The sequence below is a fragment of the Staphylococcus equorum genome, from assembly GCF_029024965.1.
Taxonomy (GTDB): Bacteria; Bacillota; Bacilli; order Staphylococcales; family Staphylococcaceae; genus Staphylococcus; species Staphylococcus equorum.
Map to the genome: position 1 here is coordinate 2,076,172 of NZ_CP118982.1, position 230,686 is coordinate 2,306,857.

Here is a 230,686-nt window from a genome sequence, read left to right on the forward strand (position 1 = left end):
CAGCTGTCATTGCTAAAATATCTGCAATGTTTTTACCTTTATACGTGACTTCTAGCGTTTCTCTATTGTATCTAGAACCACCACAAATTTCACACGGTACATACACATCTGGTAAGAAATGCATTTCAATTTTTATAATACCGTCACCTCTACAAGCTTCACAACGACCGCCTTTCACATTAAAGCTAAAACGGCCTTTAGTATATCCTCTTACTTTAGATTCGTTTGTTTGCGCGAAGATATCCCTAATATTATCGAATACCCCTGTATAAGTTGCTGGATTTGATCTCGGTGTTCTTCCAATAGGTGATTGATCAATATCGATTATACGTTCAAGTTCTTCTATTCCTTGAATTTCGTCACAATCACCTGGTTTTACTTTTGATTTATTAATGTGTTTTGCTAATGATTTATACAGCACTTCATTAACTAACGTACTCTTACCTGAACCAGAAACACCTGTAACTACTGTCATTGTTGATAATGGAAAATCTACGTCGATATCTTTTAAGTTATTACTTCTTGCGCCTTTAACACTGACTTTACGATCAGTTATTTCACGGCGTTCCTCAGGTACTTCTATCAGCTTTTTCCCGCTTAAATATTGACCAGTGAGTGATTTTTTCTGATTCATTACTTGTTTAGGTGTACCACTCGCGACAATTTCGCCACCATGTTCACCTGCACCTGGGCCTACATCAACCAAATAATCAGCCGCACGCATTGTATCTTCATCGTGTTCTACAACGATCAAAGTATTACCTAAGTCACGCATTTCTTTTAATGTACTTATAAGTCGATCATTATCTCTTTGGTGAAGTCCGATAGAAGGCTCATCTAACACGTAAAGTACACCTGACAGTCTAGAACCAATTTGTGTAGCAAGGCGAATTCGCTGCGCTTCCCCACCTGATAATGATCCTGATGCACGATTGAGTGTTAAATATTCTAAACCAACGTTGTATAAAAATTCTAAACGTGAGTTAATTTCCTTTAATATTTGATCTGCAATTTTTCTATCTTGATCTGACAATTCAATATGTTCATACATATGCAAAGCATCTTTAATTGAATGTTCAACAACTTCACCAATATTCTGACCAGAAACATATACAGATAACGCTTCACGGCTTAAACGTTTACCATTACAAGTTTCACAAGGTAGCTCAGTCATATATTTACTCATCATCTCTCTAACAAGTTCAGATGGTGAGTCATGATAACGACGATTAATATTATTAATCACACCTTCAAATTCCATTGTTCGTTTACGTGTTTGACCATTGCGTTGTTTAAAAGTGAACTCAATTTCTTTACCTTTAGAACCGTTTAAAATGATATCTTGTTGTCTATCTGTTAATTTTTTAAATGGTTTATCCATATTAATTTTATATACTTCACAAACACGATTTAATAATGTTGGATAAAAATCAGAACTTGAAGATTCCCAAGCTATGATTGCACCTTCATTTAAAGTTTTGTTTGTATCAGGAACCACTAAATCTAAATCTACTTTCAATTTCAATCCTAAACCATCACATGTTGGACATGCACCAAAGGGGCTGTTAAAACTGAACATACGAGGTTCTAGTTCACCAATTGAAAAACCACATATCGGACAAGCATGGTTTTCCGAGAATTTTAATTCTTCTCCCCCAATTATATCAACGATTAATGTACCTTCAGCAAGTCTAATCGCAGTTTCTATAGAATCAGCAAGACGTCCTTCAATACCTGCTTTAACCACCAAGCGATCTATTACGACTTCGATAGTATGATTTTTATTTTTATCTAAATTTGGCACTTCGTTTACATCCATAATTTCACCATCAACACGTACACGTACATAGCCTTTTTTGCTAATGTCGTCTATGAGTTTTTCTTGTGCACCTTTTCTATGAGAAACCACAGGAGCCAATAGTTGGATTTTAGAACGCTCTTCAAGTTGCATCACTTGGTCTACCATTTGTTGTACAGTTTGCGATTCTATTTCAATACCATGATTGGGGCAAAATGGTTTGCCTATACGTGCGTAGAGCAACCGTATATAGTCATATATTTCAGTTACTGTCGCTACAGTTGATCTTGGATTTTTACTTGTAGTCTTTTGGTCAATTGATATCGCAGGTGATAAACCTTCAATCGTATCAACATCTGGTTTATCCATTTGACCTAAAAATTGTCTTGCATAAGCACTTAATGACTCTACATATCTACGCTGACCCTCAGCATATATTGTATCAAAGGCAAGTGAAGATTTTCCTGATCCAGACAGTCCCGTCATCACGATGAGTTTATCTTTCGGTATTTCAATATCTACACCTTTTAAATTATGGGCACGAGCCCCTTTTACTACAATGGATGGTTGTTTCATATTTGTCACCCTTCTGCTTTTAATTCAAACAACATATCTCTAAGCTCTGTTGCTTTTTCGAAATCTAAATCTTTAGCTGCTTGTTTCATTTCTTTTTCTATATTTGCGATTGTTTTTTCGCGTTCTTTTTTCGTCATTTTCTTAGGTACTTCAGTTTGTTGTTGTTCATTTGTTTCATCATTTTCGACAGTTGCACTAATAACATCATGAATTTTCTTATTAATCGTAGTAGGCGTAATATTATGTTTTTCGTTATATGCTTTTTGAATTGTACGACGTCGCTCTGTCTCATCAATGGCATAACGCATGGAATCTGTAATCTTGTCACCGTACATAATAACTTCACCGCGACTATTACGTGCTGCACGTCCACTTGTTTGAACAAGTGATCTATGTGAACGTAAGAAACCTTCTTTATCAGCATCAAGAATAACAACAAGAGATACTTCTGGTATATCGATACCCTCTCTTAATAAGTTAATTCCAACAATGACATCATAAGTTCCCATACGTAAATCACGAATAATTTCTATACGCTCCAATGTTTTAATTTCTGAATGTAGGTAATTGACCTTAACGCCAGCTTCTTTTAAATAAGTAGTTAAATCTTCACTCATTTTTTTAGTTAATGTTGTAACTAGCACACGTTCATTACGTTCAATGCGCTCATGGATTTCACTTATTAAATCGTCAATTTGATTTTCCGTTGGTCGCACTTCAATCTCAGGATCTAATAGACCTGTTGGACGAATAATTTGTTGTACCATTTCATCTGTATGTTCTAACTCAAATGGACCAGGTGTAGCAGATACATAAACGAGTTGATTGGTTTTTTCTTCGAATTCTTCAAATTTTAAAGGTCTATTATCCAAAGCGCTCGGCAAACGGAAACCATGATCTACAAGTACTTGTTTACGTGCACGGTCTCCATTATACATACCCCTAATTTGAGGTAATGTCACATGTGATTCATCAACCATTACAAGCCAATCATCGCCAAAATAATCTAATAACGTATATGGCGTTGAACCCATTGGTCTTAGTGTTAAATGCACAGAGTAGTTTTCAATACCAGAACAGAAGCCCATTTCTCGCATCATTTCTAAATCATAATTCGTACGTTGTTCTAGTCGTTGTGCCTCTAATAATTTATTTTCTGAGCGTAATTCTGTTAAGCGTTCTTCTAGTTCATTTTCAATTCTTTGTATTGCAGATTTCATTTTCTCTTCACGTGTTACGAAGTGGGATGCTGGAAAAATCACAAAGTGATCACGCTCTCTTAAAACTTCACCCGTTAAATAATTTACTTCACGGATACGATCAATTTCATCACCAAAAAATTCTACACGAATACACATTTCTTCTCTCGAAGCAGGGAAAATTTCAACTACATCTCCCCTTACACGAAATGTACCACGTCTAAAATCAATATCATTTCTCGAATATTGAACGTCTACTAATTTTTTTAAAAGTTCACTTCTGTCCATTTCCATACCAGCGCGAACACTGACTACTAAATCTCGATATTCTTCTGGATTACCTAAACCATATATACAACTGACACTCGCAATAATAATGACATCGTCTCTTTCAAAAAGTGAACTTGTCGCTGAATGTCGTAATTGGTCAATTTCATCATTTATTGAAGCATCTTTTTCAATAAATGTATCAGTTGATGGCACATATGCCTCTGGTTGATAGTAATCATAATAACTAACAAAGTATTCTACTCTATTTTCTGGAAAGAATTCTTTAAACTCACTATATAATTGACCTGCTAATGTCTTATTGTGGGCGATAATGAGTGTGGGTTTGCCTACTTGTTTAATAACATTACTCATCGTAAAGGTTTTACCTGTACCTGTCGCACCGAGTAAGGTTTGATGACGTTTGCCCTCATTAACGCCTTCAACTATTTTCTTTATCGCATCTGGTTGATCACCCTGAGGTGTAAAATCAGATTGTAATTTAAATTGATGATGTTCCATAGTGACACATGCCTCCTATATAATTTCTAACGATACGAACATACCTGATGTGTCTATGTTTAAAATGTATATACTACTGTTGCTGTGTGTCTGCATCAAGTTTGCAGATTCATATTCTCGTTACATATTTTAACAGATTTACAAACGAAAAAGCAAACATTTGTTCGCTTTTATCTTGCTATATATAAAGAAAAACAAACATAGTTCTGTCACCATGTTTGCCTAAGTTGTATTTGTTTATTCTAAAATAAACTATATTGTTGAAGTTATACAATTATAAAATGCATATTTAACTATAGCAATTAAGTTGCTTAACATTTATTACTCAGTCATCTTCTTTTTTATGAAATTCTAATTGATCGATAATAAGGTAACCAGCCAGCAACGAGGCAACATCTATAAAAATGATCCATTCATTATGAAAAAAACCTTTTTGAACGGATGCACCAATTATAATTAATGTTAAAATCGTTCCTACCCATTTACTTCGTGTTAGCACGCTGAAAAATACCACGAAAATACATGGAAAAAAGGATGCGAGCACATACCAAATCATTCACTTCACCCATTCCTATTATTTAAAATAGCCATTGTTGTTTCACGTAATTCTGATCTTGGGATGAATTTTTCCGTTAACATTTCTGGAATAATATTATCTATAAAATCTTGTACCGAACTTAGATGATCAAATTGCATAATCGTTTCTAAGGACATCTCATATATTTCAAAAAATAGTTGTTCGGGGTTACGCTTTTGTATTTCTCCAAATGTTTCATATAATAAATCTATTTTGTCAGCTACAGAAAGTATCTGACCTTCTAATGAGTCATCTTTACCTTCTTGAAGTCTTTCTCGATATATATCTTGATAGGCTTCTGGAATTTCTTCATTTATAAAATGATCTACCATTTCTTCCTCTACTTGTGAGAAGAGTTTTTTTAATTCGCCACTTGCGTATTTAACTGGTGTTTTAATATCACCCGTAAAAATTTCAGCAAAATCATGGTTTAACGCCTTTTCATATAAACTTTTCCAATCTACTTCATTACCATGGTATTCCTCTACTGTAGCCAAATATTGGGCAATTTTTGTCACCTTAAATGAATGCGCAGCGACATTATGCTCAAAGTATTTAAATTTTCCCGGTAATCTAATTAATTTTTCTAAATCAGACAAGCGTTTAAAATATTGATGTACTCCCATGACATCGCCTCCTAGTTTGTTTAATGAATGATTATACTTAATTTTATAATATCATTCAACAATCAAAATGTCTTATCAATGTAATTGAATTTAACTAATTCAATTTATGGGGTGTCTAGTACATAAACTTATATCTCAGCCTCCGTTGTTATTTTGACAGTAATTGGCTGGGCATATACTACGAAATATTATTAGAAAAATTATATTTCTCTCCCATTACCTTATTAATGATATTATTTAAATACATTGAGCTCTAAACATAGAACCACTCCAAAACATGCAGGAGTGGTTCTATGATGTACCATTTATTATACTCAGCAAAACTTACCTCTAATATAATCTCACTATTAAGCACCTTTTCTTTAGGTATTCAGATGATATTGTAGGTATATACCAATTTATGATTTGCTAATGAATATAATTATATTGACCAATGTTGTGAATCGTTCTATAAGATTTTTGTCCTACACCTTGCCAATTCATTTCTGATACTACAATTGAGCCATCTGGGTTTTTACGTTCTACAACACCTACATGGCCATAGTTACCGGCATTACTTTGGATAATCGCACCCACTTCAGGTGTATGGTTAACTTTGTAGCCACTATTACTAGCTGCTGAAGCCCAATTATTCGCATTACCCCAAAGGTTACCTACTGATTTTCCTAATTGTTGACGGCGATCAAATGCATAATATGTGCATTGTCCCCAACTATAATAATTACTACCATTTGAAGCGACTTGTGTTGGTTTATATTGACTAGAATACATTTGTTTACTTTCATTTTGATTATTTGCTGCTTCTTTTTCCACGTAATTCCAAGTATGTTGTGTCGTTGGTACAAGGTTATTTGATGTTACTGGAACATCATTACCTTCTCTTGTTTCATTCTGTACTTGTTGTTCGTTAAAAATACTATGAAGCTGGTTATTTAAATGTGCTGAACCCTTTTCAGATACTGCCACTAATTGGCCTGGGTAAATAACTTCACCTAGATTTGGGTTTAACTGATAAATTTGTTCTAAATTAAGTTGATATTTTTCAGCAATATTTAAAACTGTATCTCCTTGTTTTATTTCTACTATATCTTTGTCTGGAAGTACTAATTGTTCTCCTGCTTGTACAGTTACTCTTTCATTCAATTGATTTAATGACTGAATTTCATTTGTTGTTGTGGCAAATGCATGCGCTATATCAGATAATTTAGCATCTTCTTTTACTGTGTGAATTTGGTCTGCTGATGCAATACCATTAAAACCAAAAAACAATGCTGCCGATGTTACAGAAAATGTTAATCCTTTCTTCATTACATGTTCAACCCTTTACTGTCTTAAATTTTAATCAATCATAATATAGCATAAAACATTTCGTCTTTTGCGGTTGTTATTATACTGTAATGTAATAGACAATTGATACTTAATATGGGTCAATTCAATTAGCTTAAATAGCGCTTAAAACATTGATATTACAACCTTATAGAGGCTATATACATACATCATCCAAATCTAACGTGTAATATTTAAAATTGCATTTTACATGCTTTTATTCATTCTTAAAAAAACAAAAAATCTCGTCACTAGTTTAAATACTAACGACGAGATTTCTAATTTTCATTTGCTTAACTTTCTGAATGATCCATTTGACTACGTAAGTATGCTTCTATAAATGGACTTATATCTCCGTCCATAACTGCATCTACCTTACCTGATTCTTCATTTGTTCTATGATCTTTAACCATTGCATAAGGATGAAAAACATAAGATCTTATTTGACTTCCCCAGCCAATTTCTTTTTGCTCGCCACGAATTTCTGCCATTTCTTGCTCTTGTTCCTCAATTTTTAATTGATATAACTTAGCTTTCAATGTTTTCATTGCAGCTTCTCTGTTCTTAATTTGAGAGCGCTCATTTTGGTTGTTTACTACAATGCCTGTAGGTTGATGGGTAATTCTAATTGCTGATTCTGTTTTATTAATATGTTGACCACCTGCACCAGACGCTCTAAATGTATCAACATTAATATCATCTGGATTGATATCAATTTCAATTTCTGTATTATTGAATTGCGGTATAACATCACAAGAAGCGAATGACGTATGTCTACGTCCTGACGAATCAAACGGTGAAATGCGGACAAGTCGATGCACGCCTTTTTCAGCTTTCAAATAACCGTAGGCATTATGACCTTTAACAATTAGTGTAACGCTTTTAACGCCCGCTTCATCACCAGGTAGGTAATCTGCAATCTCAACTTTAAACCCTTTTTGTTCACAATACCGTTGATACATTCTTAAAAGCATATTTGTCCAATCTTGCGATTCTGTACCGCCTGCGCCAGGATGTAGTTCCATAATGGCATCGTTCGCATCATATGGACCATCAAGTAATAATTGTAGTTCAAACTTATCTAAATTTGCTTTAAAATCTATTACGTTCTGTTCCAAATCTGACTTCATATCATCATCGTCATCGTCTAATAATAGTTCTCTTGTTGTTTCCATGTCTTCTATTTCAGATTCTAATCCTCGATATGCATTTACAATCGTTTTTAAAGCATTATTCTTATCAATAATTTCCTGTGCTTTATCTTGATCATCCCAAAAAGTAGGATCAGCCATCATTTCTTCGTATTCTTGAATATTTGTCTCTTTTTCTTCTAAGTCAAAGAGACCCCCTAAGTTGCTCTAATTTTTCATTATAATAATCTATATTACGTTTAATTTCTGATAGTTCCATCACTGCATCTCTCCTGTTATCGTACGATTGAAATACTACTATTAAATTATGTCATTTTATTCAATATATCTATTCTACAAAAGTTTGCAGTTTAATTACAACTCTGCCGCTATTTTTATTTATCAAAACAAGTTAATTTTAATTTTGATAAATAAAAACCGGAAGTTGATATATGCTTTATCAAGGCTTCCGGTTTTATTTAAAATCATTTTCAAATTATGCACCATGGCAGTTTTTATATTTTTTTCCACTACCGCAAGGGCAAGGATCGTTTCTACCGATATGTTCATCTTTAACATAAGGCGATGCTTTAGCCTTTTCTTTACCATCTTCTGCAGATACGTGTTCAGCTTTACCGAAATCTGTTGCTTTATCACGTTCTAAGTCATCTTCAACGGTAACTACTGATTTCAAGATATATTTGCTGACATCTTCTTCGATGTTTTGCATCATTGTATCGAAAAGTTGGTGTCCTTCGTTTTGATAATCACGTAATGGATTTTGTTGACCATAAGAACGCAAGTGGATACCTTGACGTAATTGATCCATTGTATCTATATGGTCTGTCCAATGTAAATCGATTGAACGAAGTAAAATCATACGCTCGAATTCATCAAATTGCGTACCAATTTTCTCTTTTTGATCTTTTAAAGCGACTTCAACTTTCGACCAAACAATATCAATGATATCCTCTTGATCCTTACCTTTGATATCTTCTAGTTTTAAGTCACCTTCATTTAAGAATACATCATCAATATAGTTGATAAATGGCTCATAATCTAAATCTTCTTCATCTTCATTTATATAATAGTGAACGCTTCTATCTAATGTAGAATGGAGCATTTCATTTACTAAATCTCCGCTTTCATCATTATCAATAATACGGTTACGTTCACCATAGATAATATCACGTTGTTTACGTAATACATCGTCATATTCAAGTACACGTTTACGCGCATCAAAGTTATTACCTTCTACACGTTTTTGAGCAGATTCAACAGCACGTGACACCATTTTAGATTCTATCGGTGTAGAATCATCCATACCTAAACGATTCATCATACTTTGTAAACGTTCCGAACCAAAACGTACCATTAAATCATCCTGTAGTGATAAGTAAAAGCGACTGTCCCCTTTATCACCTTGTCGTCCAGCACGACCACGTAATTGGTCATCAATACGACGAGATTCATGTCGCTCTGTACCGATTACTGCAAGGCCGCCAATTTCTTCAACACCTGCGCCCAGTTTAATATCTGTACCTCTACCTGCCATGTTCGTAGCGATAGTAACCGCTCCACGTTGACCTGCATTAGCAACTATATCTGCTTCACGTTCATGATTTTTAGCGTTTAAAATGTCATGACGTACGCCATGTTTTTTCAATAAATTAGAAATATATTCACTGGTTTCAACTGCAACTGTACCCAATAGTACAGGTTGACCTAGTTTATGTTTTTCAATAACATCATCAACAACTGCATCAAATTTACCTTTTTGACTAATGTATATTAAGTCTGGTTTGTCCACACGTTGTATCGGTTTGTTAGTAGGAATTTGAGTTACAGTCATATTATAAATGTTTCTGAACTCTTCTTCTTCAGTTTTAGCTGTTCCTGTCATACCAGAAAGTTTGTTGTACATTCTGAAATAGTTTTGGAATGTAATAGAGGCCATTGTTTTAGATTCGTTTTGAATCTTCACGCCTTCTTTCGCTTCTATGGCTTGGTGTAAGCCTTCTGAAAAGCGACGTCCTGGCATTGTACGACCAGTAAATTGGTCAACAATTAAGACTTCACCATTATTCACCATGTAATCCACATCTCTTTGCAATGTTACATGTGCACGTAACGCAGTATTAATATGGCTAATAATATCCACATTATTCACATCATATAGATTATCAATCTTAAACATGCGTTCTGCTTTATCAATACCTTGCTCTGTTAATTGAACAGCTTTTGTTTTCTCATCGTAATTATAGTCGTCTTCATTTTTAAGCATTTTAGCAAAGACATTTGCTTGTGTATAAAGCGAAGTCGATTTCTCAGCTTCACCTGAAATGATCAGTGGCGTACGTGCTTCATCAATTAAAATTGAGTCAACTTCATCAATGATAGCAAAGTTTAAAGGTCTCATAACACGTTCTTCTGCATAGTTCACCATATTATCACGTAAATAATCGAATCCTAACTCATTATTCGTACTATACGTAATATCACTTGCGTATGCTTCTCGCTTCTCAGTTGTTGTCATACTATTGATGTTTAATCCTACAGATAACCCAAGAAATTCATATAGTTCTGCCATTTCTTCGCTTTGCGTACTAGATAAATATTCGTTTACTGTAATAACATGCACACCACGACCTAACAATGCGTTTAAATAAACTGGCATTGTAGCAGTTAACGTTTTACCTTCACCTGTTCTCATCTCAGAAATGTCGCCACCATGAATTGCAATACCACCCATAACCTGAACTTTATATGGAATCATATTGAACACACGTTTTGAACCTTCTCTTACGAGCGCAAAGGCTTCCGGTAAAATATCATCGAGCATTTTAAATTGTTTTTTTATATCTTCTTCTGCTTGTAATTGTTTTTGAAATGCTTTTGTTTTCTCCCTAATTTCTTCATCAGTTAATATCGACGTATCCTCTTCTAACGCAAGGACTTTGTCGGCTAATTTACCAAGGCGTTTTATTTCTTTTTTATTGCCATCTGCAATCTTTGATAAAAAACCCATTTTGTTCGCTCCTTTAGCTTTTTAACTCTTTGCTTACAACAATTTATGATATCATTTATAAGCTTAAATTTACACTTATTAACTTTCCATTTAAACAGTTTTCTCGCTTGTTAATGCTATTTTTTATTTATTAATAGTTTTCGTTTTTTATTTTATCTCTTATCCAATAAAAATATACACAAGATCTTACCTAACTTTCAAATTATTTCATAGTAACACAACAAAAAATGAGCGTCCATGATTTAACTCAATCATGAACGCTACGGTTAGTTTAATATTGGACTTAATTAAAACAAATTATTCAGTTGTTTCAATCAAACCATATTTTCCATCTCTTCTTTTATAAACAATACTCGTACCATCAGTTTCACGATCTGTGAAAATAAAGAAATCATGTCCTAATAAATCCATTTGTAATACTGCTTCTTCTGAATCCATAGGTTTCAAACTGAAATTTTTTGAACGAATAATTTCGATATCACTTTCATTGTCATCATTTTGAATTTCTTCTGCTTCACTTTCTTGTGGTAATGATGCAAATGCTTCTTGTTCTCCACGATTTCGATTTTTACGATTTACACGCGTTTTGTATTTTCTAACTTGTCTTTCAAGTTTACCGTTAATTAAATCAATACCAGCGTATAAATCATCGTGGCGTTCTTCAGCTCTTAAAGTAACGTTTTTCAATGGAATAGTTACTTCGATTTTTGCTGCCGAATTTTGATACGTTTTTACTTTAACGTGTGCGATTGCATTTGGCACATCGTTAAAATATCTTTCTAATTTACCAATTTTCTCCTCAATATAGTTGCGAATCGCATCAGTAATAGTGAGGTTCTCCCCGTGAATTTCAAATCTGATCATAATAATCGACTCCTTTAAAACCTCTATATTGGTAATATTGCTTACTCTTATAATACCACGTTTCTCCTACCGTGCAAACGTAAACACATCGAATTTTCTGATTTTTCTAACAAACAGCAACTCTGCGGCATTATGAACTGTTAATCCTGTAGTGTAAATGTCATCTACAAGTAAAATATTTTTATTTTCTAAATCTATATTTTTTACGATTTCAAATGGATTTTTTGATTGCGCGCGTAATTGTTTTCCTAAAAGTGATTGCTTTGGACGGACCCGTGTATATAGTAAAGGTTCATAATTCACACCCATTTCATCTAACACGGCCAGCACGGGATTAAACGTTCGCTCCTTATCTCTAACTAACGGTGACGGTATAGGTACAATGTAATCATATGATATTTTAGGGAACTGAAGCTGTGTTGCTAATATTTCACAAATTGCGACATCTTTCTTGAATTTATATTGATGAATAAGCGTCTTTAACATACCTTTATATTGGTATTGGCAATATAACTGATTCATTAAGTTATATTTTGTTGCTAAAAATAAACAGTCTAAGCAATTCTTCTCATTTTCGTCTAATTTCTTTAAACATCTGACACAGCGATTGAGGTGTTTAATATTGATATCATCCCATTGTTCTATGCATGATTCACATAATTTAGATGCTTTTTTATAAAATGTAAAAGCATTAAACGCTTCAGAAAAAGTATGATGACATTGAATACATCTAGCCATCTAACCATCCCCTGTTATGCGCTAATGCGTTCATTTTCTTAATGTCTTTTCGTGCTTTAAGCATGTCCATCGTAATTCCCTCATGTAAATATAATACTAATCCTGATGGTGCCTCTAATTTACGACCCACTCTTCCAGCAATTTGAACAAGTGCACTGCTTTCAAACATATGACTATTGAGCACAATAACGTCTAAGTTTGCCATAGTAAATCCTCTTTCTAAAATTGTAGTGGTAAACATAACTTTATATTCACCTTTTCTTAAAGCGCTCACTTTTTCAAAACGAAGTACATCCTCACTATGCACATAGGTCAATGAAGTTATTTCTGTTTTATAACAATGATACATTTGTTTCATATGCTGTATGTCATTAAAAAACACGAGCGTATATCTATCTGCTTCAATTTGTTGTTTCAATAGTTTCATTAGAAAGCGTTGTATTTTGTGAAATTTTATTTTGTGATATTTAAACTGAGGGACTGGCAAAGGTTGCCTATGAAAACGGGCGGGTAGCGTTATTATAGACCCTTCTTTCATTTTTCTAAGTAATTTAGTTGGCGGTGTTGCAGTCATATAAATGTGGCCATGATGTTCTTTTGAAGCATGTGTTATGACATCAAAGAGTATTGGATCCATTGATAATGGAAATGCATCAACTTCATCTACAATAATCAAGTCAAAGTGATGTTTAAATCGATATAATTGATGCACCGTAGCAATCACAAAGTGTCCATTATGACATTGTCTCTGACCTTGATAGAGTACATCTATTGCTTCATCTCTAAAAGCTGCTTTAATACGCAAACTCACTTCTATAACAACATCAACTCTGGGCGATACAACCGCAACATTATAGCCTTTTCTTCTCGCAAAGCTAATACCTTCAAAAATCATTTCTGTCTTACCTGCGCCTGTCACAGCATATAATAAAATAGACGTTAAATTTTTAACCGCTTCTAAAATTTTAATTGAAGCAAAACGTTGTTGTTCTGACAATTTAAATGGTAAATGATATATCCCTTGGGACATATTTACATTTGTTTCAGTAATATATACTTCATTAATATTATCCATTCTGCCCAAATTGATACAATTTCTACAATACACAACTTCTTTATCTAATAATGTTGAAAAGTATTTGTAAAAATGACGTTTCTCTTGTGTATGACACTGTATACAATACCAACACCCTTTTTTGTTTATCACACCAAGAGAAATATGTCTGATTTTCTCATTTGATAACATATTTTTTTCGATGATTAATTTTCCATAATGTTTTATTTCAAATAACCTCCAATAAAAAAAGACATGCATACCATTCTTGGCACAACATGTCTTTAAACGAGTTAATATTTATGATAAACGTATGTTTCTCCCTGTAAATCCTAGTCCCATACCACCAGAACCTAAGTGCGCTGCAATAACAGGTCCTAACTTAGATCGGTGAAGATTATATTGTGGATATTTTTCGTGTAATTCCTTTTCCATCCAATCTGCATCTTCTGGTTTATCTCCCTCAATAATATATAATGTTACTCCATCATAATCTTTCACTTGAGCGGTAACTTTATTAATTATTTCATTGAGTGCACGTTTTTTAGTACGGACTTTTGCTTCTGGTACAATTTTGCCGTCATCAAATGTTAAAACAGGTTTCATTTTCAACATTGTACCTACCCATGCTTGCGCTCCGGTGATACGACCACTTTTCTGTAGATTTTTCAAATCATCTACCATTAAGATTGCACCAGTCACTTCACGCATAGCTTCAAGCTCTTTAATAATATCTTGGGGCTCATATCCTTGTTCTATCATTTCAACTGCAAGTAGTACATAACCACCTTCTACCATCGCGGCTAATTTTGAATCAAATGTATGCACATTGATTCCTTCCACCATTTTTCCTGCTTGCGTAGCTGTTTGATAACTGCCACTAATTCCAGATGATATAAAAACAGATATGACATCTGTATAACCTTCCTCTCGGAGTTCTTTAAAATGTTTTATAAACTCTCCAATGGCAGGTTGACTTGTCGTAGGAATTGTATTTGAAGTTTCCATTCTTTTATAAAATGCTTCCGTTGATATTGTTGCATTTTCCACAAAGTTTTCACCGTTATCGAAAGTTACGCTTAGCGGCGCAATTCTTATATTATATTTTTCTATTAGTGTTTGAGATAGATAGCTCGTTGAATCTGTCAAGACAGCAATCTTCATCTTAATCCTCCTCAATTATACTCACAACTATGATACCCTATTTTAAGTAAAAAGAAAATTTATTTTTGTATTTAATCTATAATACAATACAGTGTATAATATGTGTAATTAATGAATTTTTAAAACATACATAAATGATTGTCTGACTATACAAAGATGAGGTGACGATAAATGGATGATGCAATAATCACAGTTAAACAAGAACATACAATTGAAAATATAATCAGTAAATCACGTTTTATAGCGCACATTAAACCTGTTGAATCTGAAGATGCAGCTAAAGCTTTTATCGACGCAGTGAAATCTGAACACCGAGAAGCAACTCATAATTGTTCAGCATATACGATTGGAGACCAAATGAATATCCAAAAAGCATACGACGATGGCGAACCAAGTGGCACAGCGGGAGTTCCTATGCTCGATATTTTAAAGAAATTAGAGATACATAATGCTGCCGTGGTTGTTACACGCTACTTTGGTGGTATTAAATTAGGCGGTGGCGGATTAATACGTGCGTATAGTGGTGCAGTACGAGATGTAATTTATGATATTGGTAGAGTAGCTATGCGTCCTGCTATACCTACAACGGTTACCATTACTTATGATTTAACGGGTAAGTTTGAATATGAACTCGCGAGCACACCTTACTTATTACGTGAAACAAATTACACCGATAAAGTAAGTTATCACATTGATGTTGTTAAAACAGACTACGATCAATTTATAGATTTTTTAAATCGTAACACTTCAGGGAATAACGATTTAATAGAAAATGAAGTGGTACGCTTACCTTTCGATATTCCTACTTCCTAATCTTAAAATCCAAATTATACGTATGTGAGTATAAAATAAAGAGGCCTCCGTCTTGGAAGCCTCTTTATTAATGATGTTCATCGTCTTTGTTCTGTTGTTTGTTTTCAATTAATTTCATTAAGGGTCTGTAATCATCATCAATGAGACCAGTAAATTCTACAATAAGCTCAATTGTAACTAAAATAAGGATGAGCATCATGAGTACACCCCATGGTTGAGACAAATATAATATAATACTAGCAAGACTAAATAGTAATGCTATAGAATATATAAGTACTACGGTCTGGCGATGTGAATAACCTAATTCTAATAATTTATGATGTAAATGCGATTTATCTGCCTGCATAATATGCTGACCTTTCTTCACTCGACGTATCATCGCAAACAACGTATCAATAAACGGCACTGCTAAGATAACAATCGGGAAGAATAGTGAAATGAAAGTTATATTCTTAAATCCGAGTAATGATAGGAATCCTACAATAAATCCTACAAGTAATGCACCACTATCACCTAAAAATATTTTAGCTGGATGGAAATTGAAGAATAAGAATCCTAAAAGCGCACCTATTAAGACACTACAAATCATCATAATAAAAATATTTGCTTGTAATATTGCTATAAAGCCAATTGTCATTAAGGCAATCATCGATACACCAGACGCTAATCCATCTAATCCGTCGATCAAGTTAATTGCATTAGTGATGGCTACAATCCAAACCACTGTGATAGGGATCCCAAATACGCCAAAATGTATCGTAGGCCCAATTGGTAAGGAGATAAAATCAATCGTCACTCCATAATAGACAACGACGAGTGCTGCAATTACTTGGCCAATTAATTTTATAACTGGTTTCAAATCATAGATATCATCTATAAGTCCCACCAAATAGATTAATACTGATCCAATAACAAGCGGTTTAACTTCGGTTTCTATCGGATGTCCTAGCCATATCCCTAATAGAAACGCAAAAAGTATTACAGTTCCGCCTAATACAGAAACGGGTTTTGTATGTACTTTTCTAAAATTCGGCTTATCTACAATGCCTAGTTTATGAGAAACCTTTATAATTATTGGTGTTAGTATTAAACTGACAATCATTGAAAAAATGATTAATAATAATGTATACATCAGTTCACCTTCATTAATATAATTCTTGATTATTTTGAATTTCAAAGTCGTTACATTGAAAAAAATTTTAACTTTAAACTGCAAATTTATATTATCTATAAAATGGTCTGTGATGTTGATGCAACTCTAATAAATTGCACACCTACCATATTTAAATATTTATGCACTTAATACCATAATACCTCATACGCTTTTACTTATACAAATAGTAATGAGATAATTAATAATCTATAAACGAATTCGTTTTGATTTTTAATTATAAACTAAGTGATTTTTATATAATCACTCAGACAAATATTTTAACATGAATATTAAGTGAATGTTATAAATTTCTATTTCTATAGTGATGACAAAATGTAAGTTTTCACTTACAATAACTAAGTGTTTATTCAAAGGAGTGTAACGTTAAATGTTTGAAGCTATTATCTACAATATCTCTGTTATTGTGGCAGGAATTTACTTATTCCATCGCTTACAGTATTCAGAAAATAAAAACATGGTGTTTTCAAAAGAATACGTCACTATTTTAATGACGATAGTAGCACTTTTACTATCCGCCTATCCAGTGCCACTATTCAATGAATACGCACTCTATTTATCATTTGTGCCTATTTTATTCTTAGGTAGATACACAAATATGGTATACACCGTTCTAGCCGCAGTCATTGTCTCTGTAGTCAATGTGCTAATTGGTGATTTCACTATTATTATTGCTACGATTCTCATTGTTATAGCCATCGTAGTTGGTGCAGTTGGACCATTTTTAAAACAAAGCGATATTGTTTCATTACAAATCCTTAATGCAATTACATTAGTTATTTTGGTTATTTTATCACTTATTAGCCCTTATTATGAATTAACAGAAGTGTTGTTCTTAATACCCTTATCCTTTATTTTAACGATTACTTCTTCTATCACATTTGTTGATATTTGGCATTTTTTCTCATTAGTTAATCGTTATGAAAATGAAGATAAACTGGACTATTTAACTGGCTTGGGAAATGTTAAAGAATTTGACAGACATCTAAATGAAACGACGCGTATCGCTGAAGAAAACAATGAGAGCTTAGGATTATTGCTCATTGATATAGATGGTTTCAAAGATGTAAATGATAAATTTTCACATAAATCTGGCGATGCCGTGCTTAGACAAGTAGCTCAACTATTAAAAAATTATGTACCTCAACAATTTAGTATTTATCGTAATGGCGGCGAAGAATTTTCAATTGTTTTATACGATTATACTTTAGATCAATGTGTAAAACTTAGTGAAAATATTCGTACAGGGGTTGAACAATCTACTTTCCATATGCCAAATAAAGAAGTCATCAAATTATCTGTATCCATTGGTGTAGGTTACTTAACTCAAGAAGATTACAAATCTCAACGTAAAGTATTCAAAATTGCGGATGACATGCTGCATATGGCAAAAAATGAAGGCCGTAATCAAGTTATGTTTAATCCAATTGTTAAATTATAAAAATATTACCAAATTTAACACTGTTCAAACTGGGAGTGGATGTATGAAATCAAGGTTCAATCTTTGATTTCATACACCCACTCTTTTTTTGTGCTCGCTTTTTGTAGAGACGTTTCAAATCATTTAATTTATCTCCAATTTCAAAAAAAATAAATACGTCTAAAACAGACACAGTCAACACTCAAAGAATCTATATGTTAAAATTAAAATCTAGATTCAAGCGCATATTTCAATTGTTATTTTTTTAACTTAAAAACAACAATTGCAAAATTATGTTTGTTACAATATATAATGAAAGTTCAAAAATTAATAACATAGTATGAATCATTATTGAAAGTTACTGTTGTACGCTGTAAACTTTCAATTGTTATAAAATCATTTCAGGAGGTGACCAACTATGTCAGATACAATCACTATCATCGATGAAAACAAAGTGATTGACGTCGTACTTATTGCGGGAAGAATTTTGCTAGAAAGTGGCGCTGAAACCTATCGTGTCGAGGATACGATGACACGAATTGCTGCCAATTATGGTTTAGATGATACATATAGCTTTGTAACTTCTACAGCAATTATTTTTTCCCTTAATGATCGTACGAACACACGACTCGTACGTATTCGTGAAAGAACGACTGATTTAGAAAAGATCGCCTTAACCAATAGTTTATCGCGTAAAATTTCAAATAATCAATTAGATATAGACGAGGCAAAATCAGAGCTCATACATTTGCATCACGCATCTTTACAATTTTCATCTATTACAAAATTCTTCGCAGCAGCAGTCGCATGTGGATTCTTCTTAATCATGTTTGGCGGCGGAATTAACGACTTCTTTTTCGCAATTATTGCCGGAGCTGGTGCGTTTTTAACTTTTGATTTTGTACAACGCTATATTCAAATTAAATTCTTTTCAGAATTCCTTAGTGCAGTAGTTGTTATAACGGTCGCCGCCACATTCACTAAATTAGGTCTGGCAGAAAACCAAGACTTTATAACCATAGCTGGCGTCATGCCTCTTGTACCAGGAATATTAATCACCAATGCTATTCGTGATTTAATGGCTGGAGAATTGATTGCTGGTATGTCTCGTGGCGTTGAAGCAGCTCTCACAGCATTTGCAATTGGTGCCGGCGTTGCCATTGTTTTATTAATATTTTAAAAAGGAGTGCTTATATGCTCATCGGCTATTATGTTTTACAATTTATTGTCAGCTTTTTAGCAACAATGCTTTTTTCGATTATCTTTAACGCACCACGTCGACTCCTTTTAGCTTGCGGTTTCGTTGGCGCAATGGGCTGGATTATCTTCAAACTTACTGTGGACTTGGATTTCGGTAAAGTAATGGCTTCATTTTTAGGAAGCTTTATTTTAGCAATTATGAGTCACGTAATGAGTAGACGTTACAAACGACCTGTTATTATCTTTATTGTTCCAGGAATTATCCCATTAGTACCAGGTGGTTTAGCATATGAAGCGACGCGTTATTTAGTTAGTAATCAATATACACTCGCTACAAATACATTTCTTGAAGTCACGTTGATTTCAGGCGCGATTGCTTTTGGTATTCTATGTGCAGAAATCATCTATCATCTCAATACACGGATTAAACAACATTATGGTAGAATGAATGGTAAAACATATAAAAAATCTTACAATATGAACAATAGAGCTTAAGGGGTGTTTTTTTGAAAACTGATATAATTGATAGATTAACAAGATATGTAACAATAGATACACAATCTGATCCAGAGTCTAATACTACGCCTTCTACTGAGAAGCAATGGGATTTACTAAATTTGTTAAATGACGAGTTAACGGATTTAGGTTTAGAAACTGACATTGATGAACAAGGTTATTTATTCGCAACATTAGAAAGTAATGTTGACGAAGTTTTACCTACTGTTGGCTTTTTGGCACATGTTGATACTTCGCCTGATTTCAATGCATCAAAAGTAAATCCACAAATTATAGAAAATTATGATGGCCAACCTATCAAATTAGGTGAAACGAGTCGTATATTGAGCCAAGATGTATTTCCTGCTATGAAACACGTAGAAGGTCATACGTTAATGGTCACAGATGGCACATCACTATTAGGTGCTGATGACAAAGCTGGTGTCGTTGAAATCATGGAAGCAATGAAGTATTTAACAGAACATCCAGAAGTCAAACATGGACCTATTCGTATTGCTTTTACGCCAGATGAAGAAATTGGCAGAGGTCCTCATGCCTTTGATGTTGAGCGCTTTAATGCGGATTTCGCCTACACTATGGATGGTAGTGAATTGGGCGAATTACAATATGAAAGTTTCAACGCAGCAGAAGCAATCGTTACGTGTCACGGTGTCAATGTACATCCTGGTTCTGCTAAAAATGCTATGATTAACGCTATTCTCTTGGGTCAACAATTCAATTCATTATTACCACAAAATGAAGTACCCGAAAGAACAGAAGATTACGAAGGTTTCTATCATTTAATGAAAATGAACGGTGATGTTGAAAAAACGACATTACACTATATTATTCGTGATCATGATAGAAATCATTTTGAATTACGTAAGAAGCGTCTTGTTGAGATTAAAAATGATATTAATACGCATTATACTGATGCACCAATAGAAATCGAAATCAATGATCAATACTATAATATGGGTGAAAAAATCGAACCAAACCCACATGTAATTGATATACCTAAACGTGTCTTTGAAAAGTTAGAAATCCCTGCTAATACAGCACCTATTCGTGGTGGAACAGACGGGTCTCAACTTTCATATATGGGACTACCAACCCCTAATATCTTTACAGGTTGCGCTAACTTCCACGGCCCTTTTGAATATGCTTCCATTGATGTTATGGAAAAAGCTGTAGATGTCATTATTGGCATTGCGCAAGAAGTCGTAAACACTTATAAAAAGTAAAATAAATTTGTTATATAGATCCATGCTCAATAAAAAAGCGTAGATTCCTCACTTTGAGAAATCTACGCTTTTTCTATTACTCATATATACTTATATTCGTTCCTGTCTACTTACAGTCGTTTATCTAGCATGTGTTTGAAATGTTTAACATCTACCTGTTTACACTTCAAATTGTGTTTTCAATAATTTAATTGCTTGTACTGTATAGTGTCTGATTTGAATACCCATCTTGAAGTCTGTAAAGCTTTCAGGCATTTCTATAAACGTATTAAATGTAGCAGTAACACCCATTGATTCAAACAAATCAAATTTGTCATCTGTTGCACATATGGCAATAGATGGTTTATTATGTTTGGTTGCTAACTCTGCAAGACGCACTGTTGTTGTTTCTAAGATTTGGTCTGCTTCATTTACACCTTCACCGAATATAATTAAATCCGCTTGTTGTATCAAATTATCTAAATGAGTAATTTGATCGACCAGTTCGTGGCTTGTCATAATTTCGGCATCATAAAGTACATTTAAGGCTGCAGCAATACCACCGCCTGCGCCACCTCTTTGAACAGGACCCATTGTCAGTTTTAGCTCACTTTTGAAAATTTCACTTAAATACCACAGTAAATTGTCTATTTCAGCAGCATCTTGACGTGTCATTCCGTAAAGTTCATATGTTTGCATAATTTCACTATTTTTACCATATAGTTTACTGTCAAAATCAGACATTAACTGAAAACGTACATTTTTCAATTGTGGATGAATGCCAGAAATATCTATTTTACGTATATATTTCAACATCTTACTACCTTGACGTAAATCCACTTCTTGAGCCTCATCATCATAGAATTTAGCTCCAAGTGCTTGTAGCATACCTGCACCACCGTCAAAGCTGCCTATGCCACCTAAAGACATAATAATATGTTCGGCATCATTATCTAATGCATCTAACACAATTTCGCCTAAACCATAACTTGTACGCTCAATGATTGGCTTGTCCCCTTTTAAAAACAAGTTACCTTCAATAATGGTCATATGGTTATCAGTAATGCCATAAACCGCTTCTACCTCATTCATATCTGCATCATGTGCTGGCACTTTATATTTCGTACCTGACTGCCATAAAAAGACAGAATCCATAAGTTCATGACGACCATTAAATAATGGCACTTGAACAATATCTGCTTTTTCTATTTGGCTAGCTACCGCTTCTTCCACATAACGATTGGCTTGATAGCTAGATATAATACCATTAAATTCATCCATCGCTACTAAAACTTTCATATTTGTCACCTCAAATTATTTTGTTAATAACTGTTATTTTATGATGATTATACATAACTCTAAGAAAATCATCTTCCCTCTGTAGACTTATTTATTATAATAGTACATATGTTGGTTTATATCCCTATGCGAGCATTTAAAACACACTTGCTTTGCAATTAAGCGTTCTAACTCATAACCAACGCTATAAATTATAAAGTTTAGCTCTATAAATTCGTTCACTACCAAATAGCAGTCTATATTTCTCATTCACTTATTTATTATACATGCCATTAGGAAATTTTTCACATTAAAAGAAACGCTTGCTAATCTCTTAGTGTTGATAAAAGATTAACAAGCGTTTCTAAATGTACTTAAATTTGTTTTTACTCTTCAGCGTTTGCCAAAGAAGCAACATTAATTTTATCATGACTTGCATTCCAAATTGCTTGTCCCTCAACAAAATAAAATGCTTGTGGCGATTCGTGTTTCACATCTGTTTGTTCTTCTATATAATTAGATAAATCTCTCTCTTGTTGTACGATTAAGTAGTAACCATCCATATCTCTTTCATATAAAAATTTGTTGAATTGGTCCATTGCATTTGCTGAAATCGGACATGTTTCACTATGCTTCAATACAAATGCATATTTGTTTTCTTTAATAATTTGCTTAAACTGGTCAATCGAACTCAGCTTTATAGCCATTCTATTCACCTCTAAAAATATTTAACACACCCTAAGTCTCACCAAGTGTGAAAGTTCCACGATATTCTCATATCATTGTTTCCAATTATACACAATTCTCTTTTTATTGTTAACAGTTTATTCAAATTCTTATAACTTAACTTATACATCTATTAATTGTAGTTATCATTAGCTTGCTGATATTTCTTATTAAAAGTAGTTTCATACTGTTCTAGTTCTTCACCTTTTTGGGGTAACTTATTGTAATCTATTTTCGCTAATTGCTCACTAATTTCAATAGTTTCTTCTCTTGTTTCATAATAATTTTGCAAGCTATAATACATCTCAATAGCATTTTTTCGAGCGTCATTGACATAGGCATCTGTTATTTCAGCTTTATTCAAGTCTCTAATTTGCTTAGTAATTAATGGCATAATTTGCTCTTTAATAGATTTTTTTATTTCATTTGAATCTGTAGAATCAGCCTCTTCTTCTGCAGTGTTTTTTAAGTCTTTATTGTTTTGTTCTAATTTATTTTTGAAATTAGTAACATCTGTACTATTACCAACTGTACTAGCTTTTTGTATATTGTCCTCTACTTGTGATCTGTTTTTCTCAAATAGTTTTGTGTATTCTAAGATATCTTCATTTGCTTTAATCGATTGATTACATAAATCAATAAACGTTTTCAATTCATTGATTGCTGATTTTTTCTTTTTTACTGAATCTAAATAAGTAGATTTAAGCTCTTTTGTTTCATTTGAACCCGTTGGTAAATTTTTTGCTGCTGTTTCGTATTCTTCTAGTTTAGGAATCAATTTGCTATTTAATTCATTTTGCAAATCATTAAATGCTTTCTTGTTTTTATCTGTCATATCTGTCTTACTCAAATTATCTAAACGTTTTAATTGTATGTCATCCATAGCATTTCTTAGTTCTTTTTCTTTATTTTTCACGTCATTTAACGAACTATCAAAATCTTTGAATTCGTTTTCTCCTTCGTTGTTACAAGCAGCTAGTGAAATAGAAAAACAAACTAATAAAACAATGTACAGTATTTTTTTCATTTCTGAACTCCTTATCATTCCATATTATACAGAAACTTATTTAACTTGAAAATGATATATGATATATTGTTTCAGAATTTACAGTTTAACAGTTATATAATAACATTTAAAGAAGTGGTCAACCTATATGTATTCACGCAGACTATTATTTATAACTGAAGATAATAACAATCATTTCACCTAGCGATATAATTATCTCAAAAATGTTTTATTCATTTTATTAGATAAACCTGTCAAATCAACACATCACATCGGAGGCACAAGACACTTCATGTATCCTACTGAACCTATATTAGATATTTTAGTTGGGGTAAATAATTTACATGACGTGACTTCTTTAGACGAAAAGCGTTTGAATTATGAAGGCTTATATCGATTACACCATCCATATAAGAAAAAATAGTCATGGCTCAATTTAACAATCTTATAGAGTTAAAACAAATCACACGACTACATATTATTCAAAAAGACACGCCACTCTACACTGATTATTTAGAGATGGATAATTTACTACCTTCAAACAGTATGATTGCTATGCATTTTAATAATAAAAAAACAGCGTTTAGCAAGTCATAACGTAACCATTCGTGATTATGAAAAACACAAACTAATGTTATTTCAACAATTCATTGAACAAACAGACCACAAGTCATTATTAAAATGATTTATGGTGACTTATTAATTTAATCAACAGCATAAAATTTGAATAAAACTATAAAACCTTTAATAAATTGCTTTACTATTTAGCAAAGACGGGTAATCATTGGTATAATAAACAAAATGAATTCAACAGGAAAGGATGTTCTAGACTTGCATAAAGATGACATCTTAAAAGAATTAGAAGCAATTGTTCCAAAAGAAATTATTAAAATAGACGAACCATTAAAACGTTATACATATACTGAAACTGGTGGTCAAGCAGACTATTATTTATCACCTACCCAAAATGAACATGTCCAATCTATCGTTCACTATGCATATACAAATGATATCCCGGTCACTTATTTAGGCAATGGCTCAAACATTATTATTCGTGAGGGCGGTATTAGAGGCATTGTAATTAGCTTACTCTCACTAGATTATATAGACGTTTCAGATGATGCTATTATTTCAGGCAGTGGTGCAGCGATTATCGATGTATCTCGTACTGCTAGAGACCATGCGCTAACTGGCTTAGAGTTTGCTTGTGGTATCCCAGGATCAATTGGTGGCGCTGTTTTTATGAATGCTGGTGCATATGGCGGCGAAGTCAAAGATTGCATTGACTATGCGCTGTGTGTAAATGATAAAGGTGAACTCATTACATTAACTAATAAAGATTTAGAGTTAGATTACCGTAATAGTATTGTTCAAAAAGAACATTTAGTCGTTCTCGAAGCAGCATTCACTTTAATGCCTGGTGACAAACAAGCTATCCAAGAAAAAATGGATGATTTAACGGAAAGAAGAGAATCTAAGCAACCTTTAGAATATCCATCATGTGGTAGTGTGTTTCAACGTCCTCCTGGCCACTTTGCCGGTAAATTGATTCAAGATGCTGAACTACAAGGTCATCGTATTGGTGGCGTCGAAGTGTCTAAGAAACATGCTGGCTTTATGGTGAACGTAGACAATGGAAGCGCAACAGACTATGAAGATCTAATCCACCACGTTCAAAAAGTAGTAAAAGAGAAATTTGATGTTGAACTACATCGAGAAGTTAGAATTATTGGCGAACACCCAAACGATAATTAGGAGAATTGATTATGGTTAATATATATGGTTCTACTGTAGACAATGAAGCACGTTGCACGCATTATCCAACACCATTAGACATCATCGCAATTAAATTTAAGTGTTGCGGTAAATACTATCCATGCTATAAATGTCATAACGAACATGAATCACATGCTATAAAAAGATGGGATTCTAGTGAATTTAATGAAAAAGCAATTTTATGTGGTGTATGTAGACATGAAATGACAATCAATGAATATATGATGATTGAAGCCTGTCCTAAGTGTGATGGCCACTTTAATAATCGTTGTAAATATCATTACCATCTTTATTTTTCTATATAAACTTCATGCGTTATGCTTAATAATGAATTGAAAAAGGTACTAATCCGTTAATTAATGGATTAGTACCTTTTTATATATTTAAAATAGACTTATACCGATTTTCAAGTACATGCTTAACTAAGCAAACAAATATAAAATAACTTTAAGGCTTGGCACTATGTACTTTATTTTAAAATTCTCATACTATTTTATTTGTTCTTTTACAAATTGTACAAAGGCTTCTGCATCACCTTTTTGTATTTGCTTCATTGGCATTGGTCCAATATTAAAAGTAAAATCAATTTTTTCACCATCGTAACTAATTTGTTCTACTTCTTTATAAGCAATACTTCTGTAATAAAATTCCCCATTCATATCAACATTTAAAATAATACGTTCATTTGTTGCAATAAAAGCACCTTCAAATTCTGAAGAACCTTGAACTGAATATTCTATTGTTCCTAATACACTTGGCCCCTTTTTCTCAGTTGGAAATAAATCACTTGGATTTACATTATCTAAAATCATGTACTTCACTCACCCTTTTCTTTAGTTTATTATACAAGTTTTAAAAATGAATTTTCACGTACTTAACCAATTCATTTTTAGCATAACAAAGAAAATGTTTAATCTAAAGTTCCAAGCCACCCCAAACTATCTTCATGAAACATAAAAAGTCGACAAAGCCATATGGCTTTGTCGACTTTCTGAAAGGAATTGTATCCCCCACGATTATCCTTTTTAAATATTATTTTTCAATTGCTTTTTCTACTTCTTCAATTTGTTTAATTGATGTAGTTGTAGAACCACTTGCGAAGTACCAAAGTTTTGGATCTAATTCATAAACTTTGTCTTCTTTTATAGCATTTACATTTTTGATAACGTCGTTACCTAAAGCTTGTTCAGCTGTTGACTTACCAGCAATTGCTTGTCCACGGTCCATAGCAAAGATGATATTAGGATTTTTTTCTGCTATATACTCATTCGTTACGTTTTGACCGTGTTTACTACTCTTAATATTTTCATCTGCAGCTGTGAAGCCCATTGTATCAAAAATCATTGCACCGAATCGTTCTCCAGCACCGTATGTTGATAATTCACCTTCGTTAACTAATAAGAATAATGCTTTTTCATCTTTTAAGTCTTTTGTTTTTTCTTTGATGCCAGCAATTTTATCATCTAATTTTTTAGTAAGTGATTTTGCTTCGTCTTCTTTTTGGTAAATTTTACCTAATGTTTCAGTGTTTTTCTTCATTGAATTCACTTGGTCTTTGTCGTCAGCGCCAACATATACAACTTTTGCATCTGGTGCTGCTTTTTTGAATTCATCTAGATTTTTTTGATTTGCTGTACGCCCAGAAATATAAATTACATCTGGTTTAGCTTCTGCAACTTTATCGAAATTAACTTCTTTTAGGCTTCCTGTGTTTAAGTATTTTTCATCTTTAAAATCGCTTAAGAAATCAGGTAGTGACTTAGCACCTTCACCTTTAGGAAGTGCTTTAACTTTATCTTCAAGTCCTAATTCTTTCAATGTATCTAATGTACCATAATCAAAAACAACTGCTTTTTCAGGGTTTGTAGGCACTTCTACTGTTTCTTTAACCGTTTTAGCATCACTGCCATCACGTTTTTCCCCACTAGCCTTATAATTATTTTCAACTTTTACAGTTTTATTTGAACCTTCACTTTCTGATTTTGTATCAGATGATTTTTTATCCTCTGATCCACCATTACTACATGCTACTAATAAAAACATTAAACCTACAACTAATAATAAAGATAATTTTTTCATGTTTCTTACGCCTCCTGATTTTCCTAATGATGTATTCCTTTTATGCCCTTAAAAAGTATAACCACGTTACAGTTGCATCACTCCCTTCAAATGTTACGAATGGAATTACATTGAGTATGCGAGCTCTAAATCTTGAGTTGCTGTGAGCTCATCGAAATACACACAAATGCGTTGACCGCGGATTTCTTCAATTCTTACATCCATGTCATATAAAGCTTTTAATGTATCTGTTTGAATAACCTCATCTTTTGTACTTGCTTTGACAACTTCACCGTCTTTTAACGCGATAATATCGTCTGAATAACATGAAGCGAAGTTAATATCGTGAATAACAACGATTACAGTTTTATTTAAATCTTTTGCGAGTTGTCGTAATGTTTGCATAATTTGAACTGAATGTTTCATATCAAGATTATTCAATGGTTCATCTAACAAGATATAATCTGTATTTTGCGCAATTGTCATGGCTACATATGCACGTTGACGTTGCCCACCAGATAGTGTTTTTATATAGCGATTTCTAATCTCTTTAAGATGTAGCAATTCCAACGCATATTCAACTTGTTCTTTATCTTCTTGTTTGAGATGACCTTTAGAGTATGGAAATCGTCCAAAATTGACTAATTGCTCTACCGTAATATTGAGCTCGGTATGATTAGATTGTTTAAGTATTGATAATCTTTTAGCTAATTCATTACTTTTATAATCACTAATTGATTTACCTTCGATTTCTATAGAGCCATCTTCAAAATCCATTAGGCGTGTAATTGCGGCTAACAATGTACTTTTTCCAGCTCCATTTGGTCCAATCATAGAAGTGAGTCGTCCTTTATTTATATCAACATTAATATCTTTTAAAATTTCTTTATCTTGAATATTTTTATTAAGCCCTTGTACTCGTATCAATTCGCATGTCTCCTTTTTATTAATAAGTAAATGAAGTAACTTCCACCTACTAAATCAATAATTATACTTACTTGCGTCGTTGCTTGGAATAAATTCTCTACTACACCTTGTGCTATGAATAGACTTAGCCAACTCATTAAAATAGTTGCTGGTAATATGTATTTATGTTCATATGTCTTCATCAATTCATGTGCTAAGTTAACAGTTAATAATCCTAAAAATGTAATCGGACCAACGAGTGCTGTTGAAACAGATACAAGCACTGAAACGAGTATTAGCAATAATCTCGTTAACGTTTTATATGAAATACCTAAATTGATTGCTTGATCTTTTCCTAATAAAAGCACATCTAAATATGGTATAACCCGCATCGTAATCAAAATGAGAATAACTAATATAACACCACAGAGCGTTACTAATTTAGTATTAGATGCGTCAAAGTTTGCAAACATGGAGCTTTGTACAGCCAAGAAATCTTCTGGGTTTATTATTAATTCTAAAAATCCAGTAATACTTCTGAAAAAGGTCCCGAGTATAACCCCTACGAGTAGGATGAAATAAACAGAAACATCACCAATTCTGAAGATACCTTGAAATAAAAGTAATGAAAAAACAATCATTACTAATAATGAAATAGCAAAACTGAGATACAAGTTAGTAACAAATACAGACTGTACGCCAAATGCAAACACGATTAGAACCTTCACAAACATGTATACAGAATCAAGTCCCATAATTGAAGGTGTTAGTAACCGGTTACTTGTAATCGCTTGGAATATCACTACTGAAGCTGCGATTGCGGCTCCGACTAATATCATCAGTATTAGTTTTCTTAATCGGCTAGAAAATTGATACTGGAAAATATCAAAATCAATACCTATCACAAGGTAAAGACCTGCAGCTACCACTGTTACTGCAAATAAAATAGATAGTTTTGTTTTAGGGCTAGTTTGCATAGTTATGTCGTCCTTTCATCAGCAAGATTATAAAAATAACAGTGCCAAAAACACCAATTGTTAATCCAATATTGATTTCGTAAGGATACACAACAATTCTGCCGATTATATCTGAAAACATTACAAAAATAGCACCTAACATTGCTGTATGTGGCAATGCGTTTTTTAAATGATCTCCTCTGAATATAGAAACGATATTGGGAACAATCAAACCTAAAAATGGAAGTGTTCCAACTGTCACAACTACTAATGCAGTAATTGTTGCAGTAATAAATAAACCGACGTTAATTATTCTTTCATAATTAACACCTAGATTATTACTAAAATCTTTCCCCATCCCAGCAATCGTAAATTGATTCGCAAATATATATGTAAGTATTAATAAAGGAATGCTTAAGTATAATATTTCATATCTCCCGCTTGTAATAATGGCAAAATTCCCATTCATCCAGTTTCCGATACTTTGTACCGCATTCGTTCTTAAGGCAATAAATGTAGCGAAACTAGAAACGATACCACCGAGCATAATCCCTAAGAGTGGAATAAAAATGACATCAGTAAATCGAATAAATTGAACTAATTTCACAAACAGGAAGGTGCCACCAATGCTTAGCGTGACCGCAAATACTAATTTAATAATAATATTTGCTTCTGGAAATAGTATCAGCGATAATAAAATACCTAACTTAGCCCACTCCATCGTTCCTGCAGTTGTTGGACTAACAAATTTATTTTGCATCATTTGTTGCATAATCAATCCCGCAAGTGCCAACGTGCTTCCAGAAATTAATATACTTACCGTTCTCGGAATCCTACTAGATACAATTATGTTTATTTGCTCTTTAGATAAGTGGAATATGTCTGTAATTGAAACATTACTGACACCAATAAATAGAGAAAGGATAGTTAATAATAATAAAATGATAAATAGGACAATACCATTAAGTAAGAATTTCATAATGAGGTAACCTAATCCTTTCGATGTACAATGAATTCATAAACACTATTGGTTTTGATAATCATTATCAATAGTTATATTAAAATTTTAACATTTTTGGCGGTAAATTCAATAGCAATAGGCCATTTTAGTAAAAGTATTCGTAAATTATGTAAAAAATGACCTTTCAAATTATTTTTACCAAATAAAAAGCCACCAAATTCTCCCTTCGGAAAATCTAGCAGCTCTTAAAATAGGAAGCATTGTTCCTAGTATTTTCTTGTAGCGTCATGTTATCGGGGCAGTCTTAAACAGACTTAATCAAATTACATAACTGCAACAATTTTATTTTAATCTTCAAATACAAAGTCTTCATCTTTTAATGCTTCAACATTCAACGCTAACGTATAACCGTCACCTTTAACTGAGAAAAAGTCATGGTTTTTCGTTGAAGTATCTAACGCATTTTCAATAATTGGGTTAAATTCTTTTTCTTCAAAGTATGAATCAAAGCCTAAGTTAGCTAATGCTTTATTACCATTATATCTAACATAATTTAGTACATCTTCTGCTATCCCTACTTCATCGTATAGTGAATGTGTGTACGCTACTTCGTTTTTATACAAGTCATCTAACAACTTATACATGTCTTGATCTGCTTGTTGTTTTTCACTTTCTGACAGTTCATTACGCATACTTTGTGCATCCATACCTGTAAATACACCGTGGATAGATTCATCTAATAAGATTTTACGTATAATCTCACCCGATGTTGTCATTCTTCCTTGTCCTGCAAGGTAAAGTGGATAATAGAAACCAGAATAGAATAAGAATGTTTCTAAAAATACACTTGATACACGTGCCATATATTGATCATATACAGATGCATCTTTACCCCAAAGTTTGTGATAGTTATTTACAATTTTATCTGATTTGTATTTTAAATGTGGTTCTTCTAAAACCCATTTATCTAATAAATAGTTCGTTTCACTGGAAGGTAGTAACGTTGTAAAGATATGTGAATAACTTTTAGCATGGACTTGTTCCATCATACCCATAAATGAATAGACCGCTTTTTTACGTAAATCCGTTGTGTGTAACATGATAAGTGGCATACCGTCATCTGCTTGATGTGTATCCAATCCTGTTAAACCTGCTAAAGCTTTTTTGAAGGCGTTCTTTTCTGCGTCAGATAAAGTCTTCCAACTTGCAATATCTTTTGATACTTTAAACTCTGTTTCTACCCACATTTGTGAAATATTTTGTCGCCAAAACATATTTGTCATGTCTTCTTGCGTATTCCAATTGACTGCTTTCATTTAGATAAATTCCCCTATCCAGTAAAAATTTAATTAAGCAGTGATTTACAGCCTAATCTATATAAAAGACTAGGCTGCTTGTAAAAAACCACATTGCTTATCTGTTACTTAAAATTCTATATCGAACAACTTGTACATTCTTCAACGCTTAACAGTTTATTTCTAGTATAATATAACGATTTTAATCCTTTGTGATGTGCATAAACATATAGTCGAGACAGTTCACGCGTAGATATTTCTGAATTAACATAAAGAATGGTAGAAATACCTTGGTCCACATGTGTTTGAATCGTTGAGATTAAATCGATTAATTTCATTTGATCTGTATTAAATGCTGATTTATAGTACCACATTGTTTCTGGTGATAAGAAAGGCATAGGATAAAATGTTTCAGCATTACCATAAGTACGACGTTCAATTTGATCGACGATTGGCATAACAGAGCTTGTCGCATTTTGTACATAAGAAATACTTTGTGTTGGCGCAATTGCTAAACGATATGCATGGAATAAACCATTTGCTTCAACTTCTTTTTGCAATGCTTTCCAATCTTCTGGAGATGGTATCTCTAAACCATCAAATAATTTGCGTACTTTTTCAAATTTCGCTTCGAATGTTTGTGAAGTATAGAATTCAAAATATTTACCATTGGCATAATCTGATTTATCAAAGTCTTTATAAGTTTCTTGTCTTTCTTTAGCAATTTCCATTGAGCGTTCAATGGAATAATAGTTCATCATCATAAAGAAAATATTAGCAAAGTCTTTTGCTTCTTCAGACTCATAGCCAATTTTATTTTTCGCTAAATAACCATGTAAGTTCATTACACCTAAACCAACTGAATGTAACTCACTATTTGCTTTTCTTACACCTGGTGCATTTTGAATGTCTGCTTCATCACTTACTACAGTCAATGCATCCATACCCGTGTGTACTGAATCCTTGAATTTACCTGATTCCATCACGTTAACGATATTTAACGAACCTAAGTTACAAGAGATGTCACGGTTAATTTCATCTTCTGTGCCATAATCGTTAATAATTGAAGTTTCTTGTAATTGGAAAATTTCAGTACATAAGTTACTCATTTTAATTTGGCCAATGTTTGAGTTTGCATGAACTTTATTAGCATTATCTTTAAACATTAAATAAGGATAACCAGATTGTAATTGTGTCTGAGCAATTGTGTTTAACATGTCACGTGCATCTTTTGTCTTTTTATCAATATTTGGATTTGCGACAAGTTCATCATAATATGCATCAAGATCAATATCATCTAAAGTCACACCATACTCTTTATAAATAGTATGTGGTGCAAACATATGGAAATCTTTACCTTCTTTTGCTAAATCAAAGAATTTAGACGGCACGATTAAACCTGTTGATATTGTAGATAAACGTAAATCTTCATCAGCGTTTACTTTTTTCGTATCTAAAAACTCTTCAACATCATAGTGGAAGATATTTAAATATACTGCGCCAGCACCTGGGCGTTGTCCTAGTTGATCTGCGTAACTAAAGCCACCTTCAAGTGATTTTGCAACAGGTAGTACACCTTTTGCTACACCTTTAATACCTTTGATTGCTTCACCACGCGCACGTAATTTAGACAAGTTAATCGCAACACCGCCACCAATTTTACTTAATTGTTTCGCTGTGGAATCAATGAAGTTGATAGAATTTAAACTGTCATCTGCCTCAAGTAAGAAACAAGATACAAGTTCTCCGCGGCGTGCGCGTCCAGCGTTTAAGAATGTTGGTGTTGCAGGTTGATAACGTTGTTCAACCATTGCAGAAATAAACTGTTTAGCTGTAGCTTTATGTCCATTTGCTAAATATAATGCAACAATTGCAACGTGTTGCTTGTAGTCTTCTAAATATTGACTTTTATCATTCGTTTTCAATGCATAATCTTTATAAAACTTACTTGCAGACATGTAGCTCGCAAAATTGAATGGAATGCTTTTAGCATAATCAGTGATTTCTTCTAATTCTGCCACTGAATATTTAGCAAATACATCAAAATAGAAATCATTATCAACGAGATAGTGAAGACGTTCAAGTTCAGTATCAAAATAAATTGTCTTATCCTGTATCTCTTCTAGATAGACTGCTAATGCCTCTTGATCTTTTTCTAAATCAAAAAAACCATTTTCTTTGCGCTTGGTAACTTCGTTATTTAATTCAATATGATTGTATTTCTTCTCGTCCATAATCTTCATTGAAATGCCCCACCTTATCTTTAAATTCGCTTATATCGTTCGTTGTGCCATGTAATTCAAACTTCATTAATAATGGAACTTGATACCGTTCCGAAATAGATCGTCCAGCTTTTGCAAAATTTTGTCCCCAGTTTCGGTTTCCGCTAGCTGCAACAGCTTGTAATAAGTCGTGATTAATATCTAAAAATGACTGAACAGGTGGCGGTACTTCGCCAAACCCTATTGTTCCAGTGACCAATATGAAAGGCTCATCCATTCTTTCAGAACAATTATTTTGTGTGATTTCCATTACGTTGGTAAGTTCAGTTCGCTTTATGAATCTACGCACATTGCCAGAAAATGAAAAATATACAACCTTCATCGGATCACCTACTTTCTAAAATATATTTATCTTATTATGATAAAATCATGTATTATATTTAAATGCTTAAAGACACTTTGAAAAATCAAAATAACTTAGTTTCTCGAACTAACCACAATATATAGTAATTTCTATATCTATATGTAGTTATGTAAAAACTCAATAATTAAGTATTAATGCTTGATTTGTCATGTTTAAGAGCCTAAAACAGTGTGATTTTACATAAATTTTGATTTATTATAAATAAATTGACCACGTAATAAAACACTATATATTGTGTTTCGTCCTGGTCATCAATACTATATTATGTGTTTCATTATACATAACTCAGAAGATTATTAAAAGGCTTTTATTTACGACAAAATGTTGAATAATCAATAGAAATGGCACCAATTCAACCTTAAAGTGATATTCATGAATCAAAAAATATTTTTTTGTGATTTTAAGGTTTTATTATTTGCTTTTCATAAAAATCTTGCAATGCTTGATGTGTCGTCTTTTACACAAAATCATTTTATACATTGTGTGAAACACAATGTGTCACTATCATATATTCTATTCTTATAAGTAAAAGATTCACTCTAAATAATAGAACGTTTGTTCGTATTTATATCTTAATATATTTCTCTTCGATTTTCAACCATATATACATCTTCAGAGCATATATGCTAATATGAATACGTTAAAAATTAAAAATTGAGGCGATACATGTGAATCCTAAAGTTAAAGGTATCATTGCTATCTTAGTTTCAGCAGTTGGCTTTAGTTTTATGACTGTCTTCTTCCGATTAGCCGGTGACTTGCCTGTATTTCAAAAGTCTCTCGCTCGAAATTTAGTAGCAATGTTTATACCATTATATTTTATTTTAAAGTATAAACAGCCCTTATTTGGCAAATTAAGTAGTCAACCTTTATTGATTTCTCGTTCAACGTTGGGATTGATTGGTGTGTTACTTAATATCTACGCTATCGATCACATGCTTTTAAGTGATGCAGATACATTAATGAAGCTCAATCCATTTTGGACGATACTACTAAGTATTATCTTCTTAAATGAGAAAGTACGTAATTATCAATTTGTAGCTATGATTGTAGCTATTTTTGGTATGTTGTTTGTTGTTAAACCAGAATTCTCCTCCACTATGATTCCTGCATTGGGCGGGTTATTCTCTGGTATTTTTGCAGCAAGTGCTTATACGTGTGTCAGAGCATTGAGTACACGTGAAGCACCTTATACTATTGTATTTTATTTTTCATTCTTTTCCATTATAGTATTGATACCTTTTACTGTGTTTACATTTGAACCCATGTCTACGATGCAAGTTGTTTATTTAATCGGTGCGGGATTAGCAGCTGCTGCAGGACAAATTGGTATAACACTGGCTTATAGTTACGCACCAGCTAAAGATATTTCAATATTCACGTATGCATCTATTATATTTACCGCAGTATTTGGTTTTATATTATTCGGCGAAACACCAGATTCATTCGCTATCTTAGGCTATATTATTATTATAGGTGCCAGTTACTATATGTTTGAAAAAGCACGTCGACAACCACTTACAATTCAAAAGGAAGAACAAAAACCTAAACGCTAAAGGAGCGATATGCAATGACTGAAGGACGCAATAAAGAAGAATTAGAAGATATTACATTATTAGGTAATCAAAACAATAAATATGATTTTGATTATAGACCTGATGTTTTAGAATCATTTGATAACAAACACCCTGGACGCGATTATTTTGTGAAATTCAATTGTCCAGAATTCACATCATTATGCCCTATTACAGGCCAACCTGATTTCGCAACGATTTATGTTTCTTATATTCCTAATATTAAAATGGTAGAATCTAAATCGTTAAAGCTTTATTTATTTAGTTTTAGAAACCATGGTGACTTCCACGAAGACTGTATGAACATTATAATGAATGATCTAATTGATTTAATGGATCCACATTATATTGAAGTTTGGGGCAAATTCACGCCGCGTGGTGGTATTTCAATAGATCCATATACAAACTATGGCCGTCCTGATTCTAAGTATGAAAAAATGGCAGAACATCGTTTAATGAATCATGACCTTTATCCAGAAAAAATAGATAATAGATAATAAATTACTATTTTTTATCTACGCCTCACCTACAATGATTGAAATTTTGGGATATTAATATATGTCTACCATCATTAAACCATCGACTAAGTCACATGATTTAGCCGATGGTTTTTTGTATGCTTTCACGGGGATAAATTACTAAACTTTAATATGATATTCTCACCCTATTTTCATAATTTTTAAATGTATAGTGTAAAATTTACTTACATTTGAATAATTCAGGGACACACTTGTTTTTTTTATGAAAACAGTATAGAATAAATCCAACCATTTAAGGGGAGGGAAATTATGAAAAAAGTTAATCATAGTCACGAAGAAATCATGAAAAGCATTCCAAACAAAGGTTTCTTCGGACATCCAAAAGGACTAAGCACACTATTCTTGACTGAGTTTTGGGAGAGATTCAGTTACTATGGTATGAAAGCCATATTAATTTTCTATCTATATTATAGTGTTGCTGACGGTGGCTTCGGGCTTAGCCAAGCAGTCGCTATGCAAATTGTTGCTATTTACGGAACTTTAATTTATATGTCTGGTCTTATCGGAGGGTGGATTGCAGATCGGATTACTGGAACGCAAGATGCCGTCTTCTATGGTGGGTTCCTCATCATGTTTGGACATATCCTATTATCCATTCCGGGTAATTTAACAGCAGCAATGATAGCTTTACTACTAATTATCGCAGGTACAGGGTTATTAAAACCAAATATCTCTACTACCGTTGGTGAATTATACGAACGCAATGATCCAAGACGTGATGCAGCATTTACGTTATTTTACATGGGGATTAATTTAGGGGCTTTGCTTTCACCTTTAATTACTGGGCAATTGCAAACTAGAATTGGTTTCCACGCTGGTTTTTTAGCAGCAGCAATTGGAATGTTTTTTGGTCTAATCGTTTTTGCACTCAAACGTAAAAAGAATTTAGGGTTAGCTGGTCGCAATGTGCCAATACCGTTAACAAGACCAGAAATCAAAAAATTCGTACTTATTACTGTTGGCGTTATCGTTTTATTCTTAATATATTTATGGATTCTACATTTAAATAATGCCTTAACATTAGGTAACTTTAGTTTCTTAATTACACTGTTAGGTATTGTATTACCGGTATACATATTCCTTAATATGATATTAAGTAAGAATATAACAAAAGATGAACGTTCACGTGTTTATAGTTATGTACCTTTATATATCACTTCCGTGGCTTTCTGGATGATTCAAGAACAAGGTTCAACGATACTTGCAACATTTGCAGATAAAAAAACACAATTAGAAATGTCAGAATTAACAAATGGTTTAATTGATTTTTCAATACCTGCAGCATGGGCGCAGTCATTAAATCCAATTTTTATTGTGCTCTTGGCGCCAATTTTCGCAACACTTTGGATGAAATTAGGAAAGTACAACCCGCCTACCGTACATAAATTTGCTATCGGCACGATTATCGCGGGCTTCTCCTATTTAATTATGATTATTCCATTAGCTACAGGCAACGCGTTAATCAATCCATTATGGCTTGTACTAAGTTTCTTATTGATTACGATTGGTGAACTTTGTATCTCACCAGTAGGTTTATCTACAACTACTAAATTAGCACCACTAACGTTCACTGCACGTATGATGAGCCTATGGATGCTAAGTAATGCAACTGCACAAGGGCTTAACGCTCAACTTGTTGTTGTCTATACAAAGATGAATCAAAGTGACTACTTTATGTACTCAGGTCTTATCGCTGTAATCATTGGTATTCTATTACTTATGATTTCACCAAAAGTAAGACGTGCTATGAAAGGCGTTTACTAAACAATCAAAACTAAATACGATTTAAAAAAGTAGTGTCACTTCATTGTGCCACTACTTTTTTGTGTACATTATCAACAAAGACTAATTTTACTAAATGTTAATGCTTTAAAATTAAAATCAAATAAAATAACTTTAAAATATTAACAGAATTTTCCGAATATTGTTATTGTGAGAATATTATTGAAATTTAGTTTTATTAGGAGTAAAATCAATTTTATACATTTTTTTATTGGGAGCAAGAAAGGACGGGAATTTTTATGCAAAATCAGGACAAAACCCAAGACCAAGCCATCCAATCCATTCCACAAAAAGGATTCTTTGGTCACCCTAAAGGTCTAGGGGTTTTATTTTTCGTTGAATTTTGGGAGAGATTTAGTTATTACGGGATGCGCGCGTTACTTATCTTTTATATGTATTTCGCGATCAAAGATGGTGGCCTCGGTATGGACAAGGGTACTGCACAATCAGTCATGGCTGTTTATGGTGCTCTAATCTATATGACTTCAGTACTTGGTGGTTGGATATCTGATAGAATCACTGGTACGCGTTCAGCCACATTTTACGGTGGCGTATTGATCATCATTGGACATATATTTTTAAGTTTACCGCTAGATATCGTCGGTTTATTCATCTCCATGTTCTTTATTATCGTGGGTTCAGGATTAATGAAACCAAGTATTTCTAATATTGTAGGTAGACTATATCCTGAGAACGATACACGTATGGATGCTGGATTTGTTATTTTCTATATGTCTGTAAATTTAGGTGGGCTACTTTCACCATTAATATTAGATCAATTCGTTAAATCAGGCGATTTCCATGCTGGCTTTTTAATTGCAGCAGTGGGTATGGCACTAGGTTTAGTTTGGTATATGATCTTCAATAAGAAAAACATTGGCGATGTAGGAACGAAACCTACGAATCCTTTAAATCAAAGTGAGAAAAAGAAATACGGTTTAATATTCGCAGCTTCAGCTATAGTTATTGCAGCGGTATTAATCATCACTGGATTAACTGGAACACTTTCATTTAACATTGTAAGTACCACTGTATTGATACTTGGGGTCGCGTTACCTATCATTTACTTTACTATTATGATTCGCAGTAAAGAAGTTACATCTGATGAACGTTCACGTGTCATTTCCTTCATTCCCCTATTTATTTTAGGTGTGGTTTTCTGGTCAATTCAAGAACAAGGTGCAAATGTGCTTAACATTTTCGCGCTTGAAAGTAGTGATATGTCCTTAAATATATTTGGATGGACAACAGATTTTGGACCAACCTGGTTCCAATCTATTAATCCTCTATTCATCGTATTACTTGCGCCAGTACTTTCAATTATATGGGCTAAAATGGCAAGACGTCAGCCAAGTTTAGCTACGAAATTTGTCTTAGGTGCATTTTTAGCTGGGGCTTCTTACATAATGATTGGCTTAATTGGCATTTCATCCGGTGGTGCAATGATAAGTGTAAACTGGATTATCTTGTCATATGTTATTTGCGTTATTGGTGAATTATGTTTATCACCTACTGGTAATAGTGCAGCAGTAAAACTTGCACCTAAAGCCTTTAACACACAAATGATGAGCTTATGGTTACTAACAAACGCCTGTGCTCAAGCCATTAACGGTACTTTAGTAAAACTTATCGAACCACTTGGCTATAAAAATTATTTCCTATTCCTAGGAGTAATTGCGATTGTAGTCAGCCTAATCATCCTTGCCTTTGTACCAAAAATCGTCAAAGGTATGCGCGGGGTTAAATAATAATTTGATGATTTAAGTTTGCACAGTAGCTGCCTGATATTTAGTCAGCCCTATGAGAGCGGGAATACGAAATCAAATTTCAAGTTTTGATTTCGTATTCTCCGCTCTTTTTTATTTATTTTTATTGAAAATCGGGTAAACTTAATAGGTAAATCAAAATTCTAAGAAATATGGTGAATAAATTGACACAATCAAAATTTAAACACGGCGTATTATTTTACCATGAACACTCAGGTATAAAAGATATATATAACGGGCTCGGAGATGTAGCATCATCACTGACAACATTTTGTAAACATCTCTCTATCCAATTAAGTGAAAATGAAGGAGACATAATTAGTTATTGTAAAAAAATAAAAGAACAAAGTTATAGTGATGATGTAGATATTATCTTTATTTTAGGTGGAGACGGCACGGTAAATGAACTCGTTAATGGCATGATGCAAAGTCAGCTTGATATCCCAATCGGTATTATACCTGGCGGGACATTTAATGATTTTGTAAAAACATTAAATTTACACCCACGTCATAAAGTAGCAAGTGAACAACTTAAAGAAGCAGAACTAAGATCTTATGATGTTATGAAAGTAAATGATGAATATGCTTTAAACTTTGTAGGCATGGGGCTGATTGTACAAAACGCAGAGAATGTACAAAACGGTAACAAAGATGTCTTTGGTAAACTAAGTTACGTTGGTTCTACAGTGAAAACATTACTTAATCCAGAACACTTTGACTATAAAATAACTGTCGATGAAAATGAAATTGAAGGTAATACCACAATGCTTGTAGTAGCGAATGGCCCGTTCATAGGTGGCAGTCGTATACCTTTAACCGATTTATCTCCCAATGATGGTTATTTAAATACATTTATCTTCACAGAAGAAAGAACCAGTGTCTTAAACGATATATTTAAGCAACGTGACAGTATGAATTGGAATAATATGACGGATGGTATTAAACATGTATTAGCGAAGAAAATCACCATCGCTACTGACCCACAGATGAAAGTTGACATTGATGGTGAAGTTGACTTAAAAACACCGCTTCAAATCGAAGTTGTGCCTGATGCTATTCAAATACTAACACTTCCAGAACATAAACAAGTGACCGATACTGAATCAGAATAATTAAGCTTTAACACGATGTTTTAAATTACAAACAACCACTTAGTTTCAAAAGTCGTTATATTTTAACTAGCAAAGAGGCTGAGATATAGGCTTCTCAATTAACTAAAAAATGGTGTTTTCTACGTGAAATAAATTAGAAAACACCATTTTTATGTTGTTATATATTTGTATCTAAAACGCATATCTCAAACACTTAAATGGTTAAATGTTGTACTCACTATCTCCTAGGAAATAATTCTCAACATCTTTCCAATTATTCACACGATCAAATCTGTCATCATTGATATTGTGCGTTGCAGTATACATAATCGGTGTACCAGTAAAGATGCTCAACTGTCTAGGATTATCGTCGATTAAATAATCCGCTTTAACAATATCTTTTCGACCACAAAATACAAAATGCTGAGGGTCTAAAAATGGGAAAAAGTGTCTTAACCAATCATACTTATCATGGAATGAAGTCGGTACATCCATTGCTGCAGTTGCGATATATACATCATAATGCTCAGTTAGTTTTTTAACGACATCTTGTGCATCATCCATAACTTGTAATCTTCTGAAAAAGCCAGGTTCCCTTAAAATTTCTGTTAGTAAGCCATCATGCTCAGGCATTGCATGTCTCAATTTTATCCCGTCTAACATCTCATATGTAATCCCTAAATCCGTGCGTTTATTCACGTCATCAAGTAATGCACCTACTGTATCAGCAAGTACCTCATCCATATCAATAGCAATCGATTTTCTCGTCATTTACTACTCTACTCCCTTTTCAATAGCTTCAATCTTTATTATATATAGCCTAAACACTATGTAAAAAGTGACTACATATAACTCCTTTTTTCACTTCTAAGTATAGCAAATAACGTTCAACTAAACCAAAATTGTACTTATAAATATAATTTAAACCATGTTAAATGCTATTCACATAACACTTCTCATCATCTTAAATGAATTGGTTTATTATATTTATCTTTACATACACATTTTAGTCTCGTTGAACGTCATCATCATTGATTATAATTAAAATTCAAAGCTTTTAAGTACTTCGATCATTTTATCATTTTGTTCTGGAAAACCGATTGTCACTCGAACCCCTTTAGGAAATTCTCTTGTAATGCAACCAACATTTAAAAATGCTTCATATAAATCATGCGGTTTGTCTGTATTGATATAGACAAAGTTTGTTTGGCTTGGATAAAATCTATCACTTACAGCTAATTCAAAGAATTTTGCTCTCTCTTGTGCGTTATGTTCGCGAATAGATGCTAAGTATTTTTGATCTTCTAATGCTGCCAACGCTGCATACTCAGATAAGCGTCCTACATTAAATGGTGGACGTATAATATTCCATTTTTCGATTGCTTCTTTAGCTGCAACGACATAACCAATACGCATGCCTGCTAAGCCATATGCTTTAGAGAATGTGCGTAATAAAAATGCATTTGTAAATTGCTCTTGTAAGGCTAATGTATCAGGGAAATCCTCCGCAGTTACAAATTCTACATAGGCTTCATCTATAATTACTGGAACATGACTTGGTACACGTGTTAAGAAATGTTGTAACTCTTCATGCGTAAAATAAGTGCCTGTTGGATTATTTGGATTACATAACCATACGAGTTTCGTATCATCGTCAATCTCTGCTAATATACCTTCTAAATCAAAACATCCATTTTGCATAGGCACTTGTGCTACATTTGCAGCTTCTACGGTTGCATTATGATAATACTGTCCAAACGTCATTTCACTTGTTACTATTTTATCTCCAGGAGTGAGTACCGCACGTGAAATCATTAAAATGACTTCGTCTAGGCCTGCCCCAAATAATATGCGTGATGCATCAACATTTAAGTGCTTACTGATTGCTTCTTTGATTAATGGAGAACCGGTCTCAGGATAAAATTGCAATTCATCTAAATGTGCTTGAATCGCCTCGTTAACTTTTGGTGACGGACCATATAAATTTTCATTTGAAGCTAATTTATATAATTCACCTTCAATCCCGTAACTTTCTTTCAATGCTCTAGGCGATAAACCTGGTTCATATGCTGATAATTGTTCAATTTGCTTTTTCATTGTTGCTTCGGGCCTCCTTAAATTTACAGAAATTTCAAAACTTAATAACTATTATAAACCCAATAATAGTTTAAAATCAATGTGTCCTCCTCAAACAGTTTGATTTGTAATCAGTAAAAAAACGAGTTCAGATAAATTAAGCGTGTTATTCCTATCGCTCATCATCCGAACCCGTAATAAAAGAGTTAATGTTTAATCTATTAAATTATGCTTTTCTAGATATGCTTTTGCAACTTCATATGGGTCTTCTTTTTTCACAGTCACATCGTAGTTCATTTGTTGCATTTCTTCATCTGAAATTTTACCTGCTAATTTATTTAGCGGTGCTTTAATTTCAGGATGTTCTTCTAAATAAGATTCTTTAAACATAGGCGCACCTTGATATGGTGGAAAGACATCTTTATCATCCTCTAGAACGACCATATCATATTGTTTTAATTCAGCATCTGTTGAATATGCATCTATTAAATTGATATCGCCACTTTCAATTGCTTGATAACGTAATTTTGGTTCCATCGTTTTGACGTCTCCTAAATCAAGGTCATATGCTTTTTTCACAGCTGGATAGCCATCTTCACGATCATTAAATTCTAATGTAAAGCCAGGCTTGATTTTACTACTGACTTTATTTAAATCACCAATTGTTTTAATATCATGCTCTTCTGCAAAGTCTTTTTTCACTGCTAAGGCATACGTATTATTGTATTCCATTGGTTTTAACATCGTCATATCATATTTACTTTCTAAACTCGATTTAGCTTGTTCGTATACTTCGTCTTCTTTCTTAGACTGTAGATCTTCTTTCGTTAATTCACCGAGCACTGTCCCTGTAAACTCAAGATAACCATCTATATCATCTGATTTTAAGGCGTTAAATAAGAAAGCTGTTTTACCCAATCCGTCTTCAACTTCAACAGTATGATCTGTTTCTTCTTCAATTAAAATTTTATACATATTGGTAATCACTGAAGGCTCTGAACCAAGCTTACCTGCTAAAGTCACTTTATCTCCTTTTTGCGCTAACAACGGACCAACTATAAACAATAATAAGATTAATACGATAGCACCTAATGCAATCAGTAATTTTTTGTATGACATTTTTTGCATAAAGCGTAAGGCTAAATCAAATAAGATTGCGAGCAAGGCCGCTGGAATGGCACCGATAAGTATTAATGACGTATCATTTCTATCGATACCTAATAATATAAGGTCACCTAAACCACCTGCACCAATTAAAGCTGCTAATGTTGCCGTACCAATGATTAATACCATAGCTGTGCGAATACCCGCCATAATTACCGGCATCGCAATTGGCAATTCTACTTTACTCAAACGGCGTCCTGGTTTCATACCTATACCTTTTGCTGCTTCTATTAACGAAGTATCAACTTCGTTAATACCCGTGTATGTATTTCTCAAAATAGGTAGTAGAGCATAAACGACTAAAGCAATCACGGCTGGCACTTTACCTATACCAAATAGCGGTATCATCAAACCGAGTAAAGCAAGTGATGGTATCGTTTGTAGTATAGCTGCAATATTCATCACGACTTCAGAAAGTTTACGCGTTTTTGTAAGCAGAATGCCTAAGGGAACACCAATCAGAGTCGCTATTAATAAAGCAATAAATGATATTTGCATATGTTCAAAAATAGTTGTTAATAATTGACCTTTGCGCTCTACAAGAGTGTTAATGAATTCATTCATCCATTATGACCTCCTTTGCCTTCTGACAAAACTTTAAATATATCTTCTCGTTTTAGCACATGTTGTGTAGAAGCTGCTTCGTCATCGACAATAATTGCTTCATGGTCAATTAAATGCTCATAAATATCGCGTACAAAATAATCACTTTGTACAACAGGATAACTTTCATGAGTCATTTCTGATTTATTGTTTGGTAAATTGCTAACCAGTTCAGATAATTTCATATCATTAACCGTACGTTTTACTTTATCTCCCATAAACTGCTTCACAAAGTCATTTTTAGGATTTTTAATAAACCCTTCTGGTGTATCAATTTGTTCAACTCGACCCTCATTTAATAAACATATACGGTCGCCCAGTTTCATTGCTTCTTGAATATCATGTGTTACGAAAATAATCGTTTTTTTAATTTTTTGTTGTAATTCAATTAAATCATCTTGTAACTTTTCACGGCTAATCGGGTCTAGCGCACTGTATGGCTCATCCATTAATATCACTGGCGGATCGGCGGCCAATGCACGAACCACGCCTACACGTTGCTGCTGACCTCCTGACAACTCATCTGGTTTACGATTTTTATATAATTCAGGTTCTAAACCCACCATATTCAATAATTCATCCACGCGTTGATTAATATCTTTTTCTTTCCACTTTTTCATTTGTGGCACTTGAGCGATATTCTCTTTGATTGTCATGTGAGGGAAAAGTGCGATTTGTTGCAGTACATAGCCAATATCCCAACGCATTTCATAAATAGAATAATCACTAATTGGTTTATCATTAAAATAAATATATCCTTCAGATAACGAAATTAAGCGATTGACCATTTTTAAGGTCGTTGTTTTTCCACAACCTGAAGGACCAATTAACACAAAAAATTCGCCTTTTTTTATATTAAAACTGATGTCATCGACTGCAGTTTTATCTCCATATTTTTTCACTACATTTTTAAATTCTATCACTTTGTCACCTTCACTTTACTGTCCTCTATTTTAAAAAATTAGATTAAATTCACATTTACTACAACTATTCCCTATTTTCATATAATTCATGTATTTATCAAGCAATTATCAAAGTTTTTGTTTTACTTCATTAATAACTTGTTTTTACAAAAAAGCGAAGTTAACTCAAATCAAAAATATACCTATGATTTTTTGTTACATAGTATATTAAAATTTGAAATTTAACTTCGCGGTTATGGTTATATTTATTAAAAACAGAAAGCTATGTGGCACTACAACAACTAACTTGATTATATTTTTGCTTTATAAGATTGAATGGTTTCTAAGAACATTGGACAGTAATGTTTTAATTTGTAACTACCTACGCCATCAATTAAAATCATATCTTGTTTTGATTCTGGCTTTCTTTTAGCAAATTCTTCTAGTGTAAAATCAGAGAAGATACTTACTGGCGGAATACTCAAGTCCTCACTTAGCTGCTTACGTACAGCTATAAGTTCATCAAATAGTGCACGATCCACACCTTCAACGGTATTGATATTAACTTTTTCTGTAGTTTTACGTTTAAATGGCGTCGTAAATATAGTGACTTGATCACTCAATAAACTTTTCACAGAGTTATCACAAGTTAATATTTCATCATACTCATTTAAAAAGCCTTTAAATCTCAATTCATCAATAAGATGACTTAAATCTGATGTAGTGTAGTTTTTCATAATACCATGTGTCGACAATTCATTATAATCACAGTAGCGAATATAATCAGATTCTTCGCCTCTTAATACTTGTATAATGACGCTATAGCTTTCTTTCTGTTTCATACGTGCAATACAACTCACAATCATTTTTGCTTCATTTGTCATATCGTACGTTTTATTTTCTCTTACGCAATTACTACACTGTTCACATTCTTCAAGCTTTTCATTCGGCTCAAAATAATGTACAAGTGTTGCTTCTAAACACTTTTTAGTTTTTGTATAAAGTATCATTTTATTTAATTTTTCGCCCATCTTATCTTTATAATCATCATCTGCTTTCGATGAAGATATAAAATACTGATGTAAGCCGATGTCACGTTCACTAAATAATAAAATACAATCACTATTTAAGCCATCACGACCTGCACGACCTGCTTCTTGATAGTATGATTCTAAATCGCCAGGCATATTATAATGAATAACAAATCTTACATTGGATTTGTCGATACCCATACCAAAAGCATTCGTAGCTACAACTACGCGTACACGATCATAAACAAAATCATTTTGGGCAGCTTCACGCTCTTTGTTCGATAGTCCACCATGATAGGTTGTACTCTTAATATCATTAATCGCTAACGCTTCTTGTAATTCTTCAACTTGTTTTCGTGTTGAACAATAAATAATGCCGGATTCTTTTTGATATTTTTTAACATATTCCAACACAAATTTTTGTCGTTGATATGTAGGATTGACTTGAAAGACTAGATTTCGACGTTTTGTACTTGTTTTAATCTCGTCATTTTTATTAATATTCAAGCGATCCATAATGTCTTTTTGAACTTCAATTGTCGCAGTTGCAGTAAGTGCTACAATTGTAAAATCTTGTGGTAATGCAAATACCTTATGAATCACATCTCGATAACTCGGTCTAAAATCGTGACCCCATTTAGAAATACAGTGTGCTTCATCAAAAGCAACTAACGGTATATTTAATTGTTGCACCATTTGAACAAAATAAGCATTATCGAAACGTTCAGGCGCCACATATAGAAATTGGATTTCACCTTTTCTAAGTTGTGCCTCTATTTCTTTTTGTTGTTTCTGAGTTAAACTACTGTTTAAGTACGCCGCGCGTATACCCATGGCCTTTAATTGATCAACTTGATCTTTCATTAGCGAAATTAATGGACTGATAACGATTGTCGTACCGCCCAACATTAATCCCGGAACTTGATAACAAATTGATTTTCCCCCGCCAGTAGGTAATACACCTAGCGCATTTTGATGATTCATTACTTTTGTTATAATTTCTTTTTGACCCGGACGAAATGTATCGTAGCCAAAATAATGCGATAATGTTGATTCCATGTTAACAATCCCTCATTGTTCTTTTAGTTCTTCTAGTTCACTCCATCTTGCCATATCATCTTCGTACGTCTGGTTAAGACGACGTTGTTCTTCAGTTAATTCTTTGATTTTAGCATAATCTGAACTTGCTGCAATCATTTCTTCATCGATGCTTTCTAATCTTTGCTCAGTAGTTTCAATACGTTCAATAATTGTTTCATATTCTTGCTTTTCTTTAAAAGATAGCCCTTTTTTCTTATTCGTATTTTGTTTTACATGTGTTTGTTGTTTCTGTTGCTTTTGCTGTGCTTGGGCTTTATCTTGTTCTTTTTTATATGCTTCATAATCTTCAAATGTCCCTATAATACGTTCCATTGTACCATCGTGAATATACCAATATTCTTGGGCTACTTTATTCAAGAAATATCTATCATGACTTACTGTGATTACAGCGCCGCCAAATGTTTCAATATAATCTTCTAATATTGTGAGCGTTTCAGTATCTAAGTCGTTTGTTGGCTCATCTAATAGCAAGACATTCGGCTGATGGACTAATAATCTCAACAGATATAGTCTTTTTTGTTCGCCACCTGATAATTTATATATTTTTTTACCATGTGTGGAACTTGGGAATAAGAAGCGTTCGAGTAGTTGTGTAATTGAAACTGAAGTACCATCTTTTTCTTTAGCTACTTCACTTTCTTCTCTTAAATAATCAATCATTCTTACATCACGATCTAATCGCTCTTCACTTTGTTTAAAGTAAGCAACTTTTACGGTCTGCCCAATTTTCAGATTACCTTCGAAGGCTTGATCTTCGCCACTCAATATATTTAACAATGTTGTTTTACCAGCACCATTAGGCCCAACAATACCAATTTGCTGACCACTTTGAATTATTTGAGTGATGTCTTCGAACAATGTCTTATCATTTATGCGCTTAGTCAGAGCATCGAATTCAAAGACTTGTTTCCCCAATCTTGAATAAGCAAGATTTAAAGATGCTTTATCTTGTTGATGCTGATTTTTGACGTCTTGTTCTAAATCGTTAAATCTATTTTTACGTGCTTGTTGTTTTGTAGTTCGTGCTTTTACACCCGCACGCATCCAAGCAAGTTCTTTTTTATATAAAGATTGTTGTTTCGATTGTTGTTTTTGTTCGATAATTTCATTTTCTGCACGTTGTGCTATATAAGCTTCATAATTACCAGCATAAGTGCGTAATTTCCCACGGTCTAATTCGATGATTCGTGAGGATACTTCGTTTAAGAAATAACGATCATGTGTGACAAATAACACCGTGTGTGGATATTGTTTCACATAATTGATTAACCAATTGATAGATTCAAAATCTAAGTGGTTAGTAGGCTCATCTAGAAGTAATAAATCAGGTTGTTCAATAAGTGTCTTCGCAAGACCCACTCTTTTTTGTTGACCACCTGAAAGTTCACTTACTTCTTTTGTCGTATCATGAATACCTAATTTAGAAAGTATCGTCTTGATTTCTGCACTGTAATCCCATGCTTGATTCGCATCCATTGCATCTTGTGCTTGCATCATTTTTTGTAAATCTGACTCACTCTGGGTCGTACTATATTGATTCAGTGCAGACTCATATGCACGTATAACTTGAAGTGTTTTAGTTTCTGAGGTTAGTACTGCTTCAAAAACAGACATATTTCGATCAAAATCTTGTTTTTGAGAAGAATAACGGACGCGATACGAATTGGGATGTGATATTTCCGCATCGTAATCTTCGTCTAGTCCTGCTATTACTTTTAACAAAGTACTCTTGCCAGTCCCATTTATACCAACGAGTCCTATTTTTTCTCCTTCAGAAATAGAGAGATGTAAATCATCGAAAATAGTCTTATCGGCATATGACTTATTTAAATGTTCAATTTTGTATGCTTCCATCATTCTACATCCTTTTTAATATCGAAATTTTTAAATATCGAAAATAGTAATTATATCTGTTAAACTTAATTTCAGTTCTATATATTATACACCTTTTTGAACTCAAATGATACAAAGGAGAGAAGCTTATGTCGGAATTTTTCCAAAACTTACCTCCTTACATCCAAGCATTAATAGCTGGTCTTATCACATGGCTACTTACTGCATTAGGAGCAGCATCGGTATTTATTTTCAAAAGAGTTAACGATAAGTTATTGAACTCAATGCAAGGTTTTGCTGCAGGCATTATGATTGCTGCAAGCTTTTGGTCATTATTACAGCCAGCCATTGCTTATGGTGAAGGCACAGCTTTCCCATGGTTACCTGCTGCTATTGGTTTTTTATTGGGTGGATTATTTATTCGTGGATTAGATTTAGTTATTCCTCATATACATCCAAATACCAAAGACACTAATCAATTTCATGAAGGTGTAGGTACTAAAAAACTCAACAAAAACACATTACTTGTATTGGCAATTACGTTACACAATATTCCAGAAGGTCTTTCTATAGGTGTAGCCTTTGGTGGTATTGTTTCTGGTAATGGCCAAGCAACATTTTTAGGCGCTGTTGGATTAGCCATCGGTATCGGGATACAGAATATTCCAGAAGGTGCAGCATTGTCAATGCCAATACGCGCTGCAGGTGCATCAAGATGGAAAGCTTTTAATTATGGACAAGCATCAGCCATCGTCGAGCCTATATTTGCTGTAGTCGGTGCTGCTGCGGTGATAATGATCACCCCTATGTTGCCATATGCTTTAGCATTTGCTGCAGGTGCAATGATATTCGTTGTGGTTGAAGAACTTATACCAGATTCTCAAGCAAGTAATAATACAGACCTTGCAACGTTAAGTCTAATGTTAGGATTCACAATCATGATGATACTTGATGTCGCACTTGGATAAGGACGTAAATTTTGTATTAAAAATGGTTTAGACATAAACCTAATTAGAAAAATAGCTATGGGCACTTGAAAAAGTACCATAGCTATTTTTGTGTCATTTTTTAAATATGTAGTCGAATGAATCTAAAGTAAAATTTAAAAAGAGCCAATACACCTAAATTAGGTATATTAGCTCTATAAATTAACTATTATTTTTTCTCTTTTCCTTTTGGACCTGGCTTATATTCGTACTCAGAAGGTTTCACTTTTTCGAAATCTGGATTGTCATAGAATCTCAATAAGTCACCATTAATCAAATCGTCACTCATTTGTAGATCTTTTTCAGCCTGTTGTTTACGTTTTTCAAAATCTTTAGGTTTTTCTGTTACTGGTTCATTCGTCTTATTATCATAAATTCTACCATTAACATATTTATAATCTTTCGTTATAAAGTCACCATTTCTGAATGGCACTGTGTTGTTATGTTCTTTCGATAACATGTCTGTACCCATCATTAGGTAATTCTTAGTATCAATACCCATTAAATGAAGCAGTGTTGGCATAACGTCTGCTTGACCAGCATACGTTTCATCTACTGCACCTTCCTTACCTGGTATTTTCAGCCAGAAGCCTGTACGGTTTAAGTCAGTAAATTTAGCAGGTGTAATTTCTTCACCTAATAATTTCTCCATAGCTTTATTATGGTTTTCAGAAATACCATAGTGGTCACCGTAAATCATTATAACGGAATCTTCATAAAGACCTTTTTCTTTCAATTCATTAACAAATTCTTCTAACGATTCATCTAGATATCTAGCTGTTTGAACATAGCCATCTACCGTTGAATCTCCAGTATTTGGTGATTCTATTGTTGCATCCTCTGGTGATACAGTAAATGGATAATGGTTTGTTAATGTAATTAAATGACTGTAGAATGGTTCTTTTTCTTTAGCTAAGTAATCTGCTGACTTATCAAAGAACTCTTTATCTTTAAGACCTAGGTTTTCAAGATTTTCTTCAGACATATCATAATAGGTCGCATCATAGAATTTATCTATACCAAAGTGTCTATACACTTGATCACGGTTCCAGAACGTTTTGTAATCACCATGCATTACACTAGATGTATAACCTTGTTTTTGATCAAGAATTGCTGGTAATGCTTGGTAAGTGTTATCACCTTTCAATGAAAAGGCTGAACCTTGAGGTAAACCATACAAACTATTATCCATTGTAAACTCTGAGTCTGATGTTTTACCTTGACCCGTTTGATGGAAGAAGTTTGGATAATATCTATAACCTGCATTCCCTGATGATAATTTGTTTAAGAATGGTGTTACTTCTTCTCCGTTGACTTTTTTATCAATTAAGAAAGTTTGGAAACTTTCTAAGTGTATTTTTATAACATTTTTCTTTTTACCTGCACCAAAATACTCTTGGTTCGGTTCAACTCGTTTTTGTTTCGAATAATTTAATACTTTAGTTAAGTCATCTTCATTAGCTAAAGCTTTTTGTTGGTTATTTTGAATTGTTTTCACACCATCATAAACAGTGAAATTATACGGTCCTAAATATTTCACTAAATATTTGTGATCGAATGTACGTGTTAATAATTCAGGACGATCTGATTCAGCAAAAGCTAAATTCAGGAAGAATAAGGCAATTGCAGCTGCCATAACTACTGGCACAAACTTTTTACTGAATACACGTTTATCTAACCATTTTTGTTTAAATATCAAGATAAAAAGGTAAATGATTGTATCAATAAAGTATACAAAGTCATACCATTTAAATGAAGCTGTCACTGCGCCGCCCATTGAATCAACATTTCCAACTTGGTTCAATGTACTAAACGTTATAAAATCAGAGAAGAATCTGAAGTAAACAACGTTCGCGTATAGTAGGAAAGTTAAAACAAAGCCACCAATAAAGATGAACCAGAATGCTTTCTTCCCTTTAAAGAATAAGAAAATACTTAATACTAAAGCGATTAAACTGTATGGATTCATTAATAGGATTAGGTTTTGTACTAACCCTTTAACACCTAAAGAAAAATCAACATAATATGAAAAATACGTTTTAAATGCGACAGTAAGCACGGTCAGAATAAAAAACGCAAAAAGAGTTAATTTCTTTTTGTGTAGACTCATGTTTGTTTCCCCCGATATAGATTAATATAGGTTGGAAAATAATCCATACCTAGTAAAAAATTGGCAAAGTTACTGTGTTCAATATGTTGTTAGCGATGTTAGTATCCCTAACTAAACAAAGGTCGTTATTGGCAAAAGTTATCTTCTTTAGGTTAAGTTTTTTAAAATCCTGATCAGCTGTGTATGTAATTTAAATTTCTATACACTAGAATTTTATTAGCTTGTTCAATTGTGAACTAAAGTTATAGTTTTTGAAATTTTAAGTTTTATATATTCTAATTTAGAAACTTTTCATTTGTCTATATAGTGTAAATTGTGTTAACGTTTTCGATTATTGCTTAACGTCATCTTCACAGTTTTTATCATTTTGTAATGTTTCCGTAACAAAACGCATATAGTTCAATGTATAAATATAAAGCAATTCCGGTCAAATTTCAAGTAAAAACACACTTTCAAACATAATTTAACGTTTTGCCACCGTTTTGTTAAAGGCTTGTTAATTGGCTGTGAATATATCATTAAGAAATAATATGCTTTTTAATTATACTCTGCTTGGTTTTTATATTAATCGGACTAGAGTCGTATATGAAATGAATTTTTATTTTAATATTTCACGAAATAATAATGCCCTTCTAGAAAGCTTTCTACAAAAACTCAAAAGTTATATATCTAAATATGCGCAATATAAAAGCTGTAACCCTCGAAAAATTAACTTGAGGCGTTACAGCTGATCAGCAAGTCTATATATTATCCTTTATTCAGTAATATATAGCCTTTCTATTTTTTATTTCAACATCTCTAACTGCATTCTATATTCAATACCATGAAACAATTGGTTTAACCAATTCGTATATTTAATTAAATTCTTTTCTGCAGTTTCAATATCTATAAATTGGAACTTTAATTTTGTACCTTGATGCTTTTGACCCAACTTAGTTAAATGATAACTCGCTATTGTCCCAATTTGTGGGTAACTGCCTATTGTATAATGGTCATTGAGTAAAATAATCGGTGTGCCATCTCTTTTAACTTGTATCGTGCCTATTTGAACAGACTGATGTGCCGGCATATCTTCATAAAAAGCCTTCACGGGCTGTCCTTCTACATACATCCCGACTCTATTTGCTTTACTCGTGACTTTATATTCTCCAAGCGTAAAGTGACTTAACGCTTCTTGTTCGAAGTCTTCTGTCCCTTTATTTTTAATGACATGAAAAACATCGGACATATAGTTAAAGGAAAGTGCATAACCATCAATACCCCAGTCTGTTTGATGTTTTTCTTCTAGATTTTCAAACAATTTAAGGTGACGTTCAGTATAGTCGCGTTTCATATTAATTTCGTCACCTTTTTGCAATTTACGTCCATGAAAACCGCCAATTTTGACTTTGAAGTCGGTGGAGGTTGAGCCTAACCATTCATCTAATTCGAAACCACCACCGATTGCTAAATATACTCTAGAAGTGCGATTTGTCTCTGTAAATACAAGTACGTCACCTTTTTCCATTAAGTATAATTTATTTGGTAATACTTTCATATGCTCTGTTTTAGCTTTAAAACTACCACCGCTTAACGCAATCAATGTCGATTCAGTAAAGCGAATGCTCGCCATTCTATTTGTCATCTCTAACGTAGCTTCACGCTTATCATTTGCAACGAGTCTGTTCGCTATTTCATGAGATAATGGATCTAGTGCGCCACCAGGAATAACACCGTTGTGCTCATAGCCTTTACGACCAAAATCTTGGAAACTTGAGAATAATCCTTCACCTTCTATTATGATTGACATGGTTCGAAGCCTCCTAGATCCAGCGTTTCTTCTGTTATTGCTTTAAATTTAACATTATCGCCTAATTTTAGCTTAGTAAAATCTGCTAGTTCTGGGTCAAACAAACGAATAGGTGTATAGCCAATGACTAACCAATCGCCATAAGTATCTATTGTAGTAATACCTGTCTTTTTCCCTTCTATTATGACAGAACCTGCTGGAATAAATGTTTTTTTGCCACCTGTGTGATTAACAAATAAACGCTTATCCATTCCGGTAAGATAAGGGAATCCAGGTGTAAAACCCATCATTGAGACAAAATACGTATGTTTCGTATGTAGCTTCACAAATTTATCAAAATCTAATTTGTAATGCGTTAATAAAGCCGCTAAATCAGGCCCAAATTCTCCACCATAAACAACTGGAATTTCCATCGGTTCAATCGTTTGCTCTTCGTGTTTAATCTCTAATTGTACGGTTTGCATTAATGCGTTCATATATAAAAATGGTGATTTAATATTGTAGTGTTTGATCATGTCTCGCGCATCATAACAAATCATCATATCTGATTCAGTAGGTACAATTTCGGTTATAAAAGGATAATCTTTTTCTAATAAATACGTTTTTAATGCTAATAAATCTTCTGTTAAATCCTTAGAGACTTCTTTTTCAATAGAAACTACAATTGCTTGGTCTCCCTGGCTATATATTTTCATAGGCTCACCTCTTATATTCTTACTAATGATAAAACACATTTAACCCTTGTACCAAATAACCCACAAGTGCTTTCACTAGAAAATAGACTACTACAAATTGAACCATGCAAGAGATGGTAATTACGAATCTTGCAATATAAATCTGTTGTTTCTTCAGCAAACGATTTACATACCATTTTGAAAGCAAGGTTATTAAAATCATTGTCAGTATCCAAACTAATATCATCGTTATGCCCCACTCGCTGTTTATAATTTATTACGTAATTATTTAAGTGCACCCTTGTATATAGTCTATTGGGAATGCTTGTGTATCACTAAATTTAATACTATGATACGCCTTATTTTACCTATGTAAATCAAAGGCTAATTTGCCACAACTCACATATTTTCACGTTGACGATTTTCTATAATGGGTCCCATCTCTGAATTCATAGTAAACCCAATGTTTATACTTTCTATATTCTATAGATAAATTTCAACCTCGGCAACCTCTCGCAAACTATTTATAAGAAAAACCTGTATCTGGTTTTTCAATATTTTATCTTTAAAATCATTTATATCATAATTTTTTTGCGATAATTTCCCATCATCTATAAGTGATTGTCTCATACAACCACGCAAGAAATCTTCATTATATAGAGGTGTATAATAGCATTCATCTTCTTTTATCATGATATTTCCAATATCAAATTCTAATATTTTTCCATTTGAATCATACAACAACACAAGGTCAGTCTGATGATTATGTGATAAATGTTTTCTAATAGTTGTCTTATTTATTAATTCGGGTTTATTTACATTATCTGGTAAAGGTACTAATTTTGCTGTAAATTTATTTTTATCAGATAAGGTTGCAACAACATAATCTAGTGATCCATCTTGGTCTAATAATATTTTTATGCGATACGCACCTGTTGGATAATCATTCATTAACATTTCGATTAACTGATTCCATTTCACTTCATCCAAGTTAAATTTAAGTTGCTCAGCAGACTGTTTTATTCTTTTTTTATGATAAGGCAGGCGCGGAAACTTTCCTTCTTCCAAACGCATCGTTTCAAATAACTGCATTATAACCTCTCCAATATCTTTGTTTTATCCTTAAATTCTTGCACTTCATCGTCAGGCTTAGAGTCTATAGTAATACCTGCACCCACGCCGTATATGGCTTGGTTATCCATGTATTGAATCGTTCGAATAGGCACGTTGAAAATGGACTTCCCTTCAGGCAACAACAAGGCAACTGTACCACAATAACCATTTCTCGGGGTTTGCTCTAACTTTTTAATATACTTCATAGTATTGATTTTTGGTGCTCCTGTAATAGAACCGCACGGAAATAATGCTTTTAAGATATGCATGAGTTTAGTCTCTTGATGTAACGTCCCTGTGACCATCGACGTCATTTGAAACACAGTGTTGTAGCGTTCTATATGAAATGGTTTATAGACTTTTACAGTTCCTGTCTCTGCAATACGGCTAATATCATTTCGTAACAAATCCACAATCATGACATTTTCCGCTTTATCTTTAACTGAATTCATTAACGTATGTAAATTTTGCTGATCTTGCGTTTCTGAATGTCCTCTAGCTATAGTACCTTTCATGGGCTTACTTAATAATACATCTTTGCGATTTTCAAACGGACCACGTTGGAAAAATAATTCTGGCGAAAGAGAAGCTAACTGTACTTCATCTGTATCGATTAAAGCAGAATAAAAACCATGATTTTGCTGCTGTAACACTTCATATAATGTAGCAATCGGATAATGAATGTCATCAGTCAAACGTGTCGTATAATTCACTTGATATGTATTACCTTCAATAATTGCGGATTGAACTGCTTTAATATGAGTAATTAATTGAGATTTATTTAATTGAAATTTAAAATCACATTTTGGTATGTATTGCTCTTTTTTGTCAGTTAATGTTATATCTTCCTTTTTGTCAAAAACATAAGCAGCTGCAAAAACATATTCACCCTGTATTTGTATTGTAGCCATCTGTTCATTAAAAAAAGGTGCCGCTTCATACGGTAAATACAAAGCTACATAGCTACCTTGGTGTTGATGCATTTCTGCAAATTGTATAACGCTGCCTACTTCGTCTAAATGATATGCGATTAATTTATCTTTACACTGCGTAAATTGGTATTGATGGGATTCATATTCTGATTCGTCTAATAAATAGCGATAATTAAATTGTATCTGCATGAGAACCCTCCACGATTTCTATAAATAATTTTATTTGTTCAATACCATATTCACTCAGGATAGATTCAGGATGATACTGTACACCAAAAACAGGTAACGTTTTGTGTGCACACGCCATAATGATACCTTCTTGATTTGTTGCTGTAACTTTTAATATTTTTGGAAATGTCTTAGTATCAGCAATTAAAGAATGATATCGCATAACATAAAATGTATCGGCTAAACCTTTAAAAATACCACTGTTATCATGTTGAATTTGAGTTGTGTGACCATGAATCGGTTTATCACCTTTTATAATATCTCCGCCAAAATAAGTCGTTATTTGTTGAAATCCTAGACATACACCTAGAATTGGAACTTGTTCTGAAAAAACTTTTATAACTTCATTTAATATAGGATAATCATCAGGTGATCCTGGTCCTGGAGAAATAACTATAGCATCTGGAGACATTTGCGTAATCTTCTCAGTAGTAACCTCTTCAACATCTACTACATTAACTGCCCCACTATAACTTTGATTAATATAGTCTACAATATTGTATGTAAATGAATCTTTATTATCAATGATTAGTATCATTTCTTCACCTCGTTATGTATCTTTCACTACCTATTATACTCATTATCCCAAATCTCAACTTGATTTTACAGTTTAAATGTATTATTCTTATCACCGTATAAATGAATATAAAGAGGTTCCTAGCTGACACCCTCTATAAAAAACTAGACACGTAAACAACGTCTATCTTTTTTATAAGGATAGGCGTTTTTTTATGGTGTCATAGCGAAAATGAGTCAAAGCTAGTATGACATTATTAAGGAGTGCAAGATATTATGACGCAACAATCTTTAAACAGTAATAAAGCCATCGTCGTTTTCAGTGGTGGACAAGATAGCACGACTTGCCTATTTTGGGCTAAACAACATTACGATGATGTAGAATTAGTGACATTTGAATATGGACAAAGGCACGATACAGAAATTAAAGTAGCAAAGCAAATTGCTGAAACACAAAATGTAAAACATCACATATTAGATATGTCCTTACTTTCTCAACTTACACCAAACGCATTAACGCAGCATGATATGGATATTGAAGTTGGCGAAGACGGCGTGCCAAATACATTTGTACCGGCCAGAAATCTTTTATTCTTATCATTTGCAGGTGCGCTTGCATATCAAACAAACGCGAAACATATTATTACTGGCGTTTGTGAAACTGATTTTTCTGGATACCCTGACTGTAGAGATAGTTTTATAAAATCAATGAATGTTACTTTATCTCTATCTATGGATAAAGATTTCGTTATACACACACCATTAATGTGGTTAGATAAAAAAGAAACTTGGGCACTAAGCGATGAACTTGGCGTACTAGACTATATTAGATACAATACGCTCACTTGCTACAATGGCGTTATCGGTGAAGGTTGTGGAGAATGCCCTGCTTGTGAATTAAGAGCACGAGGTTTAGACGCTTATCTAAAAGAAAAAGGAGCTGAATAACGTGTTCCAACAAAATTATCCTAACGTTCAACATCCTTATAGCTTTGAACTTAATAAAGACTTCAACTTTTCTGCAGCCCACTATATTCCTAGTGAAGATGCCGGAAAATGTATGCGTACACATGGTCATACCTACTTCGTAAATTTAACAATTGGTGGCGACACATTAGATCATAATGGTTTTTTAGTGAATTTTAGCGACTTAAAAAAATTAGTTCATGACCAATTCGACCACCATTTACTCAATGATTTACCTCAATTCAAAGGCAAGAGTCCATCAACAGAAATCGTTGCACAGACTATTTATGAAATGGTGCAAACTTCATTAAATGAACGAGACAACCAGCCTAAATGTCTACAAGTTTATGTTAGAGAAACGCCAACAAGTTATGTGGTCTATAGACCAAAGGAGTCCAAATATGAGTAAAATTCCTGTTTTAGAAATTTTCGGTCCAACAATTCAAGGTGAAGGCCGAGTGATTGGACGAAAAACGATGTTTGTTCGCACAGCTGGTTGCGATTATCGTTGTAGTTGGTGTGATTCAAGCTTCACTTGGGATGGTAGTGCTAAAGAAGATATACGCATGATGACCGCTGAGGAAATATACGACTCACTTTATGAAATTGCTGGTGACTCATTTAATCACGTAACAATTTCTGGAGGTAACCCTGCTCTTATAAAAGGCATTCAGGATTTAGTCGATCTTTTTGAAACTAAAAACATTTATAGCGCATTAGAAACTCAAGGGAGTAAATTCCAACCTTGGATGACACAAATTGATGACTTAACTATTAGTCCGAAACCCCCAAGTTCAAAAATGAAACCTAATCTACCAATATTAGATGAAGTTATTGAAAATTGTATACCTGCTTCTTTAAATTTAAAAGTAGTAATTTTTGATGACCAGGATTACGATTTTGCTAAAATGATACACCATAGATACCCTACGATTCCTTTTTATTTACAAGTAGGTAATCCTTATCTAGATGGCGATTACGTTGAATCACATACTGAAAAGTTATTATCATTATATGAAACACTCGTCGATCGTGTAATGGCAAGCAGTGATATGAATAATGTTTACGTCTTACCACAGTTACACACATTGTTATGGAGTAATAAAAAAGGTGTTTAAATTGAGTATTTCGTACGATACGTTGTATAATGCTTCTTATCCACATAACGGTGTCACTCATTTTAGTGACTTTAAATCGTTAGGATAACTATCACTGCTAATATATATAAGAAAAACATATTTATTTCTATTTGACCTAATATTTTATGTAAATTTAAATAATTAATTGTTATTAAATGATTAACGTAATATTAATTGGTATAATGTTGCAGTGAAGTATCTAGGTTAGGAGAGCAACATGCTAATAAATATAATTATAAATATAGCTGCGGTATTAATTATTCTTGGAATTGATTTATATCGTCAGAATTTCAAACAACTTAAGTTTAGCTCTATACTCATTGCTTTATCTGTAAATGGTCTCATCAATTTATTTCTCGTCGGTGAATATGACTACATCGCATTTTATACAAGTGCGCAACTCATCATTTGGACCATATTACAATTGTATATAAATAGAAAAGTAACTGTATACGTTATAACAGATCAAAAATTTATTGCGATTGTTCTTACTATTATAATGAGTACATCCTTAATACTTACTTATAGTACAAGTCATGATTCATTTTATATGTCTATTCCTTATTTAGCCCCAGCCATTTTTATCATAGGCGCTATCATGCTTTTTTATAGCACATTTCAACCAAAGGAAAAAGAACAACTTAAATTTATGAATCGTATTCGACGCCCTATTTTTGTGGGCCAAATATTAATTATTGCATCATCATCAGTAATGACACTATTAACACCTTATTGGTACGCTTTTTTAATTATTCATTTATTATTTATATCATTCTTATTATGGCAGAATATATTTTCTTCACATAAATGATTAACCTTTTATATTTCGTGGTATAGATTAGAAGTCGAACGAATAATAAAGGAGGCAAAACAATATGGGCTTTATACTTATGTTAATAGTCGGTGGTTTAATCGGTTGGATAGCTGGTGGCATCGTAGGTAAAGATATACCAGGTGGTATTTTAGGTAATATTATCGCTGGTATTGTAGGTTCCGCACTAGGCTCTTGGTTACTTGGTGATTGGGGTTGGCATTTAGGTGGCATCGCAATATTCCCAGCACTTATTGGGACAATTATTCTAGTAGCAATTGTTTCATTTATTTTCGGTAAATTACGTAAAAAATAAAATTACTAATCTAAAACATTAATAATTTAAATCAAGGCGATAAACCAAATGCTGCAAAGGCACTTGGTTTATTTTTTATAGCTATTAATTCTCTTGAGTCAATCTGTGTTTATTAATTCCATTATTTAATGCCAATTGAAAAGGCTATTGATGATGACTGACTCCTAACTACTAGTTAATAAAGCACTAGACGGATACTAAATGCTGATACTGCGCCTACAGAAAGTGTACAAAAAAAAGTGAAGTTGAGACATGTATTTTGTCTCAACCTCACTTTTTAATTTGGCAGTGGCTGACTGAATTGAAAATGCACTCATATCAATATTTTAAATAACCACACTACTTCATCTATAAAGTTAAGTTGTTATTATGCGCGCACTTCAGCTCTTGTATTCCATTTTCTAGTCATCTTTGCCGAGCTTGGCTCATACAACGAAATCTTATTTAAAAATAAATTTTTGTCCTACTCGCACTTTAAAACATCTAAGTTTTAATTATTATCTATTTTTAACAAGTTTTTTCTCTTCTTCACTTTCATTTATCTTACTTTCATAATTTTGATGATCTTGTTTAAAACGCTCATTCATAGTTTCTTCAAAGCTACGTTCCACTCGTTGACTTGAACAATTTAAGTTCGATGCTTGTACAATATATTTCGGTCGTTGTTTGACCTCATAATAAATGCGTCCAATATATTCACCAACGATTCCAATTGAAATCATTTGTATACCACCTAATAGTAATATTGCAGCAATAGTTGAGAAATAACCTGGTGTTTCAATACCATTAAACACAATTCCTGCAAAACTATAACCGATATACAATAGACTGATAAAGAACACAATAAAACCAAGATAAATCATTGCACGTAAGGGTTTATTATTAAAGGATATCAAGCCATCAATACCATAATTTAACAATTTACCAAATGACCATTTAGATTCTCCGTCTTCTCTTTCTACGTTTTCATAAGTAAACACTTTGGTGTTATACCCAATCCATTCATATAGCCCTTTTGAAAAACGGTTGTATTCATCTAAATCAGTCAATGAATGCACTGCACGTTGACTCAGCAATCTGAAATCGCCGACACCATCTTCCAATTTAATATCTTCTACAAAACGATTAATCATTTTGTAATACAATCTTGTCATGAATTTTCTAGTTGGTTTTTCATTCTTTCTGTCACGCTTCGCAACAACTTGATCATAACCGTCCATATAGCCAGCAATCATTTGGGGTATTAATTCAGGCGGGTGTTGCAGATCAGCATCTATCATAATTGCTGCGTCACAATCTTTACTATTTTGGAAACCTGCAATCATCGCAGACTCTTTTCCAAAATTGCGACTAAACGAAATAAATTTCACATGATTATCCTTAGTCGCTACATCTTGAATAAATTTTATTGTTTGATCTTTACTACCATCATCTACAAATAGTAAATCATAGTCATATTGATGATGTTGACTATCTTTTGATAATATCTCAGTCAAACGTTGATAAGTCTTTAATACTACTTCACCTTCATTATAACAGGGCACTATAACTCTTATTTGCATATTAAACACCTTCATTTCAATTACTTCAATTTCACTTTATCAATTTTTATCACTATAATGCTATACTAACCAATTAGATTTACACAATCTTTATATAGCCTTAATATTCATTGCCCAAACTTAACTTAAGCAACTTATTTTTTAAAAATATATAATCATTTAAATTAGATAGATCTTAAAAAACAGAGCAAAATGATTTAAGCGTTACAAAATAAGATAATACATTGAAATTTAAATATGGTTACTAATGTTGTTCAGTATTAAAATCATTAAAAGTTATAATTTGTAACTTTAGTCTATCAACTATTTGATGAATTTGGAAACAAAACCCTTTATTATCGCTACTAGAACTATTTCAATACTTATTATTATACATATATATAGCACATCGCTTTTTAAAAGTACTGGCGCATAAGCAATAGTATAAGTCAGAACTACTGGCTCAATCCATATTATAAAAATTAAAAGCACCAAGCCATTAGAAAAAACTAATAGATTGATGCTTTCTATTTGAGCTTGAAATATTTATGCTCTAGGTTCTTGTATCACTTCTTATTTCAAACTACCTATACGTACATTATCTGGATCATTTCCTTGACGGTCATCACAATTCAAACGATCTATCTCAGCAATATCTGTCAATTCTAAATTAAAGTCGAAAATATCGTAATTTTCTTTAATGCGTTCTGGTGTTTTTGATTTCGGAATAATTAAGCGATCATGTGACAAATGCCAACGCAATACAATTTGGGCTGGTGTTTTACCATAGCGGCTTGCCATATCTGTGATCAATTCGTGTTCTAATAAACCTCTATTTCTCATCAATGGCATCCATGCTGTCACAGCGATATCATGTTTATTACAAAAAGTTTGTAGTTCATGTTGATTAAAGTATGGATGCACCTCTATTTGATTCACAGCAGGTACGATATCAGTTTGCGACATTAATTTTTCTAAATGGTGCGCATTAAAGTTACAGACACCAATTGCTCGAACTTTGCCTTCTTCATATAATTTTTCCATTGCTTTATAAGTTTCAACAAATAAACCATCCGCTTCACATGGCCAATGTATTAAAAATAAATCTAAATAATCTGTCCCTAGGTTTTCTATCGATTTTGTGAAAAATTCGATTGTATTGTCATAACCTTGGTAATCATTCCAAATTTTTGATGTAAGAAATAAATCTTCGCGCGCTATTTCAGATTGTTTTAATGATTTGCCTAACGCTATTTCATTTTTATAAAAATAAGCAGTATCAAATGCACGGTAACCCGCTTCTAAAGCGGCTGTTACTGCAGGTGCCATTTCTTCATCTGCAATTTTATATACTCCAAGACCCACTCTCGGCATTGGATAGCCATTATTTAAATAATACACGTCTTCTAACATAATTAATCCCCCTTCAACTAAGTTGAAATTATTATAAAGATATATCGTTATACTCTAATCATTATAGCAATACTTAATACATGTATCACGCATAATTGTTTCAATATCAACGCCACCACTATTATGGTAGTAATCTAAGCCTTCTCATGTGAAACACATATACAAAAAAGCTATCGACAAAATCAGAGACTTTATCGATAGCTTTAAATATATAAGACAATGATTAATCGTTATCTTCATTGTCTTCATTATCTTCAGGTGTGGGACGTGTTGCATTGTATTCAACTTCTAATAAAACAGTAATAATTTGATGATTATCGACTTCTGATATAATCCAACGATCATATTCAGTATCGACATAATCATTTTGTTGTAAGTTTGTGTTATGTGCTTGCAACCAACCACCGATTGTATCAATGTCTTCAGAATCAGCAAATTCAATGCCGAGTTCATCATTTAAATCGTCTAATAATACACGACCACTAATTTGATATCTGCTGTCTGTTACTTTTACAACATCGTTTACTTCGTCGTCATCAAATTCATCACGAATTTCGCCAACGATTTCTTCTAAAATATCTTCCATCGTCAAGATACCTGCTGTACCACCATATTCATCAATAATCAAACTGATATGAACATGTTCACGTTGCATACGAACTAACGCATCGCTAATACGTGTTGTTTCAGAAATCATTGGTAAATCATGAATGTAATTACCTACTTTAATAGGTTTGCCTGAAGCATATTCTGTTAAAAACTCTTTTACATTAAGAAAACCTTTTACATGGTCTTTGTCCCCATCTTCTGTAATCGGGTAACGTGTAAATTGATGTTCTTTAATTGTGTCTAATAGCTCATTTACATTAAAGGGTTCGTTCAATGTAGTCATTTGTGTACGAGGCACCATGATATCTTTGGCTTGTCTCTCATCAAATGAGAAGATGTTTTGCATATAAGCCAATTCTGTTTGGTTTATTTCGCCACCGTTATAGCTATTGTTTATTATAATTTTTATTTCTTCTTCTGACATTGCATCGTTATTCGCATCAGGATCTACACCGAACATACGTATAATCATTCTTGAAGAACCATTCATTAGCCAGATCAACGGTTTCATAATGGCACCGAAGTAATACAATGGTCTAGCATATATCAATGCTACTTTCACAGTATGTTGAATGGCCAACGTTTTTGGTGCCAGTTCACCGAGTACTACGTGCAGGTAGGTCACAATGATAAATGCGACAATAAATGAAATTGTCGTTGTTAAGGCTTCAGGTAAATTAACTGCTTCAAATAATGGATGTAATAATTTACTAAAGGTCGGTTCACCTAACCAACCTAATCCTAAAGATGTCACTGTAATACCCAATTGACACGCTGATAAGTAGTAGTCCAAGTTTTTAATCATTTTTTTTACTATACGTGCATTACCATTGCCTTCTGCTACGAGTTGTTCAATTTTTGTCGCGCGGACTTTCACTAATGAAAATTCCGATCCTACGAATACCGTTGTTAATGCTATTAAAAAAACAAATAATGCTAAATTTATTATGGTCACAGTTTCCAATTAGTTCCCTATTTCTAGGGATTCACCTCCAAATATCGTGTCACAATAGGTGACCGTACATAAGATTTATTGCTATGTTGCATTTTCATATTATATACTAAATCCTTCCCATTTGTGACACCTCCCGAAAAATACGCATTTCTTCTATTTTATCACAATCTTAAGTCATCATGTAATTTGTACGTACGAAATTTTATTTCTCTAACTTAACATTTAAACGCAAATTTTAAGTCGCGTCAACTTTTTGATTCAATTTACACTTTACATAACACGTTTTAAAGTGAGTTAAATTTCAGATTGTTATTAAGAAAATTTGTGTATTTCGCCTGCTTTTATAGTAGTTTGGACTGTAATTTCATCATCTACTATAACGATGTCTGCGTCTTTTCCGACCTTCAAACTCCCTTTTTGCGATTCAATATTTAATGCGATTGCTTGATTTAAACTTGTTACTCGCCATAAATTATCTAGTGAATCACCCGTATATTGTATTAGATTTTTCAGTCCTTCATTCATTTTCAGTATGCTACCCGCCAGTGCACCAGATGCTAATCGAGCTTCAGAACCTTTTACTATAACGTTTTGTCCGCCTAAATCATATTCACCATCTGGCATACCTTTCGCTCTCATTGCATCAGTAATTAAGAAAAAGCGTGTATTCCCCTTTTGTTTATAAGCAATTTGAATCGCTGTAGGGTGTGAATGAATACCATCCACGATAAGTTCAGTACTTAAGCTATCATTGGTCCATGCCGCACCAAAAACACCTGGTTCTCTATGCTCGAATGGAGTTCCAGCATTATATAAATGCGTCACATGTTTAGCGCCACGTGCTACCGCTTCATTTGTTTCATCAAAAGTTGCAACCGTATGACCAATAGAAAAACGTATTTGATCATGTAACGCCTCTAATGTTTCGTGAGCACCTTCAACCTCAGGAGCAAATGTGATCACTTTAATTTGGTTGTTAGCTGTTTTTTGAAATTGTTGTACTTTTTCTATAGAGGGTCTTTGCACATAGGCTGGGTTTTGCGCTCCTACTTTATGTTCAGAAATAAATGGTCCTTCTAAATGTATGCCTACGATGTCGGCTGCTTTTAGAACGTTCTGTTGTTTCTGATATTCGATGATGTTTTCTAATGCTTTTGTAATATTCTCGTCAGATTGTGTCATTGTTGTGGCTAAGAAACTTGTTGTGCCTTCAGATAATAGTGATTCTGCTAAATGTTTCAATCCATCATATGATGCGTCCATCGCATCTTCTCCATAGCCACCGTGCATATGAATATCTATAAACCCTGGTAAAACATGCTGACCTTGAGCATCATAAGTTGTTAACGCACCTTCATAATCCCCTTTGCCTACATCAGTAATTTTATCGTTCTTAACAATAATATATCCGCGTTCTATTATTTCTTCTTCAGTATAAATTCTCCCATTTTCAATCACATATTCAGCCATTTTCTCTACCTTCTTTTCTTTGTTTTACGCAATGTGTCTATTTCAACACTTCGCTTTTTATTTTACCAAACTTAAGTCTTTTATTATATTCAAAAGTTTTTGAATTTCAGTATTACATATAAATAAAAACCAGCAGAAATACTCATTAACTTGTGAGCTTCTACTGGTTTTTCTAAGTTTATTCATTTTATAAAACTTTATACACTAGTTAGCTGTAACTTAAGAACTTTGTATTTCGTCTTCCGTCACTTTTGGTTTTAACAATCCATAAATGATTGCACCTACGATTGATCCTATAACAATTGCAATAAGTGATTGTATCACGTGACTGAAATCAGTACCTACTATCACAAAGATACCACCGTGTGGCGCTTGAATTGAAGAACCTAGTCCTAATGCGATTGCACCTGCAACCCCTGAACCCACCATCATTGATGGAATAACTCTTAGTGGATCAGCTGCTGCAAACGGAATTGCTCCTTCTGTAATGAAAGATAATCCCATTACATAGTTTGGTGCGATAGAACCTTTTTGCTCTTTAGTAAATTTCTTGCGGAAAATTAACATCGCTGTTGCAATTGCGATTGGTGGTACCATACCACCAATCATTGCAGCTGTAATTGGTGCAGCATTGCCTTCTGTTAACGCTGCAGTCGCAAATACGTATGCTGCTTTATTAAATGGTCCACCCATATCGATAGCCATCATTGCACCAATGACTAATCCTAAGAGCATAATATTCGTTCCTGATAAACCTTCTAAACCATTAAGTAGTAAATTATTCAACCACGACGCTGGAGGGTTTAATACATAAACCATTACTAAACCTGTGATTGTTACTGATAATACTGGGAAAATTAATGTAGGTTTCAAACCTTCTAATGATTGAGGTAACCCGCTGACAAGTTTCTTAATACCTTGTGTTAAATAACCTGCTAAGAAACCTGCAAGAATACCTCCGATAAAACCTGCATCACCTGAAATTGCTAACATACCACCAACTAAACCAGCTGCAAAACCTGGTTTATCTGCAATACTACGCGCAATATAACCAGCGAGAATTGGTATAATTAACGCAAAGGCACTCTGATTACCAATATTCCATAATTGTTCAGCAAATGCATTATACTCAGAACTATTTGGATCATACGAGTTTGGTCCAAATAAGAAAGCGATTGCCATTAAAATACCACCGGCAATAACAAGCGGTAACATATTGGAAACACCATTCATTAAGTGTTTATAAATTGTTTTACCAAAGCCTTGTTTTTCATTACTTCCAGACTGATTTGATGCTTTATGATTGCCTTTAGCTACAAATGGTTTACGAGAAGTATCTTGTGCTATATTGATCAGTTCTTCAGGGCGTTTAATACCATCTGCAACTGGTACTTCCACAACATTTTTACCATCAAAACGGTCTGTTTCCACATTTACATCTGCTGCAACAATGACGCCAGTTGCGCGACGAACATCTTCATCAGTAATGTGGTTTTTTATGCCCCCTGAACCATTCGTTTCAACTTTTATTTTTACGTTCATTTTTTCAGCTTGTTTTTTTAAAGCGTCACGAGCCATATAAGTATGTGCGATACCTGTTGGACATGCCGTAACAGCTAAGATATAGGGTTCATCCGAATCTGTTGCTGGTGTAGTCGCAGCTGCTTGTGTTTCTGCTTCTTCCTCTTCGGTCGCTTCATCATCTGCTTTATCTATAATTTGAAGCACTTCTTGTGGAGAATTTGCGTGAAGTAAATCTTCACGCACTTTTTCGTCCATTAAAATACCTGATAGCTTAGCTAATGCATCTAAATGAGTTTGTGCCCCACCTTCTGGCGCTGCAATCATAAAGAATAAATGTGCAGGTTGCATATCCAAACTTTGATAATCAACACCTGTTTTTGATTTGCCGAATGCAATCGCCGGTGTGTCTACTGCTGCTACTTTTGCATGGGGTATCGCGATACCTTCACCAATACCTGTAGTACTTTGTGATTCACGATTATGAATTGCTTCTTTAAACGTTGTTACATTATTGAGTTTGCCCGCTTTATCGAGTTGATTCACTAACTCATCAATAACACCATTTTTTTCTGTTGAAGAAAGGTCCATTGCAATTGTATCTTTTGTTAATAACTCGGTTATTCTCATCTTATTCACTCCCACCTAATGTTGTAATCATTACTTGTGATTTAATATTTTCAATAGACGTCCTCGTTGCCAAGTCATCGTTAAATGCTGTTGCCGTCCCAGCCGATACAGCCTGTTTAAATGCTTCTTTAATAGATAAACCAGAATTTAGCCCTGCAACCATCCCCGCTACAGTACTATCACCTGAGCCTACTGTATTTACTACTTGACCATTTGGTACAAGTGCTTTGTAACTATGTTGCTTGTCTACGTACACAGCTCCATCTCCACCGAGAGAAATAATGACTGAAGTCGCGCCCATTTTCAAAATTTCACGGCCGTAATTCATTACTTCTTTATCTGAATTGATAGTCGTATCGAACATCACTTCTAATTCATCTTTATTTGGCTTGATAAATAAAGGGTGATATTTCAAAACAGATTCAACGAGTTCTTTTTCAGCATCAACGACAAGTTTCGCGCCTGTATCTTGTGTGATTTCCGCAATTTGTTCGTATGCGTTAGCAGGTACACTTTTAGGAATGCTACCCGCAACAATAACTGTATCGTGTTCTGAAGTACTGCTGATTTGTGTTAATAAGGCTTCGAATTGTAATTGAGTTATATTAGGTCCTGGCGCGTTAATTTCTGTTTCATGACCTGTTTTCAATTTGACGTTAATACGCGTATCTTCATCAACATGCACAAAATCTGTATCAATTTCTGCTTGCTTTAATGTTTCTTCAATAAATCGACCTGGAAATCCCCCAGTAAAACCTAACGCTGTAGATTGAACACCTAATGTTTTTAAAACTCTTGAAACATTTATGCCCTTACCACCTGCAAATTTATTTGTTTCAGTTGCTCTGTTTAACCCATTAAGTTCAAATTCATTTGAAAACATAATGTAATCAATAGAAGGATTAAAGGTTACTGTATAAATCATAATGTTCCTCCAATAAAATTATATTTTTCAGCATAATATTGAAAAGTCACGCCTTGCATCGCTTTTGCAGAAGTGACTAACGCCACATTCTCTAGTAAAGGCACATGTGCGAAATATACTTTTTCATATTTAGCATGGTCTACTAATACATAAACTTGCGTTCCTAATTCCATAGCATGGTGCTTTATGATTGCTTCTTGTTCATCTGGTGTAGTCAGTCCATATTTCATGTCAATACCGTTCATACCGAGAAACACTTTATCAAAACGATATCGATTCAGCGTCTTCAGTGCACTCGCACCTACTGTCGCAAATGTTGTTGCTTTCACTTCTCCACCAAGAATGAGTGTTCTAATACCTCGTTTTAATAATTCTTCTACGTGCGTCAAACCATTTGTCACTACAATAATGTCATTTGCATTAATATATGGAATCATTTCTAAAGTTGTTGAACCCGCATCTAAAAACACACAATCGTCATCATCTATTTGGCTCGCTGCTAATCTCCCAATTTCTTGTTTTTCTCTTAGATTAGTACTTCTTTTATCAGCCAAATTAGGTTCTAACAAAGATGATTGATTTAGCTTTGCGCCACCATGTATTCTTTTTAACTTTCCCATTTGTTGCAATTTTGATAAATCGCGACGAACTGTTGAGGCACTACTACCTGTTCGATCAATCAATTCTTGTAGTGTTAAAAAGTCTTTTTGTGACAATTCAGCCAATATTAACTCGTGGCGTTTTTCCGTGATCATCGCTTCACCTCATCTCAACACCATTATAATGTTTCCGTTTTCATTTTTCAATCATTATTTACCAAAAACAATCAAAAACAATCAAAAATATGACACATTTTTTCAAAATCTCTTAATTTAGCTATCTGCTTTAAAAATCAAATCAGTTTTTTATTTCATAAAGCAAAAAACCATAAAGCAGGAAATAATCCGTTACTTTATGGTCATTAGCTTAATAATATTTAATTATGTTCATCATGTGTCACTTTTTAACTTTGGCTCGTGTTGTTCTAATTAAATGCGCTACATCTATTTTAATTTGTGTACCACGTGCTCCACCACTGACATAGATAGCATCTATTTCTTCAACTTGTCGATCAATAATTGTTGGGAATTGCCGTTTCATACCAATCGGAGAACAACCGCCACGGACGTAGCCAGTCACTTTTTTTAAATCATCAAGTGGCATTAACTGTAATTTCTTTTCATTAACTGCTTGCGCTGCTGACTTCATATCAAGAGAGGCATTTACAGGAATAATAAATACAAAGTGCGCATGTTTAGCATTTTCTAACACGAGTGTTTTATAAACTTGTGATACATCTACGCCGACTTTTTCAGCTACAGTCTTTCCATCCATATGACTTTCTGATACCTCGTAAGTATTGACGCAATACTCAATTTTCAAGCGATCGAGCATACGCATTGCATTTGTTTTAACTTCCTTCATTACAACACCTCGTATCATATGTTAGTAATAGTTCACTAAGTTATAACTGATATCATTCATACTTTTATTTAAAATCTAAGATTTATTTATCTAAGTCTAAGTTTTTTATAAAACGAGTTAATTCTTCATGCATAGATTCATCTTTTAAAGCAAATTCAATTGTAGTTTTCACAAAACCTAATTTTTCACCTACATCGAATCGATCACCTTCAAAGTCGTAAGCATAAACTTGATCGTGTTTATTTAATCTTTCAATTGCGTCCGTAAGTTGAATTTCTCCACCTGCACCTTTGCTTTGAGTTTTTAAATAATCAAAAATATCAGCTGTAAGAACATAGCGACCCATAATTGCTAAATTAGACGGCGCAGTGCCTTGTTTCGGTTTTTCAACGAATTCTTTCACTTCATATTTTCTACCTGATTTTTCTAATGGATCGATAATACCATAGCGATGTGTTTGGTCTTCTTCTACTTCTTGTACGCCGATCACAGACTTTCCAGTTTCTTCATAAGCTTCTATCAATTGCTTAATGGCTGGATTATCAGATTCAACAATATCATCACCTAAAAGCACCGCAAATGGCTCATCACCTATAAATTGGCGTGCAGAATAAATAGCATGACCTAAACCTTTTTGCTCTTTTTGTCTTACATAAAATATATTAGCAAGTTCTGTAGAATATTTTACTTTTTCTAGTAAGTCCGTTTTTCCTTTATCTTGTAAAATCATTTCTAATTCTTTTTGATTATCAAAATGGTCTTCAATTGCACGTTTATGTTTACCAGTAACTATAATGATATCTTCGATGCCTGCTCGTGCTGCTTCTTCTACTATGTATTGGATTGTAGGTTTATCTAATATAGGTAACATTTCTTTTGGCATAGCTTTCGTAGCTGGTAAAAATCTTGTTCCTAAGCCAGCTGCAGGTATGATTGCTTTTTTTATCTTTTTCAAAAATGCTCATCCTTTTCATTAAAATATTTTAATCTTGGTTTATATAGTTTGCACTCATTTCAATTGATAATATTATCATAACATTGATACTTACTGCTTTATACTAATTTCATAGCATAAAAAAAGCCGCGCAACTCCATTTTATCATCAGTTTACGCGACTTATATTTTACTTTTAATTTAACGATGGCTGACGAACTACGTCACCCACTTTGTTTACTACCACTTTATATTCTTTTTCTGTTTTAGACTCATAAAAAGTATAAAACATACCTTCTTTAGATGTTTTAACATTTTTGAGAACTGCATTCTCACCGAGTTCATCTTTAGCATACTTTTCAGCAATTACTTTTGATTCTTGAGGTGAAATACTAGGTGTATTAGAAGTTTGTTGCTCTTTCACGCGATATGACTTATCAAAAATGTGCGCTTTATTATTTTTATCTACCGTAACTCTATAAAAAGTGTTGGGCTGTTCTTTGTTTTCAAAAGTAAAAATATAATAATAGGCACCTTGGCATGTGCGATCAATACCATAATCATTATATGCATTAGCAGCATTATTATCTTTATTCACAAGTGTTTGTGCTTCTTTTTGTGCTTCGGAGAACTTGGGTAAATTAGAATTCCCGATTTCATTATTTTTTAAATTGTGTGTCGTTTTTTTAGCTATTGGTACATATGCTTCGGCATTATAAGGTTCTTCTTGTTCAACATCTTTCACTGCTGCACTAATAGTATTATCACTGTTGTGATTGTCGTCACCTTTAGTTTCAGTTCGTTTATCATTGTTTGAACAACTAGAAATTGTTTCATGAACTTTTGCTAGTGCTTGTTGATTTGTAGCTATAAATAAGAGAAAACATAAACAACAAGCAAGAAGGAATGCCATAATTGATAAAATTAAATTTTTCAAATTCATCCCCTTACTTACATTACTTTTTTAATATTTCCTACATATTAGCATATTTTATTAACTTAAAACTTATATAGACCACAATTTAAACCAATCGTAATCTCTGTAACATTAATATTACGCAATATGACTTTATTTAATCTTAATGTCATATTGCGAGTCATATAACGCTAAAATTATATAAATTAAAAAGAACGTACGTGAATGAGTCTACGTACGTTCTACTTTATTTATCTTTTTAAGTTATGATTTTCTAAGATTCGTTCTTATCATTTTTTCAACTAGTATAACAAACATACCAAGTATCATTACTGCAACTGCCATATATAAAGGATATTCAAAGTTAACGTCATATAACGTCCCAGCCACTAAAGGTCCTATAAAATTCCCCATACTCGTAAAAGTGGAATTTAAACCACCTGCAAAACCTTGACGATCTCCTGCAATATTAGAAAAATAATTCGTGATTGCAGGTCTAATCATATCAAAACCAATAAACACAATAAAGCTGATTACCATGATAGACCAATAACCATCCACAAATGTCAAAGCGAGTAATACAATTGCTGAATATATCAACGAATAATTGATAAATGTGAGTTCTTTAAAATGTTTCATAAATTTATCAAAGAAGAATACTTGGAATACAGCACCTAATATACCCCCACCTGTAATTGCAAATGAAATATCTAAAGGTGAATAATGTGCTTTATCTGCTGTATATAATGGGAATAATGTTTCAAATGCTGATAATCCAAAAGCGAGCACAAGTGTTAAGGTGATTGGTGTAAGGAAGACTTTCCAATCAATTTTTGTAAGTAATTCAGGTTGATACACTGTAAATCCATCTTGTGTTTCGTTTTTAGGATTTTTAATCAAGATAATAGAAAGCAGTAATGCTAAACAGCCACTAAATCCTGCTACGTAAAATGGTAGCCTATGAGAAAATTCTGCAAGAAAGCCACCTATACCTGGCCCTAAAATAAAGCCAGAGTTAATAATTGCTGACATATAGCCAAAATTCTTAGCTTTATCTTTACCTATTGAAATATCTGCAATCATTCCAGTAACACCAGGCATAACCATACCAGCACTGAACCCACCAAGAATTCTAGACACAATTAAGAGTGAGAAAGTATGACTAGCGGCAAACAAGAATTCTGATATTGCAAAAAGTCCTAACCCAATACAAATAATTAATTTCTTTCCTAATTTATCTGCTAACGTCCCACCAAATGGCGAAATAACCATTTGAGCTAATGCAAAGACGGCAACAAGAACCCCTAAATCGCTACCTTTTAATCCTAAATCTTTCAAATAAACAGGAAGAACTGGAACAACTAAACCAATACCTAAAAAGACTAGGAAAATATTAAAATATAAAATTACAAATTGCTTATTCACGTTTCTCACTCCATTCGTTTATACCATTCATATCATGATACGTTCTTTTAATATATATATATAATATTAGAGTATTTTATAACATTTATACATCAAAAGACAATAGAAAATTTTGTTCATCTAAACACTTTTATATAAACTATAAAAAAGAACTTGTATACTATAGTTGTAATCAATTTTAAGAATGGAGGTTTCACATGGTATATCAAGTTGACGGAAAGACAATTGTGCTTGTTTTAGAACGTGGCGAAGACATTGTAGAAGCAGTGACAGATATAGCTAAAGAACAAGGCGGTAAATTCGGTACAGTAAGTGGCATTGGTGCTTGTGATGATGTAGAACTTAATTTTTATAACATCGACACTAAAACTTATGAGAAAAAATCCTTTGAAGAACCATTAGAATTAATTAGTCTTTTAGGTAATATCTCTCACATCGATGACAAACCATTTGCGCATTTACATGCAACCTTTGGGACTAATACTTACGCAACACTTAGTGGTCATTTAACGAAAGCGGTCGTTTCAGCTACAGCCGAAATTGTAATCACTATGACCGACTTAGATATTAACCGTAAACATGATGAAGCAATTGGACTTAATTTATTAAATTTATAACTGCATCCTAACCAGTGGATCACACGTAGATTAATTGCACTATCGACTCATTAAAGACTGATGAAAGGTTCCGCATATATGGATTCATCAGTCTTTACTTCTTTTCTAGCTAAAACAATTAACCTTTCATTTAGTCGTTTTTTTAAAATGTATTTATAACTACAATCATTCTTTTTTTATTCAACCGTAAATCATTTAGTTAATAACAATTCATCATTATCATTGATATTTACATTCAAAAAATGTATTATATAATCTCATATTCAAAAATACGAGTTAATTTTCCCTTAGCTTTTTTAATATTGAGAGAGGGAATTTTTATTGGCATTTTTTCAATAAAATTGCTATTACTAGTAATTTCCACAATATATTTAAATGCTTTATTCAGAAAGAAAGTAGGTGTATTTATGAAGGCTCGTTATATCGCTAGAACGGTATTTCTAATATTAATCATTATTTCTATTTTCTTTAATGATTACTATCAATTTATGACTTTAAATTTATTTCTAGCATATGTGCCATTTGAACTATGCTTACTCTTAAATCTATTTAAACCTGTACATAAATATGAATGGCCACTATTTATTATTTTTGCTCTTATTTTCTTATTTATGGTGCCTAACACACTTTATATGGTTACAGATTTAATTCACTTAAATCAATTTACATTCAATTTCTATCAAGGTTTAATATTAGTAGAATGGGCATATTTCACTTTTCTAGTATCAGCAGTGTTACTTGCATTGTATTTATTAATTTTAATGTTTTTAGAAATGGAAAAATTCACGCCTTACCTCTGGTTAAATAGAACAATAATCATTGCAATGATGTTTTTAAACGGTTTAGGCATTTATATTGGACGTTTCTTACGTTTACATTCAGTCTACCTTATTAATGAACCGCTTCGCATTATCAATAAAGTATGGTCAAATTTAAATCTTGAAGCAATATGCTTTGTGCTGTTGCTTGTAGTATTACAAGGCATATTAATTTTATTTGCGAAAGGGGTACGAAGTGCAAGATGACATTTAACATTATAATTTTGCTTATTGTGCTTATCGTATTTCAATTAATTATTGGACATCTATTGCATGATATAGGATTTTCATATACTCGTAGTATCATACTCATGTGTCTCCCTTTAGGTATTGGATTATTTTATTTACAATTATTTTATTACGAACGCCGTTTCCCTAATTGGGACGTACCAAAAAATGTAAGAGTAAGACTAAAATATATGTATATATTAACATTTTTTGAATATGTTGCTTTATACATCTGTATTTTTAGATTGTAATTAATTCGAATTTGGATTATAAGTATAAGTAAGTAAATCTAGATCATAATTTTAAATTGAATAAAGGGCTATTAAGGTTCCATAACGGAACCTTAATAGCCCTTTTTTATATTGAAATAAAATCGGGTGGTAATACATAAATCAAAAGTTGTAATTTGACCTAATATGCCCGCCCCACAAGTCTGCCTAGCAAATGGCATACAAGAGCTTAAACTCTTGCATAAGAACTAAAGGGCATTTTCAATTCACTCAGCCACTGCTAATTTAATGATTGAGGCTGAGACATGTATTTTGTCTCAGCCTCATAGTTCTAATAATCTTTCTTAGTATATTTCACTATTGTTTATTGTTTGAGTGATTTTTTTACTTCTGTAACTGCGTTTGCAGAAACTTGTAATTGTGCCTGTTCGTCTTCAGATAATTGTAATTCTACGATACGCTCTATACCTTTAGATCCTAAAATTGTTGGTACGCCTAAACATATATCAGAGAAACTGTATTCTCCCTCTAATAATGCAATGCTTGGTAATAAACGCTTCTGATCTTTTAAAATTGCTTCAACCATACTGTAGACCGCTGATGCAGGTGCATAATACGCTGAACCACTTCCAAGTAATTCTACGATTTCTGCGCCTCCTTTTCGCGTACGCTCTACAATCTGTGTAATTTGCGTATTGTTCAGAAGTTTATTCAGAGGCACGGCGTTTACATTTGTTGATGTTATTAAAGGTAACATCGTATCGCCATGGCCGCCTAACACTAATCCTCTGATATCTTTAACCGATACATTAAGTGCTTCTGCAATAAATGTTTGGTATCTAGCTGTATCTAAGACACCCGATTGTCCGATTACACGTTCCTTTGGAAAACCAGAGGCTTGTAATACAGAATAAGTCATGGCATCTACAGGATTTGTAAGTACGATTATTTTGCAATTAGGTGAATATTTTACAATTTCTTTCGTTACATCGTGCATCACAGCTTCGTTGACTTGAACTAAATCGTCACGACTCATACCAGGTTTGCGTGCCACACCAGCAGTGATGACAACTACATCAGAGTTCGCTGAATCAGCATAATCAATAGTACCTGTTACATTAACATCGAAACCATATATCGGACTACTTTCTAATATATCTAGTGCTTTTCCTTTCACAAGGCCTTCACTCTCTGGACGGTCAATGAGTACGACATCTGCGAGTTCTTGTTGGGCCACAATAAAAGCTAATGTTGCGCCAGTATTTCCAGCACCTATTATCGAAACTTTTTGCTTTGTCATAATGCAATCCCCCTATATCGTCAATACATATTGTATGTTTATTATAACATTCAAAATATGTATCGCGCTATTTAAATCATAAGAATCTAAAATTTAATCTGGGGAGAATATCAATCTTATTTTTGCGTTCTTTGTCGTTTGAACCATTTCCAAATGACAAAAATAATTAAAATAGCTAAAATAATATAAATAATACGAGAATATATATCCATATAATAAACAATCGTGTGCCAATTACCACCTACGGCTTGGCCTAAATAAATTAACACTGCGTTCCAAATGATAGTACCTACTGTAGTAAATAGTATGAATAAGGGGATATTCATACGTGTTAAACCAGCTGGTATTGAAATTAAACTTCTCAATAAAGGAACAAAGCGACAGAAAAAGACTGTCCAATAACCATATTTTTCAAACCATTGAATTGTCTTATCTAAATCTTTCGTCTTCAAACGTAAAATCTTTCCATATTTATCTACAATACGGTAGAGATTACGTTCACCAATCCAAGCGCCTATACCATATAACACAATCGCTCCGACTACAGAACCAATTGTTGAGGTAACTAGAACACCAGTATAGCCTAATCCAGATTGGGTAGTCATAAAACCACCGAACGTTAAAATGATTTCAGATGGAATTGGTGGAAATATATTTTCTAAAAAGATAAGTAGGCCTATGCCCCAATATCCATATTGTTCCATAAATTGTGTAATCCACTGTTCCATTTACTTCCTCCTATTTTGTTCGATAATACATAACCTTTATTTCTCTGGACGTTCATAAATTAAAGTAAATTATTTGCCGCTGCATATAAATATAGTGATGCACCAAATAATGCCATAGATAAAATCGTTAATATTAACGCTAGTATTGCAGTACGTTTGTAATGTTTTATAAACGCTACAAATAAAATACCCGCGTTATAAAAGAAAAACAATCCAAATAGCGTCATCATTAAAGTTATATCAGGAAATGCTAAATTTAAAATTGCGATGACAAGTGCAAATCCTAAAAATGGGAAATTAATAAAATTACGTTGAAATTTAAGTTGGTTTCTTTGATGTTGTTCGTTCTGTGTATTCATTAGTTACGCTCCTTCAATATGTACTTTAAGGGATATCGTGGCCTAGGGACGCTGTATAAATATCAAACCATTCTTGATCTGTAATTGTAACTTCTAAACCTTTTATTGCTTCGTCAATACGTTCTATTTTATGAGTGCCTAATACAGGCATTATTGTTGCTGGATGTTTATTTAACCATGCCATTACAATGCCATTCACACTAGTATGATATTTTTGTGCTAGGGGGGAAATCACGGCCATAATTCGAACAGATTTTTCATCTTCTAAATCGAATAATTTACCGCCTGCCATAGGACTCCATGACATCATTTTAACATTATCTTTATACATATGATTCATTAGGCCATTTTCAAGTACATCTATAGTATATGGCGAAATTTCTAATTGGTTTAATGTAATATGCAACTTATCAGAAACAAGATGTTTGCTCAATAAATCATATTCTGATTTATTAAAATTAGAAACTCCAAATGATTTCACTTTCCCCTCGTTAACTAAAGCAGTGATTGCTTCAGTCACTTCTTGTGGATCCATCAAAGGTGATGGTCTATGAATAAGTAGTGAATCCAGATAATCTACTTGCAACTCTTGTAGAGAACGATCTACAGACTTTTGAATATGATGCTTACTATGATCATAACGGTGACCGTCTGCTTCATGTATACGTTCTGATGGCAGCACAATACCACATTTAGTAACAATCTCCATTTGTTCACGTAATTGAGGAGATAATTTCAATGCCTCTCCAAATATACCTTCACATGAGTACCCACCATATATATCAGCATGATCCATAGTAGTAATACCTCGTTCTACTAATTCATTAAGGTAACGATTTAATTGTTGTGGTGTCCACTGCCAATCTTTTGCTCTCCAGAATCCTTGTATTACTTTTGAAAATGAAACATGTTGATTAATCTTTACTTTATCCATATTACCAACACCCCTTTTAATATTTAAAAAATTAAGTGAATTGTAGCATGTCTAATTGATTGCGTATGCGATTAACATCTATTTGTTCACCTATAAGCACAATGGTTAAAGGCATGGATGCATCAATAACTTGATAGTCTGGCAAACCAAACGCATATTGAAATTCATATGTATCATTTGGCATATCACGAAACTTTACGTATCCCTTTAATCTTAAAACATTATCTGGCAAGCGTAAAATAAATTGATAGAATAGTTGCCTATCTATTGGTCCAGAAAACTGATATTGCATACTATTTATCCCATGATGATATGTATGTTGTTCTATATTTTGTCCTTTATTTTGCGTTACTGAAATTAATTGCTTCATATCTAAATTTGCATAACTCGTATAAAATGTCGGTGCATATGGATTAATTTCAAAAATTTCATTTATACGTTCTTTCTCTTTTTCATCAATTAAATCCATTTTATTGACTACAACTGTATGACTTGCATATAATTGTTCTTCCATCAATTGTGTTGTACTATGAGTATATTGGGCTCTGGTTAAAAATCTTGGAGCGTCGACTAAGCCAATAACCACTGGTGGATTAACGCTTGCGACGATTTCAGGATCTTGACATGCCGCAATTATTTCGATTGGGTGTGCTATACCTGTCGCTTCAATAATAATATGGTGCATTGCACTTTTGTTTAGAAAATGTTTTAATTGTTTTATTAAATCTTGTTGCAAGTCACAACATACGCAACCATTTAATATTGACGCAACCTCAATATCATCGCTGATTGCACGGCTATCTACATCTAAGTTACCGTATTCATTTACGATGATACTCGGGTTTTCATCATTACTTAGTAAATATTTTACATAATTACTGAGAAATGTAGTTTTTCCACTACCTAAAAAACCTGTTATGATTGTAATTGACGTTTTTGGATTTTTAATTTTTTTCATATAACCACTCATTTCTTGATACAAATGTCTGCATAAAAGTACAATTATTCGTATAATTAAACTTTTACTTGATAAAATTTTAAATTTCTTCTAAACTTTATACGTACACTACATTTTAGCATGGCACAGTGCAAAAGTGTTTGAGGAAGTGTCACACACACATCATAAGACGGATTCAGGTCCGATACAGAAGAAAACGGATAGAATGTCTGGAGGAGAACTTTATGTCTGAACCACTTAATTTAAAAGAACAACTTTGTTTCAGTTTGTATAATGCTCAAAGACAAGTAAATCGCTATTATTCAAATAATGTCTTTAAGAAATACAAATTGACTTATCCACAGTTTTTAGTTTTAACAATCTTATGGGCTGAGTCACCTGTCAATGTTAAGAAAGTCGTTACTGAATTGGCACTTGATACAGGTACTGTATCTCCATTACTTAAAAGAATGGAACAAGTTGACCTAATCAAACGCGAGCGTTCTGAAATCGATCAACGTGAAGTATTCATTCATTTAACTGATAAGAGCGAAGCAATTCGCCCTGAATTAGATACAGCTTGTCAAGACGTTGCAGTAGCATCTTCATTAAGCTCAGATGAATCTAAAGAACTAAATCGATTACTTTCAAAAGTAATCACTGCCTTCACAGAAGAAAAAGCAAAATAATTTTTCAATGGCAATGGTAAACATTAGATAGTTCTTCTATCTAAATTTATTCATTAAATATACTTGATTTATAATGAGAGCTCAAACACAAATGTGTTTGAGCTCCATTTTTTTAACTTATAAGAAAAATAATGTAACGTTTCGTTTAAGAAACATTCATTTCAACCATTTGATATAAATAGCCTCTTTCTGTAATTAGAGACTGATAACTTCCACTTTCTACGATTTCCCCTTCACTCATAACTACAATTTTATCAAAATACGGTAGCAACCTTAAATCATGTGTTGCAACAATTAAGGTTTGAGCTTTGGTATGAATGATGTCCATTACACTATCTGTATGATATATGTCGAGTGCTGTTGTAGGCTCATCCATGATCCAAATCGGTACGTCTCTTAATAATAATCTTGCAATACCAAGTCTCTGTATTTCACCGCCTGATAATGTATTACCAGATATGGTAATGTATCGATCTAAATCGATATGATCCAAACCTAAATTAGCTAGAACGTTGCGTAGTTCAACATCATCTTTGTCAGTAAACAAATTTTCTCTCACTGTACCGTCAAATAACTGTTGTGTTTGTAATAGGGCATTGATTTGACTATATTTTTCTTCATCTACAATATTTGTAATATCTTGATGATTTAATAGTATCTCACCTTTATCACTTTGATACAAACCTAACATGAGTTGCAATAACGAACTTTTACCAGATCCTGAAGGTCCAATAATAGCAACATGCTCGCCTTTATCAATTGATAATTGGATATCTTGTAATACATAACTTGATTGATTCCAATACTTGAAGTTGAGGTCTCGAACCTTATACAATGGCTCGGTAGGTAAGACTTCTAAATGCATTGCTTCCACGCCCTGCTTCATAGGATGAGCAATCACTTCATCAATATCATGGAAAGCTTCGTCAGTATCCGCTTTAAAGTAAGCTACATTACTCATAGGTATCGCTTGTTCGAAAAGCGTCAGCATCATTAATACGATACTTGTTAAATAAACAACGTCTAATTCTTGATTTTGTACTTGAACTACACCTAAATACAGTGTGAAAAATAGTGCAATCATCGAAACAATATTTAAGCTATATTCGTATAGTGATAAAAATCGTTGCTCTTTTGCTTGTGCTGCTTCATAGTCATCCAGTTGATGAAGCACTTGTTTTTTATAAAATTCTGTTCGACCAAAACGATCCAACTCTTCATAACCTTCTTTATAATCATAAAATTGGTTTAAAAAATCGCCTTGAACTTTGTTAACTTGCCTTTTCAGTATACGTGCACGCTTAGCACTTAACCACGGTATAACTACTAAGGTAGCAATCATACTAATACATATGATAATCGCATGTACATATGAGAAGTAAATCATTACGATTGTAGAAATGATTGCTGTAACACCTATTACTACAGGTGGATAATAAACACGCAAGTATATATTTTGCAGAGCTTCAACTCTGCCAATCATTCGTGCGATTAAATCACTAGAATTAAATTTTCGATATACGTCGGGAACGACCGGAATTAAATGTTTGAAAAATTGAACCCTAACGTTTCTAAGCATTGTAAAAGTCGCTCTATGTGATAACAACCTTTCAATATATCTGGCAATTGCTCTTATAAATCCAAATAATTTTACTGAAGCTATCAGAACCATCAATGCAAATAACGGGGCGCCAAGTGCACTTTGCGTTACCATATAACCACTTAAAAAGAACATGCTAAGTGCTACTAAACTTCCTATAACTCCCACAATAATCGAAAGTATCAAATCTCTATCTATTTTAAATTGAATATGTGGCTTCATGTTACGTCACCACCTTTATCATTGTTTCTTCTCTCTTGTGTATCTATCGATGTCAAATAGCCATTTTCAATATATATACGTCTATCAGCATTTTTAATAGTATTTTCTCTATGTGCAATCGTAATAACAGTTGTATCCACAAATTGTTGTGCAATTATATCTTGTATAATATTTTCTGTTTTCACATCTAAGCCAGTAGCAGGCTCATCAAAGATAAGTACGTCTGGTTGAATCATTAGTACTCGAGATAGTTCTACACGTCTCATTTGACCGCCTGAGAGCATCTCACCGCCCTCTCCAATCCATGTATCTAATCCATCCTTTAAAGATAGTACTTTTTCTTTTAAATCAACATCATCTAATACTTTTAATATTTTATTTTCATCCATCGATTGAAACATAGTAATATTATCGCGTATAGAGGCATTAAAGATATAAGGCATCTGACTTAAAAAACCTAATTTCAAATTAGCATTTTGATAAGTCACTTCACCTGACTGGGCATCGAAACGTTGTACAATAACCTGTGCAAGTGTTGATTTACCCGCACCACTTTTCCCGACGAGCGCAATTTGCTCTCCTCTAGAAATATTCAAATTAATATTATTTAAAGCATTTTGTTGTGCATCATCATATTTAAAGCTAACATTCTCCAATTTAATTAATGCAGATTGTTGTCCATTTGTACGAATCTCAGGTTTCAGCGTTTTTTCTTGTTTATCTAATAAATCGAACACAACATCGCTCGATCCTTCACTTTGCTTTCCTGTGTGAAACGATTGCCCTAAATCTTTAATAGAGTTATAAAATTCAGGCGCTAATATGATTGCAATCGCAGCTGTTTTAAAATCAATACTATTGAATAAAATCAATCCTAATCCAGCTTCTAAAGCTACAAGACCAATCCCTAGCATACTAATAAATTCAAGCATGAGTCCGGATAGAAAAGCACTTTTTAAAATACGCATAGTTAAATCTCTGAATGTCGTACTTTCTTCATATAATTCTTGTTCTGTCTGAGCTGTTTTATTAAAAAGTTTTAAAGTGATAAGTCCTTTAACTTTGTTTAAAAATTGCTGACTGAATTGGTTTAAATAGGTCATTTTATCTTTAGATTCATCACGTGTTTTTAATCCAAAAATAATATAAAAAAGAGGAATAAATGGTGCAGTGACTATCATAATTAAAGCCGTATTTAAATGAATAAAATACATAGCAACAATGATAAACAATGGAATCATCATTGATTTAAATACTTGTGGGAAATAACTATTAAAAAATGGAACAATACCATCAATACTTTCAGTCAAAGTATTCATTTGAACGCCAATTGGCTCTTTTGACTGTTTGAATATAAGTTGGCGTCGCAAATCATATTTCACTTTTGTAGACATGCGATTACCGATCATTTGATTTATTGTATTAAATGTTGCGCGTGCGATTAAAATAAATAATGTAAACAGTAATAGTATTAACAAATTTTGGTTCGTTTCCAATAACATTGCATTTAAAATTTCTGCAATAGCAATATTCTGAACGACTACGGTAATAGCTAATAATGTACTGATTACAAACATAAACATTGGGTATATTTTATATTTAAATGCTAAATTTGTTAATCTTTTCACAATTATCACCTGCCACATATTATAAACTGATTCATTGAAAATTAAATGAATTCGCTCATTATTATTAGTAATTTTTTATGCTAATTTCATATTTCAGACATAATTAGGATTTTCTCTTTTTCAATGCTTGAATTCCTTTTATTATATTAATCTCAGTCTTTAGTCTAAAATTACATTTAGATGTGGCGCATTACATTTTTATTGTGCTATCATTATAAAATGAAAATCTATGAAATTTAATTAGTAATATGAAAGTAGGTAAATTATGTTAATACTTGAATTGATTAAAGGACTTATTCTAGGTATTGTTGAAGGCTTAACAGAGTTTGCACCTGTTTCTTCAACAGGTCATATGATCCTTATCGATGACATGTGGTTAAAATCAAGTGAATTTTTAGGATCAGAATCAGCCTTCACCTTTAAAATTGTAATACAACTTGGTTCTGTTTTTGCGGGTGCATGGGTATTCCGTGAACGTTATTTCGAAATGCTTCATATTGGTAAGTACAAAGCATCTTCTATCGATGGCGTTGGTCAAAAACCGAATCGCTTAAACTTACTACATATTATTGTCGGTATGATTCCTGCAGGTATTCTTGGGTTATTATTTGATGACGTTATTCAAAAATACTTATTCAGTGTTCCAACTGTAATGATTGGATTATTTGTTGGTGCTATATATATGATCATAGCTGATATTTATAGTAAAAAAGTTGCAAATCCACAATCAGTTGACCAAATCAATTATATCCAAGCATTTGTAATTGGGCTATCACAAGCAGTTGCAATGTGGCCTGGTTTCAGTAGATCTGGATCTACAATATCTACGGGTGTATTAATGAAGATGGATCACAAATCAGCATCAGACTTCACTTTCATTATGGCTGTACCTGTTATGTTAGCAGCTAGTGGCTTGTCACTCGTTAAAAACTTTGAATATATTCATTTAGACCACTTTGGTTTTTATGCATTAGGCTTTATCGCAGCGTTCGTTGTCGGTTTAATTGCAATTAAGACATTCCTGTACTTAATTAGTAAAGTTAAATTAATTCCTTTTGCTATATATAGAATTGTTTTAGTTATTATTATCGCTATCCTTTATTTCGGTTTCGGTATTGGACAAGGTATTACAGGCGAATAATATTTCAATGGACTATATATGCTTATGCATCAATATAACTAAATGTTTTGAAACAGTGAGACTGAAATCTAATTTTTCTAATAAAGTTTCGTTGTATAAACTCAGATTAATAAAGTTGACTAGCAAAAGAATGCAAGTGTATTTTTAGTTCAGTCAGCTACTACCAAATTAATAATCGAGGCTAAGGCGTATATTTGTCTTAGCCTCTTCTTTTTATTATCGCTATGCTAAATGACGTTTAACTTTCTGTATAGACTGTATTTAGCGTTTATTTTCGTGTATTATAGGGTAATATGTAGATAGTATAAAATTAAATGGAGGCAACGAGTATGGACAAAAAGCAATTAATCAAAACAATCATCACAGTAGCACCTGTGTTTTTAGTACCGCTAATCGTTGAACGCAAACGTATTAAGGATCATCCTGATGTGAAAAAAGCAAGTGACGCAACAGTTAGTGCTTCTAAAGCAGTTGCAGATAAATCTGTGCGTGTTAAAGATAATGTTGTAGAAAAATCTTCTCACGCAAAAGACTACGTTGCAGATAAAAAACATGACATGGATCAAAAACGTGAACTTAAACGTATCGCAAAAGAACATGATCCAGCCTATATTGAGAAAAAAGGCGAAAAATTAGAAAAAGAAAATCGCAAAGAAGCAGATAAAATGAACAAACTTCTGCAAAAAAATATAGACAAACGTCATAAAGAAGAAGAAAAAGCACGTCAAGATAATAAGAAACAACGTATCAAAGACATGAAAAAATCAAATAAACACATGGAAAAAGTTGGTTTAACTCCAGGTAAACTTGATGATGAAACAGAGAAAAAAGGCGAAAAGCTAGAAAAAGAAAATCGCAAAGAAGTAAGCAAATTTGATAAATTACTGCAAAAGAATATAGACAAACGTCATAAAGAAGAAGAAAAAGTGCAAGAGAAAAACAAAAAAGCACGCTTATCTGAATTCAAAAAATATAAAGACTACGTGGCCAAAAGTGTTGTTAAACAAAACAAAGAAGAAAATGGTAAATAACCCTAATGACACAAGTCATTATTGATGGAGATGCTTGTCCTGTAACCAATTCAGTAATTGAATTGACTGAGGGGACAGGCATTTTTGTTACCGTTGTTCGCAGCTTCAGTCATTTTTCTACAGTAGTACAACCAGACCACGTGAATATTATCTATGTAGACGATGGACCAGACGCTGTTGATTTTAGAATTGTAAAACTGGTACGCCCTAGTGACATTGTGATCACACAAGACTATGGCTTAGCTAGCTTACTTTTAAACAAGACGAAAATAGTTATGCATCATAAAGGTTACATCTATACGCAACAAAACATTGATACATTATTAGAGCAACGTCATGCGAGTGCTCAATTTAGAAGAAGTGGCGGACGTACAAAAGGTCCCTCAGCTTTTACTGAGCAAGATGTAGCTGAATTTGAAGCTATCTTTTCGTCTATCATTGCAAATCAGATGTCGAGCAAGGAGGAATAAATATGAAAAGCATTGCAGTGTATTGTGGTGCCAGTAAAGGAAACGATGAAACCTATATTACTGAAGCTTATCAGTTGGGTAAGTATATGGCTGAACAAGGTTATGAATTAATATTTGGGGCTGGTTCTGTAGGTATCATGGGCGCTATTCAAGACGGCGTATTAGATCATGGCGGTCGTGCTGTAGGCATCATGCCAAATATGTTAAATGAAAAAGAAATTACAAGTGGAAAATTAAGCGAGTTGATATTAGTAGATTCTATGCATGAAAGAAAAAATAAAATGGCTGAATTAGCTGATGCTTTTGTAATGGCTCCAGGTGGCGCAGGTTCATTAGAAGAATTTTTTGAAATGTATAGTTGGTCCCAAATTGGTATTCACGAAAAACCTATTGCCGTGTTCAATATCAATGGGTTTTTCGAGCCCTTACAAGCACTTTTAGATCACATGATTCAAGAAGGTTTCATAGATTCTAAATACAAAAACCTCGCTCCTTTGTGCAATACGAAAGAATCACTATTCGAAGCGATAAACAATTATAAACCACTTGGTATTAGAACTTATGATTAAATATATCGTATTAAAAAACAAAACGTTGGGATATAAATCCTAAACTTCAATAGACGGGGAGTGGGACAGAAATCAAAATTTGATTTCCGCCCCACTCCCCGTCTTATGTTATTATGCACTTTCTAATTATAAAATTTGAACACTCATTACACTACAGTAAAAGCATTATTAATTGTTTTAGAATCATAACCGCAACAATTAAAATTATAATAGCAGATACTTTATTTAATATCATAATGTATTTTCCTGTTTTATCAATGTTGCCTATCATTTTTCCAGAAATTGCTAAAAAGAAAAACCAAACCCATGATATAACTACAGTTGAAATAGTAAACAAGACTTTATCCGTACCATCATATATCGCCCCACTCGTTCCAATGACACCAATTGTATCCATAATTGCATGTGGATTCAGTAGCGATACAGAAATCGCAAAACCAACTTGCTTCTTCGCTGTCATTGGTCGATAACGCTTCAATTTATCTGGCCTTGCTTTCCATAACGACCAAGCCATATATATTAAAAAAACTAAACCTATACAATAGATAGAAACTTGCAGCATGGGAAATGAGAGTAAAATAACCGACACGCCTAATACTGCTAACACAATAAGAAATGTATCACACAGACCTGCTGTAATAATGACGGGTAACGTTTTATATATACTCTTATGGTTGGCACCTTGATTAAATACAAATACATTTTGCGCACCCAATGGTAAGATTAATCCCAATGCGAGTAAGAACCCATGAGCTAATGGCTGTAACATGTCAATTCCTCATTCCTCAATTTAAAAAAACTAAGATCTCATCACTAGGTTCAATACTAATGATGAGATCTATTATTTTAAAGAAGATTATTTATACACTAAATCCATGTGTATTCACAAATTTTCGCATTTAACTACTAGATTTTAAGCTTTCATCATCTAACATAGCTAAATTTTTATAATATCTTACATGTCTATTAAGCGGATGATGTTTGCTTAATTCTGGATGTTCAAAATAATCATAAATTTCCATACCTAGTTTTTCCATGACTTTGAGTGAGGGCTCATTGCTTTCCGAAGTAAAAGCATATACCTCATTTAAACCTTGTTGTTTCGCATACTTCAGTACCGCTTCTGCACCTTCAGTAGCTAGGCCATTGCCCCAAACTTCCGGAATGAGTCGCCAACCAATTTCATAAAATGGTAACTCTTCAAATGGGAACTTGCTCTCTTCTGTCACATAATTCAGGCCTATAAAACCTAACCACCCATTAGTTTCTTTAAGTTCTACAGCAAACAAACCAATACCATCATCTAATATCATTTCATTCATTTTATTCATATCGTGTTCTGAACGTTGATAACTTAATAAGCTCGGAAAATATCTACGAACTTGTTGATTCGCATTCATTTGTTGGAATGATAATAAGTCTTCCTCTTGCCAGTCTCGTAACCTTAAACGTTCAGTTTCAATATAAACTGTCATATGTTACACCTCTATACTGGAAAAATAATTTTCTATACAAAAGTAACGCGTTATGAATCTTTTCATATCGCGCTACCATACTGTTTTTTATAATTTGTTTATGCTCTTGTAATATAGCTAATTAATTCAAGATTAACAGCTACTTCTTTTAAGCGATTACGTTCACTTTTCGGTGCAGTAAATGTTGCATCGATAAAATCATTTTTATGGTTTAATTTATAAGTAGCAACAAACGTATCTGTATCAGATTCAAAGTTAGGTAAATGCGCAATCACGCGTTTGATTTCACCTGTTGAATCTTTTATTTCTCTACCTGTAATATTTTCTAATTCTCTACCTAGTTCAGGTAAAGTAATTGAACGACCTTCTAATAAATTAAAATCTTGTTCATGCATAATGCTTACCTCTCTTTCTATATAGACGACTTATTAATCTACTTCATTCTTACAGTTGCCCTATGAAGTGAAAATCACTGAATAATAATCGACCTATATTCCAAAATTCATATTTTAAAAAATTATTTTGTATGTTTTATATTAATCTTTATTATGTTTAATGATACCCATTATACCAATTACTAAAACCATAATACAATGATTTCCTAGGAAATAAAGAAATATCATCTGAAATAGCATTAAATGTGATTTCTATATGTTATACAAATAATATTTCATTTTTCGAGAAATTTGTTCGTCAATTTTGAATCAAACACACTATTTATTACTATGGTAAATGCCTAGGTATAGTAACAACAAACACTATAACATCGTATGTTTTATGTTTCAGCGTTGATTTCTTTCTCTAAATCTTTCGACTGGTCTTGTAATTTATTTTGCTCTTTTTCCAATTTTTCTTTTTCTTTTTTCAAATCTTTATTCTTCTTCTCTAACTTATCTATATCTTTTTCTAAAGAAGCCTTTTCATCATCTTTACCACAAGCGGTTAATGCAATCGTCGATGCTAATATGAGTGCTAAACACTTTTTCATATATATACTCCTTTTTAATGCAATTATAATAAATTAATTTTATCATTTTTCTCTATTATCTTCATTATTTACCCTTAAATTTTTAGTCATTATGACTTTACTTATTTGATAGTCCATATTTCGATTTAATTGTTGCATCTGAACATTGTGACTGTCCACTGTGCTTTCAATTTTTAGAGCGCCTACTGCTCTTGCCCATGCTTCGACTTCATTTTTAAAACGCGTAGCAATCCCTTGCTTACGAAATGCTTCATTAACATATAGCATTTCTATTATCACTTTATTATAATCTTTCAAATAGCGTGCCCAAATAAAACCTATAAGTTCTTCCTTCTGTGTTTCGAGCCATACTAAATCTGTATTATATTTCAGCACATGATTTATCATTTCTTCACGTAATCCAACAGATAACCGGCTTTTACTATAATCTTCATTTTGTTTTGCAAGTTCACTTTCATGTATGTCTGCAATTTCAGTAATATATTGTTTTTGTTTAAGTGAAAGTTTTTCCATATTTTCTCCTTTAAAAAGTAAAGTTGATTTATAATGTTATATTCGTCATAATAAGCCTTATCATTACATTCTATAAAAAGGACTGCGAAATTCAAATGAAATCTACTGACAAATTAATGCGAGAAAATAATGTAAAAGCTTTGCGATTAAATAATACAGATAGAGATGCATTCGAAAATTACATGACATACGTCCGAGCAGATTTAAGTGTTAATCCTCACGATTCTGAAAAAATGTTGAATCGCATTTTAAATCAATTATTGGAAGCTGAAAAAGAAGGTATACTCGCCATGGATTTCTTTGAACATGATCCTAAGTCACATGCCAAAAAGGAACTTAAAAAATTACCAAATGAAACAATTTTAAATATATTTAAATACATAATTCAGCACATCTTTTTGTTATTTGGTATTTTTTGTTTCCTTAAAGGATTTATTGGCTTTTTCATTGGTGCGAAGCGATTATATTTATATTCATTTCCTCTTGTTGTATTAGTAGGAATTTTCATCATTTTTCTATTTATATGGATGATATTCCGAACTGTACAAATGCAGTGCTTTACAAAATCACATTGGACATGGATATTAACGTATGTCGTCATTTTATTACTATTATATGCAATATTTTATGTATTTTTCATTCCTCAATCATTTTTAGCATTTGGGCCTTATATATTAATAAGTAATTGGACCTTTATTATAATCTCATTTATCGTTATACCCATCGCTTTATTTATTGATCATCACTATACAAATAAAGATACAAATACATCTTTATAATCTTGTTGTTTAAATAATAGTGGCTATTTGGTACAGTCTCTAACCTATTAATAAAGTGCTATATCTTCAATCACTAATTTTGCGTACCAACTAGCACCCACTTTCAAAAGTGAATTATTTTAAAACAAAAAGATCTCATCACTAGTTTAAATACTAATGATGAGATCTTTTTTTGAGTCTGGATAAAATATATCTTAGACTCTTGTACGTATTGTCACGTCATATGCATTGTTATTATGGTGCCATGCCTTCTTTTCTTTCCACAGCGATACTAATAAACAAGAATATCAGACCGATTGCAGTTAGTATTGGCGCAATTAGACTTAATGATGCTATCGGTAAATTCGTCACGACAACGCCACCAATAAAGGCACCAAGCGCATTGCCTAAATTAAATGCAGATTGGTTTAATGTACTTGCAAGCGTAGGTGCATCTTTAGAAATAATCGTACTTTTAAATTGTAATGATGGACTCATACTAAAGCCGATTAAACCAAAGAAGAATATGCCTGCTACCATTAAGAAACCATTCATTTGTATAAAGTATAATAGTAAGAAGTAAACGATAAAGATTGAGAAAATAATTTGTAACGCTTTATTTAAATTCCAATCCGCAAGTTTACCACCAACGACGTTACCTAATGTAACACCTACCCCAAAAATAATTAACAGATATGAAATCAAGTTTTCTTGTACATTTGATACATCAGTCAATACTGTAGAAATATAAGTGAAGTATGCAAATACACTACTGAAACCAAATAATGTCACTGCTAAAGTTAACCACAAACGTTTTTCTTTTAAAATTTGTAGTTCTTTTTTCATTGATGATTTTACTGTATCACGTTGCATAGGCACAAAAATAATAATGCCTATAAGTGCTAGTGTTCCTATAATAGAAATAATAATAAACGTCATCGGCCAGCCAAAGTTTTGACCAATTAATGTCCCGAATGGTACACCTAAAATATTACTTAAACTTAATCCCATAAACATTAGTGCCATCGCACTTGCACGTTTCTCTGGCCGCACCATATTCGCAGCTAAAATAGAACCTATACCAAAGAATGAACCATGAGCCAACGATGTAATGATACGACTTGTCATCATAAATCCATAACTCGTACTAAATGAAGCAGCAAAATTCCCTAATATAAAAATAGCCATTAAAGCTAGTAGTAAATATTTTCTATTCCATTTAATCGTCAACATAACTATGATAGGCCCGCCGATTGCAACACCTAATGCATAACCAGTTATCAGTTGCCCTGCCTGACTTACAGTTACGTCAAAATCCCGTGCAATATTAGGTAATAATCCCATAATTACAAATTCTGTCATACCTATTGCAAACGCACCGATTGCAAGCATCCATATAGCAATTGGATATTTCATTTTTGACTCCCTTCCGAAATCATATTTTTTTCACATGTTTGTGATTATACTAAAATACAGTTGCCAAAAACAAGGGAGTTGCTTGATTTTCTCCTATTTTTAAAATTAATTCGCTTACATTTAATTTAGCTGTATTCATTTAATAAATTGCTTTACATCATAATACTACCAAGAAAATTAAAAAAGTTAGCAATCGTCAAAAAAGTTAACAGTGTTTAGAACACTCAATTACCCTTCTTATGACAATAGCTAACTCGCTAATTTTAATTAATTAGTAATGCATCGATAAAGAACCACACTACCATGATAAACATGATAATCCCTTGTGCAACAGCACTCGCTAAAAATGCTACGATAGACCCAAAACTTGCTTTTAAAGCCTTTGAAAAGTTGGGTTCTTGTATCATTTCAACAACTAATACCGCGATAAATGGAATAATAATAATTCCAAATGGTGGAAATACAAAGCAACCTACGATTACACCAATGAGCGCCGCATACTCGCTAAGTTTAGAACCACCAAATTTATTTACAAAATATTTATTCATGATAAAATCTGCTACTAAAATAAACACGGTGAATAAAATCATTGATATATAGAATATCCATGATAAATTGCCATTATGAAATGCGAATTGATAAATTAAAAACCCTACCCATAATACAAGCACTGATGGAATAATAGGTTTAATTAAACCTACAAATGCTAAGACAAATGATGCGATAATTAATATCCATAAAATTACTGTCATTTTTATCTACTCCATACTTTCTTCTGTGAATTTTTGATCTTTTGTAAAGTATATTAATATCATACCTAAAAATATAGCTGTCGCTGATACAAAGAATACATTTCCCAAACCTACCCAGTGACTCATAATTCCACCTAATAAGTTCCCACATAACTGACCTATCACCATCGCGTTAGCAAAAAGTGTAGATGCATATCCTGGAAAATCTGGTAAAATATCTTGGAAATAACTGATGCCTAAACCAAGTAATATCGCTAAGAAAATAGCTAAAAATACTTGGCCGACAAACATCATCACCAAATTTTCGAACACACCAATACTAAAGTAAAACAGGCCACCAAACAATCCACCTAACATCAGTAGCACACGTGTCGTGAGTTTCGCAGATAAAATACCTAACACGACCATAAATGGAACTTCTAAACCGGCACATAGACTGGCTAAACCACCTACATACCCTTCAGCTTCATTCAAATATTTAGTGACGAACAACGGCATATTCAATGTATACATCCATTGACCAATATGTAATAAAATAAAGGCTAAAAATGGAACGAATAAGGCCTTATCATGTAACATATTAGGTGCTTTCGCCTCAATGTGATTCACATCAGTTGTGGTTTGTTTTGTTTTGATATCTTTAAAAAAGAATACCTGTAACATCAGTGTAAATAAAATAATGGTAACAGTTCCAGTAAATAACCCTGCGTAACCATTAACACCTAATAATAAAGCGCCGATTAACGGACCAAATAAGAATCCAAATGAGAACATGGAACGCAATACGGCATTAGCAAACTTCGCTCTATCTCTTGAAGCCGAAACATTGATAGACTCTCTAGCTGAAGCATACATTTGAGGCATTGCGGGCGCGAAAAACCCTTGAAAAACGGCATACATAACAATAAATATCCATACTTCATGAATATAGAAGTAAATAGAAAAACTAACAGCACCCATTAACAATGCTGTAATGATTATGACTTTCCTATTTATATTGTGTGTATCAGAAAAGCGTGCAACAATTGTGTTCATTATAAATTGGCTGATTGCTGCTAATGCTAATAGCAGACCATATTGTGTAGAAGTCATACCCAAATCATTGGTCGCAAATAAAACAAGATAAGGTACAGTGATTGAAATTCCCATACCTAAAAGCATCATATTGACTACAAATAGTTTGTAATTCTTAATATGTAATAAAGCACTAAACATATAACAAACCTCTATTCTACTAAATTAGGTGTCAATTCTCGTATATCACTTAAATAGGCAATGTATAAATGATTATGTATTAGCTACTATTGATGTTATTCAACATATTCCATCATTAAATTGATAAATGATTCTACTTGAGGCAATTGTAACATGCTAGAATCGTAACTTAAAAATGTGGAACGAATCAATGGTTTTTCATCTATATTTACGCGTCTAAATTCAAACTGGTCACGGTCTAAATGCTTCATCATGATCTCAGGCAAAATTGTTACACCGACACCATTTAACAGCATCTCTTTACACGTGGCCACTTGATCAACAGTAATCATAGCATGATAATCCTGTCCTATTTGACTCCCATACCATTCTTTAATTTGATTAATATAAATTGGATCTGCTTGAAATTCAATAAATGGCATTTTATCAACATCATCGTAACGATTTTTAGGATTAATAAAATAATGATCGTCATTAAATAAATGTGTATTACTTAAGTTCATAATTTTATTACCACGTATAATCATCACATGGTAATCTCTATGGTTTGCTTTAATTTGTTCACTCGAACCTACTTGAACTTGAATCTCTACATTAGGAAATTGGCGTGTAAATAAGTTTAATACTTGCGGTAATAAAGTCTGTCCGATTAATGAAGAACAACCGATTGAAATCGTACCGTTGACTTCACCAATGTGCGCTTGCATTTTATCTAAAAATAAACGCTCTTTGTTCAGCATATCTCTAGCATGCTCTATAATCATCGAACCTTCTGTTGTAGTAATCAATTGTTTCTTAGTACGTATAAAAACATTTACACCAAAAGTATTTTCAATTGATTTTAAACGTTGTGTTACTGCAGGTTGTGATATATATAATATTTCTGCTGCTTTCCTTAGTGTTCTTGTTTCATCTAAAGTGGTTAACAAGCGATAATCGTCAATCTTCATATTATCCCCCTATATTTTAAAAGCACTTTTAATCATTTCATTGATTGGTTATTATTCATGTTCACTTAACATTTCATAATATAATTTCAAATTTCAAATTATACGTTTTTAACATTTATCATCTAGCAGTGTCACTATAACATGATTCACATGATGCTCATACACTGATTCACAATACATGTATCATTCAATTAAATTTGTACAAATAATCTTAAAGTTCTGGTTCTGAGTCGCGATGTGTTGAATGATTTTGGTTGTGATTGCTACTTTGTTGATTGTGGTTTTCACTTTTAATATGCTTATTTGGATGTTTATGATCGTGTTGTTTAGCTTTGTATGGTTTATGTTTATGCTTTTGCTCATTATATTTGGCTTTACCATGTAATGGGTGGTGTTGATTTTTTGATTTTTGTTTAATCTTGTAATAACAATACATGATTTTATCTTTCATCGTTGAAAAATCAGCCTCAATTTTTATCATTAATTGATGCGCAATAATATATGCTTCGTGAAACTGCTTTTTAGTAATTTGTCCTTGATCTAAAGCACGTTGTAAATCGTCTTCATCTACAAGTTCATATTCCCCATTTGGCAATACAAGTACATCTAAACATAAATCTATTGTACGTGCGTTTCCTTTTTGTGTAACATTCTTAATATTTATATCAAAGTAATATTCTAATGGGTTGCCCTTGTCATCTAGCATCACTGTAATACTATATCGTTTTTTTTCGGGCAAGATTTGTAGCCATTGATAGTTATCATCCGCAACAATAATATTTTGGCCCACCACTGTCACCTCTAATGGTTCACGTACTTTTTTCATCGTCACCAAACCAATAATACCCTTGAACTTGTTGTTGTTTACTTTGACTTCTGTATACTCTTTGTCAATGATACGACGCCAGTGACGCTTATCAATATATTTTACTTTCACTGTCACCAACTCCTTGTCATTATTATATAAAACTGTTTACTTTATGTCATCTTATGGATTATACTGAACGTCTTCCAATTTTGTATCACGAATTTAATTATTATTATTGTACTATATTTCATAGTGTAAAAGCGAAATTGACAATTATAATAAAGTTTGATAGATTTTATCTATATTTTTCTGAAAATTCTATAAATAAAGGAGATAGTAACATGGCAGTCATTCAAAGACCTTTTAGAGCGGATCATGTTGGTAGTTTATTAAGACCACAACGCCTAAAAGATGCACGTAAAGATTATCAAAATGAAGTCATCGATGCACAAGCATTACGAGATATCGAGGACGAAGAAATTGAGCACATCATAGAGAAACAACTAGAAGTAGGTTTACATAGCATCACTGATGGTGAATTCCGCAGAAGCTGGTGGCATTTCGATTTCTTGGAAAATTTAGACGGTGTCAATGGCTATACTTCTGAGCGTGGTTTAGCATTTGAAGGCGTTGAAACTAGAAATCATAATGTTAAAGTTGAGAGTAAAGTCGCTTTTAACCCAAATCATCCACATTTTGAACACTTCAAATTTTTATATGACAAGGTTAATGGACGTGCAACAGCAAAAGTATCTATCCCAAGTCCAAACCAACTGTTCCATCCAAATATCTTAAATGAAGACATCTATCCTGATATCGAGGATTATGCACATGATGTTGCTCAGGCATATCGTGAAAGTTTGCTCAAATTTTATGAATTAGGCGCACGTTACATTCAATTAGATGATGTTTATTGGGCTAACCTAACTTCTGGTTCTCAGAAAACACGTGGCCGTGACCGTACTGAAGCAGACAAAGAAGCAGCACGTCAGCTTGCATATCGTGTTGTAAATGAAGCAGTCCAAGATTTACCAGAAGATCTACTCATTACTACACATATTTGTCGTGGTAATTATCAATCAACTTGGGCAATTTCAGGTGGCTATGAGCCAGTCGCACCTTATTTATTCAAAGAAAATTTAGGTGGCTTTTTCCTAGAATATGACGATGATCGTTCAGGTGATTTTGAGCCATTACGCTTTTTCCCTAAAGAAAATTCAGCAGCTGTATTAGGTCTTTTCACTTCAAAAACAGGTGACTTAGAAGATAAATCTGCCATACTTGCACGTGTTAAAGAAGCACAACAATATGTTGATTTAGATCAAATTTGTTTAAGTCCACAATGTGGCTTTGCTTCAACAGAAGAAGGCAATAAACTGACTGAAGATGAGCAATGGAAAAAACTAGCTTACGTTGTAGAAATTGCAAACGAAGTCTTTGGAACAGCAAAATAAACATACTATACTAACTCGTAAGAAGTATTAATATTAAAATTGAGAGGCCTATCAGACTTAAAATCTGATAGGCCTTCATTAATATCTAAATTTTTAAATTAAAGAACAATTAATTTCCAGCTATATCACTTTCGGATAAAGCATAGCGTTCATGTATATCTTTTAAACTTGGAAATTGATTATTCAACCATTCTTTACTCAATAGTTCAAAATGTTCAAATTCAAATGCAGGTTGGCACATACAGCCTACAAGTGCATAACCATTTTCACCTTCAATTGAAGAAGCAAAAATCGTTTCTTTTGGAACTACATATTGTAAAACATCACCCGCTTCAAGGTCTTTGCCTATTGACACACTTTGATAACGTCCATCTGAATGAATCATATGCACTGTTAAAGAATCTCCAGCGTGGTAATACCATATTTCATCTGCATCGATACGATGAAAATGCGATATATTGTCATGTGTTAACAAGAAATAAATACTTGAATATACTGGTCTTTCATTTAGATTATTTGATTTAGCTTTGATAATCTCTTTATAATAGCCCCCTTCTGGATGGGGTTGTAAATCTAGTTGATTAAGCCAATACTGGATATTTTTACCCATATTACTTCAAGTCCACATTATGGAAAACGTTTTGAACGTCTTCTAAATCTTCTAAAGCATCAACTAGTGTTTCAAAAGCTTCTTGATCTTCTTCAGATAATTCTATATCTGATTGTGGCAACATCTCAAATTCAGCAACCTTAAATTCTTCGACACCTGTTTCACGTAGAGCATCTTGAACTTGAGCAAACTGATCTGGTTCAGCGTAAATAATAGTTAACCCATTTTCTTCAACGATATCTCTCACATCGATATCTTTTTCCATCAACGCTTCTAACGTATCGTCTGCTGATTTGCCTTCAATACCAAACACAGCCGTATGATCAAACATATACGCAACTGAGCCTGAAACTCCCATATTACCGCCATTTTTACCAAAAGCTGCACGTACATCAGAAGCAGTTCTATTCACATTTTCTGTTAATGCGTCTACGATAATCATTGAACCATTTGGTCCAAAACCTTCATATCTTAATTCATCGTAGTTTTCTTCACTTGCTCCTTTAGCTTTTTCTATCGCTCGATCAATAATATGATTCGGTACAGAATAAGTCTTAGCTCTTTCTAAAGTTAATCTTAGCGCTTGGTTTGATTCCGGATCTGGTTCACCTGATTTAGCCGCTACATAAATTTCTTTACCGAATTTAGCATAAATTCGACTTGTATTTTTGTCCTTTTGCGCTTTTTTCTCTTTAATATTATTCCACTTACGTCCCATACTTTCATCACACTTTCTCGAAAAATATTTTTATTAACATGATATATTATACAATAATTTCGCTCTATTACATAGAACTACGTATATAAATGACAAATAATCGCACCTTATATATTACATAATAAAAAGACTAGCCATACACAATTGAATTTCATGTGTACCACTAGTCTTTTAAATCATCTTAAAATATGAATCAACAAGGGACATTTCTTTACTTGAAACTATATATTTTATTCAGTATATGATTCAATTTCATCTAATAATGCTTCGTAATGTGCAGCGTTCTTTTCATTCATTAATAAATATACTTTACGTTCATCTTCTGTTGAACGTAGCTTACTCACTCTATCTTGATCAATCAAACGACGAATTGAAGCAAGCACTTTGGTTCTACTCAAATCCAATTCCGCAGTAGCTATTTTTAAAAATGGCTGCATCAACATATATTTTTCACTACAATTTTGTTGAACCAATTCTAAAACTGCTACATCATTTATTGTCAATTTATATTTTTGTTCTATGTAATGCGTTAAACTTTTATATTTTTTATAAACATTTAAAAATTGAGCCTTTTTCTCTTCATTCATTGCTATCACACCTCCACATGAAATTATGATGAATGTTTCTAACGCTTACAAAAATAACACTGTTTTATTTTTATATTTTTTTATTTGAATCAACATACTTTTATCTTTACGCAATTTTGAATAAAATATTTAAATTTGTCAACACTTTTTCATTAATTTAACTAAATTATAATTAAGAACTAATTAGATTGCTCTTTTTTAAATCGTGTCATCACTATATAATTGCTATATAAAAAAACACCCTTAAAGTTGATTACTAAAATCTACTTTAAGGGTGTTAACATGTTAAATAATTAACTATCAAAAACCAAGTACTTTAACTGTAATTACTTCATACTTTATCTTCTAAATTTATTCGCTAGTCTTAAAACGTATTTTATAATGTGTAATAAATTGATGAATAAATTAAAGCCCATTTCTCTTGGTGAGAATTGACCCCGTTTCATACGGTTAAAGTCGTATAAGGTGTAAAGCAGGAACAATAATAGACCTACCACAGTAATAATCGTGTGGAACAATGAATTTTGAATAAACATACCAATCAAGCTTGCAACAATTAGGGCTACTAATGTTACAAATAAGTATTTACCCATACTTGCGGCATTGCCAATTACAAAAAAGCCTATAATACCAAACACCATAAATCCTGCAATGGCAAGAGTCACATTTTTATAGAATACTTCAGGTCCTAAATTTTGCATATATGTCGTAAATGTTGCGAATGATAGCAATCCTACTACAATTGCATATATGTGAGAAATTACTAAACCATATTTACGCGCTCTGTTAAAAATAACGGTGATAAGAACTAAACCAAGTAACACGAAAGATAAAGGCCTTCTCCATTCCAACGGCAAGTATTGTCCGAAGTAACAACCAATGCCAAAAATAATCCAGTAATAGACAAAAAAGAGCCATACTTTTCCGTAAGCATGAGACTTAGACTTATCTTTAGACTGTTGTTTATGCTTATTTATATGTTGTGCAGTTTCAGCCAATTGATTCACTCCTTAACTATAAAAAAATATTTAAATACTTGAATATTATAATAACATTAATAACATACTATAATCTTTCAATAAGCGTAATACTTTAACTTTCACTATTTCAAACAATACCAAACATGAACCACATAATTTTCCAAATCTCTTTAGCTGAGTCTATTTATTTATAACTACAAGCAACTTAATTGTTACAAACACGAAAAAGTTCAATACAATTATCTCTTTATAATGTCTTATAAATCGCACAAGAAACGTCTTAAAGGCACTTCATCCTTTTTGTACTCAAATGTTAATAATATTACATCTTTATAACAACACCCACAAAACACCTGATTTTTGATAGTATGGAACGTGAATTGAGATTAAAGAAACTATCACATATATTTAATACATATCTGCTTTTGGGATATATAGGAATTGAAGGAGGAGTTCTTTTTGAAAAAGTTAGCATTTGCAGTAACAGCTGCTTCAGGCGCTGCAGCGGTTATTTCCAATCATGAAGCCGATGCATCAACACAACACACAGTAAAATCTGGTGAGTCACTTTGGACAATTTCACAACAATACGGTGTATCAGTAGATGAAATCAAACAAAGTAATGATATCAATAACAATATCGTATTTCCGGGACAAGTTATTGAAATTGGTGGAAGTGGTTCACAAGAGCAAGGCTCAAGTTCAAACTCTTCTTCACAATCATCTGGTGGTTCAACGCATACTGTAGAATCTGGTGAGTCACTAAACATCATTGCCAATAATTATGGTGTTTCAGTAGATGAACTTATATCAGCAAACAATTTGAGTGGATACATAATCTATCCTAATCAAACGTTAACAATTCCAGGTGCAACTGGTGGTTCTGGCGGTTCTGGTGGTACAACAACACCAAATCCAAATACAGGTAGTTCATCAGCAAGTGATGCTAATCTATACGATTGGGGTCAATGTACGTGGCACGTATTCAATCGTAGAGCTGAGACTGGCAAACCAATCAGCACATATTGGTGGAACGCTGATCATTGGGCAAACAATGCAGCAGCAGATGGTTATACTGTAAATAATACACCAAGCATTGGTTCAATTATGCAAAATTACGAAGGCCCTATTGGTCACGTGGCTTATGTAGAACAAGTTAATCCAGATGGTAGTATTTTAATTTCAGAAATGAATTATAATACAGCACCAGGGACAGTGGATTATCGTACAATCCCAGCTTCACAAGCTTCAAGCTATAATTATATTCATTAATCTATGAATATAATATTGAATAAAAAGCAGTTAGACTTCTCTTTAGAACTCTAACTGCTTTTTAATTTGAAAAATTTTAAAGAAAATTACATATAATATCATTCATAAGCTCACTCAGTCGTCTTATGAGCGTACAAATATCTTTACTACCTCTTGTTAATATAACTTATAAAATGCTCATAACAACGCCACTGATGTCAATAAATAAGGAACACCAAATTATAAAAAGTAATAATTTGGTGTTCCTATTTTTGAGAATAGACAATCACGTCCAAACTCTTTTATTATTTCAAACGCTAATCATGCTATACCATGCCTACTTACAGGAAGATATTCACAACGAAATATACAAGGGCAGCAACAATTGCAGAAATCGGCATTGTAATAACCCATGTAACAATCATACGTTGTGCAGTATTCCATTTCACACCTTTAATACGATTAGATGAACCTACACCTAGAATAGATGAAGAAACAACATGTGTCGTTGATAACGGAAAATGTAATGAAGATGCTACAAAGATTGTTAAAGCAGATGATAAATCTGCCGCAGCACCATTAGCCGGACGAATTTTCATTATATTGCCACCAACTGTTTTAATGATTTTCCAACCACCAACAGCTGTCCCTAACCCCATAGCAGTAGCACAGGCAATTTTAACCCACAATTGTGGTTCAACAGTACCACTTGGTTGTAAGTTAGCTACGATTAAAGCTAATGTAATAATACCCATTGATTTTTGAGCATCGTTGGTACCATGTGAAAATGATTGTAACGACGCTGTGAAAATTTGGAAGAATCTAAAGTTTCTATTTGTTTTTGTTAAGTTTGCATTTTTAAATACGACTTTAACAATTGAATACATAATGAAACCTACACAAAAAGCAATTACTGGTGATATAAGTAAAACAGCAATGATTTTTGTAAAACCTTCATAGTGTAATACGGCAAATGACCCCTGAGATGCGATAGCTGCACCTGCAATGGAACCAATTAACGCATGCGAAGATGAACTCGGTATACCATAAAACCAAGTAAGCAAGTTCCAAAAAATCGCTGCAATGATAGCCGACAGCACCACAACAAGCCCATTTTCTAATTTAAATGGGTCTACAATATCTTTAGTTATTGTACCTGCAACTCCAGTAAAAGCTAATGCACCAATAAAGTTCATAACTGATGCTAATATAATAGCAGTTCTAGGCGTTAATGCACGAGTTGAAACAGCAGTAGCGACAGCATTGGCTGTATCATGAAAACCATTGATAAAGTCAAAGATAAGTGAAAAAATAACAATAGCTACTGTGATGATTAAAATATATTCCATTAGTTAGGACTCCTTAGCTATTTTTCATAATTATAGTTTCAAAGTTATTCGCTACAGCTTGACATTTATCTGCAATTTCTTCCATGCTTTCATAAATTTCTTTTATTTTAATAAGCGTTATTGGATCTGTTTCACTGTTAAAAATGTGTTTGATTGATTGACGTAAAATGCCATCACAATTTGTTTCAAATTCTTTAATATTAATAGAATGAATACGCATATGAGATAATTTTTTATCAACGAGTAAACCAACAGCTAATTTCATTTCTGCAATAGCTTTTTGGATATTATCAACAAATTCAGCCATATATTCATCTGTATATTCAATTGAATACATTTCAAACATCGCTGACGTTTCTTCTATTGCATCTAAAACATCATCAATTGCATTACATAATGAAAGGATATCCTCACGTTCAATTGGTGTGATGAAGGTCTGGTTTAAATCGGAAATCACTTGATGCATTAATTCATCACCGTGTGATTCATATTTTTTAATATTGTCTGAATAAGCTTTCAGATCTAAGTGCGTATTAAAATCCATTTTCCCAAACTCAATTGCAGCTCGATCTAAGTTAAAGACCATTTCTTCAAGTTGCACCATGAACTTATCTTTTTTCTTGTTAAACATCCAAAAAATCCTCCATTTACAGCGACTGTTTCCAATCAGCTTCAATAAATTTAAAAAATCAAAACTCTTTTAAGACAAATTAAAATTGGCAAGATTTACAATTCACTCATCATTTCATTACTTAATGTGCCCTTACCTTCATGAAAATGAGTCTTTGCTTCTATACCGGTTAAAAAATCTCGCAAATGTTGATTTGTCCTTATATGAAAATAGCACAAAATTTACAATTCCACAATTAAATTTACAATCTCTTAACATTTAGAACTTGTAAGAATAAAATATTCTTTTAAAATATAATCTTGTAAAATATATTATAGTCCCCATTTCAAATTGGCGAATTCCATAATTAACGTTTTATATTCATAATAAAAAAGCATTGAAAGTTAAAAAACTTCAATGCTTCAGAACAAGGACAATTACGATTAATTGTATTCTTTTCTTTGAAAATGGAAGTGATTGGGCTCAAGTCCATCTTAGTTAATAAAGCACTAGTCAAAGACTCCCAGATGAGACTGTGCTGACGGAAAGTGTACACAAATTACTTCCAAAAGCCGTAAGACTTTATCAATGCTTTTCAGATAGTCTTGCAATAAGTTCATTTTGATTAGGAAACATAAATGTAGCCTTTGTTCCTATTTGTTCTTCGGAAGTGATATCTACTCGTATTCCTAATTTGTCTTTAACGTTACCTACTAAATATAAACCAATGCCCGATGAAGTAGTCTCATTACGGTAAGCAGTGGAAGTAAATCCTTTATCGTAAATTCTCGGCAAATCTTTCTTACTAATTCCTCTACCTTCATCTATAATTTCAAGTGTTATATGTTTATTAACTATATGGGCTTTAATGTGAATTGTACTATACTCACTATATTTGATGGCATTAGATAAAATTTGTCTTATCATCATCCGACACCATTTTGTATCTGTATAGACATCGTAGTCCGCTTCAAAATCAAGATCGTAATCAATGCCTTTAGATTGACTAATATACCTTGTGATTTGTATTTCTTCTATAATAAGACGTTTTAATGCTACATGTTCAAAGTATAAATCATTATTTTGAAACTCTAATCTCGTTAAAAATAATTGTCTGTCTAACATTCCATTAATTCTCGACCACTCATAAAGCAAGGCGTATTTTCTCTCTACATCTCGCTCTTTTTCAATAAGTAGCTTCATTGCTGTTACTGGTGTCTTAATGTCATGCACAAAATCAGTTAATGACGCTTCAGTTGTTTGAATTTGTTGTTTTTGAGTTGTAACTAACCTTTTCTGACTAGTAATTTGATTATATAAATAATTTACCATCTCTTGTTGAAAGGGAGTATCAGCAAGAGATTTATGTTTTAGTTCTTCAGGCTCGAGGTTATTGTACAAGTGTTTGAAAAATTTTACTTCCTTTATATATGTATATAACAAAAAAATCACTGAGATTCCTAAATTCAAAATAATAATATAAAAAATACTACTTACACTGATATCGTAATCTAAATATGCGATAAATAGAAAAATGAAATGTAATAATATGAGCCAAAGTATCCAATTTAATCGAGAACGAAGGAAAATTAATAACCATTTAATGTTAGCCATGCGCCATATACCCTTTGCCTATTTTAGTTTCAATCGCATCATTCATATCAATATCAGCTAATTTTTTTCTTAAACGATTCACGTTTACAGTTAACGTGTTATCACTTACAAATGCTTCATCATCCCACAATGCTGTAATCAAAGTATCTCTAGTAACGATTTGATTTTGCTTTTTCACTAGCATTTCTAAAATAACCATTTCAGTCTTAGATAAATAGATTTGAGCATCACCTTTACTAATGCTGTCTTTAGATAAATCTAAAGTCGTTTCTTGCCAAGACAATACACGCTTCTCCTCAATACTGAATTGATAAACACGTCTATATATAGCTTGTAGTTTGGCAATAAGTACACTCGTATTAAATGGTTTTTGGACATAGTCATCTGCGCCTAATTCCATACTCATAACTTGATCCATTGGATTGTCGCGTGAAGATAAGAAAAGAATAGGTGTATTGGAGACCTCTCTAATTTTTCGAGTCCAATAAAAACCATCATACTTAGGCAATTTAACATCCATAATTACAATTGCAGCATTCACTGCTTCAAACTTTGACATAACATCATTAAAATCACTGATGCCATGCACTTGAAAGTCCCATTGCTCTAATTCTTCGCTCAGTTCTTTAAATAATGTCATATCATCTTCTACTAATAAAATGTCCACATGATCACCTTTTCAATTATTTAGTATATTTTATTTCTTCTCCTGACTGTATACGACCATTGAAATGCTTAATACGACAATCTATTTCAAATCCTCTCATCATCAAATCTTGAAATGGCGATTGGAACAAGTAATACGCAGGCCAAATGAGTTTAGGAATATAATCATATAAATGAACAATTACAGTTTGTGTACCTTCCAGTTTTCGAAATTCTAACTTTCCTTGTTTCGTTAAATTCGGTTTCACTATCGATCCACCTACTAAATTCAATGTAATCATATCACTTTCTGTTATCGTTTTATGAAGTACAAGTATTGGATTGCGTTTATCTTTTATATAAACAACAAAATTATCGCCCTCATTATAAGTATGTAGCATCGTTCCTTTAGTTTTATTTAACCAATCAAAATAATACTCCACCATCTGATTTAAGGTCCAGTTCATTGGCAGTTGTACATTAAGTGCACTGCGTACATCATCATACTTTGAAACTTGTAACTCCACTGCAACATGAGGTCGAGAAACTTTTACTTCTGTTTTTTCGACTGGCGTTCCATACGCTGACAATCGCTCTATCGACTCATTATCAAAGCGACTACCACTAATATAAATGATTTTTTTAATTCCTTTTTTAGCCGTCGCACGCCCAAAATTATCAGCAGCAATTAAATTCATATCTCTAGCTGTTGCTTTTGTCAGCTTTGCTGAATGCTTGGTTGGATCTAAATAATAGATGGCCATATCCATACCTTCCATTGACTCAAGGACATCATTATAATTATAAATATCTTTTTTTAACCATGTTACTTCTTGAAACTCATCTTCTTTAGGATATTTCGACATCGTAAAAAGCGTTGCGTCATCTTTAATGGATTGTATTAAGTTTTTTCCTATATAGCCTGTTACACCTGCTAATAAAATATTAGGTTTCATAGTTATACTTCCTTTATATTAATTTGGCCCAATTCAAATATCTCCTAGTAAAATCATGCTAATGATGTTAAGTTATACTATAACTGAGTATCAGCAAAATAGAAATAAGGAGTGGACACTTATGGTTCATCAAATTCGTGAAATTGGTATCAATGATATAGATCCATTTGTAAAATTATTAACTACTATCTATGATGAATCTGAATATTTAATATATAATCCTGGTGAGTATGCTCCATCTAACAGTGATGCTGTTTCAAACTTGGAACATTATATAACATCACCGTCCAATGCAATATATGTTGCCGAAAATAATGGTGAACTTGTTGGGTTTTCAATCGTAACAACTGAAAAATTTGAACGTACACGTCATGAAGCCAATTTTTCCATGGGTGTTATTAGACACTATCGAGAAAAAGGACTTGGTCAATCACTTATTAATTCTATTGAAGCGTGGTGTTTAAACCATAACATTCGCCGAATCGAAGTTTCTGTAGTCCCTGAAAATGAAACAGCAGTAGCTTTATTTAAAGCTGCTGGATATCAGATTGACGGCGAACTTCGAGATAAACTTTATATCGATGGACGTTATTTCAATAAATATATAATGTCTAAGTTATTACTTTAGTCTACCTCAATGTTTATATATTAAACGTTTCACTATTATAGTTTAATTATAAATTAATAAATTGGAATAGAACAGAAATCTAATTTTTCTAATAACATTTCGTTATATGAATTAAGTCTGACAAAGAAGACTAGAACTAAAAACAGCTTATAGTATCCATTACAGGAGATCTATAAGCTGTTTTTTGAATTTATTTATATAACTTTATTACTTCGAGCTAACTTAACACATTAGTAAGGATTCAATTGAACCCCATCAGGATTTTTTGATTCAGGTTTTAATTCCCTCTCTACACCAGAAGCACTTGTGTTTCTACTTAAGAAACTCAACGTATCTTTCATATTTTGCTGTGACTCTGGTAATTGCATATGAAATTGGTATTGATGTCTTAAATTATGTGATCCATCATAAAACAGTTTATCCACTGGAACATCTTTTTCTTTTAGTTTTTTATAAAAATCAATATTTTGACTATAAAATGGATCTGCATCCCCTACTGATAAAAATGTTGGTGGATAATCTTTTGTCACTTGGTTTATCGTAGACATTTCACTGATATATTTAAATTGTTGTTCCCAATCTCTCTTACCAGTGTAACTCTCCATAAAGAGCTGTATTCTTGGAAATTCTGTTTCTTTCACGGTTTTCATATCATAAAAGCCACCAAAAAAGATTGCTGCTTTGATTTGATCTGGTTCAAATTGTTGATTAAACTCCATATCTTCTCGTAATGATTCATTTGTTTGGATAGCTGTAAATTGACTGGATAATTGGGCACCTGCTGAATCACCACCGAAAACAACTTGATCAAAATCTATAGGTAACTCATGTTTGTTCTGTTTGATAAACTGAACTGCGCGATCAATTTGTTTTAACTGTGTCGGGTATTTATAGTCAGGTGCAAGTGCATAATTAATATTCACTACAATATAACCCTGTTCAGCAAATTTTGATAATAACGGGTTTTTATATTGTTTATCTCCTGCAATAAATCCTCCACCATGTAACCAAAAAATGACAGGCAATTTATTATCTTGATCTAATTCAGTAGGTGTTAAAATATCTAAGCGGCTATTGGGTATCCCACTACTATAAGTTATATTAGTAAATGCATTTACATTTTCATTATTAATTTGTACTTTTTCTTTAAATTCTTGGGCATTTTGTCGGTCATATTGTTGCTTTAGTAATATTGCAATCACAATTGCAACGATAACAAAAACAACAATAGCGATAATTGTCCATTTATGTTTTTTCTTCATGCTCGACCTTCCCTTTCGCATGCATTGTATCATAATTAATTAGTACGTAGTAGTATTTATTTGAACGATTATATTAGACAAAACTGCTATTTTCTTTATTTTAAAACCAAATTAATAAACTACCATTAATAATTATAAAATTTTCTCTATATAAGTTAATATCATATTTTAAAACAAAAAATGGCTACTAGATATCCAATAGGATTCTAACAGCCATTTATTAAATCTAGGATTTATATCCTGATTTTATTTATATACTTTATTTCATCACAATTACGCTATGTGATCTTTATTTTGATTTTTTCTTGAATAGTATTTAATAAGTACTGCAATAACTACAACTAAGCCAATTACACCCATGATTGGATATAAGAAGTTAATTAAATCTGCGAAACCTACGAAACTTAATGCATAAGCTACGAGCACCATTGCAACTATAAACACATGATAATTTTTACTATATGGCTCTGTAAATCTTGCAGCAAACGAATACGTTAAACCAAGAATTGTATTGTACATAACTGCTAACATAATAATCGATAATACCAAACCAATCCATGGATTAATTTCATTTGCTAACGTTAGTGTTGGAATCGAAGCCTCTTTAATTGTTGGATACTCTGATTGTAATGCAAAGTTGATAAGCGCTAGTAATATTGTGTATACAACACCACCAAATAACGCACCTGCACCAGATATTTTTCGTTTAGAAGCATCGCCACCGATTGCAACAATTGTACTAAAACCAACCGCGAATGCTAATCCACCATAAATAATACCGTAAAGAATACCTTTCCAAATACTCGCCTCTGGAACTGTTTTGTTCACTTCTGCAAAGGAAATATTTCCATTAAATAAGTAAAATATTGCAATGATAACAACTAAAATAATTAAGAATGGCGTTACCATACCTAATGCACGTACAATTTTGTTAAAGTCCATTAATAATGTAATATAAATAGCAATCACCATAATTAATGCACCTAACCACGTTGGTATGCCAAAACTTTCTTCAAACGTTGATCCTGCACCTGCAATCATTGTGACTGAGATACCAAATAAGAAGAAGATAAGTAAATAATCAATAATCTTACTAAATACACCACCGAATAAATAATCTAAAGTGGATTCATGATTTTGTGCATCGAATGCAGTACCAATCTTAGCAACTTGTCGACCTGCAAACCCTAATATCAATCCTGATATAATAACTCCTAGATACGACCAAAGCCCATAAGGAGTAAAGAATTGCATTACTTCTTGTCCCGTTGAAAAGCCAGCACCTACTACGATACCAACATAAGCGAAACCAATTTTTATAGCTTCTTTATTCAAGCCCATGTGATTTATAACCTCCTCTTAAGTTAACACATTGAATTATTATAACGCACTGTCATTATTTTGCAACACGACAAATTTTAAATTAACACTATTAATTATTTTTTACACTAATCATCTAGTGAATTTACATACATTTAAAAATTCACTTTAATTTTTAAATATAAATTAAAACTCTGTATTAGCGGGTTTAAAACAGATTAAAGCTTTTGTTTTTGAATTTTTATACATTTACCATACACTTATTATCACCATTTTAAAATTCTAAATTTTTTTGATTTTTTATTGCTTTCAAGTTAACTACATGTCATAGCATTTAAATCGTCGCTGTATTTCTATAATCTCAGTGAAAATTTATTATGTATATTATAATTAATAAATTTTTATAGAAAAACAAAATTAAAAACCGAAAAACTCAATTAAAAACTGAGCTTTTCGGTTAAATATGTTTTATTGCTAAGCATGTTAATTAATGTGCATTTTTATAGCGATTTAATTCATTGAAGTCTACAACGACATTATCCATACGTTTAGCCGTTTCTTTAAGCACATTACGCGCAACACTATTAGACGGATCTAATTTAAGTATTTGTCGAGACACATCAAATGCTTTCTTATCAGAAATGACTGGTTCGGGAACTGCATGTAACAATAACATTTGTAATAAACTTTTCACTTCTTTACTGTCCGTAAGTTTTATGGATGATTCTGCATGATAATAAGCTGAATCCAATGCACCTTGTAATTCACTTAATGGATAAACTAATAATAGAAAAGCCAAATCATGCATTTCTGCAGTTTCTTCTACTTTCATCATATCTAAAATACATGTATAAAACATGACGCTTTCTACTTCATGTGCACTTGAAATGTAAGCCTCTTCAAATTCCATAAAATCTGTCTGGGACATTAAACGTTTTACTGACTCGAATTCGCCGTTTAAGACATGCTTTTGTATTAAATCTTTCATGGCAATGTCCTCCTAGGTATCCAGATTTCTATAACAGTTAGGTTCTATTCTACCACATACCATTTATATATTCATATAAAAATGAATCTTTTTGCCATATTAATTGAAGACCTTATAATATTATAATTACCTAACCTATATCAATAATCTATCGGTATGAACAAGTGAATTTTTATCCGAAATTGCGTTTCAATTCTTCGACAATTTCTTTGATAGAACCGCCTACTGATAATTTAACAGCAGCTGTAAAACTACCTTCAACAATTGGTGCATCGACTTTTACTACTTGATACTTACCTTCATACATTTCAATAGCTAAATCTAAGTTCATTTCTGCGGAGCCAATATCATAGAAACAAAGTGCATCATCGTCTAAATCATTAATCATTTCTTGAATATGATCGTAAGATGTTCCAATTTTACCTTCAACGCCACCTTGTATTAATATTGAAACATCTCCTGCCATTTGTTCCAATAATGCTTTTGTACCGTTTGCAATATCTTCGCTATGACTCACAATTACAATTTTCGTCATAATTATTCATCTCCAATCAATGCGTTTAATATATAAACACTACTCTGTGCACCTGGGTCAATGTGACCTTTCGATTCTTCTTTAAAATACGATGCTCTTCCTTTTGTAGCAACGATATCTTTTGTTTCGTCTGCGTATGTTTGTAGTACATCTGCATTTAAAGTTTCGCCTTGTTGTACCGCTTCATTTGCACGTTCTATAACGTCATACATCGTTTTTTCATTTAATTCAACTTTACCTCTTTGCTTAATCGCTTCAGAAAAAGAATTCAATACTTCTTTTAAGTTTGTGGCGTCTAACTCATCACCAACAACTTGAGACATTTTCACAAAACTAAAACCATACAATGGACCTGAAGCGCCACCAATATTAGACATCAAAGTCATACCTGTAGACTTCAATAAATTTTGCATGGAACTATCATCTATTTTCTCTGGTAATGCTTTAAATCCTCTAACCATGTTCACACCATGGTCGCCATCGCCTATTGCTCGATCTAATTCTGTTAATAATGTTTCTTTTTCTTCAAACACTTCTACTAAATTAATTAATCTTTCCTTTAATTCACTTACATTCATTTGCGTTCAACTCCTTATCGTATCTATGACTAATCAACTATTAATTAAAGTAAGGACTTGCTGTAGACTGAGTTAATGCTGTTAACACTTCTTCAGTATATGGGACTAATGTTAAGGATAAGCCCTGCATATCTAATGCAGTCATATAATCTCCCACAAACCAATGTACAACATCAATGTGCTTCTCTTGGAAATTTTCTGCTACATATTTTGCTGCTATATTAAGTTCCGATAATGGTGTAGCACCCATACCATTCACCATAACGATAAGTTTTTCTGAGCTTACTTCTTCCATTAAAGCTTTAATTAATCGTTCGACAATTTGATCTACAGTTTCTACTTTTTCTCTAGATAATCCTTTTTCTCCATGGATACCTACACCGATTTCCATTTCATCACTTTCAATATCAAATCCATATTGCCCAGTTGTCGGTACCATTGGCGCAGTTAAAGCCATTCCCAACGTCTTAACACTTGGTAAAAATTGGTCTACTTTTTCTTTAATGTTAGTTAATGACTCACCCTGGTCTGCTAAATAACCTGCATATTTATGTGCTAATACTGTACCAGCAACGCCTCTTCTTTTTTCATCATCGCTTACTGCAATATCGTCCTTAACAATGACTGTTGCCACTTGTATGTCTTCCATCTCTGCCATTTCTTGTGCCATTTCAAAATTCATAACATCACCAGCATAGTTCTTCACTATAAGTAAAACACCGTCTCCATTATCAACTGTTTTAATTGCACTTAGAATTTTATCAGGTGTAGGTGATGTGAATACTTCACCACAAACAGCGGCGTCGAGCATACCTTCTGCTACATAGCCAGCATGTGCAGGTTCGTGACCACTTCCACCACCAGAAACTAGAGCAACGCCTTGCTTTTTCTTATCTTTTCTTACAACAACAGTATCTGCAATGACTCCAATTTCATTATTCGTTAACGAAAGTCCGTCCAACATATCTGTTAAAAATTGTGTTTTATCTTTAATTAGTTTTTTCATAGAGATGACCTCCTAATTTGAATGTTCATTTATAGTATACCCTACACATGAATGCAAACGCTAACATATGAAAATTGATAATGATTTCTTTTGAAATTATTATCAAAAATATTTAAATAAAAAAGCTTGAGACATATAATTATGCCCAAGCTCCTTTTTCATTTAATTTATACTGATTTGGTTTTATACATTAAATATAAGAAATAAGGTGCACCAATGATTGCGACCACAATCCCAGCTGGGATACCTGAAGGTTGTAATATCACTTGTCCTAACGTATCTGCTAACACAAGTAAAAATGCACCTATTAATATTGAAATAGGTAGAAAGAGTTGGTGTCTTGGACCAACAATCGATTTAGCAATATGTGGTCCTAATAAGCCAATAAAGCCAATTGAACCAGCTACCGAAACAGCAGTAGAAGATAATATAACTGCAACAAGCAATAATACGATGCGTTCTCTGCCAATTTTTACACCTACACCTTGAGCTATATGTTGATGTGTATTTAATAAATTTAAAACATTAGACTTAAATAATAAAAATGGAATCAATATGAGAACCCATGGTATAAATGCAATGACAAATGCCCATTCATCTCCCCATATATTACCGGCAAGCCAAGATGCAATAAACTCTGACTGAGCTTCATCAAATGTGGACATTAAAGTCATTGAACCACCACTTAACGCAGTAGCCATACCTACCCCAACAAGTACCATACTTGCAGGTGTAATTCCTTCGCCTTTATTATAACTAAATGAGAAGATGATAAATGCTGTTAAGATGCCACCAATCATGCTTACGATTGGTAGTACGTAGACAAAATTTCCAGCATCTACATTTCCTATAACCATAAATAGCGCTATGGCGAAACCACTACCTGCATTAATTCCTAATATACCTGGCTCAGCTAATGGGTTCTTGGTAACACTTTGGATAATCGCACCACTCATAGCTAATGCTGCACCAGCTAAAATCGTAATAATCATCCGTGGCATTCTAAATTCCATTAATATCAATGTATCGGTATATGCGCCTTGACCAACTAAAGTCTTGAAAAATGTACCTATCGACATTTTATACTCACCTGAAGTCATACTCCACGCACAAGCTAGCAGTACAAGTATGATCAGAATCACCATTGTTAACCATTGTTTATGTCTCAGTTTTGGATCTATCATGAGAAGCGACCTCCTCTTTTAACTAAATACAAGAAGTAAGGTACACCTATAAAGGAAATAATAGCTCCAACTGGTGCTTCACCTAACATACGTGCAACCGTATCAGCCACAAGCATCAACAAGCCACCAACCAATGCTGTGAGTGGAATAACACGGGCGTAGTCTGTACCGACTATATATCTCACAATATGTGGCACCATCAAGCCAACAAATGCAATTTGGCCTACCATAGCAACAGCTACACCAGCCATCACCATAGATAAAATTAAAGTGATAGCACGTGTAAACGCCACATTCTGTCCCAAGCCTCTAGCCAATGTTTCACCTAAATTTAAAATCGTTAACTGTTTACTCATACTAACCATAATGATAAGCGCCACCAAAATAAAAGGTGCTGCCCACATCAACTGATTCCATGTTGTTCCAGATACGCCGCCAGCACTCCAAAACGTCAAACTTTGGTTCAATCTAAATAATAGCGCTACGCCTTGACTTAAGGCTGTTAGTAACGCACTAACTGCTGCTCCGGCTAATATAATTCTCATCGGGTTAAAGCCATCGCTTCTTGATCTTCCTATCATTAAAACGAAAAAGCCACCTATGAGTGCACCAATAAAGCCTGCTAACATCAATATGATGAATGGTGCAGATGGATAAAATGCGAAGGTAAGCGCCAACATAAATGAGGCACCAGCATTTAGACCAATTAAACTTGGATCTGCTAAACCATTTTTAGTAACACCCTGAATTACAGCGCCTGAAGTTGCTAAGGCAACCCCTACTAAGATTGCTCCGAGATCTCTTGGAATACGTATTTCACTTATAATATTATGCTGTTGGTTTTTAGGATTATAATTGAAGATTGCCTCGAATATAGTAGATATATGGATTTTTGCATCTCCATATAGAATCGACACAATTAAAGCAACTACTAGTAATATAAACACTATTATAAATGTAGTTGTAAAATTCAACTTACCCTTTTTCTTTGTGGTCATCATTAGCCTCTAAACTTCCGAATAACTTTTTCTACATAAATCGTACGTCACTAGCATAGGTTTCCCTGTTCTTGGGTCCGTGCTAATTTCAACATCTATATTGAATACTTTTTCTAAAATTTCTTTAGTTAATACGTCTTCAGTCTCACCATTAGCAATAATATCTCCATTTTTCATAGTGATTAAATGATCTGAAAATCTCACCGCTTGGTTAATATCATGTAACACCATAACAATAGTACAACCTTGTTCTTTATTTAATTGTGTAATTAACTCTAAAATTTCTAATTGATGTGAAATATCTAAAAACGTCGTGGGTTCGTCTAAAAAGATTATATCTGTACGTTGTGCCAATGCCATAGCTATCCATACTCTTTGACGCTGTCCTCCACTTAAATCATTAATAGGACGTAGTCTGAATTCATATGTGCCTGTAACTGATAACGCCCAATCGATTTCTTTTTTATCTTCTGCTGAAAGACGTCCAAATCCTTTTTGATGAGGGAAACGTCCATAGGATACTAACTCTCCCACTGTAAGACCATCCGCAACTTCAGGAGATTGTGGTAAAATCGCAATTTTTTTGGCAATATCTTTGGTTGCTTGTGCGTGTAAGTTCCCACCATCTAACTTAATTTCGCCACTTTTAATAGGTAATAATCTCGATAATGCTTTCAATAATGTCGATTTCCCACAACCATTCGGCCCTATAATTGATGTGATTTTACCGTCAGGTATATGGACATCTAAGTTTTCAACAATTACATTTTCCCCATAACCGATAGTAACTTGTTCTCCTTCTAAGCGACTCATAAATTCCCTTCTTCCTATATAAATAAGCATAATGTACTATATATGTTTTTACATTTAATTTGTCTCAATTCATCGTAAATATCATTAATTCAATTTAACAAATGATAATCATTATCACAGATGGTATTATATCATTTTTTATATATTATGACTATTAAATCTCATCCTTTTTAACGCTCTTTTTGATTAATTTAATATACATTAAAAAGAGACAATATCCCTTTTATAATCTTATATAATGTTAAATTACGGTAAAAATAACTAGTTGTTTCACCATTAGTATAATAACTTCAATATCCACCAGACAGCTATCTAGATAATCTAACAAAACCCATAAATCACAGGTTTAAGCTGTGACCGCAAAAGGCGTACTAAAAAAATTGCCATGAGGTCAGGAGACTTCATGGCAGTAAAAAAATCTTTATTTATATTTCAAGCACTTATATTTTAAAATAAGTTAATGTTCATCAATCAAGAAACCATTACCATAAACATCACGCACATCATGAATAACTAAAAAGGCTTCCTCATCTATATTTCTTATCAAACGCTTCGCCTTGGTAACTTGTGTTTTAGTAATTACAACATAAAGTATATCTTTATCTTGTTTAGTGAAATAACCTCTACCATTTAAAATAGTCAGTCCACGCCCAACTTGTTCATCAATGACTTTTGCTATTTCGTCAGGATTGCTTGAAATAATTGTCATTGCTTTCTTCGTATTTAGACCTTCTATTACATATTCCATTACTTTCGTACCAATATATAATGAAATAACTGTTACTAGCGCGCTAGAAATTGGAATTACTGTTAGTGAAATTGCTACTACAATTAAATCAAAGAATAGCAATGCATATGGTGTACTTATATCCAAATATTTATTAGCAATTCTTGCTAAAATCGTTGTTCCAGCTGTTGTACCACCAGCAAGTACAATAACACCGATACCCAAACCAACGCATAGACCACCAAATACCGCATTAACTAATATATTTCCAGTTTCAATTTGCCAACTTGCTGTTAATTCTAAAAATATCGATATTAATATTGTAGCCACAATCGTTAAATACATACTTCTTTTACTTAAAAATTTATAACCAATTGCAATAAGCACAGCATTAAATACAAAATTGGTAATACCAGGAGAAATATGAAAGGCATAGTATAGTACGATTGCTAAACCAGTCACTCCTCCTTCACCTAAATCAGCAGATATAATAAATGTATTTACCCCTGCCGAGAATGCAAATGATCCAAATAGGACTAATATTAAATCACGTACTGTTTTATTCACCTACACGACCCCCTTGTATTTGCTTCAATCAATTGAATGTTAGCAAAAAATGACCAATACCACAACATCCACCAGCATAAAAACACATGAAAATTATATTCAAAAAGCAATTATAAAGCGAATTATAAAATTAAGTTTTTTCAATTTTTAAAAATTCTGAATTTTCGGTTTACTTTAGCGCATTCCTTTGCTATAATAAAATCTATCTTCTTATTGATAGCCAATAAGAAGCCATCTCCTTTGTGTTGTTTATAGTAACAAACAAAACAATTTTTGCTCGAGTATATTAATGGTACCTAGTCCTTACTATTAGTATATAATTAATTCATTTCCCGTAAAAGCCAAGTAATGATGAATGTGTCTCCTCACTTCATTTACTTGGCTTTATTTTTATGTGAAATGTTAAACTATGAAGTATTTTCAAAAACGTAAATACTACCCACAAAGTTTTATTGACTATAATTTTAGAAAATTGATAAACCACTTGTTGTAAAAGCGTGCATAGAAAAATGCCAACAAAGTCTCCGACTTTGTTGGCATTCTGAAACTATATTTTATCTACAACTTCTTACCAAGCAAACAATCCTACAAACCCTGCAGTCATTAATGACACTAAAATACCTGCAAGTAATAACATTGGTACGTATTGAGATACGAAGTCTGATGTTTTTTTATCAACAATACCTTTTAAAGTACCTATGATCATACCGATTGTTGAGAAGTTCGCGAATGATATCAAGAATGTCGTAATAACAGCTCGTCTATGAGGAGAATAAGAATCTATTACATCTTTAATTTGCCCCATTACTACAAACTCATTCGTTACAATTTTCTTCGCCATTTGTTGTGCTACAATCCATGCTTCATCCCACGGTAAACCAAGCAGTAATGCGAATGGATACATGAATGCACCTAATATTTGATCTAAGCCAAAGCTTCCTTTAAGACCTGCCCAACCACCTATAATACCTGTTAGCAAGTTGATAAAGCGATCAATCAAATCAGAAAGTGCTACAAAACTGATAACGAATGCAACAATAATTAAAATTAATTTACCTGCATTTAAAACTGAATCTCCTAAGAATGAGAAGAATGGTTGACGCTCTATTTCATCATTGCGAATACTGTAAATAATATCTTCTTTTTCCTCTACAGATACAGGATTTAAAATCGAAGACACAATAATCGCATTAATGATATTTAATGGTATTGCCGTCAATACTAAATCTCCCGGCACCATAGACACATATGCACCTACTATAGCACCAGATACCGAACTCATCGACATCATTGCGACTGTTAGTACACGCGTTTCTTTCATTCGTTTCAATTGTTCATTTGATACTGCAAGTGCTTCAGTATTACCTAAAAACATCATTTCTATCCCAAAGAATGATTCGAATTTAGGTTGGCGCGTAATTTTAGCTAATACCCAGCCAATTGCACCAATTAATTTTGGTAATATATTGAAATACATCAAAATATCAAATAATGGAACAACTAATAATATAGGAAATAACGCACTTACTGCCATATCCATCGCGCCGGGTTCTACCCAACTCGCAAAAGCGAAGCCAGTCCCTGCATGGGCAGAATCAATTACCCAAGAAATTCCATTTGCTAAACCTTGTACAGCTGTTTTTCCCCAAGTAAAAGACATAAAGAACCAAGCTAAGAATAAATTTAAAACGACTAATATCCCAATCGATTTCCATTGGATATTTTTTTTGTTTCTAGAAAATAGTACAGCAAGCCCTAAGAAAACAAATAATCCAATTATGTTAATCACTAAAAACATAATACACCCACCATTCCTTTTTAAATCGATGATAACAATGAACTTCTAAAAGTAACTTGTTGCTATGTATCGGAATAACTAAAGCAAACACATTAAATGATTGTCAAAGCAGATAATGGCACATTTATAACAATCCTTAATGTGTTTACTTTTATATTACTTATCCCTGTTTAGTTAATTCAGTTATTTATATATTTAGTTATATACTTTTCAAGTCATCGTTTCTTAATAATGCACAATAATTATAGCATGTATGGACTTTATATAAAATAACAATTTTATAGTTCGATTATCACAGTGAGAAACATAATTTCAAACGGGAAATGTCCGCATTTTCTTATGAAAGCGAATACATCAATGTGGTTTTCAAACGTGTTTTTCGCTTTTTACTATTTTGATAAATTTTGCGTGCGTACAAATTGTTGATATTTTTCGTGATTTTCCATTAATTCTTGATGGCTTCCTTTACCTGTAACCTCTCCACCATCAATAAAGATAATTTGTTCTGCTTTTTTAATAGTAGAAAGTCTATGTGCAATAACAACTGTCGTACGATTTTCCATTAGTTCTTCTAATGCATCCTGAATTTTACGTTCACTTTCACTATCTAAATTGGCAGTAGCTTCATCTAGTAATAAAATATCTGGATTTTTAACAAAGCTTCGTGCAATATCTATACGTTGACGCTGTCCACCAGATAATTTCAAACCACGTTCGCCCACTATCGTATCGTAGCCATCATCAAATTGTTCGATAAACTCATGACAATTGGCTAACTGTGCATAATGGATTAGCTCATCCTCTGTCACTTCACGGTTGATACCGTACAAAATATTATCTTTAATCGTACCGTTCATTAATGCGTTAGATTGCATAACGTAACCAATTTTCTCACGCCAATCTCCTAGTGAGATATCGTAAATAGATTTACCACCATATGTAATGTGACCCTCTTCAATTTCATACATACGTTCTATAATATTAAAGATTGTACTTTTACCTGACCCCGATGGCCCAACGAATGCTGTTACTTTGCTTGGTGGTATATCAAAAGAGACATTTGAAAGTATCGGTTTAACGCCATATTTAAAATCAACATTTGCAAATGTTAGGCTACCATCAATGATTTCGCTTCCTTGATTTGACTCCAGTGGTTCGGTAGGTTCTTCCATAATTTCATAAATACGGCTACTAGCACCTACTGCTCTTTTATAATCCGTCACTAAAGTAGATAAATTAACGAGTGGCGCAGAAAGTTGAATAACATAGAAAATCATTGCAATTAATGTTCCAGCCGTAATCGCACCAGTAGAAATTCTAATCGCACCAAAACCTAAAATAATAGCTATCGTAAGTAACATGATCATTCCAGTTATAGGTTGTATGATAGCTGTAATTTTTGCTTGTTTTAAACCTAAAAAATAAATTTCTTTCAAATTTTTATGCGCATTATCCAATTCAAGCTTTTCAGTACTTGATATTTTAACTAAGCGCATTTCTGTTAATACGCGGCCAAGCAAACCACTAAAGTTAGCAATTTCTGATTGCGTTTTTTTAGATATATTTTGCATAATCTTACCTAAAGGTATCATGATAAGAATAAATAATGGGATTGTGATAAAAGTTAATAATGTCATTTTCCAATCCATTATAAAAAGCATAATTAACGAACCTATAATTGTTAATAATGAAGGTAATAAATTGGGCAATTTACGCGAGATAAATTCATTTATTACTTTTGTATCATCTGTTAAACGACTCATTAATTGACCGCTTTCGTTTTGATCAAAGAATGGCATTTTCAAATGAATAATATGTCGCCATAGGACTGAGCGAATGGCATAAATAATCTGTTCACCAATCTTACTTAATAAATATAAGCCTAAACCACTCAGTAACGCATTTATGATAAATATAGCTATAAATGCGGCAATGAACATCCAGTTAATATCTTCAAAAGAAAATTCATCAACAAGTTTACCAGTGAAAAAAGGTACGGCTAGTCCTGTGATACTACCTAATGAAGAAATTGTTACAGCAATCACAATCAGCCCCACTGGCCAAGATAATTTTTTAAATAAGTAGAACAATGGATTCTCTTGCTTCATGTTTATTACCTCTTCTAAAATTATTTTGAAATTCAGTTACTATTTAATGAAAATGAGCAGTTCACCATAATAGTAATACAGATGTTACGCATACAACTCCACACAACAAGGTTTCATACAATCATTTATCTATAGCACAACAAGGCTAAAAACCATTGTTATAACATTTTATTATTAACCTAAATGTGCTAAGATATTTCTATTGCACTAAAACTGAATATATTAAGAGGGAATGTAATTATGAGAAAGTTAATTCTGACAATCATAACTGTACTCTTCGTTGGTACAATTATAACACCTTTTGCCGATGCAGAAACAGTAACACCTACTCAAGCGGCAAACCAATATGGTCAAAGTGTTTCCGAAGACTACCAACCAGAAGGTGCAGTTAATGTTGCACAAACAGGTCAAATTCTTTATCAGTATCAGATGGATAAAGATTGGTACCCTGCTTCAATGACCAAGCTGATGACAATGCACCTCACACTTGATGCAGTCAATAAAGGAAAGTTATCTTTAGATGATACTGTAAAAATTACAGAAGATCATTATCGAATGTCCACTTTACCAAAAATTAGCAACACGAAACTATATCCAGGTGAGACATACACTATCAAAGAATTACTTCAAATAACAGTCTCAAACTCTAGTAATGCTGCTGCACTTATTTTAGCAAAAGAAGTTTCTGGTAATGTTTCAGATTTTACAGACGCAATGAATGAAAAAGCAAAATCTCTAGGCATGAAAAACACTCATTTCGTTAACCCAACAGGCGCAGAAAACACTCTGTTAAAGGATTTTACGCCAGAGAAATATAAAGATCAACAGAGTTCTACATCAACAGCGAAAGATTTTGCTATTTTATCACAACGTGCAGTTCAAGACACACCAAAAATCCTACACTTTACAAAACAACTTGCACCTACACAACACGGCGTTACTTATTACACCTTCAATCATTCACTTGAAGGTGCTGATATGAGTTTAGAAGGTACTGACGGTTTGAAAACTGGTTCAAGCGACATCGCAGATTACAACCACACCATTACAACCGAACGTGATGGTTTTAGAATTAATCAAGCTATCATGGGAGCCGGCGATTATAAGTCGCTCGGTGGAGAGAAAGAACGTAATAAGATTGGGAACGCCTTAATGAATATGTCTTTTGATCAATATAAACGTGAAAAGATATTATCTAAAGGTGAACAAGAAATTAATGGCGATACGTATTATGTAGAAAAAGACCTTTATGATGTGTTACCAAAAGAGTTTGATAAAAATGATTACAAACTCGTGGTGGAAGATGGCAAAATACATGTTGATTATGATCGAGAATTTATTTCTGATAAATATGGTCCACCAACAGTAAGTGTGAAAAAACCACTCGTTCATAAAACAACTACAGTTGTCCAATCATCATGGGATGACCATCCAATACTAACATTGCTGGGTACGGTCTTAATCATTACTGCACTTGCAATTATTGTTTATCTCATTTTAGATAAATTCAGAAAAAAATCAAAACGTAAATAATTAGTCTTGCTCGTTGAATAGCACTGCTCCTATTCAATACATTTAACTTAAAACCACTTTCATTAAATTCGATTTAAAATGAATTTATATGGAAGTGGTTTTTTTCAATATAAAAACCCAAGTCATCTCAATTTTGTGTAAACACAAAAACGAGATGACTTGGGTTAGTTAACTTTAATATTCAGTTTTAAAAAGTGATGCCTTCGACAAAAAATCTATATCAAACTCACTTTATTTTTCTGCGTCACCATAAAGCTCTTTTTTAATTTTAGTTGTTGAGATACCTTCTGTACGATTTAAGTAAATGACTTCACATTTCTCTTTCAAGAAATCAAATTCACCTTCCCAATCGTGGCCCATAACGAATGTATCTATTTCATAACGGTCAACATCGATTTCTTTTTGACCCCAACCGCCTTCAGGAATGACTAAATCAACGTAACGAATTGATTCTAACATCATTTTACGTTGTTCGTAATTGTAATATGATTTTTTATTTTTTACACGATTAAACTCATCCGTTGATAATGCTACAACTAAGTAATCGCCCATTTCTCTCGCTCTTCTCAATAATTCTATATGTCCGTAATGTAATAAATCATACGTACCATAAGTAATCACACGTTTCATAAGTATATCTCCCTTTACAGAATATTAATTTAAAATTTACATTTTTAAAAATTATAGCATATTGCTCAAAAGTTTACGAATTCTGTCATTTTTTAGCGTTTTAAATAATATTTTAATTTCATCTTTCCTCTTGATTTTGCACGCTTTGGCAGCACTTCTACTTTAAAACGATAATAATTAGGTCTACCGATTCCAACACTTAATAGTGTTTCTCTCCATTGTTGATAAAGTGCTTTATTCCATTTTTTACTCCCTTGCTCAACTACTTTAATTATTCTAAACATAGCCTTACCAGAGTAATCTGTTTTTTGCATTGCGTTGATATATGTTGTTACACTATCTAATAATTTTTTAGTAATCACATTATTCTTTTCGATATACGCTTGTAGTAAATAACTTACTATTAATTCATCCATTCGATAGCTATAATACGTTCTTTCATCTTTAGATGACAACAAGTCCATTACACGTGTTCTTACTTTTAAAGCATCTAACATGTAAGATTCAAACTGTTCTGCACGTTGATTTGTAACAGATCCTTCTATTTCATTGTATCCATATACAATATTAGGTAATAATTGAATTTTTTTCGCCTTTTTATATGCTGTTATAATAAAAAAATGTTCTTCACAAAAAACAACGTCTTCATCAAATCTTAAATCAGCAAACTGTGCACTAAACATTTTCCCACCTGGACCAATTGACTGCATGATATCAGGACATTGCGCTAACTCTACCTTCTCTAGCTTTTGAATTTCTTGATGCGTATATATTGGTTGCCACTCACCATGTTTACCTTTAGCTATTTGACCTAAAACGATATCCACATCTTCCGCTTTTTGATAAAAATCTGCCATAAAATCAATTCTACTCGTTAAAAATTCATCATCAGCATCTAAAAACATAAATACGTCACCAGTCATATGCGCAAGTCCTTTATTTCTACTTGCAGCTGCACCTTTGTTCTCCTGGTTAATTAGCGTAATATTTGGGTACTCTTTTTGTAATTGCTCTAGAACTGTTCTACTCTCATCGGTAGAGCCATCATTGATACAGATAATTTCATAATTTTGTTTCGTATCTACCGATGCAATCGCTCTACGAATTGTACTTGCTGCATTATATACAGGAATTATTATTGATATTTTCATAGTTTCACCATTTCCTCTATATAGCGAATGACTTGCGTTAAACTATCTTTAGCATTGTACTCATGCCAAGTTTCAAATAGTGGAGACCATACTATACTATTTTCTTGTAGTTTACGCACTAACTCATCTTCACTATAAGCTTTATATTGGGCGGGTATGTCATAATAAAATGAATTCAAACCGCGTTCCTTTTCATATTGCTTCTCATCGTATACATAAAATAATGTAGGTTTATCTAAAATACTTGCTTCAATTGCCAATGAACTATAATCACTTATAATCACATCTGCCATAATCATCAGAGATTGCAAGTTAATCGTTGTTTGATTATCGTTTGCTATAGAGGGATGTAATTTACTCAATAAAGTATAGTTCGGCAGTGCAGTTTCAAAATTCACTTTATCAATATTACGGTTAGATTGCTTATGTTCTCTATATGTCGGCACATATACTGCTACTTTTCCTTCTATACCATATTGTTTCTTAAGCTCTTGCTGTCTTTTTTCAACATTTAATAATGTATAAGGTACTAATCTTGGCAGGCCTGTTTTTAAAAACTGTTCGTCGGCGGCTTCAAATGCATCTTTAAAACAAGTGACCATAGGTTCTCCACCAACTAAATATTTATCTGTTGCTCGGTAAACCTTTTGATACTGATGGACCATTGGTTTATTCGATAAGTCCACTTGGTGATCTTGGAGCCCAAAGTTTTTAAGTGCACCAGCAGCGTGCCACGTTTGAATCACTGTCTGATTCGTCTTTTTCTTGAAACCACCAAACATTAAATAATACGTATCAATTATTATCACCTTGGCAGTGCTTAATGCTTTAATATGTTGAAATACTTTTTTATTACCTGCAGGTAGAAATGTCACATTTTCAAATTGTTGTATATATTTTCTATTTTCTTCGTTACCTATTACTGTAATTTTATATAATTTTCTATTTAACGCTTCTACAATGGGCAATACATCTTCTGCAAATGTCATCATGACCACGATATGATTATTCTTCAGCTTTTTTTTATTATAAATTAAATTTAATAAGCTAATGATAAACATATAAAGCTTTTTGATTATCTGTCTCACAAATTCCACCGCCAATTTAAATTTCGACTCTTATTGTTTACATTATATCTGTCTTGCACTAAAAATTATAGAAAAATCCTTTAACAACTATTTCAGTCATTAAAGGATTCATGTTAGCTCAAATAATATGAGTTAGTATTTTAAATTCAGATTTACATAAAGTCTGCAAATTGATCTCTGTAACGCATATGCATAATAGAACCTATTACGAATAAGAAGATAATAATAAACATATTGTAAAGCGTTAGTTCCCAATGCGTGATAAAGTACCATTCTTTATGTAGCACTGCAGAACGATATGCTTCTGCAAGATAATATATAGGATTTAATTTCATTACATCTTTCACAATACCTTCTGGTGGCACAATCAAAATAGAAGATGCAAAGAACACCATTCTCATTAATGCTTGAATCGCTTGTTGTGTATCTTTCACGAGTACACCAAGCGTTGAAGTAAATAATGCAATTGCTGTTGTAAGAATTAGTGCGAATGGCACATATAAAAACAGCTGCAACGTATAAATCGTAGGATAGTAACCTGCTAACATACAAAGTAAAATAACTACAACAAGTAACGCAAGATGTCCATAGAATCTACTCATTACAATATACGATGGGATAATCGATAGTGGGAAATTCATTTTTGCCACTTGATTATACTTAGTCGCTATTGATTTTGTACCTTCTAATATACCTTGGTTAACAAAGAACCACATGCTAATACCTACGAGCAACCAATAAATAAATGGTACACCATCTACTGGGCCGTTATCTCTAATTCCTAAACCAAACACGAACCAATAAACCATAATTTGCATTGCTGGATTAATCAATTCCCAGGCCGTGCCTAAATAGTTGTTTGTATTAGTGATTTTCATTTGGAACTGAGCCAATCTCTGAATAAGATAGAAATTTTTAAAATGCTCTCTAAAAACTACCCACACTGCATTCATTTTAATAAACCACACTTTCAATCGATTTACCTTATCACATTCCATTTGCGATGTTACACTTAAATTTAATATACGCTTTATTATCTATCTTAACAACTTTCATTTACTATCGTAAATCAGAATAGCTAAAAAGTGCTATAAATGATATATTTTTGTATACTAAGTGATGAAACAACGTTAATGAAAAATGAGATATAAGCTATCGTAACTTTATATTTTTCATTAATTTATCTTTATAGTTGATTTTATAACGTAAGTTCAGTAAAATTTAACAACTGTATAAAACTTCACTTCGTTAAATTGTACTCACTTACTTTACAATAGGTTTATAAATTTAACAACTAATATAATATATAATACAATAAGAGTAACTGTAAATAAGGAAGGTAAAATTATGAATGTATCGGTTGACATTAAAAATGTGACTAAAGAATATCGAATTTATCGTAATAACAAAGAACGCTTAAAGGATGTCCTTCTTCCTTTTCACGAGAATAAGACTTTTTATGCCCTAAATGACTTGTCCTTAAAAGCATACGAAGGTGATGTCATAGGTCTTGTTGGTATCAACGGTTCCGGAAAATCTACACTGAGTAATATGATTGGTGGATCATTGTCACCAACGAGTGGCGGTATCAACCGTGAAGGCGATGTAAGTGTAATCGCTATTAGTGCAGGATTAAATGGCCAACTTTCAGGTGTTGAAAACATCGAATTCAAAATGTTATGCATGGGCTTTACTAGGAAAGAAATCAAAGATTTAACCCCTGAAATCATTGAATTCAGTGAACTTGGAGAATTTATTTATCAACCCGTCAAAAAATATTCTAGCGGGATGCGTGCAAAATTAGGCTTTTCTATAAATATCACTACTAACCCAGATATTCTAGTCATCGATGAAGCTTTATCGGTTGGTGATCAAACGTTCGCCCAAAAATGTTTAGATAAAATATTTGAATATAAAAAACAAGGAAAAACTATCTTCTTCGTAAGCCATAATATGAAACAAGTCCGTGATTTTTGCACTAAGATTGCTTGGATTGAAGCAGGTAAACTTAAAAAGTTCGGTGAATTAGACGACGTATTACCTGAATATGAAAAATTCTTGAATGATTTTAAAAAACGTTCTAAAGCAGATCAAAAGAAATTTAGAAGTGATCTAGATAATTCTAGATTTGTAGTTAAATAACAGTAGGCTCACAACTAGTTTTATGAAAAATATAAAAGCGTAAATTGCAGAGAATTCAAACTGCAATTTACGCTTTTATTACTTTTTACGGGTTTCTTTAATTACTTTAAAAACAAATCGAGGTATTGATTTCATTCTTCCTAAGCGTTTCCAGTCTATAATCAGACGGTAAACCCACTCTAAATTCAAGCGTCTAAATAATGCGGGCGCTCTTTTCTTCGTGCCACTAAACACTTCTATTGAGCCACCTACGCCCATCAATACTGTTTGAGTAAATTTATTCATGTGTCGTTCAATCCAGTGTTCCTGTCTAGGATATCCCATCCCCACAAAAACATAATCAGGATTAAATGAGGTGATTTGTCTTAAGACCATTTCATCTGTTAAATCGAAAAAGCCATGATGAAAGTCAAAGTGAATGTTTGGATATTTTTGTGCTAAATTTTGTTGTGCTTTGATAACAACTTCATTATTAGAACCTAGTAAAAAGACTTTTTGATAATTCGCATTAGCGATTTTTAAACATTCTTCCATTAGTTCAATGCCAGGCACACGTTCTTTCAAGGGCGTTCTAAGTAACTTAGACGCTTTTACAACGCCTGTACCGTCTGGAATAACATAATTCGCGCTATTAATTAAATTACGATATTTAATATTATCCGTAGCGTAATCCACTATTTCTGGGTTTGCAGTAACAATAAATAAATTTTCTGGACTATTGGATAAGAAAAAATGTTTAACATTCTCTCGCATGTCCCTTAAAGTAACATTATCAAAATATACCGATAAGACATTTACTTTATTTAATTTGTTGCTCTCCGTCATTGTTGGTGATCTCCTAACTCAAAATACATCAAATGTAATTTAACATTTAGTTATTATTGCAATATTAACACATGACGCGTTTTACAGATATTTTAAAACTGTTCTTACTTTTATTCTTATAATATACATCAAAAGTCTAAATGCTTTCTTGTCTAAATTACTTTATACTATAGATTATGCTATGACAACCTTACTTTTTTTATGAATATGAGGTTGTTGAAATATTAAATCGAGGTAATCATATGACAAAAATACATGAATTTTTCAGTTCAGCTATTCAGCTCAATTTATATTGGGTTATGATTATAGCTCTACTTTATATAATCATTCATAATTATCGTAATAAACCGATAAATCGAATTTTGGATATTTATTTAAATTACATCCCTGTATTAACACATGAATTTGGACACATTTTATTCAATAAATTAAGTGGTGGGAAAGCCAAAGATTTAGTTATTGTTGCATCGCCTACTGAACGTATTGCTACGTCGCAACAAGGATTCGCTGTGACTCAATCAAAAAGTCGTTTCGGTCAATCTATCACTACATTTGGTGGTTATATCATGCCACCACTCATGTTATTTTTAGGTTTCTTAGCTATTGAATTTCAATACCCTAGTTTATTTATAAGTGCATACTTAGTTATATTTATTTATTTTTTAATACTAACCTCAAGAAAGATACTGCCAATCTTCATTGTTATTTTACTTATTGCACTACTCTATTTTTTATTCCAAAGTGATAATCAATTGATGATGTTTTACATTGTGAGCCTTACATCTCACTTTATATTGGGTGTCTTATTAGGCGAAGTCTTGCAATCTTCAGTCACTATTTTTAAACTGACATTTTCACAACAACCTGTATCTTGGGATGGTAGTACTTTAAAAGAGTTAACACATGTCCCTACCTTTATTTACAGCATGATATGGATAGCGATTAATATCTTCACAATTTATCAATTATTTCATGGGTACTTTTTTACTTAAATCACTGAGCTTGAGATGATGTTTCTAACATCTACCTCAAGCTTTTTTTATTTTTTTAAACAAAAAAGTGGATGCTAAAAGCTACCCACTCCATAAAAATCATTTATATTTCAGCGTAAATATGCGCTGCATTATCATAGCTTAAAATTGTCACATTTTCGTCTTTTTGAACAATAATCACTTTATTTGTATCGTCTTTATTAATGATTTTAATTTCTTCATCAATTAATATATCTTTGCTCGATAAATATATGAGTAATTCAGTACGATCACGAACACGTTTAATTGTCACCTTATCGTCAGCCTCAAATGAAAGTAAATTCGTAGTATAAAGTTCTTTGTATTTACTATCACGTGGTATCACGCCACCGTGTGGACAAGTAATTGGATAATCCAATAGTTTATCCAAACGTTCTACAAACAAATTAGATACTTTGTGCTCTAAAACTTCTGCTTCTTGATGTACTTCTTCCCAATTATATTTCAATATTTTTATTAAAAACAATTCAATTAAACGATGACGTTTAATGATATCCAACGTGTATGTTAAACCTTTATCTGAAAGCTGCACACCTTTATATGGTTTTGTTTCAACATACCCAGTTTTTTCTAAACGGTGAACCATTTCACTGACTGAAGGTGGTTTGATGTTTAAATATTGGGATAGTGTCTTATTTGAAACAAAAAAATGATCACCATTGTGCGTTAAAATCGCCTTTAAATAGTCTTCTTTTTCTTCAGTTAGCATTATCTCACCTCTCAACTCATTCACTTCATTGTATCACGAATCGACTTGACACGCTAAATCTTCATGGTATATTATAAGATAAATTAGGTTAGCCTAAAAATATTGTTAAGGAGGTCTAATATGTTAAGAGTTAAAAACCTAAATCTAACTTTAGGGAATAAACATGTCTTAGAAGACATTAATTTAAACATTCCTATAAAAGGCGAGATTATTGGCATAATGGGGCCAAATGGTGCTGGGAAATCATCTTTACTCAAATCTTTTATTGGGGAGTTTAAATCTACTGGGACCGCCCACTTAAACGATGATTACATACATAATTCATTAAAATCTATCACCTATATTCCACAAAAAGCGCATATTGACTTAGATTTTCCAATTGATGTCGAACATGTTGTTATATCAGGCGCATACAAAGATATCGGTTGGATTAAATGGGTAACGTCAGAAACTAAAAAAAGGTTAAATCAATTGATGAAAACCTTGGAATTAGAAAGTTTACGTCATCGTCAAATTTCACAATTAAGTGGTGGTCAATTACAGCGTGTACTTGTCGCACGTGCGCTAATGACGGAAAGTACACTTTATTTGTTAGATGAGCCCTTTGTCGGTATTGATTTCCATAGTGAACAAATCATTATGACACAACTACAAAAATTGAAAAGTGAAGGTAAATTACTTTTAATTGTCCATCACGATTTATCAAAAACTGAAGAGTATTTTGATCGTGTCATACTTTTAAACAAAACAATTCGTTATTTCGGTGACAGTAGTACTGCAATGCTACCAGAGAATTTAAATAGTACATTTTTAAATTCGAACTCAAAAATTGAAGCGACTTAAAACAACAGAAAGGAGATAAATTTATTATGGAATTCGTTCAACATTTACTCGATTATAAATTTTTAAGCAATGCCTTAATTATTTCAATCGTAGTTGGAATTGTATGTGGTACAGTTGGCTGTCTCATCGTCCTTAGAGGACTTTCGCTAATGGGTGACGCAATGAGTCATGCTGTGTTACCTGGTGTCGCCCTATCTTTCTTATTCAATATCCCTATGTTTATTGGGGCATTAATCACAGGTATGATTGCCAGCATCTTCATTGGCTTTATTACGAAAAATAGTAAAACCAAACCTGACGCTGCTATCGGTATCAGTTTTACAGCATTTTTAGCGATGGGTATTATTTTAATCAGTTTGATTAACAGTACCACTGACTTATACCATATATTATTTGGTAACTTACTCGCTGTAACTCAATCAACATTTTGGTCAACAATTGTTGTTGGTGTACTGGTTATGATATTAATCATACTATTCTACAGACCGTTAATGGTCTCAACATTTGATCCAGTATTTAGCCGAATGAGTGGTCTAAACACCACTATAACTCACTATTTTGTAATGTTATTACTATCACTTGTAATTGTAGCGAGTATTCAAACTGTCGGCATTATTTTAGTTGTCGCGTTATTAATTACGCCAGCCTCAGCAGCGTTTTTAATTGCAAAAAAATTACATACAATGATGATTATATCAAGTCTTTTTAGTACAATCAGCGCGATTGTTGGCCTCTATTTCAGCTATCTTTATAATTTGCCAAGTGGCGCAACAATTGTATTATGCGCATTCTTGATTTACATCGTTATTTTTATATTAAGTAAATTACAAATTTTTAATAAGAAGGGACAAACTATATGAAAAAAATAATAGCAATTGCACTCGTTTTCATCCTTTTTTTAAGTGCATGTAGCAATGGGAGCAATGAAAAAAGCGATACAGCTTCAAATGATAAATTAAAAATTGTTACGACAAATTCAATATTATACGATATGGTCAAAAATACTGCCGGTGATAATGTTGAAATACATAGTATTGTGCCAATTGGCCAAGACCCTCACGAATATGAAGTTAAGCCTAAAGACATCAAAGCACTAACTGATGCAGATGTTATTTTTTATAACGGTTTGAACTTAGAAACAGGAAATGGCTGGTTTGAAAAAGCATTAAGTCAAGCCAATAAGTCAACTAAAGATGATTCTGTAGTAAGACCTTCTGAAAATGTAAAACCACTGTATTTAGAAGGTGGCGAAGGTGACAAATCAAAACAAGACCCTCATGCTTGGTTAAGTTTAGACAATGGTATTAAATATGTTGAAACAATCAAAGATACAATATTAAAACACGATAAAAAACATAATGACGAAATCAAAGCTCAAAGCGAAAAGTATCTTGGAGAACTAGAACAACTTAATAAAGAAAGTCATGATAAATTCAATGATATTCCTAAAGAGCAACGCGCAATGATCACAAGTGAAGGTGCCTTCAAATATTTCTCTAAACAATATGACATCAAACCTGGTTATATTTGGGAAATTAATACTGAAAAGCAAGGTACACCTGAGCAAATGAAACAAGCAGTTCAATTTGTAAAAGATAATAATTTGAAGCATTTACTTGTTGAAACAAGCGTTGATAAGAAGAGTATGCAAAGTTTAAGCGAAGAAACGAAAAAAGACATCTTTGGCGAAGTATTTACTGATTCAATCGGTGAAAAAGGGTCTAAAGGTGATTCTTATTACAATATGATGAAAGAAAATATCGAAACAGTACATGGCAGCATGGAATAAGTCGATAGGCTATTTAACCTATTATAGGTGAATAGCCCCATGTCGTTCGTTACCCTCCTTATAACGTACGGCATGGGGCTATTCAAGCCTTAAATCATCTCCTTAGCTCCATCAATGGTAGATTCCTCCCCCATTGATGGAGCTTTTTTTTAGCGAAACTTCTTCCTAAAAGGAAGTTAGTTTCGCTTATGCATAAAGACTTACTTTCCAATTCATTGCGATTAGTAAGTCTTACACATATGCTTTAGCATATGTGATCCACTACAACAGCTCAGGCGTTCCTTAATCTCCTACAAGGAAATTAGTTTCGCTTATACATTCGCCTTTAAGAATGTATTACTCAATCGTTTAACTCATTGATGTTATTCTAAATAACTTTTGAATAAGTAATATCTACATTAGTATTACAGGGTCTATTGATGATCTTCCATTATTTAATTTAAATATATTATTACTGTTTAAAAATGTCAGTAATTTGAGCCGAAGAATACAGGCTGAGTGCTGTGCCCGTGGAAAGCGTAAAAAAAGTGCCAACAAAGTCGGAGACTTTGTCGACACTCTGAGAGGCTGAGACAAAATACATGTCTCAGTCTCAATTATTATATTAGCGGTGGCTGACTGAACTGAAAATGCGGTTATATTAAGCTCTTGTATTCCATTTTCTAGTTAGCTTTGCTGGGTTGGCTCATACGACGAAATCTTGTTAGAAAAATTAGATTTCTGTCCCACTCCCTCATGCTATTTAAGAATCATTCATTAATCCGTTAAACTATCTACAATAATCATTTCATCATAATTTATTGCTTCACGTATTTTTAAAGCAGTAACTTCGCTTACCTCTTCATCTTCAACCATTTGATTCAATACACGGCGTTGTTCTTTAAGCGCCGTTAATTTAATTTTTGTTATTGAATTCTCGCTTTTTGCATTAAAGAAATTAGACGGCGTTAAGTTATCTATACGTATAAGATAACTATCACAGATCATACCTACTTCTAATTTATTATCTTCAGTTGTTTCTTTAGCTAAACGACTTACGACGCGATAATGTACTGTACGCATAACATTAGAGATTTCTCGCAAGTTGTCAATGATGGATAATGAAGTAGCTGCATTGGTCTTAACTTTACGTTTAATTCTGCGTTTTAAAATCATTGCTCTAAGTTCAACTTTTATACGTTGAAGTAACGAAGCTTGCTTATAGACTTGCGTACGTTCAGAATAACGCATATAGTTTTCTAGAACATTAGTAGTAATATCACCATTCTCTACTAAACCGTTTAATGTATTATTTTCAACCGCAAATGCAATATTTTGTAGTCTTTGAAGTTCCTTCGTATTTTCATCTTCGTTTTCCACAGTTTTTAAAAATGCTAATTTCTCATGATAATCCTTGATTACATTACCATATTGAAAACTAGATTCCACAGATGACATTTGATTTAAATTATCAATGACTTTTTCTAATATTAAAACACGTGCCTGCTTGAAACTCATTCCTTTTTGTTTCGGTTTTTCAGCATTTGGTGTAACTAATGGTAAGACAAATTGCGCAACAATCAAACTAATAATCACCATTCCAGATGCTATAAAAAGTAAATCATCTCTAAAAACAAAAGAATGATGATCTGCTAACACATACGGTAGAGTTAAGGCAATTGCTAACGAAATTGTGCCATGAACGCCGCACACCGTCATGACAAACGCATACATGCCACGTTTTGGAGGTGCTTCTGTCGGTTTCTGATTATCTTCATTATAAGAAATCATTTTTTGGAATGGACTGACTGGTAAGTAAAAGTAAGGATATAATATGAATACCCATAAAAATCTAAATAAATATATCGCAAGTGCAATTAAACAAGTAACGACAATTAAGAAAATTAAATTATGAGGTTCATTTTCTATAATTCTTCCTACTACTTCAGGTATTAAGTATCCTAAAATAGAAAATACAAAACCATTTAATGCATAACCTAATATATTCCAGGTGTGGTTATAACTCATTTGCAATCTCGTACGTGCTTGAGCAATACGGTCACGCTCAAAACCATGTACTAAACCTGCCACTACAGCAGCAATGATACCTGATGCATGAAACATTTCTGCCACAATATATGTCACAAAAGGTGTAACAAGCTGTATAAAAGTGAACATATTAATATTTTCAATACCACGTCTAGATAACGTTACTCTAAATCTTACTAAAGCTACCCCAATAAGAAGCCCAACAATAAAACCGCCTATTGAAGAAACAAGAAATTGTTCAACAGCATGCGTCACTGAAAACGCACCTGTAACAAGTGCTGCTACAGCAATTTTAAAAGATATGATACCCGCAGCATCATTTAAAAGTGACTCACCCTCTAAAATTGTCATAGATCCTTTTGGTAACACTTTCCCATTTGTAATAGCTTGAACTGCAACAGCATCTGTAGGGCATAATATCGCAGCAAGCGCAAAAGCTGCAGCCATTGGTAATTCCGGCCAAATCCAATGAACAAAAAGCCCTACTACAATTACAGTAGTAATGACTAAACCTAATGCCATCATTAGTACCGGTTTAATATAACGCCTTAAGTGGACACGCGAAACCTTAACCCCTTCTACAAAAAGTAATGGTGCAATTAATGCAACCATAAACAGTTCTGAATCGAAATGAAGTTCAACAGGTACAGGAATCACATACACCAACATACCGAGTATAATTTGAATAAAAGCTAAAGGTACTTTCGGTATAAAAATGTGTACAAGTGAGCTAACGATTACTAGTGCTAAAAAAATGAGTATCGTCTCAAATATTTGCAAGGTTTCACCTCTTTTCAACTTAATTATTTTTTCATAATTGTTGAGGTTGAAACAATAAATAATATCGTTTTTTAAATGAACATACCGTGTCTCAAACTCTTACACTTAATAACAAATAGTATAACCCCTATCACCTATTTGATTAATATTTTTAAAATTAACACAATTACAAATATATATTATTTTATCATTTTTTTACCCTTTGCTTAAACGTATTACACTTGGGGAGTTGAATTTTCTTTTATAACTCTCATATACAGTCTAATGCACAATTAAATAGTATTGCCTAATTTAATATTAAAATCACAATAGAATGCATATACAAAATAGCCCTGATGCATACGCGTTCGAGACAACTAAAAAATGATGAGGCTGCGACATATACTTATGTCCCAACCTCATCATTTTTTAGAATTTATATATTAGTAATCGTGTTCTTTTTCATATGTTTTACGTCTTCGTTCTTCACGATCTTCTGCACGTTTTTTCAACATATCAAATGTATTATTTTCTTTAGAACTCAACAATATATTTGTTTGTCTTGGCGCGTCACTTTTACGATACATGTAAGCCCCTGTACGATAAGCGGCACGTGATATTAAGTGTCCTCCGACTGGCGACGTTAAATTAATAAACACCAATGCCAAAATAAGTCGCACGCTTAAATAACCTTGTGAAGAAATAAAATAGATAATAACGCCTACAAGTGTCAGTAATACTGAAAGTGTAGAACTTTTAGTCGATGCGTGACTTCGTAAAAATACATCTTGAAATTTTATTAAACCTATTGCACTTATTAATGCGATAATACTTCCTAAAAACATCATAAATGCTGCGATTAAATTAACGATTTCGCTTGTTATTTGCATTGAAGACGTGCCCCCCTTCTATAAATCTAGAAATGGAAACGGTGCTTACAAATGAAATAATAGCGATTAATAGAATTGAATCAAGGAACGAGAATGTACCAAAGACAATACTGAGCATACCTACCATAGACATAAGTATGGCACTTGCGGTATCAAAAGCAACTACCCTATCAGCAGTTGTTGGTCCTTTAATCAATCTAAATAAAGTTAATAATAATGCAATTCCAAACAAAATCAGAGCACTTGTAATGAAAAAATCAATAAGGGATTCTATCATTCTGCCACCTCCAATATGAGTCCTTCATATTGTCTAATACTTTTTAACAATTTTTGTTTTTCTTTGTCTGACACATCAATTGCGTGTATAAAGAACTTTTGTTTTTCTTTTGAGATTCTAATTACTGTTGAACCAGGCGTTATAATAATTAAAATTGTTAAAAAGCTAACTTCCCAATCACTACTTAACGTTGTTTCATAAGTTACCAAGCCCGGATTTAAATCTTTAGTTTTAAATAATATATAATTGATTGTTGTCATACTAGACGTGACTAGTTGATATAGATAAACAGCTAAAAATTTAATCGTTACCCAAACTTTTTTCAGATAAAATTGCTGTCCAAAAAAGCGGTGTAAAATATAGATAACTAATAAGCCAATAAGATAACCTGAGGAGAACGTTGATGCTTTAAAAGATTCTTCATCTTGAAAAAGCACCCATAAAAAAGCAATGACAATATTAAGCAAGACTTGTTGCATTATTTATCCTCCTTCACTAAATGAGGGTTAACCATTTTTTCATATAGTCCATCATCCATATTTAAATGTGTCGCATTATCTGTCACTTTGAAAATCAATGGCGCTGCAAGTCCCATAGCGAGTATCACTGCTGTCAATATCCCAATGAGACCTTTACGATACGTAGGTATCTTTTTAAATTCTGTTTCTTCAGCTTTCTTCTCATTACCTAGATACATCGTAAAGAAGATTCTGAACAAGCTAAACATTGCAATTAAACTTGTAATTATCATTAAAGCTAAGCCAATATAATTACCATTTTCTATAGCACCTTTAAAAATGAATACTTTACCAGGGAAACCACTAAATGGTGGTACGCCTCCGATAGCTAAGATCATAACTACAAAAGCCACACCAAAAAATGGTTCTTGTTTGGCTAGACCATTTAAATTTCTATATTGTCTGTATCCAGTAATATAGACTAAACTACCAATAATAAAGAATAGCAATGTCTTAACGACAATGTCATTGGCTAAATAGAAAATAGCGCCATTGACACCAGCGTAGGTATTTGATCCTAATCCTAATATGATAAATCCAATTGAAAGTATAACTTGATATGCTGCAATCTTTTTAATATCACGATAAGCAAGTACGCCAAATGCTCCAATCAGCATTGTAATACAAGCTAAAAATACCAGTAGTGGATGCGTAATGCCTTCATGACCATCAAAAATCAATGTAAAGAACCGGATTAATGCGTAAGCCCCTACTTTAGTCATTAATGCTGCAAACAGTGCTGCAAGTTCTGTATTTAAAACTGCATAGGCTTTAGGTAACCACATAAAGAGCACTAATGCTGCTTTAGCACCAAAGGCAATTAAAAAGACCATAGACACAATCGTTATAGCACTTTTGTCATTCATCTCATTCAATCGCTGTGCTACAAGAGCAAAGTTTAACGTACCTGTCATTTTATAAAGCAACCCAATACCTAGAAGTAACAACCATGATCCAAGTATATTAAGTACCACATAAATAATTGCAGCACGTAATTGCTCAATTGATTGTCCTAATGTGATAAGTACGAAGGATGCCAATAACATAACTTCAAACATGACATATATATTGAATAAGTCAGCTGTTAAAAATGAACCTATAACACCTACAGTTAAGAATAAGATGAAACTTGGTAGATAATAGCGTATTGCTCTTTTCTCTGTTCTACCAAAACCATAAGCCATAATTAACGTAACAACGAAACTGGATGTAGTAACCATCAATAAACTTAATGAATCACCAACAAATTGAATACCAAAAGGTGCTTCCCATCCTCCAAAATCTAAGGCAATAGGTTTGTTATACATTACGTGAATTAATAAGAACAATGAAATAACGGTTGTAACAGCCATCGTTCCAATTGAAAAAATTCGAGACAATCTGCTGTTAGTACGGATGAAGACAAGGGCTAATGCACAAACTGCTGGGAGAAGTAACGGTAGTATTAATAAATTACTCATTAGCATCGTCGTCATCACCTCTCAATACATCAATTTCATCTTCTTTTGTTACACGATACGTTCTATATACAAGTACTAATAGAAAAGCTGTCATTGCAAAGCCAATTACAATCGCCGTTAACACAATTGCCTGTAATAAAGGATCAACAAAGTTTTTACTGCCTTCTCCTATCAAAGGTTCAACCATATTCTTGCCATACTGACCCATACTCATAATAATTAAATTGCCTGCATGTGTGTAAATAGATATACCTATAACGATTCTTATTAAATTGACTGATAATATCATATACGTTCCGATAAATATTAAAAAGCCAATAACCATTAATAATATAAGATTCATGATCGACCACCACTTATAGATAACATAACCGTTACGACAACACCTACAACAGATAATACAATACCTGCTTCAAATAACGTTACGGTCGTTAAATGGACTTCACCTAACAAAGGTAATTGTACATATGCGTCAGTTTGGTAAAGGAACGGTTTACCAAAAAACATAGGTACAACTGCAGTAGCAAAAGAAACTAATGAACCTATGATCATTAATATTCTAAAATCTAAAGGCAAAGCAACTAACACTTGTTTAACATCGAAGGCCAAGAACATTAAAATAAATGCTGAGCTAAATACAAGACCACCAATAAAGCCGCCACCTGGATTATTATGACCTGCCAAAAACAGATAAAATCCAAAAGTTAACAATATAAAAACGACAATCTTGGTTACCGTTCGTAATACAACATCATTCTCTTTCATCTTGACCCCTCCGTTCTTTAAAGTTAAGTAATGTATAAATTCCTAAACCAGCAATGATGAGCACCATACCTTCAAATAAAGTATCTAGTGCACGGAAGTCACCAAGAATGGAATTTACAATGTTTTTGCCGCCTGACAACTCATATGCATCATGGTAAAATGTCGAAATTGTAGGCATCGAGTCACTTTGTTGTGCAATAAATACAAGCATGACTACAATCACTGCCATCAATAGCGATACAATAATTTTGACCGCTTCACGTTTTTTGTGAACTTTTGTACGCGGTACGTTGGGTAGTCTTGAGAAACTAACAATAAATAATATTGTTGTAATCGTTTCGACAACTAATTGTGTTAATGCTAAATCTGGTGCTTTCATTAAAATAAAGAATATCGTTACACAATAACCGATAATTCCATTTAAAATAACCATTGTTAAACGTTGACGTATAAATGTTAAAGCAATACCTAGTACAAATACAACAATTAATGTGATCACTTCTAACGGACCAAATTCACTCACATGAATTTGTTGCACTTTTGGAAATCCTGTTTGAATAACTCCATATACCACAACCATTATAAAAATAAGTAAAGTTAATGTGATGTAATGATTTAAACGGTTATTCATTAAGCTACGGATTCCATATCCTGAATAATGTTCAAATTGTTTATATGACCCTAAATATAGATCTGTAATTGATGTTACTTTAATCTTATTAGCATATTTTTTCCAATCGATTTTAAATGCTGCTGTGAAGCCAACAATCATTACAATCAAACTTAAAATCAACGGTAAATTAAATCCGTGCCACTGCGATACATGTGGCGCTATTTTATCTACATTTTCTCCAATTGTGATACTTCGTAACGCCGGTAAAATAATATAATGTCCAAATATATTTGGAACAAAGAATATAATCGGTAACAAAATCATCATAATTGCAGAAGGTAGTGTGAACATGAATGGTTCATGCGGATTTTTTATCGGTAAATCTGCTTTCTGATAGTCTCCCCAGAAAACTTCCTTAATCAAGTAAACTGCATAAATCAAAGTAAATATACTTGCTACAACGCCTATCACCGCAATAATTACCGTAAGGAATATATTGAATTGGGGTAATTGGTGTGCGCTCACAAGTCCGTCAAAGAACATTTCCTTACTCAAGAAGCCATTTAAAAATGGAATACCTGCCATCGATAAAGCAGAAAGTAACATTATTATATGTGTAATGGGAAACACTTTTCTTAAACCTGATAAGCGACGAATATCTCTTGTACCTGTCTCATGGTCAATAATACCTACACCCATAAACAGCGCACCTTTAAACAAAGCATGATTCATTAAATGGAATAAAGCTGCGAACAGTATTAAACCATAAATTTTAGAAAGTTCACCTGTTGGATGTTGAGCAAACCCTCCACCTAGTCCTACCATTGATACAATCATACCTAGTTGACTAATTGTAGAATAAGCTAATATTGCTTTCATATCGACTTGACGTATCGCATTGATTGCGCCAAAAATCATTGTGATTAAACCAACGAATGTCACACAATAAATATAGAAATCACTTAAACCTAATACAGGTGTAAATCTAAATAGCAAGAATATACCTGCTTTAACCATTGTTGCCGAATGTAGATACGCACTTACTGGTGTTGGAGCAGCCATCGCTTTCGGTAACCAAATGTGAAATGGAAATTGAGCTGACTTTGTAAATGCCCCTATTAAAATGAGAATAATAATAGGTATAAACAAGTCACTCTGGGCAATTTTATCACTCTGTTCAATAATTGAAGTTATTGAATTTGTTCCTGTTACAGTATAAATCATAATGAAACCTGCTAATAATGCCAAACCACCAAAGACTGTAATCATAAATGATTGTATGGCCCCAAATTGACTATCACCTTTATTGTACCAATAGGCAATAAGCAAGAACGAAGATACACTTGTTAACTCCCAAAACACATACATAAGAATCGTATTGTTAGCAGTAACGATACCTAACATACTGAGCATAAAAAGTAATAAATATACATAAAAACGTGGTAAATTGTCATGTTCTTTAGATAAATATTGAGTTGCGTAGTAAAATACGGCTAAACCAATGAGTGAAATTAATAAACTGAAGAATAAACTCAATCCATCTAATCTAAAATCAATATTGATATCTAAGAGTGTCAGCCACGGTATCTTAACCGTTACAAAATGTCCTGCCATCACTTGAGGTATTTGCCATAAAAAGTAAATCGAAGAAATAATCGGTGCAATTAAAGCAATTTGACCTGCAAATCGCTGGAATTTAGGATTTATTAGTGTGCACAATACCGCTACCATGATTATAATCAAGGCACCCAGTAAATATATTAAGCTCATCATATCCCTCCTTTAATTATATTTTATAAATTTAAAGCTATTGTTGTTTTAGTAGTCTTTGCAGAAATACCTATGAATTTCATCGTTTCAAAAGTTGTTTGATGACCTAAATATTTTTGAATAATAGAAATAGATATACCAGATTGATAAGCATGATAAGCAAATGTCTTTCTTAACGTCGTCAAACCAATATGTAACATGCCTAACTCTTCAGCTGCAACATGGATAATACGATATGCTTGTTGTCTTGATAGACCTTTTAAAGTTCTATTTGATCGAAACAATAGCTCATCATTTTTCAGATCTTCTTCTGTAATAAAGATCATTAATTCATTCCTCAACGTGTCGGGTAATCTAATATGAATATTGGGAGCATGGTCCTCTAGCCAATACTGCTTAATATCATCGTGTTCGTCTTTGACGTCTGACACACAAAGATTTAGTAGTTCGGAAAGTTTAACGCCAGTATGTATTGCAAACTTGAATAATAAATAATCTCGTTTCGACTTATTACTTAATACTTCATACATAGACTTTATCTCTTTTATATCCCTTATAGGGTCCACTTGATTCATATATTCACCTCTTAACAAATTGAATGTTTCTTATTTAATGATATATGATATTTATGTCACATGGAAGTATTTAAACCGAATTTCCCAAAAAAATTTTGACCATTTTAGGATGTTTATTCGATATATATAGTGAAAGGAGGTTAAGCAAATGAATCAAATCAAACAGCTTGGAGTCACATTAACTCGCGTTTTGTATGATCAAGATGGAAAAGCTTCAAAGTTCAAGCGTCATTTCGCAAATTTAAATACCGAAGCAACGCCAGAACAAATAAAAAGCTTCAAGTCTATTATTGAGCAAATTACTGGTAAGCACTTTGACACTATCGAAGTTATTAAAACTGAAACAATTAATTAAGGAGGAGAAAGAAATGATGTCCCAAACATTAGAACTTATTTTCAATGATGCTGTGAATAAAACAATCAAATTGCAAATACCTAAGATCGAACATTCGGTAAACGAAGGTACGGTTAAGGAAGGAATGAATAAATTAATCACGCTTGATATTTTGAGACCAAAAACAGGCATCCCTACAAAAGTTCATTCTGCGCATATTATAGATAAGACAACCAATGTTCTATTTGAAAATTAGTTAATTCTATTATAAATATATTTACTTAGGTGATTAACTAAAAAAGGCTTGAAACAATTGTTTCAGGCCTTCTTTTTACACAGAATAATTGACGTTTTAAACTGCCCACCAATTAATCTCACTATTATTGATTTATACCATTAATCTCTATAGGGTCTTAATCTAACCGTATCACCAAAAAATATCTTTTTCTTACCTAACTTCTTGCATATTGCATATTTATTATACACTTCAACAATTTGAGCTAAATTTTTATAAGATCTTCTTGGATTCAACACTTCTATAAATTGATTTTTCTTAATGCCATCATTACTTCCTGCCCCAACAAAAAAAGTTTCCTCATCTGTTAGTCGAATTATGGAAAGCTGTTTCAATATAATTAGTCACTCACTTCTTCAAAAGCTTTTATTATTATAAAGTTATTATTACTTCATAGTTGTTAATCTTATTTCCCAAAAACCATTAACATACGTATTCTATTATATTTTGTGTGTTGTGTACATCATAATAAACTAAAAAGCTATTTTCTTTTAAAGAATTTAAACATAGGAAAAGCATAACCTTTCCTATATAATGTAATTATCCTAATAGAAAGCGTGATTTAATGTTTCTTTTATATATTATTGGGATTATCGCAGGTATGGTTGTTCCGTTCCAAACTTCAATTAATTCTAGACTAAGCCTTTATACAAAGTCTTCATTCTATGCGTCAACAATCTCATTTGCAACAGGTACAATCTTTTTAATCATACTCAATCTTATAACTAATCCTCATGTTTTTACAGCACAATTTTACAGTAACCAATCTTTTAGTTACATATGGTTTGTCGGCGGTATGCTTGGCGTCATTTTCCTAACTGGGAACTTACTCCTTTTACCCCGTTTAGGTGCATCTCTTACTGTAGTGCTCACTGTAGCTGGTCAAATCATTATGGGTGTGACAATCGACACATTTGGCTGGTTTGGAGCTGATAAAGAAGCCTTCACAGCATTTAAAGTACTGGGTATTATATTTTTAATTTTCGGTATCATTCTGATGAATTATGTTCGCAGAAACCCTAAAGACAAAAATAAAAATAGTTCAATTTATATTTGGTTGTTTATTGGGTTTATATTTGGCTTCTGTCCACCTATTCAAACTGCTATTAATAGCGCATTGGGTCAACAAATAAATTCCTCAGTAATGGCTTCACTGATATCATTTACAGTAGGTACAATTGTATTATTTATTTTGACTTTAATTTTCAATAGAAGTCTTAAACTTGCTACTTTCACACCTAGAGAAGGTCGTCTTAAACCTATTTACTTTATCGGTGGTATCCTTGGTGTGATTTTTGTGACTACAAACATTATTTTAATGCCTCACTTGGGCGCTGCATTGACTACAATTATTGTTATGCTAGGTCAAATGTTAATGGGTGTTATTATAGATCATTTCGGCTTGCTGGGCACTTACAAAAATAAAATTACTAAGAGAAAAGTTTTTGGTATTATTGCTATAATGATTGGCATTATTTTATTGAGATTATTTTAAAAATTGTTCACTCGAGTCATTTACTTTTAACATTTAGTAAATGACTTCTTTTTTTATAACAAATTCTTTGTTTTTCGCTGTATAATCAAATCATCAATACATCAAGAGGTGACATCATTGAAGAAAATCATTATTTTATTTACTGTGTTGATAATACTTTGTAGTATCGGCGCCCTAAGTTTTTACTATTTCAAAATTAAAATAACCACGAGTAAACCAGAGCATCATATTGACACTTTGAAAATAACCTATAACAAACCCTATACCTTTATAGGAAGGCAAGAGCCTGCTCAACGATTTCCAGTTCATTATGAGCCCCATAAAGGCTATATTAACGATTGGTTCGTTAAGTCACATGACAAAATAGAAAAAAACCAGCCTCTGTTTGAATATTATAATCCACGTATTGAACATCAAATTAGTAGCAAGCAAAAATACCTTTCACAATTAAAGCAAAACAATAAATCCTCCACTACCCCGGTACATTCAGAAATATTACGTCTACAAAATCAAATCGCACAACTCCAAGAACAACTTCGTATCACAGTTTATGCTCCAGCGTCTGGCATCGTTCATATTAATCAATCATGGTCTAATCAAACTAAATCTCCTGTTATGCAAATCTATGATCCTACTACAGTAATCAAAGCTGAAGTTGATGAAGTGATAATTGATAAGCTTCATTTAAAAGACAAAGTTTCTATTAAAGACAATAATCAGCAAACATTTGACGGTGAAGTGAATTATATTTCTAATTTCCCAATAAATATAGACATATCAACTAAAAATTCCAAATATTTAGTTGAGCTAAATTCAAATTCTGCCGCTGTTTTTGGTAAACATTTCACAGTAGAAATACCTAACCACATTATTGAAGTTCCCAAAACAGCAATATATGATAAGCAATTTGTTTTCATACAAAGAAATAAAAAATTTATAAAACGAGTTATTAAAACACAAAATTCGGGTAATAACAAAGATGTACTAATTCTTGAAGGATTAAATCAAGGAGATGTCATAGCTAGAAATGCCGATACTGTGCTGTCTAAAAATTAGACGTACACGTTATAAAAAGTTATCATTTTAAAATATGATAAGATTATTTAGCCTTTTTATCATATTATGGTAAATTTAAAAACAGAAAAATAAATTTCGATTAGTGTATTGGTATTTAAAGAATTGAATTAATAATAGAAATCATTAACGTAACGCTTAAACATGTTTTTGTTTACTTTCTATTTTTATTTAGTTATAATAAACTAAATAATAGTGGTTTTAATATATTTCACTTAAATATAATCGAGCCACAAATTATGACAAACACTTTGTATTTAACTTTGAATTAAGACAAATAATCATACAAAAAAATTATTAATATGTATATTTGATTGGGCATTTAGAATAGGGAGGAATTAGGATGGCTATCACCAAAATCAATGATTGCTTTGAATTATTAGCTATGGTCACATATGCTGACAAACTAAAAGGTATTATCAAAAAAGAATTTTCAGTAAGTTTCGAGGAGTTCGCTGTATTAACATATATTAGCGAGCACGAAAGTGAAGAATATTATTTAAAAGATATCATTAATCACTTGAATTACAAACAACCACAAGTTGTTAAAGCTGTTAAAAACTTATCTCAAGAAGATTATTTTGATAAGAAACGTAATGAGCAAGATGAAAGAACTGTATTAATCTTAGTTAACACTAAGCAACGTAAAAAAATCAATGAATTATTAACTCGCGTTAATAGTCGAATTAAAGAAGCTAACGACGAAAAAGAAGTTTAAGCTAATTTAAATTTCTATAATATATTCAACTTATTTTTTAAAGGGGAGTGGACATGTATTTATGTCCACTCCCCTTTTTTATATGTACTTACCTCATGTTATCAACACCACTTCAAGATCTTCATTTCATACAAAAAGTAAAAAATACCGCTGATAAAGTCCTAAGACATTATATCAACAGTATTTCATAAAAAAATAAAAAAATTGCAGTATCTATGCTCTATAAAATAACAACGTGTATTTTATAACGACTTTGCAAAACCCCTTTATACTAAATCATTCTTTTGATATTTCAAAGCATCAATAAAATCTAAATATGCCTCCACAAAATGATCGGGCTCTTCAATATGTGGCGCATGACCTGATTGCTTAAATTCTAAAATAGTTAAAGTTTGAAACGCATGATTATATCTATCCGTTGATTCTCCCATATTTAAGGGGTCATATCTTCCATTAACTAGTAGTGTTGGAACATTAACATGTTCAATCTCAATGTCTTTATTAAAAACTGGAAATCCCATTATTGCTCTTGTCGCAACAGCACTATCTTCGGCTGATTGTCTACTATAAATGAGCTGATTTTGAAACCACTTTTTAGCTTTTCCTTGATTTTTATACATATACGGTAACAATAGAATAAGTGCTTCAGATTTATCAAAGCCTTCTATTTCATCTTGATGTTCTATCATTAATTTATTTAACCCGTGTACACTGTCTATAAGATTAGATGTAATTAAAGTTAATGATGTCACCATTGATTCATATTTGTTAGTAAAACTTTTAGCTATTAAGCCACCCATATCATGTCCAATTAAATGTGCTTCTTCAACTTCTAATTTTTTCATTAATATTTTTAAATCTTCAACATGATCTTCTAAATTAAAGGAGTTCGGCTTAGAAGATTTACCATGCCCTCTCACATCGTAAACAATAACATCAAATTTATTTTTCAATGCATCTTTCAAGTTATATAAAGAAGCCATATTGCTATCTAGTCCATGTATTAATATAACAGGAAAACCTTGACCCTCACGGATATATGCTATCTCGTTGTTACAACTTGTTTCGATTTTTATCATTATGGGCCACCTCCCTTTTCAGAAGTAATATACCCTTATTTCGTGTTTATTACGCTACTATTTTTGTTTTTGTCAGAATATATCGTTTATAAATTTATTATTTTTCTATTCCAGCTATTAAAAAAAGCGCTTCAAGATGTTAACGAATTATTTCAGTTAACATTTTGAAGCGCGTTCTAAAAATATATTTATATAAACTATTTTAACTTTAGTTCCTAGATGAAATACGTATTGTGTAATAAATAATAACAATTAATAGCAAGAACCAAATAACGATAGATCCAATTTGAGCAATTTCAGGACTGCTAATCATCGCGTCTATTGTTTTTTGACAAAGTAGTAAACCAATACCAGTAAATTCTAATCTTCTAAAATAAAGACCAGCAATACTAAATATAATACCTACAAAAAATACAGCTTGGTGTCCGTATACAGTTACTGCTACGATACCCAAATTCATATTAAATGCGTGTGCAATAATGAGTATAAAAGATACACCTGCAACTACCAAGCCTATTATTCTTTCGAATTTATTACTATAAAGATAGTTTTTCCAATCAATACGTAAATATATAAAAATCGAAATTGGTAAAATAATTAAACAATAAAAGATAGACAATCCTGTTGCTGCTTGGAACGGCACAAATTGTTTATCATATAAATACGATAGCAATATAAAATTCAGTATAAAAAACACAATAGGATTCAATTGCAATGTAAACAAATTACGTTGTATCGTCAAAATTACTTCAGCGGGTGATTTTTTTCTATATTCAATATAATCTTCATCTTTTTCTTCAGATTTCTGAAAATCTTTTTTCAATTTCACTTTAATATCATCTATTAAATTTGGTGAAAGACCTTTATGAGTGAAGTAATCATTAATGTTTTCCACTAGTACTTTGTCGTTAACTCTCATGACAAGCTCCTTTAATAATATTTGAACTATATCTACTATAATTTAATTTATAATCTCATACTTACACTTATTTTAACAATAAAATAACCGACAAGTATATAGCTTTACACTTGCCGGTCAAATTATTCTTTTTAAATGCTATAAGCAATATTTATTCACCAATATCTATACGATATAGTTTAATGTTTTTATCACTTGGAGATGATGAGCTGAATTGATATGAAACTTCATCATCTTGCACATAGCCAAAGTTACCAGTTACATTATTATAATGCTCACGTGCGACCGCATCTTTGCTTACTTCATTTTTAACTTCATCATAAGCTGGGCCATCAGTATCATTATAACTCATAGAAACACGAGTAATTTCGCCTTCATTTTTCTTACCATCAGTAGCTACAACAAGTACACCATTGTCTTTTTTAAATTCGTAATAATGTTCACTGTTATCAGGTCGATGAGAATAGACTGGCGTATCATTATTTTTCAATACACTTTGAATAGACTCGCCTAATGTTGCGCCTTCTAATGTTGTATCTCCTTCTTGTAATGCCTTAACATTTTGGATAGAGTTACCTGAAGCCGCATCCACACTACCTGCACCAATTCCAGAAAACGCTAATCCTGAAACTAAAACTGCCGCAAACATTTTTTTCATAAGCGCTCTCTCCTTCTATTTAAAAGTTATTTTGTGCTCATCAACAGTGTACTATAAATATTACGTAATTAACAGGGATGTTACAAAAAGATTACATATTCATATCTTTTGTAATATAAATGTGCGGCTATTCTATATTTTTGTTTTTTCATTTGCTTTAATAAACTCTCCCACAACGTCGAGGAACTTTTCTTGCTGTTCTATAAATGGATATAAACCTGATTTTTCGAACACTTCAAACGAAACATCCCCGATATAGTCACCCACTTCCTTAGCTTCTACAACGGTTGTTCTTTCACCGTGTTGCCCAGCGATAATTAAAGTTGGTAAATGGATTTCCCCTAAATAATGCATTATTTGATTATTATTAAATGATTCCTTTACTGCTGTTAATTCAGCTTTCGTAGCAATTGCATTGGTATCATCTACTTGTTTTAAAACCTTTTTAGCTGCGCGTTTTGAATAATATAAATGCTTATCAAAAAACTTTTGTTGCGCTTCTTGTTCCCAATTACGTACTTTATCTGAATATTTGCGATACAAACGTTCTTCAGGTGTTATTTCATTAAGTAGCGTTGGATTCACTAATGTCAGTGTCGTTGCCATCTCTGAATATTGAGCAACAAATGAGGCTGCAACTGATCCGCCTAATTCATGGCCAATTAATGAACATTCTGGAATATATAAATAATCTAATAGCGCTTTAATATCTTCTGCATATGTTTTAAATTCAATACCATTTGGTTTATCTGAGTAACCATGGCCTCTTAAATCAATAAGCACAACCTGATGTGTTTTATTAAAAGCATTTTCAAGTTCATTGTAAATAGATAAATTATCTAAGGCAGTGTGTATCATTACAATAGCATTGCCCTCACCACTTGTTCTGTAATTCAAAGCGACACCATCTTTTGTTGTAAATAAATTCATTGATTATCTTCCTTTCTTCGCTATAGATAATATTTTTAATAATTCTTCAGTACTTCTAATCGTAAAATCTATTTCTTCAGGTAATGGTTCTACTTCAACATCATCGTCTTCCTTGAACCAAACGCTAATCATTCCCATCGCTCTCGCAGGTGCAACATCATTTAACGGATCATCACCCACATACATCGTTTCTTCTGGTTTTGTCCCTAATTGGGATAACATATCTTCAAAAATCTTAGGATGTGGCTTACGATAACCTACTGTTTCAGATGTAGACAAATAGTTAATCGCATCTTCTACACCTAAAGTATGCATACGAAATTGTTTAATTTTCGACTTTCCATTTGCGATTACACCCGTGAGGTAGCCATTACTTGTTAACTTTTCAAGTGTATAAAGCGTGTCGTAATAAGGAAATACATAACGATAAAAATGCATTTCAAAATCATTAAATAAGTCTTTCCACGTTAAGCGATCAACATGAAAATCTTTAATAATTGCTTTGTACAACTCTGGTTTATCATGATCTTCATCGTCATCTAATTCTATAAATTTTTTCTTAAAATCTTCAAGTTGTATACGTACTAAATAATCATGAAACCTTTCATACTGTTCTTCTATAAATTTTTCGCGTGATTTTTTTCGATCTAAAAGTGTACCTTCTAAGTCAAAGACGACCGCTTTTACTTGTGTTAAGTCCATCATCATTACCTCTTTAATTCAAACTTTTACTTTAATTCATGCTTAACTGTATATATTCATCTATTTATACTTCGTTATTCATACATGCGTGGTTGTGTAATCAAGATATAGAATAATACTGGTATACCCAGTAAAGCGAGTATAATACTTGCAGGCACTTGGAATGGTTCTAAAACAACACTTCCTAACCAATCTGAAAGCACCATAATTGTACCACCAATAATCATATTAAGTATCATTTGTTGCCCTAAATCATAATGACCACTGTGTCGCCGCACAAGTTGTGGTATAACCATACCAATAAAGCCAATAATACCAACAAAAGCAACGATTACTGCAGTTAAAATTGATGCAATCAACAACACGCTATATGTCATGCTTTGAACATTTAAACCTAATGATTTGGCTCGTAAATCGCCAAGTTGTAATAATTTAATTTTAGAAATCATGCTTAATAAAATAATAACACCAATGAGTAGCACTGTGCCAATGTATACCACTTCGTTATATTCAGCTGAAGAGAATCCACCAAACATATAATTGACAATATTATTCATTTTATTTTGATTAAATATAATGAGTATATATAGAAAGGCGTTAAATAAAGCCCCTATCATGATACCCGATAATATCAATGTTCTAATCGGATACCCCCTCGACATCGCTATCGTTAGAGCAAGGACTAAAATCAATGTAATAATACTGAATGCAACTGAAAATATTGGCAACCAAATAAATGACATTCCTAGGACGACAGCCAAGCCTGATCCAAATGTTGCCCCGCTCGCTAACCCTAATGTAAAACTATCTGCTAATGGATTATTTAATAAGGTTTGAAACATATGGCCTGCAAGTGTTAAACCAATACCTGCAAGCAATGCTTGTAGTGTTCTTGGTATTCTAACTTGAAAGAGGATAGTTTGGGTCAGTGCGTTGCCGATATCCCCAATACTCCATAATAAACTTAGCAATATGCTAGCAATGAGTACTGTTAGCCATATTATGATTGATTTATAGTACTGCATTTTTTTGCCACGCTTTCAATGAAATCTTTCAATTATTACAATATCATCTGTTAATGCTTAACACTACACCTGCCTCTATAAATGCCAGGAATTTCATAAGCTCAAGATTGTACGGTAATATGGTTATAGCGATAAATATGCTACTCTTTGTATATGGCTTCTTTTAAAGCTTTTAGTCCATCATCAATACGTGGACCGGGACGCGAAATTTCATCGCCATCCACAGCTTCAACCTGATTTTGTTGCACTGCTTTTATGTCACTAAATCCACCACGATTATTTAATATTTTTTGATATTCGGCTTTAGAAATACCCATTGTCGAAATCATAATATCTGGATTCTTCTTAATAATTGCTTCTTTACTTACTTTTTGCCAACCTTCTAAATTCGAAAAACTATTCGTTGCGTTTAATTCGCTTAACATATCATCAAAAAAAGTGTTATTACCCGCTGTAAATATTTCTGGTTCAGAAGATACTTCCATAAACACTTTTTGCGGTTTAGCATCTTTTGGTACAGATGCTTTCACTTCTTTAATATTTTGTTTTGTCTCTTTAATGAGTGCATTTGCCTCATCCTCTTTACCAGTCACCTGCCCAATTTGTTTAAATGTGCTATACATTTCAGTAATTGACTGTGCATCTTTCACGTAGACTATTTTAACGCCACTATCTTTAAGCGTATTTAATATATCACTACTTGTCGCTTTCTGGGATTCATGCGCTAAAATTAAATCTGGTTTTGCTTTTAATAAGGATTCTTTATTTAATTTCATTGCATCAAACTGCTGCTTATCTTTAACTTCTTGCGGATAATCATCAACAGTGGAGACACCCACAATATTATTTCCTAATCCTAATTCATACAATATCTCCGTATTACTAGGCATCAACGATATTATCCTATCATAAGATTGTTTGTCCGAATTCTTTGCTTTCTCTTTCGTTTGGTCTTCGTTTGTTCCACAAGCTGCTAATAAAAATACTAAAACAATAAAAAGATAAAATATTTTATGAGGTCTTTTCACGTCGTAATCTCCTAGTTCATATTTTTCTTTATCATATCAAAATTCAGCCCAATTTTAATTAACAAACCTAAATTTTTTCTATAAATACACATTTAATGGTGAAATCACTAAAAAAACACCAAACGACTGCTATCAGTCATTTGATGCCTAATTAAGCGTTTATGTCATATTTTATAAACAACTTCAATGGAAGACAAATTTAACTTAAATTATCTTCTTTATTAACAAATATACGCATTGTTTGAATTAAATAATGATGGAAATCATCGTTTCGATTTTTGTTAATATTCTTTATAAATCGCTCATCTTGTTCATACGTATGTGCCATATATTCGATAAATTGATCATCACAATTAGGCACTTGAATCGATAAAATACATTTGAGTTCTTCAATATTGTCAACTGCTTGATTAGGTGTAACACCTTTATTTTGTAGTTGATTCATTTTATTAAAAAACGCTTCAAGTTGCTGTGCTATTTTATCATAATCAGACTGTTGTTGATTTTTAGTTTTTCGAGCGTTATTTTGTTCAAATGCTTGGTAGTAATTAGAATCTTTATATTTGCTGTATGCTTCACGCTCATATTGTCCGGTTAAATCAAATCCATTGAAATCTTTAATCTCCAACGCCTCATATTGATGGTTTTCAAAATGTTCTTCTAACTTTTCTAATATACGATTGAATTGATTACGTTTGTCTAAAACAATTTCATAACGAGTACTAAGAATTTCATTCTTTTCAGTTATAGTGCTTTCAAAATATTGTTTTATTTCTTCTAACGTTAATTCTAGCGCTCTTAAAAATAAAATATGTTGTAGTTTCGTTAAATTTTCCATGTTATATGATCTGTAACCTTGCTCATATACTTGATTTGGTATTAATAGACCTATCTCATGGTAGTAACGTAATGTACGTGTACTTATACCCGTGATATTTGCAATGTCTTTCGGACTAAATTGTTGTTTCATTTATCTCGCCTCCTATAACGCAGTATGTAGTATAACGTTACGTGAAGGTCAACCTCTTTTTTAATTTTCAAAATAAGCATCTAAAAATGTATATTTTGTATTTATTTTACCGTTAAAATAATTTTTACCAAAATTATCTAACAATGCGTGGAATTCGTTAGCATCTTGATTTGAAAAATCATTTGGTAGTTTAATGTGTCGTTTTAATTGTTCATAACTGTTTGTTTGCGTATATCCTAATTTTCGATATAGCCTCCTTGAATAACTGTCTGCAATAAACTCAACGCCTCCAAAGACATATACAATGAGTACATCAGCTGTCTCACTGCCAATGCCTTTAATTGCTATCAACGCTTTTCTCAAGTCTTGTTTATAATGATCATTAATCTCCTGGTAATCAAAATCATAGTGCTCCAACCAAGTTAATAAAGAGAGAATTGTTTGCGCCTTATTTTTATAAAATCCACTCGATTTAATTAATATTTGTAACTCTTCTATCTTTAAATTCAAGATGTGTTGTGGTTCTAAATGTGTTGCTTGCTTTAAAGATTCAATTGCATATGCTGCATTTCGCCAATTCGTATTCTGAACGAGAATCGCGCCCAACATAACTTCTATTTTTGATTCTGCCGGCCACCAACCCTGTGGACCCATGTGATCATATAGTAGTTGATATAACGTTTTTGTATCCAACATAGTATCCCCCATCCCTCTTCAACTTTAAGTTTTATAATTATTTGTAAGTTAATTTATTAAAAAAGAGCGAGCAACAATTTGTTATTGGATAAGTTGCTAAACTATCTAATCCATACAAATCTATTACTCACTCTCGTTAAGTGAATCTTATCATTTTAAACTTTTACTTACATAGATTCTGGTGCATTAACGCCGACTAAATCTAATGCATTATGCATTGTGATTTTGACTGCATTAATAAGCGCGATTAACGCTGTTGTCTTTTCAACATCATCTGTTAATACTTTTTCCGCATTATAGAATTTATGGAAGTGAGATGCTAACTCTTGAATATAATTTGTAATTCTATGAGGTGCTCTTTGAACTGCTGAACTTTCAATCATTGTTTCGAATTCAGCTATTTTTTTCAATAAATCAATTGCTTTTGCATTTGTGATATATGAAAAATCCGCTTCTTTTGAAGGTTTAATCCCTCTTTCTTCAGCTTGTTTCAAAATCGAACAAATACGTGCATGTGCATACTGTGCATAATACACTGGATTGTCTTGAGATTCTTGTTTCGCTAGTTCCATATCAAAGTCAAAATGTGTATCCGGACTACGCATTGTTAAGAAATAACGCGCAGCATCTACGCCAACTTCATCCATAATTTCACGTAACGTAATTGCATTACCTGTACGTTTACTCATTTTCACTTCTTGTCCATCTTGCATTAAGCGAACCATTTGCATAATTTGGATCTCAAGGCGATCTTTTTCTACACCGAATGTTTCTAACGAAGCTTTCAAACGATTGATATAACCGTGATGGTCTGCACCAAATAAGTTGATTAACACATCGTTGCCACGTTCTATTTTATCAAAATGATAAGCGATATCTGGCAAGAAGTACGTGTAGTTGCCGTCTTTCTTAATTAATACTCTATCTTTATCATCTTTGAAATCAGTCGTACGTAACCACGTTGCACCATCTTGTTCATACGTATAGCCAAGGTTTGTCATTTTATCTAAAACTTTTTTAATTTCGCCTTTTTCGTATAAAGATGTTTCACTAAACCAACTGTCAAAGTGTGTATTGAAATCAGACAAGTCTGTTCTTAATTTTTCCATCTCATAATCGACACCGAGTTGTCTAAACGTTTTTATACGTTCGTCCTCTGAAAGGTCTTTTAACTCAGGTTGTTTGTCAGCTAAATCTTTACCGATATTAATGATATCCTTACCGTGGTAACCGCCTTCTGGCATTTCAAAAGAATCATCACCAAGCGCTTCGAAATAACGTGCTTCAATTGAGCGCGCTAAATTCGTAATTTGATTACCAGCATCGTTGATATAGTATTCTCTAGTTACTTGATAGCCTGCTGCTTCTAAGATATTTGATAATGTATCTCCGACTGCTGCATTACGGGCATGTCCAATATGTAGGTCTCCTGTTGGGTTTGCAGAAACATACTCTACTAAGATACTTTTACCATTAGCTTCTTCAGTATGGCCAAATTTGTCGCCTTTATCCATTGCTTCAGAAATGATTGCAGTTAAATACGAATTGTCTAAATAAAAATTAATAAATCCAGGACCTGCGATAGCTACTTTTTCTACTTTAGCTTTTGTTGTATCTAAATTATCTACAATAGCTTGTGCGATTTCACGTGGATTGCGTTTTGCTATTTTTGTTAAGACCATTGCAATATTTGTTGAATAGTCACCATTACTTTTATCTTTAGGAATTTCTATTTTGATTTCTGGAATTTCACTCGTATCAGCAAGTTGTGCCTGTTGGATACTGTTATTAATTTCTTCAACCAATGTTTGTTTGACTTGATCAATTATGTTCATTATGGTGTCTCCTTATAAGTAATTTCATATTGATAAGATCCCATTTTCTCTTCATCTTGAATTAAATCATAATGTACTTTCAATTTGCCACCGTCAGGCGTAACAAAATGTAAAATGGAATGTGTACGTACCGTTAGTGGGATGCGTCCGCCACTAATTTCATATAAAGTAATCGTATCTTCACCTTCAACGAAATGAAGAATCATTTTAATTTCACCGTTGCGAATGATTTTGACACCTGCTTCTTCAATTTTCACTGTCACATTTACAATAACATCATTAATTTCTTCTTGATATCGGATAAATTCAGCATTGCGTTTTTGCCAAGATCCTTGTGTATTTTGCGAAAATTTCTCTTTATTATCAAATTGTTTAACAATTTGTTTCGTCTGGATATTAACATTGTTTTCCAATGTGCGTTTCACCCTAATCTTTAAAATAATACAAACAATTATAGCATACTTGAAATAAGCAATACAGTTGCGAAAACAATTTTCAAAGCGTTAATTTCACACTAACTGAAAATATAGAATTTCTTTTTATCTACCTAAGTCAGCAGCAATATAAGAATAACTGAATAGATTTTACATGCAACACTTACAATTAAGTTGAATTCACATAATAAAAACAGCCAGAATTCAAACAATTCGGCTGTCTACTTAATCTAATACCAACATGGCTTAGATGTTACTTACATTAAATTTACTGTGTGTTTAATGCGTCATGCAAAGCTTGTTCAGAATTATTCCACATCTCTATATCATGCGCTTTAAGAAAATCTTTTAAAACTTGTTTATTTTCTTCACCGATGTGTTCAATTTCTATTTGACGTTTCATAGATTTATCCATCATATTGACGTGTTCGGGCATACTTTTATATCCTCTACGAATACTTTTATTCACCATTAAATAACAGCCTGTAACACCTGCGTAGTATGGACCATTTTCGCCTCGTTCAGTCGTAACCCAGCATAGCCAATACTCTTTGGCATCTTCACCTTCAACGACTTCTTTTTCTTTAATCCATTTAACACCTTTTTCAACACTTGCGCGCGCATGCATACCACCAATATCAATAAAGGCTTCCTTATTTTGAACATCAATAAAGACAGGCGCTACGTTATCTAAACTGATTGAACCGATATTCGTACCTTTATGTCCATCTAGTGGGTCATTCTTAATGATGTTAAATTTAAAACCTTTGCTTTCAGCCACTAGCAAACACCTCCCATAAAATAAGTTTCATAATTAATTGTAATATCTACGTTCTATTTTAAAACCACAATACGTCTCATGTATACTTAAATGGTTTTTAAAAGTTGGATTCAAAACGACAATTTAATGGCGAACACTTTTCTACCATTGGTTAATCGCTAATTCAATTCATTTAAAATGCTGATAATCGCATTTCCTATATTTTCATCTTCAATTTCAGTAATAAACTCTTTAGGATAATATAGTTTATAATCCTCCCTGTTTATACCAGTAATACTATGAATGATCAATGACTGACTACTAATTTCACGTATTTTACCATTACGGCGCAATAAATGAATAGGTTGTCTATCTGACCCAGGCCTATCATAATCGTATGGTAAATCCGAGAACGATTCACTTACAAAATAATAATTTGGATCTATACCTGCTTGTATAAACAAATCGGTTAATTCTGTAATTGTAATAATAGAACCGTCAAACGGCATGTATTTAAATAAGTCACGATTAATAAAACGACGGGATAAATCACTTAAGATTGCATCATCTTCTTTCACCCATGCTTTTAAATAATACAGTACCACGGCTTCATCTAAATCCACGTATTGTTCAATTGTCATGGACTCTTCAAAGAACGGTATGAAATCTGTAGGATGCATTTTAAATGTATAGCCTTCCTCATATAACTGCTTCGCGCGTTTCAAACAATTATTTAATAATACTTCCCCACCTCGACTTACTGGGTGGAAGTAGATTTGCCAATACATTTGGTAACGACTCATAATAAAGTTTTCTACTGCGTGCATACCACTTTCTTTAATAAGCACTTCATCTTTAGATGGGCGCATTAATCTTAAGATACGTTCCATATCAAACTGGCCATAAGATACACCTGTGAAATATGCATCACGCTGTAAATAATCCATTCTATCTGCATCAATTTGTGATGAGATCATAGAAATCACTAATTTATTCTTATGCGTTTTATTAATTACATCTGCAACTTGTTGCGGAAAATCCTCTGAGACACGCTTTAATACTTCATTTACTTCAGTTGGTCCCGTAATAATCGCTTGTGTAAATGCTTCGTGATCCGTGTTAAAAATTTTTTCGAAACTATGTGAAAATGGTCCATGCCCTAAATCATGTAATAAAGCAGCACATAAAGCTAAAGGTCTGTCATCATTATCCCATGCTTCGCGACCATCAAATGAATCATCAATCAATCTACGTACAATTTCATATACACCGAGCGAATGCCCAAATCTACTATGTTCTGCCGTATGGAATGATAAATATAATGTGCCTAACTGCTTAATACGACGCAAGCGTTGAAATTCTTTCGTCTTAATTAAATCCCAAACCACTTGATCTCTGACATGAATGTACCTATGAATCGGGTCTTTAAAAACTTTTTCTTCAGGTAACTTTTGTGTAGCATAAGTTGTAAATGTCAATGTAGTCCTCCTGTTCATACCCTATACTTTGCAGATCATTTTAATGGCTTACGTAACAACGCTAAGTCCATTGCTTCACCGTACATTACATGTGTGTATGAGCGTACTTTTTCAAAACCTTTTTGTTGGTAGAACGTCATAGCTTCTTCATTTTTATTATCTACTTCTAAATAAACTTCATTATAGTCATCTTTAAAATAATGAATACCTTCGGACAATAGATTAGAACCATAACCATGGTGTTGCCATGATGGGCTCACATAATGTGCAGACAAGAATAATTCAGTACCATAAATAAATATAGCAAAGCCAATAATATTTTCGTCTTCTTCGACTACTAAAAACAATTGATCTTCTAAACGTTTTAGTAAATGTTGTTCATTATATGAAGCAGCCAATAATTCATTTACTGTCTTAGCTGCATAAATATTTAAATACGTATTATACCAAGCTTTTGTTGCTACATCTCTGATGCTGACAACATCTTCTGCAGTTGCTTTTCTTACTTTGTGCATGTTGCTCTCCCCCTATTTAGATAGGTAATAATAGCTACATTATAACATAATTTTAGTATTCAAAATACTTTATCTATCTAGAATAAAAATAGTTTGAACAACATAAATCATTTGCTCAAACTATCTTTAATATATTTACTTTTGGCCTAATGTTTGTTGCCATTCTTGTGCACGTTTTAATGCATAAACGTCCTTTTCAATATCGCCTGGCTTTTCAGCAGTACCAATAATATAACCTGATAACGTTGCGCCAATAAATTCCAAGCTATATTTCACTTGTGTGATACATGGCTTTCCTTTAACTTTCGGGAAATCTCCACCAACGATGATTAATCTAAAATCTTTTTTCGCCATTTCTTCTTTAAAATTTTTATAATTTGGGTCCATTAATGTTTCAGACCAATGATCGAAAAATGCTTTTACTGATGCCGATAAACTGTACCAATACACCGGCGAAGCAATAATAATCGTCTCACTCGCTAATACTTTATCAATAATCTCTTTATAATCATCATTATATGATTCTATTACCTTATTATCATGTCTTACATCTCTAACTGGATTTAATTGATATTGTGTTAAATCTATCCATTCGTAGTCGTATCCTGCTATGGCCGCTTTAGTTAAATGAGCAGTGTTTCCCTCTGGTCGACTGCCCCCGAATAAAACTGTGATCATAATAATCTCCTTCTACTACTAAATTAATAATATATCTGTTGAGCTTTATAATTATACATTTTGACTATTTAGGTAAACTTAATTAATAATCCTACACTAAATAATGGAATTATTAAACAGAAAAATGAAAATACATTAATAAATTAAATTGTTTGCTCAAAAATAGTACTTTTCCAACATACTATTTATCTATATTTTTAGGTTTAAAGTTTATAAATATAAAAAGTAGATAAACACTACATGGTTCATCTACTTTAATGTTATTATTCTATTGGAAATAACTGTTCTATTTTTTCGATTTCCTCATTTGTTAATTTAAAATCAAGGGTTATTAAATTATCCACGACTTGGTTTGGTCGTTTGGCTCCCGGAATAATAACATCTAATGATGGTTTAGTAAGATAATACGCTAATACAACATGTACTACATCTACTCTATGATTATCAGCAATCACTCTGAGTTGATCTACTTTTTCTAAATTTTCTTGATATCTTTCACCTTGAAACTCTGGATTTTCAGCACGAAGATCATCAAATTTCGTGTTCTCTGTATATTTACCAGCTAATAGACCTGATACTAATGGGAAATATGGAATAAATGTAATATTATTTTCTGAAGTATATTCTAAAATCGCCTCATTTTTACGATTCAATAAATTATATTCCATTTGAACGACATCTACGTATCCATCTTTATTCGCTTCTTTTAATTGTTCTAAGCTGAAATTCGAAACGCCAATTGCTTTTATTTTGCCTTCGTCTTTTAATTCTTTTAAAGCTGCTACGGCTTCATTTTTAGGTGTTGATTCATCTGGAAAATGAATATAATACAAATCAATATAATCTAATTGTAGACGTTTTAAACTTTGTGCCACCTGCTCTTTTAAGAATTGCGGATCATTCGAGACTTGTACATTTCCGTCTTCATCAAAATAATGTGCACCCTTCGTAGCTATCGCAAATTCTTCTCTCGTAAATTCTTTTACTGTCTCCCCGACAAGTTCTTCTGAACGTTCAGGTCCATAGATAAATGCCGTATCTAATAAATTAATATCATTTCTAATTGCTGTACGTACAGTTTCTTTCCCTTGTTCTTCATCTAAATTATTATAAAAGTTATGACCACCTACTGCGTTCGTTCCTAAAGCAATGGGTGATACTTTAACATCTGATTTACCTAATTGTACTTTTTCCGCCAAACTTCTTCAGCTCCTTATATTAAATATGAATCGCGTATTTTAAAATACGCTTTCTATATTTATGCTCGTTAGCCTCGCAATATTATTGAACAACCTTTTGCACGTCTTTATAAATCAATAGCTAAAAACCGGTGTGCAAAGAACCATTAAAATTTAATTGTTTCACTAACTTCATAATTTGTATTTACCCTTTTCAGTTCATTTTATATGTGTTTTCATAAATAAATTGTATTTTTAAACCATTTCATTACTTTTATCAACAAATGAACCAAATATAATACTGTCTTTATAGAATTTATCATGATAATTCTAATATATTAAATAAATTGCTTGGACCAGAACAACACTAATTGCTATAAAAAACACAAAAAACAGCAGTGCAACTTAAATTCATAAGTCTCACCACTGCTCATTCACTTTCAAATATTATCAATATAAACATTGCATCTATATGTTATTTCGCACTTTTTCGCTGTGCGAGTTTCTCTTTCAATTTTCTATCTTGTTCTTCTTTACGACGTTTACGCAACTCATTACGCTGTCTCAAGCGCTCTTCTTCTTCTGGATCTCTTGGTTTTTGTAACTGTTTCATTACTTTTTCCATGAGTTCTTCTTCTGTTAGTGCAGCCAGCGGACGGTTATTAACAAACGCAAATGTTTTTCGTCTGCCTGGCCCACAATAGGATTGACAGCCAATCTCTATTTCAGCTTCAGGGTCTAATTTCGTCAACTTTTTTTCTAATGATTTACAATCCACGCCCTGACAATCATCACAAATCAGAAACTTATTTTGCAACTACACCCTCACCTTTCTAGTAATATACAGAGTCAAAAATCCTATGCTAATTTAATATGTATAGGTGCACGCATTCACATTTTTTGTATTTACAACTCTAATTATTTTACTCTTTTTAGTAAAAATTTCAAGTTTTTAATTATATTGTTTGCCTATTATGACTTGATTCAAGTTGTCTTATAAATAAAAAAGTGAACTTAGTATATGCTTTTATATTCGCATACTAAGTTCACTTCATCGACTTTTAAGTCCACCATAAATCTGGTGCAGGATTTTCTATATTTACTGATTTCAAATTATTTACTGCTTTAGTAAAACCTTCTTCAATCGACATAATCGGATCTTCATGTTCGATACTTACGACATAATCATAGCCATTGATTCTCAATGCGCTAATGATTTCTCCCCATACTTGTGGGTTATGACCATAGCCTACAGTTCTAAATGTCCAAGCACGCGTTTGTACATTGCCATAAGGTTGCATATCCGTTAAACCATACATATTTACATTTTCTTGATCAATGTATGTATCTTTAGCGTGAAAATGGTGAATTGCATTTTCACGACCTAAAATTTTAATTGCAGCAACTGGATCGATACCTTGCCACCACAAATGACTAGGGTCTAAGTTAGCACCAATCGCATCATTTGTCGCTGCTCTTAATTTCAACAATGTATAAGGGGTATGTACTAAAAATCCCGCATGTAGTTCAATTGCGATTTTGACACCTTGTTCTTTTGCGTAATCTGCTGCTTTTTTCCAATATGGAATTAGTTTTTCTTCCCATTGCCATTCTAATATTTCAGAATAGGCTGTTGGCCATGGCGTTACTGGCCAATTAGGATATTTTGCTGTTTCATCCGAACCAGCCACACCTGAAAAAGTATTAACCACTGGCACATTTAATAAAGCCGCTAATTTTATTGTTTTAAACAAAGTATCATGCGCATCTTGTGCATGATCTTGATTTGGTGAAATTGGATTATTGTGACAGCTAAAAGCACTAATGCCTAAACCACGTTGTTGTATTTTTTCTAAATATTCAGCTCTTTTACTTTCATCTTCTAATAATTCATCTAAAGGACAAAATTGATTACCTGGATTACCTCCAGTACCTAATTCAACCATATCAACACCCGCATCAGCTACATAGTCCAACATTTCTTCAAAAGTCTTATCTTGAAATAATACTGAGAACACACCAATTTTCATAAATTAAACCCTCCTCAAAATTTTAAAACATTACAATCGAATACTATGTCCTTCTGTGCTGCTTTGATATATCGCATCTATTAATATATTAATTTTTTGCGCTTGTTCAGGTTGTACGACTAACGCTTCATGCCCTAGACAACTGTTCACAAAATTAAGTGCTTGTCTCTGGGCTGCAATTTCTTCATCATGTGCTGCATCGGCTTGTTCTGTAAAAAACGTGCCAAACCGTGGTTGGTATATTTCAAAGGGATATAAACTTATGCCACCGTCCACACCTGAAATACTTATATGTTTTGTATCTTCTTTAATATTTGCTGACCAGGAACATTCAAATTGCATCGTTGAATGATTTTCAAAAGTAATGAAGCTCGTGACATGATCATCTACATCAAACGTTTCATGATCAAATTCTCCCCAGTCATTGATTTGATTCGGCGTTTTGCTTAGTCTGTTATATGTTTTACCTAGGACTTCAATGGGTTCAACATCTTTTAATAACCATAATGACAAATCTAACAAGTGACATCCGTAATCGATCAGACTACCACCACCTTGCAATGTTTTATTCGTAAACACACCCCAACCTGGCACTTTTCTTCTACGTAAGGCTTGTACACGTGTGACAAGCGCATCACCAACCACGCCCTCATCCACAGCATTTTTTGCGGTAATCGCAGCATCCGTAAATCGATAATGATAGCCTATAGCCAATAATTTGTCAGCACGCATAGCAGCTTTAACCATCTGTTCGCATTCTAATTGATTCATCGCCATCGGTTTTTCACAAAACACATGGACACCCGCTTCTAAAGCCGCAATAGAAATTTCTGCATGGAATTTATTTGGTGTGCAAATAGCTACGGCATCAACCTTTTCAAACATAGCTTCATAACTTTCAAACACTGTACCAATTGCGAATCTATCCGCTACTGTTTTTGCCAGTGTTTGATTGACGTCTTGCACTGCCACAATTTCAGCAAGATGACTTAAATTTTGAAATGCAGGAATATGTCTGCCTTGCGCAATACCACCACAACCAATAATCCCGATTTTCAATTTTTCCACATTCTCCATAGTAATCAAACTCCCAACCCTATTTTTCTTTTATTTCTTCTAACGGTTGAGCATTGCCATATTGATGTTTCGGTGTATTGGAATTACATGCCCATTTCACACCATTTTTGATGACTTGTTGGATGTTGGCATTATAATATGTCGGATAACTTTCATGACCTGGTCTGAAATAGAATATTTTGCCATTACCCCTTTTAAAAGTTGCTCCGCTTCTAAAGACCTCTCCGCCTTCAAACCAGCTAATAAAGACTGTTTCATCAGGTGCTGGAATATCAAAATGCTCTCCGTACATTTCTTCTTTTTCTAATTCAAAATATGAATCTAAGCCTTCAGTAATCGGATGTGTCGGATCAACTACCCATAACCTCTCTTTTTCATCTGCTTCTCTCCACTTAAGGTCACAAGTGGTACCCATTAAGTTTTTGAATATTTTCGAGAAATGTCCAGAATGTAACACAACAAGCCCCATGCCATCCAATACACGTTGTTTCACTTTTTCGACAATGACATCTTCAACTTCATCATGAGCTTTATGCCCCCACCAAACTAATACATCTGTGTTTGCTAATACATCATCTGTCAGGCCATGTTCAGGTTCGTCTAGTGTCGCTGTCTTAACTTGGTGTTCAGCCTCTAGAAAAGAAGCTAATGCTTTATGAATGCCTTCTGGATAAACTTTTTTTACTTCAGCACTTTCTTGTTCATGACGAAATTCATTCCAAATTGTAATATTCAATAGTAAGCTCCCCTTTGATTAATGTTTATTTAAGTATACCGCTTTTCCTGTTTTTGCAGATTCATATATCGCTTCTAATATTTGAGTCACTACAAATGCTTCTTTCGGTTTTACGACTGGCTCAGTATCATGAATAATATTATTTATCCAAGCACGTGCTTCTTCTTCAGCTTCATCGATTTTTTCACTTTCATAAAAATCAACACCTGCATTATCTACTTCAATTTGAGATGTATATAAAGTGCCGAATGATTCACCATGGATGCGCAAACCATCTTTCATATCAGCGCCACCATGCGTACCTGACAATGCACATTTCGCTTCATCCACGTCTAATGAATTGAGTGCCCAACTAGATTCTAAGATAATCGTTGCGCCATTACGCATCTTAATAAAGCCAAACGCTGAGTCTTCAACAGTAAATTTATCTGGATCCCATGATCCCCAAGCATTTGCCGCATTGTCTTGTTTACCTAATTTATGAAAAGTAGATCCCATAACAGACTCTGGCTCGTAATTATCCATCATCCATAATGTTAAATCTAAGGCATGTGTACCAATATCAATTAATGGTCCGCCTCCTTGTTTCTCTTCATCTAGGAACACACCCCATGTAGGAACTGCACGACGTCGAATTGCTTGTGCTTTACTATAATAAATATCTCCTAAGTCTCCACGTTGCGTCACCTTCCGTAGATGTTGACTGTCTGCTCTAAATCTATTTTGATAACCAATTGTTAATTTTTTATTATTTTGCTCCGCTGCATCAATCATTTCGCGTGCTTCGTCTGAAGTTTTAGCCATTGGTTTCTCACACATTACATGTTTACCCGCATTTAATGCTGCGACTGTAATATCCTTATGTGTATTATTCGGCGTACACACATGTATGACTTCTATAGATTTATCTTCGAGTAACTGTTTGTAATCTTCATATATTGCAGCATTGTTTATACCATATGTTTCCGCTGCAGATTCAGCTTTCGCTATGTCTATATCGCAAAAAGCGACCATAGTTGCTTCTGAAATTTTTTCTAAACTTGGCAAATGCTTACCATTAGCTATGCCACCGCATCCAATTATTCCAATTTTCACATTCATAAGACTCATCCCTTTATATTAAATTTATCCAACCTTTAAAGTAACCGCTTACAAAATTTCGTATTACATTTAAGCTTTATTTCTTTTAAAAGCTTAATACATTAGTTTCATATTAAAATACAATATTAAAAATACCAATAAATTTGACGTATTTAGATTTTATATATTAACATTAGAATATATTTTCAAATTTCGGAAAATTTTCCAATGAATAGGTGGAATCTGCACATATGGTACTTGATCATCTTATAAATAAACACTTTGAAGAATTAACTGAAAATGATTTACATATCATCAATATCATACGTCAAAATATGGATGACATGTCAGCTATGAAAATTCATGATTTAAGTAAACTGACGCATACTTCCATCTCAACGATTCATAGACTCGTTAAAAAAATGGGGTTTGAAGGCTATAGCAACTTTAAGTTTTACTTAAAAATGGAAAACAACACGCAACCATCACATTTAGCAAACACTGACCCGATTGTCGAAGATGTGCAAAGAACCGTAGAACACCTTGAAATGTTCGACTATAAACTTTTAAACCGTTTATTAGAAGATGCACCTTTCGTCTATATATTCGGTACAGGCATGGCTCAGCAAAATGTGGCTCGGGAAGCCCAACGTCATATGCTTTCTATCTCTAAACGCTCTATTGTAGTTAATGATGAAAATGAATTGCGCTTAGCAATAGATCAAATGTCTCCAGAAGATTTACTTTTCATCATCTCTCTATCTGGTGAAACTAAAAATTTAAAAGAACCTATTCAACTCATTAAATCACGTGAATTGCATTACGTCTCTATCACAACACTACATGACAATTATATTGCCAAAAATGCAGCATTCAATATTTACGTCAACAGTGCGCCAATGCAATTTTTTAATAATACGGAATATTACAGTTTCACTCCATATTATGTGGTTTTTGATTTTATCGCTAGAACATATCACAACTACAAAATTTCCAAATAATGATACAAATTATATGATGTAAAGCAACGATAGTGTTGACTTTACATCATATTTAATTTTGTAGCCTTACGCATCGTGCTTAATAATTTGCTCTGCCGCTTCTCTCACTTGTGGAACCGAAAGCCCTACGATGACTTGCACGTTTTTACCACTTTTCACAAGACCATGCGCGCCACCTACTGTTTTAAAATAATCAGCTTCTTCTACTTTTTCAGGATCTTTAACAGTCACACGTAATCTCGTTGCACAATTTGTTATATCAGCAATATTTTCAGTGCCACCCAAGCCTTCTAAATAAATCGCAGCTTTTGTTTCATATTCGTTTTTATCACTATTTTTTTTATTTTTATTTTCCTTATAATCACGCTTCGTATAGAGCTTAGCATCTATATCATCATCCTTCTCTCTACCTGGCATAGGTATATCCATTTTTAGTATGATAAATCTGAATAAATAATAATAAATGAATATGAATATAATACCTATAATAAATTGAGCAACGTAAGTTCCCCAATGAGAACCAAATAGTGGAATCCAATTGGTTGCTGCAATTTCAATGAAGCCACCACCTAAATTACCTACGAGACCAAACCCATGCATAATTGTTACCATTGTTGCTCCAAGTATAGCGTGGATTAAAAATAGGAACGGTGCTATAAAGATAAACGTAAATTCTAAAGGCTCTGTAATACCTGCAAACACAGCTGTTAAAGTAGCCGCTAGTAATAATGCCCCAACTTCTTTCTTTTTATGTGCTTTTGCTGTTGAATATATCGCAAGTGCTATACCAATTGAACCGAACATTTTAATATTACCTTGTAATAAAAATCCACCACCGGGGAAAATTTCTTTTAGTGGTTTTGTTGTTTGCGAATACTCAGTTAAATGAGAAATCCAGTATGATTTTATACCACCATCGACCACTGCCGGTCCATATTCAAATGGTGTATATATGAAATGATGTAACCCTGTCGGAATTAAAATTCGTTCTAAAAAGTGGAAGAGCCATACGCCCACATAACTTGATGAAGCTAAAAATACTTGTAACGAAGCAATCCATCCTTGAACAATAGGCCATCCCCAACTTGTTAAAAAAGCTAAAGGTATCATAGCAAAAAATGCAATCATGACAACAAACGGCGAACCTTGGAATATTCCTAAAGACTCTGGCAATTTCTTATCATAATATCGATTATGTAACCAAATCGCGATGCCTGAGATGATGAGTGCACCGATAATATTTGTATCTAACGTTTTAATACCTGCAAGTTCCGTAATACCTGTGACTTCTCCAGCATCACCCTTAAAGTCCACGCCAAAAGCAGGTCCCCATGTCGTTAATATGCTATTTATAAAATAATTAAACATCATATAAGTTACTACCGAAGACATTACTGCATGACCAGCTGATTTTTTAGCTAGTGAAATAGGTAAGCCGATAACGAAAATAAGTTCTATATTTTCAAATACAGTCCATCCACCATTTTCAATTAATGACCATATTTGAAACCATAAACCATTAGGATCAGCTAGCTGACCCATAATCGCCTCGTTTTTAAACAGTGTAGCTATACCAATAATAATCCCGAAAAATGGAAATAGTAATACTGGAACAATCATTGCGCCACCAAATCTACGAATTGCATCTCCAAACTTACGTCCGAAATTCATAATAATCACCCTTCTATCACCGCACTATCGTAAGCGCTTTCTTAAGATGATCGTATGCTTTAATCTCAATGAGTTCAATAACATTTGTACATTTAGACAATTGATTTCTACAACTGAATTTATTTCCATTAAGAGGTAAATTTTCCATAGAGTGATATTAGATGTATTCTGACTAACGACTACGTATTATGAGTTGATTAGCAATGGTCGATGGGTTTGGTTTATGGGTCTGGTTGATTCGCAGTTTACTTTTATTCAATTTCAGCAAAAAAAAGACAGTAATGAGCAGGACATATATTTATGCCTCAGCTTCATACTGTTCATTTTCATTATTGACCGTGATATATATTAAACTCCAAAGGTTTTACTTCATTTTCTGACCATTCATCGTAAATGCGTTGTTTATTAATACCTTTATTGATTATCGTGATGCCACAATCTCCACCGCCTGCACCTGATGTTTTGGCAGCACCGCCATATTTTTCAGCTACAGAACACAACACTTTTAAATGCGCAGTTTCAATATCAACTGTCGCTTCTTTATCCATAGATTGAATAATTTCACGGTTGATGCGAATCATTTGTTGCACACCTTTAATATGATTCGTTTTAAAAGCATGTATCAACTTCTCAACACATAAATGAGAGCGTTCCAAGAATTTACCATAAAAGGTAGGGTCTGATTTCAAGCGTTTCACTTCACTCACTAAATGGTGTGATGAAGCTGGTGAGCCAGTCCAACCTATAAGCACTTCCATATTCTCTGGTGGCTGTAATGGTTCGATATGAAGTCCAGGCCAGTTTTTATTCAATACATCATTAACTGACGTATCTTCGATTTGCTGTGATACCCATTCATGATCAAACGTACTATAAGCTAACCAGCCAGTATAAACACTAACAGCAATATCACCACAAGAACTTAAACTCTGTAACTTCATATTTGCAATAACTGCAAGTTTGTAAATATATAAATTAGATAAATGCATACCATAAAATTCATTCAAAGCTTTAACCACTGATACCAAGACAGCTGCACTAGAACCTAAACCATATTTATGCCCATTTGTATCGTCTAAATTACTATCAATTGTTAAATTGAAATGTTTTAAAGGCATATTATTACTTCTTACAAATTGTTCAAAGATTTCAATTGCTGTGATGACATACTTCAATTGTTTAGCCGCATTTAAATCTGAAACTACAATTTTATCTTCACGTCTTTGAAATGTGACTGGTTCATGATGTAAAGTCTTAGAATGTATCGTGCCTTGAGTTGCATTTGAATCTTCAATAGAAGCAGTTACAAAGCGATCTACTGCGATTAATATTGATTTATATCCAGGTTCGACAACTGCGTATTCACCTGCAATGTATAGCTTCCCTGGTGCTTTAACTTGAATCATTTTATCTCTTCCTTACTCAATAATTTCTACGCCTGTACGTGTAATGTCGCTCGCAATGATTTGGTCTTCTTTAAACGATTTATGTAATGCATCAATAACCGCTTGTTTATTTTTCTTTTCTACTAAAATTTTAACATTAGGGCCTGCGTCCATCGTAAAGTAACAAGGATGACCCGCCTTACGACATTGGTCTACGATATCCATCACTAAGTAACTGTCATCGACCATATAAGTGAACGGCGGTTGAGCACCTAAGTTTGTTGCATGCATGCGTAAACCATTGGCTTCAATCACTTCACCTAATTGTTTAAAATCTTTTTGATTTATTGCATGTTTAACTGACGCTATGTCCTCATCCACATGGTCTAACCAATATTGATAAAAACGTGATGTATCACGTGTAAGTGACATACCGGCACGACTTGAAACTTTTTTCGATTTATTATTAATGACTACAAATATCATTGCTAAATCGTCTTCCCAATTATCTGCTTCAACAGGAACACTGTACGATGTCTCATCATCATACCCTTTTTCCCATTCTACAAAACCGCCATAGATACTTCTAGAAGCTGATCCTGACCCCCTACGTGCCAATCTAGATAACGCTTTGCCTGTTAACCCAAGATTCAAAGCTGCATCACAAGCTGCTGCTAATGCCGCATAAGCACTTGCTGAAGATGCTAATCCTGCTGCTGTAGGGACATAATTATCACTTTCAATATAGGCAAACATTGAGGTTTGACTTAAGTCGCGGAACACATCCATAAAACGGTGTATCTTAGCCGCTTCTGCGTCATTGACTGCTTGACCATTCAAAATAAGCGTATCTTTAGTATAGCTTTCATCAAATGTCACTTTAGTTTCAGTATAAAAGCGATCTAATGTAACCGACAAACTATTATTCATCGGAATAATATAAGTTTCATCAGCTTTACCCCAATATTTTATTAGCGCAATATTTGTATGTGCACGTGCTTTACCACTATTAACCAACGTCATTAACCTCCTAAATATTCAATCCATGTGTGATGTGCGCCTAAGTCTTGCGCACTTTCAACAATTCTCTCAGCCACTTCTAAGGTTGAAGCAAGTACAATCATACTACCACCGCGACCGCCGCCAGTTAATTTTCCAGCAATGGCGCCTTGTTGTTTACTTGCCTCAAGTAATGTTTCAATTTTATTATGGCTTACCGTTAATGTACGTAAGCTTTCTTGACACAAATTAAAGATAGAGGCTAATTTTTCGAAGTTATGATGCTCTATAGAGTCACTTGCTTCATATACAAGTTGACCAATATGTTTCACATGTTCTAAGTACGTACTATCTTCTTTACATAAATTATGTACATCTTCAACTGCTTGTTTCGTAGAGCCGAGTACGCCAGTATCAATAACAATCATGTAACCATTCAATTCTAATGGCTTTAATGTCGTTACTTTACCTTGCTTAAACCATACTGGCTTATTCGATACAATCGTTTGTGTATCAATGCCACTTGGTTTACCATGTGCAATACGTTCCGCCCAATTAGCTTCTTCTATCAACAACTCATCAGATAATGGTTTGTTGAGGTAATCGAAACTTGCACGCACAAAAGCAACCGCCATTGCAGCACTTGAGCCTAGTCCTCTAGATGGTGGTAAGTTTGTATCAATCGAAACTTTTATAGGTGTTTGGATTTCATATTTTTCTACAAAACGAGTTATTACTGCCTTTAAATGTTCAGGTGCATTAATTAACTCACCTTCATATACATCACTTTTAATACATGAAGAAAGAGGTTCTTCTATAGATTCTATTTTCGCTCTCACTTTCCCGGTCGTAAATGGAATCGCTATTGCTGGCTCGCCAAATGTAACAGCATGTTCACCAATTAATATTACTTTTCCATTGGCTTCCCCATATCCTTGTTGTGTCATATTCTCAATCACCTTTAGTATTTTCTTTAGTTTTATATTTTAAGTAAGCTACACATTACAGACAACACTGATTTTAATCATTTCAGAACACCACAATGCATTCTGCTTGAAATTTCCCAGGAAATTCCGTGTTTTAAAGTCTCGTTGTTAGCCAATCTAATATGTCTTTTATCATTATTAATTTGAAAAGACTGCTCGTATTCTATAGGAAAATACTCAACCTTAACTAATTTTACACACATTATTATACATTATCTCATAAATTTTATATTATGCCATACAACTCTAGTCATAGTTACTTGGTTTATTTTTAATTAAATAACAGAAAGTGCTTTTTCAAAAGTTAATACCTGCTACTAATTATAATCAATACTTTTCCATTATAAAACTCTATAGTCTTATATTCAAAAAGTTAACATGATTTTACGGAAATTTATTTAAATTAGTTAGTTTTAAACTACACTTTTCCTATATTACTTATTTAGTTTCTATAATTCAACAATTAGAAAGATTTATGTCAATATTTTTTATATTAACTCTAAAAAAGACCAGAGCCGTTACTTTAATAAAAAAGTACCGTTTCTGGTCTTAATAATGATTTAATCCATTGCTTGATTCATCTTAGCGTTACGTTCAATCATTTTTTCAAAATAACCTTCATAGCGTTGCCATTCATCATCTGTTATAGGTTCCATATTTAATCGTCCACCTAAATCTTTAAGCGCGTATAATAACTTAAACATTACGTCTTGAACAGTGATTGCTTTGCCTAATAATGACTCTAATGACGCCATGCATTGTGGATCTATATTTGGATAAGTAAATTTTGTTTCTTCATCCTTTAACGCGCGTTTATAAAAAGACTTCATCATATCGGCGCGTTCACTGCCATCACCTTCTACACAAAGATATACTTGTACAGCAATGCCGCCACGTACTCGCCTTTGTGAAATGCCTGCAAATTTTCGTCCATTAATACTTAAATCAAATTTCCCTGGACAATATGAACGTTCAATTTCGTGTGTTTCAATCTCTACGTCTTCATCTTCAAACATTTTTGAAACCAATAAATACATTACTGTAAAAGCTTCGTCTATTGTAATGTCATGTTTACCTTTAAATAGGAGAGAAATATTGAGTATACCTTGGTCTAAGACGACACCTAGGCCACCTGAATTTCTAACAATCGCATTATAGCCACGTTCTTCAGTAAGATAACGAATACCATCTTGTAAAAAAGGTAGGCGTGAATCATGGATACCTAAAATGACTGTATGTTGGTGTATCCAAGTACGTACAACATTACATGATAAATCTTTGCCAACACTTTCCGAAAATGTATCATCGAATGCAAATGATTGCATAGGCGCTAACCCAGAAGAATGGTCAATATAACGCCAATCTATATCATTAAAATATTTGCTTGCTAAATCCATTATTGTAATGTTTGCGCAGCAGTAATGATTGATAAGTTATACACGTCTTCTGTTGAACAACCACGCGATAAATCATTCACTGGAGAATTAAGTCCTTGTAGTACTGGACCTACTGCATCAAAACCGCCTAAACGTTGTGCAATTTTGTATCCAATATTACCCGCTTCTAAACTTGGGAAGATAAATACATTAGCATTACCTTGTATTTTTGCGTCTGGTGCTTTTTTCTTAGCAACTTCTGGTACGATTGCTGCGTCAAATTGGAATTCACCATCTACAACAACATCTTCAATATTGTCAGTTTCAATTTTCTCTTGCGCTAAGTTCACTGCATTTGCTACTTTTTCAACATCGTCTGATTTTGCAGAGCCTTTTGTTGAAAAACTTAACATTGCTACACGCGGTGTCATGTCAAAGCTTTTAGCAGTTTTTGCACTCTCTACTGCAATTTCAGCTAAGTCTTGTGCTTCAAGTGTTGGATTGATTGCGCAATCGCCGAAGATATATTGTTCTTCTCCTTTAATCATAAAGAAAACGCCAGATGTTTTTGAAACGCCAGGTTTTGTTTTAATAATTTGTAACGCTGGGCGAACTGTATCGCCTGTAGAATGTGCTGCACCGCTGACTAGTCCTTCAGCTTTACCAGTATAAACAAGCATTGTACCAAAGTAGTTTACATTTTTTAGCATTTCTTGTGCTTGTTCTTCAGTCGCTTTACCTTTACGGCGTTCAACGAAAGCAGTTACTAATTCTTGTTTCAATTCACTTGTTTCTGGATCGATAATCTCAATGTTAGTAATATCTAATCCTTTATCATTAGCTAAAGTCTTCACATTAGCTTCATTACCTAATACTACTGGTGTAACATATTCTGTATTTTGTAATTGTGTTGCTGCTGTTAATACGCGTTCATCTTCACCCTCAGGTAATACGATTCTCACATTTTTTCCTGAAAGTTTTTCTTGTAATACATCTAATAAAGACATAGGGGCCTCCTCGAAATTTAAATCTATTTATTTACACTATATAGTATACGTTATTTTTTTATAGAATTCCATGTCACCAATTTGTAATCATTTACTTATGTTTTAACAGTTTCTTTATGGTAGAATTTTATAGTGAAGACATAGAAATTTTCACAAAGGAGCGATTTACAATGCCACAAGTACCAGAAACGTTAGACGGTTGGTATAGTTTACATTTATTATATGCTATTGATTGGACTACTTTACGTTTAGTTCCAGAGGAAGAACGTCAATCTCTCGTGGAAGAATTACAATCGTTTTTAGATAAGCACGAAGAAGCACGCACAAATAATGCAGGAGATCATGCATTTTATAATATTAATGGTCAAAAAGCAGACCTTCTTTTATGGATATTACGTCCAGAAATGAAAGATTTAAATGCTTTTGAAAATGAATTTAATAAATTGAAAATTACAGATTTCTTAATTCCAACATATTCTTATGTTTCTATCATAGAATTAGGTAATTATCTTGCAGGAAAATCTGATGAAGATCCATATGAAAATCCTCATATTAAACCAAGATTATTCCCAGAATTACCTCGTACTGAATACATTTGTTTCTATCCAATGGATAAACGTCGTGGTGAAACATATAACTGGTATATGTTACCACTTGAAGATAGAAAGAAACTTATGCATGATCATGGCATGATTGGTCGCCAATATGCAGGTAAAATCAAACAATTCATCACTGGATCTGTTGGTTTTGACGATCATGAATGGGGCGTAACACTTTTTGCAGAAGACCCACTTCAATTCAAAAAAATTGTTTATGAAATGAGATTTGATGAAACAACTGCACGCTACGGCGACTTTGGTAGTTTCTTCGTAGGTAATATCATCACAAAAGATGTCTTACAAGATCTATTTTCATTATAAAATACAATAAACGTTTCCGTTCATATTAATGGAATTGTTTAAGACTGTCGGCAAAGTATCTAACTTTGTCGACATTTTTTATACATTTTCATAATTCGTTACTTGTTCTTACTCGCTCTTACTCGCTCTAGATTTCAACATGTTGTTACTTAAGGTTCGGAAGCTTACGCTTGCATAACTCGCTCTAGCATTCAACTAGTCGAATGCAGAGCGAGTAAAAAAAGGCACACTTGCTATTGAACAAGTGTGCCTGAGTCTGTGTAGTGTGTTTGGGAGAACTTTAATCACTACTTAATTTAATATTAACTGTTAAATATTGTCGCTACTCAATATTTGTCTGAAACAGCTAACTAATATTATTTTAGCCTATTTGCGAAATTTGAAACATATTTAAATTACTTAAATTGTATAAAATGTTATATTTTAAATTTTATAAAGTGTATAAGTTACTTTCTGATTCTTCTAACAATTTTTAAGAGTAAAGTGTTACAATAAAAATTATTAACTCAATAACTTATTCCTATGCTATGAATACAAAAACATAGCTTTAGTTAAATACTTCATTATTGGTGATTAAATGACAATATACAATCAAACAGTTGAAAGTTACGATGAAAGAATGGCGAAAGATGTTATTTTGCTCGCAGGACGTATCCTGTTGGAATCTGGTGCAGAAGGTTCCAGAGTTGAAGATACAATGACTCGAATTGCAACTACATTAGGCTATCCAGAAAGCAATAGTTTCGTAACAAATACAGTAATTAACTTCATGTTACATAACGAATCTTATCCTAGGATTTTCAGGATTAAAACACGAGATACAAATCTTCATCGCATATCAAGAACAAATGGCATATCTAGGCGTCTTGCTTTAGGTGACATTTCACTTGAAGATGCCTTTCAAGAACTGCAAAAAATATATCACGAACAAAGCATTAACCATGATCTAATTTTCAAATTTATAGCTGCCGCTATTATCGCAGCGAGTTTTTTATATCTTCAAGGTGGCATCTTAACAGATGTACTTACTGCTATTTTGGCTGGGTCCTTTGGCTTCATTGTTGTAGAAACGCTTCAAAGAAAACTACATGCTCAATTCATCCCAGAATTTATGGGCGCAATTGTCATCGGCCTCATAACCGTTTCAGGGCATCATTTAATACCCGGTGGTTCGATATCTACTATCATAATAGCTTCAGTAATGCCTATCGTGCCTGGTGTATTAATCACGAATGCCATTCAAGATTTATTCGCCGGTCATATGTTACTATTTACCACTAAATCACTAGAAGCCCTAGTGACTGCTTTTGGTATAGGCGCCGGTGTTGGTACTATACTCATTATTTTTTAGGAGCAATGTCTATGTTTTGGATTTTAAATTTAATATTTAGTTATACTGCTTCCCTTTTCTTTGGTGTGATATTTGATGTACCAAAACGCCTATACAACACAGTTGGTATTGTAGGTGCGTGTGGGTGGATGTTTTATATTTTATTTTATGAAGGTTTTCAATTCCATACTATATATTCTAGTTTCTTTGGAAGTATTGCGTTAGGTATGCTGAGTCACATCATGGCTCGTTATAAAAAGGAACCCGTAATTATATTTATGGTTCCAGGTATTATTCCACTCGTTCCTGGTGGCCTTGCATTCGATGCAACAAAAAACTTAATCTTATTAGAATTTAGTAAAGCCATTAATACAATGCTAGAAGTGACTTTAATTGCTGGTGCTATCGCTTTAGGATTACTTTTTGCTGATCAAATATCAAAGCTTATTGTATCTGGTACGAAAATACGTAAAAAAAGAATTTAAAATGCATGATACTAAATCAAAAACCTGAGAAAAATCATTTGTAATAATGATTTTTCTCAGGTTTTTTGTTACTCGCCATTTCTATAATCAAACCTCTAATAATAAAAGCCCTCCAATATAAACACTTTTAATGTGTCTGTATTGAAGGGCATATATGAAATTATATAATCCAAGTTTAAATGTTAGAATTACATAATTTTACATGCAAAAAACATGATTATTATTCACAAAAATAACTAGGTGTTCGCTTTATCTGATTTATTTTTATTAATTAAATCTACTATTTCATCTTCTGATTGATTTAAAATAAGTTTACTTAATCTGTCATTATCCATATTTTTCAGTTTTGGATAGCGTACAACAAAGAAAATCAAACCAATGATTAACCAACCGCCTAATGCGATATAAGATGGTGTTGAAAGTGCCGCTGGTGACCCAGGAACTAATAATAACAGTAAGAATACAAATGAAACGATTGAACCTAATATCGCAAATACTTTGTATACAGGTCCGTATGTGTTACTTGATTTATCAAAACTAAAGAGTCTTGCTGCTGATAAACATGTAATAAAATAAGCAATTGATACACCTGTTGAAGACATATCAACAATCCATGTTAATGCAGTACGACCTAGCCACGGTGCAATTAATGTAACAGACACTAAAAAGAAAATTGCAATATAAGGTGTCTTATATTTTTTATGCAATTTACTAAATACAGAAGGCATAATGCCTGAGCGTCCCATTGAGAATAATAAACGGCTTGAACTCATCAAGAATCCATTTAAACCAGTGAATATCCCCATCATAATTGCGATTGCTAGCACTGCTAAACCAATGTAACCAAATGCCTCTTGTGTCACAGCACCTGTTAACCATAAATTACCGTTTAAACTTGTAGATGAGCTACTTAACCAACTTGTGTATAAAATCATTAATACATAAGTAAATGCTGCGGCAAGTAAACTATAAACGATTAATTTAAATGTTTTATTCGGCGCAAAATCAAATTCTTCTGCTGTTTGTGGAATATTATCAAATCCAACATATGCCCATGGCGCTACTGCCACAATCATAATAATGGATGTAAACCAACCTTCTTTTTCATTCGTTAACGGTTGTAAATTTTCAAAAGAGAAGTTATTCCCGAAGAATGAACCGAAAAATAGTAATACGATTGTTATAACCATTGCTACACAGAAATAAAATTGTAGAGATCCTGATACACTTGCACCTTTAATTGCTATAAACATAAAGACAATTAATAATAACGATGCGATAAGAATCTCAGTTATATAAACATCCCATCCTGCAATAGTATATAACTTACCAGTTTCTAATATATCTGGTAGTAAGAACTTAATTAATAAACTAAATGCTGTTGCGTTTAAAGCTACAACACATATATATCCAAAAGTTAAAAACCAGGATGAGAAGAAACTAACGTACCTTCCAAATCCTAAAAAACTAAATGCAAATGCTCCACCTGAAACTGGAAAACGTTCAACTAAAGCACCATAACTTACTGCAATCAGTATCATTAATAATGCACCAATTACAATACCTATCGCTGCAGATATAGGGCCTGATTGACCAATCCAGTCACCAGGTAGGATAAATGCACCCCAACCTATACATGAACCATAGGCTATAGCCCATACAAATTTCTCAGATAAGTTTTGTTTTAAATCTCCTCTATCTATTTGCTTATCATTTTGACTCATAAATAAAATTCACCTCATGGACTGTATTATACCCACAAGATGAATTCTATAACAATTAAAAATTTATAATTTAAATGTTCCGATAATAAGCATTAACCAACCTACTATGAATAAAACCCCACCAATTGGAGTAATTGCGCCAAGGATACGAATTTGAGTTAATGCCAAAATGTATAATGAGCCACTGAAAAAGACGATACCGAAGAACATGAGCCAACCTGCCCAATTCACGTTAATTGAAGTTGTACCACTAATGATACCAAGCGCAAGTATGCCTAAACCATGATACATTTGGTAAGTCGTTGCTTTTTCCCATACTGATAAATATTTTGCTGATAGTTTATTTTCTAAGCCATGTGCACCAAATGCGCCAGTTCCTACTGCCATCATTGTGTTCAATGCACCTAATATAATAAATACTTTCATCATGCTATTTACTTCCCTTCTTAATTAAAAATCAAATATTGAATCTCCATTACCTATTTCATCATCTGTAACCAACTTGTTAGCTGTAAGTGATGTGTCAGAAACGCTATTTTGTGGCGCTGGTTGTGATGTTTTACCGCCCATCGCTCGAATCTCTTCTTCAGATACAGCTGGTTTTTTAGAAGTTGATTGGGGTTTTGAAGTACCATTACTTACTATAGTAGATGTTTGGAATGACGAAGAAACATCATACGTATTATCTTTATAACTTTTATGCTGACTTGTCGACTCTGTAACAAGTGAAGTCAACGTATGAATAGCATAAATATGCTTTTCAAATTCAGCATTATTATTTGCTTCGTCCGCTGCTACTAATTCTTGCTCAATTAACTGTATAACCTTATCTTTTTCCATGTTTATGCCTCACCTTCACACCAATTCACTGGTGCTTTACCATTTTCTTGTAAATACATATTTGTTTGAGAATATGGTTTTGAACCAAAGAAACCACGATAAGCAGATAAAGGACTTGGATGTGGAGACTTAATAATATGATGTTTTGATGTATCTATCAATTTAACTTTTTGTTGTGCGGGTCTTCCCCATAAAATAAACACAACATTTTCTAATTGTTCAGATACTGTTTTAATCACTTCATCTGTGAAAAGTTCCCAGCCAATTTCTTTATGTGAATGTGCTTCACCTTGGCGGACAGTCAGAACTGTATTCAATAACAAAACACCTTCGCGCGCCCAATCTTGTAAATGTGGCGTTGTTCTTTCACAACCTATGTCCTCTTTAAGTTCTTTATACATATTACGCAACGAAGGTGGAAACTTAGCATCTGGTTGTACTGAGAAAGCTAAGCCATGTGCTTGATTCGGTCCGTGATATGGATCTTGACCTAATATGACAACTTTCACTTGTTCAAATGGTGTTAAATCAAATGCTTGATAAACATTCTCTCTATCTGGGTATACAATTTCTGTTGTATATTCTTTTTCTAAAAATTCGTGCATCGCACTAAAGTCATGTCGTGTAGTAATTTCATGAAAAACATCTGACCATTCCATATTCCCTCTCACCTCAGTTTGTATTTTAACATATTAGAACTACTTTCACGTGCAAGAAATTATGCGCGTGAAGAAGTAGTTCTTATGTATGAGCATCAGCGCAGGCGAACCATTATTTCTACTTTGTATTCACAAGAATAGAACCACTTATGCATGAGCTTCAGCTCAGGTAATCCTTTTAAAATCCACGTGCAAGAAATTATGCACGTGAATAAGTAGATCTTATGCATGTAAAGTAGTACTTCTTGCGTTAGCAAGTTTAGCGCTACTTATGCAAGTGCATCAGCACTTGTATACCTTTAAACCAGCTCAGGTAACCCTATAAGAAATTTTAAAAATCTTATAATTAACTCTATTTCTCTTCATCAAAAATAAAATTAATCTACCTTATACAAAGTAGTTAAATATTGCTCGCTATTTAAAAGGTCATTATTTAGAATACTCGACAAACGTGGTATGATATGTACAAAAGAAATTTAGGAGTGAAGATTCATGGCATTGAAAAAAACATTAACGATTGCAGGTTCAGACACAAGTGCAGGGGCAGGTATGCAAGCAGATTTAAAAACATTTCAAGAGTTAGAGACATACGGCATTGTTGCTCTGACATCAATCGTTACAATGGATAAAGCGACATGGTCTCATGACGTAACACCAATTCCATTTGATGTATTTGAGAAACAATTAGAGACAGCAATCTCAATCCACCCAGATGCTGTGAAAACAGGTATGCTCGGTACACAAGAAATAATCAAACGTGCTGGTGAAGCATATGTAGAATCTGGCGCCGACTACTTTGTCGTTGATCCAGTAATGGTCTGTAAAGGCGAAAACGAAGTATTAAATCCTGGCAACACTGACGCAATGATTGAACATTTATTACCTAAAGCAACTGTCGTAACACCAAATTTATTTGAAGCAGGACAACTTGCAAATCTAGGTACTTTAAAATCAATAGATGATATGAAAAAAGCTGCTGAAATCATTCATAAACAAGGCGCACAGCATGTCATTATTAAAGGTGGTAAAGCTTTAGATCAAGATAAATCTTATGACCTTTACTATGATGGTGAACACTTCTACCAATTAACTACTGATATGTTCCAACAAAGCTATAATCATGGTGCAGGCTGTACTTTTGCTGCAGCAACTACTGCGTATTTAGCCAACGGCAAAACACCAAGAGAAGCAGTTATTGCTGCCAAAGCTTTTGTTGCTTCTGCAATTAAAAATGGTTGGAAGATGAATGACTTTGTAGGTCCGGTTGACCACGGTGCATATAACCGTGTTGAACATATTGATGTTGACGTTACAGAAGTTTAAAAACAACGCTATCAATAAAATAAACCAAGTAGAAATTAAATATATTTCTACTTGGTTTTTGTATATTAAATATGCTTTATGATACTGTCACACTCGTTACATAACCATCACTCATATGAAATACGATATAACCTTCGCCTACTTTATACCCATACAAACCATCGGAGCTATTTACTTTGTCCCCATGAAGCGGTGGTTGATATTCAAAGTTTTGTCCAAATTGCACTCTCATATCTTGTAAACTTACTGCATCTTCCGCTATCTCAAATTCTACTGAATTAGCTTTATTACCATTTACTTTTTCAAATTTTTGATCATAAATTACTTTGCTCTCAGAACCTGAATCATATTTACTATTCACTTTAATATCCTTAAAAGTAACATTACCTGCTTTCAATCCATTATAAAATGCTTAATCTAATACAAAATCTCCACCTTGAGCTGTGTAGCCTTGATACTCATAATAAGGTTGCGTCGTTTCTGCTTGTGCTTCACTTTGTGATATGTCTTCGTTAGCAATGCTTAGGCCTACTGTAGTTCCAAACACAATACTACATGCTACAAAAGTCTTTGTAATTTTTTTCATACATTATCACTCCAAGCTTGAATTTTAAAACACGATACATCTAAGTTACAATTTAGACCATGATTCAACAAAGTTCAATTCTAACCCTTTTGCTTCACTCACCATTTTCACATACTTTTTACTTTTTAAATCATATACGACATAAGACCGATACGAAGTTGATACTGAAGACTCATGTATTTTCCAAGTAAATCTATTAGTATATTAAGTGTAGAGAGAAAAAGGAGGGAATCACAGCATGATTATCTACAAACAGGCTTTTGAAAATGGTAACCCAATATATGAAATTATCACTAAAACTTTCAAAACAATTTCTGTTAAATTTGATGAAAATTTCAGCATGAATGAATTATATAAGTTACTCTCTCTACTTGAAAGTGATGTTGATAATATGAAACTAACCTATTAATAACATTTACTTTACACCTAAGACTTTTCAAAATTTAGCTTTAAACAGATTACAGAAGAACATATATGCAATAAACTCCCCTTTAGAAATTAGAAGTTTAAAAAGAATAAAGGCAACATAAGTTGTCCCCTTATGTTGCCTTGACTAACACAACCCTATAAACACTCACCCTATGAGCGGTACACAGTTAGACAAAGATTGTCCCCTTTGTTGTGCTTGGAGAGAATACTCGAAGCAGTTCTAACTTATGTACCGCTCGTTTTTTATACATACAATAACTTAAATTCTTCACACACCATGATTTCTGATTCATCAAAAGGAATACCTAATTCAGCATAATATGATTCGAAAAATTCGATATGTGCTTGGCGCCAATATGCCAATGACTTATCTCCTTCACCTTCAAGATATGCATGATGTTCAGTAACATCATTAAATGGCGTTTGATAAACACGTGTAGTTTCAATGATACATTGCGGGTTTCCTTTTTCATTTAATACAACACTGATATCACCGACTTGTGGTAACGCTTCTTCCTCTACTTTATAAGACGATAATCCACTTGTCGTCGCAGTTTTCATGCCCTTTTTCACTAAATCAGCTAATTCATCTTCGTCAACACCAAAAGACCAAGCATCAAATTGCACACCTTTATATTCAGGAAATGCTTCGATAAAAGATCTCCAATATGTTTCTACTGTCATAGTTATCCTCCTAGTATACTTGTTACTTCACTTATTATTGTATCGTACTCTTTTAAATTAACACAAAAAAGTACTCGCCAATGCATTATAACCTCATCATTTGTATACACCTTGAACACCATAATCAATTCAACATTTAGATTTTCACAATGAAAATTTTTACGTCACCGCTTTGATTAGAAATAACCATTTTTTCGTTTGTTACAAGTTCAAAATTTAAAGATTCATTTATTTCAACCGTTGCCATGTATTTCACTTTGTATGCTACCCATGCTAATTTTTTATTTGTGAATGCTAGCTGCACAATCAATTGACCAGGCACTATATGTTGATGCACTGGGTTTTGATCATTAATTAAGGCTAAATATTCATTCACTTGTTCTGTTGTTATTTGTATCATGCTATAGCTGCTCCAAAAATATTTGTTTAATAGTGATATAGTTTTCGCTATTTTTATGTACATCTAATTTAAAAGTATATTTCATAAATGATTTTATTTTCTTCTTCTCTATCATACACATATGCGCTAGATATGTTTCATTCGTTTCAAGCGATTTTGTATGGTCTATTTCTGTTTCTTTCAGCAAAATATTGCGATTAGCATATTGCTGAAACAACTGAAATTCTGGCCATAACTTAGCACAATATAGTGGCGGTACTTTATTTAATGGATATTGATTAAAATATTGATTATAAGCTATGACATCACCTTCATTAAATATGATTTCTCGCTCTTCATGTCCATCTTTCAAACAATAATGCATTGCCCATGCCACCTCCTATTCCCATTGTAGCAATTGTTCTTTGATATTCATCCATATAGAACAAGCGCGTCACTAAAGCTGCACCACTTGCACCATAGGGGTGCCCTGTAGCGATTGCGCCGCCATAAACATTTAATTTCGCATCAGTTAATCCCAACATTTCTTGACTTGCTAATACCTGTGATGCAAAGGCCTCATTCAATTCGACCGCATCAATTTCATCAATAGTATAGTGATTTTTTTCTAGTAGTCTTGTTACTGCTGGTGCAGGACCTATGCCTAAAACATTCGGGTCTACGCCTACAGTTAAACCATCAGTAAATGCTAACCCGCTATTAAAACCACATGCTTTGGCAGTTTCTTTTTCCATAATCATTAATAACACTGCACCATCATTTTTCATACAACAATTTCCAGCAGTAACTGTGCCTTCAGGTAAGAGTGGTTTCAAACGATTCAGCGTCCGTTCCGTTAACTTTGGTTTAATACTTTCATCTCGCTGAAATGTTTCACCCTTAACTTGAAATGGCATTATTTCTCGGGAAATGATTTGATGTTCATATGCAGCCATTGTTTTTTGATGGCTCATCCATGCATAATAATCTTGTGCCGTTCTTGAAATGTTGTAAGTTTGAGCTACATTTTCAGCCGCTTCAATCATTGAAGGGTCCTGTCTTTCTGGAGCAAATGATGCGCGTTCAAAAAACTCTGGTAATTGGGTATCATAAACAGATTGCGGTCGCTTTATTTTCCAAGGTGAACGGCTCGTACTTTCTACACCGCCTGCCATATAAATTGTACCTGCGCCTGCTTGTATCATACGGCAAGCTTGTAATATCGCTTCTAACCCTGAACCACACTGTCTATCGATAGTTACGCCCGGGATGTGGTGATCTAGTTCTGCTTCAAGTAAGGACTTTCTCGCCAAATTACCTCCATTACCTACGACATTACCCAGAATAACGTCATCAATATCTGACATCACATGGGAGAATGTTTCTTTGAAATGTGTAAATAATGGCTTTATGAGGTGTTCTGGCTCTATATGTTTAAGCTTTCCTCCATATTTGCCAAATGCTGTACGTTTTGCCGCAACAATCACTGCTTCTTTCATTATTTAAACTCTCCTCCTAAGTAACATTCCTTCATTTGTCTACGCGCTATTTTCCCACTTTGTGTATAGTACATTTCATCTATTTTAATCAATTTAGATGGTATTTGATATCTTGCCAAATATGATGACAAAAAACTTTTCAAAGATTGATAAGACACATATCGTGTACCTGTATAAAGTAGTACTGCAATCTCTCCGAACTTCGAATGTGGTTCACTCACTATGCACACTTCGTTAAAATATTCATATTCTTGGGCTACACGCTCAATTTCAGTTGGATAAACATTCCGACCACCAATAATCATGCGGTCACTCTGACGTCCGTGCAAATAGAGATATCCGTTATGATCAAGTGATGCAAAATCACCAATTTCCAGCCATTTACTTCGTGAAATATCTTGATTTGCATAACCACTAAACACCATATTACTTTGAATATGTAACACGCCTACACCCTGTTCATCCTGATGTGCCAAGTGTATTTTCACATTTGGAAAAGGTAAACCCACAGAATGATACGGTGCTTCATTATTGTAGTTATAACTTATAAAGCTTGCTTCAGATGTTCCGAAGAACTCTATTAATATAGTTTGCGGCATATATTGTTGAACTTTATTTCTTATTTCCAAAGGTAACTTATCACCTGTAGAAAAAATATAGCGCACTGACTCCATTTTAATATTTTCAGCCAAACACGATGTTAACATCGTCGGCACTAAAAACATGGCAACTGTTTCAGATACTTTTTCAATCGTTTGTAATAGCAATGTCGCATCAAATTGACGTTGTCCTATAAACGTTTTGCCACTATACAGCGCATAGATACAAGTATATAAAGACAATGAATGAGATAAAGGTCCAGGTGCAACGAGTATATTAATCGGCGTTCCTAAAAGCTTTTCGTTTTCTTTGTATGAATATAGCCATGATTTTTCATTGCGATAATAAGCTTTTGGTAAGCCTGTCGTTCCTGAAGTAAAACCAACATGTAATAAATCATCATGCCACTTCAATTGATTATTTTTAATATGCTTACTTATTATTTCTTGTTCCTCATTGATTACATAAGAAATCCCATAATGGTTTAGTAATGTGTCTATCTGCGCTTGTGACCATTGAAAATCTAGTATGCATGGAATACAATTTTTCTTTAACAATGCACAATAATAGATGATTGTTTCCATAGGGTCTTTCATTATGACTGCTACAAATTGATGACTAGGAATACGCGCTATATCTTCAAGCACTAATTCGATATTTATTTTTAATTGTTTATAATTGCACTTTAAATCATCAAATTGCAACGCAAGGCGTTGTGGCAGTTCTTGTGCGTGTTGATCAATCTTTTCTAATATTTCCACTTTCATGTCACCCTTTGAATTGTAAACTTTAATATAATATATATTAACATTAATTATAGTTGTTGACCTTTACACAATCACTGATAAATTTTAATCGTGGAGGCTTAGGTCATCTTCTTCCCAATTTCATTGAAAATTAAATGAAACTTTCAATCCAAATCCCATTAGCAGATTAAATTTTCCAGAAATGAAATATCCAAACCCAATTTTTGAAAAATCTGCGTACCAAAAATCCCTCACTGCATTTTGTAGTGAGGGATTTTATTTTTAATAGAACAACTTATTTATAGTTGTTAAAGAAATCTATAGTTAGTGATTTTACTTTTGGTGAAAGTATAAGGACAGCAATAACGTTAGGTATAAGCACAATTGCAAGTGCTAAATCTAACAAATTCCATAGTTGTGTTGCTGCACCCAAAGCACCTACGACTAATGATAATACGTAGACGACTTTCATAATCCAACCACCTGTTAATCCAAATAAGAATTCTGCCATTCTAGAGCCGTAAAAAATCACGACGATGACCGTTGAAAATACGAAAAATACCATCGAAATCGATACAATCATACTTCCAAATTGTCCAAAAGCATCTTCAAACGCTCTGGCTGTGAGCGCTGCAGATTGTGATTTTGCGTCTTCTGCTGTCCAGACACCAGAAACAAGTACAACGAAAGCAGTCGTACTACATACGACAAACGTATCGACTACAATTTCACTGACACTCCAAAAAGCCTGACGTACAGGATGATCCGTTTTAGCAGCTGCATGAGCAATAGGTGATGTACCAAGACCTGCCTCATTAGAATATATGCCTCGCGCGAATCCCCAACGGATGGTAGTTGCGAGCGCTGCACCGAATGTTCCGCCTAATGCTGCACTAGGATTAAACGCTTGTTCAACAACAAGTGCAATAATATTAGGCACTTGAGTGATATTCATTACGACAATAGCAAATCCTAACAAACAATATAAACCTACCATGATTGGCACAATCTTCTCAGTAAATGATGCGATACGTTGAATACCACCAAATACGACTAATGCTGCAAGAATAGCTAGAACGACACCAGTTACACCCATATGTATATTAAATGTATCATGAACAGTCCTTGCAGCCGAATGACCTTGTACCATAATACTTGGAATAAGCTCAAGCATCAGCGCAAAAGCAAAGACGATAGAAAAAATAGCGCCTAACTTTTTATTTTTAAAACCTTTCTTCATATAATATGTAGGTCCACCAACAAATTCGCCCTTTTTATTTTTTTCACGATAATGTACACCGAGTACGTTTTCACTGAATTTTAAAGCCATGCCTAGGAATGCAATTACTATCATCCAAAAGACTGCACCTGGTCCACCCATCATAATAGCCGTAGGTACACCAACAATATTCGCAGCGCCTATCGTAGATGATAACGCAGAGGTCAATGCTTGCCTCGGTGTGATTGTACCCTCACCCTTAGGCGTTTTATTGACACTTCCAAAGGTCTGTTTCATCATATAAAAGAAATGTCTAAACTGAATAAATTTCAAGTTTATTGTTAAATATAAACTTGCAACTAATAATAATGTAACTAAAGGAAATCCCCAAAGCCAATCTGAAAAAGCAACGATTTTTTCCATTATATCTCCCCTTTAATAATGTATTAAAATCAAATTGTCATAGATCTACGTGAAAATAGTCTAAAGGTAACTAAACTATTTTTTTATAGTATCCCCTATTTGTTTTATTATTAATCATTAGTTGCCATTTTAAAATTCGTTTTTAGATTCTAATTAACTTTCTTCTATAGTTTTTAAATTTATTATTTTTAATATTAAAATAAATTGTAGTATCAAAGTCTCAATACTCTATACTTTGTTATCAATCAACTGTTTAGCATAGCTATAACACTTACGCTTTAGCTGAGTTTGATTAACAAGTAAACATCAGGGAAAAGGTAACATACAATAAATTTTTATCACGTCTATTTATTGTGCCTTTTTCAAAATAATAACTAGTTTAAAACGACCTTAATGTATTGTAATTCATATAAAAACTTAAACAGTTAGGATGATTAAAATGAAGAAGATTTTAACTATTAACATCATCGTTTCACTTGCAATAATCGCTTTTATAACATGTAAACAATGTATAGATATGACACAAGAAAATAGTATGGAAGATCATAATAGAGTTCATTTAGATTAATTTTAATATATAGAAATAAAAAGAGAGAGGAAACTTAAATTTAGTTTCCTCTCTCTTTTTACTTTTATTAACACTTATATTTGGTTATTCCAAATTTGCGTGGTTTTGTTGCATTGCTTCTTCATCAACTTTTAACTCAGTCATTAAGTCTAAAACAATACTATCTAAAAACACTTGTGATGCTTGTTCAAATAGGCTACCTAGGGGTTGTGCTGAACCTTCAGCATCATATTTCGTCCCTGCCGGTAATTCAATAACTGCATTTGCAAGTTCACCTATCGCTGAAGCCGGGTTTGTCGATAATAATACAACTTCTGCACCAACAGCTTTAGCTTTATCTGCTAATAATCTTAAATGCTCTGTCGAACCTGACCCAGAGATAATAACAAACAAATCATTTTCAGTAATAGACGGCGTCGTAGACTCACCCACAACATGCGCGTATTTGCCTAATTGATTTAAACGCATTGCAAAACTATTTGCTACAAAGCCAGAGCGACCTTTTCCTGCAACAAATATTTGATTCGCTTCAACCACTTGTGTTAAAAACGTTTTTGCTTCACTATCTTTAACGTGTGATAGTGTATGGTCTAATTCATCTAATATTAAACGATAATTTGTAATTTCAGTCATATTATCTGCCTTCAATCGCATCTCTACATTGTTTAGCAGCTTCAACTGGATCGTCAGCGTTAGCAATACCGCCACCAACTACAACCAAATCTGGTTCTTCTGCTACAACTTCTTTAATTGTATCTGGTTTAATACCACCAATAACAGCTACTTTAGAATTAGAAATAACTGATTTAACTTTACGTAAACTTTCTAAAGGAGATTGACCTTCAGCTTGTAAGTCATAACCAGTATGCACAGCGATATAGTCTGCGCCTAAATCGTCTAATTCTTTAGCACGTTTTTCTAAATCTTGTACTGCAATCATATCTACTAACAATTCTTTACCACTTTTATGTGCTTCTTCAACTGCTGCTTTAATTGATGCATCTTCAGCAACACCTAAAATTGTTATTACGTCTGCACCAAATTTAACTGCTTGGCTTACTTCATAGTCTGCAGCATCCATAATTTTTAAGTCTGCAAGTACTTTTACGCCTTCTATATTATCATTTAAATGTTGAACCGCTGGTAAACCTTCATTAATAACGATTGGTGTACCAATTTCTACGATATCTACATAATCTTTAACTTTATTCGCAAGTTTTGCCGCTTCCTCTTTATTCAATAAATCAATTGCTAGTTGTAATTCCAAAATGATCATCCCTTCTTGAATTAAATTATAGAGCCATCGTTGTGACTTAACTTACTATATAATGTTGCACTTAAGCTATTTACCCTTAGTTTTATATATTAAACGAGTAAAATAACACGATAAACACTTGTATATCCTCTACCTAAAATGAATATACCCGTTAACACCTATGTTTTATTGTTAAAACTACAGTCATAATAAATTGATTGTTATGCAAATTATATATAAATCTTATTACACTTATGCATTATACTTCTTTTATATCTTTTTAACAGGAATTGGATTCCACCTCTATTTAACTATTAAATTGAGACTTTTTAATATAAATTGAGCAGAGTGATACATTTCTGCTGTGCTTTTTAGTAGAATGAAGAGATAATCAAAATATAAAATACAATTCTTAGATATAAAATACAATTCTTAGATATAAAATTCACTTTTCTGGTAGAAAATGTATACGAGTCGGTTTACACTAAAGTATAGACTTATATCATAGAAATCTATTGTGTTAAGTAAATATAAATAATTGAATTTTGTAATGTTGGGTTTGGAAGCAAGGAGGCAAAATTTTGGAACAAATAAACAATGAGGAAGTACAAGCATTACTTTCTTCATATGAGCATAAACCTGTATACTTACATGTTGAAACAACAAATGGTGCATATGCTGCTCACTTTGACCAACGTGTATTTAATGCGGGAACTTTTTTGAGAAATATTCAAGTGACTTACGAACACGCTCAACTTAAAGGTGGCAACAAAGATCCTTTCCGTGTCGGTCTTAAATTGAAAGATAGCGGTTGGGTCTATGTCCAAGGATTAACACATTATGAAGTGAATGAGAATGGTGAGTTTCTGCTAGCAGGGTTTAACTATGAAGGTCAATTAGCTGCTGCTTTAGAAATTAGTACTCAACCGTTCAAAGCATAAGGAGGGCGTATCATGGCAGAGGAAAGCCAAGTATTAGTAATTTTTCCACATCCAGATGATGAATCATTCTCATCTGCAGGCACATTAGCACGCTATATCGATAATGGAGTTCCAGTCACGTACGCATGTTTGACACTCGGACAAATGGGACGCAATTTAGGCAATCCACCTTTTGCTACACGTGAGACATTACCAGATATTCGTGAAAAAGAATTAGAAAAAGCAATGGAAGCAATAGGCATAACTGATTTACGTAAAATGGGTTTACGAGATAAAACTGTAGAGTTCGAACCACATGATGAAATGGATGCAATGGTTAAATCCCTCATTGATGAATTACAACCATCTGTCATCATTTCTTTCTATCCGCAGTTTGCTGTTCATCCTGACCATGAAGCTACTGCAGAAGCAGTCGTGAGAACGGTTGGTCGTATGCCAGCATCTGAAAGACCACGTTTACAGCTTGTAGCATTTAGTAATGACGCACATGAAAAATTAGGTGCACCAGACATTCTAAATGAGATCAGTGATTATAAAGAGGTTAAACTACGTACATTCGAAGCACATGCATCTCAAACAGGTCCATTCCTAGAGTCACTTGCAACACCTGACGTACCTGGAGAAGCACACAGTTTCTTAGAAGTAGAACCTTATTGGACTTATAACTTTGAATCTTAAGTGGAGGCAATAGCATGACAGAATTTGACTTATCTACTAGAGAAGGAAGATGGAAGCACTTTGGTTCTGTTGATCCTATCGAAGGTACGAAACCAACTGAAAAAGAAAATATGAAAGACTTACAAAGTACACATAAAGATTTCTTGTTTGAAATCGAAGAGGTAGGTATTAAAAACTTAGTTTACCCAGTACTTGTAGATCGTTTCCAAACTGCTGGAAACTTTAGTTTTTCAACCAGTTTAAATCAAGACGAAAAAGGCATTAATATGAGCCGTATATTAGAAAGTGTCGAAAAGCACTATAATAATGGCATTGAATTAAATTTTGACGCACTTTATCAATTATTACGTAGTTTACAAGTTAGCATGGAACAAAACGCTGCTGGTTTAGATGTCTCAGCTAAATGGTTCTTCGACCGTTATAGCCCAGTCACTCAAATCAAAGCTGTTGGTCATGCCGATGTAACTTATGGTTTAGCGATTGATAAAGATGATGTAACCCGTAAAGAGATTACAATCCAAGCTGCGGTGACTACACTTTGCCCTTGTTCAAAAGAAATTAGCGAGTACTCAGCACACAACCAACGTGGTATTATCACTGTAAAAGCTTTTCTAAATAAAGATGTTGATTTAATAGGTGATTATAAAGAAGTCATTTTAGATGCAATGGAAGCTAATGCAAGCTCTATTTTATATCCTATTCTAAAACGTCCTGATGAGAAAAGTGTTACAGAACACGCTTATGAAAATCCAAGATTTGTAGAAGACCTTATCCGTCTTATCGCTGCAGATTTGGTAGGTTTTGAGTGGCTTGATGGTTTTGAAATAGAATGTCGCAATGAAGAATCTATTCACCAACACGATGCTTTTGCTAAATTAAAATACCATAAATAGTTAAATACAATTTAACTCATACGCTTTATTTATTATAGGAGTACTAATATATATTTATTAGTACTCTTTTTTTGTTCAAAATTTGAATATCTCTAGTAAATGTAATTTCAATTTTTCTAGATTATCTATTTGACGTTATGTTTTTAATTATTAAAAAGTAAAATTTTAAGCGTTACTATTAAATTATTTACTCTAAAATCTAAACTCGCATATTAATTTTAAAATAATGTGTATCAAGAGTTAAATTTTGTTAATGTCCGATATACACTTTTCGTATTAAAATTATTATAGAAGAGATGCTTCTTAGTATATTGGTGTGGTGAAATAAATAATGGATTATGATTTAAAGATATATAATAATAAAACATCCAATTTTAAATGTTTACGTACTAACCATTTTTTAAATATCTATTTCATTTTTGATGGAGCAATTACAATACTAAAAAATAACGACTTTCAACATTATCGTACAGGAGATATATTTTATATTCATGACTATGAATGTATTAATGATATCAACTTTGAAGGCACGTTATTATGTCTATCTATAAATAATTACTATTATTATAAAATTTTGAATAAGTATGCTCAAAATGAACATAATATAATAGATGAAGATAGTCCCGATTTAAAAACACTTTATAACGACGTCATTTTATCAATGTTAAATCAATCAAACACTAAAGATATAGAACGAAAATTATTATATTTAATTAAAGCGACTTATCTTAATACCATAAATACAACTCCTCGCTCTAAATCTGAACAGAATTTTAAACATATATTGATTAGAGACGTTATTCAATATATTAATAACAACTGTGAAAGAAAATTAATTTGCCAAGATATTGCGCATCAATTTTTTGTGAATAATAGCTTTTTATCGCGTGAATTTTCAGCACTTATGTGTTGTACCTTATCAAACTACATTATTGCTTCAAAAATTCACTTTTCAGTATGTGTTTTATTAAATGGTGATAGTTTAGATTTTGTATGGAGACAGTATCACTTCCATTCACTTAAAGATTATATATATCATTTCCAAGCAATCAAAGGTGTAAGCCCTTATGGATTTAATAATAAACAACCTATTATAGAAGGTAGTAAAAAATTCAAAATAATACAACAAAGAACAAATAACTTAATGTGGTGATAACATGAATATAATAACTTACGAAGAAAAGAGAAAATTAATTAAAAAAGTAGTAAAACAAAATTTGAACCTTACATTTGCTGAAATAATTATATTGGATAAATTACTTTATATTAACAAAGAAAGTATTGAAGCGGTAGAACTCAAAAGGTTGTTGTATAGTCACAACACACCCATTTCAATACAAATCAACAATCTCATTGAGCTAGGGCTATTAAAAAAATCTAGAGATGCATATGATGAGCGTTGCATTCATTTACACAATATCGACCTACCTAAAATAAAGTCGATTTTAGATCAATATCATACAATCGTAACTTCTATTTTAAAGCCATCAAACTCAAAATAGCATACATAAAAATAACTGTTAGGCCCTATTTAGAAACCTAACAGTTATTTTAGTATAATTTAATCATTTAACTTATTTTAAATGTTCATAAGGACTATTTTTAACAAAAGAAATGATTTGATCTACAAATAATCTAGCACGTAATTGGAATTCTTCATTATCTAAATATAATGTACCATCGTCTAATTTTTTATAATCTGTATCATGCGTAGCAATTTGTGTTGGTACTGCAATACCTAATAATGTACGTACAATTAAACGTAAATGTGATAGCGGTTCTGAACTTACGATGCCTCCACTATTACCAATAAGGCCTACAGGTTTCATTTTGAAATCATCCATAGTTAAATGATCTAAAGCATTTTTTAAAATACCAGAGTATGAACCATGATAATTCGGAGATCCTAAGACGAAAAAGTCCGCTTCTCTTGCTTTAGCTTGTAATGTACTTAAATTATTTTTATATGTTTCACTTGGACTAGAAGCACCTGAAACATCAAGTTGGTGAATTGGATGTTCTGCAAGATCAAAAATTTCAACTTCAAAATCATGTTCTTCAAAATGCCCTTTTAAATATTGGGATAGCGCTGTTGTATGTGAACCTAATTTCGCACTCCCTACAATGATTAAACCTTTCATAATACACTTCTCCTCATACTAAATTTCATTATTTTCTTTGAGCAATTTCATAATCGCTTTTCCGACGCCACTTTGCTCATTTGTGTCTGTAGCATACTTAGACACTGCTTTTACTTCAGGCGTTGCGTTATCCATCGCTACAGAGTAACCAGCACGCTCTAGCATAGAAATATCATTCATATTATCACCTATTGCCATAACATTTTCCATATCTATATTAAGACGCTCTGCAATCGTTTCTAACGCGATGCCTTTTTGTGCATCTGAGTGTGTAATTTCAATATTGCCTCTTGAAGAAGAAGAAATTGCAAGACTTTCTGATTGTGCTAGTTTCTCACTTGCACGGTCAATTTTTTCTAAATCACTGTCAAAAGCAAGGATTTTCATAACGATTTCTCCAGGGGTATCTTCAATCTTGTCATAATTATCTACAACTTTTAAAGTACCATTATCAATTCGTTTTTGAATACCAGCTTTAATTTTTTCTACGTCTGCTTTTTGACCAGCTCGTTCTGCAATATCTATATATATTTCTAAATCACGTTGAGGGTTTTCAGTGTAGATACCTAAGTTTGTATAAACTTGATAATAAATATCTTCCTTATCCATCTCAGTTGTAATTCTATTAATTAACTCACGATTCAATTTAGATGTACTCATGATATTAAAAGATTCATCTCTCACTTCTGCACCATTTAAACAGATGTAAGGCACTTTCAAATCTGTTTGATTTACAGGTGAATTGGCTTCATAAAAAGCACGTCCCGTAGCAATAACTACTGTTATGCCTTGCGATTGTGCATATTGAATCGCCTTAATATTCTCTTCTGATATCTCATGTGCCGCATTTAATAATGTACCATCCATATCTGTTGCAATTAATTTTATCATTAATTTACCTCGTTTCCTTCTATGATCGATAACACAATCTTAATTACACACCATTCTCATTTGCCACAAATTTGTAACACACTCACATTCTACCAAATCTTTAGTGATTTGTATTATCGGCTGTTTGTATGATTTTTTTATTTTTTCTTAAATTTTTAAAAAATGTTTTTAATAATTGGCTACATGCTTCTTCTAATACACCTGTATGAACCGTTGACCGATGATTAAATCTTGGTTCTTGTAACAGGTCCATGAGACTACCTGCACAGCCACCTTTGGGATCTTTGGCTCCATAAATCACATACGGAATACGGCTCATTACAATCGTTCCAGCACACATCACGCATGGTTCTAGCGTGACATAAAGTCGGCAGTTTTCTAAGCGCCAACTACCGACGACAGCAGCAGCTTTCTGAATTGCAAGATGCTCAGCGTGTGCAGTTGGGTCTTGTGATGATTCTCGCAAATTGTGTGCTCTTGCAATCACTTCATTATCTCGAACAATGACAGCACCAATAGGCACTTCACCAATATCCCCTGCTTTTTTTGCTTCTTCAATCGCAATTTTCATAAAATCTTGGTCAGTTGTCATGTGTCTTACACCTCACATATGGTACAATATTTATTGTCTATTTTAACATTGGAGCGGTAAATATGAAAAAACAATTTATTGCTGTTGAAGGCCCGATTGGTGTCGGAAAGTCTTCTTTAGCGCACAAACTTAGTCAAACTTACAATTACTATGAAGAAAAAGAAATTGTAAATGAAAATCCTTTTTTATCAGATTTCTATGAAGATATTTCTAAATGGAGTTTCCAAACAGAAATGTTCTTTTTATGTAATCGTTACAAACAATTCCAAGATCTTGTTTCAAATGAAAGTGGTATCGTTAGTGATTATCACATTTATAAAAATAAAATTTTCGCACATAATACCTTAACGAGTGCCGAATACAGTAAATTCTCAAGAATTTATGATATTTTAACTGAAGATCTGGAAATGCCCAATATTATCATCTTTTTAGATGCAGAATTAGAAACTTTAAAGGACCGTATAGCACTACGTAACCGCAGTTTTGAACATCAAATTGAGGATGACTACCTACTTAATTTAAAGCGTGATTATAATGCCTATTATAATTCGTTAAAAGCTGACGGAGAACGCGTCATTCGCATCGACACGACACGCCTTGATTTTGTTAAACACAATGATGACTATAATTATATTTTAGAATTAGTGAAGCCACTGATTGGAGGACAAATGCATGAATAAATACGGTATCCCTCAAGATGCTGTGATTACTATCGCTGGTACTGTAGGCGTAGGAAAATCAACATTAACAAAAGCTTTAGCCGAACGCCTGAATTTTAGAACTTCATTTGAAAACGTGGACCATAACCCTTACCTCGATAAGTTTTACAACGACTTTGAGCGTTGGAGTTTCCACTTACAAATTTATTTCTTAGCTGAACGTTTTAAAGAACAAAAACGCATGTTTGAATATGGCGGTGGTTTCATCCAAGACCGTTCGATTTACGAAGATGTCGACATTTTCGCTAAAATGCATGAAGAACAAGGTACAATGAGCCCAGAAGACTTTGAAACATATTCAGAATTATTTAACGCCATGGTCATGACGCCTTATTTCCCTAAACCAGATGTATTGATTTATTTAGAATGTGATTACGATGAAGTCATTGATCGCATTAAACAGCGTGGTCGCCAGATGGAAATGGAAACTGACCCAGAATATTGGCAAAAACTATTCAAACGTTACGACGACTGGATAAGCGAATTTAACGCATGTCCTGTTGTACGTGTGAATATTAATGAATATGATTTACATGAAGATCCAGACTCATTAAACCCAGTCATTGATAAGATTCGTCATATTATTGAGACACATCGTAAAGTAGATCAACGCTAATACAAATAAAGTGTCAACAAAGCATCTGACTTTGTTGGCATTTTTTTGTGCATATTTTTCTTAAATTCCGTTCCGGCTTTTCTATTTATTTCATACTCACTTGCCTAGGACACGGTCTCAGTCTGTAGTCTTTTACTATCGTTTTATTAACTCACCAGGAGTTGGCCAAATCACTGCCATCATTTAAACAAAAATTATCAAGAAGAAAAAACAGCTATAAAAAACAATGGAGTGGGACAATTATTATGTCTCACTCCTTTTTCATTGCTATAACAATGTACTACTCAATATGTCGGCGGTAGATTATTTTTTCAATTTCGTCTTCTGTCACATACTTACTATAATAATGTTCATCTGTTTGATCTAATCCAAATGAACTCGCTTTGTCTTGATCTTCTGTCCCAATATAAAGTTGTTGTTCTGTATCTTGGTATAAATCAAAAACGGCACCTTCATATCTCGCTTCTTGAAATAACGCATAAAGCTCATCAACATCATCTCTCGGGATACGTTTGAAATATAATGTATGCGCTGATTGATTTGCTGTTTGTGCTTCAAAACCATGTTCCAATGCCTTTTCGTCTTCTGTTGCTAGCACCAATTCATTACCAACAATTTCAACTACTTTATAAGTTTCGCCTTTATAATCTGCGTATTTTCCATCAATCATACAATCACCTCTATGTTTATATTAAAGAAAAAAGTCATAATATACGATACGTATATTATGACACAATTTGTGAACTACGCATATTGATTTAATATTCCTAGAACGTCATTCGCGTTATCTACAATATGGTCAGCTTTATTAAGTTCTTGTTCTAATCCTACGCCCGTTAGTACAGCAATCTTAAGGCCTAACTTAGCATTTACACCTGTTTGTATATCATTGGCGGTATCACCCACGATGATTACATCTTGTGGTGATACGTCGTAGTTGTTAAACAAGGGATTAAGCACTTCTGGATTAGGCTTTTCAACTGCATTAGCCTCCGTAGATATGACTACATCAAAGAAATGATCAAATTGAGTTACTTCTAAAAATTGTTCTACGCCTTTTTTAGAATCACTTGTTACTATACCCATTTTATAACCTTGGTTTTGTAGCGTCTCCAACGTTTCATAAATACCTTCTACCAGAACATTTTCTGGCACTCTATTATCAACAAGTGTTTGGCTCCTTTTTTGTGCCCACTTCGAAACGTCCTGACCAGCAATATCACATAACGCTTTGACCATTTCTTCTAAAGCGCCTGAAGCCATTATTGTGCCAGGTTGAATTTCTCCATCTACGATACCTAAATGCTTATATGCTGCATCTATATCATGTATATCGTCCTTGTATGCTTCCATAAAATCGTCGACGAGTTGTAAGCCAATCTTCATCCAACTACCGTCAAAATATATTAACGTGCCATCTTTATCAAATAAAATCCATTTCATCGCTTGAACAGCTCCTATGTAATAACTTCATACTAAATTATATCGCACTTTATTTTAATATAAAGATATAGCGCTAAACAAATAATGAAACTGAGAGAATAATATTATTAAATTCAATGTTTTAGAGAACGTTGAAAAAACATCTCTTTATGTTAATATTATTTCAAAGTTAAGTTAATTTTTTCTTGATATTTAATTTTTATAAAAAGGAAGATGATATATGATATATCTATTCGTAATCATTGTAGTCGCAACGTTAATTGGCATGTTTTTTTTAAAGAGACAAAAGCCTACGTCTCCCAAAAGTTGGCTTAAGGGCATTGGATTAATTATTCTTTCTATCATCATTGTAAATGGCTTTTATCATATAGATGAAATTTTAAACGGTGCTAAGAAAGAGCAAGAAGATATTCAAAATAGACAAAACCCAAAATAAAAAGTATCACTGCAATAATTACAGTGATACCTAAGCTTTCTAAAAGCTCATATTTTTAAATAATTTTCATACATTGATTATAAGACAAGTTTATGGATTTAAATAATCAAGAAAACCTTCTTTGTCACTTTAAGAAGCTTTGTGTCAAAATCGAACGTTTTTAACTTTAAAGATTTTATCTATTTTTTATTCGTCTGTATAATAACAGATAAAATTATGGTTAAAATAAATATCAGTATAGTTGTAAAAATAATAATTTTATTATTAGGATTTTTATCTTCTTGCTCATCATATTCTTCTAATTCTTTAATTCTTTGCTCGTCTATTTCAACTTCTTCTCTTGAGCCTAGCTCATTATCTAAGATATAGGGTTGTTGGTCTTTTACTTTCATAAATTTTTTCTCCTTATTATTAGAATAGCAAAGACACCTAAATCTTTAGGTGTCTCAGTTTTTTAAATTTCATTTTTATTACATTCGGCTAAGCAGTTCTTTTTTTATAATAATCAAAGCATGGTTACCTTTTGAGTTGATGTTTTCCTGAGCATTTAGTATTAATAGATCAATTAAATCGTCGTTATCTTTTTGACTTATTTCGTCTTTGAATTGATCAATATTTTCTATTAAAATTTTTTGATTGGGTTGCTGCTTGTCTATAGTGTAATACTGGTCAGCGCCCAAACCACCCTCTTCAATCATTTTCGATATTTCATTAGATCGTGTTTCATTTGTTTTGCTTATTTCTATTTCTTTTTTATCAGAGTTAACCATTACTATCCCCCCTATATGCCCATCATACACAGTGTAATAATACATATTTAAAATAACAATAACTCTGCTCACTAACAATTTACTGAGGGTTTAATAAATGACATTCTTAGTATCGCTTACATAGATGGTTATTATTAGAATTCATATCAAAGAGGCACCATTGGTTGACCAAGGTGCCTCTTAATCGTTTCAAAAACAAATTTCATCTTAATAAGGATTGTTTATGAAAGTCTGACGAACATCAAATTTTTTAATTTTAATGAATTTTTATAAAAACTCATTAAATGTTTCTATAATTAGATATATATTCAATATACTTAATATGATTGTTAAAATCCAAGCAATAATATTAACCCATGTTTTATTTGTAAATTCTTTTCCCATTATTTTAGGGTTATTGGTTGCTAACGTTAAAGGAATAATACTAAAGGGTAATGCAATACTTAAAAACACTTGTGTGAAAATTAATAGATCCTCAATTTTAGAAGTACTTGAACCATATAACCATAAACAGATGAATACAGGAACCACAGCGATTAGTCTAGTGACTAATCTTCTTGCCCATTGAGGAATTCTTATATTTAAAAACCCTTCCATGACAATTTGTCCTGATAATGTGCCCGTAATGGTTGAATTTTGCCCTGAAGCTAGCAAAGCTATGGCAAATAATGTACTCATAACAGCACCACCTATAGCTCCTGCAAAATCCGATTCTCGTAAAGCATTATATAAATCATAAAATCGTCCTAAGTCTTCACCATTACCAAAGAATAGAGCGGCACCTAATATTAAAATCAAACAATTAATAATAAACGCAATTGAAAGTTGTATATGTGAATCAATAATAGCGTATTTAATAGCCTCTTTTTTCTTAGCTTTACTTTCACGTATGTAGTTACGTGATTGAACAATTGAAGAATGCAAATACAAATTATGAGGCATGATTGTCGCACCAATGATACCTAAAGCTATGTATAACACACCATTGTTAGTAGCTATTTCTGTACTTGGAATAAAGCCACCTAAAACAGCACTCCATTCTGGAGAAGCAAAGTAAACTTCAAATACAAAGATAAAAAGAACTGTAAAAATTAATACACCTACGATAGCTTCAATCTTTCTAAAGCCAAATTTAATAATTACTAGTAAAAGTAAAACATCTAATACAGTAATAGTTACTCCCACTACTAAAGGTATATCAAAAAGTAGATTTAATGCTATCGCACTACCAATGACCTCTGCAATATCTGTAGCCATAATTGCTAACTCTGTAACAATCCAAGCTGCTATCGACAACGGCTTATTACTTATGTGTTTAGTTACTTGAGCTAAGTCCATACCACTCGCAATACCTAAACGAGCGCACATACTTTGAAGTAACATGGCTGATAAGCTCGATAATAATATTATAAATAATAATGTATATCCAAATTGTGCTCCTCCTGCCATTGAAGTAATCCAATTACCTGGATCCATATAGCCTACGGCAACAAGAAGGCCAGGGCCTAGATACATTATTAGTTTCTTGATACCATTTGCTTCGCTATCAAAAGAAACTTTTCCATTTATTTCTTCTAAACTTTTCTTCACTTTAAAAATCTCCTCATTGAACATTAAATTTATCAATGAATATTATAGTATGAATTAGGTAAACCTAAAAATTATTTTTCTTATAATTAAACTTTTAGTTGTTTAATTTCTGATGATTTTAATTAATCTTTGCCTATTATTTTTAAACGACCTTTTATATTAGACTTCTTATTACCTTTCAGAAAATAAGTTGCTATTGAACCCGTTATCATTCCAACTAAACCAATACCAAAAAACATCAGATAAACACTTGTTTGATATCGCGGTCTAAGGTTTATGATTGAAATATATTCAAAGGAGGTTATATAATATGGGTAAATTTAATAGTTTAGAAGACAAAGTTGTAGTTATTGCTGGTGGTGCTAAGAACCTTGGTGGCTTATTAAGTACTACTTACGCTAAAGATGGGGCTAAATTAGTAATCCATTATCATGATGAAAAGTCTTTAGATGATGCTAAAGCTACACTTTCAAAAGTTGAAGAGTTAGGTGGAGAAGGTACATTATTTTCTGGTGATTTAACTAAGGTTAGTAATGTCCAAGCTTTATTTCAACATGCTGAAGAGACGTTTGGAAAAGTTGATATTGCAATAAATACAGTAGGAAAAGTACTTAAAAAACCTATTTCAGAAACGACTGAAGAAGAGTTCGATAGTATGGCAGATATCAATGCAAAGTCAGCTTATTTCTTTATTAAATATGCTGAAAAGTCTATGAATGATAATGGTAAGATTATCACTCTAGCCACTGCATTACTTGCTGCTTATACAGGATTTTATTCAACTTACGCTGGAGGAAAAGCGCCTGTCGAGCATTATACACGCGCAGCATCATCAGAGTTTATGGATAGAGGCATTTCTGTTAATGCGGTGGCACCTGGACCAATGGACACACCTTTCTTCTATCCTCAAGAAGGCGAAGATGCTGTGGCATTCCATAAATCCCAAGCACTTCATAATCAACTTACAAATATAGAAGACATCGCGCCAATTATTACTTTCTTAACTTTAGATGGTTGGTGGATAAATGGACAAACATTATTTGCAAATGGCGGTTATACGACACGCTAGTTAACTTTAAAGAATAAGGAGGTCATTTTGATATGTATTACTTTTTAGCAATATTTAAAGAAAATGAAACAGATATTAAGATTATTACGGAAGAAAAGGTCATAGATGATAAGAACGTATCTTTGCCAAGTAATAATTACGTTAAATCTTTAGCTGAAGAAATAATTGAGCTATCTCATCAAAATAATTTATTCCATAATGACATTAAACGAATTGGTTTAAAAATAGATGATCCTGAACTCATTGGTTATAACACTGTGGAGTCATTAAAGAGTGATATGGTATCAACATTTGGGTTTGAAGCTATTATCCATAATGACTATGAAGATTTACTAGTTCAACTTATTAAATAGACCAAAAAGGTGACTTTATAAAGTCACCTTTTTTAGGAGGTAAATTATGCAAGTAAAGCAAGTAGCCGATAATTTAGGCATCAGTGAACATACTATTCGATACTATGACAAAGCAGGGCTTTTTCCATTTGTTACCAGAAATAAGAATGGCTATAGAGATTTTTCAGTAGAAGACCTATATTGGATTGAATTTATAAAATGTATGCGTCAGACACATATGCCTGTATCAAAGTTAAAAGAAATTGCTGAATTGTATCATCAAGGAAGTTCTACTAAAATGAAACGTAAAGATATATTTTTAAAACACCAAAAAAATCTAATAGAACAAAAAAGACTTATAGATGAAGGTCTTCAAACGTTAGAAGAAAAATTTAAGTTGTTAGAAAGCGAATAAGTAAAAGTATAGTATCAGAGGTGAAAATGGAGAAAATATATTGTGAAAATTTAAAAACGACTGAGGCACTTATAAATATTTGTTAGTGTCTCAGTCATTTTAATACCAGAAACATACATATAATTTTTTATCTTTAATACACGGTTTACATGAAATACTTGTCCTATGATATAAATCTATCTGCTAAATTATTTAGATTTATAACTACTATTTGTTATTGTACCACCTGAAACAATAACATCTTTTTCATCATAAGCTTCTTCGTTAAAAAAGTTTGTTAAGAAGCCTTTCACGCCTTTTTCTATACGTTTTTGTGCTTCTAATGTCATCCCTGAATAATGAATTGTCATCGCATTACGTGGCATCGTTCTCCAAGGATGGTCTTGAGGCGCTGGTTGTGGATACCAAACGTCGCCCGCATAACCCTGTATGTGGTTATTATTTACTAACTCTATTAAATCGTCTTTATTTACAATCTTGCCACGTGCTGTATTGACTAAATAACTACCTTCTTTCATACGGCTTAATACATCGTAATTGAATAAATCATCTGTTTCTGAAGTTAATGGGGACAAAATTACAATAACGTCACTTGTGGAAACTAATTCATCAAAATCAACATATTTAGAATATGGTGTATTTTCTTGGCTTGAACGTCTATAATGCTGTACTTTAACATCAAACGGTTGTAATCTTTCAGCTACTAGCTCTCCAATTTGCCCGTATCCAAAAATACCAATTTTTTTATGTTGAAGATCATGCGCATGATTACCTACTTTAGATAAATTCCATTCCCCATTGTAAGATTGGCGGTGACCTTCCATAAAGTTACGTAATAATATTAAAACATCCATCACGGTATGTTCAGCAACACTAATTGTATTACAACCTGTAACTTCTAATACTGTTAGATCATTTTGACTCGCTGCGTTTAAATCTATATGGTCAGAACCAACGCCAGCTGTTATAGCTAATTTAAGTTGAGACGCTTTTCTAATTCTATTTTCGTCCATATAAGCTGGTAAAAATGGAGAGCTAATAATAACCTCCATGTCTTCTAAATGCTGATCTACCTCTTCGTCGCTATTTATGACTACAAATTCATGGTCTTTATCTTCTAAAAACGATTCAATTCCTAATGCATATCTATCATTTAACAGTTGATTTTCGCTTTTTCCACTAGGATCTGAAGGAAATAATCCAACGATTTTCATAATTATCAACCTCATTCTATAAGAGTTTATATATGTCTATTACCTTCTTCATTAATTTTAATCATATAAAAAAGATAATAGACATATTGAGACCCTATTATTCTTAGGTGTTATTTATGAGTAAGAAGTTGGATGGGGCGAAAATTTCCTCATAGTTTTAAAATATTCCCCATAATTTCAAAAAAACATATAATTTAATATATATATTTTTAATCAGATGAATATAAATTTTATTTTAAAAGTAAAAATAAAATTTTGATCTCTTTGATTCGTGCGCAATTAGATGTACAATAATACTATTAAGAAAAATTAATTTTACAGGAGGCATACATGTTTTTAGCTTGGAATGAAATCAAAAGAAATAAATTGAAATTCAGCTTAATTATTGGTGTATTGATTATGATTAGTTATTTACTTTTTTTACTTTCTGGTTTGGCAAATGGTCTTATAAATATGAATAAAGAAGGCATAGACAAATGGGAAGCAGATGCAATTATTCTCAACAAAGATGCAAACCAAACGGTTGAGCAATCTATCTTTGATAAAAATAAATTATCTGATAAATATGAAGAACAGACTACACTTAAACAAACAGGTGTGATTGCTTCTAATAGTAAGCAAGAAGAAAATGCCTTACTATTTGGTGTTACAGCTGATTCCTTTTTAGTACCTAATATTATTGAAGGAAGTAATGTTAAAAACAATAATGAAGTAGTGGCAGATGCTACATTGAAAGATAAAGGGTTTCATGTTGGTGATCAATTAACTTTATCCCAATCAGATGAAGAATTGAAAATAGTAGGTTTTAGTGAAAGTGCTAAATACAATGCCTCTCCTGTCTTATTTTCTAATAACAAGACAATAGAGAAAATCAATCCAAAACTTACAAATGATAAGACAAACGCCATAGTCGTAAAAGACGATAAATGGGCAGATAAAAATATAAATAATGACTTAGAAGCAATAAAAATTGATGATTTTGTAGAAAACTTACCAGGTTATCAAGCTCAAAATCTAACATTAAACTTTATGATTACATTCTTATTTGTCATATCTGCTACTGTAATTGGTATATTTTTATATGTAATAACACTTCAAAAAACAAATTTATTTGGAGTGCTTAAAGCACAAGGTTTCACTAATAGTTATTTAGCAAAAGTAGTATTAGCACAAACTTTTATCCTATCCCTTATTGGAACGTTAATTGGTTTAGGTCTAACACTAATAACAAGCATCTTTTTACCTAATGCTGTACCAGTAATGTTTGATTTATTTACCCTCATTGTATTTGGACTTGTACTTATTTTAATTTCACTAATAGGTAGTTTGTTTTCTGTATTAACAATTAGAAAAATTGATCCATTAAAAGCTATAGGATAGATTGGAGTGTAATAAATGCTAGAATTTAAAGATGTAACTAAATTTTTTCAAGACGGCGATCAAACTATTGAAGCTGTGAAATCAACAAACTTAAAATTTGGTAAAAATGAACTTATTGCTATAGTTGGACCTTCCGGGTCTGGTAAAAGTACTTTTCTAACTATAGCTGGGGCTTTACAAACACCTAGTTCCGGAGACGTTCTTATTAACAATAAGTCGGTGTCTAAAATGAATCAAAAACAATTAGCACGTACTCGAATGGAAGAAATCGGTTTTATTCTACAAGCAACAAACCTAGTCCCTTTTTTAAATATCGAACAACAGTTTAAACTTTTAAAGAAACAAAAAAAAGACATCTTATCTAATGAAAGTTATCAAAGTTTGATTGGACAATTAGGATTAAATGACTTAAAACGTAAATTGCCAAGCGAAATATCTGGTGGACAAAAACAAAGAGTTGCTATCGCAAAGGCTCTCTATACCAATCCTTCTATAATATTAGCAGATGAACCTACGGCTTCGCTCGATACTGATAATGCTATGGAAGTCATGAAAATATTACAAGAACAGACTAAAAATAGAAATAAAACTTGTATTATAGTAACTCATGACGAAAGACTAACTGCTTATTGTGATAAAATTTATCATATGAACGATGGAATACTCAATTTGAAATAACTGAATAGAATATTTTTCAACTGTAATGAATATATAATTTAACATAATTCATGGCTATTGTAAGTCATATTAAAAGAGACTCCTTTTTCAATAAGGAGTCTCTTTATCATTTCAAAAATATTTATGATATAGAAGTTAAAGATATTTATTATGTTACTAAAGCAATATTTTTTATTGTAAAATAAAGACTTAATACTGTCTGATTTTCCAGAAGTTTTAAGATATCTCAAATGATATAAATATTAATAATTTTAAAAAATGGTTATTATTCTAACGATTATAATTTTTTCTTTGAAAACCTATAATAATAGAAATAATAATTAATGATAAACTTGCTAAAATCAATGTAATATCTAAGCTTGAATAAACATTTTTATTTTCAATATATATTCCGAAGTAAGGCCATATAATAACAAGTGGATACAACCAGTCTTTAAAGAAAATAGAAATAAAAACACCTATTAATGTAGCAATAATTAATATTATTATTGTCCAAGTAAGTTCATTCAGTCCTAATATTGTCTCAATATTATTATTTAAAAATAAAGTGAAAATATTAACTATAGTAGCGACAGTGACCCAACCAAAATAAATTGAAAAAGGTAAGCGATTAAACCCTTTGTATTTACTTAATACAGTATAAATTTTTGCGATTGTATATAGCAGTGATATGATTACTAAAACTGAAGCAAATATCCATTTTTGTGTATAAACTACTACCCATAAACCATTCAATAGAAAGTTAATGATAGGTAAGTATTTTAATTCATTAACTATGATACTTTTATGGCTATTTGAAACAAATAGTTTAATAATCCATGCTAAAATAAGAACATAAATTAATCCCCAAATTGAAAACGCAAAACCTGCAGGTTGTATAACTGCCTGGTTATCCTCTGTTACGCTTCCTATATTTCCACCACTTAAATAATTTAATAAAATCATAATTAAAAAGGATATAAAATATAAAATAATCCATTTGTTTTGCTTAATCACTATTATTACCTCCGTGTCTAACTTATTTAATTATTACCGAAAACTTTTAAACTTATTCATAACGAATTCTCTACTTAATTTAAGATCTACTAGAGTTTCAGGGTAATCCTTTCCTATTTCAATATCATAATTTTCTTTCAGTTTATCTTTATTTTTTGAAGGATTATGAATATAGTTACTTGAAACATCTTTAAATAGTTCTAGTTGAGACTTAATAAAATAACCTTTGGCATCAAAACGTTCACTTTGGCGTATCGGATTAAACATTCTGAAATATGGTGCTGCATCTGTGCCTGTAGATGCAGACCATTGCCATCCATGCACATTGGACGCATTGTCATAATCGATAAGGTATTGTCTAAAGTATTCTTCTCCCCAAGTCCAATCAATAAATAAATTCTTTGTTAAAAATTGGGAAACAACCATTCTTAAACGGTTATGCATATACCCAGTATGGTTAAGCTTTTGCATTGCTGCATCTATAATTGGAAATCCTGTTTTTCCTGTTTTCCATGCTTCAAAATTCTGCTTGTTATATGACCATTGCATATTACGATATTTTTCAGTAAATGCCTTAGTTGCAGTTTCTGGATATTGTGTCATTAAAATATAATAAAATTCTCTAAACATCACTTCTCTAATATATGACTCATAGTTAGCTTCATCATTTTCATAATCCTCAAGCAAATCATTAATAATTTCATGAATATCAAGCAAACCATATGCCAAATATTTACCTAACCCACTGACATAATCTTGTGAAACATCATCTGTCATTTTTTTATAATTTGAAATATCTTCACTTAAAAAGGCTTCCCAAGCTTTACGTGCTTGTTGTTCTATATCCTCTGATGAATGTAGGGATATTCCGCTATGATTTGAACCTTTTTCAGCATATTGACTTAATTTTTTATATTGGTAATGCTTACTTGGAGTAAGTACTAAATTTCTTCTATTGGCTTTATAAAAACTTGTAAATACTTTATAAGGTTGTTGTTGCTTATTTACAGTCAGTGACGGTTGGAAATAATGGTTTACGCGTTGTCCAATAACTTCTATACTACGCTTTTGAAAAGCTAATTTGAGATGAGGATAATCATATTTTATATTATGATAGCTCATGATATCTTTACCAATCAAAACATGTGTTAACCCTAATTGATCAGCTAGTTTTCCTAAACTTTTGTAAGAGACTACATAAGGATAAATATTATGTTTATACAAAGTTTTAACGAAACCACTTACTACTTTATTATAATATTGTTGCTTTGACTCCCCTGCATCTGATAGATCTTCTAAAGGTAAAATGAGATATAATTTTTCAATTTCTTCTTGATTGTTTACTACATAATCAAATAACGGATTATCTTTGGTTCTAAACACCCGGTTAAGAATTACTCCTAAATGCATATTTTGTCCCCTAATCTTCTGGATTTAAAGTGATATTTTACTTTTTATTGGTTTGTTAGTTACTATGAAACTGTCTTGCTATTTTTTTATTAGCATTATAAATTTAATTATCTTACATGAAATATTTTCTTTGCATAATACTTCTATATTTATACCCTACTTTCCTTGTATGTAAATATAAAGGCTTTATAACATTATTCACTCAAATTCAGGGTATAATTCAAAAGAGGTGAATTTAATATGAATAAAGATAAAGTACTTTCTAAAATAGAAAATATATTGAATCAATCAAGAATTGGTGTCTTATCAACCGCACATAACAACGTTCCTAATAGTAGATATATGGTTTTTTATAATGATGATCTTACACTTTATACTAAAACTAGTATAGACTCTAACAAAGTTGCTGAATTCAAAGATAATCCCAAAGCACATATATTGCTGGGATATGATGATACAGAAAATCGTAGCTTTCTTGAAATTGAAGCAAATGTTGAAATCATTAAAGATAAAGAAACAATAGATTGGCTATGGGAAAAACAAGATAAAACTTTTTTTGATTCTAAAGAAGACCCTGATTTATGTATAATCAAAGTCACACCTAAATCTATTAAGATTATGAATGATGATAGTATAGATACGCCACAAACGATTACGATTGATTAATGTAACTAACAAACAAGCGTTTAATTTTCTTATCTAATGAAGGAAATTAAACGCTTGTTATGTTAAATACCATTTTTTATATCTGCTAATATTTCTTCAACTGTTATTTTAGCACTTGTTAATACGATGGGAACGCCTGCTCCTGGATGAACACTTGCTCCAGCAAAATATAAATTTTTATAATCTCTACTTACATTAGGTGGTCTATAGTAGTTACTTTGAGCTAATGTAGGCATTAATCCAAAGGCTGCTCCGAATTTTGCATTATAATCACCTTCAAAATCTTCAGGTGTATAAATGATTTCAGTGACAACCTGCTCTTTCAAATTTTTTAAAGCTTTAATTGTTGAAAGCTTTTTATAAATAATATTCTTCACATGTGTGATTGTTGTCTCATTGGACCAATCCACATCACCCGTTTTTAATTCTGACACAGGCATAAGTACATAAACACCTGTCTGACCTTCTGGCGCTAACGACTTATCTTCCACGCTTGGTGCATAGACATATATGGAAGGATCTTCAGATATTTCCCCAGTAAAGATTTCGTTAATGTTATTATCAAAATCCTTTGAAAATATAACATTATGTAATAAAATTTCTTCAGATAAATCTTTATCTACACCCAGATACATCAAAAAGGCAGAACAAGAATAGTCCATATTATCAACTTTTTGTTTTGTATATTTTTTAGGCTGTTGTTCATCTTTAATTAAAGATGAGGCTGCATATGGGAAGTCTGCAGTACATAATATTTTGTCATACTTCTCAATACGGCCATTTATTTTCAGACCTTCAGCACGCTTAAAACGTGTATCAATGATAATCTCTTCAACACTCGCATCTGTATAAATTTGAGTGCCTAGTTCCTCATTTAATGTTTGAAGCGCATTGACGAAGCTATACATACCACCTTTAATAAAATGTACGCCAAACATTAATTCAATCATTGGTATAATAGAATATAGTGAAGGACTTCGTTTGGGGTCAATGCCTATATACAATGTTTGGAACGCTAATATTTTTTGAATTTTCTCATTATCAACATATTTTTCAATTAAGTTATCTGCTTTATCAAATGTTTTTAATTTCATACCTTGATATAAAGTAAAAGGATTATAAAAATCAGTAGGTTTTCTAAACGTTCGCTCTAAAAAATGTTTGCGTGCAATTTCATATCTTTCGTATATATCAGTTAAAAATGACATAAAACCATGTGTGGAGTTAGGCTCAATAGCTTCAAGCATATCTCTTAATTGCGCAAGATCTGTAGGCACACGAATTTGGTCAGACTCACTAAAGTACACATCATATATGTGAGATAATTGTTTAATCTCCAAGTAATTATTCATATTCTTTTGTGCGTAATTAAAAACATCACGATAGACTTCAGGCATCATTACTATTGTTGGACCCATATCAAATGTAAACCCGTCTTGTTTAATTTGATTCATTCTACCACCTATCTGCTTATTCTTTTCATAAATATCTACTTGATGTCCATTTGCTGACAACCTTGAAGCTGCAGCTAAACCCGAAACACCACCACCAATGACTGCAATCTTCATAATGTTTCACTCCTATTATATTTCGTAATGATTTCGCGATAAATTTTCAGTTTTCTAAGTTTACTTACATATACTTTTTTATACAGTGTATAGCCCGACTTTCTCACTTCTTCAAGAATTTCAAGATAGGCATATGCCGCTAATTCAACAATATAACGCACTTCTTCATCAAAGTATTCAACTCCATTTAATGCTACATTGTATAGTTGAATTGCCTCATTAGCATAGTTTTCCCATAAGTCTATATAATTTTGGGTAACCCCATCATTATATACAGCTTGTAAGTCTATCTTATATTCAGCTAGCTTTTCTTGGCTGAGATAAACTCTACCATTTTGAAAATCTTCGCCCACATCTCTTAAAATATTAGTTATTTGTAGTGCTTTACCTAAAGCGATGCCAGTAACTTCAGCTTGGTCAGTATTGTCTTCGCTTTGGGATGCTAATATAGGTGTTAATAATTCACCAACAGTTCCTGCAACACCATAGCAATAATCATATAAAACAGCGTCTGTTTGTACCGTTTTTAAATTAAGATCTTCTTTTACATATTGAATCAACTTACGTAATGGTTTGTGCGGAATTGCGTATGTATTCAAAGTGTTATTAAATGCATTCATAATGGCTGCGTCACTTTGATAGTTTTGAGCATGATTACCATAAATAGCATCTAAATCACTGGCTATTTTTTCTAATTGTCCAAGATCATTATATTTATCTATACTATCATCGATAATTCGACAAACTGCGTAGATAGCCCATACTGCTTTTTTCTTTTTAAGCTCTAAAAAGTCAAAGACATATGAGAATGTTTTTGAATGGATCTTCATAATATTGTGGCAGTGTTTATAATCTTTCTCTAATTGATTCATTAATTGGCCTCCTCGAAAACACCCTGACATTGTCTTTATATTCATGTGAATCGTAATCTATAAATCTATATTTCGGCCTTTCCAATGCACGCGTTTAAACACATTGATATCTAACCACGATTTAAAAAATATCCCAATAAAGCAGATAAATAGCCATGGGTGGCAAATACTTGCAATGAAATTAAAATCGCCCGTTCTTCGAATAAATTTGTGGAATTGCAGCGCATAAATAAAATAAATAGTAACTGCTAAAATTAAATATAAGATACCTAGTTTGAGTGAAAATAGAATACTCAAGGTAGATATACTAGATCCTAATAACCATAAAACAATTAAACTAAGTGTGGCTCTTTTGGTCGCTTTAGAACCAAGTGCAAAGTGTTTACTCCAACCTTCTAGTAGCGCTCTAAAGCCCTGAGGATACATCCTAAAATTTACCACGCCTTGCCCTTCACATAAATCAACAGGTAAATCATGATTATGATATACATTGCTTAAGGCAAAACCTTCAATCACTTTATCTTTAGCATTTAAATGGCCATGTGTCAGTTCATAATCTCGCTTGTTCGTTAAAATTAATGGACCGAATGCACTTTGCCTCTCATTTAATGACCTATTTATTGAAAATTTGTTCATTCCTACAACCGTCATTAAATTAAATATAGCAGAACAATTTTCATATAAATGTTTTATCTTATGGAAAGGCTGTATAGAAAGTAAACCTTTATTTCCTTGTAAGCTATATTGATACAATATACGCCATATACTATCATCACTTGTAAATTGCACATCAGCGTCAATAAACATCAATAAATCGTTTGTTGCATACTGACTTCCTTCCCAGCATGCATGTGATTTCCCTTTCCATGTCATATCGTTATTAACAGTATGTACTTTTGCGTCGTAATGTTTTGCAATTGCCGGTGTGTTGTCTGTTGAATCATCATCCATGACTATTACTTCTATTTGTGAGTCTTTAGCAATACTGTTAAGTAATTTAGGTAAATTTTTCGCTTCATTTCTAGCAGGAATAATAATACTGACGTCTTTCTTATTTTCACTCCTTTTTCGACTAATCGTAGCTCGACGCATGTACATATACTTTCCACTTATCATGGAAAATAAAGTAAATGCTATAGCTATTATATATGGTATCATCTGATATCAACTACTTTCTTCTGCGATAATAGCTTCTGCTACTTGCATTCCACTTAAAGTGACCATTGGCATGCCAGCCCCAGGATTTACAGAGCCACCTACAAAATATAAATTTTTGTAATATTGACTTTTTTTAGGGAATTTAAATCCTTTATTCTTTTTTTTACTCGACACTACGCCATAAATAGCCCCTTTATTAGAATTATATGTGTTTTCTATGTCATGTGGTGTCCATACATCCTCATATACGATGTGCTGTCTCAAATCCTTTAATCCCATATTTTCTAATTTATCCAATATACATTCTCGGAATTGAAGGTACGCCTCTTCGCTAAATGGCTGTCCTTGAATATAAGGTATATGTGGCAGGATTTTTATATTTTCATGCCCCTCAGGCGCTTGTGAGTCATCTGTTTTATTTGTATTGACCACATAAATTGTAGGATCTTGAGGTAAGACATATTGATGAAAGACTTCTTTATAATTTTTTTTAGAATTATTAGAGAAGAAAAAATTATGATGACTAAGTTCTGGATAGATTTTATCAACACCTAGATGCATTACGTAACCTGAACTAGCTGGTTCAAACTTGCGCTCTAATTTATTTATTTTATTTTCATCAAAATTCAATAAATTTCTATAAACAGGAATTACTTCCATATTAGATATAATATAATCTGCATATATATCTTTATTATTTGCTAATGTTATCCCAATAACTTCATTTTCACTATTATAATTTATACGTTTCACACATGCGTCAAAATGGATATCTACGCCTAATTCTCTCGCTAATTTCTCCATAGCCTCAGCTAATTTATGAATCCCTCCATCTACATACCATAATCCTTCATCATGTTGCATTTGAGGCAGCAAACTCAATACAGCCGGTGCGTCATAAGAGGATGAACCTACATACTTGATAAAATATCCTAGCATTTTTCTTAAATATGGATTGTTTACTCTTTTATCAATTGCTTGTTGCATGGTATGGAAGTAATCATATTTTTTTAATGCTGAAAATGGCCCATGATAACGAATGATTTCAGACATTGTGTCTAAGCCTTTATCAAAATAACTACTTTCAGCAGCTTTATGTATCTGTTGCGCATATTTAAAGAATGTAGTGAGTTGCTTTATATCTTTATCTGTTACTACACTATTATTTATCAAAGTATCTTGCATAGACTCATATAAATCTACAATTTCACCATCAGGATAGACATTTCTTATCTGCAAATCTAATTTACGTATATGCACATAATCTTCTAGCCTTTTACCACATTTCTGGAATAATCTTTGAAATATTTTAGGCATAGTTAAGATAGAAGGGCCAAGATCAAAACCAAAATCTTCTACCTCTAATCTATTCACTTTTCCACCAATGTGATTGTTTTGTTCATACAAATTCACATTATAACCTGCTTGAGCCATGCGGATTGCACTGGCAATGCCGCCTAGCCCCCCTCCAATGACAACTACTTGCTTCTTTCTCATCTAATCACCTTTTCTTTTTAGCATTTTCGAATATATACGTACTAATTTAGGTCGATTATAGCGTTGCACAATTATACACGGTACATTAGCTATAATGACATAGATTAGATTAATAATTTTAATGCTTCTTGACGAATTTAAAAAAGCGATAACAGGCAATATTGAAAACAAATGGACAAGCTCCGCACGTCTCGTTTCTAATATAAACTGACTTACTTCATGCATATTACTTGATGTATCAAAAGCAGCTTTACTAATAATATTTGAATTAATACGTTGACCATCTGGTAATTGATTTTTCCAATATTGAACTTTAACCAATTTTTGCCATAATTGACCTTCTTTTTCAAAATTCCAACTTCTAAAGTATATATTATCTTTTTTTAAACATTTATGGCTAATCCGCGTACCAAGCTGTGCAATAATCATTTGAACTATAAACCAGTAAAGTCCATAATATATTATCTTTTTCATTGATTCATTTCCCGTTTTTTTCTGTATAGCTTGGATTCTCTTTATTCAATAACCAGTTCCCTACAGTTAAATACGTTGCGAACGCACTCCAAAGCATGTATGGCACCAATATTATTCCAGCAATTTTCTTCGTGTTGAAAAATTTTACTGTTGTAGTTATTACCGCCCCAAGTAACACAAAACTCTCTATCAAAGCACTAAATCTTAACTTGTATTTAAAATACAATATCGACCATAAATAGTTTAGACCTAATTGCGTATAATATATAACTTTTAAATTCTTGTTATTTGATTTATTAGTAACGATTGCATAAGCTACACCCATTGTTGTATAAAGTATTGGCCACACAATAGGAAATATATAGCCTGGCGGTGAAAAAGGTGGTTTTATATTCTTCTTATAGTCTTTGCGCGCGTTTTTAACTGCAAATTTTCCTATAAGTTTCCCACCTATAATCGGCATTTTAACTTTTATAATTGATTTTACTATATCATTAGCTTTCAATTGTTAACCCCTCTTTTATATATATGAATTTAATTACATCTATCTGCTATAATTCAGCATTCGACATATTATTATTTTTAGCTAGATATTTTTTTAATCCATATATTTTTAATACAATCACACCTACAATAACGACTGGTAAGATGAATTTTTTCATGTTAAACCCTCCCTTTTCAGTACTTTTTTTAGTTTTCAACTTCAATTTGAAAAGATTCATCACACTTTTATGAATTTTAGCTTGCGTATACTTGTAAAACCACCAAGGTAGCGTCGGTTCATATTCCTGTAATGCTATAATACATTCATCACTATAAGGTAACCTTCTAAACTCTAATCTCGCGTTACCACCATTTGAATCTAAAGCAAAATCTCCGCCGACAATACGATATAAAATACTCTCTTCATTAGATGCAACCCTGTCTTTTCTTAATAAAAGTAATTTCTTATTTAAAAATGGTACGGTTATTGTAAAATTCTCCTCATCGAAATTACTATTAATAACATTTAGTGTAATTTCATTTAAGAAACTAGCATATAATTCTACCAATTGACTCATGGTCATATCTATAGGCAAGGTTACTCTTGAAATTGCTCGAACATCTTTGATAGCACTCTTGCTTGTTTTTTTACTTTTCTTTTGTGTAACAGCTTCTTCCTCTAAAGCGTTACGTACACTTTCTTTATAATCAATTTTGCCAATAGAAATATCTTCCACAATATTTTTATTATCTCTAATCATATCATGTATTAAGCTGTCCATTAACGGATATACCATTTCTTTCGGCACACCAGAAATTAGTTTCACCCAATATTTACTTAACCAAATTGGAATAATCGGTAAATCCAGCGTAGGTAAGCTTTTGTCTAACACCTGTGCCGTTTGATTGAACAAGTCTTTATATGTCATATGACTTGGTCCGCCGATATCAATCGATTCATTCTCTTGTGGATCACGCTCTACAATTTTATACAAACCATTAATGACATCATCAATAGCGACTGGCAACGTCGTATTATATGCCCATTTAGGTAGAAGTAAACCAGGTAAACGTTCTACCAATTTTTTAAGTATTGGATAAGAACTTCCCTTAGCACCTATAATTAGTCCCGCTCTCAATGTAGTTACTGGCACACCATATGCTCCTAAAATACGTTCACACTCTAAACGGCTTCTTAAATGTGGAGATAATTCATTCGTATTAGGAATTAATCCACTCATAAATACGATATGTTTAACTTTATTAAAACTTGATGCTTTAGCAAAATTATCTGCTAATATTGCATCCATATCTTCAAAACTTGCTTGTGTTAACCTAGCCGAAGGCATCATCGAATGAACGAGATATATAGCAATATCTACATTTTTCATTACTTCTGTTATCTCATTTAAATCAAATAAATCTGCAGATTTCCACGTAACATTTTGTTCATTAGATTTATTTTCTATATTTCTAGAAACAGCAATAATTTCATAATTTTCTTTTAATTTATTCATTAAATGGCTACCTATATATCCTGAAGCACCCGTTAATAGAATTTTTTTCATAAATTTAGCCTCCAATTTTAAAAAGATGAGCAGGCACATGCTTACCTCAGCTCATCTTTTACATAATAAGCTAAATTGCTCATTACAATTAAATTAATTTAATATAAGTATGGCAAGAGCCCTATGTCTCTTAATAAAATTATACCCAATTTTATTGATAAATTAACTTAAATTTAAAATAAAACTGATTTTACTATTAATTTATTAACATAATCGATGATTATCAGAAGTACAAAATAGACTCCTTTATGCATAAGGAGTCTATTAATCGTTTCAAAATGAAATGTTGTTTTAATAAAGAACGATTTTTCTAACTAGAATTTTAATTATAGACATAAATTTACACTCTTTGTAATTCTAGGCTAGTTATTTTATGAATTAATCATGAAAATGTAGATTAGTATTTTTATAAAATAATTAACTCATAATCAATATTTAAAACAAGCTGAACTCTATTTTTTTTTGTTAGTGTTAACTGAACAAGCAAAGTATCAACTAATGAGATGATATAAAAAATACGATTATTATAAGAATCATTATCATATTTTATGATTAAAAAGCATTTTGTTAAAGAAAGACCTTACTATTAACTATCTTATTTTTCATTCATTTTATTACTTTAAATAAACTGTAATTCATAAATGTTCTTATCTTCGTAGTTATTGAATTCATCTATATGCCCTTTTAAAAATATTTCTTGTTTTTTTCTACTCACATTATGATAATAGGATAACTTAATATTCATATTGGATTCGTAACCGTTATTTTTTATAGTATCTTCTAATTCATCAAATACTGTCTTATTTATAGGTAACATATAACCTTCTTTACTAGGTAACATATTAACATACTTTTTTTGAATAACTTTATCTTCACCTAATAAAACTTCAATGGTGATTTTTTTTGCTGCACCGCCTCCTAAATTATATAATTTCAAATAATCTTCATTTTCTTCCACATTGGAAGTGGTGTTTTTTAAAATTAATTTTTGGTCTTTATCTCTAATTAATAAAATCTGATTAAATCCTAATGCAGGAATAAAACTTATTTTCATTTGGTAAAGTTGAACTGATACTGATACAAAATAAAATAACGCCATAATAAATGTTCCAAGCGATCCTATCGCTGATATAATATTAATCATATTTAGCTCCTTTTCTTTTTTAGGAAATAGTAGTAGGAAATTAAACATAGCATAAAACAATTTATATTCAACAATCTACGAATATAAATTTCATATTAACTATATAAAAACGAGCATTGGATACCAATTTTTTAGTATTGGATAAGAACTTCCCTTAGCACTTATAATTAGTCCAGCTCTCAACGTAGTTACTGGCACACCATATGCTCCTAAAATGTCTTTACACTCTAAGCGACTTCTTAAACATGGTGGTAATTCATTCGTATTTGGAATTAGGTCACTCATAAATATGATATGTTTAACTTTATTAAAACCTTGATGCTTTAGCAAAATTATCTGCTAATATTTCATCTATATCTTCAAAACTTGCTTGTGTTAACTTAGATGAAGGTATGATCGAATGAACAAGATATATAGCGATATCTACGTTTTTCATTACTTCTGTTATCTCATTTAAATCAAATAAATCTGAAGATTTCCATGTAACATTTTGTTCATTAGACTTATTTTCTATATATGCTGAAGCACCTGTTAATAGAATTTTTTCGTAAATTTAGCCTCCAATTTTAAAACGAGCAGGTACATGCTTGCCTCAGCTCATCTTTTTCATAATAAGCTAAATTGCTCATTACAATTAAATTAATTTGATATAAGTGTGGCAAGAGTTCCACGTCTCTTAATAAATAATACCCAATTTTATTGATAAATGAACTTAAATTTAAAATTAAATTGATGAGTATCAGAAGTACGATTCACATAAAAAGGTACGACAAGTTTATGAGCTTGTCGCACCTTTTTAATTACAATTAGTTACTAACAAACGACTCCAAAAGCCTTTTTCAGTTGTGTTTATTCACCCTTTTTTCTTCCTGATGTTGATTAATATTTACAGCGTCTGTAGTATATGATGCTTCTTACACATCCACTTTTTATCTATCATTAGTAGGTGTATCAAAGGAATAATTAAGCAGCCTCTCTTCCTCTAATTGATTTTTGAATCTTTTTTATTACTCTCTAACGCCAAAACTTGCTGATTCTTAAGCAATCTTTAATCTTTCCTGCAACTCTTTTCTATTCTGGATCATATATGCGTTTTAAGAAACAAATGTAATTGAATAGGTTAAAAATTATATATTTTTAAAGTTTCCTTTAAACCAACTGTTAAAATGTATAATAAGGATATTGGATTACCATATGTAAATTTGTTTTTAGCACGACGTTTTTTAGGTGTGTAAGTGTGCCTTTAGATATAAAAATAAAAGTCAACCTAGAAAAAGTAGATTGACTTTTTCTTTTGATGCAGTATCGTCAATGTAAATCTAAAAATTATGGCTATAAATCTACATCACTTTTCAAAAATGTAGTAGTGATATTCAATACTAATTAATTTTTATAACTACTAGGAAATATCTCAAGGCGTTTCTTTAAATTAAAAATACTCCACAAATAAATGTGGAGTATTAAAGTGAATTATCTTTTGTAGGTTTTATTCCAGATTAGCATGATTTTGCTGCATTGTTTCTTCATCAACGTTTATCTCAGTCATTAAATCTAAAACAATACTATCTAAAAACACTTGTGATGCTTGTTCAAATAAGCTACCTAGAGGTTGTGCTGAACCTTCAGCATCATATTTCGTTCCCGCCGGTAATTCAATCACTGCATTTGCAAGTTCACCAATCTTTGACGTTGGATTTGTTGACAATAATACAACTTCTGCACCTACAGCTTTAGCTTTATCTGCTAATAATCTTAAATGCTCTGTCGAACCTGAGCCAGAAAGGATAACAAACAAATCTTTTTCTGTAATGGAAGGTGTAGTGGACTCGCCAACTACATGTGCACCCTTCCCAAGCTGATTCAATCTCATCGCAAAACTATTTGCTACAAAACCCGAACGTCCTTTTCCAGATACAAAAACTTGCTCTGCTTTAATAATTTGCTTTAAAAACGTTTCGGCTTCACTGTCTTTCACATGTGATAATGTGTTGTCTATTTCATCTAGTATTAAACGATAATTTGTGATTTCTGTCATCATTATTTTCCTTCAATCGCAGCTCTACATTGTTTAGCAGCTTCTACAGGATCATCAGCATTTGCAATGCCGCCACCAACAATAATTAAATCAGGATTTTCTGCAACAATATCTTTAATTGTATCTGGTTTAATACCACCTGCAACTGCTACTTTAGAATTACTAATTACAGATTTAACTTTACGTAAACTTTCTAAAGGAGATTGACCTTCAGCTTGTAAGTCATAACCAGTATGAACAGCGATATAATCTGCGCCTAAATCATCTAAATCTTTCGCACGTTTTTCTAAATCTTGTACTGCAATCATATCTACTAATAATTGTTTGCCATGTTTATGTGCTTCATCAACTGCAGCTTTAATTGATGCATCTTCTGCAACGCCTAAAATTGTTACTACGTCTGCACCAAATTTAACTGCTTGGCTTACTTCGTAATCGGCAGCATCCATAATTTTTAAATCTGCTAATACTTTTACACCATCAATATTATCATTTAAATGTTGTACAGCTGGTAATCCTTCATTTATAACAATTGGTGTTCCAATTTCTACGATATCTACATAATCTTTAACTTTATTTGCTAATTCTGTAGCATCCTCTTTATTTAATAAATCAATCGCTAATTGTAATTCCATATGTTATTACCTCCTATATATTATATATTCATTATGCTATAATAACTTCGGAAATACAATACTGACAAATACGTCACTGAGGAGAAGAAATTGTTAATAGAATATAATAATAAATTATTTTACACTTCTAAAGATTTAGCTTTATCAGTAATTGGTGGTAGATGGAAAATCCCTATTATTTATCATTTATTACAATCAGAAGTACTTAGGTTGAGTGAATTAGAAAAAAAATTACCAGATATTAATCAAAGAATGTTAATTAGACAATTAAGGGAGCTTGAAAAGGATATGATAATAAAAAGAACTATATATCCAGTAGTCCCTCCAAAAGTTGAATATCGATTAACTAGTGTTGGTTTGTCTCTCGACAATGTGGTCTATGGTATTTGTGAATGGGGAGATGAATATTTGAAATTAATTAATAATGAAAATTAGTTAATTTTTTAAAGAAGAAAAATTGAACCGAACTTTATATAATCTCTTTCAGGAATATTGATATGTTTTTATATTGACTAGTAGATTGATATAAATAGAGAACGACTCAGAGACATATAAGTACACGCTAAATAGACGTTTAGAGTATATTTCAACTTAGAAAAAAGAGTGTATGGTTTAATTAAACTATACACTCTTTTTTATCTTATTCTTTCAATAATACTACTTAATTTTTTTAGACTTCTATCAATTTCATCTTCATTAATATAAGAGTATGAAAAACGGATATAACTTGTGGATTTACTATCATAAATTTCTCCTGGTTGAATAAGGATGTTTTCTTTGATTGCTTCATTAAATATAGTTTTAACATTGACTGAAATAGTTAGCTTAAACCAAATATAGAATGATCCATGGGGGTAGTTCCACTCCCCGTATTCGGATAAATGGTTCTTTAAAGATTTTAAAAATACATTCTTTTTCTTTTCTAACTTAATTTTTAGTTCTTTAATATGTTGTTCATGATAGGTACTTAACCATTCTTTAGCAATATGCTGAGATATAGAACTAGCTCCATAATCATTTTGCATTTTTAAATCAGATAAATGACGAATTACATTTTTATCTGCTACTATCCATCCTATGCGTAAACCTGGACTTACCGTTTTAGATAAACTACCGAGATACAAAACATTATTACTATTTTTTAAAGATTTCATCGGTGCATGCCTTTCCGAATCAAACCATAAATCTGCATATATATCATCTTCTACGATAGGTATACCATTGTTGTGACATTGATCTATAATTTTTTGTTTTTCATCTTTTGTATATGTATTTTGAGTAGGATTATGTAATGTTGGGATACAATAAAATATACTATTTTTGTAGTTACTGCTCGCTTTGAATATATTATTGATATTTTGTTTTATATAATTAATAGTTAAAGGAACAATTGGAGAACTAATATTATGCCATGTCCGTACTGAATTAATATAAGATGGTGTTTCAATAATGATTTTTGATTGTGGAATCAACAAACCATCGGCTATCAACTTTAACCCCTGTAGGGCTCCTGAGGTTATACATATGTTATTTAAGTCACAATTCACACCTCTTTTTTTCATATATTTAACAATTTCAACTCTAAGATCCACTTTACCTTTTGGTTCTTCATAATTTGTATATAGTGGTTTGTCTATATCATTAACTATAATCTCTTTAAATAAATCATTAGGAATAAGATCAGGTGCCAATTCCCCAGTACCTAAACGTACAATATTGGAATCAAATTCTAAGTCATTAATCCTTTGAATATAATACTGATTGTTTTTAGACACACTATTCCCTATATAGTCTTGCCATTGAATATTGCTTGTGATGTAGGCGTTCCACTTATATGGGGATACATACACTCCCTGTTTTTCTATAGAATCTAGTACTCCATGACTTTTTAAAATGTCTAAAGCTTGTACTACAGTTGACCTGTTTACATTATAATGTTTTGAAATTTCTCGTTGAGATGGCAATTTATCTCCTGGCTTTAATACTCCATTGTTTATCTTATTAATTAAATCATCAATTATATTTTTATAATGAAATTTACTCATAATTACTCCTATAAATCTGGTTGGGATTTTTTTAAAAATCTGGTAGGTTTTTAAATTTTCTAATTATTATAACATACAAGTTAAGGAGGGAGTAGTAATGGCAAAAAAATTAGAAAAAGCAGTTTTTCCTAAGAAAATAAAAAAAGAATTAAGACCATTGATGAAGAAAGATAATTATCATAATATTATTTATCTGATTTTAGATTGGTTGGTAATTTTAGGAAGTGTTTACTTAAGTATATATACAGGAAGTATTTTTATTTATATACTTAGTATAATTTTAATTGGTAGTCGTATGAGAGCTTTTGATAACCTAATGCATGAGGCATGCCATCAATCATTGTTTACTAATAAATTTTATAATAAATGGATTACATGTGTTTTTGTAGCTTTTCCAATATTCACAAGCTTCACTGCATATTGTAATTCGCATTTTCAGCATCATAGAAACTTATGGGACGAAGAAAATGACCCCGATACTAAAAGATATAGATTTGTTGGATTAGACAAGCCCCAAGAAAGTACAAATAAATTCATAAAAAATCATATTATAAAAGTGTTATTTTTATTCCATGTACCTAAATACATATTAGGTACTGTATCAGCTAACCTTTATAATAAAGATATACCAAAAGCAGAATTGTGGACTAGAAATATTTTATGGTTAACTGTAATCATTGTTTCTATAGTTTTTAATTTTTGGCTATATCTTATAATTTTCTGGTTTATACCACTTCTAACAACTTTTCAAATTATACGTTATTGGGCGGAAATGGCTGAGCATTCTGGTTTAAATAATGATTCTGAGTTAACAGCTAGTAGAAATACATTTGGCATGCCTTGGACGATTTATTTGTTTCATCCACATCATGATAATTATCATTTAGTTCATCATTTGTTCCCAGCTATTCCTCACTATAATTTGAAAAAAGCACATATTATTTTGATGAATGACAAAAAGTATAGAGAAGCACACCATTGTACGGGTTTTTTCAAAACTACACTACCAGGGTTTTATAGCGTAGTAAAAGATATTTGTACACCAAATCATAAAACGAAAGAGAGCTAATTATGTTACAACCTATAATTCATGGATTTTTATTAGCATTAGGACTTATTCTACCTTTAGGTGCACAAAATGTATTTGTATTTAATCAAGGAGCGAATCAAAAAAAAATCATAAGTGCTTTGCCTGTAATAATAACAGCAGGTCTTTGTGATACATTTTTAATAGTTCTTGCAATATTAGGGGTTTCATTAATACTGATGTCCCTACCTACTTTACAGTTAATAGTCTATATCATTGGCCTTATATTTCTACTATATATGGCTTGGTCACTGTGGAAGGAAAAGCCGAATAACTTAGAAAATTATGATTCTATGAGCGCAAAAAAGCAAATAGGTTTTGCTTTATCTGTCTCACTATTGAACCCACATGCTATTATGGATACGGTTGGTGTTATTGGAACAAGCGCTTCAGTTTATTCTGGAACAGATAAGTTATTGTTTAGTACTTCTACTATTGTAGTTTCTTGGCTATGGTTTATTTTATTAGCAATACTTGGGAAATTACTAGGATCTATAGATAAAACTGGAAAGTACATAATATTATTAAACAAATTTTCAAGTATTATTGTGATTATAGTTAGTTTAATCATTGTCAAAAACATTATAGACTTAATTTTGTAAATACAGTGTTATTAAAATCTATATGCCTACGAATTACTTAAGACTCTTAAAAAACTTTTAAGAGTCTTAAGTAATATATTTTTTACCAAGTTTAATTCTTAAGCACTCTATATACTGTAGAGCGACTAACACCTGTTTGTTTAGCAATCTCTTCGCCTGTAAGTTTTTGTTCATCGTATAGAAATTTAATTTCTCTTTTCTTATGGTCAGGCAATGAAGGTCTGCCGCCTTTTCGCCCTCTTGCTCGTGCTGCTTCTAATCCTTTTTTTGTTCGTTCACTTAATAAGTTAGCTTCAAGTTCAGCGAATGCACTCATCATGGTAAAGAACATCTTGCCCATCGCATCTTTAGTCGATACGTTCATATCTATAATATGTAAATCAATGCTATTATCATCCAACCATTGCGATAGCTCAATTAACTGTTTTGTTGTACGTCCAAGACGATCTAGTTTATAGATAACTAGGATATCTCCTTCGCGTAAATAATCTAAACACTTATCAAGTTCTGTTCTTTTCGTTTTGCGACCGCTCGCTTTCTCGCTAAAGATACGTTCACAACCATATTCCTCAAGTGTATCAATCTGTCCATCAAGACTTTGATCTTGTGTTGATACACGTGCATAACCAATTTTAGCCATTTCAATACCACCTCTTTTAATCGTTTTATGGGCACTTATTAACGAAATCTAATTCTCGATGCAAATAAACGCGTCTCTCATCGTCTAAAAACTCATGATTTTTGATATTTATGATACATTGATTATAACACAAGTTTATAGACTTAAATATCCAAGAAAAACCTCTTAATATTAAGTTAAGAGGTTTTGTGTCAAAAACGATTGGTTATAATCTATTGGTTTCTTCAATTATTTTTCTTAATTCTTCAATAGATTGCTTCGTTTTATATTCATCCATTGAAAGAGAAGACACAATATTATCGATTCGATTTTTATAATTTTTAGGTTTTATTGGGAATTCATTGATCATAGCTACAGATTTCTTTTCATTAATACAATAAATTTCATTTTTCGCAAAAATAACTTGATTTAAGCAAGAAATACATCGAAATAAATGCCCCATTATATACGAAATATCATTCTTATTAATGTTGTCTTCGATAAACATAAAGGAAAATGAAGCTTCAAAAGCAAAGAATTGAGTTATTGATTGTTTAACTTTAGGAGGGTACGGAAAAGTCTTATTTTTAAGCTCGCTTAATTTATTTTGTGGATCAGCTAAAATTTTACAAATATTTAACTCGCCCATATACATAACGTTCAAAAAACCATGAGGATGACCGGTTTGATAATGAATAGTTACTTTACCTGACAAACAATCTTTTATTACTTCATTCACTTTTTTAATATCACGGAAAATTAAGTCTACATGATAACCATTCACAAGCAGCCATCCACCGCCGTTGATCCATTCTCCCCAATCTCCTAAGGATGTAATTAAGTCATCTTTTTTCTCATCGTTAATTTTTAATGCTGCTTTTTCAATATTGTCTGTATTAAATCCTTGTGTTTCATCATAATAGATGCCTATATCTATATCAGAATCCGGTCTATGATTACCTTTTGCTCGAGAACCACCTAACACAACTCCTACAACTCCGGGCAATCCACTTATTTCTTCTACTATTTTTTGAATTGTATGATCTACAGCATTCATTTATCTCGCTCCTTTATTATTTCGAATTCTATACTCTACTATATTAATAAAATTTATAAAAAGGGACTTCTTTTTCAATAAGGGTTCTATTAAACACTCATTCTCATACGTCCTAATCGTACAAATAGAAACTGGATTTTACAAAGGATTTTTTATTGTTCGCTTAGGATAGGCTCTAATGACACAAAAAGATACCACTAAAAAAGTGATTAGAATTTTCCAACAAACACTTGCTTGATATCGCAGTCTAAGGTTTATGATTGAAATATATTCAAAGGAGGTTATATAATATGGGTAAATTTGATAGTTTACAAGACAAAGTTGTAGTTATTGCTGGTGGTGCTAAGAACCTTGGTGGCTTATTAAGTACTACTTACGCTAAAGATGGGGCTAAATTAGTAATCCATTATCATAATGAAAAGTCTTTAGATGATGCTAAAGCTACACTTTCAAAAGCTGAAGAACTAGGTGGACAAGGTACATTATTTTCTGGTGATTTAACTAAGGTTAGTAATGTCCAAGCTTTATTCCAACATGCTGAGGAGACGTTTGGAAAAGTTGATATCGCAATAAATACAGTAGGAAAAGTACTTAAAAAACCTATTTCAGAAACGACTGAAGAAGAGTTCGATAGTATGGCAGATATCAATGCAAAGTCAGCTTATTTCTTTATTAAATATGCTGAAAAGTCTATGAATGATAATGGTAAGATTATCACTCTAGCCACTGCATTACTTGCTGCTTATACAGGATTTTATTCAACTTACGCTGGAGGAAAAGCGCCTGTCGAGCATTATACACGCGCAGCATCATCAGAGTTTATGGATAGAGGCATTTCTGTTAATGCGGTGGCACCTGGACCAATGGACACACCTTTCTTCTATCCTCAAGAAGGCGAAGATGCTGTGGCATTCCATAAATCCCAAGCACTTCATAATCAACTTACAAATATAGAAGACATCGCGCCAATTATTACTTTCTTAACTTTAGATGGTTGGTGGATAAATGGACAAACATTATTTGCAAATGGCGGTTATACGACACGCTAGTTAACTTTAAAGAATAAGGAGGTCATTTTGATATGTATTACTTTTTAGCAATATTTAAAGAAAATGAAACAGATATTAAGATTATTACGGAAGAAAAGGTCATAGATGATAAGAACGTATCTTTGCCAAGTAATAATTACGTTAAATCTTTAGCTGAAGAAATAATTGAGCTATCTCATCAAAATAATTTATTCCATAATGACATTAAACGAATTGGTTTAAAAATAGATGATCCTGAACTCATTGGTTATAACACTGTGGAGTCATTAAAGAGTGATATGGTATCAACATTTGGGTTTGAAGCTATTATCCATAATGACTATGAAGATTTACTAGTTCAACTTATTAAATAGACCAAAAAGGTGACTTTATAAAGTCACCTTTTTTAGGAGGTAAATTATGCA

General features: G+C 32.6%; 232 protein-coding genes and 4 pseudogenes (2 of these 236 running past the window's edge). 69 read left to right on the forward strand and 167 right to left on the reverse strand.

Features of this window, described 5'->3' with window-relative positions; translation table 11 throughout:
• The 11 genes from uvrA to fakB1 form a co-directional block, all read right to left on the reverse strand.
• Positions 1-2,374, reverse strand: the 5' portion of a protein-coding gene (uvrA, locus tag PYW44_RS10095; protein WP_021339457.1) for an excinuclease ABC subunit UvrA. Its footprint begins 461 nt before the window's first position; 2,374 of the gene's 2,835 nt are visible here — the first part of the coding sequence; its start codon is at positions 2,372-2,374; its stop codon lies beyond the left edge, outside the window.
• A gap of 5 nt (positions 2,375-2,379) precedes the next feature.
• Positions 2,380-4,362, reverse strand: coding sequence for an excinuclease ABC subunit UvrB (uvrB, locus tag PYW44_RS10100; protein ID WP_002512104.1), 1,983 nt, complete (start codon positions 4,360-4,362; stop codon positions 2,380-2,382).
• Positions 4,363-4,687: 325 nt separating this feature from the next.
• A complete protein-coding gene (locus tag PYW44_RS10105; RefSeq protein WP_002508273.1) occupies positions 4,688-4,918 on the reverse strand; it encodes a CsbA family protein in 231 nt (76 codons plus the stop codon).
• Between the two features lie 5 nt (positions 4,919-4,923).
• A complete protein-coding gene (locus PYW44_RS10110) occupies positions 4,924-5,565 on the reverse strand; it encodes a YfbR-like 5'-deoxynucleotidase (RefSeq protein WP_002508274.1) in 642 nt (213 codons plus the stop codon).
• Between the two features lie 408 nt (positions 5,566-5,973).
• Entirely contained in the window at positions 5,974-6,873 is a 900-nt protein-coding gene (locus tag PYW44_RS10115) for a COG3942 and LysM peptidoglycan-binding domain-containing protein (RefSeq protein WP_065367354.1), read from the reverse strand.
• Between the two features lie 311 nt (positions 6,874-7,184).
• Positions 7,185-8,301, reverse strand: a protein-coding gene (prfB, locus tag PYW44_RS10120; protein WP_102134914.1) for a peptide chain release factor 2 whose coding sequence is annotated in 2 segments (ribosomal slippage) — positions 7,185-8,228 and positions 8,230-8,301 — 1,116 coding nt in all. Because the reading frame shifts where the segments join, the coding sequence is not laid out codon by codon here.
• Between the two features lie 216 nt (positions 8,302-8,517).
• Positions 8,518-11,049 carry a preprotein translocase subunit SecA gene (secA, locus tag PYW44_RS10125; protein WP_021339454.1) on the reverse strand — a complete coding sequence of 844 codons (2,532 nt, stop codon included), beginning with the start codon at positions 11,047-11,049 and terminating at the stop codon, positions 8,518-8,520.
• Positions 11,050-11,346: 297 nt separating this feature from the next.
• A complete protein-coding gene (hpf, locus tag PYW44_RS10130; RefSeq protein WP_002508278.1) occupies positions 11,347-11,913 on the reverse strand; it encodes a ribosome hibernation-promoting factor, HPF/YfiA family in 567 nt (188 codons plus the stop codon).
• Between the two features lie 66 nt (positions 11,914-11,979).
• Positions 11,980-12,651: a ComF family protein gene (locus PYW44_RS10135; RefSeq protein WP_021339453.1), complete on the reverse strand. Its 672-nt coding sequence runs from the start codon at positions 12,649-12,651 to the stop codon at positions 11,980-11,982.
• Positions 12,644-13,966, reverse strand: a complete 1,323-nt coding sequence (locus PYW44_RS10140) for a DEAD/DEAH box helicase family protein (protein ID WP_069828148.1) — start codon at positions 13,964-13,966, stop codon at positions 12,644-12,646. The genes PYW44_RS10135 and PYW44_RS10140 overlap by 8 nt, the downstream gene beginning before the upstream one ends.
• 39 nt (positions 13,967-14,005) lie before the next feature.
• Entirely contained in the window at positions 14,006-14,869 is an 864-nt protein-coding gene (fakB1, locus tag PYW44_RS10145) for a fatty acid kinase binding subunit FakB1 (protein ID WP_002508281.1), read from the reverse strand.
• A gap of 171 nt (positions 14,870-15,040) precedes the next feature.
• Between fakB1 and PYW44_RS10150 the strand changes: the two genes are divergently transcribed.
• Positions 15,041-15,682, forward strand: a complete 642-nt coding sequence (locus tag PYW44_RS10150; RefSeq protein WP_069828149.1) for a YigZ family protein — start codon at positions 15,041-15,043, stop codon at positions 15,680-15,682.
• Positions 15,683-15,749: 67 nt separating this feature from the next.
• Here the strand turns inward: PYW44_RS10150 and PYW44_RS10155 are convergent, their stop codons facing one another.
• Entirely contained in the window at positions 15,750-16,814 is a 1,065-nt protein-coding gene (locus PYW44_RS10155) for a glycosyltransferase family 4 protein (protein WP_069828150.1), read from the reverse strand.
• A 409-nt stretch (positions 16,815-17,223) separates the two neighbouring features.
• Between PYW44_RS10155 and gdpS the strand changes: the two genes are divergently transcribed.
• From gdpS to pepT, 4 genes are all read left to right on the forward strand, one after another.
• Positions 17,224-18,294 (forward strand): GGDEF domain-containing protein GdpS, encoded by a 1,071-nt coding sequence (gene gdpS, locus PYW44_RS10160; RefSeq protein WP_115076047.1) that lies wholly within the window; start codon positions 17,224-17,226, stop codon positions 18,292-18,294.
• A gap of 397 nt (positions 18,295-18,691) precedes the next feature.
• Positions 18,692-19,453, forward strand: coding sequence for a threonine/serine exporter family protein (locus PYW44_RS10165; RefSeq protein ID WP_002508285.1), 762 nt, complete (start codon positions 18,692-18,694; stop codon positions 19,451-19,453).
• A gap of 14 nt (positions 19,454-19,467) precedes the next feature.
• Entirely contained in the window at positions 19,468-19,968 is a 501-nt protein-coding gene (locus tag PYW44_RS10170) for a threonine/serine exporter family protein (RefSeq protein ID WP_002508286.1), read from the forward strand.
• Positions 19,969-19,979: 11 nt separating this feature from the next.
• Positions 19,980-21,212 carry a peptidase T gene (gene pepT, locus PYW44_RS10175; protein WP_069819113.1) on the forward strand — a complete coding sequence of 411 codons (1,233 nt, stop codon included), beginning with the start codon at positions 19,980-19,982 and terminating at the stop codon, positions 21,210-21,212.
• Between the two features lie 159 nt (positions 21,213-21,371).
• Here pepT and PYW44_RS10180 read toward each other — a convergent pair whose 3' ends face one another.
• From PYW44_RS10180 to PYW44_RS10190, 3 genes are all read right to left on the reverse strand, one after another.
• On the reverse strand, positions 21,372-22,490 hold the full coding sequence (locus PYW44_RS10180) for a glycerate kinase (RefSeq protein WP_064783076.1): 1,119 nt from the start codon (positions 22,488-22,490) through the stop codon (positions 21,372-21,374).
• A 365-nt stretch (positions 22,491-22,855) separates the two neighbouring features.
• Positions 22,856-23,176: a bacillithiol system redox-active protein YtxJ gene (gene ytxJ, locus PYW44_RS10185; RefSeq protein WP_002508289.1), complete on the reverse strand. Its 321-nt coding sequence runs from the start codon at positions 23,174-23,176 to the stop codon at positions 22,856-22,858.
• Between the two features lie 152 nt (positions 23,177-23,328).
• Positions 23,329-24,222 (reverse strand): EMYY motif lipoprotein, encoded by an 894-nt coding sequence (locus PYW44_RS10190; protein ID WP_064783077.1) that lies wholly within the window; start codon positions 24,220-24,222, stop codon positions 23,329-23,331.
• A gap of 127 nt (positions 24,223-24,349) precedes the next feature.
• Between PYW44_RS10190 and PYW44_RS10195 the strand changes: the two are divergent.
• The 3 genes and pseudogenes from PYW44_RS10195 to PYW44_RS10205 all read left to right on the forward strand — a co-directional run bounded on the left by PYW44_RS10195 (position 24,350) and on the right by PYW44_RS10205 (position 26,282).
• Positions 24,350-24,886 (forward strand): annotated as a pseudogene (locus tag PYW44_RS10195) (GrpB family protein).
• Between the two features lie 146 nt (positions 24,887-25,032).
• Positions 25,033-25,956, forward strand: a complete 924-nt coding sequence (gene murB / locus PYW44_RS10200) for a UDP-N-acetylmuramate dehydrogenase (RefSeq protein WP_065367348.1) — start codon at positions 25,033-25,035, stop codon at positions 25,954-25,956.
• Between the two features lie 11 nt (positions 25,957-25,967).
• Positions 25,968-26,282 (forward strand): CHY zinc finger protein, encoded by a 315-nt coding sequence (locus PYW44_RS10205; protein WP_002508293.1) that lies wholly within the window; start codon positions 25,968-25,970, stop codon positions 26,280-26,282.
• Positions 26,283-26,465: 183 nt separating this feature from the next.
• Here the strand turns inward: PYW44_RS10205 and PYW44_RS10210 are convergent, their stop codons facing one another.
• The 8 genes from PYW44_RS10210 to nrdI all read right to left on the reverse strand — a co-directional run bounded on the left by PYW44_RS10210 (position 26,466) and on the right by nrdI (position 34,757).
• Positions 26,466-26,789: a PH domain-containing protein gene (locus tag PYW44_RS10210; protein WP_002508294.1), complete on the reverse strand. Its 324-nt coding sequence runs from the start codon at positions 26,787-26,789 to the stop codon at positions 26,466-26,468.
• 220 nt (positions 26,790-27,009) lie between these two features.
• Complete coding sequence (locus PYW44_RS10215; RefSeq protein ID WP_065367347.1) at positions 27,010-28,056, reverse strand: ferrated catecholamine ABC transporter substrate-binding lipoprotein SstD; 1,047 nt, start codon at positions 28,054-28,056, stop codon at positions 27,010-27,012.
• Positions 28,057-28,161: 105 nt separating this feature from the next.
• On the reverse strand, positions 28,162-28,962 hold the full coding sequence (locus PYW44_RS10220) for an iron ABC transporter ATP-binding protein (protein ID WP_021339445.1): 801 nt from the start codon (positions 28,960-28,962) through the stop codon (positions 28,162-28,164).
• A complete protein-coding gene (locus PYW44_RS10225; protein WP_021339444.1) occupies positions 28,959-29,918 on the reverse strand; it encodes an iron chelate uptake ABC transporter family permease subunit in 960 nt (319 codons plus the stop codon). Before PYW44_RS10225 ends, PYW44_RS10220 begins: the two co-directional genes overlap by 4 nt.
• Positions 29,908-30,876: an ABC transporter permease gene (locus PYW44_RS10230; RefSeq protein ID WP_021339443.1), complete on the reverse strand. Its 969-nt coding sequence runs from the start codon at positions 30,874-30,876 to the stop codon at positions 29,908-29,910. Before PYW44_RS10230 ends, PYW44_RS10225 begins: the two co-directional genes overlap by 11 nt.
• 329 nt (positions 30,877-31,205) lie before the next feature.
• Entirely contained in the window at positions 31,206-32,174 is a 969-nt protein-coding gene (gene nrdF, locus PYW44_RS10235; protein ID WP_002508300.1) for a class 1b ribonucleoside-diphosphate reductase subunit beta, read from the reverse strand.
• Between the two features lie 116 nt (positions 32,175-32,290).
• On the reverse strand, positions 32,291-34,396 hold the full coding sequence (nrdE, locus tag PYW44_RS10240) for a class 1b ribonucleoside-diphosphate reductase subunit alpha (protein ID WP_065367346.1): 2,106 nt from the start codon (positions 34,394-34,396) through the stop codon (positions 32,291-32,293).
• Positions 34,359-34,757 (reverse strand): class Ib ribonucleoside-diphosphate reductase assembly flavoprotein NrdI, encoded by a 399-nt coding sequence (gene nrdI / locus PYW44_RS10245; protein ID WP_002512096.1) that lies wholly within the window; start codon positions 34,755-34,757, stop codon positions 34,359-34,361. Before nrdI ends, nrdE begins: the two co-directional genes overlap by 38 nt.
• Before the next feature lie 710 nt (positions 34,758-35,467).
• On the opposite strand from nrdI, the gene PYW44_RS10250 reads away from it, so the two are divergent.
• The 5 genes from PYW44_RS10250 to PYW44_RS10270 all read left to right on the forward strand — a co-directional run bounded on the left by PYW44_RS10250 (position 35,468) and on the right by PYW44_RS10270 (position 41,572).
• Positions 35,468-36,355, forward strand: coding sequence for a DMT family transporter (locus PYW44_RS10250; RefSeq protein ID WP_021339440.1), 888 nt, complete (start codon positions 35,468-35,470; stop codon positions 36,353-36,355).
• A 14-nt stretch (positions 36,356-36,369) separates the two neighbouring features.
• Positions 36,370-36,870 (forward strand): preQ(1) synthase, encoded by a 501-nt coding sequence (gene queF, locus PYW44_RS10255; protein ID WP_115076048.1) that lies wholly within the window; start codon positions 36,370-36,372, stop codon positions 36,868-36,870.
• 291 nt (positions 36,871-37,161) lie between these two features.
• On the forward strand, positions 37,162-38,676 hold the full coding sequence (locus tag PYW44_RS10260) for a peptide MFS transporter (RefSeq protein WP_021339439.1): 1,515 nt from the start codon (positions 37,162-37,164) through the stop codon (positions 38,674-38,676).
• Positions 38,677-38,933: 257 nt separating this feature from the next.
• Positions 38,934-40,442: a peptide MFS transporter gene (locus PYW44_RS10265; protein WP_064783082.1), complete on the forward strand. Its 1,509-nt coding sequence runs from the start codon at positions 38,934-38,936 to the stop codon at positions 40,440-40,442.
• A 170-nt stretch (positions 40,443-40,612) separates the two neighbouring features.
• Positions 40,613-41,572: a diacylglycerol/lipid kinase family protein gene (locus PYW44_RS10270; RefSeq protein WP_031266031.1), complete on the forward strand. Its 960-nt coding sequence runs from the start codon at positions 40,613-40,615 to the stop codon at positions 41,570-41,572.
• 201 nt (positions 41,573-41,773) lie between these two features.
• Here PYW44_RS10270 and PYW44_RS10275 read toward each other — a convergent pair whose 3' ends face one another.
• The 6 genes from PYW44_RS10275 to PYW44_RS10300 form a co-directional block, all read right to left on the reverse strand.
• Complete coding sequence (locus PYW44_RS10275) at positions 41,774-42,322, reverse strand: 5' nucleotidase, NT5C type (RefSeq protein WP_002508308.1); 549 nt, start codon at positions 42,320-42,322, stop codon at positions 41,774-41,776.
• A gap of 270 nt (positions 42,323-42,592) precedes the next feature.
• Positions 42,593-43,648, reverse strand: coding sequence for a histidinol-phosphate transaminase (gene hisC, locus PYW44_RS10280; RefSeq protein ID WP_002508309.1), 1,056 nt, complete (start codon positions 43,646-43,648; stop codon positions 42,593-42,595).
• A 192-nt stretch (positions 43,649-43,840) separates the two neighbouring features.
• Positions 43,841-45,355 carry an ABC transporter permease/substrate-binding protein gene (locus PYW44_RS10285; RefSeq protein ID WP_069828152.1) on the reverse strand — a complete coding sequence of 505 codons (1,515 nt, stop codon included), beginning with the start codon at positions 45,353-45,355 and terminating at the stop codon, positions 43,841-43,843.
• Complete coding sequence (locus tag PYW44_RS10290; RefSeq protein ID WP_069828153.1) at positions 45,352-46,317, reverse strand: ABC transporter ATP-binding protein; 966 nt, start codon at positions 46,315-46,317, stop codon at positions 45,352-45,354. Before PYW44_RS10290 ends, PYW44_RS10285 begins: the two co-directional genes overlap by 4 nt.
• A gap of 290 nt (positions 46,318-46,607) precedes the next feature.
• The gene (recQ, locus tag PYW44_RS10295; protein WP_002508312.1) at positions 46,608-48,386 is read right to left on the reverse strand and encodes a DNA helicase RecQ; all 1,779 of its coding nucleotides are present in this window, start codon (positions 48,384-48,386) and stop codon (positions 46,608-46,610) included.
• Between the two features lie 12 nt (positions 48,387-48,398).
• Complete coding sequence (locus tag PYW44_RS10300; protein WP_021339432.1) at positions 48,399-50,282, reverse strand: ABC-F family ATP-binding cassette domain-containing protein; 1,884 nt, start codon at positions 50,280-50,282, stop codon at positions 48,399-48,401.
• A gap of 128 nt (positions 50,283-50,410) precedes the next feature.
• Between PYW44_RS10300 and PYW44_RS10305 the strand changes: the two genes are divergently transcribed.
• The gene (locus tag PYW44_RS10305) at positions 50,411-51,229 is read left to right on the forward strand and encodes a ZIP family metal transporter (RefSeq protein WP_021339431.1); all 819 of its coding nucleotides are present in this window, start codon (positions 50,411-50,413) and stop codon (positions 51,227-51,229) included.
• A 187-nt stretch (positions 51,230-51,416) separates the two neighbouring features.
• Here the strand turns inward: PYW44_RS10305 and ltaS are convergent, their stop codons facing one another.
• The 7 genes from ltaS to PYW44_RS10340 form a co-directional block, all read right to left on the reverse strand.
• Complete coding sequence (gene ltaS / locus PYW44_RS10310) at positions 51,417-53,357, reverse strand: polyglycerol-phosphate lipoteichoic acid synthase LtaS (RefSeq protein WP_002512093.1); 1,941 nt, start codon at positions 53,355-53,357, stop codon at positions 51,417-51,419.
• Between the two features lie 784 nt (positions 53,358-54,141).
• Complete coding sequence (locus tag PYW44_RS10315; protein WP_056935362.1) at positions 54,142-55,146, reverse strand: 5-oxoprolinase subunit C family protein; 1,005 nt, start codon at positions 55,144-55,146, stop codon at positions 54,142-54,144.
• Positions 55,134-55,841, reverse strand: coding sequence for a 5-oxoprolinase subunit PxpB (gene pxpB, locus PYW44_RS10320; protein WP_002508317.1), 708 nt, complete (start codon positions 55,839-55,841; stop codon positions 55,134-55,136). Before pxpB ends, PYW44_RS10315 begins: the two co-directional genes overlap by 13 nt.
• Positions 55,842-55,863: 22 nt before the next feature.
• Positions 55,864-56,067 carry a hypothetical protein gene (locus PYW44_RS10325; protein WP_021339428.1) on the reverse strand — a complete coding sequence of 68 codons (204 nt, stop codon included), beginning with the start codon at positions 56,065-56,067 and terminating at the stop codon, positions 55,864-55,866.
• 236 nt (positions 56,068-56,303) lie between these two features.
• Positions 56,304-56,912: an aminotransferase class IV gene (locus tag PYW44_RS10330; protein ID WP_065367342.1), complete on the reverse strand. Its 609-nt coding sequence runs from the start codon at positions 56,910-56,912 to the stop codon at positions 56,304-56,306.
• On the reverse strand, positions 56,912-58,054 hold the full coding sequence (locus PYW44_RS10335) for a chorismate-binding protein (RefSeq protein WP_069828155.1): 1,143 nt from the start codon (positions 58,052-58,054) through the stop codon (positions 56,912-56,914). The genes PYW44_RS10330 and PYW44_RS10335 overlap by 1 nt, the downstream gene beginning before the upstream one ends.
• Positions 58,038-58,631 (reverse strand): anthranilate synthase component II, encoded by a 594-nt coding sequence (locus PYW44_RS10340; protein ID WP_065367340.1) that lies wholly within the window; start codon positions 58,629-58,631, stop codon positions 58,038-58,040. Before PYW44_RS10340 ends, PYW44_RS10335 begins: the two co-directional genes overlap by 17 nt.
• A gap of 254 nt (positions 58,632-58,885) precedes the next feature.
• Between PYW44_RS10340 and queC the strand changes: the two genes are divergently transcribed.
• The 5 genes from queC to PYW44_RS10365 all read left to right on the forward strand — a co-directional run bounded on the left by queC (position 58,886) and on the right by PYW44_RS10365 (position 61,841).
• A complete protein-coding gene (gene queC, locus PYW44_RS10345) occupies positions 58,886-59,557 on the forward strand; it encodes a 7-cyano-7-deazaguanine synthase QueC (protein WP_021339424.1) in 672 nt (223 codons plus the stop codon).
• A 1-nt stretch (position 59,558) separates the two neighbouring features.
• The gene (queD, locus tag PYW44_RS10350) at positions 59,559-59,984 is read left to right on the forward strand and encodes a 6-carboxytetrahydropterin synthase QueD (protein ID WP_021339423.1); all 426 of its coding nucleotides are present in this window, start codon (positions 59,559-59,561) and stop codon (positions 59,982-59,984) included.
• Complete coding sequence (gene queE / locus PYW44_RS10355) at positions 59,977-60,693, forward strand: 7-carboxy-7-deazaguanine synthase QueE (RefSeq protein WP_002508323.1); 717 nt, start codon at positions 59,977-59,979, stop codon at positions 60,691-60,693. The genes queD and queE overlap by 8 nt, the downstream gene beginning before the upstream one ends.
• A 238-nt stretch (positions 60,694-60,931) precedes the next feature.
• Positions 60,932-61,525, forward strand: a complete 594-nt coding sequence (locus PYW44_RS10360) for a hypothetical protein (RefSeq protein ID WP_002508324.1) — start codon at positions 60,932-60,934, stop codon at positions 61,523-61,525.
• A 64-nt stretch (positions 61,526-61,589) separates the two neighbouring features.
• Complete coding sequence (locus PYW44_RS10365) at positions 61,590-61,841, forward strand: GlsB/YeaQ/YmgE family stress response membrane protein (protein ID WP_021339421.1); 252 nt, start codon at positions 61,590-61,592, stop codon at positions 61,839-61,841.
• Between the two features lie 497 nt (positions 61,842-62,338).
• Here the strand turns inward: PYW44_RS10365 and PYW44_RS10370 are convergent, their stop codons facing one another.
• From PYW44_RS10370 to norA, 11 genes are all read right to left on the reverse strand, one after another.
• A complete protein-coding gene (locus tag PYW44_RS10370) occupies positions 62,339-63,403 on the reverse strand; it encodes a glycosyltransferase family 2 protein (RefSeq protein WP_021339420.1) in 1,065 nt (354 codons plus the stop codon).
• 552 nt (positions 63,404-63,955) lie between these two features.
• Positions 63,956-64,795: an aldo/keto reductase gene (locus PYW44_RS10375; RefSeq protein ID WP_069828156.1), complete on the reverse strand. Its 840-nt coding sequence runs from the start codon at positions 64,793-64,795 to the stop codon at positions 63,956-63,958.
• 223 nt (positions 64,796-65,018) lie between these two features.
• Positions 65,019-66,368 (reverse strand): hemolysin family protein, encoded by a 1,350-nt coding sequence (locus PYW44_RS10380; protein WP_002508328.1) that lies wholly within the window; start codon positions 66,366-66,368, stop codon positions 65,019-65,021.
• 303 nt (positions 66,369-66,671) lie between these two features.
• The gene (nagA, locus tag PYW44_RS10385) at positions 66,672-67,829 is read right to left on the reverse strand and encodes an N-acetylglucosamine-6-phosphate deacetylase (protein WP_046465069.1); all 1,158 of its coding nucleotides are present in this window, start codon (positions 67,827-67,829) and stop codon (positions 66,672-66,674) included.
• Positions 67,830-68,048: 219 nt separating this feature from the next.
• Positions 68,049-69,980 carry a PTS fructose transporter subunit IIABC gene (locus PYW44_RS10390; RefSeq protein ID WP_021339417.1) on the reverse strand — a complete coding sequence of 644 codons (1,932 nt, stop codon included), beginning with the start codon at positions 69,978-69,980 and terminating at the stop codon, positions 68,049-68,051.
• A 1-nt stretch (position 69,981) separates the two neighbouring features.
• On the reverse strand, positions 69,982-70,905 hold the full coding sequence (gene pfkB / locus PYW44_RS10395) for a 1-phosphofructokinase (RefSeq protein ID WP_046465068.1): 924 nt from the start codon (positions 70,903-70,905) through the stop codon (positions 69,982-69,984).
• On the reverse strand, positions 70,902-71,660 hold the full coding sequence (locus PYW44_RS10400) for a DeoR/GlpR family DNA-binding transcription regulator (protein ID WP_002508332.1): 759 nt from the start codon (positions 71,658-71,660) through the stop codon (positions 70,902-70,904). The genes pfkB and PYW44_RS10400 overlap by 4 nt, the downstream gene beginning before the upstream one ends.
• Positions 71,661-71,901: 241 nt before the next feature.
• Positions 71,902-72,369, reverse strand: coding sequence for a Cys-tRNA(Pro) deacylase (gene ybaK / locus PYW44_RS10405; RefSeq protein WP_069828157.1), 468 nt, complete (start codon positions 72,367-72,369; stop codon positions 71,902-71,904).
• Between the two features lie 82 nt (positions 72,370-72,451).
• On the reverse strand, positions 72,452-73,324 hold the full coding sequence (gene galU / locus PYW44_RS10410; RefSeq protein ID WP_002508334.1) for a UTP--glucose-1-phosphate uridylyltransferase GalU: 873 nt from the start codon (positions 73,322-73,324) through the stop codon (positions 72,452-72,454).
• A 174-nt stretch (positions 73,325-73,498) separates the two neighbouring features.
• On the reverse strand, positions 73,499-74,239 hold the full coding sequence (locus PYW44_RS10415; RefSeq protein WP_002508335.1) for a hypothetical protein: 741 nt from the start codon (positions 74,237-74,239) through the stop codon (positions 73,499-73,501).
• Between the two features lie 243 nt (positions 74,240-74,482).
• Complete coding sequence (gene norA, locus PYW44_RS10420) at positions 74,483-75,643, reverse strand: multidrug efflux MFS transporter NorA (protein ID WP_064783100.1); 1,161 nt, start codon at positions 75,641-75,643, stop codon at positions 74,483-74,485.
• Positions 75,644-75,840: 197 nt separating this feature from the next.
• Between norA and PYW44_RS10425 the strand changes: the two genes are divergently transcribed.
• The 3 genes from PYW44_RS10425 (at position 75,841) to PYW44_RS10435 (ending at position 77,557) form a co-directional block, all read left to right on the forward strand.
• On the forward strand, positions 75,841-76,260 hold the full coding sequence (locus PYW44_RS10425) for a PPC domain-containing DNA-binding protein (protein WP_002508337.1): 420 nt from the start codon (positions 75,841-75,843) through the stop codon (positions 76,258-76,260).
• A gap of 407 nt (positions 76,261-76,667) precedes the next feature.
• Positions 76,668-77,285 carry a DUF1361 domain-containing protein gene (locus PYW44_RS10430; RefSeq protein WP_021339413.1) on the forward strand — a complete coding sequence of 206 codons (618 nt, stop codon included), beginning with the start codon at positions 76,668-76,670 and terminating at the stop codon, positions 77,283-77,285.
• Positions 77,282-77,557, forward strand: coding sequence for a hypothetical protein (locus PYW44_RS10435; RefSeq protein WP_021339412.1), 276 nt, complete (start codon positions 77,282-77,284; stop codon positions 77,555-77,557). Before PYW44_RS10430 ends, PYW44_RS10435 begins: the two co-directional genes overlap by 4 nt.
• A 343-nt stretch (positions 77,558-77,900) precedes the next feature.
• On the opposite strand, the gene mdh is transcribed toward PYW44_RS10435, so the two are convergent.
• The 5 genes from mdh to PYW44_RS10460 all read right to left on the reverse strand — a co-directional run bounded on the left by mdh (position 77,901) and on the right by PYW44_RS10460 (position 81,815).
• Positions 77,901-78,836, reverse strand: coding sequence for a malate dehydrogenase (gene mdh / locus PYW44_RS10440; RefSeq protein ID WP_064783101.1), 936 nt, complete (start codon positions 78,834-78,836; stop codon positions 77,901-77,903).
• A 116-nt stretch (positions 78,837-78,952) separates the two neighbouring features.
• A complete protein-coding gene (locus PYW44_RS10445) occupies positions 78,953-79,564 on the reverse strand; it encodes a DedA family protein (RefSeq protein WP_002508340.1) in 612 nt (203 codons plus the stop codon).
• Between the two features lie 59 nt (positions 79,565-79,623).
• On the reverse strand, positions 79,624-79,923 hold the full coding sequence (locus PYW44_RS10450; protein ID WP_002508341.1) for a hypothetical protein: 300 nt from the start codon (positions 79,921-79,923) through the stop codon (positions 79,624-79,626).
• 25 nt (positions 79,924-79,948) lie between these two features.
• The gene (locus PYW44_RS10455; protein ID WP_002512085.1) at positions 79,949-80,857 is read right to left on the reverse strand and encodes an aldo/keto reductase; all 909 of its coding nucleotides are present in this window, start codon (positions 80,855-80,857) and stop codon (positions 79,949-79,951) included.
• 31 nt (positions 80,858-80,888) lie between these two features.
• Positions 80,889-81,815, reverse strand: a complete 927-nt coding sequence (locus tag PYW44_RS10460; RefSeq protein ID WP_065367337.1) for a CobW family GTP-binding protein — start codon at positions 81,813-81,815, stop codon at positions 80,889-80,891.
• A 224-nt stretch (positions 81,816-82,039) separates the two neighbouring features.
• On the opposite strand from PYW44_RS10460, the gene mgrA reads away from it, so the two are divergent.
• The gene (mgrA, locus tag PYW44_RS10465; RefSeq protein WP_021339407.1) at positions 82,040-82,483 is read left to right on the forward strand and encodes a global transcriptional regulator MgrA; all 444 of its coding nucleotides are present in this window, start codon (positions 82,040-82,042) and stop codon (positions 82,481-82,483) included.
• A gap of 145 nt (positions 82,484-82,628) precedes the next feature.
• On the opposite strand, the gene cydC is transcribed toward mgrA, so the two are convergent.
• Both cydC and PYW44_RS10475 read right to left on the reverse strand, forming a co-directional pair.
• Positions 82,629-84,305, reverse strand: a complete 1,677-nt coding sequence (gene cydC, locus PYW44_RS10470) for a thiol reductant ABC exporter subunit CydC (protein WP_021339406.1) — start codon at positions 84,303-84,305, stop codon at positions 82,629-82,631.
• A complete protein-coding gene (locus PYW44_RS10475; RefSeq protein WP_064783103.1) occupies positions 84,302-85,933 on the reverse strand; it encodes an ABC transporter ATP-binding protein/permease in 1,632 nt (543 codons plus the stop codon). The genes cydC and PYW44_RS10475 overlap by 4 nt, the downstream gene beginning before the upstream one ends.
• A gap of 265 nt (positions 85,934-86,198) precedes the next feature.
• Between PYW44_RS10475 and PYW44_RS10480 the strand changes: the two genes are divergently transcribed.
• The 4 genes from PYW44_RS10480 to PYW44_RS10495 all read left to right on the forward strand — a co-directional run bounded on the left by PYW44_RS10480 (position 86,199) and on the right by PYW44_RS10495 (position 89,144).
• Complete coding sequence (locus tag PYW44_RS10480) at positions 86,199-87,074, forward strand: undecaprenyl-diphosphate phosphatase (RefSeq protein ID WP_064783104.1); 876 nt, start codon at positions 86,199-86,201, stop codon at positions 87,072-87,074.
• Between the two features lie 329 nt (positions 87,075-87,403).
• Positions 87,404-88,105 (forward strand): hypothetical protein, encoded by a 702-nt coding sequence (locus PYW44_RS10485; protein ID WP_064783107.1) that lies wholly within the window; start codon positions 87,404-87,406, stop codon positions 88,103-88,105.
• Positions 88,106-88,110: 5 nt separating this feature from the next.
• Positions 88,111-88,575: a YaiI/YqxD family protein gene (locus PYW44_RS10490; RefSeq protein WP_064783108.1), complete on the forward strand. Its 465-nt coding sequence runs from the start codon at positions 88,111-88,113 to the stop codon at positions 88,573-88,575.
• Positions 88,576-88,577: 2 nt separating this feature from the next.
• A complete protein-coding gene (locus tag PYW44_RS10495) occupies positions 88,578-89,144 on the forward strand; it encodes an LOG family protein (protein ID WP_002508350.1) in 567 nt (188 codons plus the stop codon).
• Between the two features lie 151 nt (positions 89,145-89,295).
• On the opposite strand, the gene PYW44_RS10500 is transcribed toward PYW44_RS10495, so the two are convergent.
• The 5 genes from PYW44_RS10500 to PYW44_RS10520 all read right to left on the reverse strand — a co-directional run bounded on the left by PYW44_RS10500 (position 89,296) and on the right by PYW44_RS10520 (position 92,120).
• On the reverse strand, positions 89,296-89,913 hold the full coding sequence (locus PYW44_RS10500) for a LysE/ArgO family amino acid transporter (RefSeq protein WP_002508351.1): 618 nt from the start codon (positions 89,911-89,913) through the stop codon (positions 89,296-89,298).
• A 130-nt stretch (positions 89,914-90,043) separates the two neighbouring features.
• A complete protein-coding gene (locus PYW44_RS10505) occupies positions 90,044-90,619 on the reverse strand; it encodes a GNAT family N-acetyltransferase (RefSeq protein ID WP_002508353.1) in 576 nt (191 codons plus the stop codon).
• Positions 90,620-90,717: 98 nt separating this feature from the next.
• Complete coding sequence (locus PYW44_RS10510) at positions 90,718-91,014, reverse strand: hypothetical protein (protein ID WP_002508354.1); 297 nt, start codon at positions 91,012-91,014, stop codon at positions 90,718-90,720.
• 380 nt (positions 91,015-91,394) lie between these two features.
• Positions 91,395-91,607: an SA0632 family lipoprotein gene (locus PYW44_RS10515; protein WP_064783110.1), complete on the reverse strand. Its 213-nt coding sequence runs from the start codon at positions 91,605-91,607 to the stop codon at positions 91,395-91,397.
• Between the two features lie 42 nt (positions 91,608-91,649).
• Positions 91,650-92,120 carry a GNAT family N-acetyltransferase gene (locus PYW44_RS10520; RefSeq protein ID WP_064783111.1) on the reverse strand — a complete coding sequence of 157 codons (471 nt, stop codon included), beginning with the start codon at positions 92,118-92,120 and terminating at the stop codon, positions 91,650-91,652.
• Positions 92,121-92,215: 95 nt separating this feature from the next.
• Here PYW44_RS10520 and PYW44_RS10525 point away from each other — a divergent pair, with 95 nt between their 5' ends.
• Positions 92,216-92,899 (forward strand): DUF1129 family protein, encoded by a 684-nt coding sequence (locus tag PYW44_RS10525; RefSeq protein ID WP_002508357.1) that lies wholly within the window; start codon positions 92,216-92,218, stop codon positions 92,897-92,899.
• Between the two features lie 234 nt (positions 92,900-93,133).
• On the opposite strand, the gene PYW44_RS10530 is transcribed toward PYW44_RS10525, so the two are convergent.
• From PYW44_RS10530 to PYW44_RS10550, 5 genes are all read right to left on the reverse strand, one after another.
• A complete protein-coding gene (locus PYW44_RS10530) occupies positions 93,134-94,294 on the reverse strand; it encodes an MFS transporter (RefSeq protein WP_069801654.1) in 1,161 nt (386 codons plus the stop codon).
• 263 nt (positions 94,295-94,557) lie between these two features.
• Positions 94,558-95,046, reverse strand: coding sequence for a DUF456 domain-containing protein (locus tag PYW44_RS10535; protein WP_064783113.1), 489 nt, complete (start codon positions 95,044-95,046; stop codon positions 94,558-94,560).
• A 6-nt stretch (positions 95,047-95,052) separates the two neighbouring features.
• Positions 95,053-96,261: a sugar efflux transporter gene (locus PYW44_RS10540; protein WP_021339395.1), complete on the reverse strand. Its 1,209-nt coding sequence runs from the start codon at positions 96,259-96,261 to the stop codon at positions 95,053-95,055.
• A 95-nt stretch (positions 96,262-96,356) separates the two neighbouring features.
• On the reverse strand, positions 96,357-97,211 hold the full coding sequence (locus PYW44_RS10545; protein ID WP_002508361.1) for a LysR family transcriptional regulator: 855 nt from the start codon (positions 97,209-97,211) through the stop codon (positions 96,357-96,359).
• Between the two features lie 211 nt (positions 97,212-97,422).
• A complete protein-coding gene (locus tag PYW44_RS10550; RefSeq protein WP_064783114.1) occupies positions 97,423-98,148 on the reverse strand; it encodes a ribonuclease FAU-1 family protein in 726 nt (241 codons plus the stop codon).
• Positions 98,149-98,360: 212 nt separating this feature from the next.
• On the opposite strand from PYW44_RS10550, the gene PYW44_RS10555 reads away from it, so the two are divergent.
• The gene (locus tag PYW44_RS10555; RefSeq protein ID WP_064783115.1) at positions 98,361-99,473 is read left to right on the forward strand and encodes a 5-methyltetrahydropteroyltriglutamate--homocysteine S-methyltransferase; all 1,113 of its coding nucleotides are present in this window, start codon (positions 98,361-98,363) and stop codon (positions 99,471-99,473) included.
• 109 nt (positions 99,474-99,582) lie between these two features.
• On the opposite strand, the gene PYW44_RS10560 is transcribed toward PYW44_RS10555, so the two are convergent.
• From PYW44_RS10560 to PYW44_RS10575, 4 genes are all read right to left on the reverse strand, one after another.
• Positions 99,583-100,083: a cupin domain-containing protein gene (locus tag PYW44_RS10560; protein ID WP_064783116.1), complete on the reverse strand. Its 501-nt coding sequence runs from the start codon at positions 100,081-100,083 to the stop codon at positions 99,583-99,585.
• A gap of 1 nt (position 100,084) precedes the next feature.
• Positions 100,085-100,801, reverse strand: coding sequence for a YebC/PmpR family DNA-binding transcriptional regulator (locus PYW44_RS10565; RefSeq protein ID WP_002508365.1), 717 nt, complete (start codon positions 100,799-100,801; stop codon positions 100,085-100,087).
• Between the two features lie 230 nt (positions 100,802-101,031).
• A complete protein-coding gene (locus PYW44_RS10570) occupies positions 101,032-101,388 on the reverse strand; it encodes a transcriptional regulator, SarA/Rot family (RefSeq protein ID WP_021339392.1) in 357 nt (118 codons plus the stop codon).
• Positions 101,389-101,726: 338 nt separating this feature from the next.
• On the reverse strand, positions 101,727-102,386 hold the full coding sequence (locus PYW44_RS10575; protein ID WP_064783117.1) for a Bax inhibitor-1/YccA family protein: 660 nt from the start codon (positions 102,384-102,386) through the stop codon (positions 101,727-101,729).
• Positions 102,387-102,827: 441 nt separating this feature from the next.
• On the opposite strand from PYW44_RS10575, the gene PYW44_RS10580 reads away from it, so the two are divergent.
• A complete protein-coding gene (locus PYW44_RS10580; protein ID WP_064783118.1) occupies positions 102,828-103,640 on the forward strand; it encodes a LysM peptidoglycan-binding domain-containing protein in 813 nt (270 codons plus the stop codon).
• A 320-nt stretch (positions 103,641-103,960) separates the two neighbouring features.
• Here the strand turns inward: PYW44_RS10580 and PYW44_RS10585 are convergent, their stop codons facing one another.
• From PYW44_RS10585 to PYW44_RS10605, 5 genes are all read right to left on the reverse strand, one after another.
• Positions 103,961-104,968 (reverse strand): inorganic phosphate transporter, encoded by a 1,008-nt coding sequence (locus PYW44_RS10585; RefSeq protein ID WP_002508369.1) that lies wholly within the window; start codon positions 104,966-104,968, stop codon positions 103,961-103,963.
• Between the two features lie 13 nt (positions 104,969-104,981).
• Positions 104,982-105,599 carry a DUF47 domain-containing protein gene (locus tag PYW44_RS10590; RefSeq protein WP_002508370.1) on the reverse strand — a complete coding sequence of 206 codons (618 nt, stop codon included), beginning with the start codon at positions 105,597-105,599 and terminating at the stop codon, positions 104,982-104,984.
• Positions 105,600-106,163: 564 nt separating this feature from the next.
• On the reverse strand, positions 106,164-107,192 hold the full coding sequence (locus PYW44_RS10595) for a sensor histidine kinase (RefSeq protein WP_064783120.1): 1,029 nt from the start codon (positions 107,190-107,192) through the stop codon (positions 106,164-106,166).
• Entirely contained in the window at positions 107,185-107,859 is a 675-nt protein-coding gene (locus PYW44_RS10600) for a response regulator transcription factor (RefSeq protein ID WP_002508372.1), read from the reverse strand. The genes PYW44_RS10595 and PYW44_RS10600 overlap by 8 nt, the downstream gene beginning before the upstream one ends.
• Before the next feature lie 16 nt (positions 107,860-107,875).
• Positions 107,876-108,793, reverse strand: coding sequence for a Rossmann-fold NAD(P)-binding domain-containing protein (locus PYW44_RS10605; RefSeq protein ID WP_069828164.1), 918 nt, complete (start codon positions 108,791-108,793; stop codon positions 107,876-107,878).
• A 121-nt stretch (positions 108,794-108,914) separates the two neighbouring features.
• Here PYW44_RS10605 and PYW44_RS10610 point away from each other — a divergent pair, with 121 nt between their 5' ends.
• Positions 108,915-109,421: a GNAT family N-acetyltransferase gene (locus PYW44_RS10610; protein WP_002508374.1), complete on the forward strand. Its 507-nt coding sequence runs from the start codon at positions 108,915-108,917 to the stop codon at positions 109,419-109,421.
• Between the two features lie 230 nt (positions 109,422-109,651).
• Here PYW44_RS10610 and PYW44_RS10615 read toward each other — a convergent pair whose 3' ends face one another.
• The 12 genes from PYW44_RS10615 to PYW44_RS10670 form a co-directional block, all read right to left on the reverse strand.
• On the reverse strand, positions 109,652-110,683 hold the full coding sequence (locus PYW44_RS10615) for an alpha/beta hydrolase (RefSeq protein ID WP_021339389.1): 1,032 nt from the start codon (positions 110,681-110,683) through the stop codon (positions 109,652-109,654).
• A gap of 273 nt (positions 110,684-110,956) precedes the next feature.
• A complete protein-coding gene (locus tag PYW44_RS10620) occupies positions 110,957-112,024 on the reverse strand; it encodes a YkvI family membrane protein (RefSeq protein ID WP_021339388.1) in 1,068 nt (355 codons plus the stop codon).
• 466 nt (positions 112,025-112,490) lie between these two features.
• Entirely contained in the window at positions 112,491-112,991 is a 501-nt protein-coding gene (locus PYW44_RS10625) for a hypothetical protein (protein WP_002508377.1), read from the reverse strand.
• Between the two features lie 172 nt (positions 112,992-113,163).
• Positions 113,164-113,526 (reverse strand): dihydroxyacetone kinase phosphoryl donor subunit DhaM, encoded by a 363-nt coding sequence (dhaM, locus tag PYW44_RS10630; RefSeq protein ID WP_064783123.1) that lies wholly within the window; start codon positions 113,524-113,526, stop codon positions 113,164-113,166.
• Positions 113,527-113,528: 2 nt separating this feature from the next.
• Entirely contained in the window at positions 113,529-114,104 is a 576-nt protein-coding gene (gene dhaL / locus PYW44_RS10635; RefSeq protein WP_021339386.1) for a dihydroxyacetone kinase subunit DhaL, read from the reverse strand.
• 40 nt (positions 114,105-114,144) lie between these two features.
• Complete coding sequence (gene dhaK, locus PYW44_RS10640; RefSeq protein WP_021339385.1) at positions 114,145-115,110, reverse strand: dihydroxyacetone kinase subunit DhaK; 966 nt, start codon at positions 115,108-115,110, stop codon at positions 114,145-114,147.
• Between the two features lie 167 nt (positions 115,111-115,277).
• Positions 115,278-116,294, reverse strand: a complete 1,017-nt coding sequence (locus PYW44_RS10645) for a FecCD family ABC transporter permease (RefSeq protein WP_002508381.1) — start codon at positions 116,292-116,294, stop codon at positions 115,278-115,280.
• Positions 116,291-117,292 carry a FecCD family ABC transporter permease gene (locus tag PYW44_RS10650; protein WP_002508382.1) on the reverse strand — a complete coding sequence of 334 codons (1,002 nt, stop codon included), beginning with the start codon at positions 117,290-117,292 and terminating at the stop codon, positions 116,291-116,293. Before PYW44_RS10650 ends, PYW44_RS10645 begins: the two co-directional genes overlap by 4 nt.
• A 9-nt stretch (positions 117,293-117,301) precedes the next feature.
• A complete protein-coding gene (locus PYW44_RS10655) occupies positions 117,302-118,105 on the reverse strand; it encodes an ABC transporter ATP-binding protein (protein ID WP_002508383.1) in 804 nt (267 codons plus the stop codon).
• A 457-nt stretch (positions 118,106-118,562) separates the two neighbouring features.
• Complete coding sequence (locus PYW44_RS10660; RefSeq protein ID WP_021339384.1) at positions 118,563-119,399, reverse strand: YitT family protein; 837 nt, start codon at positions 119,397-119,399, stop codon at positions 118,563-118,565.
• Between the two features lie 568 nt (positions 119,400-119,967).
• Positions 119,968-121,197, reverse strand: coding sequence for a NupC/NupG family nucleoside CNT transporter (locus PYW44_RS10665; RefSeq protein ID WP_021339383.1), 1,230 nt, complete (start codon positions 121,195-121,197; stop codon positions 119,968-119,970).
• 389 nt (positions 121,198-121,586) lie between these two features.
• Complete coding sequence (locus PYW44_RS10670) at positions 121,587-123,305, reverse strand: ABC transporter ATP-binding protein (protein WP_064783124.1); 1,719 nt, start codon at positions 123,303-123,305, stop codon at positions 121,587-121,589.
• Between the two features lie 240 nt (positions 123,306-123,545).
• Between PYW44_RS10670 and pbp4 the strand changes: the two genes are divergently transcribed.
• Positions 123,546-124,838 carry a penicillin-binding protein PBP4 gene (gene pbp4, locus PYW44_RS10675; RefSeq protein WP_021339381.1) on the forward strand — a complete coding sequence of 431 codons (1,293 nt, stop codon included), beginning with the start codon at positions 123,546-123,548 and terminating at the stop codon, positions 124,836-124,838.
• A gap of 231 nt (positions 124,839-125,069) precedes the next feature.
• On the opposite strand, the gene tagD is transcribed toward pbp4, so the two are convergent.
• From tagD to PYW44_RS10695, 4 genes are all read right to left on the reverse strand, one after another.
• On the reverse strand, positions 125,070-125,468 hold the full coding sequence (gene tagD / locus PYW44_RS10680) for a glycerol-3-phosphate cytidylyltransferase (RefSeq protein ID WP_021339380.1): 399 nt from the start codon (positions 125,466-125,468) through the stop codon (positions 125,070-125,072).
• Between the two features lie 92 nt (positions 125,469-125,560).
• Complete coding sequence (locus PYW44_RS10685; RefSeq protein WP_021339379.1) at positions 125,561-126,619, reverse strand: glycosyltransferase family 2 protein; 1,059 nt, start codon at positions 126,617-126,619, stop codon at positions 125,561-125,563.
• Positions 126,616-127,707, reverse strand: a complete 1,092-nt coding sequence (gene tarB / locus PYW44_RS10690) for a teichoic acid glycerol-phosphate primase TarB (protein ID WP_031266024.1) — start codon at positions 127,705-127,707, stop codon at positions 126,616-126,618. Before tarB ends, PYW44_RS10685 begins: the two co-directional genes overlap by 4 nt.
• Before the next feature lie 152 nt (positions 127,708-127,859).
• Positions 127,860-128,660 carry an ABC transporter permease gene (locus tag PYW44_RS10695; protein WP_002508391.1) on the reverse strand — a complete coding sequence of 267 codons (801 nt, stop codon included), beginning with the start codon at positions 128,658-128,660 and terminating at the stop codon, positions 127,860-127,862.
• 394 nt (positions 128,661-129,054) lie between these two features.
• On the opposite strand from PYW44_RS10695, the gene tagH reads away from it, so the two are divergent.
• Positions 129,055-129,849, forward strand: a complete 795-nt coding sequence (tagH, locus tag PYW44_RS10700) for a teichoic acids export ABC transporter ATP-binding subunit TagH (RefSeq protein WP_002508392.1) — start codon at positions 129,055-129,057, stop codon at positions 129,847-129,849.
• Between the two features lie 78 nt (positions 129,850-129,927).
• On the opposite strand, the gene tarA is transcribed toward tagH, so the two are convergent.
• On the reverse strand, positions 129,928-130,674 hold the full coding sequence (gene tarA / locus PYW44_RS10705; RefSeq protein WP_021339617.1) for an N-acetylglucosaminyldiphosphoundecaprenol N-acetyl-beta-D-mannosaminyltransferase TarA: 747 nt from the start codon (positions 130,672-130,674) through the stop codon (positions 129,928-129,930).
• 242 nt (positions 130,675-130,916) lie between these two features.
• Here tarA and PYW44_RS10710 point away from each other — a divergent pair, with 242 nt between their 5' ends.
• A complete protein-coding gene (locus PYW44_RS10710; protein WP_021339616.1) occupies positions 130,917-131,666 on the forward strand; it encodes a M50 family metallopeptidase in 750 nt (249 codons plus the stop codon).
• A gap of 103 nt (positions 131,667-131,769) precedes the next feature.
• On the opposite strand, the gene PYW44_RS10715 is transcribed toward PYW44_RS10710, so the two are convergent.
• Entirely contained in the window at positions 131,770-132,414 is a 645-nt protein-coding gene (locus PYW44_RS10715) for a metal-dependent transcriptional regulator (protein WP_002508395.1), read from the reverse strand.
• Between the two features lie 120 nt (positions 132,415-132,534).
• Between PYW44_RS10715 and PYW44_RS10720 the strand changes: the two genes are divergently transcribed.
• Genes PYW44_RS10720 through mntC form a run of 3 tightly spaced genes read left to right on the forward strand, consistent with a single transcriptional unit; the run spans position 132,535 to position 135,046 of the window.
• A complete protein-coding gene (locus tag PYW44_RS10720) occupies positions 132,535-133,257 on the forward strand; it encodes a metal ABC transporter ATP-binding protein (protein ID WP_002508396.1) in 723 nt (240 codons plus the stop codon).
• A gap of 23 nt (positions 133,258-133,280) precedes the next feature.
• Positions 133,281-134,117 (forward strand): metal ABC transporter permease, encoded by an 837-nt coding sequence (locus tag PYW44_RS10725; protein WP_031266063.1) that lies wholly within the window; start codon positions 133,281-133,283, stop codon positions 134,115-134,117.
• Positions 134,114-135,046 (forward strand): manganese ABC transporter substrate-binding lipoprotein MntC, encoded by a 933-nt coding sequence (gene mntC / locus PYW44_RS10730; protein ID WP_021339614.1) that lies wholly within the window; start codon positions 134,114-134,116, stop codon positions 135,044-135,046. The genes PYW44_RS10725 and mntC overlap by 4 nt, the downstream gene beginning before the upstream one ends.
• A 756-nt stretch (positions 135,047-135,802) precedes the next feature.
• Here mntC and PYW44_RS10735 read toward each other — a convergent pair.
• The 9 genes from PYW44_RS10735 to PYW44_RS10775 form a co-directional block, all read right to left on the reverse strand.
• On the reverse strand, positions 135,803-137,854 hold the full coding sequence (locus tag PYW44_RS10735) for a cation:proton antiporter (protein WP_021339613.1): 2,052 nt from the start codon (positions 137,852-137,854) through the stop codon (positions 135,803-135,805).
• Positions 137,855-138,276: 422 nt separating this feature from the next.
• Complete coding sequence (locus tag PYW44_RS10740; RefSeq protein ID WP_002508400.1) at positions 138,277-138,723, reverse strand: Na+/H+ antiporter subunit G; 447 nt, start codon at positions 138,721-138,723, stop codon at positions 138,277-138,279.
• A complete protein-coding gene (gene mnhF2 / locus PYW44_RS10745) occupies positions 138,698-139,000 on the reverse strand; it encodes a Na+/H+ antiporter Mnh2 subunit F (protein ID WP_021339612.1) in 303 nt (100 codons plus the stop codon). The genes PYW44_RS10740 and mnhF2 overlap by 26 nt, the downstream gene beginning before the upstream one ends.
• Complete coding sequence (gene mnhE2 / locus PYW44_RS10750) at positions 138,997-139,479, reverse strand: Na+/H+ antiporter Mnh2 subunit E (RefSeq protein ID WP_002508402.1); 483 nt, start codon at positions 139,477-139,479, stop codon at positions 138,997-138,999. The genes mnhF2 and mnhE2 overlap by 4 nt, the downstream gene beginning before the upstream one ends.
• On the reverse strand, positions 139,479-140,984 hold the full coding sequence (gene mnhD2 / locus PYW44_RS10755; RefSeq protein ID WP_021339611.1) for a Na+/H+ antiporter Mnh2 subunit D: 1,506 nt from the start codon (positions 140,982-140,984) through the stop codon (positions 139,479-139,481). Before mnhD2 ends, mnhE2 begins: the two co-directional genes overlap by 1 nt.
• Entirely contained in the window at positions 140,971-141,321 is a 351-nt protein-coding gene (mnhC2, locus tag PYW44_RS10760; protein WP_002508404.1) for a Na+/H+ antiporter Mnh2 subunit C, read from the reverse strand. Before mnhC2 ends, mnhD2 begins: the two co-directional genes overlap by 14 nt.
• Positions 141,318-141,743 carry a Na+/H+ antiporter Mnh2 subunit B gene (gene mnhB2 / locus PYW44_RS10765; RefSeq protein WP_002508405.1) on the reverse strand — a complete coding sequence of 142 codons (426 nt, stop codon included), beginning with the start codon at positions 141,741-141,743 and terminating at the stop codon, positions 141,318-141,320. The genes mnhC2 and mnhB2 overlap by 4 nt, the downstream gene beginning before the upstream one ends.
• A complete protein-coding gene (locus PYW44_RS10770; protein WP_021339610.1) occupies positions 141,730-144,126 on the reverse strand; it encodes a DUF4040 family protein in 2,397 nt (798 codons plus the stop codon). Before PYW44_RS10770 ends, mnhB2 begins: the two co-directional genes overlap by 14 nt.
• Before the next feature lie 23 nt (positions 144,127-144,149).
• Positions 144,150-144,701, reverse strand: a complete 552-nt coding sequence (locus PYW44_RS10775) for a tyrosine-type recombinase/integrase (protein WP_021339609.1) — start codon at positions 144,699-144,701, stop codon at positions 144,150-144,152.
• 148 nt (positions 144,702-144,849) lie between these two features.
• Here PYW44_RS10775 and sroA point away from each other — a divergent pair, with 148 nt between their 5' ends.
• Together sroA and PYW44_RS10785 are read left to right on the forward strand one after the other, a co-directional pair.
• Positions 144,850-145,056: a sigS mRNA-stabilizing protein SroA gene (sroA, locus tag PYW44_RS10780; RefSeq protein WP_021339608.1), complete on the forward strand. Its 207-nt coding sequence runs from the start codon at positions 144,850-144,852 to the stop codon at positions 145,054-145,056.
• 16 nt (positions 145,057-145,072) lie between these two features.
• Positions 145,073-145,291 carry a DUF2922 domain-containing protein gene (locus tag PYW44_RS10785; RefSeq protein ID WP_031266061.1) on the forward strand — a complete coding sequence of 73 codons (219 nt, stop codon included), beginning with the start codon at positions 145,073-145,075 and terminating at the stop codon, positions 145,289-145,291.
• A gap of 140 nt (positions 145,292-145,431) precedes the next feature.
• Here the strand turns inward: PYW44_RS10785 and PYW44_RS10790 are convergent, their stop codons facing one another.
• The gene (locus PYW44_RS10790; protein WP_021339607.1) at positions 145,432-145,665 is read right to left on the reverse strand and encodes a hypothetical protein; all 234 of its coding nucleotides are present in this window, start codon (positions 145,663-145,665) and stop codon (positions 145,432-145,434) included.
• 230 nt (positions 145,666-145,895) lie between these two features.
• Between PYW44_RS10790 and PYW44_RS10795 the strand changes: the two genes are divergently transcribed.
• The 3 genes from PYW44_RS10795 (at position 145,896) to sarA (ending at position 148,617) form a co-directional block, all read left to right on the forward strand.
• Positions 145,896-146,825, forward strand: a complete 930-nt coding sequence (locus PYW44_RS10795) for a DMT family transporter (protein ID WP_021339606.1) — start codon at positions 145,896-145,898, stop codon at positions 146,823-146,825.
• A 108-nt stretch (positions 146,826-146,933) separates the two neighbouring features.
• Positions 146,934-147,881: an efflux RND transporter periplasmic adaptor subunit gene (locus tag PYW44_RS10800; RefSeq protein ID WP_230621986.1), complete on the forward strand. Its 948-nt coding sequence runs from the start codon at positions 146,934-146,936 to the stop codon at positions 147,879-147,881.
• 361 nt (positions 147,882-148,242) lie between these two features.
• A complete protein-coding gene (gene sarA, locus PYW44_RS10805; RefSeq protein ID WP_021339604.1) occupies positions 148,243-148,617 on the forward strand; it encodes a global transcriptional regulator SarA in 375 nt (124 codons plus the stop codon).
• A 266-nt stretch (positions 148,618-148,883) separates the two neighbouring features.
• Here sarA and PYW44_RS10810 read toward each other — a convergent pair whose 3' ends face one another.
• From PYW44_RS10810 to PYW44_RS10910, 21 genes are all read right to left on the reverse strand, one after another.
• Positions 148,884-149,696 carry an alpha/beta fold hydrolase gene (locus PYW44_RS10810; RefSeq protein WP_021339603.1) on the reverse strand — a complete coding sequence of 271 codons (813 nt, stop codon included), beginning with the start codon at positions 149,694-149,696 and terminating at the stop codon, positions 148,884-148,886.
• Positions 149,697-149,904: 208 nt separating this feature from the next.
• The gene (locus PYW44_RS10815) at positions 149,905-150,615 is read right to left on the reverse strand and encodes a low temperature requirement protein A (protein WP_002508415.1); all 711 of its coding nucleotides are present in this window, start codon (positions 150,613-150,615) and stop codon (positions 149,905-149,907) included.
• Positions 150,616-150,766: 151 nt separating this feature from the next.
• A complete protein-coding gene (locus PYW44_RS10820) occupies positions 150,767-151,273 on the reverse strand; it encodes an SA0570 family protein (protein WP_021339602.1) in 507 nt (168 codons plus the stop codon).
• A 132-nt stretch (positions 151,274-151,405) separates the two neighbouring features.
• Positions 151,406-152,203 (reverse strand): alpha/beta fold hydrolase, encoded by a 798-nt coding sequence (locus PYW44_RS10825; RefSeq protein WP_021339601.1) that lies wholly within the window; start codon positions 152,201-152,203, stop codon positions 151,406-151,408.
• 3 nt (positions 152,204-152,206) lie between these two features.
• Positions 152,207-152,905 (reverse strand): HAD family hydrolase, encoded by a 699-nt coding sequence (locus PYW44_RS10830; protein ID WP_021339600.1) that lies wholly within the window; start codon positions 152,903-152,905, stop codon positions 152,207-152,209.
• Positions 152,906-152,979: 74 nt separating this feature from the next.
• Positions 152,980-153,930 carry a FecCD family ABC transporter permease gene (locus PYW44_RS10835; RefSeq protein ID WP_021339599.1) on the reverse strand — a complete coding sequence of 317 codons (951 nt, stop codon included), beginning with the start codon at positions 153,928-153,930 and terminating at the stop codon, positions 152,980-152,982.
• 140 nt (positions 153,931-154,070) lie between these two features.
• On the reverse strand, positions 154,071-154,958 hold the full coding sequence (locus PYW44_RS10840; RefSeq protein ID WP_021339598.1) for an ABC transporter substrate-binding protein: 888 nt from the start codon (positions 154,956-154,958) through the stop codon (positions 154,071-154,073).
• 199 nt (positions 154,959-155,157) lie between these two features.
• Positions 155,158-155,928: a MerR family transcriptional regulator gene (locus PYW44_RS10845; protein ID WP_021339597.1), complete on the reverse strand. Its 771-nt coding sequence runs from the start codon at positions 155,926-155,928 to the stop codon at positions 155,158-155,160.
• A 60-nt stretch (positions 155,929-155,988) separates the two neighbouring features.
• Positions 155,989-156,624, reverse strand: a complete 636-nt coding sequence (locus tag PYW44_RS10850; RefSeq protein ID WP_021339596.1) for an endonuclease III domain-containing protein — start codon at positions 156,622-156,624, stop codon at positions 155,989-155,991.
• A 167-nt stretch (positions 156,625-156,791) separates the two neighbouring features.
• Positions 156,792-158,459 (reverse strand): arginine--tRNA ligase, encoded by a 1,668-nt coding sequence (gene argS, locus PYW44_RS10855; RefSeq protein WP_021339595.1) that lies wholly within the window; start codon positions 158,457-158,459, stop codon positions 156,792-156,794.
• Positions 158,459-158,872, reverse strand: coding sequence for a YwiB family protein (locus tag PYW44_RS10860; protein ID WP_021339594.1), 414 nt, complete (start codon positions 158,870-158,872; stop codon positions 158,459-158,461). The genes argS and PYW44_RS10860 overlap by 1 nt, the downstream gene beginning before the upstream one ends.
• Positions 158,873-159,161: 289 nt before the next feature.
• A complete protein-coding gene (locus PYW44_RS10865; protein WP_021339593.1) occupies positions 159,162-159,674 on the reverse strand; it encodes a YwhD family protein in 513 nt (170 codons plus the stop codon).
• A gap of 158 nt (positions 159,675-159,832) precedes the next feature.
• Entirely contained in the window at positions 159,833-161,149 is a 1,317-nt protein-coding gene (locus PYW44_RS10870; RefSeq protein WP_172457955.1) for an HD domain-containing protein, read from the reverse strand.
• Between the two features lie 17 nt (positions 161,150-161,166).
• Positions 161,167-161,646 carry a GNAT family N-acetyltransferase gene (locus PYW44_RS10875; protein WP_021339592.1) on the reverse strand — a complete coding sequence of 160 codons (480 nt, stop codon included), beginning with the start codon at positions 161,644-161,646 and terminating at the stop codon, positions 161,167-161,169.
• A 135-nt stretch (positions 161,647-161,781) separates the two neighbouring features.
• Positions 161,782-162,324 (reverse strand): flavodoxin family protein, encoded by a 543-nt coding sequence (locus PYW44_RS10880; protein ID WP_002508428.1) that lies wholly within the window; start codon positions 162,322-162,324, stop codon positions 161,782-161,784.
• 263 nt (positions 162,325-162,587) lie between these two features.
• Complete coding sequence (locus tag PYW44_RS10885) at positions 162,588-163,523, reverse strand: aldo/keto reductase (RefSeq protein WP_021339591.1); 936 nt, start codon at positions 163,521-163,523, stop codon at positions 162,588-162,590.
• Between the two features lie 454 nt (positions 163,524-163,977).
• Entirely contained in the window at positions 163,978-164,319 is a 342-nt protein-coding gene (locus PYW44_RS10890; protein WP_002508430.1) for a YuzB family protein, read from the reverse strand.
• Between the two features lie 244 nt (positions 164,320-164,563).
• Positions 164,564-165,532 carry a sugar phosphate isomerase/epimerase family protein gene (locus tag PYW44_RS10895; protein ID WP_021339590.1) on the reverse strand — a complete coding sequence of 323 codons (969 nt, stop codon included), beginning with the start codon at positions 165,530-165,532 and terminating at the stop codon, positions 164,564-164,566.
• 30 nt (positions 165,533-165,562) lie between these two features.
• Positions 165,563-166,600, reverse strand: coding sequence for a Gfo/Idh/MocA family protein (locus PYW44_RS10900; RefSeq protein WP_031266058.1), 1,038 nt, complete (start codon positions 166,598-166,600; stop codon positions 165,563-165,565).
• Positions 166,601-166,628: 28 nt separating this feature from the next.
• Positions 166,629-167,345, reverse strand: a complete 717-nt coding sequence (locus PYW44_RS10905) for a ThuA domain-containing protein (protein ID WP_021339588.1) — start codon at positions 167,343-167,345, stop codon at positions 166,629-166,631.
• An 18-nt stretch (positions 167,346-167,363) separates the two neighbouring features.
• Complete coding sequence (locus PYW44_RS10910; protein ID WP_021339587.1) at positions 167,364-168,446, reverse strand: Gfo/Idh/MocA family protein; 1,083 nt, start codon at positions 168,444-168,446, stop codon at positions 167,364-167,366.
• A gap of 230 nt (positions 168,447-168,676) precedes the next feature.
• Here PYW44_RS10910 and PYW44_RS10915 point away from each other — a divergent pair, with 230 nt between their 5' ends.
• Positions 168,677-169,426 carry a MurR/RpiR family transcriptional regulator gene (locus tag PYW44_RS10915; RefSeq protein ID WP_002508435.1) on the forward strand — a complete coding sequence of 250 codons (750 nt, stop codon included), beginning with the start codon at positions 168,677-168,679 and terminating at the stop codon, positions 169,424-169,426.
• A gap of 66 nt (positions 169,427-169,492) precedes the next feature.
• Here the strand turns inward: PYW44_RS10915 and PYW44_RS10920 are convergent, their stop codons facing one another.
• The 6 genes from PYW44_RS10920 to pta all read right to left on the reverse strand — a co-directional run bounded on the left by PYW44_RS10920 (position 169,493) and on the right by pta (position 176,850).
• Entirely contained in the window at positions 169,493-171,097 is a 1,605-nt protein-coding gene (locus PYW44_RS10920) for an alpha-glucoside-specific PTS transporter subunit IIBC (protein WP_002508436.1), read from the reverse strand.
• Positions 171,098-171,426: 329 nt separating this feature from the next.
• A complete protein-coding gene (locus PYW44_RS10925) occupies positions 171,427-172,503 on the reverse strand; it encodes a phosphomevalonate kinase (RefSeq protein WP_021339586.1) in 1,077 nt (358 codons plus the stop codon).
• Between the two features lie 12 nt (positions 172,504-172,515).
• Positions 172,516-173,499: a diphosphomevalonate decarboxylase gene (gene mvaD / locus PYW44_RS10930; protein ID WP_037553093.1), complete on the reverse strand. Its 984-nt coding sequence runs from the start codon at positions 173,497-173,499 to the stop codon at positions 172,516-172,518.
• A gap of 5 nt (positions 173,500-173,504) precedes the next feature.
• A complete protein-coding gene (gene mvk, locus PYW44_RS10935) occupies positions 173,505-174,428 on the reverse strand; it encodes a mevalonate kinase (RefSeq protein WP_064783134.1) in 924 nt (307 codons plus the stop codon).
• A gap of 599 nt (positions 174,429-175,027) precedes the next feature.
• Complete coding sequence (locus PYW44_RS10940) at positions 175,028-175,864, reverse strand: lipoate--protein ligase family protein (RefSeq protein ID WP_064783135.1); 837 nt, start codon at positions 175,862-175,864, stop codon at positions 175,028-175,030.
• Positions 175,864-176,850 (reverse strand): phosphate acetyltransferase, encoded by a 987-nt coding sequence (gene pta, locus PYW44_RS10945; protein ID WP_021339582.1) that lies wholly within the window; start codon positions 176,848-176,850, stop codon positions 175,864-175,866. The genes PYW44_RS10940 and pta overlap by 1 nt, the downstream gene beginning before the upstream one ends.
• 170 nt (positions 176,851-177,020) lie before the next feature.
• Here pta and hemQ point away from each other — a divergent pair, with 170 nt between their 5' ends.
• From hemQ to PYW44_RS10960, 3 genes are all read left to right on the forward strand, one after another.
• A complete protein-coding gene (gene hemQ, locus PYW44_RS10950; protein ID WP_064783136.1) occupies positions 177,021-177,770 on the forward strand; it encodes a hydrogen peroxide-dependent heme synthase in 750 nt (249 codons plus the stop codon).
• Positions 177,771-178,353: 583 nt separating this feature from the next.
• Complete coding sequence (locus PYW44_RS10955; protein WP_172457968.1) at positions 178,354-179,121, forward strand: threonine/serine exporter family protein; 768 nt, start codon at positions 178,354-178,356, stop codon at positions 179,119-179,121.
• Between the two features lie 11 nt (positions 179,122-179,132).
• Positions 179,133-179,585: a threonine/serine exporter family protein gene (locus PYW44_RS10960; protein WP_002508444.1), complete on the forward strand. Its 453-nt coding sequence runs from the start codon at positions 179,133-179,135 to the stop codon at positions 179,583-179,585.
• A gap of 236 nt (positions 179,586-179,821) precedes the next feature.
• Here the strand turns inward: PYW44_RS10960 and PYW44_RS10965 are convergent, their stop codons facing one another.
• From PYW44_RS10965 to PYW44_RS10980, 4 genes are all read right to left on the reverse strand, one after another.
• Complete coding sequence (locus PYW44_RS10965) at positions 179,822-181,309, reverse strand: APC family permease (RefSeq protein WP_021339580.1); 1,488 nt, start codon at positions 181,307-181,309, stop codon at positions 179,822-179,824.
• A 63-nt stretch (positions 181,310-181,372) separates the two neighbouring features.
• Positions 181,373-181,735: a DUF423 domain-containing protein gene (locus tag PYW44_RS10970; RefSeq protein WP_002508446.1), complete on the reverse strand. Its 363-nt coding sequence runs from the start codon at positions 181,733-181,735 to the stop codon at positions 181,373-181,375.
• A 24-nt stretch (positions 181,736-181,759) separates the two neighbouring features.
• Complete coding sequence (locus PYW44_RS10975; protein ID WP_069828176.1) at positions 181,760-182,149, reverse strand: DUF5327 family protein; 390 nt, start codon at positions 182,147-182,149, stop codon at positions 181,760-181,762.
• Positions 182,150-182,151: 2 nt separating this feature from the next.
• Positions 182,152-182,820, reverse strand: a complete 669-nt coding sequence (locus tag PYW44_RS10980; RefSeq protein ID WP_255156889.1) for a uracil-DNA glycosylase — start codon at positions 182,818-182,820, stop codon at positions 182,152-182,154.
• Positions 182,821-183,300: 480 nt separating this feature from the next.
• On the opposite strand from PYW44_RS10980, the gene thiD reads away from it, so the two are divergent.
• A complete protein-coding gene (gene thiD / locus PYW44_RS10985; RefSeq protein WP_002508449.1) occupies positions 183,301-184,131 on the forward strand; it encodes a bifunctional hydroxymethylpyrimidine kinase/phosphomethylpyrimidine kinase in 831 nt (276 codons plus the stop codon).
• A gap of 76 nt (positions 184,132-184,207) precedes the next feature.
• Here the strand turns inward: thiD and isaB are convergent.
• A pseudogene (gene isaB / locus PYW44_RS13350) lies at positions 184,208-184,717 on the reverse strand (immunodominant staphylococcal antigen IsaB family protein).
• A gap of 238 nt (positions 184,718-184,955) precedes the next feature.
• Between isaB and vraX the strand changes: the two are divergent.
• Positions 184,956-185,126 (forward strand): C1q-binding complement inhibitor VraX, encoded by a 171-nt coding sequence (vraX, locus tag PYW44_RS11000; RefSeq protein ID WP_002508451.1) that lies wholly within the window; start codon positions 184,956-184,958, stop codon positions 185,124-185,126.
• Between the two features lie 263 nt (positions 185,127-185,389).
• Here the strand turns inward: vraX and PYW44_RS11005 are convergent, their stop codons facing one another.
• The 6 genes from PYW44_RS11005 to PYW44_RS11030 form a co-directional block, all read right to left on the reverse strand.
• Positions 185,390-185,830: an ASCH domain-containing protein gene (locus PYW44_RS11005; protein WP_021339574.1), complete on the reverse strand. Its 441-nt coding sequence runs from the start codon at positions 185,828-185,830 to the stop codon at positions 185,390-185,392.
• A gap of 136 nt (positions 185,831-185,966) precedes the next feature.
• Positions 185,967-186,230, reverse strand: coding sequence for a hypothetical protein (locus tag PYW44_RS11010; protein WP_064783138.1), 264 nt, complete (start codon positions 186,228-186,230; stop codon positions 185,967-185,969).
• A 1-nt stretch (position 186,231) separates the two neighbouring features.
• Entirely contained in the window at positions 186,232-186,594 is a 363-nt protein-coding gene (locus tag PYW44_RS11015; RefSeq protein WP_064783139.1) for a hypothetical protein, read from the reverse strand.
• Positions 186,566-187,708 (reverse strand): thiolase family protein, encoded by a 1,143-nt coding sequence (locus PYW44_RS11020; RefSeq protein WP_064783140.1) that lies wholly within the window; start codon positions 187,706-187,708, stop codon positions 186,566-186,568. Before PYW44_RS11020 ends, PYW44_RS11015 begins: the two co-directional genes overlap by 29 nt.
• The gene (locus PYW44_RS11025) at positions 187,708-189,069 is read right to left on the reverse strand and encodes an AMP-binding protein (RefSeq protein ID WP_081324875.1); all 1,362 of its coding nucleotides are present in this window, start codon (positions 189,067-189,069) and stop codon (positions 187,708-187,710) included. Before PYW44_RS11025 ends, PYW44_RS11020 begins: the two co-directional genes overlap by 1 nt.
• A 280-nt stretch (positions 189,070-189,349) precedes the next feature.
• Complete coding sequence (locus PYW44_RS11030) at positions 189,350-190,696, reverse strand: alanine/glycine:cation symporter family protein (RefSeq protein ID WP_021339569.1); 1,347 nt, start codon at positions 190,694-190,696, stop codon at positions 189,350-189,352.
• A 439-nt stretch (positions 190,697-191,135) separates the two neighbouring features.
• Between PYW44_RS11030 and PYW44_RS11035 the strand changes: the two genes are divergently transcribed.
• A complete protein-coding gene (locus PYW44_RS11035; RefSeq protein ID WP_002508459.1) occupies positions 191,136-191,264 on the forward strand; it encodes a hypothetical protein in 129 nt (42 codons plus the stop codon).
• Between the two features lie 84 nt (positions 191,265-191,348).
• On the opposite strand, the gene hxlB (PYW44_RS11040) is transcribed toward PYW44_RS11035, so the two are convergent.
• Both hxlB (PYW44_RS11040) and hxlA (PYW44_RS11045) read right to left on the reverse strand, forming a co-directional pair.
• On the reverse strand, positions 191,349-191,897 hold the full coding sequence (gene hxlB, locus PYW44_RS11040) for a 6-phospho-3-hexuloisomerase (RefSeq protein WP_002508460.1): 549 nt from the start codon (positions 191,895-191,897) through the stop codon (positions 191,349-191,351).
• Position 191,898: 1 nt separating this feature from the next.
• Positions 191,899-192,531 (reverse strand): 3-hexulose-6-phosphate synthase, encoded by a 633-nt coding sequence (hxlA, locus tag PYW44_RS11045; protein WP_021339567.1) that lies wholly within the window; start codon positions 192,529-192,531, stop codon positions 191,899-191,901.
• A gap of 566 nt (positions 192,532-193,097) precedes the next feature.
• Between hxlA (PYW44_RS11045) and PYW44_RS11050 the strand changes: the two genes are divergently transcribed.
• The 5 genes from PYW44_RS11050 (at position 193,098) to PYW44_RS11070 (ending at position 196,533) form a co-directional block, all read left to right on the forward strand.
• Positions 193,098-193,460 carry a YojF family protein gene (locus PYW44_RS11050; protein ID WP_162492976.1) on the forward strand — a complete coding sequence of 121 codons (363 nt, stop codon included), beginning with the start codon at positions 193,098-193,100 and terminating at the stop codon, positions 193,458-193,460.
• Positions 193,461-193,472: 12 nt separating this feature from the next.
• Positions 193,473-194,138: a bacillithiol biosynthesis deacetylase BshB2 gene (gene bshB2, locus PYW44_RS11055; RefSeq protein WP_021339566.1), complete on the forward strand. Its 666-nt coding sequence runs from the start codon at positions 193,473-193,475 to the stop codon at positions 194,136-194,138.
• Between the two features lie 14 nt (positions 194,139-194,152).
• Positions 194,153-195,031 (forward strand): GTP cyclohydrolase FolE2, encoded by an 879-nt coding sequence (folE2, locus tag PYW44_RS11060; protein ID WP_002508464.1) that lies wholly within the window; start codon positions 194,153-194,155, stop codon positions 195,029-195,031.
• Positions 195,032-195,362: 331 nt separating this feature from the next.
• Entirely contained in the window at positions 195,363-196,184 is an 822-nt protein-coding gene (locus PYW44_RS11065) for a transcriptional regulator (RefSeq protein WP_021339564.1), read from the forward strand.
• 4 nt (positions 196,185-196,188) lie between these two features.
• A complete protein-coding gene (locus PYW44_RS11070) occupies positions 196,189-196,533 on the forward strand; it encodes a MarR family transcriptional regulator (RefSeq protein ID WP_021339563.1) in 345 nt (114 codons plus the stop codon).
• Positions 196,534-196,605: 72 nt separating this feature from the next.
• Here PYW44_RS11070 and PYW44_RS11075 read toward each other — a convergent pair whose 3' ends face one another.
• From PYW44_RS11075 to tadA, 3 genes are all read right to left on the reverse strand, one after another.
• Positions 196,606-197,172, reverse strand: coding sequence for an NADPH-dependent FMN reductase (locus PYW44_RS11075; RefSeq protein ID WP_002508467.1), 567 nt, complete (start codon positions 197,170-197,172; stop codon positions 196,606-196,608).
• A gap of 18 nt (positions 197,173-197,190) precedes the next feature.
• Complete coding sequence (locus PYW44_RS11080; RefSeq protein ID WP_002508468.1) at positions 197,191-198,063, reverse strand: Cof-type HAD-IIB family hydrolase; 873 nt, start codon at positions 198,061-198,063, stop codon at positions 197,191-197,193.
• Between the two features lie 100 nt (positions 198,064-198,163).
• Positions 198,164-198,655, reverse strand: coding sequence for a tRNA adenosine(34) deaminase TadA (gene tadA / locus PYW44_RS11085; protein WP_021339562.1), 492 nt, complete (start codon positions 198,653-198,655; stop codon positions 198,164-198,166).
• A gap of 62 nt (positions 198,656-198,717) precedes the next feature.
• Between tadA and PYW44_RS11090 the strand changes: the two genes are divergently transcribed.
• Together PYW44_RS11090 and PYW44_RS11095 are read left to right on the forward strand one after the other, a co-directional pair.
• Positions 198,718-199,335: a deoxynucleoside kinase gene (locus tag PYW44_RS11090; RefSeq protein ID WP_021339561.1), complete on the forward strand. Its 618-nt coding sequence runs from the start codon at positions 198,718-198,720 to the stop codon at positions 199,333-199,335.
• Positions 199,328-199,990 carry a deoxynucleoside kinase gene (locus tag PYW44_RS11095; RefSeq protein ID WP_021339560.1) on the forward strand — a complete coding sequence of 221 codons (663 nt, stop codon included), beginning with the start codon at positions 199,328-199,330 and terminating at the stop codon, positions 199,988-199,990. The genes PYW44_RS11090 and PYW44_RS11095 overlap by 8 nt, the downstream gene beginning before the upstream one ends.
• 280 nt (positions 199,991-200,270) lie before the next feature.
• Here the strand turns inward: PYW44_RS11095 and PYW44_RS11100 are convergent, their stop codons facing one another.
• Positions 200,271-200,660 carry a hypothetical protein gene (locus PYW44_RS11100; protein ID WP_021339559.1) on the reverse strand — a complete coding sequence of 130 codons (390 nt, stop codon included), beginning with the start codon at positions 200,658-200,660 and terminating at the stop codon, positions 200,271-200,273.
• A 74-nt stretch (positions 200,661-200,734) separates the two neighbouring features.
• Entirely contained in the window at positions 200,735-201,433 is a 699-nt protein-coding gene (locus PYW44_RS11105) for an HAD family hydrolase (protein ID WP_021339558.1), read from the reverse strand.
• A gap of 220 nt (positions 201,434-201,653) precedes the next feature.
• Here PYW44_RS11105 and PYW44_RS11110 point away from each other — a divergent pair, with 220 nt between their 5' ends.
• Positions 201,654-201,869, forward strand: a complete 216-nt coding sequence (locus PYW44_RS11110) for a hypothetical protein (RefSeq protein WP_002508474.1) — start codon at positions 201,654-201,656, stop codon at positions 201,867-201,869.
• Positions 201,870-202,048: 179 nt separating this feature from the next.
• Here the strand turns inward: PYW44_RS11110 and PYW44_RS11115 are convergent, their stop codons facing one another.
• The 3 genes from PYW44_RS11115 to PYW44_RS11125 all read right to left on the reverse strand — a co-directional run bounded on the left by PYW44_RS11115 (position 202,049) and on the right by PYW44_RS11125 (position 204,253).
• On the reverse strand, positions 202,049-202,261 hold the full coding sequence (locus PYW44_RS11115; RefSeq protein WP_002508713.1) for a hypothetical protein: 213 nt from the start codon (positions 202,259-202,261) through the stop codon (positions 202,049-202,051).
• Between the two features lie 78 nt (positions 202,262-202,339).
• Positions 202,340-202,639 (reverse strand): hypothetical protein, encoded by a 300-nt coding sequence (locus tag PYW44_RS11120; protein ID WP_002508712.1) that lies wholly within the window; start codon positions 202,637-202,639, stop codon positions 202,340-202,342.
• 267 nt (positions 202,640-202,906) lie between these two features.
• Entirely contained in the window at positions 202,907-204,253 is a 1,347-nt protein-coding gene (locus tag PYW44_RS11125) for an Nramp family divalent metal transporter (protein WP_037539666.1), read from the reverse strand.
• 286 nt (positions 204,254-204,539) lie between these two features.
• On the opposite strand from PYW44_RS11125, the gene PYW44_RS11130 reads away from it, so the two are divergent.
• The 3 genes from PYW44_RS11130 to PYW44_RS11140 are packed head-to-tail and all read left to right on the forward strand — an operon-like array spanning position 204,540 to position 206,045.
• Positions 204,540-205,298, forward strand: coding sequence for an SDR family oxidoreductase (locus PYW44_RS11130; RefSeq protein WP_071665071.1), 759 nt, complete (start codon positions 204,540-204,542; stop codon positions 205,296-205,298).
• A gap of 32 nt (positions 205,299-205,330) precedes the next feature.
• On the forward strand, positions 205,331-205,651 hold the full coding sequence (locus tag PYW44_RS11135; protein ID WP_002508641.1) for a hypothetical protein: 321 nt from the start codon (positions 205,331-205,333) through the stop codon (positions 205,649-205,651).
• A gap of 46 nt (positions 205,652-205,697) precedes the next feature.
• A complete protein-coding gene (locus tag PYW44_RS11140) occupies positions 205,698-206,045 on the forward strand; it encodes a MerR family transcriptional regulator (protein ID WP_115076049.1) in 348 nt (115 codons plus the stop codon).
• A 188-nt stretch (positions 206,046-206,233) separates the two neighbouring features.
• Here the strand turns inward: PYW44_RS11140 and PYW44_RS11145 are convergent, their stop codons facing one another.
• Positions 206,234-207,259, reverse strand: coding sequence for an NAD-dependent formate dehydrogenase (locus PYW44_RS11145; RefSeq protein WP_065367331.1), 1,026 nt, complete (start codon positions 207,257-207,259; stop codon positions 206,234-206,236).
• A gap of 330 nt (positions 207,260-207,589) precedes the next feature.
• Between PYW44_RS11145 and PYW44_RS11150 the strand changes: the two genes are divergently transcribed.
• Both PYW44_RS11150 and PYW44_RS11155 read left to right on the forward strand, forming a co-directional pair.
• Complete coding sequence (locus PYW44_RS11150; RefSeq protein WP_115076050.1) at positions 207,590-208,639, forward strand: ABC transporter permease; 1,050 nt, start codon at positions 207,590-207,592, stop codon at positions 208,637-208,639.
• A gap of 15 nt (positions 208,640-208,654) precedes the next feature.
• A complete protein-coding gene (locus PYW44_RS11155) occupies positions 208,655-209,317 on the forward strand; it encodes an ABC transporter ATP-binding protein (protein ID WP_115076051.1) in 663 nt (220 codons plus the stop codon).
• Positions 209,318-209,587: 270 nt separating this feature from the next.
• Here the strand turns inward: PYW44_RS11155 and PYW44_RS11160 are convergent, their stop codons facing one another.
• Positions 209,588-210,313 carry a TspO/MBR family protein gene (locus tag PYW44_RS11160; RefSeq protein ID WP_115076052.1) on the reverse strand — a complete coding sequence of 242 codons (726 nt, stop codon included), beginning with the start codon at positions 210,311-210,313 and terminating at the stop codon, positions 209,588-209,590.
• Between the two features lie 33 nt (positions 210,314-210,346).
• On the reverse strand, positions 210,347-211,723 hold the full coding sequence (locus PYW44_RS11165; RefSeq protein ID WP_115076053.1) for a cryptochrome/photolyase family protein: 1,377 nt from the start codon (positions 211,721-211,723) through the stop codon (positions 210,347-210,349).
• Positions 211,724-211,963: 240 nt separating this feature from the next.
• Between PYW44_RS11165 and PYW44_RS11170 the strand changes: the two genes are divergently transcribed.
• On the forward strand, positions 211,964-212,389 hold the full coding sequence (locus tag PYW44_RS11170; RefSeq protein ID WP_021339545.1) for a pyridoxamine 5'-phosphate oxidase family protein: 426 nt from the start codon (positions 211,964-211,966) through the stop codon (positions 212,387-212,389).
• 62 nt (positions 212,390-212,451) lie between these two features.
• Here PYW44_RS11170 and PYW44_RS11175 read toward each other — a convergent pair whose 3' ends face one another.
• The 12 genes and pseudogenes from PYW44_RS11175 to hxlA (PYW44_RS11230) all read right to left on the reverse strand — a co-directional run bounded on the left by PYW44_RS11175 (position 212,452) and on the right by hxlA (PYW44_RS11230) (position 223,823).
• Positions 212,452-213,957: a phytoene desaturase family protein gene (locus PYW44_RS11175; RefSeq protein WP_021339544.1), complete on the reverse strand. Its 1,506-nt coding sequence runs from the start codon at positions 213,955-213,957 to the stop codon at positions 212,452-212,454.
• Positions 213,954-214,829 (reverse strand): phytoene/squalene synthase family protein, encoded by an 876-nt coding sequence (locus PYW44_RS11180; RefSeq protein ID WP_115076054.1) that lies wholly within the window; start codon positions 214,827-214,829, stop codon positions 213,954-213,956. Before PYW44_RS11180 ends, PYW44_RS11175 begins: the two co-directional genes overlap by 4 nt.
• A gap of 57 nt (positions 214,830-214,886) precedes the next feature.
• On the reverse strand, positions 214,887-215,921 hold the full coding sequence (locus PYW44_RS11185) for a glycosyltransferase family 2 protein (protein ID WP_257211330.1): 1,035 nt from the start codon (positions 215,919-215,921) through the stop codon (positions 214,887-214,889).
• 72 nt (positions 215,922-215,993) lie between these two features.
• Positions 215,994-217,484: a phytoene desaturase family protein gene (locus PYW44_RS11190; protein ID WP_115076056.1), complete on the reverse strand. Its 1,491-nt coding sequence runs from the start codon at positions 217,482-217,484 to the stop codon at positions 215,994-215,996.
• Positions 217,485-217,958 carry a glycosyl-4,4'-diaponeurosporenoate acyltransferase CrtO family protein gene (locus tag PYW44_RS11195; RefSeq protein WP_021339540.1) on the reverse strand — a complete coding sequence of 158 codons (474 nt, stop codon included), beginning with the start codon at positions 217,956-217,958 and terminating at the stop codon, positions 217,485-217,487.
• A gap of 4 nt (positions 217,959-217,962) precedes the next feature.
• On the reverse strand, positions 217,963-218,463 hold the full coding sequence (locus tag PYW44_RS11200) for a TspO/MBR family protein (RefSeq protein WP_021339539.1): 501 nt from the start codon (positions 218,461-218,463) through the stop codon (positions 217,963-217,965).
• 46 nt (positions 218,464-218,509) lie between these two features.
• The gene (locus tag PYW44_RS11205) at positions 218,510-220,009 is read right to left on the reverse strand and encodes an NAD-dependent epimerase/dehydratase family protein (protein ID WP_021339538.1); all 1,500 of its coding nucleotides are present in this window, start codon (positions 220,007-220,009) and stop codon (positions 218,510-218,512) included.
• Between the two features lie 619 nt (positions 220,010-220,628).
• Positions 220,629-221,153, reverse strand: coding sequence for a hypothetical protein (locus PYW44_RS11210; protein ID WP_021339537.1), 525 nt, complete (start codon positions 221,151-221,153; stop codon positions 220,629-220,631).
• Positions 221,154-221,282: 129 nt separating this feature from the next.
• A pseudogene (locus PYW44_RS11215) lies at positions 221,283-221,706 on the reverse strand (Rossmann-fold NAD(P)-binding domain-containing protein); the annotation flags it as partial.
• A gap of 379 nt (positions 221,707-222,085) precedes the next feature.
• A pseudogene (locus PYW44_RS11220) lies at positions 222,086-222,201 on the reverse strand (DUF536 domain-containing protein); the annotation flags it as partial.
• A 438-nt stretch (positions 222,202-222,639) separates the two neighbouring features.
• Entirely contained in the window at positions 222,640-223,188 is a 549-nt protein-coding gene (gene hxlB, locus PYW44_RS11225; RefSeq protein ID WP_026113523.1) for a 6-phospho-3-hexuloisomerase, read from the reverse strand.
• Between the two features lie 2 nt (positions 223,189-223,190).
• Positions 223,191-223,823, reverse strand: coding sequence for a 3-hexulose-6-phosphate synthase (hxlA, locus tag PYW44_RS11230; protein WP_021339534.1), 633 nt, complete (start codon positions 223,821-223,823; stop codon positions 223,191-223,193).
• Positions 223,824-223,913: 90 nt separating this feature from the next.
• Here hxlA (PYW44_RS11230) and PYW44_RS11235 point away from each other — a divergent pair, with 90 nt between their 5' ends.
• Complete coding sequence (locus tag PYW44_RS11235; RefSeq protein ID WP_002508649.1) at positions 223,914-224,258, forward strand: winged helix-turn-helix transcriptional regulator; 345 nt, start codon at positions 223,914-223,916, stop codon at positions 224,256-224,258.
• A gap of 200 nt (positions 224,259-224,458) precedes the next feature.
• On the opposite strand, the gene PYW44_RS11240 is transcribed toward PYW44_RS11235, so the two are convergent.
• Positions 224,459-225,868, reverse strand: a complete 1,410-nt coding sequence (locus PYW44_RS11240; protein ID WP_107510547.1) for an aminotransferase-like domain-containing protein — start codon at positions 225,866-225,868, stop codon at positions 224,459-224,461.
• 97 nt (positions 225,869-225,965) lie between these two features.
• On the opposite strand from PYW44_RS11240, the gene PYW44_RS11245 reads away from it, so the two are divergent.
• On the forward strand, positions 225,966-226,937 hold the full coding sequence (locus PYW44_RS11245; protein WP_115076057.1) for a fatty acid desaturase family protein: 972 nt from the start codon (positions 225,966-225,968) through the stop codon (positions 226,935-226,937).
• A 2-nt stretch (positions 226,938-226,939) separates the two neighbouring features.
• Positions 226,940-227,557, forward strand: a complete 618-nt coding sequence (locus PYW44_RS11250; RefSeq protein ID WP_107510548.1) for a LysE/ArgO family amino acid transporter — start codon at positions 226,940-226,942, stop codon at positions 227,555-227,557.
• 91 nt (positions 227,558-227,648) lie between these two features.
• Here PYW44_RS11250 and PYW44_RS11255 read toward each other — a convergent pair whose 3' ends face one another.
• Entirely contained in the window at positions 227,649-228,197 is a 549-nt protein-coding gene (locus PYW44_RS11255) for a recombinase family protein (protein ID WP_115076058.1), read from the reverse strand.
• A 205-nt stretch (positions 228,198-228,402) separates the two neighbouring features.
• Positions 228,403-229,233, reverse strand: a complete 831-nt coding sequence (locus PYW44_RS11260) for a nucleotidyltransferase domain-containing protein (protein ID WP_069828180.1) — start codon at positions 229,231-229,233, stop codon at positions 228,403-228,405.
• 290 nt (positions 229,234-229,523) lie between these two features.
• Here PYW44_RS11260 and PYW44_RS11265 point away from each other — a divergent pair, with 290 nt between their 5' ends.
• The 3 genes in view from PYW44_RS11265 to PYW44_RS11275 are tightly spaced (at most 46 nt apart) and all read left to right on the forward strand, a layout consistent with a single transcriptional unit that may run on beyond the window.
• Entirely contained in the window at positions 229,524-230,282 is a 759-nt protein-coding gene (locus PYW44_RS11265; RefSeq protein ID WP_115076059.1) for an SDR family oxidoreductase, read from the forward strand.
• Positions 230,283-230,314: 32 nt separating this feature from the next.
• The gene (locus PYW44_RS11270) at positions 230,315-230,635 is read left to right on the forward strand and encodes a hypothetical protein (RefSeq protein ID WP_002508641.1); all 321 of its coding nucleotides are present in this window, start codon (positions 230,315-230,317) and stop codon (positions 230,633-230,635) included.
• 46 nt (positions 230,636-230,681) lie between these two features.
• Positions 230,682-230,686: the start of a MerR family transcriptional regulator gene (locus tag PYW44_RS11275; RefSeq protein ID WP_057511680.1), read on the forward strand. The gene runs 343 nt beyond the window's last position; 5 of the gene's 348 nt are visible here — the first part of the coding sequence; its start codon is at positions 230,682-230,684; its stop codon lies off the right edge, out of view.

Excerpts from the sequence above, each read along its gene's own strand:
- PYW44_RS10315 (WP_056935362.1), bottom strand. The coding sequence starts at position 55,146 with ATGTCAATCATAATAGAAGGTGAAGGATTATTCTCAAGTTTCCAAGAT.
- PYW44_RS11015 (WP_064783139.1), bottom strand. The coding sequence starts at position 186,594 with ATGCATTATTGTTTGAAAGATGGACATGAAGAGCGAGAAATCATATTT.
- PYW44_RS10115 (WP_065367354.1), bottom strand. The coding sequence starts at position 6,873 with ATGAAGAAAGGATTAACATTTTCTGTAACATCGGCAGCATTGTTTTTT.
- PYW44_RS10585 (WP_002508369.1), bottom strand. The coding sequence starts at position 104,968 with ATGGAATATATTTTAATCATCACAGTAGCTATTGTTATTTTTTCACTT.
- PYW44_RS10590 (WP_002508370.1), bottom strand. The coding sequence starts at position 105,599 with ATGTTTAACAAGAAAAAAGATAAGTTCATGGTGCAACTTGAAGAAATG.
- hxlA (WP_021339534.1), bottom strand. The coding sequence starts at position 223,823 with ATGGAATTACAATTAGCGATTGATTTATTAAATAAAGAGGATGCTACA.
- PYW44_RS10135 (WP_021339453.1), bottom strand. The coding sequence starts at position 12,651 with ATGGCTAGATGTATTCAATGTCATCATACTTTTTCTGAAGCGTTTAAT.
- PYW44_RS10445 (WP_002508340.1), bottom strand. The coding sequence starts at position 79,564 with ATGGAACAGTGGATTACACAATTTATGGAACAATATGGATATTGGGGC.
- PYW44_RS10275 (WP_002508308.1), bottom strand. The coding sequence starts at position 42,322 with ATGACGAGAAAATCGATTGCTATTGATATGGATGAGGTACTTGCTGAT.
- PYW44_RS10500 (WP_002508351.1), bottom strand. The coding sequence starts at position 89,913 with ATGTTACAGCCATTAGCTCATGGGTTCTTACTCGCATTGGGATTAATC.
- PYW44_RS10435 (WP_021339412.1), top strand. The coding sequence starts at position 77,282 with ATGACATTTAACATTATAATTTTGCTTATTGTGCTTATCGTATTTCAA.
- PYW44_RS11265 (WP_115076059.1), top strand. The coding sequence starts at position 229,524 with ATGGGTAAATTTGATAGTTTACAAGACAAAGTTGTAGTTATTGCTGGT.
- PYW44_RS10820 (WP_021339602.1), bottom strand. The coding sequence starts at position 151,273 with ATGAAAAAAATGTTTGCGGCAGTTTTAGTTTCAGGATTAGCGTTTTCT.
- ybaK (WP_069828157.1), bottom strand. The coding sequence starts at position 72,369 with ATGAAGGAAGTTAAAACAAATGCAATGCGTATGCTCGATCGCTTGAAA.
- PYW44_RS10265 (WP_064783082.1), top strand. The coding sequence starts at position 38,934 with ATGCAAAATCAGGACAAAACCCAAGACCAAGCCATCCAATCCATTCCA.
- PYW44_RS11035 (WP_002508459.1), top strand. The coding sequence starts at position 191,136 with ATGAAGAAGATTTTAACTATTAACATCATCGTTTCACTTGCAATAATC.
- PYW44_RS11185 (WP_257211330.1), bottom strand. The coding sequence starts at position 215,921 with ATGCGTCGAGCTACGATTAGTCGAAAAAGGAGTGAAAATAAGAAAGAC.
- mdh (WP_064783101.1), bottom strand. The coding sequence starts at position 78,836 with ATGACAAAGCAAAAAGTTTCGATAATAGGTGCTGGAAATACTGGCGCA.
- pbp4 (WP_021339381.1), top strand. The coding sequence starts at position 123,546 with ATGAGAAAGTTAATTCTGACAATCATAACTGTACTCTTCGTTGGTACA.
- PYW44_RS10620 (WP_021339388.1), bottom strand. The coding sequence starts at position 112,024 with ATGGGCTTGAATAAAGAAGCTATAAAAATTGGTTTCGCTTATGTTGGT.
- PYW44_RS10180 (WP_064783076.1), bottom strand. The coding sequence starts at position 22,490 with ATGAAAGTTTTAGTAGCGATGGATGAATTTAATGGTATTATATCTAGC.
- PYW44_RS10895 (WP_021339590.1), bottom strand. The coding sequence starts at position 165,532 with ATGAAAATTGGTGTGTTCTCAGTATTATTTCAAGATAAGACTTTTGAA.
- queE (WP_002508323.1), top strand. The coding sequence starts at position 59,977 with ATGAGTAAAATTCCTGTTTTAGAAATTTTCGGTCCAACAATTCAAGGT.
- PYW44_RS10925 (WP_021339586.1), bottom strand. The coding sequence starts at position 172,503 with ATGATTCAAGTTAAAGCACCAGGGAAGCTATACATTGCAGGTGAATAC.
- thiD (WP_002508449.1), top strand. The coding sequence starts at position 183,301 with ATGGCATTGAAAAAAACATTAACGATTGCAGGTTCAGACACAAGTGCA.
- PYW44_RS10605 (WP_069828164.1), bottom strand. The coding sequence starts at position 108,793 with ATGAAACCTAATATTTTATTAGCAGGTGTAACAGGCTATATAGGAAAA.
- PYW44_RS10325 (WP_021339428.1), bottom strand. The coding sequence starts at position 56,067 with ATGATATTAGTTTGGATACTGACAATGATTTTAATAACCTTGCTTTCA.
- PYW44_RS10230 (WP_021339443.1), bottom strand. The coding sequence starts at position 30,876 with ATGAAATTCTTACTTAATGGTATTGTCCTATTTATCATTTTATTATTA.
- PYW44_RS11030 (WP_021339569.1), bottom strand. The coding sequence starts at position 190,696 with ATGGAAAAAATCGTTGCTTTTTCAGATTGGCTTTGGGGATTTCCTTTA.
- PYW44_RS10770 (WP_021339610.1), bottom strand. The coding sequence starts at position 144,126 with ATGAGCTTAATATATTTACTGGGTGCCTTGATTATAATCATGGTAGCG.
- PYW44_RS11020 (WP_064783140.1), bottom strand. The coding sequence starts at position 187,708 with ATGAAAGAAGCAGTGATTGTTGCGGCAAAACGTACAGCATTTGGCAAA.
- tagD (WP_021339380.1), bottom strand. The coding sequence starts at position 125,468 with ATGAAACGTGTGATTACTTATGGTACGTATGATTTATTACATTACGGA.
- PYW44_RS10785 (WP_031266061.1), top strand. The coding sequence starts at position 145,073 with ATGTCCCAAACATTAGAACTTATTTTCAATGATGCTGTGAATAAAACA.
- PYW44_RS10570 (WP_021339392.1), bottom strand. The coding sequence starts at position 101,388 with ATGAATGAAGAGAAAAAGGCTCAATTTTTAAATGTTTATAAAAAATAT.
- PYW44_RS10110 (WP_002508274.1), bottom strand. The coding sequence starts at position 5,565 with ATGGGAGTACATCAATATTTTAAACGCTTGTCTGATTTAGAAAAATTA.
- PYW44_RS10155 (WP_069828150.1), bottom strand. The coding sequence starts at position 16,814 with ATGTATACATTATTATTAATCATTTTTTCAATGATTGTCAGTTTAATA.
- PYW44_RS10920 (WP_002508436.1), bottom strand. The coding sequence starts at position 171,097 with ATGAATTTCGGACGTAAGTTTGGAGATGCAATTCGTAGATTTGGTGGC.
- PYW44_RS10715 (WP_002508395.1), bottom strand. The coding sequence starts at position 132,414 with ATGCTAACTGAAGAAAAAGAAGACTATTTAAAGGCGATTTTAACGCAC.
- PYW44_RS10565 (WP_002508365.1), bottom strand. The coding sequence starts at position 100,801 with ATGGGACGTAAGTGGAATAATATTAAAGAGAAAAAAGCGCAAAAGGAC.
- secA (WP_021339454.1), bottom strand. The coding sequence starts at position 11,049 with ATGGGTTTTTTATCAAAGATTGCAGATGGCAATAAAAAAGAAATAAAA.
- PYW44_RS11075 (WP_002508467.1), bottom strand. The coding sequence starts at position 197,172 with ATGAAAGGTTTAATCATTGTAGGGAGTGCGAAATTAGGTTCACATACA.
- nagA (WP_046465069.1), bottom strand. The coding sequence starts at position 67,829 with ATGGCTGAATATGTGATTGAAAATGGGAGAATTTATACTGAAGAAGAA.
- sroA (WP_021339608.1), top strand. The coding sequence starts at position 144,850 with ATGAATCAAATCAAACAGCTTGGAGTCACATTAACTCGCGTTTTGTAT.
- PYW44_RS11090 (WP_021339561.1), top strand. The coding sequence starts at position 198,718 with ATGAAAAAACAATTTATTGCTGTTGAAGGCCCGATTGGTGTCGGAAAG.
- PYW44_RS10870 (WP_172457955.1), bottom strand. The coding sequence starts at position 161,149 with ATGAACAGGAGGACTACATTGACATTTACAACTTATGCTACACAAAAG.
- PYW44_RS10960 (WP_002508444.1), top strand. The coding sequence starts at position 179,133 with ATGTTTTGGATTTTAAATTTAATATTTAGTTATACTGCTTCCCTTTTC.
- PYW44_RS10560 (WP_064783116.1), bottom strand. The coding sequence starts at position 100,083 with ATGGGTAAAAATATCCAGTATTGGCTTAATCAACTAGATTTACAACCC.
- pfkB (WP_046465068.1), bottom strand. The coding sequence starts at position 70,905 with ATGATTTATACAGTAACCTTTAATCCTTCTATTGATTACATTATGTTT.
- PYW44_RS10375 (WP_069828156.1), bottom strand. The coding sequence starts at position 64,795 with ATGTTAGAAGACGTGTATTATTTAAATAATGGCTATCCAATGCCGAGA.
- PYW44_RS10810 (WP_021339603.1), bottom strand. The coding sequence starts at position 149,696 with ATGATAAAAATCGAAACAAGTTGTAACAACGAGATAGCATATATCCGT.
- PYW44_RS10695 (WP_002508391.1), bottom strand. The coding sequence starts at position 128,660 with ATGAATGCAGTGTGGGTAGTTTTTAGAGAGCATTTTAAAAATTTCTAT.
- PYW44_RS10830 (WP_021339600.1), bottom strand. The coding sequence starts at position 152,905 with ATGGACTTAACACAAGTAAAAGCGGTCGTCTTTGACTTAGAAGGTACA.
- PYW44_RS10545 (WP_002508361.1), bottom strand. The coding sequence starts at position 97,211 with ATGAAGATTGACGATTATCGCTTGTTAACCACTTTAGATGAAACAAGA.
- PYW44_RS10595 (WP_064783120.1), bottom strand. The coding sequence starts at position 107,192 with ATGGCTAACATTAAATGGTTATTAATTTTCCTTCGTTCTCGATTAAAT.
- PYW44_RS10540 (WP_021339395.1), bottom strand. The coding sequence starts at position 96,261 with ATGTTTAGTGCTTTATTACATATTAAGAATTACAAACTATTTGTAGTC.
- hxlB (WP_026113523.1), bottom strand. The coding sequence starts at position 223,188 with ATGACAGAAATCACAAATTATCGTTTAATACTAGATGAAATAGACAAC.
- dhaL (WP_021339386.1), bottom strand. The coding sequence starts at position 114,104 with ATGAATGTAAGTGAATTAAAGGAAAGATTAATTAATTTAGTAGAAGTG.
- PYW44_RS11170 (WP_021339545.1), top strand. The coding sequence starts at position 211,964 with ATGAATAAAGATAAAGTACTTTCTAAAATAGAAAATATATTGAATCAA.
- PYW44_RS10835 (WP_021339599.1), bottom strand. The coding sequence starts at position 153,930 with ATGCAGTACTATAAATCAATCATAATATGGCTAACAGTACTCATTGCT.
- PYW44_RS10525 (WP_002508357.1), top strand. The coding sequence starts at position 92,216 with ATGAAATCTACTGACAAATTAATGCGAGAAAATAATGTAAAAGCTTTG.
- PYW44_RS10535 (WP_064783113.1), bottom strand. The coding sequence starts at position 95,046 with ATGACAGTAATTTTATGGATATTAATTATCGCATCATTTGTCTTAGCA.
- PYW44_RS11165 (WP_115076053.1), bottom strand. The coding sequence starts at position 211,723 with ATGCATTTAGGAGTAATTCTTAACCGGGTGTTTAGAACCAAAGATAAT.
- PYW44_RS10485 (WP_064783107.1), top strand. The coding sequence starts at position 87,404 with ATGGACAAAAAGCAATTAATCAAAACAATCATCACAGTAGCACCTGTG.
- PYW44_RS10495 (WP_002508350.1), top strand. The coding sequence starts at position 88,578 with ATGAAAAGCATTGCAGTGTATTGTGGTGCCAGTAAAGGAAACGATGAA.
- PYW44_RS10510 (WP_002508354.1), bottom strand. The coding sequence starts at position 91,014 with ATGCATGAACAAGATTTTAATTTATTAGAAGGTCGTTCAATTACTTTA.
- PYW44_RS11255 (WP_115076058.1), bottom strand. The coding sequence starts at position 228,197 with ATGGCTAAAATTGGTTATGCACGTGTATCAACACAAGATCAAAGTCTT.
- uvrB (WP_002512104.1), bottom strand. The coding sequence starts at position 4,362 with ATGGAACATCATCAATTTAAATTACAATCTGATTTTACACCTCAGGGT.
- PYW44_RS10775 (WP_021339609.1), bottom strand. The coding sequence starts at position 144,701 with ATGAATCAAGTGGACCCTATAAGGGATATAAAAGAGATAAAGTCTATG.
- PYW44_RS10625 (WP_002508377.1), bottom strand. The coding sequence starts at position 112,991 with ATGAAAGATTTAATACAAAAGCATGTCTTAAACGGCGAATTCGAGTCA.
- PYW44_RS11260 (WP_069828180.1), bottom strand. The coding sequence starts at position 229,233 with ATGAATGCTGTAGATCATACAATTCAAAAAATAGTAGAAGAAATAAGT.
- mgrA (WP_021339407.1), top strand. The coding sequence starts at position 82,040 with ATGTCTGAACCACTTAATTTAAAAGAACAACTTTGTTTCAGTTTGTAT.
- PYW44_RS10150 (WP_069828149.1), top strand. The coding sequence starts at position 15,041 with ATGGATGATGCAATAATCACAGTTAAACAAGAACATACAATTGAAAAT.
- PYW44_RS11250 (WP_107510548.1), top strand. The coding sequence starts at position 226,940 with ATGTTACAACCTATAATTCATGGATTTTTATTAGCATTAGGACTTATT.
- PYW44_RS10215 (WP_065367347.1), bottom strand. The coding sequence starts at position 28,056 with ATGAAAAAATTATCTTTATTATTAGTTGTAGGTTTAATGTTTTTATTA.
- PYW44_RS11180 (WP_115076054.1), bottom strand. The coding sequence starts at position 214,829 with ATGAATCAATTAGAGAAAGATTATAAACACTGCCACAATATTATGAAG.
- folE2 (WP_002508464.1), top strand. The coding sequence starts at position 194,153 with ATGACAGAATTTGACTTATCTACTAGAGAAGGAAGATGGAAGCACTTT.
- PYW44_RS11130 (WP_071665071.1), top strand. The coding sequence starts at position 204,540 with ATGGGTAAATTTAATAGTTTAGAAGACAAAGTTGTAGTTATTGCTGGT.
- PYW44_RS10455 (WP_002512085.1), bottom strand. The coding sequence starts at position 80,857 with ATGGATAAAGTAAAGATTAATCAACATGTTTCATTTTCAAAAGTAATA.
- PYW44_RS10370 (WP_021339420.1), bottom strand. The coding sequence starts at position 63,403 with ATGCAAATAAGAGTTATAGTGCCCTGTTATAATGAAGGTGAAGTAGTA.
- queC (WP_021339424.1), top strand. The coding sequence starts at position 58,886 with ATGACGCAACAATCTTTAAACAGTAATAAAGCCATCGTCGTTTTCAGT.
- PYW44_RS10720 (WP_002508396.1), top strand. The coding sequence starts at position 132,535 with ATGTTAAGAGTTAAAAACCTAAATCTAACTTTAGGGAATAAACATGTC.
- PYW44_RS11010 (WP_064783138.1), bottom strand. The coding sequence starts at position 186,230 with ATGATACAAATAACAACAGAACAAGTGAATGAATATTTAGCCTTAATT.
- nrdE (WP_065367346.1), bottom strand. The coding sequence starts at position 34,396 with ATGAAGATTATGGACGAGAAGAAATACAATCATATTGAATTAAATAAC.
- PYW44_RS11175 (WP_021339544.1), bottom strand. The coding sequence starts at position 213,957 with ATGAAGATTGCAGTCATTGGTGGTGGTGTTTCGGGTTTAGCTGCAGCT.
- PYW44_RS11080 (WP_002508468.1), bottom strand. The coding sequence starts at position 198,063 with ATGATAAAATTAATTGCAACAGATATGGATGGTACATTATTAAATGCG.
- PYW44_RS10610 (WP_002508374.1), top strand. The coding sequence starts at position 108,915 with ATGGTTCATCAAATTCGTGAAATTGGTATCAATGATATAGATCCATTT.
- PYW44_RS10740 (WP_002508400.1), bottom strand. The coding sequence starts at position 138,723 with ATGCAAATAACAAGCGAAATCGTTAATTTAATCGCAGCATTTATGATG.
- PYW44_RS10970 (WP_002508446.1), bottom strand. The coding sequence starts at position 181,735 with ATGAAAGTATTTATTATATTAGGTGCATTGAACACAATGATGGCAGTA.
- PYW44_RS10555 (WP_064783115.1), top strand. The coding sequence starts at position 98,361 with ATGGCAGTCATTCAAAGACCTTTTAGAGCGGATCATGTTGGTAGTTTA.
- PYW44_RS10850 (WP_021339596.1), bottom strand. The coding sequence starts at position 156,624 with ATGTTGGATACAAAAACGTTATATCAACTACTATATGATCACATGGGT.
- tarA (WP_021339617.1), bottom strand. The coding sequence starts at position 130,674 with ATGACGGAGAGCAACAAATTAAATAAAGTAAATGTCTTATCGGTATAT.
- PYW44_RS11150 (WP_115076050.1), top strand. The coding sequence starts at position 207,590 with ATGTTTTTAGCTTGGAATGAAATCAAAAGAAATAAATTGAAATTCAGC.
- PYW44_RS10460 (WP_065367337.1), bottom strand. The coding sequence starts at position 81,815 with ATGAAAAAAATTAAAAATCCAAAAACGTCAATTACAATCATAACAGGT.
- pta (WP_021339582.1), bottom strand. The coding sequence starts at position 176,850 with ATGTCTTTATTAGATGTATTACAAGAAAAACTTTCAGGAAAAAATGTG.
- hisC (WP_002508309.1), bottom strand. The coding sequence starts at position 43,648 with ATGAAAAAGCAAATTGAACAATTATCAGCATATGAACCAGGTTTATCG.
- PYW44_RS10505 (WP_002508353.1), bottom strand. The coding sequence starts at position 90,619 with ATGACAGTTTATATTGAAACTGAACGTTTAAGGTTACGAGACTGGCAA.
- vraX (WP_002508451.1), top strand. The coding sequence starts at position 184,956 with ATGATTATCTACAAACAGGCTTTTGAAAATGGTAACCCAATATATGAA.
- PYW44_RS10430 (WP_021339413.1), top strand. The coding sequence starts at position 76,668 with ATGAAGGCTCGTTATATCGCTAGAACGGTATTTCTAATATTAATCATT.
- PYW44_RS10665 (WP_021339383.1), bottom strand. The coding sequence starts at position 121,197 with ATGTTTTTAGTGATTAACATAATTGGATTATTTGTTTTCTTAGGGCTT.
- PYW44_RS10530 (WP_069801654.1), bottom strand. The coding sequence starts at position 94,294 with ATGAAATATCCAATTGCTATATGGATGCTTGCAATCGGTGCGTTTGCA.
- mnhB2 (WP_002508405.1), bottom strand. The coding sequence starts at position 141,743 with ATGAAAGAGAATGATGTTGTATTACGAACGGTAACCAAGATTGTCGTT.
- PYW44_RS11100 (WP_021339559.1), bottom strand. The coding sequence starts at position 200,660 with ATGATTGATGGAAAATACGCAGATTATAAAGGCGAAACTTATAAAGTA.
- PYW44_RS11190 (WP_115076056.1), bottom strand. The coding sequence starts at position 217,484 with ATGAGAAAGAAGCAAGTAGTTGTCATTGGAGGGGGGCTAGGCGGCATT.
- PYW44_RS10450 (WP_002508341.1), bottom strand. The coding sequence starts at position 79,923 with ATGAATACACAGAACGAACAACATCAAAGAAACCAACTTAAATTTCAA.
- PYW44_RS10260 (WP_021339439.1), top strand. The coding sequence starts at position 37,162 with ATGAAAAAAGTTAATCATAGTCACGAAGAAATCATGAAAAGCATTCCA.
- PYW44_RS10330 (WP_065367342.1), bottom strand. The coding sequence starts at position 56,912 with ATGCAGTTATTTGAAACGATGCGTTTGGAAGAAGGAAAGTTTCCGCGC.
- ytxJ (WP_002508289.1), bottom strand. The coding sequence starts at position 23,176 with ATGGCTATAAAGCTGAGTTCGATTGACCAGTTTAAGCAAATTATTAAA.
- PYW44_RS10880 (WP_002508428.1), bottom strand. The coding sequence starts at position 162,324 with ATGATCACAGTTTTATTCGGGGGCAGTCGACCAGAGGGAAACACTGCT.
- PYW44_RS11095 (WP_021339560.1), top strand. The coding sequence starts at position 199,328 with ATGAATAAATACGGTATCCCTCAAGATGCTGTGATTACTATCGCTGGT.
- PYW44_RS10710 (WP_021339616.1), top strand. The coding sequence starts at position 130,917 with ATGACAAAAATACATGAATTTTTCAGTTCAGCTATTCAGCTCAATTTA.
- tagH (WP_002508392.1), top strand. The coding sequence starts at position 129,055 with ATGAATGTATCGGTTGACATTAAAAATGTGACTAAAGAATATCGAATT.
- PYW44_RS10340 (WP_065367340.1), bottom strand. The coding sequence starts at position 58,631 with ATGATACTAATCATTGATAATAAAGATTCATTTACATACAATATTGTA.
- mnhF2 (WP_021339612.1), bottom strand. The coding sequence starts at position 139,000 with ATGATAGAATCCCTTATTGATTTTTTCATTACAAGTGCTCTGATTTTG.
- tadA (WP_021339562.1), bottom strand. The coding sequence starts at position 198,655 with ATGACAACTGACCAAGATTTTATGAAAATTGCGATTGAAGAAGCAAAA.
- PYW44_RS10170 (WP_002508286.1), top strand. The coding sequence starts at position 19,468 with ATGCTCATCGGCTATTATGTTTTACAATTTATTGTCAGCTTTTTAGCA.
- mnhC2 (WP_002508404.1), bottom strand. The coding sequence starts at position 141,321 with ATGAATCTTATATTATTAATGGTTATTGGCTTTTTAATATTTATCGGA.
- PYW44_RS11195 (WP_021339540.1), bottom strand. The coding sequence starts at position 217,958 with ATGAAAAAGATAATATATTATGGACTTTACTGGTTTATAGTTCAAATG.
- PYW44_RS10685 (WP_021339379.1), bottom strand. The coding sequence starts at position 126,619 with ATGAAAATATCAATAATAATTCCTGTATATAATGCAGCAAGTACAATT.
- PYW44_RS10205 (WP_002508293.1), top strand. The coding sequence starts at position 25,968 with ATGGTTAATATATATGGTTCTACTGTAGACAATGAAGCACGTTGCACG.
- hpf (WP_002508278.1), bottom strand. The coding sequence starts at position 11,913 with ATGATCAGATTTGAAATTCACGGGGAGAACCTCACTATTACTGATGCG.
- PYW44_RS10795 (WP_021339606.1), top strand. The coding sequence starts at position 145,896 with ATGTTTCTTTTATATATTATTGGGATTATCGCAGGTATGGTTGTTCCG.
- PYW44_RS11125 (WP_037539666.1), bottom strand. The coding sequence starts at position 204,253 with ATGTTCAATGAGGAGATTTTTAAAGTGAAGAAAAGTTTAGAAGAAATA.
- PYW44_RS11105 (WP_021339558.1), bottom strand. The coding sequence starts at position 201,433 with ATGAAATGGATTTTATTTGATAAAGATGGCACGTTAATATATTTTGAC.
- dhaM (WP_064783123.1), bottom strand. The coding sequence starts at position 113,526 with ATGACGAAAATTGTAATTGTGAGTCATAGCGAAGATATTGCAAACGGT.
- PYW44_RS10335 (WP_069828155.1), bottom strand. The coding sequence starts at position 58,054 with ATGCAGATACAATTTAATTATCGCTATTTATTAGACGAATCAGAATAT.
- PYW44_RS11115 (WP_002508713.1), bottom strand. The coding sequence starts at position 202,261 with ATGAAAGTAAAAGACCAACAACCCTATATCTTAGATAATGAGCTAGGC.
- PYW44_RS10270 (WP_031266031.1), top strand. The coding sequence starts at position 40,613 with ATGGTGAATAAATTGACACAATCAAAATTTAAACACGGCGTATTATTT.
- PYW44_RS10285 (WP_069828152.1), bottom strand. The coding sequence starts at position 45,355 with ATGAATGAATTCATTAACACTCTTGTAGAGCGCAAAGGTCAATTATTA.
- queF (WP_115076048.1), top strand. The coding sequence starts at position 36,370 with ATGACTGAAGGACGCAATAAAGAAGAATTAGAAGATATTACATTATTA.
- PYW44_RS10845 (WP_021339597.1), bottom strand. The coding sequence starts at position 155,928 with ATGAAACAACAATTTAGTCCGAAAGACATTGCAAATATCACGGGTATA.
- PYW44_RS11145 (WP_065367331.1), bottom strand. The coding sequence starts at position 207,259 with ATGAAAATCGTTGGATTATTTCCTTCAGATCCTAGTGGAAAAAGCGAA.
- cydC (WP_021339406.1), bottom strand. The coding sequence starts at position 84,305 with ATGAAGCCACATATTCAATTTAAAATAGATAGAGATTTGATACTTTCG.
- PYW44_RS11245 (WP_115076057.1), top strand. The coding sequence starts at position 225,966 with ATGGCAAAAAAATTAGAAAAAGCAGTTTTTCCTAAGAAAATAAAAAAA.
- gdpS (WP_115076047.1), top strand. The coding sequence starts at position 17,224 with ATGTTTGAAGCTATTATCTACAATATCTCTGTTATTGTGGCAGGAATT.
- PYW44_RS10425 (WP_002508337.1), top strand. The coding sequence starts at position 75,841 with ATGGTATATCAAGTTGACGGAAAGACAATTGTGCTTGTTTTAGAACGT.
- nrdI (WP_002512096.1), bottom strand. The coding sequence starts at position 34,757 with ATGAAGGTTGTATATTTTTCATTTTCTGGCAATGTGCGTAGATTCATA.
- argS (WP_021339595.1), bottom strand. The coding sequence starts at position 158,459 with ATGAACATAATTGATCAAGTCAAACAAACATTGGTTGAAGAAATTAAT.
- PYW44_RS10225 (WP_021339444.1), bottom strand. The coding sequence starts at position 29,918 with ATGCAAACTAGCCCTAAAACAAAACTATCTATTTTATTTGCAGTAACA.
- PYW44_RS10515 (WP_064783110.1), bottom strand. The coding sequence starts at position 91,607 with ATGAAAAAGTGTTTAGCACTCATATTAGCATCGACGATTGCATTAACC.
- hxlB (WP_002508460.1), bottom strand. The coding sequence starts at position 191,897 with ATGACTGAAATTACAAATTATCGTTTAATATTAGATGAATTAGACCAT.
- pxpB (WP_002508317.1), bottom strand. The coding sequence starts at position 55,841 with ATGAAAATATATAGCCAGGGAGACCAAGCAATTGTAGTTTCTATTGAA.
- PYW44_RS11070 (WP_021339563.1), top strand. The coding sequence starts at position 196,189 with ATGAATATAATAACTTACGAAGAAAAGAGAAAATTAATTAAAAAAGTA.
- dhaK (WP_021339385.1), bottom strand. The coding sequence starts at position 115,110 with ATGAAAAAACTAATTAAAGATAAAACACAATTTTTAACAGATATGTTG.
- PYW44_RS10645 (WP_002508381.1), bottom strand. The coding sequence starts at position 116,294 with ATGATAGATCCAAAACTGAGACATAAACAATGGTTAACAATGGTGATT.
- PYW44_RS10825 (WP_021339601.1), bottom strand. The coding sequence starts at position 152,203 with ATGAATTTATTTACAACAAAAGATGGTGTCGCTTTGAATTACAGAACA.
- PYW44_RS10390 (WP_021339417.1), bottom strand. The coding sequence starts at position 69,980 with ATGAGAATAACCGAGTTATTAACAAAAGATACAATTGCAATGGACCTT.
- PYW44_RS10400 (WP_002508332.1), bottom strand. The coding sequence starts at position 71,660 with ATGATCACGGAAAAACGCCACGAGTTAATATTGGCTGAATTGTCACAA.
- sarA (WP_021339604.1), top strand. The coding sequence starts at position 148,243 with ATGGCTATCACCAAAATCAATGATTGCTTTGAATTATTAGCTATGGTC.
- PYW44_RS10940 (WP_064783135.1), bottom strand. The coding sequence starts at position 175,864 with ATGGATTTAGCAAGCAAATATTTTAATGATATAGATTGGCGTTATATT.
- PYW44_RS11110 (WP_002508474.1), top strand. The coding sequence starts at position 201,654 with ATGATATATCTATTCGTAATCATTGTAGTCGCAACGTTAATTGGCATG.
- PYW44_RS11205 (WP_021339538.1), bottom strand. The coding sequence starts at position 220,009 with ATGAAAAAAATTCTATTAACGGGTGCTTCAGGATATATAGGTAGCCAT.
- PYW44_RS10520 (WP_064783111.1), bottom strand. The coding sequence starts at position 92,120 with ATGGAAAAACTTTCACTTAAACAAAAACAATATATTACTGAAATTGCA.
- PYW44_RS10815 (WP_002508415.1), bottom strand. The coding sequence starts at position 150,615 with ATGAGAGTTAACGACAAAGTACTAGTGGAAAACATTAATGATTACTTC.
- PYW44_RS11135 (WP_002508641.1), top strand. The coding sequence starts at position 205,331 with ATGTATTACTTTTTAGCAATATTTAAAGAAAATGAAACAGATATTAAG.
- PYW44_RS10490 (WP_064783108.1), top strand. The coding sequence starts at position 88,111 with ATGACACAAGTCATTATTGATGGAGATGCTTGTCCTGTAACCAATTCA.
- PYW44_RS10140 (WP_069828148.1), bottom strand. The coding sequence starts at position 13,966 with ATGCATGTCTTTTTTTATTGGAGGTTATTTGAAATAAAACATTATGGA.
- PYW44_RS11005 (WP_021339574.1), bottom strand. The coding sequence starts at position 185,830 with ATGACAGTAGAAACATATTGGAGATCTTTTATCGAAGCATTTCCTGAA.
- PYW44_RS10975 (WP_069828176.1), bottom strand. The coding sequence starts at position 182,149 with ATGGAAAAAGATAAGGTTATACAGTTAATTGAGCAAGAATTAGTAGCA.
- PYW44_RS11210 (WP_021339537.1), bottom strand. The coding sequence starts at position 221,153 with ATGATTAATATTATATCAGCGATAGGATCGCTTGGAACATTTATTATG.
- PYW44_RS10105 (WP_002508273.1), bottom strand. The coding sequence starts at position 4,918 with ATGATTTGGTATGTGCTCGCATCCTTTTTTCCATGTATTTTCGTGGTA.
- PYW44_RS10915 (WP_002508435.1), top strand. The coding sequence starts at position 168,677 with ATGGTACTTGATCATCTTATAAATAAACACTTTGAAGAATTAACTGAA.
- PYW44_RS10615 (WP_021339389.1), bottom strand. The coding sequence starts at position 110,683 with ATGAAGAAAAAACATAAATGGACAATTATCGCTATTGTTGTTTTTGTT.
- PYW44_RS10190 (WP_064783077.1), bottom strand. The coding sequence starts at position 24,222 with ATGAAAAAAATACTGTACATTGTTTTATTAGTTTGTTTTTCTATTTCA.
- hemQ (WP_064783136.1), top strand. The coding sequence starts at position 177,021 with ATGCCACAAGTACCAGAAACGTTAGACGGTTGGTATAGTTTACATTTA.
- mnhE2 (WP_002508402.1), bottom strand. The coding sequence starts at position 139,479 with ATGCAACAAGTCTTGCTTAATATTGTCATTGCTTTTTTATGGGTGCTT.
- PYW44_RS11155 (WP_115076051.1), top strand. The coding sequence starts at position 208,655 with ATGCTAGAATTTAAAGATGTAACTAAATTTTTTCAAGACGGCGATCAA.
- PYW44_RS10650 (WP_002508382.1), bottom strand. The coding sequence starts at position 117,292 with ATGACCACAAAGAAAAAGGGTAAGTTGAATTTTACAACTACATTTATA.
- PYW44_RS10210 (WP_002508294.1), bottom strand. The coding sequence starts at position 26,789 with ATGATTTTAGATAATGTAAATCCAAGTGATTTATTTCCAACTGAGAAA.
- PYW44_RS11140 (WP_115076049.1), top strand. The coding sequence starts at position 205,698 with ATGCAAGTAAAGCAAGTAGCCGATAATTTAGGCATCAGTGAACATACT.
- PYW44_RS10360 (WP_002508324.1), top strand. The coding sequence starts at position 60,932 with ATGCTAATAAATATAATTATAAATATAGCTGCGGTATTAATTATTCTT.
- nrdF (WP_002508300.1), bottom strand. The coding sequence starts at position 32,174 with ATGAAAGCAGTCAATTGGAATACGCAAGAAGACATGACAAATATGTTT.
- ltaS (WP_002512093.1), bottom strand. The coding sequence starts at position 53,357 with ATGAGTCTACACAAAAAGAAATTAACTCTTTTTGCGTTTTTTATTCTG.
- PYW44_RS10165 (WP_002508285.1), top strand. The coding sequence starts at position 18,692 with ATGTCAGATACAATCACTATCATCGATGAAAACAAAGTGATTGACGTC.
- PYW44_RS10965 (WP_021339580.1), bottom strand. The coding sequence starts at position 181,309 with ATGAGTCAAAATGATAAGCAAATAGATAGAGGAGATTTAAAACAAAAC.
- mnhD2 (WP_021339611.1), bottom strand. The coding sequence starts at position 140,984 with ATGCTAATGAGTAATTTATTAATACTACCGTTACTTCTCCCAGCAGTT.
- PYW44_RS10305 (WP_021339431.1), top strand. The coding sequence starts at position 50,411 with ATGTCGGAATTTTTCCAAAACTTACCTCCTTACATCCAAGCATTAATA.
- PYW44_RS11120 (WP_002508712.1), bottom strand. The coding sequence starts at position 202,639 with ATGGTTAACTCTGATAAAAAAGAAATAGAAATAAGCAAAACAAATGAA.
- fakB1 (WP_002508281.1), bottom strand. The coding sequence starts at position 14,869 with ATGAAGATTGCTGTCTTGACAGATTCAACGAGCTATCTATCTCAAACA.
- PYW44_RS10480 (WP_064783104.1), top strand. The coding sequence starts at position 86,199 with ATGTTAATACTTGAATTGATTAAAGGACTTATTCTAGGTATTGTTGAA.
- PYW44_RS10365 (WP_021339421.1), top strand. The coding sequence starts at position 61,590 with ATGGGCTTTATACTTATGTTAATAGTCGGTGGTTTAATCGGTTGGATA.
- PYW44_RS11065 (WP_021339564.1), top strand. The coding sequence starts at position 195,363 with ATGGATTATGATTTAAAGATATATAATAATAAAACATCCAATTTTAAA.
- bshB2 (WP_021339566.1), top strand. The coding sequence starts at position 193,473 with ATGGCAGAGGAAAGCCAAGTATTAGTAATTTTTCCACATCCAGATGAT.
- PYW44_RS10300 (WP_021339432.1), bottom strand. The coding sequence starts at position 50,282 with ATGGAAGCATACAAAATTGAACATTTAAATAAGTCATATGCCGATAAG.
- PYW44_RS10910 (WP_021339587.1), bottom strand. The coding sequence starts at position 168,446 with ATGAATGTGAAAATTGGAATAATTGGATGCGGTGGCATAGCTAATGGT.
- PYW44_RS10670 (WP_064783124.1), bottom strand. The coding sequence starts at position 123,305 with ATGAAGCAAGAGAATCCATTGTTCTACTTATTTAAAAAATTATCTTGG.
- PYW44_RS10875 (WP_021339592.1), bottom strand. The coding sequence starts at position 161,646 with ATGCACAAAGTAAGAAAAGCAACTGCAGAAGATGTTGTCAGCATCAGA.
- mvk (WP_064783134.1), bottom strand. The coding sequence starts at position 174,428 with ATGACACAACAAGGATATGGGGAAGCCAATGGAAAAGTAATATTAATT.
- PYW44_RS11240 (WP_107510547.1), bottom strand. The coding sequence starts at position 225,868 with ATGAGTAAATTTCATTATAAAAATATAATTGATGATTTAATTAATAAG.
- PYW44_RS11270 (WP_002508641.1), top strand. The coding sequence starts at position 230,315 with ATGTATTACTTTTTAGCAATATTTAAAGAAAATGAAACAGATATTAAG.
- recQ (WP_002508312.1), bottom strand. The coding sequence starts at position 48,386 with ATGGAATCAACATTATCGCATTATTTTGGCTACGATACATTTCGTCCG.
- mntC (WP_021339614.1), top strand. The coding sequence starts at position 134,114 with ATGAAAAAAATAATAGCAATTGCACTCGTTTTCATCCTTTTTTTAAGT.
- PYW44_RS10655 (WP_002508383.1), bottom strand. The coding sequence starts at position 118,105 with ATGAGTCGCTTAGAAGGAGAACAAGTTACTATCGGTTATGGGGAAAAT.